This window comes from Thermoleptolyngbya sichuanensis A183 (assembly GCF_013177315.1).
GTDB classification, from domain to species: Bacteria; Cyanobacteriota; Cyanobacteriia; order Elainellales; family Elainellaceae; genus Thermoleptolyngbya; species Thermoleptolyngbya sichuanensis.
In genome coordinates this window covers 2702403-2933088 of sequence record NZ_CP053661.1, presented here as the reverse complement: position 1 = coordinate 2933088, position 230686 = coordinate 2702403, and the positions used below count along the sequence as shown (strand labels likewise).

Genomic DNA, 230686 nt, shown 5'->3' with positions numbered 1-230686 from the left:
CCTCGGAAGGATAGAACCAACTGGAACATAACTAGTGCCAATAGCTTAGAGCTAATTTGTAAAGGAGCCTGAAAGCCTTGTTAATCAAGGATTTCCGAGAAACCGCTTTTCCTGGGCAAGCATGACCTCAAAGCCACACATGCCAAGAGTTTCAGGCTTCTTAAGATTTGCTTCATAAATTAGCTCTTAGAGCCAACGAAGCCATTTTCAGGTATTTAGCATTAGACGCTGCCGTTGAGCCTTTCCATTTCATCCTTACCGGAGAATTCACGGTGGCCCGGTGATTTTACTAGGCTTTACCGGGAAAATACTGAAACAGGGCAACTTGTTAAAGAACTATTAAAAGCGTCCGACTAAAGCATCCTACTTATCGGACAGGTGATTAGGGGTTTATGGCCTCTACCAGTGGCCCTGTCAACCCAAGCGTCAGCAGAGCGTTGCAAGCTTGCAACAAACCTCCTATCGGCGCAGCCAGGGAATGTCGTGATTCCACGGAATGCGGCGGACGATGAAGCGACAGAGAACGGCGTGGGTGGTTACGTCGTCATCGACCTGGCGCTCCTGCTCCACCAGCAGCAGCAACAGCCGCAGCGAAAACTCTAGCTTGCCGTCATCGGGCAGTCCCCGCGCTGCACCTAGGTCTACCAGCGGCGCAGCCACCTGCAAAATGCCCTCCGGAGTCCGCTTCAGCATGTCTTCTGCTACAATCCGTTCGCTGAGCGATTTGCCTGGTGCAATGACGCTGAACACCTGCGGACGAGAGAGATCGAGATTCATGCTGGGCGTAATTCGGATGACCCGGCGCGATCGCCCTTGAAAATTGGTCAGCGAACTGCGATCCCAATCCACATAAATCGGCGCTGGAGATCCATTGCTAATGCTGAGTGCCAAATCGGTAATTGGCTCAAACCCATAGCGCGGCTTCAGCCCCACATTAATATTGACCTTGCCCTGCAAATCGGCGCGGGTCAGTTCTTCCTTCAAGCCATCTCGGTCAAGCTGCACCGTCGCCCAGTCTTCCATCTCGCCCAGCGCCTGCCGCGCCACATACACCAGCGTCAGCGCATACACCACAATAATCAGCAAATCTAAACCCACCATGAGCGATGCGCCTTATCAAGAGGCCGTATCGAGATCCTGAATCAAACCATTCAAATTTCTGAAGGCTAGTCAAACAAAACCGAATCCTTGCAAACAGTTCAGGCTCTCAAAACAATGTAAAAAGAGAGTAACATTATCAGAGATTCGGCTTGTCGAGTCCTGATGTTTCACTAAGCTTCACCGGGCTGCGCTAGCAGGGCCGCATCCTAGTGTTGCACTTAAGCTAATCAAGTGGCAGGTGACTTCGTGTTTGTTCTCAGTGGCTACGAATACCTTCTAGGATTCCTCATTGTCTGTGGCATCGTTCCGTTTTTAGCGCTAGGGTTGTCTTGGGTGCTGCGTCCCAGCAAACGAGCTGGCGTGGAGCGGCGCACCACCTATGAGTCCGGCATGGAGCCAATCGGCGGAGCCTGGATTCAGTTCAACATCCGCTACTACATGTTTTCGCTGGTGTTCGTCATTTTTGACGTGGAAACGGTGTTTCTCTACCCTTGGGCGGTCGCCTTTAACCAGCTAGGGCTGCTGGCCTTTGTCGAAGCACTGATTTTCATTGCAATCCTGGTTGTCGGTCTTGTATATGCGTGGCGGAAAGGAGCACTGGAATGGTCATGAATCCTGGCACAACGGAACCTAAGAACTTGCTAGAAGGTCTACAGAACCCCATCGGTCGCCCAGAGGTTACGAAGGATCTTTCGGAAAACGTGATCCTGACCACAGTCGATGATTTGCACAACTGGGCGCGGCTGTCGAGCCTCTGGCCGCTGCTCTATGGAACGGCTTGCTGCTTTATTGAGTTTGCGGCGCTGATTGGCTCCCGGTTTGACTTTGACCGCTTTGGTCTGCTGCCGCGATCCAGTCCGCGCCAGGCCGACCTAATCATCACTGCTGGCACTATCACTATGAAGATGGCTCCAGCGCTGGTGCGGCTTTATGAGCAGATGCCCGATCCGAAGTATGTGATCGCGATGGGGGCCTGTACAATTACGGGCGGCATGTTCAGCATGGACTCGCCAACGGCAGTGCGCGGCGTAGACAAGCTAATTCCCGTGGATGTCTACATTCCTGGCTGCCCGCCGCGTCCCGAAGCAATTATCGATGCCATCATCAAGCTGCGGAAGAAAATTTCTAGCGAGGCGCTGGCAGAACGGGGCGAAGTGGCGCAAACCCACCGCTATTACACTATTTCCCACGGCATGAAGGAAGTATCGCCGATTCTGACTGGGAAGTATCTGGAGGCAGACACACGCAAGGCTCCGCCGAAGGAGCTGGCCGAAGCGTTTGGAATGCCTATGTCGCCCGCGTTAGAAGCTGAAAAGGAGGCTGTGGATCGTGGCTGAAGAGACAACCCCTACTCCCCAGGAAACCCCTGAAGCTGCGCCGATTGTCGAAGTTGGCAAGGTGTCTAAGTGGCTCGCTGAGAACGGCTTTGAGCATGAAGCCCTGGAGCTGGATCATCTGGGTGTAGAAGTGCTGAAGGTGGATCGGGAGTTTCTAATTCCCTTTGCAACGGCGCTCTACGCCTATGGGTTCAACTGTTTGCAGTGTCAGGCGGCCTACGACGCGGGGCCAGGCGAAGACTTGGTGAGTACCTATCACCTAATCAAGATTGCCGATAACGTCGATCGCCCGGAAGAGGTGCGCGTGAAGGTGTTTGTGCCGCGTGAAGACCCGCGAGTGCCTTCGGTCTATTGGATCTGGAAGGGGGCCGACTGGCAGGAGCGTGAGAGCTACGATATGTATGGCATTGTCTATGAAGGGCATCCTAACCCGAAGCGGATCTTGATGCCGGAAGATTGGGTCGGTTTCCCTTTGCGGAAGGACTACATTTCGCCCGACTTCTTTGAATTGCAAGACGCTTACTAACGTATTGAGCAAACGGTATTGGGCAAATTTGTCCGAATATTCCAGAATATTCCGCCAGAATATTCCAAATGTAATGACTGGTTGTGTCACGCCTGGGGGCTTTTTGCTCTTGGGCGTTTTGCTGTTTGGTATGGCAGTTGCCTAGTAGGGTATTTGGGTTAGTGGGGGATTTGGGGCGATCGCCCCGATAACAACCCGACAAAAACCCGACAAAAACCCGATAAAAAGTTGATTCATCTGGGAAGTGCCGTGCTAGACTTGCGGGCAAAAATCGACATCTAGCAGGCGATCGCCCTTTGTCCGCTATCTGTAGCGCGATCGCCCATCCTTCCCCTCACTTCTGCAAGCTTATGACGGCATCGTTTTTTTCTCTGTGGTATAGGTCAAATCTGCGCGCTAGGCGTTTAGCAGGGGGGGGGCCTTGGGTGCGTCTGGTGCTGGGGGCGATCGCCCTGGGTAGCAGTGTCGGCATTGCAGCGCCCGTCAGTGCAGGCCCGGCCGAGCCGGGATCTACGAGTTTCATAGCGCAGCCCCAGCGCATGGCACAGCGCACGGTACAGCGCGTCGTAGATGGGCTGCCGCCGCCGCCGGATGCTGGAGTGGGAACATTCTATCCGCAGCCGGGAGCCGCCGTGGGGTCAGACGGGCGCGGGACAAGCACGGCCCAATTTTCAGGCCAGCAGTACGTGGTTATCGTAAATGGCAACAGTCCGCTGCTGCTGTCTCAGGTGCAGCAAGTTGCCCCCGGCGCTGGACTCCAGTCCTATCAGGGGCAGCAGGTGATTCAGGCGGGTGTGTTTGGAGAGGAGTGGACGGCATCGCAGCAGGTGCAGGCACTAGCCGCGCAGGGGATTACTGCACAGGTTGTAGCCGTGTCGGGCGGCGTGGCTCCGGTGCAGACGATCTATCCCGACGCAGCCCAAGCCTCGCTTGACCCGCTGCCACCCGCGCCGCCCGTCGAGGTTCCTTTTGGGCAGTATCCAGCGCTGGAGCCACAGCCCGCCCCAGCCTATGACTATGGAACTGCCGACCGGAGTCGGGGCTACTACGTGCTGATTCCTGGTACGTCTGGCAGTCTGTCCCGCGTGAGCGAGCAAGTGCGGCTGCTGAGCGAGGGCTTTCCAGTGGCGGGGCGCGTGCAAGAGCGCGATCGCCCCCACGGCCCCCATGTGCTGGTGGGCCCCTTTTCGGGACGCAGCGCCGCCGAGCGATGGAATCGCTATTTCCGCGACTTTGGGCTAAATGCGCGGGTGCATTACGAGCGATAATCGATCCTTGTGCTTAAACCGTCGCTTAAGCCATTAGGCCTAAGCCATTACACCTGAACCATTACACCTGAGCCATTACGCCTAAGCTGTCAGGTTGAACCGCTGAAGCTGGGCCTCTAGCGCCTGGGGCAGCAGCTTTCGCAGTTCGGTCTTGTTGCGAAAGGGCAGGCGGCTGTTGCTGGGCAGGTCGAAGGGAAACTGGCCGGGCACGTCCGAGCGCTCCATCTGCGCCAGCAAGATTTGCTCCGATCGCTTGCTCTGGAGGGCATAGCCAATTTCAACGCAAACCTTGGGGTCGGGAATCAGTTGTGGCGGCGTGCCGTCTAGATGCAGAATTGGCGTGCCGTCGGCAATAAACAGCAGCGACTTGCGAATCTTCCGCATTAGGCTGCTGCTGAGGCGGGCGGGGCCATCCGTCAGGCGGTGCGACTCCTCCAGGGTAAGGGAAATGCGCGATCGCCCGTTGAACTTTTCAATAAAGGTTTGCAACTCCTCGCGCAGCAGGTCGCTAGATTCATCGAACTGCGTCTGATAGCACAGGAAAATAGTCGGATCAAGCTGCGACAGCGAATCCTGTTTGACGAAATACATTTCGTGGCTGATCAGGTCAATATTGGCGATCGCATAGCCGCCGCTGCCCTCGATGTAAAACTCTACCGTGTCACCATCCAGATAGCGCTGAAACCACTCCGTTTCCCGCACCTCGGCACTGTCGTCGAGAAAGTCGGCCCGCAGCGCCGACTTGAGCAAGCTATTCTTGCTGAGGCGGAGGTCATGGGGGCGCTTTTCCACCTCGCGAATTGGCTCGTATTCTCGCAAATACCAGGCTTTTAGAGCAATGATAGCCATAGGTGAGTCTCTCGCAGGCGAGGATGGAATGAGTCTAGATTACAGGCGATCGCCGCCCAGTCAAACCGGAGGATATCTTTGCTTCGGCGGCCTAGCATCTCCTCCACTAATGTAGAACAATTGTACTATATTTCGGGGTGTCGGTTGCGCTCTCTTTGCCCCGATACGTGACAAACGGAGTCGCTTGTTAAGCTTACGTCAGGTTATAGACCGCTGAACCCTAAAATTTGGGACATTCCCACCCAGACCCGCGAGTTTCCGCATGAAAAACCCTTTTTCTCAGGCATTTCAGCTTTTATTTCTAGCCGTCCTGAAATGGCAAAAAGACAACTGCCTGGATATGGGCGCGACGCTCTCTTACCACGCGCTATTTTCCCTGTTTCCGCTGCTGTTGCTATCGCTCAGCCTGTTGGGGTCGCTGCTCGGTCGCAATGCCGAACTCTACACCAGCCTGCAAACCCTGTTGCAGGAGGCGCTGCCCCCAGAAGCCTACCGCATTGTCGAGAGTTCGATCCTGGTGCCAGGACAAGACAGCCTCAGCATTGGGCTATTGGGTCTGGTGTTCTTGCTGGTTGCCGCCAGCAACTTTTTCTATTCCCTCGATCGCGCGTTTGATAAAATTTGGGGCGTTGCGTTTCAGCCTGAACCCGGCCAAAGCCCCTGGAAAATCCTGCGGGTGATGCTGCGTAAAAAAGCGTTTTCTGTGATGCTGGTGATTGCGACTGCGCCGCTGCTGTTTGTGTCGCTGGTTTCCGATTTATTAGTCCAAACTGGACTGGAGCTTTTAGAAAAAACGGGCGGCACGAGCGCTTTTCTAGAGCCGTTGGGGATTGATTCGGTAGAGATTGTCTGGGCGCTTCAGGCGCTCTTTTCGTTTCTAATCCTGGCGCTGATCATTATGATTCTATTTCGGATTTTGCCCTCTACCAATGTCACTTGGGGGGATGTTTGGCTGGGGGCATTGCTCACCGCAGGAATGCTGCTCTTGCTGCAATATTTGGTGCATAACAGCGTGCTGTCGCTGGGCGATCGCTTTCGATCCTATGGAGTCGTGGGCCGGGTCATGGTGCTAATGTTTTGGATTTATCTCACCAGCCAGGTCTTCTTTTTAGGCGGCGAGCTGACCTATGTGTATGCCCAGCTTTTTGGCAGTCGGCGCAACGCAGGCCCACAGCCAGAGCCATCGCTAGAATGATAGAAAAATAATAAGTAGATAGACCAGATTAAAAAACAGATCCTGAACCCTGCGCCGCCCGCGCAGCAGGCGGCGCAGGGTCTTTGGGTTTTATATTCATTAATGTCCACCTACTTAGAAAGCTAGAGAAAAATACTTTAAAATCCAACAGCACCCAGCCTCTCTACCGTTTATTTTCCCTTTTTCACAGCCACTTCGTAGAGCCTCACAGACATCAAAACTGAACGGTTTATTCGACTGGTTCAACTAATTGGTTCAACTAATTGACTCAATCAATTCATTCAAGTTCGGTCGATGTGATTACACTCCCTGTGTTGCCAGATGGGAAAATCTCAGTTCTTGAGTTGGGTGCTGTTGGGTTGGACGAGACAGATTGTAATAAACAGCGCTTTTACCTCTGTAGTAAACGTGTGAACTTGGCTGTTAATCTGCCAGGGAAGCCAGCAGATGAAGCACTCTTAAAAGTCAGATCACCTATTAGCTTCAAGATTAAGAATAGACGATCTACAGATGAAATCAAGTTGATGAAATCAAAGTTTACCTGCGGCGCTTTTGTGTAAACTTTGAGCCAGTTTCCTAACGTTTGGTAACGATAGCGGGTTGAAATCACAGAAACAGGCAGGCGGTTCAAGCAAGCGATCAAATCATCAAACAAATCATCAAACATCCGACTTGATCCGGCGAATCGGTAAGTTCGCGATTAGCGCTGTCGCCCGCTGGTTGTTTTCCAGCATAAATTCTGTCCCCTCCTGATCGATCTCCACATAGCGCGACACCACTTCCAAGATTTCCTGGCGCATCTTTTCGATCGTGGCTGGCGGCAGATCCGTGCGATCGTGAGCCAGCACTAGTTGGAGGCGCTGCTTTACCGTTTCGCGGCTAGACACTTCGGGCTGGCGGGGGAAGAGACGGTCGAGGAGTTCGCTGAGCATAGGGCAGGGCTAACTGGGGAGAATGGTGAGGAGAGAAACCCCCGTGCTAAGAGGGTCGGCACTGGCTAGCGCGAAGGGCTACGGAACATGCGGCGGATGCGAGAGAGCAGGTCATCATGGCTGGCGGTGAAGTCCAGAAAAGGCACCTTTTCACCTTCTAGGCGGCGAGCGATATTGTCAAACGCTAACCCCGCCAGCGAGAGCTTTTGCGATAGCACCAGCGGTTCGCCTTTATTCGTCGAGACAATCACGCGCTCGTCGTCTGGAACTACGCCCAGTAGGGGAATTGCCAGAATTTCCTGGACATCGCTAACCGACATCATCAGGTCATCTTGCACCATTGAGGGTCGGAGGCGGTTGACGATGAGGTGCTGTTTTCGCACGTCGTTGGCCTCTAGCAGCCCCACGACTCGGTCGGCATCGCGCACGGCGGAGATTTCAGGCGTGGTGACGATCAGCGCTTCCTGGGCAGCGGCGATCGCATTTTGAAAGCCCATCTCAATGCCTGCGGGGCTATCCACCAGGATGAAGTCAAACTGCTCCTTCATCGTTTCGATGAGCTGCTTCATCTGATCTGGATTCACCGCGTCTTTGGTGCGGTTTTGGGCTGCGGGCAGCAGGGCCAGATTGGGCTGTCGCTTGTCTTTAATTAGCGCCTGATCTAGCCGACATTCGCCCGCGATAACCTCCATCGCCGTGTAGACGATGCGATTTTCTAGCCCCAGCAGCAGGTCTAAGTTTCGGAGTCCAAAGTCTGCATCAATCACCACGACCCGCCGCCCCCGCTTGGCCAGCGCCATGCCCAGGTTCGCAGTCGTCGTGGTTTTGCCAACACCGCCCTTGCCCGATGTGACGACAATAATCCGAGTCATGAAAATCGCCCCTAATGCTCCTAAAGCTGTTTGAGTAAACCCTGAACGAATGAAACCTTGCGGAGATGAAACCGAAACTCTGGTCGATGCAATTTAGCAGTGCGATCTAGCAGTGTAATCTAGCAGCCGCCCTGACAGGAGAAATCTTTTTCACAAAACCCTGAATCCTGGATTCTGTTAGGCATCGGGCGCTAACAGCCGCAGCTTGGAAAAATCTGCCGAGCGAGTAATGCGAATCCCTTCCGAGGCCACGTAGGCCACTTCCGGATAAAACTGTTCGGGTGGTTTTTCGGGGGCGCGGGCAAGCTGCTCGCCGATGCGGAGTTGGGTTGGCTCTAGCCGCAGCGCCATGATCAGACAGCGGGGATTGCCCGATGCGCCCGCGTGGGCCACGCCGCGTAGCGTCCCCCACACCACAATATCGCCATCGGCGACGATCGAGCCGCCGGGGTTGACATCGCCTAGCACGACTACGGTGCCTGGGTGCCGGATTTCCATACCCGAACGCACCGTCGTTTCGACGTAGAGCGGCTCTGCCAGCGCTTGGCCGGTGGCTTCGGCGGGGGCGTTGAGATGGGCAACGGGCGTGTGTTGTTCCACCGAGAACCCGACCGTCGCTGCTGCCACCGCAGTTTGCCGACGGCTGGTGTAGACCCGCTTTAGGCAAAGCTGCTCTTGGGCCAGGGCTTCGTCGATGGACTGGAGTTGGCGCACATCCAGGAGGCGATCGCGCGCGATGAGATGCACGGAGGTATTCGGCTGCCAAAAGCGATCGCCCGCGCTGAGACGCTGCTTAAGCTGCTGCCAGAGGTCGCCCCAGCTTACGGCAAACTCGCTCTCGCCTTCTGGCGGCAGCATCAGCAGCAGGCGGCCGCCTTCACTCTTGAAGCGGACCTGCGAATTGGGATGGGCGGCATCGGCGGGGGGCTGGGGCAGAGCCGACACCGTAGACACGGGGGAGGAGTCAGAAGTCATGAACCCAAAGGATGACGATTATGCAACAGGGCGAAATAACTATCCATATTAGTCGCGGGAGCGAGATTCGGAAAATGTTTTTCGCAGGATGGGGTAGCGCACTCGATATCTAAGCCGCAGAGTCTTCCTAAGTTGCAGAGTCTACCTAAGTCGCAGAGTCTACAGATTGCAGACGCACAGATGGCAAACTCGTAGATGGCAAACTCACAGATGCAGATTCACAGGTTGCAGACTTGTGGGTGGCAAACTCACAGATGCAGATTCACAGGTTGCAGACTTGTAGGTGGCAAACTCACAGATGCAGATTCATAGGTTGCAGACTCGTAGGTGGCAAACTCACAGGTTGCAGGGTCTACAGATTGCAGACTCACCGCAGCTAAGGTCGCCGACTGCCCAGCGCCGCCCAGTCTTTTAGCGTCGCCGGAGTCCATAGCCAGTTCTTTGCTAGCGCCGTTTGATCGAAGCTGGCTGGATTGCTCAGCATTACCATCTGATAGTATGCGGCAGACTGTTTCAGTAGCTCGGTTGCACCCTGAGAAAACCTGGGATCGAGGGCTGCCTGTTGCAAGGCCAGCGCCACGCCAGCGTAGGCGGTCAGCGCTTCGGGATTGGTGACAGACTGAATCGGCGGCGGACAGTTGAGGGCGGCGCGGTCGTCTGCTGCGTCCACCGAGTCGGGAATCGGCTGTGCCAGCATCAGCGCCGCCGCCCGACACCAGACTCGCGCCGCGTCTACAGACTCACCCTTGGCATAGTGGGCAAAGCCCAGCGCATTCCAGTAGGCGGCGGCATCGGGCCGTCCTTCGGCCGCCAGTTTCCAAAACCGCTGTACGTCGTCCACGCTGTAGATATTTCCCTCCTGCTGCTGCCATTGCCATCCCAGTCGCCCCATCAAAAACATCAGTTCGGGATAGCTGGCATTGCGCCATTCGGAGGGCACTGCGTCGAGGGCGACTTTGGCATCCAGCAGCGCATTTTGATCCAGCAGTTGGGCGATCGCCTTTTCCGCTTCGGGCAGATTTTCGCGCTTCAGGTTCAAGATAGCCGCGCCCGCAAGCTGGCTGGTTTCAGTTGTGCCAACGGGCATCGGCGGCACGCCGGGCGTATAGGCGCTGTCCATCGGCGGCAGCAAATCAGCAGGTGATGGCTCGCGGCGGAGCAGTCCCATCGTGTAATGAAACGAGGAGAGGGCGATCGCCATTGCGCCTGCACCCGCCAGCGGCAGCAGGATGTGCTGCTTTTGCAGTCGGCCAGGTTTGCGGGCGGGATGGGCTGCCCGGCTGTCCCGCAGCGCCGGAATGCGGTCGGCCGTGGGAATCGTGTCTACAGGCGTAATCGCTCTGTGAGAATCCTGGGGTGTAGCCGTCTGCTGGTGGGAATCTAGCTGGGAATCCTGCGGTGGCGCAGCCGCTTCTGAAGAGTCCGGTGAGGTAGCAGGCGCATGGCTAGCCAGCCACCGATAGGTCGCCGCTGGAGACACGGGCGCATCCACCGGGCGGGCATCCTGAGTCGCGTCGGTGGCCACGTTCATCAGGTCAACGGGGCGGGGGGTTAGCTGCTGCAACAGGTCTGCGGCATTGGCGGCATTCGCCGTTTCGGTCTGCTGGGGAGCGGGGGTAGAAGACAGACTGAGGGAGGATGGGGCGGTGCTGTGGTCTGACGGATTTGCGTGCTGTGCCAGCAGCCGACCCAGATAGCCGCCAGGAAGTTCCACGGGCGATTCCCCTAAAGATTGCTTCGCGAATTGCCCCGCTGCTGCTGGTTGATCCGCCGTACCCAGTCCCTCTGCTGGAGCAGATGGCTCTTGGTCATACCGTCCGAGGGTAAATAAGCCAGCACCCGGATGATGAATCGGCCACTGGGCGAGTCTGGACTCTGCCGCCTCGTCTACCCGTTCGCTGCTGGTGGGCTGCACTTCTACCAGGCTGCCACTGCTGGCAAAGTCAAAATCAAACGGGTTTTCGGTGGCGACGGGCGCATCGAAATGAAACGGATTGTCGAATTCCAGCCCTGGCGAGGCCCAGTCGTGATCGAGCAGCACCGCCCGCGAAATGAGTTCAAAATCCTCATCAGTCTCCAAATCTAGTTCCAAATCTGGCTCTAGCAGTCTCGACGGCGACAGCACCAAAGATGGCTCCTCCCCGGCCAGCAGCGGCAGGTCATAGGAGGGGGGAAACTGCTGCAACCGATCGGCGGGATTGATATGGTGGCGATTCCCGCAGGGATCGCTTCGCGAATCGCCCGACACCAGGTATCCGTCAAACGCAGGATGTAGGTACAGCACGGGCAGCGCCCAATACAGTTGATTGGACGTGTAGGACGAGATTAGTCCCTGCCGCGCCCGACTGAGGCTGAGGTCGATGGGGAAGCCCCGCCGCAGGTTGCGATAAAACAGGCGGGTCAGCGTCAGCGCTACGTCGTCGGGAATCTTTTCGGCCATCGCCAGCACAGCGGGAATGCCCCGGCTGACCAGCGCTTCGGCCAGGTTACGCGTGTCTTGGGCAGGCTGGGCTTCGGCAGACGATCCAGCAGCGGGAACGGCGGTGTGTGCGCCCCGGCAGGAGTTGAACACCACCAGGCGAATGTCGTTATTCACCAGTAGCCCGGCCAGATCGTCGCCGCTGAGGGTTTCTGTGAGTCCTGTGCGCGAGTTGACTAGGTACAGGTTGCCGCCGGATGCGCCCAGATTGCTGTGGCCTGCGTAGTGCAAGATATGGAAATGTCCCTGCTCTAGGGCGTGGGTCAGTTCTTCGCGGCCGGGCTGCTCCAGCACAGTCAGTTCTAGCTGGGGATGCGTGCCCAGTCCTTCCAAACCTGGCCCGGCGGGTCGCCGCAGTTCTTCTTGCAAATGCATGGCTTCGCGCATTAGCTCTAGCCGCTCCTGATCGGTGGGCGTGGCGACCACCATGAGGATGCGGACGGGCTGCGTGGGGCTGAGGGGACGGAGCGATCGCCCCCCCATGACCTGGATGCCCGTTTGAAAGCGCGAGAACACGACATCGGTTCCCGTGGCGATGGGATAGCGCAGATTGCCCAAACTGTCGCGATCGCCCCCGTTCATCACCTCCCACGGCAGCCGGGGCAGGCGCGACCCCTTCAGCCCCAGCCGCAGCCGCAGCATTTCGCCTTGGTGTTGGGCAATGCCCCGTGCAATCATCCAGCTATTCCGCAGCGTTCCCTGAAACAGCGCGTGATACAGCGTTTCGCCCAGTTCTGTGAGGCTGACGGGCAGCTCGTTCTCATACTCAGATCGACGCGGCAGCTCAAACCCACCCACTCGATAAAATCCGTGCCCCCGCAGCAGCCCCAGCAGCGGGTCATCCATCAACTGCCGCGCCAGCGCCAGCCATTCTTCTACTGCCCAGCGGAGTTGCTCCTCCGCCAACGGCACACCCGGCGCAACCCGCTCGGTTCGCACCAGATACTCGTCATTGCCCACAGGGGTTACGGAAAGATGAAACTCCTGAGTCACGGCTGTAGCGCTTCCCTAATGTGTGATGGATAGGGGCTTTCCATCTGATGTGGGGCGATCGCTAGCCAAAGTCCCAGAAGCCAGGAGACTCGTGTTATCCACACCTAGGGCGAACGCACCCGCAAAAAAGCCCATCGCGAGATAGCTCGTGCAGTGTTGCCCAACGACGCGCCAGAGGTTGCGCTGCAATGCCTGAGGGTGACCCAATTTAGCCAGCCGTCGTGCGGAGCAAACCGCTTGATAAAGCGTGTGGTAGTCTGTCCCTGCTTCTAGATCCAGAATAGCGCTGTTCGCGTGGCCTTGCGACAGAATCGCATAAAGCCCAACGAAGCCATTTCCGACGGTGGGTGAGGGGCGATTCGCGAAGCGATCCCCACGGGAATCGCCCGTTTGTGGCACTGTACCCCATCGGCCCGCCGAAGGCCCATGACATCTAGAATGCCCAATTGGCTAGACGCAGCCTAGCAAGAAAAAGTTGCCAAGTGGCGGAATGCAAGTGACAGAATGCAAGTGACGAAATGACTAAATTAACGCTGGAGCGATATCAAATCTGGTTCTACCCGCTTGCCCTAATCAGCGGAGGTGTCTGGGGCTGGCAGAATGCTGAGCGGGCCCAGGGTCTAGAAATGCTGATTAACCTGGTTCTGGGAGTTCTGCTGCATACCACCTTCTGTCAGGTGCCGCTGACGCAGTTGCGAGAGGTCTTCCGAAGTCGGCGGTTTATGCTGGCGCTCATTGCTGCAAATTTCGTGCTTGTGCCTGGGGTGGTCTGGTTTCTCACCCACCTCTTGCTGAGCGATCCCAAGCTCCAGTTTGGTGTGCTGCTGGTGCTGCTAGTTCCATGCACCGACTGGTTCCTGACGTTTACTTATTTGGGAAAAGGCAATCTTAACTTGGCCATTGCGGCAACGCCAGTTTTGCTGCTGCTTCAAAGCCTGCTGCTGCCCGTGTATCTGTCCTTGTTTACCGGGAGCCTAATCCGCAGCGCGATTCATCCAGCCGACTTCCTAGACACGTTTATCAAACTGATTTTGCTGCCGATGGGGCTGGCTGCGCTGACGGAAACCTGGGCAAAACGGCACGCCGTTGGGCAACGCTGGCTGAGGCTGGCGGGCTGGCTGCCCATTCCGTTGTTAACCTTGGTTCTCTGGCTGATTGCTGCCTCCCAAGTGGGGAGTCTGGAGGGGGCGGAGATTCGGTCTTTGGGGCCGGTCATCCTCATTTTTGTGGTGTATCTCATCTTGGCGGGATATTTTGCCGTGGGGCTGGCGCGATGGCTGCAATTGGAGCGAACCGCAAGCCGCACGCTGGCATTTAGCATCGGGACTCGCAATTCTTTTGTGGTGCTGCCGTTTGCCCTGGCGCTGTCCGAGGATTGGTCGGTGGTCGTCACAATTGTGGTGATTCAGCCCCTAGTCGAGCTGGCGGGCATGATGGTTTATCTGTGGTGGGTGCCTGCTCGGTTGTTCAGAAGCCGCTCTCAAGAGGAGTTGTTTAACCCTCGCGGGTAATTTGAATCACGTTTTCGGTGACTTTCTCGAAGGTGTCGTCGTGGCTGATGACGAAGAGTTGGCGGAAGGACTTGAGATTGGCGATCGCCTCAGCCAGACTCTCGCGGCGGGGGCGATCCATATTGGTCGTTGGCTCGTCGAAGAAGGCCATGTCTAGATCTGCCACCACGCGCAGCAGGGCCAGCCGCACCGCCAGCGCCGCGCACATCTGCTCGCCCCCCGAAAGATTGATAAAGCGGCGGGTGTAGCCTCCCTCGCGCACCAGAATCTCGTATTCCGCCGTCCACTCTAGCGACAGGTTGGGGCGGTTCATTAGCTCTCGAAACAGGCGATCGCCCTCCTGAGATACCTGCTGCACATAGCGGGCGGTGATGCGGGGGCCCGCGTCTTTGTAGGTTTTGCGGGCAAAGACGACGAACTTATGGTTTTGCTTGCGCTGCTTCAGGTCGTGCTGGGCTTGGTCGCGCTGGGCGGCGATCGCCCCTAGTTCTGCCAGCTTGCGGTCTAGCTCTGCCAACAGTTGTCGCTGGGGCGGCAAGCCACCGCTGATTTGGTCTGCCTGGCTGCGTTTGGCGCTATAGTCGGCTTCGACCTGATGCCAGCGCTGCGGGTCATAGCGCTGTTGTAGTGCGTCCAGTTCTGCTTGTACCTGGGCCCGTTCGGCTTCCAGGGTCGCCACCTGGGCGATCGCCGCCTGAAGCTGCTGTTGCAGGCTGGGCAATGGTTCCGCCGTGGCTTGGGCTTGCAGAAAAAGCTGGTAGCCCGCCTGGTGTTGCTGGCGAATTGCGGTTTGCGTGTCTATCTGGGTTTCCAACTCGGCAAACTGGGCAAGCTGGGCCTCCAGTTGGGCGATCGCCGCTGCTGCGTCTGCCTGCGAGCTTTTCAGCCGCTCGTACTGCGCCTGGAGCGTTGGCTGCTGGGCCAGGTCTTGCTGCAAAAGCTGGCTGCGCCCCCGTGGATCGCCCAGGTCGCTGAGGGCTTGGATCAGGTGCGATCGCCGTTCTTTGGTGGCTGTTTCTGCCTGGAGGGCCTGCTGAAGCTGCTGGAGCCGCGACTGAGCCTGCTGCAACTCGCCCTGGAGCCGCTGCTGCTGCGCTTGCTGGGCGGGTAAATTGTCCACTTCCGCCCGCTGGCGATAGGCCGCGTCGATCGCCTTTTTCGTCTGCTGAATCTGTTTGCGAATTGCCTCTGCGTCGGTCTGTGCGGCCAGATCGGTCAGAATGGCTCGAATGTTGCTCAGTAGTTCCGAATTCAGGTCAATACCCTCTTGGAGCGCTTGCAGCACGGCATCTACGGCATCGGTTGCCAGCAGGGGCATTCCCGCCTGCATCTGGCGTAAGGTGTCTAGGGCGGCTGCGGCTTGTGCCCGATGGCGATCGCGCTGCTGCTCTGCCCCGGTTAGCAGGGTTTGCAACTCGCCCTCAAACTGGCGGGCCGCCTCGAGGCGGCTAAGTTGGGTTTGCAGGCGATCGCGCTGCTGCTCCAGGCTGGATACATCCGCCAAGTTCTCGGCCAACGCTTGCAGTCGCTGAAGGTCTTGGGCAAGTTCCGCCAGGTTTTCTTGCAGCTTTCCCTGTTGGGATAAGAGCGATCGCTCCTCTACCCGCATGGCCTGAAGCTGGTTCAGCGACTCCGCAACTGCGGCCTGCTGCGCTTCCAGTTCTGCCTGCTGCGCGATTCCCGGTTGGAGGGCTTGCAACTGCTGCTGTGCTTGCGCCAGGGCTTCCAGTTGCAGGTTCAGGCGGGTGAGTGCGGCTTGGCCGGCGGCCAGGGCTTTCTGCTGAGCATCACGCTGTTTGACCAGGGGCGATCGCTGTTTAAGCTGCTCGTTCAACTGCTTCAGCGTCGCCTCTGCCTGGAGATAGGCCGCATAGCTAGCTCGATGGGCCTCGCACTGCGCCAGGGCAGCCTCCGCCTTTTGCACCGAGGTTTCTAGCACCTGGTTGGTCTGCTGCTGGGCTGCGATTTGCGTGGTCAGTGTTTGCAGCCGCAGTTCTGCCTGCTGCACCTGGTTCGCCAGGGCCGCTAGCGCCTCCTTCTCGGCTTGCAGGGTTGCGAGGTCTGCTTCTAGCTGGGTCAGCGTGGCCTCGGCCGTGGCGATCGCCTGGGTCACAGTCTGCTGGCGCTGCTGGGTCGCCCCCAAATCCTGAAGCGCTTCTTCATAGCGGGCGATGTCGCGCTCTAGAGCTTCGACCTCGCTTTTGGCATACTTTTCCAGCGACAGCATTTTCTGGTTTGCCTGTTTGTATTCCTCGACTTTGAGGATGCTGTCGAAGACGCGCTTGCGGTCTTCTGTCGCCTTCAAAAAGTCGGCGGTAAACGTCCCCTGGGGCACGCCGATGGTGTTGGCAAACAGTTGCGATAAATCCGTGCCGCCCGCCACGCCCAACTGTTGCCGCAGCCAGGGCAGCACCTCTGCCTCAAGGTTGCGATAGGGGAGCTTTTGCCCAAGCTGCGGGTCGTAAATGACGTAGCCTTTGGCGGTGCAGCGCTCGACTTCGTAGGTGCGCCCGTCCTGCCGCGAGACAAAGGCAACTCTTGCCTGGGCACTTTTTTCGCCGTTGCGAATCAGATCCTCTTTGCGATAGGGCCCCTGATAGGCAAACAGCGTCCAGGCGATCGCCTCCAAAATGCTCGTCTTGCCTGCCCCATTCTCTCCGCAAATCGCGTTTGTCCCCGGTTGAAACACCACATGGCGATCGCGATGGGATTTGAAATTGGTCAGGGTGAGGCTGAGGAGTTGCATGGTGGCAGCGGCGGGAAAAGAGAAATGCGGAGAAATGCGAAGGGAGAAACGCGAAGGGAGATATGCGAAGAAATATGGGACTGCGGGGAAACGAGGGCGGCTCTGATGAACCGGAAGCCAAGGAACCGGAAGCCAGGCCGGTTCCCCCGGCGCTAGAGATGAGAAGATGAGTCTTGTAGGGTGCTGGTAGGCGTAGCCGTAACGCACTGCCCCGCAAGGCTTTGATGCGTTCCGCTGGTGCTAACACATCCTACTGGATCTGCGGAGGGTTCTGCCCATCGACTTTCAATAGCCATTGATTTCAATAGCTATTGAAATGACTATTGAAATGGCCAGGATAAACCGCCAGGATCAGTGGTTAGTTCATTTGTTCACTTTAGCAGGGGTATCCCGCCCCCCCCAACCCCTAGAATGCGCTCTTATTCTCTAATTGCCCCGGCCAAAATCAATCTTTATCTGGAAATCATTGGCGATCGCCCCGATGGGTATCACGAACTGGCGATGGTGATGCAGAGCGTGTCGCTGGCGGATTGGGTGGATCTGCGGGCAAATGGCATCGAGCAGTTTCGCCTCAGTTGCGACTCGCCGGAGATTCCCGCCGATGAGAACAATCTGGCGCACAAGGCGGCGGTGCTAATGGCGCAGCGGTTTCCCAAGGCCTACGCCCAGTTTGGCGGGGTGGATATGACGCTGCACAAGCGGATTCCTGTGGGCGCGGGGCTGGCGGGCGGCTCGACCAATGCGGCGGCGGTGCTGGTGGGGCTGGATCTGATGTGGGGGCTGGGTCTGACCCGGATGGAACTGCAAGAACTGGCGGCCGAGTTGGGGTCGGATGTGGCCTTTTGCATTGGCGGCGGAACGGCGATCGCCACGGGCCGGGGCGAACAGCTCGACCCGCTGCCCAGTGTGGATTATCTCTGGGTGGTGCTGGCAAAATATCGCAGCCTGCCCATTTCCACCGCCTGGGCCTACAAAACCTATCGCCAGCGGTTTGAAGGAACCTATGCCCGCGATACCGACTCGCTCCAGCAGCGGCTAGAGCGGGTTCACGCCGGGCCAATGGTGGGGGCGATCGCCCAGCGCGACGGCTCCAAAATTCCCGAACTGCTCTACAACGATTTCGAGCGTGTGGTTTTTCCCGACTATCCCAAGGTGGCGGCGCTAAAGCAGCAGTTGCTCGATCTGGGGGCGGCAGGGGCGCTGATGTCGGGGTCGGGATCAACGGTGTTTGGGCTGGCCCATTCCCAGGCGCGGGCCGAAGCGCTGACGGCGGCCCTGCGCGAACAGCAGCCCGACCCAGACTTGGAAATTTGGGTGGGCCAGTTGATTGCGAAAGGTATCCATTTGGCACCGTAATCCGAAATTTGGGGTATTAGATGGGTATGCAAGGAACAGCGCTGTCTGGCGCTCTCCATGCCCCCTTTAAGGAGTTGATCCATGTCCCAAGCCCAACCGTCGGCTGCATCCGAAGCGCCTGAAACCCGCTATCTTACCCCAGAGCAGGAATGTGACCTGGTGATGAAAGGCGGCATCACCAGCGGCATTGTCTATCCGCCCGCAATTTGCAAACTGGCCGGCGAGGGGAAGTATCGCTTTCGCAGCGTGGGGGGAACCTCCGCTGGGGCGATCGCCGCTGCGGTGACGGCCGCCGCCGAGTTTGGCCGGGAAACAGCCTGGGACGGACAGCCCAGCGGATTCGACCGACTCGACACGCTCAGTCAACAGCTTTGCCAAGAAGGATTCTTGCTCAGCCTGTTTCAGCCAGAACCGATGCTGAAACCGCTGATGGACGCGCTGATGGCGATTTTGGGCATCACGCCCGACCCCAAAACGGGCAAATCGGGCAGAGCCGCCAGCGCCCAAGGCTCGAAACCCAGAAAATCCTGGCTCCAGCGGATACAGGAATTGCTCGACATCACCCGCCGCACCAGCCCCGCCAGTGCCCGCAAGGGAACCCTCTGGGGACTGCTGGGTAGCGCGGTGCTGGCGCTGGTGCTGGGAACTCTGGCGGCGATCGCCTTTGGCATTGCAGGCTGGCTGACGGGCAACTCGGTGGCGCTGGGCGACTACCTGCTGGGGGTGGGCGTGCTGGCGGTGATGTTCATCGGGCTGGATCGGCTGCTGGGCGTGGGCACGCTGGCGGCGGGCGCGGTGGATTTGTACACGGCGCTGTTCAAAATGCTGCCCACCAATCTGTTTGGCATTTGCACCGGACATATGCCTGAAGCAAATGGGCCAGACCCCAACCCCATTGCGCTGACGGACTGGCTCAGCGTCAACATCAACAATCTGGCGGGGCTAGATCCAACCGGGCGACCGCTCACCTTTGGCGACCTGCGAAAGAAGCCCCTGCCAAACGGAGATCTGCCCGACTGCGATAACGGTAAATACAACATCGACCTGCGCGTGGTCACCTCCAATCTCAGCCACAATCGCCCCTACACCCTGCCCTTTGAACCCGACCATCGCTTTATTTTTAAGGCGGAGGAATTTAGCAAGCTGTTTCCCAGCAATGTGGTCAAGCATCTGGTCGAAAAGGCGGGGCAGCGGCCGCAGTATGACCTGCCAAAGGGCTATTACTTTCTGCCCGATCCCGACGATCTGCCTGTGGTAGTGGCAACGCGCATGAGCCTTAGCTTTCCGGTGCTGATTAGCGCGGTGCCGCTCTACACGGTGTCCCAGTCGTGCCTCAATCGCCACCAGCCGGGCGATGTGATCAGAGTAGACCTGACGAAAAATTCCAAAGATTTGCAGCAAAACTGGTTCAGCGATGGCGGCATTTGCAGCAACTTCCCGATTCACTTTTTTGACTCGTGGCTGCCCACGCGCCCAACCTTTGGCATCAACCTGGGGTCGGTGTCGGAAGATGCGCTGCAAGTCAGACCTGGATTTGGCACGGGCGCGACGCGCACGATCAATCCGGATTATCTGAGCGTCACGCCCAACTCGCCCAATTTGCAAGAAGAGCGATCGCAGGAAAGCGGCCGTGTGCTGAATCAGGATGTGTTTCTGCCGCGCCCCAACGATCGTCAGGCTCCCGAATGGGTCGATTTGCAGTCGAACCTGCTGGCCTTTGCGTGGCAAATGTTCCAGACCGCACAAAACTATCGAGACACCAGTCTGGCCGGGCTACCTGGCTATCGCGAACGAATTGCCCAGGTGCGCCTGGCCCACGACGAAGGCGGCCTCAACCTGGCAATGGACAAGGCTACGATTGAGGGCGTGATGAACAAGGGCAAAACCGCAGGCGATAAGCTCATTAAGGAGTTCAAGTTTGAGGATCACCAGTGGGTGCGGTTCCGGGTGCTGATGGGGCTATTGGAAGAACGGCTGACGCAGCTCGAAGCAGTCGCCTTTTCTACGAAAAAGTTCGACTATGAAACTCTGACAACCCACCACGCCAGCTATCCCTATGCCTATCCTGATGACATCCACGCCAAGAAGGCCAGGGAATGCGTTGAGCGGATGCGCCAGTCGGTGACGACTTTCTGGGCGTGTGCCCCTGCCCTAGATGAGAAGCTCCCTCAGCCAAAGACCGTGCTGCGGACGATGCCAGAACTTTAGAGCCGATGACGGGATGCGAGGAGGGGAGGAGGGTACCAGGACGCAAGTCTAAATTCCCATCCTCCCCTTCTCGTTCCATCCTGTAAGATCATCACTAGCAAGGCTCAAGTGAGGTTCGCGACATGGCAGAGATTAACCCTGTTCAAGAGACTGCTAAAAAGAAGCCTCTCCCCCTAGTGGCAGATGAGACACCGCCGACCCCCCTGCGCTGCTGGACGGGGGCTGCTATTTCAGGGGCGATCGCCACTGCGCTTTATTTCCTCACCGTTTCCATCCACAGCACCTTTGCTGCCAAGCCGCTGCCTGCGGGCAATTCCCTGGCAGTGAGCATTGGCTCGGCCGTGCGGACGCTGGTGCTGGGGATGAGCTGTCTGGCGCTGGTGACGTTTGGCATTGCGGCGGTGGGGCTGGTGGCGCTGGGGATTCAGCTTCTATTTCAGCCCAAGCAGTCGGATGCGTAGGGCGTTCTCCCAACTATGACCATTGGCATCTGGGTGCTGGGCGACCAGCTTTGGCAGAGGCAGGCGGCGCTGCAAAGCCGTGCTGAGCAAGCGGAAAACACGCCCGTCATCCTGATCGAGTCGCTGGGCTGGGTGCGGCTGCGTCCCTATCACAAGCAAAAGCTGGTGCTGGTGTGGTCTGCCATGCGCCACTTTGCGGCAGAACTGCGCGAGGCGGGCTGGCCCGTCACCTACGAAACCGCCGAAGATTTTGAGTCGCCGCTGGTGGGTTGGATCGAGGCGAACGGCATTACGGAACTGCGGGTGATGACACCGGGCGATCGCCCCTTCCTGCACCTCATCCAGTCCCTCAACTTGCCGTGCGATCTGAACCTGTTGCCCAATAACCACTTCCTCTGGCAAGATGGCGATTTTGCTGCCTGGGCCAAGGGTCGCAAGAACCTGCTGCTGGAATATTTCTATCGCGAAGGGCGGCAGCGCTTTGGTGTGCTGATGGAGGGCAAGCAGCCCGTCGGCGGCGCATGGAATTTTGATAAAGACAATCGCAAACCGCCCAAGGGCAAGCTGAACCCGCCCGCGCCGCTAGAATTTGAGCCGGACGCAATGACCCGTGAGGTGATGCAGCAAGTGCGGGAATTGGACTGCCCCACCTACGGAGAACTGGAGCCGTTTCGCTGGGGTGTGGGGCGATCGCACGCGCTGCAAGTCCTGGATCACTTCATCGCCACGCGCCTGCCCACCTTTGGCCCCTACCAGGACGCAATGGTGACGGGCGAAGACACCATGTGGCACGCGCTATTGTCGCCCTATTTGAACCTGGGGCTGCTGCGTCCGCTGGAGGTGATCCACGCCGCCGAACGCGCCTACCACAAACAAGCCCTCAGCCTCAGCAGTGTTGAAGGCTTCATCCGCCAAGTGCTCGGCTGGCGCGAGTATATGTACGGGCTATACCATCACGTCGAGGCAGACTACGCCCAGCGCAACTGGTTTCAGCATACTCAGCCGCTGCCCGCCTTCTTTTGGGACTCGACCCAGACCGACATGAACTGCCTCCGCCAAACCCTCCGCCAAGTCGAACGCACGGGCTACGCGCACCACATCCAGCGGCTGATGATCCTGGCGAACTTTTCGCTGATTGCTGGGTTCTCGCCGCAGGAAGTCGAAAACTGGTTTCACGCCGCCTTCATCGATGCCTACGACTGGGTGATGCAGACGAACGTCATTGGCATGGGACTCTTCGCCGATGGCGGCATCCTCGCCTCCAAGCCCTATGCCGCCTCCGCCAACTACGTCAACAAAATGAGCGACTATTGCAAAGGCTGTCGCTATGACCCCAAACAGCGCACGGGCAAAAACGCCTGTCCGTTCAACTTTTTCTATTGGGACTTCCTCGATCGCCACCGCGCCCAGCTAAAATCCCAGGGCCGCATCAACCTCATCCTCGCCAACCTCGACAAAATGCCCCCCGAAGAACTCCAAGCCATCCGCCAACACGCCAAAGGATGGCACGAGCAGCATTCTTATCTAGTTTAAATTGGCGGGCACCTCGAAAAATTCAGAACCTCTTGAGAATGGCTACGAGAAAACAAGGGTTTCAGACTTCTAAAATTCTCAATAAGGCAATTAATCGAGGTGCCCTATTGTTTGGGATGTTGTTCAAAACGAAATCCCTACACTGATTTCGGTGTTGAAATCGAGAATTCCTCCTGGATGCTAAGAGAGTGTGATGGGCGATCGCCCCCTAGATTCACTCCAAAGGTCTCTATGGTTTGATTTCATGGCGTAATCAACCGACCTACAATAAAAGCAAGTAAGTTTGAGGGAATCGAATGACACCCCAACTGATGATCCAGCCCTCCTCGTTTTTGCCGACTGGCATCCGCCTTTAGCCAGTCGGCAACTTTAGCCTGTTTCGCTTTACCGACGACCTGCAAAGCCGCCTGGAAACCCTCCTGGAAAAACAGAAAACCGACAGCCTCACCGCAGCCGAAACCGCAGAGTGGGCTGGCATTACCGACCTATCGAGAACCTTCACTTTGATCAACGCGCAACTGGCAGCCAGTCAAGCCACCGTCTGATTTGGGGCGGCAAATTCGTCTTTTGGCGGCGATCGCCTTCTTTCAGAAAAAAAGCTGTCGCTCGGCAAAGCCGCTGAACTTTCGGGGCTAAATCGTTTGTCTTTTATGGATCTGCTGGTTGAGAGGAATATTGTTGTCTTCGACTACGATGAGTCGGCCCTTGCTACAGACTTGGCTGGCATCGGTGAACATAGATTTCACCAGCGGATCAATTAACTCGTCGGGAATGCGGTTTTGCTCAATGTAGCGGTTGATTTCTGCTGGATGGTCGCTGTAGTAGGTCAACGCGCTGAAGACCTGCGCTAACGTCAGGTGCGGCATCCCGACGGGAATCTCCTCTGGCGCGACGCCCATCCGCCATGTTTCGGCGATCGCCCTCGTCGAAGTCCGCGTTTCCCAAATATTGACCCCTGACTCAGAATTTCGTCACCTCGGACGATCTCGGACAGTATACGGATAGTTCGTTGCGCGAACTATTGCCCCTTCTCCAAGCCCACGCTATCCACCGTATCGGACACGATAGCTGAGTGGGTCTATAATCGTCTCCACCGACAGATCGTTAATTGATCCAACTGATAGACCCAGCATTTCGGTGGCTTGTGGCATAGTTCGGGTGTCGGGGACATAGACCCGGAAACAGACCGCTGTTCTAAAGCCCTGACCCCCACCTCTACCCCCTGTTCTCGTTGCTCATGTCCATCCACACACCTGACTGGGTAAAACACGCCGTTTTCTACCAAATCTTTCCTGATCGGTTTGCCCGCAGCAGCCAGCTTCATCCGGTATTTAGCTCGGCTGCGCTAGAGCCGTGGGACGCACCGCCCACCTTCCACGGCTATAAGGGCGGCGACCTCTGGGGCGTAGTCGATCAGCTTGACTATTTGCAAAATCTGGGCGTTACGGCTATCTACTTTACGCCCGTGTTCCAGTCTGCCAGCAACCACCGCTATCACACCCACGACTACTATCAGGTCGATCCGCTGCTGGGGGGCAATGAGGCACTAGAGAAGCTGCTCACCTCTGCCCACAGCCGGGGCATTCGTATTTTGCTGGATGGCGTGTTTAATCATTCCAGCCGGGGATTTTTCTTTTTTAACGATATTTTGGAAAACGGGTCGCGATCGCCCTGGGTAGACTGGTTCCGCATTCACGACTGGCCGCTCTCGGCCTACGACGACGAAAAGCCTGCCAACTATGCAAGCTGGTGGGGGCTGCGGGCGCTGCCCCAGTTTAACCACGACAACCCTGCCGTGCGGGAATACCTGATGCAAATTGGCGAATACTGGATCAAGCGGGGCGTAGACGGCTGGCGGCTGGATGTGCCCAATGAGATTAAAGCCGATGGGTTCTGGCAGGAATTTCGCGATCGCGTCAAAGCGGTCAACCCCGAAGCCTATATTGTCGGCGAGATCTGGGAAGATGCACGGCACTGGCTGGATGGTACGCAGTTCGACGGCGTGATGAATTATTTGTTCACTGCGCCGACGATTGCGTTTGCGGCGGGCGATCGCGTGGATTTGCCCCTGGTGGAAAATCGCTCCTATCGTCCCTATCCGGCGCTGGATGCCGTAGGCTATGCCGCCAAAATCCAGGAACTGCTTGACCTTTATCCCTGGGAGATTCACCTGACGCAGTTGAACCTGCTGGATAGCCACGACACGGCTCGGCTGATTTCGATTGCTCAGGGCGATCGCGACAGCGTGAAGCTTGCGACCCTGCTGCTGCTCACCTTTCCCGGTGCGCCCAGCATTTACTATGGCGACGAGGTGGGGCTACCGGGTGGCAGCGACCCCGACTGTCGGCGCGGCTTCCCCACCCCCGACCAGTGGGATCGCGACGCGCTGGCCTATCACCGCGAACTAATCGCCCTGCGCCACAGTCATCCGGCCCTCCGCACGGGCGACTATCGCATCCTCGCCGCCGTGGGGCATTGCTACGTCTTCTCGCGCACGCTGGGCCAGGACTCGCTGCTGGTCGCCGTCAACGCTGGCCTCGACCCCGCCGAAGTCACCCTCACCGCCGACACCCTGCCCACCAATCCTGTCGATCGCCACCTCTGGGGTGCAGGCGAGTTTCACATTACAGAAGGTCAGTTGACCCTGCGGCTGCCGGGGCGATCGGGGCTGGTGTTGGGGTGATGATGAGCTGGTGTTGGGGTGATGATGAGATCGTGGGATGATGAAAAACGGATGATGAAAAACTGAAATGATCTGAAGCATTCCCTGACCCCCTCATGGACGTAATCCCTGCTATTGACCTCCTCGACGGCCGCTGTGTGCGGCTTTATCAGGGCGACTATGCCCAGTCGGAGGTGTTTCATGATGATCCGGTGTTGGTGGCGCAGGAGTGGGTGGCGCAGGGCGCAACGCGGCTGCATCTGGTAGATCTGGATGGAGCCAAGGCGGGGCATGTGGTGAATGGGGACGTGATTGAGGCGATCGCCCGCTCGGTGTCGATTCCGGTCGAGGTGGGGGGCGGCTTGCGCGATCGCCAAAGTGTGGCGGAGGTGCTGGGGCTGGGCGTGCGCTGGGCCATTTTGGGCACGGTGGCTGTGGAAAATCCCGATTTGGTCGCGCAACTGTGCCAGGAGTTTCCGGGGCAAATCATCGTCGGCATTGATGCCCGAAACGGCAAGGTGGCCACTCGCGGCTGGCTAGAAACCTCAGAAGTAGACGCAATTCCCCTGGCGCAGCAGATGGCCGACCTGGGCGCAGCCGCCATCATCTATACCGATATCCACCGCGACGGCACGCTGCAAGGGCCCAACCGCGAGGCGCTGCGAGAACTGGCCAATGCCATTGCGATTCCTGTGATTGCCTCTGGCGGCATTAGCTCGACCAGCGACCTGATGGGGCTGATGGCGCTGGAGCCGATGGGGGTGACGGGGGCGATCGTGGGGCGGGCGCTCTACACGGGCGCATTGTCGCTCCGGGATGCGGTTCGTGCCGTGGGCCAGGGCCGCTGGCAGGATGTGCCTCCCGACCTCGGCTTCTCAACCTTTGCCTGATTGCCCGATCGCCCGTCTCGCCCTGTCCCCCGATGCTGCCTTCTGACCTGCTGATCCACCGACCCCGCGGCGAAAGCCTAGAGCCGAAACGATTGGCGCTGAATGACCCAAATCGGGCGATCGCCATCGACCTGATCGACCAGTTCCAGCAGCACGTTGGCAAAACCCAGGGCGAATTGGACGGCCAACTCCGCGAAATGGAAGGCGAAGAAACGGATTTCAAGGTCAAGCGGGGACTGGCGCACCTGCTCAAAAGTGAGGCCTTCAGCACCTTTGAAATTGTCAGCCCCCTAGAGCCAGGACAACTGCGAGAGCGTGTCTTTGCTATAGCGGCGCAGCGCGTCCCCTCGCCCCCAGCCACCGAACAAACCCTCCAAACCTTGGCGGCCCAACTCAGCGCCGAGCTAGAGCGCGAAGTCTTCCCCGACCACATTCGCGCCGGACTCTATGCCGACCTGTCCGAAAACCGCATCCTCAGCCGCTTTGAGCCGCCCACGCCCGATGCCCTCCTGCACCGCTACAACCTGTCTCAGGTGCAGGGCGTGTTTTATAAAGCCAGCCACCTCATCCTCACTGCCCATCGCAACGATCCCGGCGAATACAAGCTGCTGTTTCGCTATCTCAAGCTCTTTGGGCTAATGGCCTACATCGAGGGCGACGCGGATCACGGCTTCACCATCACCATCGACGGGCCCGCCAGCCTGTTTGGCAATAGCACCCGCTACGGCACCGACATTGCCAAGCTGCTGCCTGCTCTGCTGCACGTCACCAAATGGAGCCTGAACGCTGAACTGCAATGGCGCGACACTTACACGGGCGAAGTGCGGCCGCGCCGCTTTGCGCTGGATTCCGACTGCGGACTGGTGAGCCATTATCCACCGGGCAAACCCTACGACAGTATGCTGGAGTCTGCCTTTGCCGAACGCTGGGATGCCCTGAAAACCGACTGGCGACTGGAGCGCGAGGTAGACCTGATCCCGATTCCCGGCAGCGTGATGATTCCGGACTTTCGGCTGGTGCATCCTGACGGGCGATCGGTACTGCTGGAAATTGTCGGCTACTGGCGACCAGAGTATCTCCGCAAAAAGTTTTCGCAGGTGCGGCAGTCGGGCTGCGAGAACCTAATCCTGGCGATTTCCGAACGGCTGAATCTGGAAAAAGCGGGGGTGAAGCCGCAGGACGCACCCGCCCGCATCGTCTGGTTCAAAGACAAGCTCCAGCCCAAAGCGGTGCTGGCGGCCCTCGAAGAGAGCAGCCCTTAGCCTACAGATCCAGATCGGGTACTATTTCTACAGTTGCCAGTTACGAGTTCTATAGTTGTCAGTTACGAGAGCATCAATCTCGATTTCAATCCCTGGAAGGGATGTGGGGGTTTTGCGACCTGCTGAATCGGCTGTCCACCAAGCTCTAGGAGCCGTTTCAATCCCTGGAAGGGATTTTTGGGTTTTGCGACAAAAATATAGCTCTACGCAGTCACGTCAGGATATTTTCTAAAAGCAGCATCAACATAATCACGAAAGTTATCAGACTCATCTCAGCGTTGCCGCATCGCACTTATACTCATCGCAAAAGCGAGATGCACTCTACGAATGCTCTGTTCTTCAGGAATGCCCAAGTCGTAAAGGTAGCTGCGGCTGGCGGTAAACCACGACTGGATCCGCGATCGCATCGATACCTGTAACAAAGCGCTGAATTTGCTCAAAGACGCGGGTCAGATCAACGAAGCCTTAGAGCTAGCCCAGTTGCTCCTAGAACGAAGCGAACTGAGCCACCCGCTGCGTCAAGAAATTGAGCGCTGGGTCAACCAGCCCACCGCCCCCTTGGCGCACTGACCTCGATCGCTGCATTCGGCTGCACCGACCCTTTAAGCTGGTCTATCAAGATGCTGCCGATCGCCTGTGGAACTTTACTGTACGCCACGCCAAGATCGAGCGCCACGAAGATCGCCAATATCTCGACTGCTGGTGCGATCTTTAGTTTGGACTAACTGGCATCACAATAATGCTCAACAGGATGCCATAAAGAATCTGCTCAACCGTTCATAACAGTTGAACTTAAGGAATTGGATACAATCCTGCTCGCAGTTAAGCTGCTGTTGCAACCGGACTGTTCAGGGATTGTTCGGATGTCTTGCGTTTCGAGGCTCGTTTTTTGACCATCGGATAGCAGGGACGAGGAGTTGGCTTGTGCCCCTTGCCTCGTCCTGGCGATTTACCACGAGGTTTAGGCGCAGGAGCAGGGGTGCCAATCGCTGCCAAAATGCCTGCAAACGCTTGTGCGACCCGACCCGGAGTCAACGTTTCTTGCGGTGCCTGCCAGGGCAAGGGGTGGTCAGTACAGTCCTTTCGCGCTAACCACAACTGCCAACTGAGCAACGGCATCAGGCTGCTCCACTGTTCGGTTGCCGATACAGAACTGAACTGGGGATGTGTCCAATATAGCCTCTGCTTGGCAAAGCGATACCAGTGTTCAATGGCAAAGCGACGGAGGTAGTGCAACCACAGGGTTTCTAACGGAGGCATCTGCTCACCCAGCCAAACTAACCACAAAGGAGCCAAGCGTCGCGTGCTGCTCTGTGTCTCCAGCACCTCCACGCGCAACACTTCCATTGCCCGTTTGGGGGATTTGCGGAAATGGTATGCACTCCAACGACTGACCCGCACTCGTCCCCAGTTGGGATCATCGACTTCAACGGTTTCGACCGGGACACTCCAAGTGTCAGGGTCATTGAGTTTCATCTTATGTCCATGCTTGGCAGGTGCGCCTCGCCCTCGATACGCTGGGGGCGCGCCATAGACACATCGATTGGATGTAACCCGCAGCAGCAAGTCTGCCTCAATCCCTGCCGTTTGGTTGACAAAACTGGCATTGCCGTACCCTCGGTCGTAGATCGCCAACGGACGCACCGCTAACTGCCGAGTCACTTGTTTGAGTTGGAATGCCGCTTTACTGGCGGGTGTTTCAAAGCTGGTGATGCGCTCATGCCGCAATGGTAATGCCCAACTGCCCCTGTCTTCAGCAATCCAGGCTAAGGTACTGTAGTTTTGTCCGGCTATCGGGGCATGTCCTGTTCTGCCTGATAAGGTGCGGTCTTTCAAACGCCTGGCAGCAGGACGGTTCCACCGACTCGCATCACCTGCCAACAACGGTTGCTGCTGAGTCGGTATCTGCTGCACCAACAGCTTCAGCACCTTTGATCGGGGTAGGCGGCTATCGCGCAACGCTTCATAGGTGCTCGACCACTGGCGACGAAAGACAGGACTCTGCGATAGCCTCACAAACGACACGATGCACGCACTCACTAACACGGCATCCATCAGATCAAACAGGGCATCTCTGGCGTTTCCCAAGCTGGCATACAACGTTTGGCGAAATTGCTGAAGTTCGTTGAAAATCATGGGGTCAATGTTGGTTGTACTTCATTGACCTTACGGCAGTCGGTGCTTCTCATTGACTGCCTTCCTCTTCACCATTAGTCCAAACTAAAGTGCGATGAGACAGAGGGGAACCAGGATATTGAACCACTGCGGCACAATCGGTCATTGCGGCTGGATCGAATCCCGGATGAAGCCGTCATTGCTCCTGCCGACGGTCAATGGCAACCAGAGTTAAGCCACATCGAGATTGAGCTTCATCTGAGGCGGGGGCTGGCTCTTGGCTATCGCACAAAAACGGGGGCGGATCTGACCAACGAGTGGCTGCCTGAGCAGCAAATTCGACGAGTTGTTCGCCGCATTCACAACACGTTCTGGTTCTTTCGCGAGGTACGACGCTATGGCTCTGAGTGTGTGATTGTGTCGCCAGAGGCAGTGCGCGATCGCTTTAAGCAAGAACTCCTGGACATGATTGAGCAATACAATGCCGACTAACCCAGCCATGTTAAGTGGCGATCGCCCCAACGAGCAACAGATACTCGCTATGAATTGGTGAATGGAGCGCTGGTCGAAATGCCCCCCGAATCTGAAGCAAACAACGATATTGCCCGCAAGCTGTTGTTTGAATTTGCGAAACACCTGCCTATCGCTCTTTTAGCCTATAAAGATACAGAAATTGAAGTGACCGGGCGGCAGGCCACAGCGCGGATTCCCGATCTACTGGTGCATACGGAGGAGTCAAAGGCGGCTATGGTGGGTGCCTCCCGCGCCACCATTACCCGCGACATGCCGCCCCCGGCGCTGGTGGTGGCAGTGGTTAGCCCTGGTCAGGTCAATCGTGACCGCGACTATCGCCACAAACGCACCGAGTACGCGGCTCGCGGCATCGCGGAATATTGGATTGTCGATCCCGAAACCCGACAGGTGACGCTGTGCCTCTGGGTCAATGGTCAGTACGAAGACCGGGTTTACGGCGAGGCAGAATCCATTCAATCGACGGTTGTGCCCGTCTTTTCGCTCACTCCTGCGGAAATTTTTGGTTGAGTGGGGTGTGCCCCCATAATCAGAATATGCCTGGCACGTCTCCATACAGATGGCGCTCAGTAACAAAGCATTGATTCATAAACAGAAATGGGGCTGACCTCGGCAAGACAGCGACCGTCGGGTGTCTGGTTGGGGTCAGATAAGAACTGGTTGGGGTCAGATAAGAAATCGAGGGCGATCGCTACTCGGCAGGCGGCAACACGAACTGAGGAAATAAATCAGTGGTGCAGCTCGTGTTAGGGACTTGGGTGGGATTATTCACAAATGCCACACCAATATCCTTCGCGCACTGGGAGGCGACGATCACCCCGTGGCCCGTGCTGGAAAACTCCACAAAGGTGCCATTGCGCAGCCCCGCCATTACCCCGATGCCCATTTCGGTGTTGGTTTGCACGTCGTAGCGGCCTTGCAGCACCAGGGTAGGGATGCTGCTGTTTACCGGGGCATGTTCCCTCGCCGGGGCGGGTTCGACGGGCCAAAAGGAGCAGAGGTCGTAGGCTTGCTGGGCAGCCGCCACCCGCCCGATGCCGAGCTGGGGCATCAGCATGGCCTCGTAGTTGGCCTGGGTTTGGGCCGGGTCGCTAAAGGGCACCAGTTCGCGGCAGTCTAAACTGCGAAACATGCCCGTGGTGATGCCGGCATCGACCCCGGAGAAGGAGTCGGTGAGGGCCGAGACCACGTCGTACACGTGGCGCACCTCGACCTCAGACATGGCTTGAAGGGCGGCGGTGAGGCTGGCGGCGGTGTCGCCCTCAAATTCTTCGGCCACAAAGGCGAGCAGGGTTTCTCGGTTGCGGGGCGTCTCGGTGTAGCCCACCCCCAGGAGGTTGACCAGCAGCAGCACCCCCTCCGAGTCTGGCAGGGTGTTGGCAATGGATTGAATCTGCTGTACCCAGCGGCTGGCGGGGCGGCTGGTCTCGGCGGCAGTGGCCCTGGCCCGCAGAATATCCTCCGCCTTGGCCTCAAAATCGCGGGCTTGCAGGCGGTAGGCCTCGGGCGAAGATTCAAAGGCGGGGGGGTTGGCCGCGCTGCTGAACAGCGCCCCGGTAATCACCCCGGCAAAGGTGGTGGTGGTGCCCTGCTCCAGCTCTTGGACAATCAGCGGCACATAGGGGGCCATCTGGCCGGGGTAGTTGTTCATCAGTGTGATCAGCGTGGCAAACTCGGCGGCGGAGACGCGCTCGATGGGGGTGGTTAGTGGCCTCAGGGGGGTGATGGGTTCGGCCAGGGGCAGAGGGGATTGGTCGAGCTGGTTGAGCAGGGCGACGGTGCGCTGGGTCAGGTTGGGGTAGGCGTTGCGGCAGGCGGCATCGGCCTCGCAGTCTGCCACCAGGTTGAGAAAGCTGACCTCCAGGTCACGGACGATCGCTTCATACTTGTTGGCCTGCATGGGCACCGTCGAGTCAAGCACCACGCTGCGCACCCGGTCGGGGTGGTTGGCCATAATCCGCTGGGCCAGGTAGGTGCCGTAGGAAATGCCGTAGAGGTTGATCGAGCCGTAGCCCAGGGCGGCGGTCAGGTTCACTACGTCCTGGGCGCTGTTGGGGGTGTTGTAGTTGCTGAGGTCGTTGCCGTGGTTTTCTAACAGGCGGGCGCAGAGGTCGAAGGCGGCATAGAGCGTGATCAGATCGTCACTGGCGTTGGGGAAGCGCGATCGCATTCGCGCCTGCAGCGGATCGAGCGTGCCCGCGTATGGGCTATTGGGGTCTAGAAGCACTTTGGTGGCGGCCAATACCGCCGGGGCACAGCCCAACCGATTGGAGAATTGCGTACCCCGCTGGTCGAGCACGATGATGTCGCGGGTTTGGCGCAGGGGTTCGTAGATGTTCACCCGCGTTGCCAAGGAGCTGGATTCGATGGTGCTGCCCCCCCGGCCCGCCCCGCAGATCCATCACTGGGTCTGGCGCAGGGGAAAGGCTGCGGCTGTGCAGCACGGCATAGGTGAGGTCGATCTGGCGACCGTTGGGCTCGGCGTAGTTTTCCGGCACGGTGAAGATGCCGCAGGTGATGGTTTTGCCTTCAATTTCGTTGGGGGGCAGCACCGTGGGGCAGGGGATGACGGTGGGGTAGCGCGGGGTTTGGGCGAGCGCGGGAATCTGAGCAGCGAGGGCAGCGGCGAGGGAGAGGAGGGGGAGGGAGAGGTTGCGGTGCATGGGTTTTATGGGGGTAGAGGGGGTGAGGGGTGGGGGAGATGGGGAGGATAGGGAAGGGTGGGGTGGGTGGATAGCGCTGTCCCCTCCTTGGGAGGGGTGCCCGGAGGGCGGGGTGGGTAAAACTGCTACAGAATGTAAGTCTCTAGAGGCTGTGAGTTGCCAGGGTGGCCTAGATGACCCACCCCTACCCCTCCCAGGAGGGGACAGTCGAACTGCTTTTCCGAGGATTTTCTAACCTCGAATTCGGATTAGGGAGGGGTTATTGGGGGCTGGGTAGGGCGTGGTGGAGGTTGGTGAAGCTGGCTAGGGTCTTGTCCAGATCGGGCGGCTGACGGGCTTGGGTGGCTTGCTCGATCGCATAGCCCACCGCCAGCAGATCGGGTTCGCTCAGCGCTTTGCCGATCAGGGTTACGCCCAGGGGTTCGCCCGTTTCGGCGTAGCCGATGGGGACGGTGAGGGCGGGGTAGCCAGCGGCGGCGTAGGCTTGGGTGCTGGCGATCAGTACATCAATGCCCGCCTCGGCAAAGAACTGGTCGAGGGTGGTGCGGGCGGTGGTTTGGTGGGTCTCGCGCAGGGTGGTGTAGGCGGCGGAGGGGCTGTCGCTGCGCTGGGCGGTGCTGAGGTGATCTTGGCCGTAGGGAATGCGGTTGGCGGGGTCGGCGTAGTTGAAGGAGACCACATCGATCAGGGCCGTGACGGGCGGGTTGGGCAGGGTGGACAAAAAGGCATTGAGGGAGGCTTTGAAGCCGGGGGGCAGCGCTGCGTTGGCATCCGGTGCTTGGGGCACGGTTTCGTTGTCTAGCTCGACGACGGTAATGCCCTGCTGGGTGAGGGCGGCGATCGCGGCGTTAGCGGTTTGATTGGCCATTTGAAACTGGCGCAGGAGGATCGGCAAGGCCGTCAGCCCCTCCGCTGGCAGGTCTGCGGGCGGGTTGGCGAGGAGGGCTTCCAGCTCTGTGATCGTCGCCTCTGGAATCACCGCCACCCCTACCCGCCGTTGCTTGGCTCGCTCCAAATCTAGAAACCGGGTAAAGTCTTCGCTTTGCAACTCCGCCACGGCAGGGTCAGGATTTTCCTCCGATCCCTCGTCGGTGTGGGTGAGGGCGCTGAGCAGGGTGGCTACATCAGTCACCGTGCGGCCCATCGGCCCCGGCACATCCATCCAGTCCACCAGGGGAATAACATAGTCGCCGCTGACCAGGCCGTGGGTGGGTTTCAGCCCCACGATGTTGTTGGTGGCGGCAGGCCGGACGATGGAACCCGCAGTTTCGCTGCCGACGCTGACGGCGGTGAGGTTGGCTGCCACGGACACTGCCGAGCCAGAGCTAGAGCCGAGCGGGTCGAAGGGGCCGTAGGGATGGCGGGTTTGGCCACCCAGGGCACTAAAGCCGCTGGGCATGGCGGGGTCTACATAGTTGGCCCATTCCGATAGGTTGGCCTTGCCGAGGATGACAGCACCCGAATTCCGCAGGTTTTTGACCAGTTGGGCATCGCGATCGCCCCGCCAATCCTTCAGCGCAACAGCTCCGGCGGTGGTGTGCATCTGGTCGCCCGTGGTGATGTTGTCTTTGACCAATACCGGGATGCCGTGCAGCGGCCCCCACAGGTTGCCCTCGGCCCGTTCGGCATCCAGGTTGCGGGCAATGGTCAACGCTTCAGGATTCAACTCCATCACCGAGTTGAGCTGGTTAACGTCGTAGCGCTGGATGCGATCGAGGTAGTAGACCACCAGCTCCTCGGCGGTGAGGTCGCCGCTGGCCATCCGTTGCTGCAATTGGGAAATCGTCGCTTCCAGCACCAGGGCATCGAGGGCGCTGCGCCGTGCGGCGGAAAAGTTGGCTAGGGCAGACTCAAAGGGGCTGAAGTCGCGCAGGCGCTTGCTGGTGTAGTCGGGTTCTGACACTGGAAACTCCGTGGGGTAGGCGCGGGCAGGGCCTGCGGGGGGTGGGGGAACGGCGGCGGCGTGGGTGGCCAGGGTGAGGGCGATCGCCGCCAAGGCCAGCAGTAAGATGCGACGTAAAAATTTCATAGCGAGTGACCTGAGAAGGGTTTATCAGGGCTGGCCTACGGTAGTCCTGGTGGTGGAATGTTTTGGTTTGGTCGTGAAATATCGGTAGGCAATGATTAATGCCAGACCCCAGATAGCGGTGGCAATCAAACTGTTTTCGGGACCAAACGCGCCACCACTCAACCAGGAAATAGCAGTTTCCGTCGGTGCCAACCTGAATACTGAGGTGTCGCGGGGCAGATCGCTAACCGGAAAACCAAAGGCATTGCCCTGAAACCAGTTCCAACCCGTGTGGATGCCGCACACCAGCCACAGCGATCCCTGGCGCAGCGCGACCAAAGTGGCAAGCAAGGCAAAAAGCACAATGTTGAGACCCGCCAAGGGTTGGCTAAAACCCCCAGAAACCAGATGGAGTGCTGAGAAGACTATCGCTGGCAACAGCACGGCCAACCACCCCGATAACTGCAAAGCACCCACCTGCACCTGGTAGCCCCGGCAAATCCTCTCCTCAGCAGAGCTTTGCACCGCCCAAACGGGAGCCAGAGCCAGGAAAGGCAGCAGTGCAGCCCAACCGCTGAGAGAACCAACAGCCGTTGGTACCGCTTGATATTGACCGAGTAGCAGCAGAATCAAGGTTACGGTACTGAGCATGATGGCCCCGATCGCCACTCTAGCCAGGAACCGATATGCCCAATTGCGCCCTCGAAATCCCAGCGAACTTACTGGTCGTCTTTCTTTCAACCTCACCCAAAGTGCCAGAACTGTGATGGTAATTGCATTCGTAATGCCTTCAAAAATTTGCCCTGGAATTGACGTGACCGAGAATTGGAACAGGGCTTCACGAATCAACTCCATCGTCACCATGACGCCTAGCAATGCCACGAATAGACTAAACAGGTAGGCGAGCCACCATCGCGTCGGTCGTCTGGCTTCTGTTGCAGCCATGACCAATGGGGATTTTCGAAGATCATCTAGATGCATATCAAAAATTCTGCTATCAAATTAGGCTTAATCAGAAAGAAATGGAATTGGGGGAAGCGGCGATCGCCCGCTCTGGTACTTGCTTGATCTGCAACCACATCACAATGCCCAAAATGAGTTGAATGGGGTCGCCGAATTGCACGATCGATTTCATCTTCATCGCCGTGGCAGTTTGTTCATCCACCAGCGACCCTGCCATAATCTGCACAAAGTCCCACAGCCAGTGGTAGATAATTAACGGCAGGATGTTGTTAAGTTTGAGCATCAGCGGCGCAAAGAAAAAGCCAAACTGAAAGGTATTGAGCAGTTGGATGGGGACAGCCAGTAAAGGAACGCCCCCAAACACATTCACCGCATGCAGGAGGGAGAAGGCGATCGCGCTCACCAACATCGCCCAACGGGAGCATCCCACTTTCGCGAAAACAGTGCGAAGGGTGAGAATGGGAGGGTAGCCCCAGGGATGACTCACCAGGACACCTGAAGACCAAAAGCGATTGGAAGCTTGTACAGCAGAGATCGCCGAGATTTTGTATCGCAATAGCAACCGAGAGGGGCTCGATAGTCTAGAAGGCATCGAGCAGACTGTACGACGGCAAATGCTAGAGGAGGTGAGCCCTCGAGTTGCCCTTTTTTTGTCAACCAGAAAGCCTACCCCGCCCGAGGCCGGGTTCGCCGATTGAAGAGTTTGGTAGGGGTCCTTGAGATTCGTCAAAGTCAGGCAGAACGGTTAGGCGTAAAGGCTTACAGCCGTCTCAGTGGTGGCCTAGAGAAAGCCAACCTACGCTTAAGTGCCAACGAATCGTTTCAAGATGCAGAGGATGACATCGTAGCCCTGACCGGGATGCGGGTCGGGCACTCGACCCAACAACGTCTGGTGGGGCGTCAGTCGTTCGAGTCTGCCGAGGCTAAACAAGGCGTCAGTGAGGTCAGCATTGATGGCGGCAAAGTCCGTCTGCGTGACCTGCTAGAGTCCGATAGCCCGTGGCGAGACTACAAAGCGGTGCGGGTGGAGGGGATTGATTACAACGCCTTCTTCCAAGACAATGACAGCTTGATTGATTATCTCAGCGCTCAACGCTTGCTCTCCCCACTGGTCTGTCTGGGCGATGGTCACGCTGGGGTGTGGAATCTGTTTGCTCAACTCACCACCGTTGAGACCCGTTGGGAAATCCTCGATTGGTACCATCTCAAAGAAAACCTCTACAAAGTCGGTGGGTCGCTCAAGCGCTTAGCAGCGGCGGAAATGCTGTTATGGCAAGGTCAAGTGGAAGCCGCCAGGGCCCTCTTTGCCGACTGTCGGCGCAAGCAAGCCCGCAATTTTGAAGCCTATCTGAGCACCCATCGCTCTCGCATCGTGAATTATGGGTTCTACCAGGCTGAGCAACTCTGTTCTATTGGATCAGGAGCCGTAGAATCGGCTGTCAAACAGATTGGGCGACGCCTCCAAATTTCGGGTGCTCGCTGGAATACGGCCTCCGTTAATGCCATGTTGAGTCTGCGCTGTGCCTACCTCAATGGACAGCTCGCCAGTTGACTGTTTCATCGAAAGTGGGATGCTCCTTCGCCCAACGGACTCGCCCGGTGGTCAAAAAGGCGTGCAACACAATGCCCCGATACATGATTTCTTCCCCAAACCCGACTAACAGGGTGGTGAAGCCAACCAGGGCAAACGATTGCCATTGAGCGGCACTGAGGGAGATCCGCGCCAGACCCGACAGAAAGACCACCCACAGGGCAATTAGCACCACGATCAAGGGCAGAAACCATAGCAGTTGCTTGCGATCGAGGGGACGAAAGCCGATCGCCCGCCAGCTGAAATAGCGAGTGACCCAGAAGACATTGATGACATTGAGGATAATCAGGATGAACCAGAACAGGTTCATCATTTCTGGTTGACCGTAGCTAATGCCCAGGAATGTTTTCATGTAAAACATCCCAATGCCCATGATTGCGGTGTAGACGAATGCCGCCAGGATAGCGATTTTGGGTTTTGAGAGTGATGCAAGCTGATCCATCATCGTTCAGTTTCCTTTCTATGCAATGGTTTCGGCTCAGAGGATGTTTTAAAAGTCCTGTCTCTTGTAGTAGAAGTAGAGATCCCCCTAAATCCCCCTTAAAAAGGGGGACTTTTACCCACCTTTTTAAGGGGGGCAGGGGGGATCGGCAAGTGACTAAAGCTACCGTAGATCCCTTTTCAAACGCGCTCTCAGACCGCGATCGCCGCTTTCCTGTCCCGCATCCGCGTTAGCTCATCACGCCAGGACGCGACAAGCTGATCTTTGTCTGGAGACTGGCCCATCTGCTTAACGCGCCATTTACGGAAAGCAAGCTCGTTTTGCGCCCGGACGATCGCCGCTGAGGTGCGTCGATCGGTGCCGTCAATGCGGCGGGTGCGAAAGATGCGATCGCCCTTTACCGCCTCGTACTCAGCAGGTGTAATGACAGGTTCTGTCTCATCGGCCAGCTGTTCCCGAATCACATTGCGTTCCCAAACGCCGCTCTGCCAGACCATCACAAGGGTGATCACGACAAAGGGGAGGAGCAGGATGAAATTCTGGATGCTACCCTGCAACAAACCAAGCCAAAAGGGTGGATCGATGGGAATCACGCCTTTGCTGCTGGCAGCAGCTTTGCCACCGTTCAAAACAATCATCAGGGTGATCAGCAGACCCATGCCGTTGTTCACCAGATGGGCCGAAAACCCCAGCAGCCAGCCTCCAATGGGAGCCACGTAGCGTAACCAGGGGCGGGTGGTCTGCCGCGCCAGACCCAGACCCATGCCAAACAATCCGGTGTAGAGCGCATGACCACCCAGCCCCAGTAACGAGTGGCGCACCGCCAGTTGTCCCCCCCAGGGTGCAACACCTGTATCGGCAAAGACGTTTGCGACATAAAAAGGGGCTTCTAAGAAATTGAACCCAATGCCGACCAACGCTCCATAGATAAAACCATCGCGCACATTATCAAACTCGGCCCGCAGCAGCCAGAACAGCAGCACGAGGGCCAGTCCCTTGGTGGTTTCCTCAACGATAGGCCCCGCCAGGGGAGCGGCGATCGCCATCCTGGCATTGTCACCGAGCAACTGCTGAATATCAGGATGCAGGGTGAGGTACTGATCAACACCGCCGATGATCAGATCGTTGATGGGTTTGGCGATCGCCGTTGCAATCAGAGAACCCCACAAAAAAGTCAGGATATACAGCCAGGTGGTTTCATGCTCCCGACGATCGAGGAACCATAGAATGGCTAAGGGAATAATGGAGAGTAAACCACCCCACAACAACGCAACCAAAAATACCTTCAGGGCATCCGGTTGCAATGGCGTGAGAATGTTTTTGACAATGAAACTGGTGCCGATGATCACCAATACTGTCAATACAATCACGGCAAATTTGGCAACTTTGGGGCGGCTTAAGGGTGAGCCATAGAGAACGCGGGCGGAGTCAGTTAATGACATGGGGCACCTCATGATCTAGGATGAACGGTATTACTCGTACTTGAAAATAGGTTTGACCTCATCAATACAGCGGTGATTCGATGGTTGATTGGGATCAGCCAGGAAATCGAGGGCGATCGCCTCTACACAGGTCGCGGCTGGGGTGCCCCCTGGTGCAAACATCGAGCCATGACCTACACCGGGGAAGGTGTAGACATGGGCATTCTGGAAATTGCGGGCGACGGCCTCGCCGTAGCGTTGGGGCGTGACCGGGTCGTAGCCGCCATTCAGCACTAAGACAGGAATCTCGGTGTTGTCGTAGGCGAAGACTGGCTCTCGCTCAACCTGAAGCAGGTCGCAGAAGTGCTGATAAGAAGCACTCTCATTCTCCCCGATTGCGATCAGCTGCTCGTAGGGGGCGGGAAACACGGTAGACGGATCTACTGCTATGGAATCGACCCGCGAACAGAGCACCGTGTGATACATGCCTGTGCCACTATCATCGTCCCGGAGCGCCTTCGAGAGTTCGGATACGGCCCAGCTAAAATCTCCCTCAGCCGCCTGATAAATGTTCTTGGGCAGGGCTGAGGCATTCCCACTGTTGGCGATATAGGGTTCAAAAAACATCAAGAATTCGTCTCGGTCTAGCGTAGTTTCGAGGGTTTCCTCGGTGTCGGGGATTTTGAGCGTCAGCGGCACGGGGGTTTGCTCTAGCCGATCCAGCAGGCTCAGAAAGACGGTTTCCAGGTTGGGATAGGTCTGATTACACTGGGCATCGGCGGCGCAGGCGGCAAACAGGTTGCGCAGTGCCCCGCTCAAGGTATAGGTGGCGGCCAGGTTAAAGTCGATATTTGTCGTCACCACCCCGTCGAGGATCGCACTGCGGAGCTGGGCGGTGTGTTCCTCCGCCTGCTCTAGCACGTACTGCCCCAGCAGCGTGCCATAGGACACCCCGTAGTAATTAAACTGGTCGTAGCCCAGGGCTTCGGCCACCGCATAGATATCGGCGGCATTTTCGATGGTGTTGAAGGCGTTGGGGTTAATGCCTGCGGCAAGGCTGCGATCGCGGCAGGCCACCATCCACTGGGTATCGGTGGGGGCGATCTCGTCGCGAGCCACCGCTATATTGTGCTCGGTTTTCTCGGGGCAGTTAAAGAAGGGGCGTGAATGCCCAGTGCCCCGCTGATCGACAAACACCAGATCGCGCGCTTGCAGCAAGGCGGGCAACACCGGAAGGTTGGGTAATATATCGACCGCAAAGGTTTTAATGGTAGTGCTGCCAGGGCCACCATTTTCGATAAACAAGGGATCGGGGGCAGGGTTGTTGCCAATGCTGCGGGTTCTCACCACCGCCACCTGAATAGTCGGCCCATCGGGCTGGCTGTGGCGCTCGGGCACGGTGACATAGCCACAGTCAGACATGGCGCTTTGCAGCGCGTTCAGGCCAAAGGTAGAGCAGTCGGTAGATTCCCACGCGGGGCTGGTGGGGGGAGTGGCGATCGCTGGCCTGGCCATGGCGATGGCAACGCCCAGGGCGGTGAATCCGATCAAACGAGTGAAGAAGTGAGTCATAGGGGTATTTCCTAGATGGATAGAAAAAACGAGTCAGCCAAGCGGATTCGCCGCATCGCCGCCAGAAGTCGCTCACAAAATATCGATAGTGTTTAAGCGCCATCTGCTCTAGTGCGTCTGCACGCTCTAGAAGTTCACTGTCTAAAGGTTCGTAGAATACGGCGCTGCCAAATCCAGCCTGACTGGGAGGGCCATAGATCGCATGCAAGTTGGCAACACAGTCTGGAGCCTGGGGCTGCGGGTTAGATGGATTTAACATGACTCAGTTTGGTAGAGGCAAACCGCGGCGATCGCAATTTTGGGTTTTGAAGCGAGGACTGCATTCATGGCAAACGCACCCTGAATTTAGAGGATGAATTTTGTCTTATTCGCAAGTTCTTTAGGAGGGGGCAGGTTTTGGGAGTCAGGTTATTGCTCCGCAACGCCGACGCGAACAGGTCTGAAAAAGTAGCAGAAAAAAGCGCTCAGTCAAAGGCTGAGCACTTTTGATAAATGAAGCAACTTCTAGCAGGGTTCGCGGGTCGGATCGCACATGGTGCTGGGGTCTTCACCAACCGACACCGGAGGAATGGTGTAGTCGTAGAAAGTCGTCCCGGTGACTTCATTAAAGACAAGCACCCGACCCGTGCTAGGAGTCAGCACCACGCGCACACGCCCATCGGTGCCGGAATAATCGGGCCCTGGCAGCTTGGTCAGTGTGCCCCGGAAGTTAAATTCTGCTTCGGTGATCTGAATGTTGATGTGGTTGTAGTCAATGACCGTAGTGTAAGTAACCGGATTGCCGCTAGTGTTGGCGCTGGCGGCTGGAATGCCCGCCGTGTCCCAATACACGTAGATCGACTCGTTGGCAAAGCGATAGATTTGACCGCGATCGCCCAATCCCGATTGCCGATAGGCCGGCTGCCCATTTTGATCCACATAGTTTCCGGGCTGGCTGCCCACGGGGGTCAGGTCATAGCGCCGCCCGTCTTGCAATTGAATGCCCACATTGCCCTGGCGCTGAGAAAAGGTGCAGGCCGTCACCGCCGAAGCCCGATCTTCACCACGCGGATAAATATCGCAGCGGGCATCGACCGTATCTGCCTTTGCTGCAAAGGGAATCGCAGACGCAACGGCAGCTATTACTGCAACAAGAAGGTACTGAATTTTCATTGTTAAATCTCAAGTTTGTCCAGATTGTGTGTAAACGCAAGCATTCTCCCCGCATTTACACACAATCAAATCAATAGTACAAGTTTCCAATCGCTTTTGGTCTTCAGGTGTCATGGTGAGTCATCCCTGGGGCTACCCTCCCATTCTCACCCTTCGCACTGTTTTCGCGAAAGTGGGATGCTCCCGTGGGTAAGGGACACACTATGAATCCTGAAAACCGAGATCCTGAAAAACAAGATCTTGAAAAACGGCGAATTGCTAAACGCAAACGCGGGATTGTTCTGAGTGATTATGGGCTGAGTCGTTTGCAAGGGGCGATCGCCCGTTTCGAGGCAGAGCAAAACGGCGGCGATCGCTACAGTGCCGAAGCGTTGAGCGATCTGGCGGACGTGTCTCCGTCGTCAATTCGTCGGCTGTGGGCGGCGCAGGCGGGTGTAGATCAAAAGACACTGCGAAAGATTTTCAACACCTTTGGGTTGACACTCACGGATGCCGACCTCCAGCCGGTTGACGGTTTTAATCCAGCAACGCTTTCCCAACCGCAAGTGGACGTTTCCTTAGGGCGATCGCTCCACCGCTATCCCAGCGGTCCCTTGCCGCTCCAGTCATCGCTCTACATTTACCGAGAACCGATCGAAGCGTTAGCTTTTCACGAAATGACCCAAGTTGGCTGTGTGGTGCGAATCAAAGCGCCGCCTGGCTTTGGCAAAACGTCGCTGCTGCTGCGGATGCTCGATCAGGCTCAGCAGTTGGGATATGCGATCGCCTCGATCGACCTCCAGCAAGCCGAAACTGATATTCTGGAAAATCCCAATCAGTTTTTGCAATGGTTTAGCATGTCGCTGGCGATGAAGCTGGGGCTAGTGCCGCCCCCCGAAAACCCCTGGGGGGAGGCGATCGGCATGAGTTTTAGCACCACGCTCTATGTGCGAAATCAGCTCCTGTCTTCGATTCAGCGTCCTGTGCTGCTGGCGATCAACGCAATCGATCGCGTGTTTGCCCATCCTGCAACTGCGCAGGCTTTTTTGCCTCTGCTGCGCTCCTGGCATGAGGAAGCCGGACATGATGCCGTCTGGCAACACCTGCGCCTCGTCGTCACCTATGCCACCGACCGCTATTTGCTGCTCGACATCATCTTTTTACCGTTTAATGTTGGGCTGCCGCTGGCACTGCCCGAATTCACCCCCAATCAAGTGCTGGAGCTAGCGCAACGGTATGCTCTATCCTGGAGCGAGGCAGAGGCCAATCGGCTGATGGCGCTGGTCGGCGGGCATCCTACCCTGGTACATTTGGCGATTCACCACATTGCCCGTCAACCGTCTTCGTTAGATGCGTTTTTGGAGGCCGCTACAACGCCTCAAGGGGCATACCAGAGATATTTACAGACGATGTTTGCCTCGCTGCAAGATCTGCCCTGGACGATGGAGCCGCTGAAGGCTCTGCTTCAGCCTTCAGGCGTGAGTGTTTTAGATCCCATGCTGGCGTTTAAGTTAGAAGGCGCAGGATTAGTCATTCCAACGCCCAACGGTTGGCGACTCAGTTGTGAGTTGTATCGCTATTATCTAAAGCGCTACATTCTGACCGAGTGATGCGTTTTCCTGAGATGTTGTCGCCCTGGTTCAAGGAGTCATTCATAATAAAGCAACAGCAAATCAAGGCGTCCCCTGGTGATTACGTCCCCACGCTTTAAAGTTGGCGGCTGCCTCCATGCCAACGCTCCCAATTATGTGGAGCGCCAGGCAGATACAGATTTGTACGACGCATTGCGATCGCGCGAGTTTTGCTACGTCTTTAGTTCGCGCCAAATGGGGAAATCGTCGCTGCTGGTGCGGGTGAAGGAGCGACTGCAAGCCGAGGGAGCCTGCTGCATTTATCTGGATATGACGCGCCTGGGTGGCACCGATCTCACCCAGCAGCAGTGGATTGCGGGCGTGGGGATCAGTCTGATTCAGGGGTTGAAACTGCCGCCGCAGGTTGACTTTTTGCAATGGTGGAAAGCGCGAGAAGCCCTGCCGCTGATGCAGCGCCTGAGCCAGCTTGTGGAAGAGGTGATCTTGCCGTCGGGGGGCGATCGCCCCATTTACGTGCTGATTGACGAGATCGACAGCCTGCTGGGGCTACCGTTTTCCACCGATGCGTTTTTTGCCTGGATGCGGGCGTGCTATAACCAGCGATCGCACGATGAGCAGTATCATCGCCTGACCTTTGCGCTGTTTGGAGTCGCCACCCCCTCCGATTTGATTGCCGACAAACAGCTCACGCCGTTCAACATTGGTCAGGCGATTCAGCTAGAAGGGTTCACCTTCGCCGAAAGCGCCCCGCTATTGCCGGGACTAGAGCCGTTTGTAGACGCTCCATCAGCAGTGCTGCAAGCCATTTTGAGCTGGACAGGCGGGCAACCGTTTTTGACCCAAAAGCTGTGTCAGCTTGTCGTCAAACAGGCGCAACAGGCGGAAACGCTGCCGCTGCGGTTGCCTGCGGGCACGGCTGATCTATGGATCGAAGAACTCGTGCGATCGCACATCCTCAGCCATTGGGAATCACAGGACGAACCCATCCACCTGCGTACCATTCGCGACCATCTGTTTTGGCACGAAAACCGCATTGCGCGATTGCTGGGGCTGTATCAGCAACTACTCCAAGGAAAGCCTGTCTACACCGACGACAGTCGTGAGCAAATCGACTTGCTGCTGTCGGGGTTGGTGGTGCGGCGGGAAAATCAGCTCGCCATCAAAAACCGCATCTATCGCCAGGTGTTTACCCCAGCTTGGGTCGAGCAACAATTGCACCGGCTGCGTCCCTATTCGGTCAACCTAGATGCCTGGGTCGAGTCAGGACGACAGGACGACTCTCGCCTATTGCGAGGGCAAACCCTGCTAGAGGTAGAGCAATGGGCCAGGAATAAAAGCCTCAGCGACCTGGACTATCAATTTTTGGCAGCTAGCCAGGATATTGAGCGGCAGTCTATTCAGCAGCAGCTCACCGCCAAGGCCGAGAGCGAGCGCTTCTTTCGTCAGTTGGCAGAAGCGGTGCCGCAGATTGTGTGGATTGTGGAACCCGACGGCAGGCTATCTTACACAAATCAGCAAGGCAACGACTTTTCGGGGCGATCGCTAGGCGATGTGCAAGATTGGAAACGCCTGGATATCGTTCATCCCGAAGATCGTCCCCTCAGCTTGGCTGCCTGGAAGCATTCCCTGGAAACAGGCGAGCCTTATGAACTTCAGCTCAGGATGATGGACAGTGAGGGAACCTATCGCTGGTTTCTCAACCGCGCCATTCCCATTCGCGATGGGGCGGGAAATATCGTCAAATGGTTTGGCACCAGCACTGACCTCGACACGCTCAAACGGGAAGAGGAAAATCGACGACTGCGCGAAGTGGAGAAGCGTCTGCGATTGCAGCGCTGGCTCTTGGGCACGATCAGCACTGCATTTGTGATTGCCAGTGGCTTGGGGCTTTATGCCGCTGCCCAAAAACGTCAGGCCTCGCTGCGCGAAATCGAGGCGATCGCCAACATCGCCGAGGCCCAATTTGCTTCGGGCAATCGATTGGATGCACTCGTCACGTCGATTCAAGCCTATACGCAGCTAGACCGGATCGGCCGGGTGCCCGCCGAACTAGCGACCCAAGTTGAGCGAGAACTGCACCGCATCACCGTTCAAGTGGTTGAGCGCCATCGCCTGAACGCCAACAAAGGACGAGTGCGGGGATTGGCGATCAGTCCTGATGGTCAGCGCATTGCCGCAACCTATGATCAGTCTACTATTGTCCTCTGGAAACCCAACGGGACGACTTTGAACACGATTCCAGAAAAGGCGCGGGAGGTTGTCTTCAGCCCCGATGGTCAAACCCTGGTGGGGGCAATGGACGATGCCACCATGCGGCTGTGGCGCACAGATGGCACACCCGTGGCAACGCTCAAAGGGCACCCAGATCGCGTGCTGTCGGTGGCGATTAGCCCCGATGGACAGTGGATTGCCTCAGCCGGCAACGACAAGCTGATCAAACTCTGGCACACCGACGGCAAACTCGTCCGCACCTTGAGCGGACATCGCGGCGTCATCTGGAAGGTGGTATTTAGCCCGGATGGGCGATCGCTCGCTTCTGCCAGTGCCGACAACACGGTGATGCTGTGGGATCTAGACGGCACTCCCCGTCGCACCTTCCGCAATCCCACGCCTTCCACCGACGGGGAAAATCGACTCCTGAGCGTTGCCTTTAGCCCCGATGGGACAAGGCTGGTGGCGGGCGATTCCTATGGCAACATCCTCTGGTGGAACCTGGATGGCACCTTACTCAACACCACGTCCGAGCATCGCAAGGCGGTGGGGAATTTAGTCTTTAGCCCCGATGGGCAAACCTTGGCATCGGGCAGTTGGGACAATACCATCAAACTGTGGAATCTAGAAGGAACGGTGATTCGATCGCTTCCAGGGCATCCTAGCGGCACGCTGGCGCTGGCGTTTAGCCCGGATGGCGATCGCCTGATTTCCGGGGGAGAAGATGACCTGGTTCGAGTTTGGCAGTTGTCCTCTCGCTTTACGACGGTCTTTCGGGGCCATCGCGCCTCTGTGTGGAGCGTCACGGTTGCACCCAATCGCGGCACCAATCGCGGCACTGCTGCTCCGGTGGCGGAACCAGTTGTGTGGTCTTCTAGCACCGACGGCACGATTAAACGCTGGACACCTCAGGGGCAACTATTGCAAACACTGACCGCTGCCCGTGGAGAAGTTTGGGCTGTTGACACCAGTCCAGATGGGCAAATGATGGTCACTGCCCACAACGACGGTACCCTGGCGCTTTGGAACCCAGACGGCACCCTCATCCAAACGATCAATGCCCATCGGGAAACAGCATTTGATGTGGCGTTTAACCCCAGCAGCACCGAGGTTGCATCTGTGAGTTGGGATGGCACTATCAAACGGTGGCAGTTGGATGGCACCTTAATTCAAATCCTCAAGAGAAGCGCTGAACCGTCGTTGGACAAACTCAGCGATCGCCTCAATGCAGTTGCCTATAGTCCCGACAATCAATGGCTGGCCGTTGGTGGTCGAGATCAGATCCTTTACCTGTGGCGACGCAACGCCAATGGGCAGTTTTCGCCTCAGCCGCAGCGGGCGCTGAGCAGTCATGAAGACACCATTTGGGATGTAGCCTTTAGCCCAGATGGGCAAATGGTGGCAACTGCTAGTGAAGACAATACGATCAAGCTGTGGTCGCTAGATGGAACGCTGATTCACACGCTAAAAGGACATGGCGATCGCGTCAATGCGCTCACCTTTATTCCCGCAGATGCTGGACTTCCCGCAGAGTGGGGCACGGTCATTGCCTCTGCCAGTTGGGATAAAACGATTAAACTTTGGAAGCTAGACGGAACGCTATTGCACACGCTAGAAGGACATGAAGAGCGAGCGCTAGATGTGGCGTTTTATCCTGCTGCTGCAAATCAGAAAGCACTGCTCGCGTCTGCGGGATTGGATAATTTGGTGATTCTCTGGCAACTCGATCGGGTATTCGATACGGAACAGATCCTAAACGCGGGGTGTGAATGGGTTCGGGATTATGTGCAAATGCGCCAAAAGCAGGGCGATCGCTCCTCGATTTGCAAACGCAATTAGCGATCAAGAATCAGCAAAATTTGAAATTCGTGCCACCACTGTGCAACCCCTTGAAACGCCCTTGAGATGCCCTTAAAATGCGTCGCACGACGGGTCTAGACGGGTCTAGACGGACATTTGCTGGCGCTGGTAGAGCGAGTAGTAAAGCCCCTTTTCCTGCAACAGCGAATCGTGGGTGCCCCGCTCGACAATCACGCCTTTTTCCATCGTCAGGATCAGGTCGGCGCGTTTCAGCGGCGCAAAGCGGTGAGCGATGAGAAACAGCGTCCGCCCTTTCGACACCTGCTTCAGATTTTCGAGGACTTGCTGCTCGGTTTCCGCATCCAGGTGGCTAGTGGCCTCGTCCAAAATCAGCACAGGCGCATCCGAAAGGAACATTCGCGCCAGGGTAATGCGCTGCCGCTGTCCGCCAGAGAGGGCTGTGCCGCGTTCGCCGACGCTGGTTTCATAGCCGTGGGGCAAGTCACAGATAAAGTCGTGGGCTACTGCCATTCGTGCGGCTTCAATCACCTGCTCTGCCGTCACATTGGGGTTGCCCAGGGTAATATTTTCCAGCACAGAGCCGTTGAATAGGAAATCCTCTTGTAGCACCACGGCAATTTGTGGTCGCAGCGAAGATAAGTCAGCACTTTTGATATCGAAGCCGTCTACCAGAATCCGCCCTGCCTCCGCTGGATAGAGCCGCTGAATCAGCTTAGATAAGGTACTCTTGCCGGAGCCGCTGCGTCCCACGATACCCACAAACTGCCCCGGCTCAGCGCGGAACGAAATGCCCTTGAGAATCGCCTCCTGGTCGGGCTGATAGCGGAAAAACACGTTTTCAAACACGACTTCGCCGCGCAGGTTGGGCAGGGTCAACCCCGTGCCGGGTTCTGATTCGGGTGCAACGTTGAGGATGTCGCCGATGCGATCGACCGCCAGCAGCACTTCCTGCAAGTTTTGCCAAAGCTGGATCAGCCGCAGCAGCGGCCCCGTAACGCGACCCGACAGCATTTGAAATGCCACCAATTGACCAATGGTGAGATCCTGGTTAATCACCAGCCGTGCGCCAAACCACAGGATGAGCAGGGCCGACAGGCTGGTGAGAAAATCGCCTAGGTGGTTGCTGATGTTTGCCGTGGTGGTGGCGCGAAAGCCCGTGCGGACAAAGCGGGCATACAAACCTTCCCAGCGATCGCGCGTGGTTTGTTCTGCCGCATGGGCCTTTACGGAATGAATCCCCGTCATCGTTTCCACCAGGTAAGACTGGCTATCGGCGCTGCGGTTGAAGGTTTCATTCAGCCAGTTGCGGAGAATCGGCGTGCTGATCAGCGTCAGGATGGCGAACAGGGGAATCACCGCCAGCGCGATACCTGTCAGCGTGATGCTGTAGTACGCCATCATCCCCAGATACACGACAGAGAAGATACTGTCCAGAATCACTGTCAGCGCGGTGCTGGTGAGGAACTGGCGGATTTCTTCTAGTTCCTGAACGCGGGCCACTGTGTCGCCGACGCGACGCGCCTCAAAATAAGATAAGGGCAGCCGCAGCAAGTGCCGGAAAAGCTGTGCCGACAGCGCCATATCGAGCCGATTGGTCGTGTGGGTAAAGATAAACATCCGCAAAATGCCCAGCACCGCCTCGAATACTGCGATGATCAGCAGCGCAATGCCCATCACGTCTAGCGTGGGGATGCTTTCCTGCACCATCACCTTGTCGATGATTACTTGCGTAATCACGGGTGTCCCCAGCCCTAGCAGTTGCAACGTTAGCGAGGCAAACAGCACCTCCCCCAACAGCACGCGATATTTCCAGACCGCAGGCAAAAACCACTTGAGGCTAAATTTGTCCTGCTTTTGAACGGGTTCTACCGTCCACAGTTGCCCGTCCCAGGCCGATTGGACGACGGGCTTGGGGATGCTTTTGCAGGTGCGATCGCCATCGAGCGGGTCGGCAATCAGCAGGCGATCGCCCTTCACGCCGTAGGCCACCACCCAATGCTCCCGATGCCACAGCATCAGTGCCGGATAGCTGACGGTTTGCAGGTCGCGCCAGTCGGTCAGCAGCAGTCGCTTCATTTGCAGCCCCAGCTTTTCGGCTGCGTTAATCAAGTCTTTGGGCAACTGGCCGCGCAACTGCCGCTGCACCCAGTCGATCTGCGTCGGCGCATTTAGCACCTGAGCCACCATCGTCAGGCAGGCCGCTGCCGAATTCACGCCGCCCACGAAGGGAAACCCTGCCACGGGTTTGGGCGCATCGGAATAGTCGGGCTGATAGCGCGATCGCCCCTCCAGCCAAAACTGGCGCACTTCGGGAACCCGCGCCGATACCTCATCCCATAGGTCGCTGTTCCAAGCCAGCACCTGCACCTCTTTGCCCGCCGCCCGCGCCTTCCAGGGGCCCGTCAGGCTAGGAAAATCACCAAACCAGTCCCCCGGCTTTAGCAGCGTCGGCTTGCCCTCCTCCGGCACCAGCCGCACGTTGCCCGCCAGCACCAGGTATTGCTCCCCTGGCGCATCGGCCGACCAGATCACTTCGCCCAGCTTAAAGGAGCGAACAACGGCCTGATTTTTGACAGCAATTTGCTGATCTGCGTTGAGCCAGCAGAGGGGAGGGGCATCCCAGGGAATGCTGGCAAGGGGGTCTTGGGGCATTATTCTCCAATATTGATTTTAATCGGCAAGGTTTGAATTTTTTCGGCAAGCCACTGGTCAAATAGCTCATTTTGCAGGGTTTGACGCACCTGGGGGTTTTCCAGCACGGCGGGCAGCAGTTCTTCGACGCGAAACAGGGCCCAGCGCCCCTCTAGCTCAATGGGGCCGACAATTTGCCCCGGTTCTGCCAGATCGATCGCCGCCCGCAAGATATCCGGCATACTGCCGCGACTGACGGGGCCCATCATGCCGTTCATCACGCGGTCTTCCAGCAGGGAATGCTCTCGCGCCAGTTGCTCGAAGCTGGCTCCCTCGGAGAGTTGCAGGCGCAGTTCCTCTGCCAAATCTTTGCTGTCTACAATAATGCGCGACAGCACCACTCGATCCAGAAACATTTTGCGCTCGATGAAATATTCCTGGAGCTTCGGCTCCGTTACGTTTTGCCGCAGCTTGTCCATGCGGAAGCCGACAGCAATACGCTCGTGAAAGGTTTCGTAGGTCAGCCCGTTGGTGCTAAGCCACTGCTGGAAGACTTGGGCATCCGTCAGTTTATTGCTAAGCCGAAAATCGACGACGGCTTGTTCCAGCACAGCCGGACTAGGCTGGAGGTCGGGTTCCTCAGTGAGCGATCGCTCGATGACGTATTGCCGGACAATTTCGCCAATGAACCCGTCGAGCTTGCCCCCTGCCTGCAAGTAGCGAAAGACCTGGGATACGGTGATCGGCTGGTCATCAATGGTCAAAAACGGCTCTGAAGTCATGCCATAGCTCTCTGCATCAGCACCCTCCATTATGCCCAAGGTTGGGGGTTAGGTTTCAGGGGTTAGGGGTTAGGCGGGCTTTAAGCTAAAGTTCCTGCATGATTGAGTCAGCGCATTTAATTAATGGAAAAATCTATGCTAGAAGACAAAACCTGCTCCCCCAGTTGCAATGTCTTGAGCTTCACATCTAAAGGTATAAGACCCTTTTTGATAGATATCACGGTGCTGGATAATTTGCTCTATGCCTAAGGCACTGTAGCTGTAGAACTGGACAATGACCGTATCTCCTTCTTCTTGGCAGGATGGCAGCCATATATCTGGCTTAGAGACTAACCACTGAAATGGAGAATCTCCTGCCCGACGCAATTCATCTGGATCATTTCTAAGGATCATGTGAGTAGACCAGCTGCAACCGTGTCCAGAAGCTCCAAGCTCTGGCGCTTCACGGGCAAACAGCGACGCAGACAAATACGACCAAGGCGTACCGTCCCCTTCAATTGCTTCCATGAAATTTTCTAAAGCGCCATTTGGTTTGTCGAAGACTTCCTCAAAAGTTTCACACCGACGGCCAGGTTTCAGCCTCCCCTTCTCTAGAAATTCCTCGATTCCTTCTTCATAAGCTGTAAACCATTCTTCATCAGCTATAAAAAAACAATTTTCAGGAGGGGCATCTTCGTTTCTAAACGCCCAAACAGCTCCTACGCCATCGCCATGGCTGTAATGGTAGTAAAGCCGTAGCACGCAGTTAGGCTTGATTCGCAGCGCAGGAAATGCTTCTAGAAGGCTCATTGGGTCTTTATAATTCTGAGCATCAGTCTGAAGCATCTTAAATTGTTCGATCGGAAAAGTTGTCAGCATATGTCAGTTCCCTCTTATCTAGTGCAGCATTACAAGTCAGAGTTAGGTTTGGTAGCCAGCATTCTGGCTCTGAAGCGCTGACTACGGCCCAGAGCATTAGCCCGAATTTGACTTATGACTTTTTGCTAAGTTGTTTTGTCAAGTTAGTGTCGCGTTCTCTATTGTTCCCGCTATACGTTCCACAATCCTGATTAACTGCAATGGTTTTCAGCCTCAGTGCTTGAAAATTCGAAAAATCCCAAAGCTTAAAAACTACAATGTTCTGAGCTTGTAGATTCTGAAAATTGCGTTGGAGTTGGGTTTGGCAGCAATGGAACGGTTGATGGTGGAGAGACGGCGGAACGATCGCCCTCAGTTTTGCAGAAAAATCCTCGCGGGCGTAGCGCTGGGGCCAATGGTAACTTTGGGGCTGTGGCTGGGCGGCGCGGGGCTGGCAGCGGCGCAGACCGTTCCACTGCGGCGGGTGGAGGCGACCCAGCTAGAGGCGGCGGCAACGCTGGACGAGCAGCTTCGGCGATTTGGGGGCGATCGCCCGGCCATGATTCGCGCCATCGACTATTCGCTGCGCTATTTGAACACGCCCGCAGCGGCCGAGGCTTATCGTACCCTGGCTGTGCCGCCCTTCACGCGCGATCGCGTCCGCCGCAGCCTGGTGCGGTTTCGCCAGTTGCTGCAATCGACCCGTTCTGCCGAAGAATTGCGAACAGCCGTGCTGCGGGAATTTTCGCTCTATCAATCTATCGGGCGCGACGGCCAGGGCACGGTCGATTTCACCGGATATTTCGAGCCGACCTACACCGCCAGCCGCCGCCCCACCGCCGAGTTTCGCTATCCGGTCTATCGCCAGCCGCCGGATCTCGATCGCTGGCCTAAGCCCCACCCCACCCGCGCCCAGCTAGAGGGCATCGACGGCTTGCAGGGGGCGGCCGGGCCGCTGCGGGGGCTGGAAATTGCCTGGTTGCGCGATCGCCTAGAAGCGTTTTTGATCCAGGTGCAGGGGTCGGCGCGGCTGCAACTGACGGATGGCACGACGCTCAGCATTGGCTACGCCGGCCGCACGGACTATGCCTACACCAGCCTGGGGCGAGAGTTGATTAACGATGGTAAGCTTCCCGAAGCGGGGCTGAGCCTGCCCGTGGTGCTGGACTATTTTCGGCGCAACCCGGCAGAGTTAGACGTTTACATTCCGCGCAACAATCGGTTTGTGTTTTTCCGAGAAACGGCCGGTGCGCCGCCCATCGGGTCGCTGAATGTGCCCGTGACGGCTGAGCGGGCGATCGCCACCGACAAGACCGTATTTCCACCTGGTGCCCTGGCGCTGATCCGCACGGACATTCCCCAGGTGGAAGCAGCAGGACAGTTGACCCTGCGCCGCGTCAGCCGCTACGTGCTGGATCAGGACACCGGCGGCGCGATTCGTGGGCCCGGTCGCGTCGATATCTACATGGGCAGTGGGCGACTGGCGGGCGATCGCGCTGGGCTGATCAACCATCCAGGGCAGTTGTATTACCTGCTGCTGAACGAGTGAGGTGGGTTTTGGATTTTGGATTTTGGGCTGGCAATCTAAAATCCAAAATCGGCAATCTAAAATCCAAAATCTGCCTCAGCGGTGGCGCGACGAAGAAACCCGACGCAGCGGCTTCAGCGATCGCCCCCGCCAAGTCCAGCCCCAGCCCGTTTCGGCTTTGATAATAGAGGCGATCGCCAGCGCGGTGATCAGCGGGCCGCTGAGGACGTGCAGCCACCAATATCGCGTCGTCGTGTCCAGGGCATGGGAACCCATAGCGCGAATGGCATATTGCAGCCCCAGTCCGGCGATCGCCAGCAGCAGCAAAATCCAGCCGCCCAGACCACCAGCGGTGAACAGGGACGTGAGGGCGATCGCCAGCGCCAGCCAGGGCACAGTGTAAATCGACAGCATTACCAGCGCCAGCAGCAGCATCAGCGGCACGCTATAGTTTGCGCCGACGTAAAGCACCTTCGTCCAGCCTTCCCACAGGGTTCTAAAGGAGCGATACATCCGCAGGCTCAGCAGGTCGCAACCGAGTACATGCACCACTCGAAAGCCCTGATGCTTGAGCGTGCGGGCAAAGACAACATCTTCTGCAACTTCCGCGCCGATGCCGCCGTGGCCGCCTGCCGCCGCGTAGCTCTCCCGCGAAAACAGCAGGCAGGGACCCAGCGCGTAGGTCGTCGGCGACGTTGGATCGCGCACGGCTTCAGAATTAAACGTGACTGCGGCATTGGCAAACATCAGCGGTTGCACCAGCCATTCCACCAGCGATCCGCTGACCACTTGCGGAATGCAGGTGAGCAGGTCTGCCTGAAGGGCGATCGCCGTTTGCACCATCGAGGCGATCGCCCCCGGCTTCAGCCGCACGTCCGCATCAATAAACAGCAGCCAGTCGCCGTCTGCGTGCTGCGAGGCTTGAAAGCAGGCCCAGTTTTTGCCCGACCAGCGCTGGTTCGCGGGTTGGGGCCGGCCCGCCAAGATATGCAGCCGGGGATCAGCCAGCCGCGCTTGCAGGTCATACAACTGTGCCAGCGTGTCGTCGGTGGATTGGTCGTCGATCACCCAGACCTGGAGGCGGTTGGCAGATAGACTTGTGCAGTCCAGCACCGAGCAAATACAGCCCTCCAGGTTTTCAGCCTCGTTGTACATCGGAATCACTACCGAAATTAGCGGCGGCGAAGCGGCCGACCACTCGGCATCGGTTTGAAATGCCCGGGGGCGAGGCAACTCCATCACGGCGCGGCGCAACTGCGGAAAGTAGCCGCCTGCCATGCCCAGCGCCACGAGAGAAATCGGGATAAACAGCCAGGCTAGACTCACAAAGTTCTGCTCAGAATCCCATTTTGATAGACGGCTAGTTTTTGACTCGAACTTACTATATAGTACTCGTAGATTATTCGCCTGCAATGCAAATTTGCGGTCGCGAGCGTGCATCTGTGGCAGATAAAGCGGGCAAATAAAGCGGGCAGATAAAGCGGGCAGATAGAGCGGGCAGATAGAGCGGGCAGATAGAGCGGGCAGATAGAGCGGGCAGATAGAGCGGGCAGATAGAGCGGGCAGATAGAGCGGGCAGATAGAGCGGGCAGATAGAGCGGGCAGATAGAGCGGGCAGATAGAGCGGGCAGATAGAGCGTTCTAGAAACGTTTCTAGAGGCTGCTATTGTGCAGGATGTGATTGTGCAGGATGTGATTGTGCAGGATGTGATTGTGGACAAGACTCTGACAGGAGTTCGACAAGACCGCGAACGCTGGTACGAACTTGAGTGGGAAAGTCAGACTATCCTTGTCTAGCCATTCTGAACGAGATTGTGAAGGCAGCGTTGAATGTGGATTTCAATGCTTCTCAAACCAGCTTTGTACAAAACTTTACACAAGCTTTTGAACGAAATTTGAACAAGCCCTTGCGGAAATCTTTGAATCTGATTTTGAAGCGTGTGAGGATTTGAAATCGTGGGTTTATATTCCGTTCCGTTCCAGATACAGCGGGCGATCGCCCGTCCTATTCCCCCCCTCAGCACACGCTTTAGCATTCGGCTGCGCCAGGGATGTTCGGCAATTCTGGGACTGTCGCTCGGCCTATTGGCGCTGGAGTTTCCTGCCCACTCGCAAGCCCTGGATGAATCTGCCCTAGACTACACCGCGTATCAAGCTGGATCTGTCGCCGAACCCGCCGCTCCATCCGCAGAGCTAGACGGGCTGGCGGTAGACCAGATGGCGCAGGTGACTTCGGTTTCGCAGCTTGCGGACGTGAATCTGGGCGACTGGGCCTATGAGGCGCTGGCCTATCTGGCCAATAACGAAGCCCAGGGCGGGCTGGACTGTCTGGAGGGCTACCCCAGCGGGCTGTATCGAGGCGGGCAGGCGATGACGCGCTACGAGTTTGCGGCGGGGCTGGCGGCCTGTCTGGACGCGGTGACGGGGCGGCTAGAGCAGCTTGACCCAGAGGCGATCGCCCGCATCGAAGCCCTCCAGCGCGAGTTTGCGCCAGAGCTGGCCACCCTGGGCGATCGCCTGGATGACCTAGAAGCCGCCGTTTCTGAACTAGAAGCCAACCAGTTTTCCACCACGCTGCGGTTTAACACGCTGGCCTCTTTTAACTTCAGCCACTCCTTTGCGGGTGGCGACATTTTGGCCGAAGGCATCACCGTGCCAGGTGTGAGTCCGGCAGCGCGGCGGCCGGCCCGCCAGTTTGACCTGCAAACGGGGCAGTTTGGCGACCCGGTGGTAGAAACCGTGCGAGATGACCCAGAAACGACCCTCAGCTATTCTGCCTACTTTGTCTTCACGGGGTCTTTTCAGCAGACCGATGAACTGACGATGATCCTGGCAATGGGCAACGGCGACCCGCCCGCCAGCGCCTTCAGTTCTGCTGGGTTTACTAGCAGCTTTGGCATCCCCTACGCCGATTCCAACCCCGTTACGCCGCTGTCGCCCAATTCCGTCGGGTTATTTGAGCTAAAGTACGCCTTTCCGCTGTTTAGCGAAGACTTTCGGCTGGTGGTGGGGCCGCGCATCCTGCCGTTTCGCCATTTCGACCAAAACCCGTTTACCAACATCGTTTTCGGCTCCAGCGGGCTAAATTTCTACCAAAGCACGCTGGCGGGCAACGGGCTATCGGGGGCGGGCGGCTTGTTTGAATGGACGCTCAGCCCCCAATGGCTGCTGCGGGCGGGCTACCTGGCCCGCAACGACCGATCGCAGCAAATTTTTGACGAACCCTTTATTTCCCCTGGCGGCGATGGCCCGGCCAACCCCCGCCGGGGCTTTTTCAACGGCAACAACAACATCCTGGCGGAGCTGACCTATTCCCCCAGCTTCAACGCCAACATTCGCCTGCTGTATAACCGCAGTCGGCTAGAAGCGCCACCGCCGTTTCCGGGTGTGCCCGAAGGGTTGGCGGTGTTTCCCTTTTTGCTGACTTCGCTGCGGGGCGCGGTAGATGACGGCTTTGGCGGCACGGTGGACGACATCATCGCCCATAACTTTGTGCTGAATTTTGACTGGGCCCTGTCGCCGGGGTTTGCGGTGTTTGGGCGCTATTCCTTTAGCACGTCGGAGATTGACCCGATCAATCCCCTGCGGGAGGGTGGCAATGTCGAAGTGCAGGCGTTTCAACTGGGCTTTGCCTTTCCCGACCTGGGCAAGCCGGGGGCGCTGGGCACGCTAGCGGCGACGATTCCGTTTGACGTGACGGATGGTGAGGAGTTTCTGGTAGGGGGCTATGGCGATGGCGGCACGCAGGTCGATGTGCTGGCCAGCTACTACTTTCCGCTGAATGACAATGTGGGGCTGGTGCCGATGTTTTTTGTGTCGTTTAACCCGAATAATTTCAGCGAAAATCCGCCGGTCTACAGTATCATCCTGAGAACCCAGTTTTTGTTTTAGCGCTTATCCGGCATGGTCGTAATTGCAGGCTATGAAGTGCTGACCCAACTCCACATGAGCAGTCGCTCGGTGGTCTATCGGGCTGAGCGCGAGTTGGATCGAGTGCCTGTGATTCTTAAAGCGACTCAGTCGGAATATCCCAGTCTAGAGGAGCTGGCGCGGTTTCGGCTAGAGCATGAAATCCTGAATCGGCTGTCGGCAGTGGACGGGATCAGCCGCGTCTATGGACTGGAGCCACATCAGAGCGGCGTGGTGCTGGTGCTGGAGGACTTTGGCGGCGAGTCGCTGCAACGGCTGCTGCTGAGGCGATCGCTCGATATGCCAGAGGCGCTGTCGGTGGCGATCGCCCTGGCGGAGATTCTGGGTCAGGTTCACGCCGCCAGCGTCATCCACAAAGACGTAAACCCTGCCAACGTGGTGTACGACGCAGACACGGGCCGCGTCGGGCTAATCGACTTTGGCAACGCCACCGTGCTATCGCGGGAAAACCCAACGCTGCAAACGCTGAACCGTCTGGAGGGCACGCTGGCCTACCTATCGCCAGAGCAGACCGGGCGGATGAATCGCTCGCTAGACTATCGTACTGATTTTTACTCGCTGGGGGCGACCCTGTATGAACTGCTGACGGGCAATCCGCCCTTTAGCACATCTGACCCAATGGAGCTAATCCATAGCCACCTGGCCAAACAGCCCGACCCACCCCACGAGGTCAACCCAGCCGTACCGTCTGTTCTTTCGCAGATCGTGTTAAAGCTGCTGTCCAAAAATGCTGAAGACCGCTACCAGAGCGCCTATGGGCTGAAGACCGATCTGGAGCGTTGTCTAGTAGACCTGCGGGCCACTGGAGCGATCGCCCCCTTTCCGCTGGGGCAAGACGACGCTTCCGGCCGCTTCCAGATTCCCCAAAAGCTCTACGGGCGAGAGCGAGAGGTGCAGCTTTTGCTCGATGGCTTTGAGCGGGTGGCAGCGGCCCAGGCAGCGACCGCAGGGTCAACAGCACGGGGGCAAGCGGATAGAGAACCGATTGGAGAACCGATGACCCCGTCCAAACTGCCAGCGCTACGGGCGGTGATGGCGGCCGCCGGACGCAGTGAGGTGATGCTGGTGGCGGGCTATTCGGGCATTGGCAAGTCGTCGCTGGTGCAGGAAATCTACAAACCCATCACGCGCCACAAGGGCTATTTCATCGCGGGCAAATACGACCAGTTTCAGCGAAATATTCCTTACTCGGCGCTGATTCAGGCGTTTCAGGAGCTAATACGGCAATTGTTGACCGAGAGCCAGACGCAAATCGACCGCTGGAAAGCGCTGCTGTCGAAGGCGCTTGGGCGCAACGGTCAGGTCGTGATCGAGGTGATTCCTGAAGTCGAGCTAATTATCGGCCCCCAGCCGGAGGTGCCGCTGCTGGCTCCCGATGCAACCCAGAATCGCTTTAACCTAGTGTTTCAGAATTTTATCCAGGTGTTTACCCAGGCAGAACACCCGCTGGTGATGTTCCTAGACGACCTGCAATGGGCGGATGTAGCCTCGCTAAAGTTAATTGAGCGCCTGCTGACTGCGCCCGACAGCCGCTACCTATTTTTGGTAGGAGCCTACCGCAGCAACGAAGTCAGCCCGGCCCATCCGCTGATGCTGACGCTGGAACAGATTCGGCAGGCGGGCGTGCGGGTCAACCAAATCGACCTGGCCCCGCTGAATGCGGACACTGTGCAGCAGATCGTGGCTGATACTTGCTGTGCCGAACCGCAGGCGATCGCCCCTTTGGCCAGCTACGTCATGCAGATTACGGAAGGCAACCCGTTTTTTCTGACGGAATTTCTCAAGTCGCTGTATACCGAAGGGCTACTCAACTATGATGCGTCGTCAGGAAACTGGCAGTGGGATCTGAGCCAAATTCGTGATACGGGGCTACCCGAAGATGTCGTCGAGCTAATGGCCGACAAGATCCAGAAGCTGGAACCCAACACCCAGCGGGTACTGCGGCTGGCGGCCTGCCTGGGCAACCAGTTCGACGTGCCCACGCTGGCGATCGCCGCCGACTTGCCCCAGAGCGCGGTGGCGGCCGACCTGTGGCAGAGCGTCGAGGAAGGACTGGTGATGCCGCTGGGTGAGGGCTATCCGTTTGCCAGCCTGGAGCAGAATGGGCAGGAGTTGTCTGGTGCAGAGGAGTGGCAGAGCGACCTGTCCCGAAACCGTGACCTGACCTTCCGGTTTCTGCACGACCGGGTGCAGCAGGCGGCCTACTCGCTGATTCCCGAAACCGAGCGCGAAACGATCCACTACCGCATTGGGCGATCGCTCCTCACCCACAGTTCCGCCGAACAGCAGGAAGATCATCTGTTCGACATTGTAAACCACCTGAACACGGGCGCGGGGTTGATCGCCCACGCCGTCGAGCGGCACGAACTGGCTCGGCTAAACCTGAAAGCAGGCACCAAGGCCAAAGAATCCAACGCCTACGACACGGCGCTGCGCTATCTGCGGTCGGGAGCCGACCTGCTCGATCAGCACAGTTGGCTCAATCAATACGAACTCACCCTGGCGCTCTACGAAGAAGCCGTCGAGGCCGCGTATCTGAAAGGCGATTTTGATCTGGTCAACCAGCTATCGGAGACAATCCTCTCAAACGCCCGCTCCGACCTGGACACCGTAAAGGCCTACCAGACGCAGATCTCTGCTTACTCTGCCCAAAACAACATGGACGCGGCGCTAGATATCTTTGTGACGGCGGCCAATCGACTGGGGCTGAAGATTCCCCGCCACCCCAGCCGCCTCCAGGTCGGGTTAGAGTTGATGCGGACGCGCTTTTTGGTCATCGGCAACCGCTCTTCCCGCGATCTGGAGGCACTGCCACCGATGACCGATCCGGTCAAAGAAGCGATCATGCGGCTCGTTGGTTCGCCGATCATCGCCGCCGCCAATGCCGCACCTTATCTGATTGCCGTAACGGCACTGCGCGTGATCAATCTGGTAGTCAAATACGGCAGTTCGCCCCAGACGGCAGTGCAAGGCGTGGCCTATGGCGTGATGCTGCGGGCGGGGCTGGGCGATATCGACCGAGCCTATGACTTTGGTCAACTCAGCCTGCGAGTCATAGAACGGCTCAATGCCCGCCAGTTCAAAACGATCGTCATTGTCGGATATGAAAGCTGTCTGCGCCACTGGAAAGAACCCCTGCGGCGATCGCTCCCCGAATTGCTCAACGCCTACGCCGAAGGACTGGAACTGGGCAACCAGGAGGCCGCCTCGCTGGCCGCCTCGGTCTACTGCTTTCACCAACTGCTGCTGGGCGAGCCGCTGTATGAGGTGGCCGAAGCCTTTCAGCAATACGAAACCCAACTCCTCAGCCTGGGACAGGAGCAGGTGGTCTACTCCATGCTGCCCTGGCATCAACTGGTACTGCACCTGCGCGGCCAGGGCATCGAGGGCGATTCTGGAACAGATCGCTACGCGAATCGCTTGGTCGGCAGCATCTACAACGAAGACGAAATGATTCCCCAGTTTATCGACAGGCAGCTGGGAGTTCCCCTATTCTACGGCTCCATTGCCAAGGTGATCTGGGCGTATCACATCGGCGACTATGCCACGGCGATCGAAACCGGAAAACAGGCTGTGGCATATCAAGAATCCTCCCCCATGACCTCGCTCTATGCCCTCTTATATTTCTATTGGCCGCTATCTTATCTGGCCCGCTACAACAACGTGTCGCCCAAGGTGCAGCGGCAATATCTGCGCCAAATCAATAAATTCCTGCGGATGACCCAGCGCTGGGCGACCTACTGCCCCGCCAACTATCTGCATCGCCACCTGCTGCTAGAAGCAGAGCGGCTGCGGGTGCTGGGGCGCACGGCCGAAGCCATTGATGCCTACGACAACGCAATCCAGGCCGCTAGGGACAACGACTTTATCAACGACCTAGCACTGGCGCAAGAACTGGCAGGTAAGTTTTATCTGGCACTGGGTAAGGAACGGCTAGCCCAGTCTTACCTGATGGATGCCCGCTATACTTACCTGCGCTGGGGGGCGACCTATAAAGTGGATGCCCTCAACACGCTCTACCCCCAGTTTTTGGAACAGCGGATGGAACCCTTGGCCAGAACTGAGCTAATGAACCAAACGGTGTCGCTGGGGTCAAGCAGTTCCACAGGCGGAACTCAGGGGCTAAACCTAGATCTAGATACGGTGATCAAGGCGGCGCAGGCGATTTCTGGAGAAATTGTGCTGGCGAACTTACTGGAGAAGCTGCTGAAGCTGGCCATCGAAAACGCGGGCGCACAGAAGGGCTGTTTGCTATTGCTTCAAGCAGACGGGCTGCGAATTGAGGCGGAGGGGATGCTTGAGGGCGAGGAGCAGGTGCAGGTCCAGTCGCGATCGCCCGACGAACAGACACTGCCCCTCTCGCTGATCCATTACGTACAGCGCACCCGCGAAGACGTAGTGCTGCGGGATGCCGCCGCAGAAGGACTTTTCACCACCGACCCGTACATCGTGCAGTCCCAATCGCGTTCGGTGCTGTGTTCGCCCATTTTGAATCAGGGCAACCTGATCGGGCTGCTGTATCTGGAAAACAACTTAGCCACCGATACCTTTACGCCAGAGCGAGTAACTGTGCTGAATATCCTCTCGTCCCAAGCGGCGATCGCCCTGGAAAATGCCCAGTTCTACCGCACGCTAGAGCAAAAGGTCGAGGAACGCACCGCCCAGCTTGCCCGCGCCAATGAGGAAATTACGCTGCTGAATCAGCAGTTGCAGTCAGAAAACCTGCGAATGGGCGCAGAACTGGCCATTACCCGCCAGATTCAGCAAATGGTTCTGCCCAAAGATCACGAGCTAGATCAAATCGAAGGATTGGAAATTGCCGGGTTTATGGAACCCGCTGATGAAGTTGGCGGCGACTATTATGACGTGCTGCACGATAACGGCGCGGTCAAGATTGGGATTGGCGATATCACAGGTCATGGATTAGAAAGCGGTATGTTGATGCTCATGGTGCAGACGGCAGTGCGAACGCTGCTCTCCACGCAGGAAACCGACTCGGTACGCTTTCTCAGCACGCTAAACCGCGTGATTTATGACAACGTGCAGCGCATGAACTGCGATCGCAGCCTGACGCTGGCCCTGCTGGACTATGAAGCGGGTCAACTGCGGCTCAGCGGACAGCACGAGGAAGTTCTGGTCGTGCGGGGCAACGGCGAGATCGAGTCGATTAACACCATGACGCTGGGCTTTCCGGTGGGTCTGGTAGAAGACATTTCCGACTTCATCACCCACACCCACATTCACTTGCAACCCGGTGATGGTGTGGTGCTATATACCGACGGCATCACCGAGGCCGCCAACGAAATTCACGAACTTTACGGCATCGAGCGGCTCTGTCAGGTGATTAGCCAGCACTGGCAGCGCTCTGCCGTTGAGATTCGGCAGGCGGTGATTGACGATGTGCGCCGCCACATCGGACAGCAAAAAGTGTTTGATGACATCACGCTTTTAATTGTGAAACAGCGTTAGGAGGGCGCTCGACGGTTCGCTGAGTCTCGCTTGCTTCTGGATCAAAATCGAAAAAGCCAATTAAAATTTTGTGCATTCATTCTGCGCCGTTCTGTTTATTTCTGTGCCTTTGATGCGCTTCTGATAACGTCGCCCATATTTTTGCCACTTGCGCCTCCTTGATCCGCCTCCCTGATCCGCCTCCAGCCGCCTGCATGAATCAAATCTTCGGAGAATTTGACGACGCTTTGCAGCCCAATCAGGAATATCTGATTTTGGGCTTTTCGCCCAGCGCCAAATCGATTCGCCAGCGCTGGCGAAACAACGGGCTGTCTGCCAATTTTCTGGCGGATTATATGGTGACGTTTTTTCCCGCCGACGAGCGCGACCCCAAAACGCTGAGCCGCCGCACCGAAATGCAGGATGCGGTTCGATACATTGCCAACGAGCTGCTGGAAAATGCAATGAAGTTTCACGACGAGGCCTCTCGCCAGCCAATCACCATTAAGTTGCAACTCCATCCCGATTGCCTGGTGTTTTGGGTAACCAATAGCGTCAGGTCAGAGGCGATCGCCCCCTTTCAACGCTTTATCCAGGACATCCTCGCTGCTCAACCCCTAGAACGCTACCTCCAGCAGCTTGAGCAAAATGCCCTCAACGACGAACACACCGCCTCCGGTATTGGTCTGCTGACGATGATGGTGGATTATGGGGCGATCGTGGGCTGGAAATTTACGCAGCTTGAGCAAACGCCCCCCGTGATGACCGTGACGACGCGGGTGCAGGTGCCGATTTAGAGCCGGTTTCACGGTCTTGGTCTGTGCTGACGACGCAGCATAACCTGAGCGATTTCGGGCACATGGGCAAGATAAGATAAGCGGCTTCCGATCCCCTCAACTCCAGCCACTTGCAGGCGGGCTTGCATCTCTTTAGCGCTGTTTTCAAAATTGTTTAACAATTGCCTGCGCTTTTGGTATCCCTATCGAAGATCGGGTAGAAATTCTGGAAGAGTAGACTTGCTGCCTTTGTCCCGCAGGGTTCCCTCCAGAGCGACGATTGCTCGTCGGGGCGATCGCCTCAGAGACAGCTTCATCTCGCCGCGCTGCGGGCGCATCGCCCCACCCTCCTCCCTCACCGCCCAATCGGCCAGGCAAAGCCCCAGCGCCAGCAGCACCCCGCCAACCCCCACCACAAACACGCCCAGCGAAAGCTGAATCAGCCAGTTCGCCTGCACCAGCGTCCGCAAGGCCAACAGCAGCGTGCTAGATACCAGCAGCAGCAGCGATCCGTGGGAGACTAGCAGGCTCACGGCGACCATTTGGTGGTGTCGCTTGAGACGGCGATTGCTCCGCCGCAGCGCCAGCAGCGACCGATAAGACACTCTGTCCCACGACTGTTCCAACCGCCAGGGGCGCTCGCCCAGTCCCTTCAGTTCACCTCGCAGCACCTCTGCCCCTGCCCCCCGCAGCAGACTGTCCAGCCACACCCAGCGCAGCATCAACCCCAGCCACACCACCGCCCCCACCGCCACCATCAGCACACTGTTCAAAATCAGTTGGATCAGTTGGGTTGTTTGCTCAATGCTCATGGGCTTGTCGGGAATTGAGGATTGCTGGGAACTGGGGGAATAGGAGTGCGGAGTTGGAGGGATTTATGATTTTGGATTTGGGCACCTCGAAAAATTCAGATCCTCTTGAGAATGGCTACAAGAAAGCGAGGGTTTCAGGCTCCTAAAATTCTCAATAAGGCAATTAATCGAGGTGCCCATTTGCAATTTTGGATTTGCGATTTTGGATTGCCAGTCGAGCATTGCGGGCTTTTAGATGAGGCTTCAGCAATGTCATTTCTAGCGCCACTTGCCACTGTGTATTCGTAGTAAAACTCGGTAGTAAAAAAGTAAAGTCGGCTTCTGCCCAAGCAAAAACCGACTGTGGCAAGAAGTTGGTTAGTTCAATAGTACTATCCAGCTTCGAGTTATGCAACTGTTTTAGCCCCAGAATCAAGCCCTACGTGCCGAATTCTAGCGCCTGGATTCTAGAAAAAGGCAGGCTGATGGCGGATCAGACTAAGGAACTCTTCTCGCGTGCGCTGATCTTCCTGGAATACACCCAGCATGGCGCTGGTCACCGTCCAGGAACCGGGTTTTTGCACCCCGCGCATCACCATACACATATGAGTCGCTTCCATGACCACCGCCACGCCCTGGGGTTCCAAAATCGTTTGCACTGCTTCGGCAATCTGGCGAGTTAGACGTTCTTGCACCTGGAGGCGGCGAGAATACATTTCCACAATGCGGGCCAGCTTGCTCAGCCCCACCACTTTCTGATTGGGGATGTAGGCGACATGAACCCGACCCATGAAGGGCAGCATGTGGTGTTCGCACAGGCTAAAGGCGTTGATATCGCGCACCAGCACCATTTCGTTATGCCCTTCATCAAAAATTGCGCCGTTCACCAGTTCTTCGAGCGACTGATTATAGCCACTGGTGAGAAAGCGCATGGCTTCGGCGACTCGCTTGGGGGTCTTGAGCAAACCTTCCCGCTCCGGGTCTTCGCCCACGCCCAGCAGCATGGTTCGCACTGCGTCGATCATGTCCTCTTGCGACACTTCGGTATGCTCTTGGGAATAGGAGGTCGTGCGATCAGGACGCACCTCCAGCGTTAGCGTTTCGCCCTGCTTCGGTGTATCAATCTTGGCGGGTGAGGAGTTGGCTCCATTAGATCCGTTCGTAAATCCGTTAGAAGAAGCAATCGTCATAGGTCTTGGGATGAACTCTCCAAAGAAAACAATCAAACTGTTGAGGGAATCAGCCAGTGCCGAACGACTTGTTCAGCAATCTCTCTGTAAAGCAGTCCTGGTAAAGCAGTCCCGGTGAAACCGTGCTGCTTGGGGACTGGTTCGGATCTTCACAAGGCTCCCGCACTGGGAACCAGCGTGATTTCTTCAATCACTGCACCAGGGGGGAGCAGGGCAGTATGCACAATCGACTGGGCAACCACGTCGGCAGTGAGCATACGAGAGCGATCGAAGTCGGCTTGCACCGTGTCGGTGTCCCAAATTGGCGTGTTGACCGATCCGGGCGAAAAGGTGACGACGCGAATCCCGTGGGAGCGCTCCTCGGCTGCCAGGGTTTTGGATAGGGCAATTAGCCCCGCCTTGCTGACGTTGTAGGCTCCCCATCCGGGAAAAGCGTGATAGCCCGCGATGGAGGCGATGTTGATAATCACACCCTGGCCACGATCGCGCATTCCTGGCAATACGGCCTGGATGCACTGAAAGACGCTGGTGAGGTTGAGATTGATCACCCGCTGCCAGTCGGGGAGGGGAGTCGTCAGCAAGTCTCCGGTGTAGCCGATTCCGGCGTTGTTCACCAGAATGTCGATAGGGCTGGCTGTGGCGATCGCCCCTATTTTTTCAGCGACCTGATCCAAAGCTTCCAGATCGATGGGATATGTGTCTGCCGCTACGCCCAGTTTGCGAGCCGCTGCGGCGACTGATTCCAGGGAGTCGGCAGAACGGGAAACCAGGGCCAGGTTTACCCCCGCTTTAGCAAAGGCGATCGCCGTGGCTGCGCCAATGCCCCGACTGGCTCCGGTGATCAGGGCGCGGGTAGGAAGAGCGTGAGACATGAGTAAAATCCTGAACTGATGAACCAGCGTGAAAGGAATAGAAAAAAACAATGGTTAAGCCAGCCTGTAGCCAAAACTTAAAATCGCAGGTGGGTAGCGAACTGGGAGAAACTCCAGTTCCAAGCAGCGGTATGAAGCGATTGATGAAAAGAACGATTGGTTAAAAACAGTTGGGTTAGCGGGTGAGTTAAAAAAGTTAGAAAATTGGATTGCTAGCGTCAAAGAGTCCTGAGTCTAAGTCTGGCGTGGGCTTTTGATCGGGCGACATCTGGCTAATCCGTGCCATCAGGCATTGCAGTGAGGCGATCGCACGGCGAGTGTCCAGAAGCCAGACCAAATCCATCAGCAATGGCTCTATCCAAATCAAATCCAAGCCTCAATGCCTAATAATTAGCATGACCGAAACAGGGCCCCATTAACGAGTATTAAGCGCTACACACCAGGATTGGCTCCAAAATTTTAAAAAATGTTACGGACTCGATTTTAACACTCATAAACCAGACTCGACCAACTTCCTCTGCTACGCTATCTGATTTTGTCAAAGGGAGTAGTGGGCAAATCCGTCCGGTCGCCGAGCTCAAGTCCCATTTAGAAATCTAGGGGCTGGGCCTATCAGTTCAGCCACCCCAACTCCTTTCGCGTCGCTCAAGCCGACATCTCCTGAAAGATTCCAATCTTGCGAAACTTTTGGTAGCGCAGGTCACGCCGCTGGGCGTTGGTGAGGCTATCAAGCTGGGCCAGGTTTTCTAGGATGGCGGCCTTGAGGGTGGCGGCGGCCTGGAGCGGATTGGCGTGGGCCCCGCCCAGCGGCTCCGGCAAGATTTGATCTAGAATGCCAAGCTGTTTCAAATCTTGGGCGGTAATCCGTAGCGCCTCGGCCGCCTGGGGCGACTTGGCTGCGTCTTTCCACAGGATGGCGGCGCAGGCTTCGGGGCTGGCGACTGTGTAGACCGAATGCTCAAACATCATCAGGCGATCGCCCACGCCAATGCCCAGCGCCCCGCCCGAACCGCCCTCGCCGATGACAGTGCAGAGGATCGGCACGTCCAGTCGAAACATTTCGCGCAGGTTGTAAGCGATCGCCTCCCCCTGGCCCAGCCGCTCTGCCTCCAGCCCCGCATAGGCCCCCGGCGTGTCGATAAACGTCAGAATGGGCATTCCAAATCGATTGGCGTGGTTCATCAGCCGCATCGCCTTGCGATAGCCCCCCGGCGAGGCCATGCCAAAATTTCGCGCCACGTTGTCTTTTGTGTCGCGCCCCTTTTGATGCCCCAGCAGCACCACGGGTCGTCCGTCCAGCCGCCCAATGCCGCCCACCAGCGCCCGATCGTCTGTCCCCGTCAGGCGATCGCCATGCAGTTCGATCCATTCATCGGTCATGGACTGAATGTAGTCCAGCGTGCTGGGTCGGCGAGGATGCCGCGCTACTTGGAGCCGCTGCGCCGGGGTCAGGTTTTGAAAAATCTCCTGCCGGAGCTGATCGGCCCGCTCCTCTAGCTTTTGAATCTGATCGGACACGTCTACCTCACTTTCCTCTGCCAGGTCACGGATTTGCTTGATACGCTCCTCCAGATCGACCAGGGGTTTTTCAAAATCCAGCAGCAGGCGACGTTCCGATGTGGGCATGGCTCAGGGTTAGAGGTTGAAAACTAGCTTGGGGTTGAGAACTGGGCTGATCACCCAAGGGTTCATTTTAGCAATCCGTCGTTCCCTACAATTGCTCCAACGGCTGCGCCAGGGGATTTCAGACATCAAAACTATTGAGCTTTCCTGAGTTGGCCCCAGGAAAAAATTGATGGTTCTGCGGGTTGTTCCACGCCGTCCCCCCAGACCTGATTCCCGTTCACCCAATCGGGTGAGCCAGGTAGGTGAGGTAAGGATTGGGGCGATCGCCCTACGATAGGCACGACACTTCTGACAGCTTGGCTAGAGGAGGCAAAGCAGATGCTCAAACACAGCGGCGTTCGTACCATTCCAAATATCCGAGTCGTTGTGGTTGCTTTTGTCGCCCGCCAGGCCCAACGTCTCCAGACTAAGGTTCAGATTATTCAGATTTTGCGGCAGTTGCTCAGCCCCCCACGCGGAATGCAGCCGGGGTTGCTGATGCGACGAAGCGGCCGCTGGGGCGCAGCAAGCTTTTCCAAAGCCCTTTTCAAAGCCTCTGGGCTGAAGGGCGCGGAGGAGTTTGCCCATTGCGGATAGCCCGCGGATAGCCCGTGAATAGTCCGTGCAACGGTTCAGCATTTTGTTTGCGATCGCTGGGCCCTGCGTCCCCTCAGGCGACTTCAAGATTTAGCTAGGTCTAGAGGCTTCTCTGACCTGCATTTGCTTCCGGTTTTAGACACGGTTTGACGCTTCATCCGTCGTGCCCGCAGGTTGGTTCATGGGCGGGCGGTTGAGGAATCGGCGTTGGGGCAGTTGCTAGAACAGTTGTCGGAACGGTTATTGGAACGCTTGTCGGAACGGTTACTGGAATAGTTGTTGAAACGGGCAAGGTGGGTTTGGTTTGCCAAAAGCGGGCGATCGCCCTGGCCCGTACCTCAATGTTCGCCTCCGTTCAAACTCTGGTTGATGCCTTTATCGACCGCATCGCGGTTGCCTCTGGTGCTTCACTGGTCGAGCCTTGCCACCGTAGCGTGAGCCAGGTTTCGCAGCACACGCGGTGCCCGCAATAGGTTCCTGATACGCTCTACAACTCCGCAGCGCGATCGCCCTAGTGGTGTTTGCCAAGGCTCCAACCCGCTGATTTTGCCTCCTCTGAGGGTGCAGATCAGCATTTCCCTCGACGGATGGCGATGGTTTGACCCGGTTTGAGGTTTGACCCGATTTAACTACAGCGACGGGCAGGCAAGCTGGCTTTTGCTGCACCGTGCCCAAAGTCGCCTCTTCATCTCACCATTCACCCCTGGAGTCTTTCTCATGAATACGATTCATAAACCCGGCGACCTAGAGCCGAAGCCGGGTTCTGCAACCAGTCTGGCAATTGACGGCAGTTGTTCCCGCAGATCTCGCTGGGCAAGGCTCTGGGACAGCTTGCTTGACCACCTGCTGAGCTATGCGGGCGACCCTGGCGAACCGCGTGTTTGGTTCGAGCGCGATCGCAATGGGGAAAGCTGGTGGTGTGCCCATGACCCAGTGACGGGCGATCGCGTCCGCTGTCACACGGGTACAGAACTCCGCGCCTGGTTGGAATCTCGGTACAATCGCCCCTCTAGCCGCTCGACTCACACCGCCCGCAGTATCGTGCCACCGATTCATCGCTGGTAGTGGGAGTGATGGAGCGAGAGATGGGAAAAACGAAAAACGAAAAACGAAACCTCTTCCCTCTTCTCTCTTCCCTCTTCTCTCTTCTCTCTTCCCTCTTCCCTCTTCCAACACCCCAATCCCCAACCCCTGACCCCTGAATCTCTAAAACCTATGAAACCCTGGCTTACGAAAAACACGATTTCAGCCGAATCGCGGGAGTTATTTTGGCTGGCGCTGCCGCTGGCGGGGGCGCAACTGTCGCAGTCGGCAACGGGCTTTGTCGATACGGTGATGATGGGTCGGCTGGGCAGCGAGTCGCTGGCGGCGGGCGGATTGTGTGCGACCTATTTTGTGGCGCTGCTGCTGCTGGGCGGGGCAGTCGTGGCGGCGGTCAGCCCGCTGGCGGCGGAGGCCTACGGGGCGAACAATCCGCAGCGGGTCGGCGCGGTGAATCGGCAGGGCCTCTGGCTGGCGCTGCTGCTGAGTTTTCCTATAGCAGTGCTGATCTGGCACGGCGACGCGGTGCTGAGCCGCACGGGGCAATCGGCAGAGATGCTGGATCTGGGGCGGCCCTACTTGCGGGCGATCGCCCTCGGCTATCTCCCCGGTGTGGGTTTTGCCGCGCTGAAAAGCACCGTGTCGGCCCTGTCGCGCCCCCGGCCGATCATCCTGATTATGCTGGGCGGAATGCTGATCAACATGACGCTGAACTATGCACTGACGCTGGGCAAATTTGGGCTACCGCAGTTGGGGCTGGCGGGCATCGGCTGGGCCAGCACAATTTCGCTGTGGAGCATGTTTGGGGCGATCGCCCTCTACATCCTGCGGCAATCGTCGCTGCGTCCCTACGCCCTCCTGAGCCATCTGCATCGGTTTGACCCCAAGCTGTTTCGAGAACTGGTGCGAATTGGGCTACCCATCGGCATTCTGGCTGCCATCGAGGTGGGCCTGTTCACCGTCACCACATTTCTGATCGGGCAACTGGGAACCGTGCCGCTGGCGGCCCACCAGGTAGCGCTGCAAACGGCCGCCGTCACGTTCACCATTCCGCTAGGGATTTCCTTTGCCACGACCGTCCTCGTGGGTCAACGCCTGGGCCAGCGCCAGTTTCCCCTGGCCAAGCTGGCGGGATACCTGGGCATTGGCATGGGCAGTCTGTTTATGGCCATCATGGCGCTGATTTTCTGGCTGATGCCGGAAACCATCGTGTCGCTTTATATCGACGTGCGCGACCCGGCCAACAGGGAAGTGGTAGAACTTGCCAAAAAGCTGCTCTGGGTGGCAGCGATGTTCCAACTGGTAGACGGCATCCAGGTCACGGCGACGGGCGCACTGCGGGGACTGAAGGATACGCAAGTTCCCATGCTGATTGGGCTGCTTGCCTACTGGGGCGTAGGGCTGACCAGCGGCTACTGGCTGGGTATTCATGCGGGACTGGGGGCGGTCGGTCTGTGGTGGGGGCTGGCCCTGGGGCTGACCGTCGCGGCGATCATCCTGCCCTGGCGATTTAGCCGCGCCAATCCGCTCAAGCTAGAGGAGGGTCTGGCGAGTTCAGGCTCCTGAGGCGATGGCGGATTATGGCTCTACGCGCACGGGCGTTCCCACTTCCACCAGGGCATAGAGCGCCAGCACGTCTTCGTTTCGCAGCCGGACGCAGCCGTTGGATGCCGCCTGTCCGATGGAGGAAACCGTCGGCGTGCCGTGGAAGCCGATCACGCCGTTGGGCAGTTCTGCAAAGCCAATCCAGCGTAAGCCCAGGGCGCTGTCTGCTCCTGGCTGGCGAATTTCCCCCGTCCAGGGATTTTGCCAGGTCGGGTCTTCGATCATTTCAAATATGGTGAACTCGCCCGTTGGCGTGGGCGTGCTGGGCTTGCCGACGGCGACGGGAAAGCTGCCCAACATGGTGTCGTACTGGTAAGCAAACACGCGCCGCTGGCTGATGCTGAGGACAAGATGGGTTGCTTTGGTGCGGGGTGCGGGCGTAAACTGCTCTACATCCCATAGCGGCGGTAGCTCCGGCAGCGTCGTGTTGTAATAAATCGGCAGGGGAGCAGCGGCAGGAATCGCTTGACTGGAGGTCGGGCCGCTGGTGGAAACGGGATAGGCTTCCGCGGCGGGTTGGCTGGCGGCAGGAGAGGAAAGGAGGGCGATCGCCCCTAGCACCAGCGCACTTGCCATCCCTCTACACCCTCGCGATCTGATCCACCGCGGGCTATTCCGTCCAGATCGCCAGTCTGGTTGATTCCAATGCATAACACGCTCCTCATTCCACACGTTCAAACTATCCTGCCCAGGAATTCGTAAAAGATTTCGTTGCTACGCCGCTGGACAGGAATCCTGGCACAGGATTTCTGTCCAGGATTTCTGTACATGATTATGGTCAAGAATCAGCGATGCTGCCAAGAGCAGGGGGGCTGCCAAAAGCAGGGGTTCGGCGGTCAAGAGTATATCGATTTTGGGTTTTGGATTTTGGATTGCTAGTCAACTGTCTATGGGGACTCCAGTCATTTCATGCGTGGCGCTGCTCAGGAACATTGATATTACAGATCAGGCGATTTTGGATCAAGAATGCAACAAAGCTGTAAGCCTTCAGGTCAAACGGGGGCGCTGCCTGTATAATTTCAAGACTCGTCAGGCTTGAGGCGTTTAAGGCGGGTAAGTGGAGAATTGCAAGGGCGATCGCCCGCAGTTCGCGCTAGTTTTTTAATTTTTTTAGCTGGTTTCTATAGGCTATGAATCACGATCCCTTTCTCGTCAAACCCGGTTCAAAAGTTTCTTTAAAAAAAGACTATGACCCTGGCTACACTGGCGACTATACCGACAAAGCCGCAGCGCAGGAAAAGCTGAAAAAAGGCGTAGAGCGGCTGGCAAAATATCAGGATGTCCTCTACGCCCAAAATATCTATGCGCTGCTGCTGATCTTTCAAGCGATGGATGCGGCGGGCAAAGACAGCACAATCAAACACGTCATGTCGGGTGTCAATCCCCAGGGTTGCCAGGTCTACAGCTTTAAAGCGCCGTCGGATGAGGAACTCGACCATGACTACTTGTGGCGATCGTTCAAGGCGCTGCCAGAGCGGGGAAGAATCGGCATCTTCAACCGATCGCACTATGAAGAAGTGCTGGTGGTGCGGGTGCATCCCGAAATTTTGCAAAAGCAGCAGTTGCCCAAATCGGCGCTGACGAAAAATATTTGGAAGCAGCGGTTTGAGGAGATTAATAACTTTGAAAAATATCTGGTGAACAACGGCATTGTTGTCCTCAAGTTTTTCCTAAATGTGTCCAAAGAAGAGCAGAAAAAGCGATTTCTGGAACGCATCGAGCGGCCAGAAAAGAACTGGAAATTTTCCGCTGCGGATGTGAAGGAGCGGGGGCTTTGGAACGACTATATGCGGGCCTATGAGGAGATGTTTTCCCACACCAGCACCGAACATGCGCCCTGGTACATTATTCCTGCGGATCACAAGTGGTTTACGCGGCTGGCGGTGGCGGAGATTATTGGCGATCGCCTCTCACAACTCGATCTGCACTACCCCGTGCCCACAGACGTTCACATGAAAGATCTGCTAGAAGCTAAAAAGATTCTCGACGCAGAAGAGTAACCCACCCCATGCCCACGCTCCTCCTGGTTGACGGCCACTCCCTCGCCTTCCGCTCTTACTACGCCCACGCCAAAAACCGCGACGGCGGGCTGCGAACCAAAACGGGCATCCCCACCAGCGTTTCCTTCGGGTTTATGAAGGCGCTGCTGGACACGATGGAGCAGGAAAAGCCGGACTATGTGGCGATCGCCTTTGACCCCGGTGAGCCGACCTATCGCCACGAAGCCGACCAGACCTACAAAGAAGGACGGCCCGACGCGCCAGAAGATTTTCTGCCCGATTTGTCCAACTTGCAGGAACTCTTGCAGGCGCTGAAACTGCCCGTGATCGCGGTTCCAGGCTACGAAGCCGACGACGTAATCGGCACCCTCAGCCGCAAGGCAGTGGCCGACGGCTTTCGGGTGAAGGTGCTGACGGGCGATCGCGACCTGTTTCAGCTCATCGACGACGAGCAGTTGACCGTCCTCTATCTCAGCACCACTTTCGGCAAAGGCACGCCGCCGCCCCGCGAGTTCGGCCCGCAGCAGGTGAAAGACAAAATGGGCATCACGCCGCAGCAGGTAGTGGATTACAAAGCCCTCTGCGGCGACGCTTCTGACAACATTCCTGGGGTCAAGGGCATCGGCGACAAAACCGCCGTTTCTCTGCTGACCGACTTTGGCTCCCTCGCAGAAATCTATAGCCACCTCGACGACCCCCGCATCAAAAGCGCCGTCCGCAAAAAGCTAGAAGAGGGCCGCGATGCTGCCCTGCATTCGCAATACCTAGCGCAAATTCACCTAGACGTGCCCCTTGCCCTCCGCCCAGAAGACTGCAAGCTGCAAGCCTTCGACGATGCCGAAGTCGTCCCGCTCCTAGAAAAACTCGAATTCCGCTCCTTCCTTAACCGTTTGCAAAAGCTTCACAGCCAGTTTTCTGGCGATGGCGCGACCGAGCAGCCGAGTGCCCCAAGCGCCGCCCCAGCGCTCCAGCGCTCCAGCACCCCAGCCCCCTCCGAAGACGACGATCTCTGGTTCTTTAGCGCCGAAGACACTGCCACCTTCCAGGGCTACGCCACCACGCCCGTCCAGCCGCAAATCATCGACACGCCCGACAAGCTGAGGGCCCTGGTGAACACGCTGCAAGCCTGCACTGACCCCGCCGCGCCCGTCGCCTGGGACACGGAAACGACCGCCCTGGAACCCCGCGATGCCATGCTGGTGGGAATTGGCTGCTGCTGGGGGCCGGGCGAGGCAGACTTGGCCTACATTCCCACCGGGCACGCCCAGGGAACAAACTTGGACGCGGCAATAGTGCTGGAGACGCTGCGCCCGATTTTGGAGAGTGCGGACTATCCCAAAGCCCTGCAAAATGCCAAGTTCGATCGGCTGGTTCTGCGCTGTCAGGGCATTCACCTGGCGGGTGTGGTGTTTGACACGATGCTGGCCAGCTACGTGCTGAACCCCGAAGGCAGCCATAATCTAACCGATCTGGGGCGCAAGTATCTGAACCTAAACGCCCAGAGCTACGACGATCTGGTGCCCAAGGGCAAAATCATTGCGGAGGTGTCCATTCCCAAGGTCGCCAATTACTGCGGCACGGATGTTTACTCTGTGTTTCACCTCGTCCCCAAGCTGCGGGCAGAACTGGCGCAAATTCCTCGGCAGACGGAACTGCTGGAAACGGTGGAGCAGCCGCTCGAACCCGTGCTGGCGGAGATGGAATACACAGGCGTTCGCATCGACCAAGACTATCTCAACGCGTTTTCCAAAGCCCTGGAGCAAGACCTGAAGCGGATCGAGGAGCAGGCCTACGAAGCAGCGGGGCAAACCTTTAAACTGGGGTCGCCTAAGCAACTGAGCGTGCTGCTGTTTGACACGCTGGGGCTGGACAAGCGCAAGTCCAAAAAGCGGGCCACAGGCTACTCTACGGATGCGTCTACGCTGGAAAAGCTCCAGGGCGACCATCCGGTGGTGGATTTAATCCAAGAACATCGCACCCTGTCGAAGCTGAAATCGACCTACGTAGACGCGCTGCCTAGCTTGGTGCGCCCTGATACGCAGCGGGTGCATACCGACTTCAACCAGACGATTACGGCGACGGGACGGCTGTCGTCGTCGAATCCTAACTTGCAGAACATTCCGGTGCGGACGGAGTTTAGCCGCCAGATTCGCAAGGCGTTTATTCCGGCAGAGGGCTGGCTGCTGGTGGCGGCGGATTACTCCCAAATTGAACTCCGCATCCTGGCGCACCTGAGCGAAGAACCAATCTTGATTGAAACCTATCAGAACAACGAAGATGTCCATGCGCTGACGGCGCGGCTGCTGTTTGAAAAGGACAAGGTGACCCCCGACGAGCGGCGCATGGCCAAGACGATTAATTTTGGCGTGATCTATGGCATGGGGGCACAGCGGTTTGCGCGAGAGTCGGGCTTTAGCCAGGCCCAGGCAAAGACGTTTATCGAGCGCTTTTATGAGCGCTATCCGCGCGTGTTTCGCTATTTGCAACAGATGCAGCAAGAGGCGATCGCCCGTGGGTATGTGGAAACCATCCTCGGTCGCCGCCGCTATTTCAACTTTGGCAGCGAGAGCCTGAAGGCATTGCGAGGACAAAACCCCAGCGAGATCGACATCAATAAAATTCGCCTGCGCGACCAATACGATGCCCAACTGCTTCGCGCCGCCGCCAACGCGCCGATCCAGGGGTCTAGCGCCGATATCATCAAGCTCGCCATGATCCGACTGCACAAGCTGCTGACGGGTCGCCAGGCCAACCTGCTGCTGCAAGTGCATGATGAACTGGTGTTTGAAGTGCATCCCGACGAGTGGGAGGACTTGCAGCCGCAAATCCGTGCTGCGATGGAGTCTGCCGTTGACCTGAAAGTGCCGCTCAAGGTGGAAATGCACGCGGGGCAAAACTGGATGGACGCAAAGTAAACCTGCGGTAGGATTCTGCAAGATTTTCCAATTCACCCACCCCATCTACGACTCAAAGACTCGAAGAGACAGCACCTATGGGCAACGGCTGGAAACACTGGCAACGGGGATATCGAGCAGCTTTGGCAGGGGCGATCGCCCTTTTGGGAATCACCACCTCCGCCCAGGCAAACCCCACCAGCCATCTCAGACCCGTCGAACTGCGCGGGGTTTGGCTCACCAATATCGACAGCGAGGTGCTGTTTTCCAGCCGCAACCTCGTCGTGGGGCTGCGTCGCCTGTCTCGCCTGCATTTCAACACGGTTTATCCCACCGTCTGGAACGGCGGCTACACCCTCTACCCCAGCCCCACTGCCCAAGCAACCTTCGGCGTTGCCCTCGATCCCTATCCCGGCTTGCAGGGGCGCGACATGCTGGGCGAGGTCGTCGTCGAAGGTCGCCGTCTGGGCATGGCGGTGATTCCCTGGTTTGAGTTTGGGCTGATGGCTCCGGCGGGGTCTGAACTGGCGGATCAGCATCCCGACTGGCTGACCCAGCGGCAGGACGGCACGCAGGTCTGGATGCAGGGCAACGAACCCCGCGTCTGGCTCAACGCAGCCCATCCTGGCGTGCAGGACTTTATGGTGAATCTGCTGGCGGAAGTAGTAGAGCGCTATCGGGTAGACGGCATCCAGCTAGATGACCACTTTGGGATGCCCGTGGAAATGGGCTATGACCCCTACACCGTGGCGCTCTATCGGGCAGAACACAACGGCGCAGATCCGCCCGCCGACCCCGAAGACCCCGCCTGGGTGCGCTGGCGAGCCAACCACATCACTCGCCTGTTTCGCCGCATCGTGGCCGAGGTGAAGGCGCGAAACCCCGACGCGATTATTTCCCTATCGCCCAATCCCCGTGAGTTTGCCTACGAGCGCTACTTGCAAGACTGGGGAACCTGGGAGCGGCGCGGCCTGGTCGATGAGCTAATCGTGCAGGTCTATCGCAATGACATGGGGCGCTTCGAGATGGAGCTAGACCGACCAGATGTGCAAGTGGCGCGGGAGTATCTGCCTGTCAGTATTGGCATTTTGGCGGGGCTGAGGGGGCGCATCACGCCGATTCGCCTGATTCAGCGGCAGGTGAGGGAAACGCGCGATCGCCACTATGCTGGGGTGGCCTTTTTCTTTTATGAAACTCTGGGCGATCGCGACCAAGAGTTTCAGCGCCTCTTTCCCTTTCCCGCCAGTCGCCCCATCCCGCCAGATTTGGGGTTTTGAAGATTGGCAGCAGTATGGTCTAGTCCGAAAACTCTGGGCCGACTCTCCAACCCCGAACCCCAAACCCCTAAACTGAGGAAAGTACGCAAGAACATTACGCTGGGAGCAGACCCAATGCTGTCGAAGGGCTTTGAAATCGAGATGTACACAGGCACGCCCGATGGCGACATTGTGGGGTTCTCCGACAAGATTGTGGCTGCCCTGGACGGGTTTGTGCGAGAGCCAGACACGCGCAACGTGGAATACACCACCCCGCCACTCTGCCGATATGAGCGGCTGCTGTGCGAATTGGTGCGCCCCCGTCTGCGGCTGCGGTCGTTTCTGAAGCGGCTGGGCAATTACACCCTGATTCCGGGCAGCACCCTGGCCCTGGGCGGCAGCGACCAGTTTCACCGCTCCGATCCGGGCAACCCCTATCACAGCTTTATTGAGCGCACCTACGGCACGACGGTTGTGACGGCCAGCGTTCATATCAACGTGGGGATTGCTGATCCAGAGGTGCTGATGCGGGCCTGCCGCCTGATCCGCGCCGAGGCCCCGCTGTTTTTGGCGCTGAGTGCCGCTTCGCCGTTTCTAGACGGTCAGCCGACGGGCAATCATTCCAGCCGCTGGCGCGTATTTCCCAAAACGCCCCGCGAAGTGCCCCTGTTTGAAAGCCACGCCCACTACATCCGCTGGACGGATGAACAGCTCAAGCTGGGCACTATGCAAAACGTGCGCCACCTGTGGAGTTCGGTGCGCCCCAATGGCGATCGCCGTCCCTATTGCCTTAACCGACTGGAACTCCGCATCTGCGATCTAGTGAGCGACCCGGTGGCGCTGCTGGCGATCTGCGCCCTGCTAGAAGCCCGGATCATGCAAGTGATGGAAAACCCCGACCTCGACCCACTGGTGCAAAGCGACCTGCCCAGCGTGACGCGGGCGACAGATTTAGTCGCGTTGATCGATGCCAATGAAGACGCTGCCGCGCAAAACAGTCTGGAGGCGGAATTGCGCCACTGGCAAGACGGTCGGATGCTGCGGGCACAGGACTGGGTGAACCTGCTGCTCGAAGAAACGCTGCCCACGGCCAAGCAGCACGGCTTTGCTTGCTTCCTCCAGCCGATCCACAAGATTTTGCGGGAGGGCAACGAGGCCCAGCGCTGGCTGCGGCTGATTGACCAGGGCTGGGATGCCCGCCAGGTGGTGAAACAAGCCATCCGCGACACTGAATCTATAGAAATGGCCTTGGCGGAGGATCTGTGTGAACCGGGCGTGGATCTCAGCGTGCCAGACGATGAGCCGTGTCTGGCGCTGGTTCCCTAATGGTTTGAGGAATGGCTTGAGTAAGGGCTTGTTTGAGAAGAGGTTTGAGGAATGCCTTGAGGAATGCTTTGAGGAATAGTCTGAGTCGAAGCTAGTCCAAATTGCGTCCGGTCAGTTCCACAAAAATATCTTCCAAATTGGACGGACGCACCATCATCCCGGCTTTGTGGGGCTGTGCTTCAAAGAATGCCTGGGCCTCGCTCATCGTAGGGAAGAACTTGTAATCCCAGCGATCGCCCGCTTGCTTCATCACCAGCCCTTCCCCATGCTGGCGGCGCAGTTCCTCCAGCGTACCCAGGGCAATCAGCTTGCCGCCGTCCAAAATGCCAATGTGGTTTGGCACGGCGTAGCTGCCAAAGCTAGAGCCACAGAGGTATTCCACCTCTTCCATATAGTGCGTCGTCAGCAAAATCGTCATGCCCTGCTGGTTCAGCCCCTTGATGATTTCCCAAAGGCGGCGGCGGGTTTGCGGATCGAGTCCGACGGTCGGCTCGTCCAAAAACAAAATGCGCGGCTCGTGCAGCAGGGCGCGGGCGATTTGCAAACGGCGCTTCATGCCGCCGGAGAGGGTTTTCACCAGGTCATTGCGGCGATCGCTCAGTTCCACATACTCCAGCCAGCGGTCAATTTCGCGCTGGCGGCGGGGATTGGGAATATGGTGCATCCGCCCATGAAATTCCATGTTTTCCCACACAGTCAGATCCACATCCACGCTCATCTGTTGCAGCACCACACCGATTTGCTGCTTCACCAGCACGGGCTGCCGCGCCACGTCGTAACCTGCCACTTCAATGCGCCCGCTCGTCATCTGCGTCAGCGTAGTCAACATGCGAATCGTGGTGGACTTGCCTGCGCCGTTGGGCCCCAATAGCCCAAAGATTTCCCCCGGCTGAATCGAAAAAGACAGGTCGTTGACGACGGGCGTATTGCCATAGACCTTAGTGACGTGTTGAAGGGCGATCGCCGCTGTCATAGTTCAGGGTTGGACGTTGAAGATTGGAGGTTGAGCAAGAAACACGATGCGCGTCAGCGTTTCTTTACATAAGGTAACATCCCTAGCAGCCTTAAATCCTGGCTATAAAACCCTGACAATTTGGCAAAATTTCTCAGGCTGGGGGTTGACGAGGTTTTGCAAACTTCGTTACAGTTAGCAGTAAATTGAAATGAGTTCAACTTGCAAGCAATTCGTTTTCAGGGATTTTGTGCTGAGCAACCTGCTCATGCAGCTATCAGGCTTTGTTATGTCGATTCAAGTCCGCTACTTTTACTTTTGGTATGGCAAGGTTCACCTGGGGTGAGTCCAGCTTGACCTGGAACCTTGGGTGAACCGCAGAGCGCAACCTCTGCGGTTTTTGCGTTTTAAGCGGTCTTTCTTAAGCAGCCAGTATCCATTGCATCCCCAACTTACATTCAAACCCATGAGCCATATGTCCCGCTACTTTTACTTTTACTTTTTTTGGACCAGGGAATGCCCCGGGTAAGTTGGTCATGCGCGATTGTGCAACCCGGGGCCTCTAGAGGTTCCGGGTTTTTGTTTTGGACTTTAGATTTTGGGGTTTGGATTTTGGATTTTAGGTTTTGGATTTTGGTTCGCTCCCGTTTACGGTCTAGTTCTCTTCTCATCCTTTACGTTCAACCAGGAGATTCTTCCCATGCAAAAAGCAAAGCTGACCCTCAAGACCGAACCCAGCCACAGTAGCATTATTCAGATTTCCGAACGGGTTTCGGCGGGCGGGTCAGAACTGCTCCTCATCGGCGGGCCCTGCTCCGTCGAAAGCCGCGCCCAGATGGATGCCGTTGCCAGTCGCCTTTCGGTGGCGGGTGTGCAGGCGCTGCGGGGCGGGGTCTACAAGCCGCGCACCTCGCCCTACGATTTCCAGGGCATGGGGCGCGAGGGGCTAGAAATTTTGGCGGCGGTGCGCGATCGCACGGGAATGCCCGTCGTTACCGAAGTCATGGCCGTTTCCCAAATCGAAGAAATCGCCGCCTACGCTGATGTGCTGCAAATCGGCAGCCGCAATATGCAAAACTTCGACCTGCTGAAGGCGCTGGGCCACGTCGATAAGCCAATCCTGCTGAAGCGGGGGCTAGCTGCCACCATTGAGGAATTCGTTATGGCCGCAGAGTACATCCTGGCGCACGGCAATCCAAACGTGATGCTGTGCGAACGGGGCATCCGCAGCTTCGACACCTATACGCGCAACGTGCTAGATCTGGGCGCAGTTGTGGCGCTGAAGCAAATCACCCACTTGCCCGTGATCGTAGACCCCAGCCATGCTGCCGGAAAGCGCGAACTGGTGCCGAATCTCACTTTGGCGGCGATCGCCGCTGGAGCCGACGGGCTGATCATCGAGTGCCACCCAGACCCCGAAAAATCTGTCTCCGATGCGCGGCAGGCCCTCTCGCTAGACGACATGGTGGCGATTGTGGAAAAGGTGAGGGCGATCGCCCCCATCGTCGGCCGCACCCTTCCCCCCGTTCAAGAGCCGCTGCCGCAAGTTGTCGTTGCGTAGTCAGAAAAAGAGCGAAGAACGAAGAGAGAAGAACAAAGAGGTTCTGTTTTTCGTTTTTCGTTTTTCGTTTTTCGTTCTTCGTTCTTCGTTCTTTCCGCCCCATCACTCTCCCACCACTGTCACCTCCACCAGCGTATTGTCACTGGGACGCGCAATCCCGCTATCCAGCGCCGGACGAAACTGCAAGCCCGTCTGTGCTAAGCACTGCACCAGTTCCGTGTAAGCATAGTTTGTGGGCGCGGGCTGCTGCACCTCCGCACGAGACACACGCCCGTCTGCCTCAACCGCTAGTCGCAGCGTCACGGGAGCGCCAAAGCCCACTACACTGTCCGGAAAAAGTGGGCAAGAGTTGGGCTGAGTCGGGTCGGCGAGGACGCTGATGCGGCTGGTCAGCAGTTCGGCATTGTCTTCGGGGATGTCAGCAGTGTCCTGAGGCGAGAGGTACCGCACCGCGGCCACGCTCAGCGTCAGGCTGGTGGGCGTGGGCTGGCGACCGATCACCACTTCGCCTAGGTCGTCTCCCGTGCCAGAGTCTGGGCCGCTGGCAGGCGTGTCGATGCTTGGTGCGCCGCTGCCTGGGGCAGGATTCGCAGCCACATCTCCGGGGTTATTAACCGGGTTGCCGCCCCCTATCGGAGTTTGTCCCGGTGTGGGGAAGGGTGGCTCAGTGGACTCGCTAGGCGATCCCGCGTCAGGAAAAGGACGTGGAGGGGGCAACGGCTCTCGCCCCAAAACTGGCGGCGGCTCTGGCGGAACGAACGGCGACGGCTGCACTGGGGCGGGCGACGGCGGCTGGGGCGGTGGTGTGGGGGTTGGGATGGGCGCTGGCGTTGGGATGGGCGTTGGAGGTGACACCACGGGAGGTGGCGCGATCGGGCTAGGCGGTGGTGTTTCCACGGGCACAGGGGCAAGCACCGCAGGCGGGATGGCAGCGGGCGCAGGCGGTGGGGCTACCGGAAGAGGGGGCGGCGCTGGCGTTGCAGCAGGGGGCGGGGCAGACACTTCAGCCGGGGCTGGGGCGACAGGGCTGGCAGGCACGGTTGCGGGATCAGGAGTGGTATCTGGGGCGATCGCCCCCACATCGATCAGTTCAATTGGAGTCGCCGCGCCTCCCCCTCTAGACCGCTCAACGGCAGTCTTCAGCGAGGGCAGCACCGCCAACAGCAGCAGAATATGCAGCACCACCGACCCCGAACACACCCGCGACCACAGCCCAGACGGATCTCGATGCCGCCGCTGCACGGGCACTGGAAACGGGGAAAAATTGCTGGCGGGGGAATGCGTCATGGGGAATGCAGGGGGCTTGCATCATCTAGGAAGTGCAGGAGGGCGATCGCAAAATGCTTCAGCCGAATCATTTAACCGCCCAGCATTGTCAAGCTGGAGCTTCAGGACGAAAAAGCGGGAAGCAATATCCCACCCGATCATAACGAGTTGTAACGAAATAGACGGCTTGTCGTCTCAGATGTCCTCATCCGGTTTTGGCCTGCCTCGTTTGTACACTGCGAAGCTAGAGCGGGCCAGGGATTCACGATTACTTTCTGCTTCCAAAAATCTTAAAAAATAGTTAAGAACCTTTAGAAATATAAATGCAGGTTATTGAGAGGCCAAGAAGTTTCAACTTTTAGCTTATTGAATCGGTTTCATTCCCTGATATATTTTGTCTTGAACCCGTGATCAGGGCAGTTTGCAGGTCGCTCAACGTCAAGTCTGTTCAACCCTTTGCCCTGAACATAAAGACTTTGTTAATGCCAGTCCGCTGCGTCTGAGAGTACGCGCTGAGAGTGCAGCTAGCGGTATGTCGCCTGTGTAAGGTTTTACACGGGCAGGGTTTTGTACGCTCTGAAAACAGTGATTCACAGGAAGGGAAACGATGTCTTATTCGCAAACCAAGACCCAGGCAAAAGCTGGGTACCAGGCTGGGGTTAAGGACTACCGCCTGACGTATTACACCCCCGACTACACGCCCAAAGACACGGACATTCTGGCCGCCTTCCGGGTCACCCCTCAGCCCGGTGTGCCGCCCGAAGAAGCGGGCGCAGCCGTTGCGGCTGAGTCCTCCACCGGTACCTGGACAACGGTGTGGACCGATCTGCTGACTGACCTCGATCGTTACAAGGGTCGTTGCTACGACATTGAACCTGTCCGCGGTGAAGACAACCAGTTCATTGCCTACATCGCCTATCCGCTGGATCTGTTTGAAGAAGGCTCTGTCACCAACATGCTTACCTCTATTGTGGGTAACGTATTCGGTTTCAAAGCCCTGAAGGCCCTGCGTCTGGAAGATTTGCGAATTCCCGTAGCCTACCTGAAAACCTTCCAGGGCCCACCCCACGGCATTCAGGTCGAGCGCGACAAGATCAACAAGTATGGTCGTCCCCTGCTGGGCTGCACCATCAAGCCCAAACTCGGTCTATCGGCGAAGAACTACGGTCGTGCGGTGTACGAATGTCTGCGCGGGGGTCTAGACTTCACCAAGGATGACGAAAACATCAACTCCCAGCCCTTCCAGCGCTGGCGCGATCGCTTTACCTTCGTGGCTGAAGCCATCCACAAAGCTCAGGCTGAAACGGGCGAAATTAAGGGTCACTATCTGAACGTGACCGCTGCTACCTGCGAAGAAATGCTCAAGCGGGCTGAGTATGCCAAAGAACTCAACATGCCCATCATCATGCATGACTTCTTGACCGCAGGCTTCACCGCCAACACCACCCTGTCCAAGTGGTGCCGCGACAACGGCGTTCTGTTGCACATTCACCGCGCCATGCACGCTGTGATCGACCGTCAGAAGAACCACGGGATGCACTTCCGCGTGTTGGCGAAGTGCTTGCGGATGTCTGGCGGCGACCACATCCATACCGGAACCGTGGTGGGCAAGCTAGAGGGCGACAAAGCTGTTACCCTTGGCTTTGTGGATCTGCTCCGCGAAAACTACGTTGAGCGCGACCCTTCCAAGGGCATCTACTTCACCCAAGACTGGGCTTCTATGCCTGGCGTGATGGCAGTTGCTTCCGGTGGTATCCACGTTTGGCATATGCCCGCGCTGGTGGAAATCTTCGGCGACGACGCAGTGCTTCAGTTTGGTGGTGGTACGCTGGGTCACCCCTGGGGCAACGCACCTGGTGCAACGGCAAACCGCGTCGCCCTGGAAGCCTGCTTGCAAGCTCGGAACGAAGGCCGCGACCTGATGCGCGAAGGTGGCGACATTATTCGCGAAGCCTGCCGCTGGTCGCCTGAGCTGGCTACCGCTTGCGAACTGTGGAAGGAAATCAAGTTCGAGTTTGAGGCGGTGGATACCGTCTGATGAGAAGGGCTGGCAGATGAGGAATAGGGAATGAATTGATGCTTGGTTTACGCTCTCAGTCATGAATTGAGGGTATAAGTATTAGCACTCATTCTTTATTCCTCAGAGTTCAACCTTTCACCCCTTTGGGGTCAACTGCATGGATCTCAAACAGATCGCCAAAGAGACGAGCAAGACGCTGATCAGCTACCTGACGTTTCAGGCAATGCGGACGGTGATGGCTCAGCTTAGTGAAACTGATCCGCCCCGCGCCCTCCGGCTGCATGAATTTTCTCGCCGCGAACGAATCGAAAACAGCGAGTCCTACCTCCGGGCTTTGTTCAAAGAGGATCAGGCCCTTGCCTTTCGGATCTTGACTGTGCGAGAACATATTGCTGAGGAGATTGCCGAATTTCTGCCAGAGATGCTCCGTACAGGCATTCAGCAGGCGAATACGGAGCGACGCTGTGAGCAGCTTGAGCGGATGACGCAGCTTGACCCCGGTGCTACCAGTACGCATCCAGAACAAGATTCAACGTCTGAAGAATAGAGGAATCCATGAAGACTTTACCGAAAGAGCGCCGGTACGAAACCTTTTCCTATCTGCCTCCATTGACCGACGCACAAATCGCCCGTCAAATCCAGTACACCCTCGATCAGGGCTATTTCCCGTGCATTGAGTTCAACGAAGACTCTGCGGCTGAGATGCACTATTGGACGATGTGGAAGCTGCCACTGTTCAACGCGACTTCTCCGCAGGAAGTGCTGAATGAGGTGCAGCAGTGCCGCTCAGAGTTCCCGAACTGCTACATTCGCGTGGTAGCGTTTGACAACATTAAGCAGTGCCAGGTGATGAGCTTCATCGTTCACAAGCCCGGTAGCAACAACAGCTATGGCGGTGGCTATCGCTACTAGTGCTTGGTTGGCTAATGCCCGGTTGATTGGTAGCTAGAGTTGCAAATTAGTTGCAAATTAGTAGGGAGGTGTTGCGTGGTTAGTCCATGCAGCACCTTCGCTTTTGTGGAGCGGCATCGCCCCACTATCGAACGCTCCTCATCCTACCGTCACATCCAGCACCATCATCAGCACAAAGCCCACTATTACGCCGACCGTTGCGGCTTTTTCATAACCCAGACGGTGCGATTCGGGAATGATTTCATCGCTGATGACAAACAGCATCGCGCCCGCCGCAAAGCCCATCGCCAGCGGCAGGATTGCTGAAAACAGAGAAACCGCCATCGCCCCCAAGATGCCACCCACCAGTTCCACTAGGCCTGTGAGCAGGCTGACGAATAGCGCTCTGGGCTTGGAGTAATTTTCAGACAGCAGCGAAATAGCAACCACCAGCCCTTCTGGAATGTTTTGCAGGGCGATGCCCAGCGCTAGCGCAATGCCGTTGGAAATATCGTCGCCGCCAAAGCCTACGCCGACTGCCAGACCTTCAGGAAAATTGTGAATGGCGATCGCCATCACAAATAGCCACACCCGCTTCAGGTTCATGGCGCTGCTGCCCTCACGCCCCTTGAAAAAGTGTTCGTGGGGGAAATAGCGATGGCTCAGCCAGAGGAAGAGTCCGCCTAGCCCGATGCCCAGCGACACAATCAGCGCAGCGTAGGCGTTGCTACCCGCCCGCTCCATTGCTGCCTCTAGTCCTGGAATCACCAGAGAAAATGCCGTTGCCGCTAGCATTACGCCCGCCCCAAAGCCCAGCATGATGCCCTGGGTGTTCTTGCTAATTTTTTCAAATAGGAAAATGGGCAGTGCGCCTAGACCTGTCGCAAGGCCCGCAATGCCGCTGCCAAGGATGCCAAGGGTAATGGTGTCGAGGGAATTGAGCATGGGAAAGAGCGGTAGAGATAGAGGAAGGCAATGGGGCGATCGCCGCTGGTTATTTCAGGATCTCCGCGTCATTCCAGCACTTTAACCTTTGATTCCTCAAACCTTTGATCGTTCAAACCTTTACTCATACCGTCTACTCATACCGTCGGCCGCGCCATTGCGTGGGCTTGCGGCTGGCAGAGCGGAGGATGCGGAGGGCAGCTAGCGGATCAGCGAGGGGAGAGAGCCAGAAAGCGAGAGGAAAGCGGCTGCCGGGGCGATCGTAGGCAGAGCGGATGCCGAAGTGGGTGCCGAGGCGCAGCAGGAGCAAACAGAGGTTGAGTGCTAGCAGGGCGAGGAGGGTTGGCGAGGCAGCAGTAGGACGGACTGCCAGAATCGTTAGCACAGCCGGAACCAGTAGCCAGGGTAGCGCCTGCACCGCAAGCAAAAACGCTACGTCGCTCCAGGTTTGCGCGGGGGTGCTGGCATCTTTGAGATCGAGCGATCGCCCCCATTCGCGCCAGGTTTCACCCATGCCCTCGTACATGCGGACTTTCAGCAGGCTGGAACCGTCGAGAAAGCCGACCTTTGCGCCGCGCCGGGCCGCCTCGCGTACCAGCGTCACATCATCGCAAAAGGACTGGCGGGCACAGGTGTAGCCGTTGAGGGAGTCTAAGAGCGATCGCCGAATCAGGCAACACTGACCATTCGCCATCGTGCGCTCAGGCGCGTCGGCCGGACTCCCCGCCGCCCCAAACCGATAGATCAGCGTCATCAGCAGCGCAGGCTGTAGCCACCATTCCCCTGGCTGCTTCAAGATAAATCGCGGCGCAAGGGTAATCAGGTCATACCGCTCTGCCTGAGCCGCCTGGAGCAATGCTGGAATCAGCCCCGGCTGCGGCTGTGTGTCGGCATCGATGCCGAGAAGCCACTCGCTGTGGGGGCTACTGTGCAAATAGCCGGTGTGAAGTGCCCAAGGACGACCGACCCAGCCCGCAGGCAGCGGATCGTCATACACTACGCGAAATCGCGGATCGCGCTGGGCAACGGCTTTCACCAGATCCACCGTGTCGTCCTGGGAATGGCTATCGACCACAATCACTTCCCGCAGTTCATAGCCCTGGCGAGTCAGCCCATTCAAACAGGGCTGGAGCCGATGCGCTTCATTCAGCGTGGGAATCACGACGCTGACGCTGCCCAGCATAGCTGGCGTTGCGCTTCGGGGATGCAGGGGCGCAGTGCGACGGGCGGCGCTGAGCAAGCGGGTCAGCAGGATTGCCGTGGCAGGAAGTTGGGTGAGTAAGAGGAGGAGGCCGATCGCCCCAAGCCAGCCAGTGAGATCAGCTTGCAACGGTGCCAGGTTTAGATCGCTCAATTGGCACTCACTCCGACGCGGACTGAAGGCTTTATGGATGCTTCGGCGGCTGCCGATTTTTCACTCAGCAGGTAGCTCTGCCGCCAGCACAGCACCGCCGGAATCACGCCCAGCAAAATGCCTAGCAGCACCGGAATCCAGAACCCAAAAGCGAGGCTCATCACCATTGCAAAGGCGAAGTTGCCCAGATAAACCGTCAGCGGAAAGTTCAGTTGGATTGCTTGAGGCTTGGCGACGTTTCGCCCCCAAAGTAGTACCGCAACCGTCATAAACACCGCCCCCGTGCCTAGCCAGCCGACGAAGTTCTGATACGGCATTCCAAAAAACGCACCGGGCTGGTGCCAATACCAGAACGGCATCGCGGTTTGGCTCATGGCGGGGTCTAGCACAAAATCCCAGGAAGTGAGCAGCAGCGCACCCAAAAACACCGCCGCCGCTCCCCGCGCAATGGTCAGAAACCCAGACGTAGGCTTGTCTGTCTCCAGCCCTGCCCGCGCCAGCAGGTAGGACGACAGCCCCAGGTAATACCAGGACAGCGGAATCGTGAAGGGAACCAGACCGTTAATTTTGTAGCCTAAGCCGCTGAGATAGCTGTAGTGTCCAAAGGGAAAGCCCGTGCTGGTGCCCAGCAGTTCGCTGGTGAGGGACAGCCCCACAGAGCAGACCAGGAACGTGAGCCACGCCCGCAGACCGAGCGTGCGATAGGCATAAATCGAAACGGCGATCGCCCCCAGCAGGATATACACCACGCCGCCGCCCGCCATACTCCAGCGAAACAGCGTTTGACCAGCGGGCACATGGGTCAAAAATTCGGGATGGGGCATGACCAGCAGCAGACCCGCCAGCCCAAACGCCATCGCCACCAAATGCCCAATCAAACACGCCCGCTCAATTCCAACCAATCTCTGCATAGTTGCTCCGTGTAGGCTTGCGCTCAGTCTAGTAGGCTTAACGTATTGCTTGAGCTAATGAATCGACCATCAACTGAGCCGATAGAATACGCAAGAATCCGCCGTCTACCAAATCCTAGAATCCAAGCAGCGTAGGTGGATTGCAGCGCTGGAGAATTCTGGAGGGAATAGGGGGCGCAGGAAACCTGATACTTACGATTCTGCGACTATGACTTTGAAGATTTAGGGACAGTTGATAGCAATAACAGCTTTTATAAAAACTAAAAAATTAGGAATTCCGAGTGCATCCTAACGCAGAATAATAAGGTTTGTAAATTTATCTCTGACCTAAGACGATTGCTTCAAGGAGCCGGGGTTGTCCAGTCTTCTGGTGTAGTCTTCTGGTGTAATAGTCTGAAGAGTCTGAAGGGCGATAGTTGGGAGCATGACGGACGTGGGAATCATCACAACGGGATTGGGGATTGCAGCAGGGCTGGTGGGACTGGGGGCGATCGCCTGGGAAGCACAGTTTCGTCGTCGTCCAGGCAATGCACTGTTACTCACTCCCGGCGAGTGGAACCTGGATGTCTACGAGCCGGATCGCTACGTGCTGGTGGGCGATGTGGAGTTTCGCAACCTGACCGAGCGGCTAGAAATTATGGTGCCCCACGTAGAAGCTGAGGTGACGCTGCTTTCCAAAGACTCCCTCGACGGCATCACGCACCGCATCTGGGTCACGCCGAAACACGCCGACGCGCCCGCCCGCGCCGATGGCTACTGGTTTGGCTATATCGTCAAAGTTGGCAAGACGACCCATGCCGAAGTAACGCTGGAGATCAAAGGCCCCGACCTCAGCAGCCTGCAAGCCGCCTGGGTGCGGATTCACTACATCACCTACGGCCCCCAGGGACGCATTCCCAAGGTGCGTCATGTAATGGTGCCGCTGAAGTTTCCCAGCAGCGAAGACTCGCACCGCTGGCGACCCACCGCCGCTGCCGACGTACTGCCCATTCGCACCCACCTGCTAACACATTTGGATGATCCCGTAACGGTGGTGAAGCGCTACGTCATGCCCCACGCCCAGCCCGGCGACGTAGTGACCATTGGCGAAACGCCCGTTGCCATTATGCAAGACCGCTTTCATCATCCCTCGGAAATCAAACCCGGCTGGCTGGCCAAGCGCCTGTGCTACTACTTTTTGCCCACCTCCAGCCTGGCCACGGCCTGCGGAATGCAAACGCTGGTGAATATCGTCGGGCCGTGGCGCGTGGCGGGGGCGTTTCTGCTGGGGGCGATCGCCAAAAAGTTCCTCAAAAAACCGGGCTTGTTTTACCAGCTTGCGGGCGAACAGGCGCGACTGATCGACGACGTGACGGGCACACTGCCGCCCTACGACCAGTTCATCGTGCTGGGGCCCGAAAATCCGCAGCAGGTGGTTGACCAGATCAAGCGCGAAACCGGGCTGGCGGCGGCAATCGTCGATGTGAACGACCTGAAAGCCGTGAAAGTGCTGGCCGCCACCGCCGGACTCACCGACGAGTTCCTAACCCAGGCGCTAATCAGCAACCCCGCTGGAAACGCCGATGAGCAAACCCCCGTCGTCCTCATCCGCCCCGTGAAAAGCTGATTTACCCCACTCCAAAATCCAAAATCAACCTCTAACCAACGCTCCTGACCTCAGACTTGGCGGGTTCAAACAGCCGCCGCGCCTCCGGAGTGCCGACGTAGCGCCAGTGCCAGGGTTCGTACTGCACGCCCTGGGGATTATTTTCAGGAAAGGATAGCTCAAAGCCGAACTCGGCCGCGCGGCGCGTGAGCCACGCATAGGCCGCCGTTTTGCCAAAGGCCTGGCTGATGTCCATCGCCCGCGCCAGCCCGTCCGACAGGTCAATGGCATAGCCTGTGTGGTGTTCGCTGTGGCCAGGGGGAGCCACCGCCCGTGCTGCTGCTTCTGCTGAGCCGTACTGATGGGTTTTCATGCGAAACAGGCGAGTTTGCCGCTCATAGTCCCGAAACCCCGACACGGGCACAATCCACACGCCCTCCAGCCGGGCCGCGTCGATCATCTGTAGCAGTGCTAGCCCCGCGTCGGTGTGCAACTGCTCAAACCGCTGGGCCACGTCCTGAGAATAGCTAGCGACGACCATCAGATCGGCTGGGTCGGCTTCGGCAAAGGCGAAGTGTCCGTAGCGGGGCAGCGGCCGGGGGGCCCGACCTTCGTCACGGTCTTCGGTCAGATCTCCGGCAGGATTCGCTGAAGTGGAGAGGGCGATCGCCCCTGGGTTCTCCCGTTGCCCCACGGTCTGGCCAGCCTGGATCTCTAGCCAGGGTAGACGACCCACGCGCAGCAGCGGATTCCAGACTGAGGGGTTCCCCAGCGAATGTAGGCCCAATGCCCCCAGCAAAACCCCCAGCCCCAGCAGCAGCGGCAGCCAGAACCGCCCAACCCATCGCTTCAACGCATGGGGCGATCGCCCGTTGGTTAACGCACTGCGCCAGCCCAGGGATCGCGGGCGCACCCAGACCGTCGGCTTGGGCGGCTTGGGCGATTCAGTCGGCTGTGAAGAGGAGGTCGCAGGTTGAGTCATGACAAATTCCAGGAATCATCGGGACAGGAATTGTAGGGGACTTATCGAGGAACCGAATCCAGCGGCGCACTGCCCGGCACAAACGCGGTAAGGGCATCCAGGCAGCGATCGCGCCCATTGCAGCCAGACTCGGCCCTGGCCACAGGAAGTTCGCTACAGCCCTGCGCCATCTCGCTTTCGACGGGCGGAAACAGCGCAACGGCGTGGGGCACGGGGCGGGGCGTATAGTCCACCAGCAGCTCATCTGCGTGGGCCAGCGACGCGCTTGCGCCCGAATCTAGCATCACCACCTCCCGCAGCCCTGCCCGACTCAGCAGCTCGCCCAGGGCCACCGAATCGACCCGCTCCTTGGACACGCCCACCACGGGCTGTCCTGCCTGGTCGATGCCCCAAAACGCCCGGTGGCGGGGCACGTCGAAGCCAAACAAATCCCGGAAGGAGGCGGGCGATCGCCCCTTTCCATCCTTCACCAGCCACGCCCCGGCCACAAAGGCATCCGTCACGTCGGGCATCAGCTTGCGAATGCCTGCCAGCGTGTTGTGCTGCTGCGGATTGAAAGGGACAAACTTCACGCCAGCAGGCCCAACCAGCACCAGCGGCCGGCCGCCGATTTTGGAAATATCCCAGGCACTCCCCGGCACAAACTGCCCTGTGTTCTGGCTATAGACCGGGCCAATCATGACGTTGGAATCGAGATACTTCATCGAAAAGAAGCCACCATCTACCGCCGCAACAGCGGGCGTGTTGGCGATAATTTCAGACACTTGATAGCGGCTGTCGGCGTGGAGCGTTACCGGGCGGCCGCCAGAAAACAGCACCAGCCGCACGCCGTCTAGCTCTAGCTGGCGCTTGCGAACTGGAGCCGTGAAGTTGAAGGCGCTGCCCGGAGGTGGCAAGGGTGCGCCGCCGTCGGCCTGGGCGATCGCCATCGACAGTTTTGACTGGCCCAGGCGGTCGATGCTCAGCAAATCCTCCGATTCGTTAGCAAACCGATCGACTTGGTTGCTCATGGTCAGCGCCGAGCGATAGCCCGCCTGCCGCACGGCTGCCTTTACCCGCTCGTCATAGTTGCCTTCGGGATAGACAAAGTGCTTTACCGAAACGCCCAGCTTTTCTTCCAATATGCGCTTGGATTCCGTCACTTCCCAGCGCAGTTCAGGGTCGTCCAAATCAGCCAGGTTTTTGGGATGGGTGATGCTGTGGGAGGCGATCGCCACCAGCGGGTCGGCCGCCATCTCCCGCAGTTGGGCCCAGGTCAGCCCCGGTCGCCCATAGTTGCGCTCCACCTTGCCCGTGTAGATCGCAAACACGCCGGGATAGCCATACTGCTTCAGCAGCGGGTAAACGTGTTCGTAATGCCCCAAATAGCCATCGTCAAAGCTCAGCAGCACAGGCTTCGGTGGCAGCGGTGCGCCCGTGGCCAGGTGCGCCACCAGTTGATCCAGATGAATCGGGGTCAGTCCGCTGTCCCGAATGGCTTGCAGGTGCGCTTCAAACTCCGCCGGGGTGACATCAAAAAACACCTCTTTGCGAGGCAGCACGTCGTGATACATCAGCACAGGCACACGCCCCAGCCGCGCCTGTGGGTGAATCTGTGGAAACGGAGCCGCCAGCGGCAGTGCCCTCAGCATATCGCTCACGCTGGAGAACAACGGCGCTGAATGCCCCCCAGCGTTGCTCGCCAAAGGCCCCGCTACCTCAGCTTCCTGGGCAACGGGCCGATTCACCGGGCACTCGGTTCCAAACCGCCTTACCTTAGCTTCCACGGCCCTATCTGACGGCTCCGCAGCGCTGCCTACGCCCAGCCCACCCAGCGACAGGCTGCCTGCCAGCGGTAGGGCGATTCGCAAAGCAATCCCTACAGGAAGCGCCCGTCTAATCCATCGCTGCATCACTCCTCGAACCCCGGCCAGGGAGTGCTCCCTCAGCCCAACGAACCCGCCCCGTCTGCGAGACCGCGCCATAGAGATTCAGTCATAGAAATACATCTGCCGCTACATGTAACGGATTGCGAAGCCGATCCCAGGTGCGCTAGCCGACATCTACCAAAGCTTCACCCGTTGCTAATTTTTTCTTAATCTTTTTCCGAACCCTGCTGACCGCGCCTTTTCCCGTACCTTTACTGAATCTAGATTGCATTCGTTAACAATCGAAGCTCAGCGGGCACTCTAGGTCTGTGCTGGGGCTGCGCTAAGGCTGCGCTGGCGTAATTCGCACATGACTCCGCGACATGAATAGGGATACATAAATTAAGGATGGCGGGGTGCGGGGTGCGGGCAAGTGGATTGCGAGCGATCGCGCTGAGTGAATGCAACTGAGTGAAATGCGAGAGGCTTGAATGAACGTCGTTCCGACTGAAATTCCCGACGTGCTGATCCTGGAACCCAAGGTGTTTGGGGACAGTCGCGGCTTTTTTTTTGAGAGCTACAACGAGCAGGTTTTTCAAGACAAAACTGGGCTAAGGCTTCGGTTTGTGCAGGATAACTATTCCCGCTCTGCTAAAAACGTGCTGCGGGGAATGCATTATCAAATTCAGCAAACCCAGGGAAAGCTAGTGCGCGTTACCGTGGGCACGATCTTCGATGTGGCGCTCGATTTGCGAAAATCATCGCGCACCTTTGGCATGTGGGTGAGTTGCGAACTGAGCGCTGAAAACAAGCGGCAGCTTTGGGTTCCGCCGGGATTTGCCCACGGGTTTGTGGTAGTGTCAGATTTTGCGGAAGTGCTGTATAAAACGACGGACTATTACGCGCCGCAGCACGAGCGCAGCATTTTGTGGAATGACCCCGATCTGGCGATCGCCTGGCCGCTGGAGGGCGAACCGATTCTCTCTGCCAAAGACCAAGCGGGCACGCCGTTCTGCGAGGCGGAGGTGTTTGCATGAGCCGGATTTTGCTCACGGGCGCAACTGGGCAGGTGGGGCAAGAACTGGTGCGATCGCTCGCGCCCATTGGTGACGTGATTGCGTGCGATCGCGCTCGCTTGAACCTTGCCGCGCCGGACACGCTCAAGCAAACGATCTACGAACTCCAGCCGGACGTAATTGTGAACGCGGCTGCCTACACTGCGGTAGATAAAGCAGAACAGGAACCGGAACTGGCAAATACCATTAACGGCATAGCTCCAAAAATCCTGGCGGAATGCTGCAAGGAAACAGGTGCATCCCTCATTCATATTTCCACAGATTACGTATTTGACGGTACGAAGAATACGCCCTATCTTGAAATCGACACGCCCAATCCCATCGGCGCGTATGCAAAATCGAAGCATTTGGGAGAGGTGGGAATTCAGGACGTGCTGGGCGATCGCCTCAATCAGTACATGATTTTGCGAACGTCCTGGGTTTATGGCGTGTATGGCGCTGGAAACTTTGTGAAAACCATGCTGCGCGTGGGCAGCAGCCGCGAAGAACTGCGCGTGGTGACGGATCAGGTCGGCAGCCCCACTTGGGCCGCAGACTTGGCAGGTGCGATCGCAGGCTTCACCGTCCGCGCCCTCAATGCCTCCACCACTCCGCCCGCAGCCCCCATCGGCGGCATCTACCACGTTACGAATACGGGCGTGATTAGCTGGTACGACTTTGCAGTTGCCATTTTTGAAGAAGCCGAAGCCCTGGGCTATCCGCTCACCGTGCAGCGCGTCGTCCCCATCACCACCGACGAATATCCCCTGCCCGCGCCCCGCCCTGCCTATTCCGTGCTGTCGGGCAAAAAGACCGCTGCCCTGCTCGGAGACTCTCTCCCCTACTGGCGGCAAAGCCTGCGGCGAATGCTGGCTGACCTGCAAGCCGCTGTGCCCGGTCATTCCTAGAACCCTCCGTCCCTACCCAATCGTCCTCTAAAATCCAAGTCCAAAATCCAAAATCAAAAATCCAAAATCGCGACCGTTCTCATCCCCAACCTCTGGTGACCCCATGAAAGCCATCGTTCTCTCTGGCGGAAAAGGCACGCGCCTGCGTCCCCTGACCTACACTGGCGCAAAGCAACTGGTTCCCGTGGCAAACAAGCCGATTCTCTGGTACGGACTGGAGGCGATCGCCGCCTGCGGCATCACGGAAATCGGCATCATTATCAGCCCCGAAACGGGCGACGAGGTGAAAGCAAAAACGGGCGACGGCAGCCAGTTTGGTGCCCAGATTACCTACATCCTGCAAGACCAGCCTGCGGGTCTGGCCCATGCGGTCAAAATCGCCCAGCCATTTTTGGGCGACGCGCCGTTTGTCATGTACCTGGGCGACAACCTGGTAGAAGGCTGTCTGGACGGACTGGTGGATCAGTTTAAGACCAACACGCTGGACGCGCTGACGCTGCTGTGCGAAGTGCCAAATCCCACTGCCTTTGGCGTGGCCGAGGTGGATAAAACCGGGCGCATCCTGCGTTTGGTAGAAAAGCCCAAAGTGCCTCCGTCTAATCTGGCGCTGGTGGGGGTTTACCTGTTTTCGCCCAAGATTCACGAGGCGATCGCCCAGATCCAGCCCTCAGCCCGTGGTGAGTTGGAAATTACCGATGCTATCCAAAAGCTCATCGATTTGAATCACAAAGTCGAAGCCTTTAAGCTCCGGGGCTGGTGGCTCGACACTGGGAAAAAAGACGACCTGCTAGAAGCCAATCGGCTGATTCTGGACAACTACTTGCAGTCCAGCATTCGCGGCGATGTGGATGAGCGCAGTCAAATTTCTGGTCGTGTGGAAATCGGCGAAGGGGCCAAGATTGTGAACTCTACCATTCGCGGCCCTGTGTCCATTGGCAGGCATTGCCACATCGAAAACTGTTTCATCGGGCCCTACAGCAGCATTGCCGATGGCGTGACGCTGGTTGAGACCGATCTGGAACACAGTGTTGTCCTGCAACAGGCAAAAATCGTGGGCATTCACCAGCGCATTGTGGATAGCGTCATTGGTCAGCGGGCGAACCTGCGCGTTGCGCCCCAGCGGCCCAAAGCCCTGCGGTTTATGATTGGCGACGATTGCCAGATCGACCTGGCGTAGGGAATCGCGTAGTTTCCTCTTGAGGGAAGGGATTCATCCCATCTCACCTCTGCTTACCTTAGGCATCCCAAAGCATCCCAAGAACTCCCCAACCTAATTCATCTCTTACCCCTCCTATGACCTCCACCCTCCGCACCCCCCGCCGCATCTTAATCACTGGCGGCGCTGGCTTTATCGCGTCAAACTTGGTCTATCACTGGGCTGAGCAGTATCCGGGCGATCGCCTCGTTGTGTTGGACGCACTCACCTACGCAGGCAACCGCAAAACGCTGGAACCCCTGGAGGCAAATCCCAACTTCCGGTTTGTGCAGGGGAATATTTGCGATCGCCCGCTGATTGACGCGCTGCTGCGGGAAGAGGCGATCGACATGGTGGCCCATCTGGCGGCAGAATCCCACGTCGATCGCTCGATTCTCGGCCCGGCTGCGTTTGTGCAAACCAACGTCGTCGGAACGTTCACGCTGCTGGAAGCGTTTCGGCAGTATTGGGATGGTATGGGACAGCCCGACCACTTCCGATTTCTTCATGTTTCCACCGACGAGGTGTATGGCAGCCTGAACCCCGAAGACCCCGCCTTTAGCGAAACCACACCCTACGCGCCCAACAGCCCCTATTCCGCCTCCAAAGCAGGCAGCGACCACCTAGCGCGGGCCTACTTCCACACTTACGGGATGCCAACGCTGATTACCAATTGCTCCAACAACTACGGCCCGTTCCACTTCCCCGAAAAGCTGATTCCGCTGATGTGCATCAATATCCTGATGGGGCGACCGCTGCCCGTCTATGGCGATGGGCAAAACGTCCGCGACTGGCTGTATGTGGGCGACCACTGCCGGGGGCTGGATACGGTGATTCATCAGGCTAAACCAGGCGAAACCTACAACATCGGCGGCAACAATGAGGTAAAGAATATCGACTTGGTTCACAAACTCTGTGACCTGATGGCGGAACTGGCCCCTAGCCTGCCCGCCGAACCCCGTTCGCTGATTACCTTTGTGAAAGACCGTCCGGGGCACGACCGCCGCTATGCCATCAACGCCACCAAAATCAGAACCGAACTGGGCTGGGAGCCTGCCGAAACGCTGGAAACCGGCCTCCGCAAGACGGTGCAGTGGTACCTGGACAACGCCGCTTGGTGGCAACCGCTGCTCTCGGCTGAATATCAGGATTATTACCAAAAGGTATACGCAGCAAGGCTCGTGCAGGCGGGCTAGGATGGACTGGACTGGCAGCAAAGAAACAAGATGAGATAAGGCACATGTGGGGTTTGCCGTAGCGTCGTAGTAGCGGTGCGGGTTCACCCTGAGTAAGTAACTCCCGCACTGCCACACGGTGCTTTTCACATTCAAGGACTATTGTCTCAGCTTGGGATGGTTTCGCAGTTGTTTGTGAATTTGCTTCCAGCGTTGTTTTTCGGCGAGTTGGGCTTGCTGATCTTGTCGCCGTTCCAGATAAGCTAGCTCGCCTTGTAGCTTTTGGTAGCTGGCAAGCCGTTTGGGGTCAAGCGTTCCGCTGGCGATCGCCCCTTGCACTGCACAGCCCGGTTCCTGCTCATGCCGACAGTCGCGAAAGCGGCACTGAGTCGCCAGCGCTTCAACATCCTCAAAGGTTTGGCTGAGGCTGTCTTCGGTGGCCCAGGGCTGCAATTCACGCATTCCTGGCGTATCCAGCAAGAGCGCGCCAGAGGACAACAGACAGAGCGATCGCCCGGTGGTGGTGTGTCGTCCCCGGCTGTCGTCGGCGCGCACGGCTTGCGTGGCCTGGGCAGCGTGGGCTAGCAAACTATTGGTCAGTGTAGATTTGCCCACGCCAGAGGAGCCAAGCAGCGCCACGGTGTATCCCGGTTGCAAGTAAGAAACGAGCGCATCGATGCCCTCGCCATGCAGAGCGCTGATGGCCACGATCGGCACACCAAACGCCACCTCTTCTAGCTCAGCAAGGCGATCGCCCAGGTTGGGACACAGATCTGCTTTATTTAGCACAATCACAGGCCGTGCGCCGCTATCCCACGCCAACATCAGGTAGCGCTCCACCCGCCGCAGGTTAAAGTCGTGGTCTAGCCCAGTCATGAGAAACACGGTGTCTACGTTCGCCGCGATCACCTGTTCCTCAGTTTTGCTGCCAGCAGCCTTCCGCACAAACTCGCTCTGGCGAGGCAGCACGGCGTGGATGATCGCGTGACGGTCTGATGAGGAAGCGATGCCGTCTGGCGAGGCGAACGCCAGCGCCACCCAATCGCCTACTGCCGGAAAGCTGCGCGGACTCGTTGCCAGATGGCGAAATTTGCCGGAGACTTCACCCGAGTATTCTCCTGTTTCGCAATAAACTTGATAGCGGCCGCGATGCTCTTGAACCACGCGAGCAGGCACATAACCCGCTGCTCGATACGGCGAAAAGTGGGGCACAAAGCGATCGCTCCAGCCCAAGGCTGGAAGTGTCAATTGAGTTGTCATTGGATTTCTCTGTGATTCTGAGATTCTGAACGTTGAAGTGATGGTTCAAACCATCAGAGGTGAAACATCAGAGGCTCACAGAGGACAAGTCCAATCGTTTGAAAATCCAATCGTTTGGAGTTTGGGTTCCTCTAGAGCCTGTATGAAAGCTGTGTAGCGAGGTTCCATACTGACTCAGACATACCTGGCATCCTCCAAACAAAATTTTCTATACAGCTCAGGCTAAGCCTCAATACCAATGTAACACGATGTACTACGAGCCGACAACACAGAGCTGTCGTCCAGGATTTCAGCAGATTGTATTCAAGCAAATCAACTCCAAAAAGTTAAGGATGCGCCACAAGATACACAGCACATCCTTGCTTCCACTTACTTCATGTCACTTCACATTAGCTCTCTTGCATGAATGCTTTATCCGAGAGCGTGAATCGTTGAGCAGCGGTGCCGCCCAACGATTCACGTAAAAGGTCTATGCTTACTGCTTACTTCAACGGTCTTCAGCGGCACTCCGCCCGGAGCTGACACAGCTTAAACTTGCACCTCAAGACAGAGGCTCAAACAACCTCTCAAGAAAACGGAGCAGGACTCTGGATGGAAAAGCCACCTCAAACCCTACCCCGACCCGGATATTGCGCTCTCGAAAGGAACGTCTGACTAAGATATAGCAAGGTCTCCGGGTCGGAATTGTGTTGTGAGTCACGATCTGAGGGCGATCGCAGCTCGTGCCGTGCTAATGCAGTGCTAATGCAGTCAGCAGACCGCCTGCCTAGCCAACTTTGACCTGGCTGGTGTCCACGTCCGTTGCTCCATTCACGCCGCGAGCGATGGACACCGCACGGCTCAAGTAATCCTGGTTGGGCACTTCACCCTTCAGCACCACCTTGCTGCCCAACTGCGCTACCCACAGGCGCTCCAGATCGTCCAGTTGAGGATCTTCGTCGAAGGCCAGCGCCACACGCTTTGCCAGACCGCTCTCATCAAACGCGCCATCCAGACCAACCTTTTCAGGGGGAATGCCCGCCTGAGCCGGTGCAGGAGCAACAGAAGCGTTTGCAGGCTTTTTGCTGCCGGGGAATAGTCTACTTAGCCAACCCATAGTCTAGGCCTCTCAAAAATTTCAAAAGAGTTCAATTTCAAGTGAATTTACGGTTTCTGGGAATACCCCAGGTAGATTATGAAGTGAGTCCCCTGCTTTTGGGAGGGAAGCAAGGTTAATTTAATAATCCGTGCCAGTGTCCATCAGGCTTTGCAATCTGAAGGGGGGTTCTTCAGTGTTCAAACAAGCTTGCTGAAACTGGAGAGTTTCTGATATGCACGATTGATTTTGAAACTGAGATATTACGTTGTTTGAAGTTTTTCGAGGGTTTTCTGAATCTGGCAAAAGCGCTGCTGTAAACTAGTTTCGACTGCAAAAGGTTATGGTTCGGTCTGGTCAAGGGATTCAGCGTTTTGCGATCGCCCTGCCGCAGCCCGAACAGCATTACTCTGATATAACCCTGTCGCTAGATCGTTTGGAGCCTCTATATCCATGTCGCATTCAGTCAAAATTTACGACACCTGCATCGGCTGCACCCAGTGCGTCCGCGCCTGCCCGTTAGACGTTCTGGAAATGGTGCCCTGGGACGGGTGCAAAGCCGGACAAATTGCCTCCTCGCCCCGCACCGAAGATTGCGTCGGCTGCAAGCGCTGCGAAACGGCTTGCCCCACCGACTTCCTGAGCATTCGGGTCTATCTGGGTGCCGAAACCACCCGCAGCATGGGGCTGGCGTACTAGGTTCTACTAGGTTCTATTTGATTCCACTGATTCCACTAGGGTCTATCTACTGGATTCTGGTTGATCAGATTTTGTCTAAGACTTGTTTAGGACTTGTCTAAGACCTGTCTAGAAACAGATGGCATCGGGGCCTTGCGTCCGCTCCATCCGTTCTTGGATACGCATAGCAACCACCAGCAGGAGGGCGATCGCCCTCCTGTTTTTTATTGCCGATGGCTCGTAGGACGGCTCTTTAGGACAGCTCGTCGTGCGATCGCCGATCCAGCGATCGTGACCAAGGCTGCATTCCTGACGGCGCTTTCTCCTAAACTAGATGGAGCATTGCGAGCATGAGCAACCCTGAAACACGGTCAGACGAGCCAGGAGACCAGAAACCATGTGCGGAATTGTGGGCTATATCGGGACGCAGACAGCCAGCGGCATTCTTCTGGAAGGACTCCGCAAGCTGGAATATCGGGGTTATGACTCGGCAGGCATCGCCACCGTGTGGGAAGGGAAGCTGCATCGCGTGCGGGCAAAAGGGAAACTGTTTAACCTCCAGTCCAAGTTGGAGGGCGAAGAATTGCCAGGATTCGTCGGCATTGGGCACACCCGCTGGGCCACCCACGGCAAGCCCGAAGAACACAACGCCCATCCCCATTTCGACATGACGGGGCAGGTGGCGGTGGTGCAAAACGGCATCATTGAGAACTACCGCGAACTGCGCGAAGAGCTGCGGCAGCGTGGCTATGAGTTTGTCACCGAAACCGATACCGAAGTCATTCCCAACCTTGTTGCCGAGTGCCTGCAAACCATGCGGCAGAATGGCGAGGTAGACAGCCTCTATTCTCCGCTGACGGAGGCCGTGCGGCGCGTGGTGCAGCAGCTAGAGGGAGCGTTTGCCATTGTGGTGCTGGCGGCAGATTATGCCGATGAGATTGTGGTGGCACGGCAGCAGGCTCCGCTGGTGCTGGGGTTTGGGCAGGGCGAGTTTTTCTGCGCGTCGGATGTGCCTGCGATTTTGCCCTATACCCATGCCGTCGTGCCGCTGGAAAATGGCGAAATGGCAACCCTGTCGCCGCTGGGGGTGGAGGTGTATACCTTCGCGGGCGATCGCCTCAAAAAGCACCCCCATCGCCTGACCAGCACCTCCCTCACCACCGAAAAGCAGGGCTTCAAACACTTCATGCTCAAGGAAATCTATGAGCAGCCCAGCGTCGTGCGGACCTGTTTGGAATCCTATGTCAACAGCGAATGGACAGCCGCCAGCAGCACGAATCCGATTAACCTCGGCTTGCCGGACGATCTCTATACTGACCTAGAGCAGATTCACATCGTCGCCTGCGGCACCAGTTGGCACGCCAGCCTCGTCGGCAAGCACCTGCTCGAGCAACTGGCGCAGGTTCCTAGCCAGGTTCACTACGCCTCAGAATTTCGCTATGCCTTGCCGCCGCTGACTCCCAATACGCTGCTGATCGGCGTGACGCAATCTGGCGAAACGGCCGATACACTCTCTGCCATCCACAGCGAAAAAGACCGTCGCGCCAGCCTGTCGGCCGCCTACCAGCCGCGCCTGCTGGGCATTACCAACCGCCTGCAAAGCACCCTCACGCGCCTGGTCGATAGCGTCATCGATACCCACGCCGGAATTGAGATTGGGGTCGCCGCCACGAAAACCTTCATCGCCCAACTGATGGCGTTCTATTGTTTGTCGCTGGATCTGGCCTATCGCCGCCAGACGGTTTCCCCGACGCGACTAGAGGAACTGCTGAAACAACTCTGGCAACTGCCTACCCAGCTAGAGGCGCTGCTGGAAACCCAGGAAAAGCGGATCGAGGAACTGGCCCATGAGTTTGTGGAAACTCAAGATTTCATTTTTTTGGGGCGCGGTATTAATTTCCCGATCGCCCTAGAGGGAGCGTTGAAGCTGAAGGAGATCAGCTACATCCATGCAGAGGGCTATCCGGCTGGGGAGATGAAGCACGGCCCGATCGCCCTGCTGGATGAAAAAGTGCCCGTGGTGGCGATCGCCATGCCTGGAAGCGTTTACGAAAAAGTGCTGTCTAACGCGCAGGAAGCCAAGGCCCGCGATGCCCGACTGATCGGCGTGATGCCGCCCAGCGATCCGCACGCCGCCGAAGTGTTTAACGACCTGCTGCCTGTACCAGAAGTGGATGAACTGCTGTCGCCGCTGCTGACGGTGATTCCACTGCAATTTCTCGCCTATCACATTGCCGCCCGCCGGGGGCTGGACGTAGACCAACCGCGCAACTTGGCCAAGTCGGTGACCGTGGAATAGTCACAGAAATCGCCACGGCTCAGATCATCGCATGGCAGCGGAGCGTCATTTCACGGCGACTTAACGGCGACTTAACAGCGACTTAACAGCGACTCCTGCGTCTGCGTTTGCGCTAACTCAGCGGCGAATGGTCAGGCCTGTCTCGAATCCAGACGGGGCGCGATATTGCTCCGCAACGCTGGCGCAATTGCCCCCAAAATTCCGCCCAACCCGCTTCCCCAATCTCCTGCGCCGCGCCCGCCTCCTGGTTTTGCAGCAGCACCGTAAACGCGCCTGCCCCCAGCCCATCCTGGGGAAACATGCGGTAGCAGGGCAATTCCGTCAGGGGCGACTGAAGCGCCGCCAGCGGGGGCACGGACACAGGCGCAAACTGGGGAAACCGTTCCAGAAACCAGTCCATCACGCCTTCGTTTTCGGCGGGGGAATAGGCGCAGGTCATGTAGGCGAGATGCCCGCCGGGAGCCACCAGCCGCGCCGCGTTGGCCAAAATCCGCTTTTGCCGATTGGCGTTTTTGTTGATGGAAACCGGATGGAAGCAGCCCGGTGCGGTTTCGCCCTTGGCTAGGAGCGATTGCCCCGTGCAGGGCGCATCCACGATGACCAGATCCGCCGCCTGGGGCATTGCCTCTGCTAGCACCTGCGAATCTAGGCTGACGGCGGCCACCCGCTGCGGCGCAGTGTTTTCGGCGGGGGTAAAACATCGCCGCAGGTTCGACACCAGCGCCCCCATGCGCTTGCCGATGGTTTCGTTGCTCAGCAAGAGCGCAGGTTGCAGCGTTGTGCCTGCAAAGATGCCCTTGCCGCCGGGGGAAGCGCAGAGGTCGATGATGGTCTGGGGCGGTCTGCCCGCCTGCGCCTTTAGCAGCGCGATGGGGGAAATGGCGAACACCGACGAAAAATCCAGGCAGTAGAAATACCCTGCCTCGTGCCACGGATGAGCGCCCGGCCGCTCTCCCAGCGCCAGTCGATCGACCGGAGCAGGCTGCCAGGACACGGTGGGGGCGATCGCAAACGGCAAGGACTCCGGCCGCGGGCGACACCAGAGAATGCAGGGGTGAAACGGCTGCGGCTGCGTCAGCGCAGTGACAAAGCGCCCCTGCTCCAGCGGATCATCAAACAACTGGCGGCTGAGCTTGAGCAGAAGGTTTGAGGGCTTTTCCACAGTGTCGATTTTGGATTTTTTAGATTTTAGATTTTGGATTTTGGATTTTGGGTTGGGCATTTTCAGGGCTTCTGGCAATTTTATTTGCAGTTTTATTTGCAGGGGAACTTACAAGAGAACCGACAACCTGGACAACGTGCCCACCAAAATCCAAAATCCCCAATCCAAATTTTGAAACATCGGCCAGCCCTGACAGCGTGCCCACCAAAATCCAAAATCCAAAATCAACCATCCGGAGTCAGGGCAAGGTCGCAAAGGGCGGGCGGGTCCTCCGAAACCGTAGCGGGGAGGGCGCGAGCAAAGGCCAGGAGGCGATCGCCACATTCGGCCGCAGACAACCCTGCCACCTCAATGGGGTAGCGGGGGACGGAACGGCGCGTCAGGTCGTAGGTGTAGGTTTTGTCGTAGTAGGTGAGCAGCAGGTCGAAGGCTTCGGGGAGCCGCCGCGCTTGCAGGAGGGCGATCGCCTCCTGAGTTCGCAGCCCGCCCAAGCGCTTGCGGATGCGCTCGGTGGCGGCAACCAAGTCGTCGGTAGAAAAGCCGCCATAGTCTCTGACCAAAATTTCTAGCCGCTCCGCCTGGGGACGCACCAGCTCCAGCACTGCCGCCCGATCCATCTGGCGAAACAGCGGCTCCGGCACGCGGCAGAGTCCGATGCGCTTGCTTTCGGCTTCGATCCACACGGGCCGCGTCGGGTCAAACCCCGCCCAGCGCACAGCGATTTCGTTTTCAAACTGCTCATTGGTGGGCTGGGGGGGTTGGCCCAACATGCCGAAGCTGCTGCCCCGGTGGTGGGCGATCGCTTCCAGATCTAGCACTTGTTCGCCGCGTTCCGCCAGCGCGTGCAGCACGGCGGTTTTGCCTGTGCCCGTCATGCCGCCCAGAATCCAGATTGGCCGCGTCCATGCGGGAACCGTCAGCGCCCACCGCCGAAAGGTTTTGTAGCCGCCCACCAGCGTCGTCACGGACAGCCCCCCCATGCCCAGCACCCAGGCCACGGCTTCGCTCCGCATTCCGCCGCGCCAGCAGTGCAGCCGCACCGGGCCATTTCCAGCGAGCGATCGCGCCTGGGTGATAAACCCGGCAAACTTTGGCCCTGCCAGAGCAAAACCCAGTTCCACAGCAGCATCGCGCCCCTGCTGTTTGTAGCAGGTTCCCACCTGCGCCCGCTCGTCGTCGGTAAACAGTGGAAAGCTGATTGCGCCGGGAATGTGTCCCTGGGCAAACTCGGCCGGGCTGCGGACATCGAGCAGCACTCCGGGCGCAGCTAGAAAATCGGATAGAGCAAGCGCTTGGGTCATGAATAGATCTAAAAGGGAGCCAGAAGGAACCTGAAGGGGGCGCAAAAAGAGTCGCAAAACCCAGAGAATACCTGGCATTTTGTCCAGATGCCTGCCATACTTCCAAACCGAATTGGAAGTGGTATTATGCCGAAGTTCTTAAGCAATTTTATCGGAGCTTTTATATGTCGTTTTCTCCTGAGGAAGGTGCGGCGATTCTCAAGGCGGTGACCATGAGCGGCATGGCGGTGGCGATCGCCGACATGGGCATTGTCTCTACGGCGATCGAAGCGGCGGCTCTGGCAAAGGAAGTCGTGGGTGCAGCCGCCAAGTACCCGACGAACTCGATTATCCAGGGTGTGTTTACTGAAGAAGCCCTGAAGACCTTCAAGCCCGAAACGCCTAAGGACGTAACGCCCGACAATGCGGTAGACATGGCGATCGCCGCGGTAAACGACGCTCTGACGACACTGGAATCCAAAGCCACCCCTGCCGAAATTGCTGAGTACAAACAGTTTATCTACAGCGCCGCAACCCATGTGGCCGAAGCCGCTGGCAGCGGTCTGTTTGGCTCTGGCGCAAACAAGATCAGCCCTGAGGAAGCCGCAACGCTAGCCAAGCTCAAAACGGCGCTAGCTATCTAAGCTCTGACTGCCTGACACATCTCTGGAAACCCCTGATTTCTCGTAGGGGACGCTGGCCCAAAAGCTCCTCTGACTAAGCCCTCCGGCTCCAACTCAGGAGCTATGGGCTTCGATCCCAAGACAACGAATTTTCTGGGCTTTCGGGACTTGTGTCAGGCAACCAGATCTAAGCTGGCGGTTGATATCGGTTCTTGGTCTTGGATTTGCGATTTTGGGATGCTAATTGGACTGCTAATCTGTACAAGACTTGCAGCAGCTTCATTCAGAGCGCCATCGAGAAGAGTTGAGACTAGATTAGCTTAGTTGAATGCGCGTGAATGCGCGAGATGGCTAACCTCTCCAATTTCAAATCAGCCCTAAGCCATGCACTTATTTTCATTGAACGGTGCGTGGCTTTTTTAGAGGATGTTTGAAAAGTCCTACTGTTTGTAGCAAAGCGTGCAAGATCTCCCTAAATCCCCCTTAAAAAGGGGGACTTTAAGGCGGTTTCCCCCTTTTTAAGGGGGGCTAGGGGGGATCTCTGAGTGCTTAACATTACAAACGATACCTTTTCAAACACCCTCTTAATTCGTCAGTTCAGAAAACTAGATTAACAAGCCAAAATTGCCAAGCCAAATCGCCAATCTAAAATCCAAAATCAACATCAGACGGGCAGCGTAAAGTAAAAGACCGAACCAACTCCGGGCTGAGATTCGGCCCAAATTCGCCCGCGATGCAGTTCTACAATTTTTCGACAAATAGCCAGCCCCAGCCCCGTTCCGGGATAGTTTTCAGCAGTGTGCAGTCGTTGAAAAATTTCAAAAATCGACTTTAGATGGGACGCTTCAATGCCAATGCCGTTGTCGTGTATTGCAAATAGCCAGTCTGTTTCGCGCTGGGTTGCAGTGACCAAAACCTGGGGCGATCGCCCTTCAGTCACAAACTTAATGGCATTCCCAATCAAATTTTGAAAAACCTGGACAAGCTGCACCTGGTTTGCCTGAACGACTGGAAGATTCTCATAGGTAATGCTGGCATTTTTTTCAGCAATGCTCGTTTCCAGGTTTTCCAGAACGATGTCTAAAATCACTGTACAGTCAGTCGTATTTAGCTCACGTTCCTGATGCCCCAACTGGGCATAGCTCAGCAAGCCCTGGATCAACTGCTGCGATCGCCTGCCAGATTCCAAAATTCCCGCCAGATACTCGACGGACGTTTTATCTAGATGAGTCTCATGCTTCATCATCAGCAGTTTGGCAAAGCCCATCATCGTTTGCAGGGGTTGCTGCAAATCGTGAGAAACCGCATAGGCAAACTGCTCTAGCTCCCGGTTGGAATGCAGCAACTCCTCATTGCACTGAATAAGCTGATGCTGGAGTTTTTGTAGGCGCATCTGCGTTTCAACGCGAGCTATTACCTCTGCTTCTTGAAAGGGTTTTGTAATGTAGTCTACACCGCCTGCATCAAACGCTTTTACCTTATCCATGACATCACTCAGTGCGCTAATAAAAATCACTGGGATATGGCTAGTTCTTGGATTGTCTTTTAGGATCTGGCAAACGGCATAGCCATCCATCTCTGGCATTCGCACATCCAGCAAAATGATGCTAGGCAGGCTGGCTTGAATAGAGGCGATCGCGCTTTGTCCACTCAGCGCCTTGCGGACTTTGTATCCTTGTTTTGTCAGGATTGCCGACAGCACCCGCAGGTTATCCGGCATATCGTCGATAATTAAAACATCATCCATATATTGACAGAGAATTTGTAGAGACGTCGGACTGACCGCCTGACACATCTTTAGGCAGCCTCCCAGGGGGATACTAGCAGCGCATGGATTGGATTCTAGAGAACCAGATAAGGTCATAATACTGGGCCTCAGCTTGTTTAGAAGCAAAACAGGGTTCAGGGTCAACGCTAAAGAGGGCAATCGGTGATAGTGGCCGCCCTTGGTTGACCGCCCCCTTGAGCCAGCGGAGACCGATTTTGAGATGATATCGTTCAGGACTCTGGAGATATGCAAATTTCAGCGTCTCATGTCAGCTCACCCTTTCCTACCCACCTTCACGAGATTTCAAGCCTTTTGCCCACTTGTGTCAGGCAGTCAGGCTGGGGAGACTTGGGGTTCGGCTTCAGAAACCGTGGGCGCGGGCTGTAATGGCTGAGCAGGGAGTTGAACTCTGTCCCCATTCGACTCCCTGTTCAACAGGTGAGATGGCCTATCAGGCTGCTCCAATATCCCTTCATCCAAACGAGCCAAGGTAGGCAACGGGGGGTAGACGAGTCTGCGGATGGATCTGAGGGGATGTCGGGTGGCACGTCTGATGCTGGCGATTCCATCTCTTTCTCTGAAGGATTGCCAATGACCGCCATCAGGGTTTTGAAGCGACTGACTCGCTTTTCTGCTTGCTTTTCAGCCATTTAAGTAGATAGACCAGATTAAAAAACAGATCCTGAACCCTGCGCCGCCCGCTGAGCGGGCGGCGCAGGGTCTTTGGGTTTTATGTTTATTAATGTCTACCTACTTAGAATTTCCTCTCCTATTGCACAATACTCGTTCCAGGCAATGCGAGAGCGGCGATCGCCCACTGAAACCGTCGAACGCTGCGGAACTTCGAGCAGCATTTGGGATTCTTGAGCGGCGATTGCCACTCGGGCACGCCAGCAGCCCGCCCATCTGCATGACGTGGCTGTTCGGGTTGACGAGGCCCGTCGGTCTGCCCAGCAAGCCGCCTTTGCTGCCCGGATGCAGACTTACCTAGCGTCGGGCGACCCGATCCTGATGCGAGAGGCGATCGCCTGGATGCAAGCGCGATCGCCCTCGACACCCATGACCTCCTCACCAATGACATAATGAAACCCAGGATCTAACTTTAGTTTGGACTAATGGTGAAGAGGAAGGCAGTCAATGAGAAGCACCGACTGCCGTAAGGTCAATGAAGTACAACCAACATTGACCCCATGATTTTCAACGAACTTCAGCAATTTCGCCAAACGTTGTATGCCAGCTTGGGAAACGCCAGAGATGCCCTGTTTGATCTGATGGATGCCGTGTTAGTGAGTGCGTGCATCGTGTCGTTTGTGAGGCTATCGCAGAGTCCTGTCTTTCGTCGCCAGTGGTCGAGCACCTATGAAGCGTTGCGCGATAGCCGCCTACCCCGATCAAAGGTGCTGAAGCTGTTGGTGCAGCAGATACCGACTCAGCAGCAACCGTTGTTGGCAGGTGATGCGAGTCGGTGGAACCGTCCTGCTGCCAGGCGTTTGAAAGACCGCACCTTATCAGGCAGAACAGGACATGCCCCGATAGCCGGACAAAACTACAGTACCTTAGCCTGGATTGCTGAAGACAGGGGCAGTTGGGCATTACCATTGCGGCATGAGCGCATCACCAGCTTTGAAACACCCGCCAGTAAAGCGGCATTCCAACTCAAACAAGTGACTCGGCAGTTAGCGGTGCGTCCGTTGGCGATCTACGACCGAGGGTACGGCAATGCCAGTTTTGTCAACCAAACGGCAGGGATTGAGGCAGACTTGCTGCTGCGGGTTACATCCAATCGATGTGTCTATGGCGCGCCCCCAGCGTATCGAGGGCGAGGCGCACCTGCCAAGCATGGACATAAGATGAAACTCAATGACCCTGACACTTGGAGTGTCCCGGTCGAAACCGTTGAAGTCGATGATCCCAACTGGGGACGAGTGCGGGTCAGTCGTTGGAGTGCATACCATTTCCGCAAATCCCCCAAACGGGCAATGGAAGTGTTGCGCGTGGAGGTGCTGGAGACACAGAGCAGCACGCGACGCTTGGCTCCTTTGTGGTTAGTTTGGCTGGGTGAGCAGATGCCTCCGTTAGAAACCCTGTGGTTGCACTACCTCCGTCGCTTTGCCATTGAACACTGGTATCGCTTTGCCAAGCAGAGGCTATATTGGACACATCCCCAGTTCAGTTCTGTATCGGCAACCGAACAGTGGAGCAGCCTGATGCCGTTGCTCAGTTGGCAGTTGTGGTTAGCGCGAAAGGACTGTACTGACCACCCCTTGCCCTGGCAGGCACCGCAAGAAACGTTGACTCCGGGTCGGGTCGCACAAGCGTTTGCAGGCATTTTGGCAGCGATTGGCACCCCTGCTCCTGCGCCTAAACCTCGTGGTAAATCGCCAGGACGAGGCAAGGGGCACAAGCCAACTCCTCGTCCCTGCTATCCGATGGTCAAAAAACGAGCCTCGAAACGCAAGACATCCGAACAATCCCTGAACAGTCCGGTTGCAACAGCAGCTTAACTGCGAGCAGGATTGTATCCAATTCCTTAAGTTCAACTGTTATGAACGGTTGAGCAGATTCTTTATGGCATCCTGTTGAGCATTATTGTGATGCCAGTTAGTCCAAACTAAAGATCTAAGTAGGGATTCAATCGAGACGACCCTATGGTTTCACTGACGTTGCCCCTGGTGCTGGAGACGACCGAGGTTCATCTTACCGATGAGCAGTTTTATCAGCTTTGCCGCAGTAACCCCGACCTGGCTATTGAACGAAGTGCCAAAGGAGCTTTGATTGTTATGACTCCTGTGGGGGGAGAGGGCGGCAGCTATGAGATGGAATTGGGAGCAGATTTGACCCTGTGGAATCGACAAACCAAAATGGGCAAAACCTTCAGTTCCTCTACCTTGTTTAAGCTGCCGATTGGCGGTGGGGGCGAAGCCAGCGCATCCAGCTTTCGCTCTCCAGATGCCGCATGGGTGGAGTTATCCCGCTGGCAGGCGCTGACCCCAGAACAGCGGCGGAAATTTCCCCCCATTGCCCCTGACTTTGTGATTGAACTGCGCTCTCCCAGCGATGACCTGGAACTGTTGCAGGCAAAGATGCAGGAATACATGGATGCCGGGGTTCGATTGGGCTGGATGCTGAACCCGCAGGAACAACAGGTGGAGATTTACCGCCAGGGGCAGCCCAAAGAGGTGCGCGAATTGCCCACAGAACTCTCTGGCGAAGACGTGCTGCCTGGATTCGTGTTGCCAGTATCCCGCTTTGAAGATTGAGGGGTCAGCTCGGCGGAAATTTGCGTAAATTTTTTGCGTAAATTTTTTGCGTAAATTTTTGCGTAAATATTTTTTGCGATTTTTTGCGTAAATTTAGAGAGGCATAAGCTTGGCCGGACTTTAGGGGACTTGGGGGCGGAGGTGTCCCTGCTGAAACTGAGTCCAGGCGGTTTGGAGCGCCGGGGGAGCAGGGGTGCGGGCATCGTAGACCGCGATCACATTCGTCAGGTTGCGTCCGGCAGGATAGACAATTGTGCCCCGCGCTGCCAGCGCCACAGACGCTCCACCGTCTAGGTTCATCGCCTGGTATGCGCCCAACTCTCGCAGGATTTCGGCAGCGCGACGCAGGGAGACTGCATCGATACACGCCACCATCAGCAGTGTCCGACTGTCTTGGGAAAACCCAATGGCAGACCGCCCAGCGGCCGTCTGGGGATTGACCAGATGGGCGGTGGTAAAGCCTTCGGCCCGCACCCGCTCCGCCGTCACCGATACCTGCCCATCCGTCACCAGCCGGGGCCCACAGGTGAGGGAAAACCAGTATTCGCCCCACGCCCGCGGCCGGTTTTCCAGATTGGGCGTGAGCATCTCTGGCCGCTGGTTTTGGCGCAGGCTGAGGGTCGTGCCCCGCGTTTCCCAGGCAAAATAGCGCAGCAATCGCCCTGCTCCTACCATATTTCCCATTACATCCCGATGAGGCGCAGCGGTATTGAAAAATGTGCCATTTGCCACCACAGCCGCCTGCATTCGCCGGACGATTTGCGGGAACGGCTCGTCGCCATAGGAGCGCTGGGGCGTGTTGGCCTGGGGCGCGTCGTTGGCCAGCCCAAGGGTGACCAGGGTTTCTGGCTGCGACAGGTCTACGGTGGTCAGGTGAAAGGCAACGCCCTGGAGCGATCGCCGCTGGGTGTCTACTGCGGCGGCGGGTTGGGCGATCGCCCTGCGAGACACGCCATAGGCCGCGCCCAGGGCCGCGCTACCCAGCAGGAGCGAGCGTCTTGAGAGTTTGTGAGTGAGAGGTGAGTTGTTCATCTTGGCTGGCCTGAGATTTCAATCAGTGCAGAAAAAGTGGCGATCGCCCTCGAAAAATCGTCTATCTCAATCATCCTCAATCATCCAAAATCGCCCATCTAAACTCCAAAATGCAGTCGGGCGATCGCCCCCCAACCCGCCTGAGCTATCGTGCAAACTGGCGGATAAAGGCCACAATCGGGTCGATTTTGACCCCGTAGTTCACCACGCCCTCACGGACACGCTGACCGGGGCCATCTTCATAGGTGCGAGTGCGGCCGCCAGAATGCAGCGCCACAATGCGAAACTGGCCGTTAACCTGAGCCAAGATGGGGCTGCCCGATGCACCGCCCGTGGTGTCGCAGTCGTGAATGATGTTGCCTTCCACCTCGCCCAGGATGCTGCATCCTACATGCACCCCCGCAGTGCGGCCAGGATTATCCGCAGGAAAGTCACCCGAATAGCCTGCCAGGGTCAGTTGTCCGCTGTAGGGTCTATTCACAAGCTGGCTCAGCGGCAGCGAAGTCCAGGCGAGGGTGCCATAGATCGTTCCAATCGGGCGATCGAGCTTGGCAAAGGCCCAGTCGTTGGGGTGGGGTGCGGCGTTGCCGTCGCGGAAATCCGTGCCATAGATTACGTCCACCACCTGCGCCACATCCTCAGGGCGAACCACTGCTCCGTCAATCAGGTTGGGGGCAAAGGTGATGTTTTGCCTCACCTGGTTGGTGCGCTCATCTACAACGCAATGGGCATTCGTTAGCACCACGTCTGGCGCAATCAAGCTGCCTGTGCAGATGGATACTTGGTTCTGCCCAACGGGGCTTTGCAGCCGACCAATGGCCGACCAGGGATAGGCCCGACTGGTCATGAGACGGCGATCGTCTCGACCCATGATCCCTCGACTATCCTCACTGGGGTTCGCAGACCGGCGCAATCCCTGCGGAATCAAGGGCTGGGGGTTGGGCACTAGGCCAAAATCAGCCACCTTTTGAGCCAAGTTGCGATTGTTTGAGGTGCGCTCGGTCTGGGCTTGCGCGGTTTGGACTGGCTCAGGGGCGACCGTTTGGGCGCGGGCCGAGAGGATGGTGGCGGCTAGCAGGGTGCAGGCGAGGCTGGCGAGGGCAAGCAGGGGGCGGGAAGCAGTTTTCATGATGTAGTTTGTCGATAGTTGTCGATAGTTAGAACTAACTGGCTCGGAAGTCCCCCTTGATAAGGGGGATTTAGGGGGATCGGGTCGGGCGCGATCGCCCTTCACGCCTACCTAGTTCCGCAAGATCAGGAGGTATGCAGAGGGAAGAGGGAAGAGGGAAGAGGGAAGAAGGAAGAAGGAAGAGGGAAGAAGGAAGAACGAAGATCTAGAATCTTTACAGTCCGTTGCCGATGATTACGAATGCTGACCAGTAGTAGGAATGGGCGAAGCGGGTGTCTACGCTGATGCCTTCTAGGGGCACGATTGGCGCAGTGCTGGAACTACCAGAGGCATGGTGGGTAGTGCCGCCGTGGAGCATTTGCAGTTGGGCTTGCTGCATGGCCTGGGCGATCGCCATCGGTTCCTGTTCTGTGCCCTGCGCCAGCGTCTCGTAGAACTCCTGCATGAGTTCGCTGGTTGCGCCGTCATTCACCTGCCACAGCGACGCAATCACTGTATTGGCTCCGGCATTGATAAACGCCTGGGCAATGCTCGACTGCGTTACTCAGCAGCACTCTAGAGACAGCGTTGAGACTGCATCGCTCTCCCCGATTGGCTAAAATGGCTGCATCTGAGTGATTTGCGTCTGCGCTATGCCCCGCCCGCCCAAAATCCTCAAGCCCAACGAAACCTACACCTTTACGCAGTATGCCGAGTTGCCCTACGAGCGCGACGATATCTTAGCTGACCTGGGCTGCACCCTATCCAGGCAGCGGGTGGAGTTGCCCTACTATATGGGGGCGTTGCAATTGCAAGCGTTGGACGATCAACTCAATGATGCCTTCCAATTCACGACCATTAGCAGCGAACAGGCGCGGCGCGAGTTTCTAATTGCGCCCATCATTGCCCATGTCTGCCGCCAAACGGGGCAAAAGGTACGGGTGGAATATCCGCTGGCGGTGAGTGGCTGGCTGCGCGGCACACTGGACTACTACTTTCAGGCTAGCAACCTGCTGATCATCGAAGCCAAGCGCGAAAACCTCTACACAGGCTTCACGCAGCTTGGTGCAGAGCTGGTGGCGCTGAGCCAGTGGATCGACCGTGATACGCCCCTCCTCTACGGCGCAGTCACCACGGGTCAAATCTGGCAGTTTGGCACCTTCGACCGGGCTACCCAACACCTCACAGAAGACCCCACCCTCTACCGCATCCCCGAAGAACTGGAGCAGGTGGTTCGCCTGCTAATGGGTATTTTGTCTCAACAGCCGACCCCGATGTTGATGAACCCTACGCTTGCCTGAGATCGCTCCACCGCTCTTACCATTGTGCAGTTACCCAAAGCTGATACTCCCCGCGCTGCTGGGGATCTGCCGCCTGCACCCGCAGGATGTGGTTGCCCGGTTCCGACAGCGCAATTTCGTGAAGTATCTGGCGCGGTTCTTCCACACTGCTCTGAGCGTGACTCCATGCCTGAATCAATTCCCAATTCTGTTCCGCAGATGAGGTTTCAGATGAGGTTTCAGAAGAATTGGAGGGCGATCGCAGCAGGGAGATCTGCATGTCGAAGTCTGTGCTTTGCGCCAGAATTTCCACGGTTTGAGGCTGGCTGAGGGTGAAGCTGTGGTCGCGGTAGGGGCGGTTGTCGGGGGTGCGGGTGGCATGGCCGTCGGAGCAGCGCCCGGAGGTGTTCACGAGCGGGCAGACCGCAGACACCACGTTGCGCTGGAGCGCTTTCCAGTCTGGCGAGGGATGAGGGTCTGACCGCACCACTGCCCAAAATTCTGACCAAAGCTGCTGGCTGGCGTAGTAATCGGCTCGACGGGCGATCGCCGCTTTGCCGCTGAGGTTTTCCTGGGCGATCGCCCGCTCTACCTGGGCTAACTCCGTCGAGAGGCGATCGCGCTCTGCCGTATCCATCACCCGAAACCGAAAAGACCTGGGCGCAAACTGCCTAAAGGACAGCAGCAGGTTGTAGGACTCGCCGGGTTGCAGCGCGATATCTGGCGTAATGCCGTAGATGGGGCTACCAGGAATGACCTCCTCTATCAGTTGGTCTGCCTCTGTCACCGGGCGGCTCCAGAGAATGTCGCTTGTCCCTGCCCGCTGGAGCGCCACCCGGTCTGCCACACCCTGCCACACCAGCATTGGGCGGTTGCTGCTGACTCGCAGTTCCGTCGTTGCATCGGCATAGGGCGCAACCAGACACACCTGATCCCCCCTGGAGGTGGCGGGTAATCGGGGTCGCGGCGGCGCACTGCGGCTAAACCACTGGCTCCAGAACCGCGCCTGAGCGGGCAGCGTCGGGGAGAAGCTGATGAGTAGGAAGGTGAGGAGGGAAGGGGGAAGAACGAAGAGGGAAGAGGGAAGAACGAAGAGGGGAGGGGGAAGAACGAAGAGGGGAGGGGGAAGAGGAAGGCGTGGGCATATGGGGTGTTCTTTTGGGAGGTTTTGGGTTTTGGGGTGTGGAAGTGTTTGGTCTTCCTGGGGCTAGATAGATTCGCTGGTCTTTCACCTATGCAGGGCGATCGCCAAGCTAGGGCAATCGATAAGGCTCAAGAAGGCGCTATGCTTTTGTGGCGGATTTCGCCTCTACCCCATTTCCATAAAATCTGTCGTGAGGGTTTGAAGGATTGGTGTCTCTAGCTTAGTGCTGAGCTACTCTGCTTCAAACTCATAGCTGGTAAACTTCAGCGTGCGACAATTTTCCGTAACCGTGCGGGTCGCTTCATCTGTGGCTCCTTCTGGAAAAGTCGCTTCCACTTCGAGCGTAATTTTCACCTGCGCTCCATTCAAAGCGGCCAGATGGCGAATGACTTCATCGGCGATCGCTGAGGTATCTCGATTGATCCGTAAGGGGTCAAGCTGCACACTTCCGTAAAACCTGCTCCTCTTGAGAGGAGTTGGGGTGGGTTCTAGGTCGGGTTTGGGCGTTGGGTGTATTACACCTGGCCCAGGAGGGATGTCAGTGGGTTTTGGGTCAGGTTTGGGGTGTGCCTCATCCAACTGTTTTTGGGCAATCTCTGGCTTCACGAGTAAGCTTTGGGGGCTAATGCTGGGGGTGATGCCTGTGGCAATGCTCAGCCCGAGATATTTACCCTTGGTTTCGTCGAATCCTTCAGCGTAGGCAAAACTATCTGCCCAAGCAGTCGAGGCGACACCGTTGCGAACGGCTTCTAACAAGACAGACGCATCTTTTAGGCGCGGCAGGTATAGGTATTGGGTCAAATAGTTCCAGAGGCGCTTCAGATCGATGTGATTGGCCTCGCGCCAAAGGAAGGGGTCTAACGCCTCGAGCCGCAGATTGGTGGGCGCATAGGTTGTCAGCAAGTCTTGTTCGCTGACCGCTTTGCGGCTGGCCTGCAAAATTGGAAAGTCTTGGCCCTGTAGCCGAGCTTCTTTCCATTCGATTGGGCCTTGGGCCTCTGGCTGATGGGGCACTAAGAGCCATTGATAGGTTTCTCGCAAACTGACGGCAACGGCTTCTTTGGCTTGGCTTAGTTTCGATTCAGCTTGTCTGGTTTGGGCAGGGTCGAGGTTGAGGGACTCTTTTTCCTGTACGATGGCGTTCCAAGCAAGGTATTGGGCCGTGCTTCGTTCTAGGGTTTCAATCTTAGCCTTGTCGGGAGCGAGAAAGAGGAGGGTGTTTTTGTAATACCGAGGGCCGCTGCCCCGATGCGCTAGGGCATCTTCGACCCACTGACGGGCGGGGCTATCGGGGCTGCTTTTGCTGTGGGGATGCTGAGGATGCAACACCACCAACCGCACGCCTTGGTCTGGGTCGTCGGGGATGTCGGCGGTGGAGTCGGGGGCGACGTGGACTGCGCTAAATTCGCCGCGATTTCTGTCTGCTTTGAGGCGCTGGATGATTTCTGCCCAAACCGGATCGCGATCGCCCAACAATTGCTCTGCCCGCTCTAGCGCCGTGCGATTGATATTGGGCTGGGTGGAAATCCAGTAGCGCTTGCTCTCATCAACATACAGGTAGGTGGCGCGGTCGGTGAGGTAGCGGAGGGCATCGCCAAACACGGCTGGAGTTTCACCCGGTTGCACGCAGCCTAGCTTAATGCGGCGATCGTCAATGCCTCGGTTGGCTGCTCGCAGGGTAGGTGCAGACCCCATATAGATGGTGCGGGCTACGCGGCGACAGGCAGAATAGCGGCCCAGGTTGGGAAACTGGCGATCGAGGGCAAGGGGCAAGGAGTTGGCCCCGTCTACATCTTTATCGATGACGGGCTGCCAGTGGTCATCGAGATAGCGCGTCAGTTCCGACTGCACTTGTAGATCATCCATCGGGATGTGGGCCGGCAGGATGATGAGGCTCTGGTCATGGCGTTCCCAGAGGGAGTGGATGACCTTAGCCATCAGGCGCAGCACGCCACGGGTGCGCTGGAATTTGTCGAGGGTAGACCAGTCTCCATAGAGGCGATCGAACAGTTCGGGGTGGATAGGATAGGCGGCTTTTAGGCGACGTTCATAATCCGATTCTTTGCATTCGCTAGGAAACTCTTGGCTCTGGCTGCGATACAGGTCCATGCAGGCTTTGACCACAGCATCTCGTTGTACATAGAGGCCAGGGTCGCTGATGGGTTGAAACAAGCGTCGGCGCACAATTTCAAAACTCTCTTCGGCACTTGCAGGCCGCCAAGGCGACTCCACCCGACCAATCGCATTTTTGAGCCGATCGAGGGCTTCTTTGCCGCGATCGCCCCCAATTTCGATATCCGACGATGGAATACTAACCACCAGCAGCGTGTCTTTGGCATTCTTAGCCGATTCGCTCAGGGTTTGGGCAAAGGTAAACTGCGTATCAAAGCTGCCGCCGGCTAGGTCGCTGGTTTCGTGCAACTGGCGGGCATAGGACACCCATTCGTCGATCAGAATTAAGCAGGGCGAATATTGGTTGAACAGGGTCTTCAGCGCATCGCCTGGATTCGTTGAGGTTTCGTCGGCAGAGCGAATGATTTCATAGGCTTCGGCTCCCCCTAATTGCCAGGCCAATTCCCCCCACAGGGTTTTGATGACCGGCCGCTTGGACGCGCCAGGCCCGTAAGGTGCGATGCCACTAGGCTGGAGCTTGTTGCCCACCAACACGGCCACGCTCACATTTTGGGGAAGCGCATCGATGCCCGCCGCCTGAAAAACGGGTTCCATCCCCGGCAGGTTGCTGACTCGCAGTGCTTGGCACAGGTGGTAGAGGGCGAGCATGGCGTGGGTTTTGCCCCCACCGAAGTTGGTCTGTAGCTCAATCACTGGGTCGCCCCCTTTTCCGCTGAGGCGTAGCAGCGCATTTTTGAGCAATTGCTGCAACCCATCCGTCAGGAAGGTGCGGCGATAGAACTCTGTGGGGTCGCGGTATTCGTCGGAGCCTTCGTCGAGATATACCTGCCACAGGTCGGCGGCAAATTCGGCTTGTTGGAACTGCCCTGAGGCCACATCGGGGTGGGGGGTGACGATTTCGCGCCAGGGCTTAAGTCCTGCTTGGGGCTGGCCTTCTGTCGGTGCTCCTGTAATGCGACGGGTTTCGCGGCGGGCCTGTTCTTCAAAGCGGATGCGGAGGAGTTCTTGCTTTTGTTTTTCGACTTCGGCCGCTTCAGGAGCGGCGATCGCCGTCAATAGACGAGTGACGCTATCAAGAGCGCGGTAGGCATCATCGGTCGAAAAGCTGCTGTTGTGCGCCCATTCGTTACGGGTTTCGCGCAACTCACTCACGAGCGTGCGTTCTGTTTTCCCCAGCGTTTGCCTAAAAACGTCATTCCACTTTTCCCACATGACGATCAGCAGCGCAGAAACGTCGTCCCTGAGGATGTCTTGGGCACTCTTGGATCTCCCGTAGCTTTCGGGAAGACAGGCCGAAGCCGCCAGAGGCCAGCGATCGCCATGAATGGCTTTCATCTCTCGTTCCACAAAGGGATACAAGCCCTCCCGGAGCAGACTCAGGGCACGACCTACTCGTTCGTGATTGCTAATGGCCATAGTTGATCTTGTGTATAGTGTGAGGGATATCTTTAGGCTTCTTCGTGAGATTTCTGCGTGTGCTTGGGTCTTTGTCGTGAAGAGGAAGCACAAAGGCACAAAGGACACCAAGAGACAGAAGGCTCACAAGTCAAGACGAAAGGCTTGGATGAAAATTTGGTTCAGATAGTTTATCTGGCGTACACTCAATTGACCTAAGCGTCGCTGTAGCAGACGGCGCTCCAGGGTAACGATTCGAGTCACTCTGATTTTGGAGGTCACTTTAAGCCCGGTTTGAGCAAATTCTGGGTCGCTTGTCTCAAGTAACAATTCATCTGACATAATGCGTTCCAGATTTTGCGAGGAGATGAAGCATAAGGTGATTCTTGCCCTTGAGGATCTACCCAAAGAACGGCAGAAGGTCGGAGTTTCGTTTGGCTGAGATCAGTGAAGGGAAACGGAACCAGAACAATGTCCCCTTTACTCAAAGACATGGAATGGGTTCTCCATCGTCTAAGGTGTAGAGGTCAGGTTCACTGTTGAGAAAATCGAAGTTGAGAAAATCGAAGCTACTGCCTCTGAGAGCAAGGGTGAGGATATCTGAAGTAGACGGGTAGGCGCAGTCAAAGAACAGTTTCTCTGCCAACGCAGCTTGTTCTTCAGGCGATAGAGAACCAATCACCTGGATAATGGCATCAATTAACTGGGTGTTCATAGGCTCTCTCCACGTCTTTAGTATTCCTTGTATCTTTATCTGGATCTTTATCTGTATCTTTATACTTTGCTGCACCCTGGTGGCCAGGCCTACAGCAGCCGCGTTTGCACGGAGTCGCTCGCCTGTAGGGCTGAGGCGAGGCGGCTGATTTCGGGCCAGGCAACCACGAGACTATTGTAGGCGACGGCTTCTTGGCTCCAGCCCTTGCGATCGCACAGGCTATAGAGCCGATAGGCCAGGTCGCGACACACGGCCACCGCATCGCCCTGGGTGGCGGAGAGTGTTGCCAACAGCGTCGCTGCACCCTGTTCTCCCTCGTTGGTCAGTGCCCGAATCAGGTGTTGCATCATCTCCCAATGGGGCATTCGCTGATCGGTGGCGGGGTTCCAGCCGGGGGGCAAGTCTTCGCGTTTGAGCAGCTGCACCTTGCCCGCCTTCGCTTCTAGAATGCCCGCCTCCACCATGCCACTCACACTGGTATTGCGGGCTTTGCTGAGGGTTTCGGCGGTGCCATAGTCGCCGGGGTGAAACTGGTGTTGCTCAAACCAGGTGAGGGCCCAGCGGGTGTCGTTGTCAAATTCGCCTTCTTGTTCAGTGAGGTATTCGTCGAGGTATTGGTTAATTAATTGCAGGGCAGTGCGGACGGGCATCGGGGAGCCATCGCTTTCCAAGATTGCCCCATAGCGAGAATAGACCATCATGCCAGGGCCAATGCTAGCTTGGGCGAGGTCTACAGGGGCGATGTTGCCCTGCTGCAAGAGTTTAAGCGCCGCTGGCAGTTCGCGTTTGAGTTCGCTGAGGAATTGGCGACGGGTGATTTTGGGCGCATCGGCGGGGCGGGGGCGACAGACGAGGACGATGGATGATGCGAGGGCGTTAGTGCCGGATGCGACCATGCGGTTACTGAGTTCGCTCCGCATGGGCCAGGTGCCATCAATGGTGAAATCGGCTTTGATCAAGCCTTCTAGCATCGTTTCCCATCCGGTAGAAGCAATGGATTCATCGCTTTTGCCTTTTTGATCTGTTTCTGCTTGCTTGAAGGCGTAGTAAACCGTTAGCGGATAATCCGCATGGGAGATTTCGTGCATTCGATTGAAGGCTTTGCCGAGTCCTGCTTCAAAGAATGCTTGAGCTTTTTGTTTGCTGCCATCAAAGCGATAGGGGGTAGCGACGAGTTCTTGAGCTTTAGGGACTAGGAGCGTGCTGCAAATGGTGGGATAAATGGAACTGAGGGAGCGCCGCAGCCAGACATAGAAAAAATCTGCTAGGTCTGCGTAACTGATGTTGTCGTAATAGGGCGGGTCGGTGGAGATGAGTTTGGGGGTGGGGTCGTGGGGGTGGGGGGCAGTTGCGTCGTGTTGGGTAGCGTGTCCGTTAGTGAAGCTAGAAGATTTTTCAACTACTTTCCAAACCCAATCAATACACGCCATCCAATTGCCAGTTGATTCACTGAAAGGACAGCACTCGGCATAATCCCAGACCATTGGAATAGCTTGGCGACCAAAAGTATTTCTCATTTTTTCGCCTGAAGAATGCCAGCTACAAAGCCCTGACCAATAATCACTAGCTTTATCGACAGCAAACGCCAAATAAGTCCCGATCGCCTCTCCATAGGCTCTCGCCCCGGTACCGCCATCATTCAACGGCACATCATCATCCGGTAAGCCAGCGGCGATCGCATCCTGAGTCGCCCGTTCCCGTGCTTCCCCCACCAAATTGCTGAAGGTGGTCAGGGCGACCAGTTGCCGGGGGGTAAAGAGGTCGCCATAGGTTGGCAACCCATAAATTTGAGGGCGAATATCACGAGTATTATCAGGAAGTTCTGCCTCTGGCTTCCAAGTTGGCTGTGCTGAATTGGCAACTTCCACATGGTACTCATCAGGCGAAAGATAAACCCTGCCCGATTTACCCTCAGCAACGATCGCCATCATTTGCTGCCCCATGCGTCCGGCGCGGCCTTCCTGGCGCACATACTCCAGCGGCACAGGCGTTTCGCAGGCGATGCAGCGTGCCCCTTTGCGATCTACCGTGTCTTCTGGGGCTTTGCCCTGGCCTGATTTGACGATGAACCGGATTTTGGGAACCACAGAGGCACAGAGATCACGGAGATTCTCTGTGTCCTCCGTGTCTCCGTGGTTTTTATTCACCACAGTGTCTCCGTGGTTTTTATTCACCACAGAGGCACAGAGATCACGGAGATTCTCTGTGTCCTCCGTGTCTCCGTGGTTTTTATTCACCACAGTGTCTCCGTGGTTTTTATTCACCACAGAGGCACAGAGATCACGGAGATTCTCTGTGTCCTCCGTGTCTCCGTGGTTTTTATTCACCACAGTGTCTCCGTGGTTCCTATCCTCCACGATCGGCTCTACCCAAGCCTCCTTCCCCTTCTTCGTCGAAAGCTGAAACGATCGCACCAGCGGCATCGCACACCCACAGGCCGGGTTGGGACAGGTCACCGTCCGCGCCCACAGCCATGCAATCACCGTCGCCTCTGTGCCCTCCGTGTCTCCGTGGTTTCTATTCACCACAGAGGCACAGAGATCACGGAGGTTTTCTTTCTCTGTGTCCTCCGTGCCTCCGTGGTTCCCAATCCTCACCTTCGGGTAAAGATACCCAATCTGCTCAAACGCCCGCTCCCGCATCCAGGCCCCATAAAACCGCACATCCGCCGCCAACCCCTGCGCCCCCCGCCACGATGAAATACTTTTCTTAGCGCGATCTTCAGGATTGACCGGGGATTTATCCTTAAACTTCGGCGGAATCTCAATCAACGCCTTATTGATCAACACCGCCACTGGGTTCAAATCACTGGCGTGAGCCTCCAGCCCCAAGCGCTGTGCTTCCAACGGAATTGATCCACCCCCCGAAAACGGGTCATAGGCAGGGGGTGCATACTTCACAATGTAGGCTCTGACCGCATCGGGTTTTGTTGGCGGTTCCTCACCCCGTTCCCAAGCCAAGCACCGGGCAATCTCCCGTTGAGCCGCCTCCAGCACCCCAGAGTTGGGATCATTCACGTCATCCCACGACACCAACCCCCGCACCACTTGCTTCGTGTTGCCCTTCTTATCCGTTTCCGTCTCAATCCGTCCCAAAATATTGAATAGCCGCTGCCGTTCCCGCATCTGGTCTGCCTCGCTGGGGAATTTGTCGGGCCAGCTACCCGGATCATCCACGAGCGAAGCCCATAGGACGGCACGACAGGCGGCCAGGGGACGGCGTGCCCACCAGAGATGCAGGGTGCTGGGGTGCCCGTGGCGGATCGATTTCTCACGGGCCGATTCGAGGTTGATGGCTTCTAGGGGCAAAGCGACTTCGATCAGTTTTTTGCGATGGGGCATAGTAGGAACCACAGAGACACAGAGGGCACGGAGAGTATCAAAACTCTGTCAGAATTTGAACATGGGGATAATTGACGATTTTGGTGTCAACTGTGAGCAGTGGACAGGCATGGACTTGGGCGGTTGCCACAATGATTTGATCCGCTGGATCATTGTGAAATCCTTCTAGTTGGGTCGCTTTCACCACAATCGGTAACGTCAACCCCAGCAATCGTACTCCAGGATAGGCCAATGCCATCTCCATCCATCGATCAATCGTTTCTGGCAAAACTAATCGCTGTTTCTCAACCAGCTTCGCAACTTCCCAGCAACTAAAGATACTTACCCCTAGCCCCTCCGATCGATATTGCTGGAGCCACTGTTCGTGTTGCTGGTTCAGCCTGCTATCTTTTTGCACACACCAAATCCAGATGTGTGTGTCTAGCGCAATCACTTCAAAACCTCCCAATCTTCCGCAGGTACGGCAGGTTCAAACGGATCATCGTAGCGATAAGGTTGTTTTCCCTGAAGAGGATACTCGGTTTGTCGGGGTGGGGATGCTGACTGTTCCTTTGACTGCTCTAGGATAATGATTTCTACGGTATCCCCGGCATGGAAGGGTAATCCTTTCAGGATGAGAGTGCCGTCCTCGATTAGGGTTGCTGCTAGCTTATAGGCATTCATAAATTTAACTCCTGAATAATAAATAACCACAGAGACACGGCAGGCACGGAGGGTTAGCCATTGAGGAGGCGTTTGATGCCGTGTTTGAGGATGGGGACGTTGAAGTTGATCAGGAGGCCAAGGCGGAGTTGACGGAGTTTGAGGTAGGTCAAAAGCTGGGCTTCGTGGATGGGTAAGAGGGTTTCAACGGCTTTTAATTCTACGATGACCCGATTCTCGACCAGGAGATCTAAACGGTAGCCACACTCTAACTGTAATCCTTTGTAAATGACAGGTTGCGGGATTTGTTGCTCAATCTGAACCCCCCGCTGGCGCAATTCATGCACCAAACACGCTTCATACACCGATTCCAGTAACCCGGGCCCCAACTCTCGATGAACGGCGATCGCTGCCCCAATCACCTGTCCCGATATTTCATCCAACTCCATCTCCATGCCCTCCGTGCCTCCGTGGTTCACTCTCAGAATTCACCACAGAGACACAGAGATCACAGAGATTTCCTTCCTCCGTGCCCTCCGTGCCTCCGTGGTCTAATTCCAGAATTCACCACAGAGACACAGAGATCACAGAGTTATTTCTCCGTGCCCTCCGTGCCTCCGTGGTCTAATTCCAGAATTCACCACAGAGACACAGAGATCACAGAGGTTTCATTTGTTGTTGAACCCAATCCCGAAATGCACGCATAGCAACCGTTCTCCCCTGCGTCTTACTCATCTCTAAGTAATGAGGAATCGCCTCCTGCAACGCCATCCCCGGAAACTGCAAGCTCTCAGAGGATAAAGAATAGGTTTCTCCCTGTAACACATACATTTCCAGAGCCTCGCTATCGTAGCGCCAGAGTTCTGGCACTCTCAATTTTTCATAGTTACCCAGGCGAGTGCGGGCTGTGATATCAATCTCGATGACTAGGTCTGGGGGAGGATCAACTCCTAAATCAATTCGTTTTTTGCCCCGAATGGCTGCTTCGTGTTGGATATAAAAACATTCATCAGGTTCTACAGCTTGATCCATCTGCTCATGCTTAAACGTCGTCGATCCGAGGTTCCGAAACTCCCTCCCTTGCTCCTCTAAGAGAATCTTAACGAAATCGCTGATGATGACTTTATCATCCTCATGTTCGGGCAGAGGCGTCATAAGTTCCAATAAACCACTGCTGTAAGAGATGCGAACCGCTCGATGCTCACCCAGTTCCTCCAAAATTTGCTCCAATTCTGACCAAGACACATCTCGCAACAAAACTTGGTGACCGGGCGGCACAACCCAACGCTTCAGTTCCAACAGCATGGCATCCACCCTCCTCCCGAAAACGCTCTATCAACAGAACCCACCCAAAATTATCCTGTCCTCCGTGTCCTCCGTGCCTCCGTGGTTTATTCTCAAAATTCACCACAGAGACACAGAGGTCACAGCGATTTACTTCCTCCGTGGTTTACTCTCAAAATTCACCACAGAGACACAGAGGTCACAGCGATTTACTTCCTCCGTGTCCTCTGTGCCTCCGTGGTTCACTCTCAAAATTCACCACAGAGACACAGAGATCACAGAGGTTTCTCCCCCCTTTCCCACAACTCCCGCCATTCATAGTTCACACTACTCGCTCCGAAGTCTGGTTCTCGTTGAAACGGGTGCCTCACATAGCGTACAATACAACCGTTATCGCCCGCGTTGTAGCTCCCTTTTGACGTGGCCACCTTAAATGCATCTCCTTCAGGGAAGTCGGCTGATCTGGGCACTTGTACTAGGGCTAGCACAAAAGTTTCTGGCTTGTTGAGGGCAGTCAAAATTTCGTTTTTGGTCACAGTGACGGTTTCTGCTCCTTCAATGCGTCCTTTCACTTCAATAAACCGGATGCGGCTGGGCTGATCTGCGATCGCTGGCACGCGAGACTCAATGTCGTAGCCACACTTCTCCTGGCTCACATCTCGTGGTTCGTGCCCCAACGCTCGCTCTGCTGCTATGACTGCCTGCATCGCCAGTTGCTCTACTCGCTGCGTCTCTCTGGCAAACAACTCTGCTGCTGACTGCCGCTTGCCCTGTAGTCGCTGCAACAAGCCAATCGGGACGATCAATGCTCCCCCCACGACGACGGGCGGCAGAGGCGAGAGCTTGCGCTCCTGTTCCAATTCTGTCAATCGTCTTTGCAGTCGAGACTCCAGCTCATCGGCTCTCGCTCTCGCTTTGGTGGAGTTAATCTTGGCATTCACCTTACCTGCCGCCTCTTGTTGTTTCAAGCGTTCTGCCTGCTGATCCCAGTAATAAATCTCTTGAGTCAGCCGCTCTTCCACAGCCCGAATGGTTTTGTCAATGAGTTTTTCCTTGTGTTCTCGGACATCCTGGAGATGTTGGGGAACCAAGTGCGTAATAGCGTAGGTGGTGGCTTGGGTTTCGAGATTGGAACCACAGAGGCGCAGAGGACACAGAGGAGCTTGAGTTTCTAGGAGGGTGCGCTCATCGGGGGTGAGGGGGCGGTAATCCAGGTAAGGCGCATACCCTGCATTCCTCACTTCCAATTCTCTGTGCTTTCCGTGCCTCTGTGGTGCCAAAATCTCCACATACTGCATTCGCCTTGACACCACTCGCCGCTTGCCGCTGCTATCAGTTCTGGCATCCTGAATCGAATGCTCTAGATACACTAGCACCCGCACCTGCTCACCAAAATCATTCTCATCCACCAGCATCGCCCCCCGCTTCAGCAAATCTTGATGCTGCTCAAGGGTTATCTTGATGACAACCTCCAGCAGCGGATGTCCCGGGCAAATAAAAGCAGCAGTTGGCTTCCCCGGAACGTTAATCAGTTCCTTCTCGAAACAAATCCGCTCGTAGCGCCGCAGAATCGGCTCTCTGCCAATCTGCCATTCGCGGCTACGAAGCAGGGCTGGCACGTAGGTAATCTCATATCGTCCAGGTTCCCGCGGCCGAACTGTGCCCCCTAGTCGAGCCAATGCCTCCAAGAAAAAGGACGCAATAAAGTGGGGTTGGAGTCGCCGTGCCTCGGCCCGTTCCACCTCTTCCCGAATCTGCTGCACTTTGGAGGCATCCATGATGTCTCGCGCTAAGGCCCGTTCTTCGAGCAATTCACGCAAGCGTTGCTGATCTAGACGGTCGGCCAAAACTTGATGCAGCTTGGCTCGAACGTCGGGGCGATCGCCATAGCGGATTGCCTCAATCAACAGCTCACGCAATTCCTTCCCAGCGATCGCCTTACCCAACACATCAAACACTTTGCCGCCCAATGCCTTCTCTTCCAGATCCAGCTTTCGCAACAGCGTCAGATACACATCTCCCTCGCGGGTTTGCTCCGCCACCAAATTCCAGAGATGGCAGACCTCCGTTTGCCCAATCCGGTGAATCCGTCCAAACCGCTGCTCTAGCCGGTTGGGGTTCCAGGGCAAGTCATAGTTCACCATCAGATGCGCCCGTTGCAGATTAATCCCCTCACCCGCTGCATCCGTCGCAATTAAGACCTGCACCGCAGCATCCTGCTTAAACGCCTCCTCCGCCTGCTTGCGCAACTCCCGACCCATGCCGCCGTGAATCGTGACCACGGCCTCAGTCCGTCCCAGCAGGGTAGTAATTTGGTTAGCCAAATAGTTGAGGGTATCTCGATGTTCGGTAAAGATTACCAGTTTGCGGGATGAACCACAGAGATACAGAGACCACAGAGTTTCTTCTCCGTGCTCTCTGTGCCTCTGTGGTGCAAAGATCGCCTGAATCACCCGCGACAACTCCTCCCACTTGCGATCGCGCCCACTCCGCCGCACCCGCAGTGCTAGGTTTTCGAGGTCCTTTAACCGTTCAATCTCAGTTTGCAGTTCAGCAATCGTGCGAGCTGCCGTGGCCTGATCCACCACCTCTTCTTCAGACACTTCCCACTCGTCTGCCGTCAAATCTTCCTCGTCTAATTCACCACGGAGACACAGAGACCACAGAGTTCCTTCTCCGTGCCCTCCGTGCCTCTGTGGTTCCCCTCTCTCTTCTTTTAATCGTTGCTCCAGCCGTTCCCTTCTTCGCCGCAACGACTGATAAATTGCCTCCGGCGAAGATGCCAGCCGTCGTTGCAAAATGGTCAACGCAAATCCAACAGTTCCTCTACGCCCATTGTTCTCCAGTGCATCTGCCCGATTGAACTCTTCTCGCACATATTCCGTGACCTTGTGATAAAGCTGCTGCTCCAGGTCAGATAAACTGTAGGTCACCGTATAGGCTTTGCGCTCTGGAAAAAGCGGCTTTCCATCAAACTTGAGCAAGTCTTCTTTCACCAATCGCCGCATCAAGTCCGATGCATCAGTTGGTTTAGCACCGTTACGAAATCGTCCCTCAAAGCGATCGCCATCTAGCAGCGCCATAAAAAGCTGAAAATCTTCTTCTCTGCCATTGTGTGGCGTTGCCGTCAGCAGCAAAAAATGGCGAGTGATCTGGCTCAGTTTTTTACCTAGCTTGTAGCGTTTCGTCTCTTTAACCTCTCCCCCAAAAAACGAAGCCGACAGCTTGTGCGCCTCGTCTACCACAATCAGATCCCAATCGGTCTGCTGGAGCTTGATCTGCAAGTCATCATTGCGACTGAGCTGATCAAGCCGGGCAATGAGGAGGGGAATTTCAGTAAAAACATTGCCGGTTCGCGCAGCCTCGATGCGATCGCTTGTGAGGATCTCAAAGGGCAAATGGAACTTTTGGAACAATTCATCCTGCCACTGTACTGCCAAACTTCCTGGACAAACCACTAAGCAGCGGTGTAAGTTCCCCCGAATCAGAAACTCTCGCATCAACAACCCAGTCATGATGGTCTTGCCAGCCCCAGGGTCGTCTGCCAGCAAAAATCGGAGCGGCTGCTGGGGTAGCATCTCCCCATAGACTGCCGTAATCTGATGAGGCAGGGGTTCCACAAGCGACGTATGGACGGCCAGCAGCGGATCAAACAAATGGGCCAGCCGAATCCGATGCGCTTCCGACACCAGCCGCAGCATAGCACCATCACCATCGAAACTCCAGGGCTGCCCAGCCGTAACAATTTCTAAGTCAGGCTCGCGATCGCGCCACAATAGCTCATTGCCCAAATTGCCACTGGCATCCCTATAAACCAGTTCAACCACAGCCTCGCTATGCCAGGTGACATCCACAACAGTGACCAAGGCATGGGGCAAAATGCCTTTCACAGCTATGCCACGAACCAAATCCTCAAGCCGAGCCATACAGTAGCGCTCCTGGAACTAGAGATATTTCCCCGCTCATATTTCCCTGCATAACCTGCATAATTTATAGCCGGCATTTACTGGAATTGCCCGCTACACTCCATCATCGACTTGGCTTGCTCTTGGTTAGCAATTTGCGATCGCCCCTCGTTTTTTCTGATTGCTTCAGACAAAATTTCTAGCTCAAATTTCTGGCTCAACGTCCAGCATAAGCAATCACGGCTTGCTCGCTCAGTTCACCAAGCAGTGGGACTGTATTGAGCTTTAACCCCAAAGCTGATTCACTTGTTCGGTCGAGAGGCCCAGCAACTCTGCCACTTGGGCAGGGGGCATACCAGTCGCCAAAAGATTTCGGGCCGCTTGCAGCAGTTGAGCTTGCGCCCGCTCTTTTTCCTGCTGCTCTCGTTCAGTATCCGTCAAGTACCAATCACCGTCTGCATCACACCACCGCAGCCAGCAGCTTGAGATCCCCTCGAAGGACCCCTCCCATAGCCCCAAGCCAATCTGCAAATCCTCCAGCCAGACCTGCGGAGGGGTCGGATTGAGGGGCTGCTCCCGGTAGCGACCGCCTGCCCATTGAAAATAGCGGAGTTGACGGGTTTGTCGGCTATAGGTCAGATAATGGGGCACCCGGAGATACTGCTCGTAGACCTGAAACTTGGTCGGCGGTGAGTTGTCCCGATAGGGCTGGGAAGACGGCGACGTTGCCGCTTCTACACCTGCTTCAATCGCATCTTCAGCCCGATAAAAGCGCCCCAAATCTTCTGGCTCGGTTCCGGGCGACAGCAATTCAATCGCCACATGGGGATTCCGCCCTTCTTGCCAGGTGACGTAACTGCGGCGAAAGTCTTGTCCAGCATAGAGGCGAGGAACCCCCACGGCCAAAAACCAGTCTGGGCGCTTGTACCAGAGGGGATGATGGACATCGTAGTACAGGTTGAGGTCAGCCCCGGCAAACCACTGGTCGCGGGGATAGTCGGCCAAAGATAGGGTGCGGCTCAACAACTGGGGCTGGAGGTCGTGAAATTCGTCGGGCAAGCCGGGTTCCCCAATCACTTCGCTGGGCAAATCATACATGGTGGGCAGCGTCTCGCAGGGCGGGCGAGGTGGCTCAGTTTGGGGAACGGCATGGCCAGTGGGGAAGCTCATGGAGGAAGACTCGAGTGGAGTGATTCACAGCCCCATTGTATTCAAATGTATTCAAACCTGGGCTGATGAGCCGTGCTAACGACGGCGCGATGACCAGAGCCAGGGTATGGCGTAGATCCATACGGTGACGGCAGGCAGCACAATCGGCAGGGCGATCGCCCAGGCAGATACGAACAGTTGCAGGCTGGCCAGGGCATAGAGCGCGGTGCCGCCCGTCAAGGCCAGCAGTCCCCGGCGGCGGTTGGGCAATGGTGGCCCTAGCAAACCGAGGGTCAGCTTAGTGGCGATCGCCGCTGTCAGAATCATCCAGGCATCGGGAATGGGCGTGGCAAAGCGTCCAGTGAGGAAATGCTGGAACAGATAAGCGTGCATCTCCCCAGCAGGCAGAGTGTCTCGCAAATCAGGCGGATTTTGCTGATGTCGCCAATAGCGCAGCGCCTGCGGCAGGGCCAGGTTATCTTGCCCCGGCTCCAGGCCCGCTTCGTCATAGCCACCGGGCACGATCATCACCGCCGATTCAAACACGCGCTTTAGCACATCGGGTGGGTTGGGTCGAACACTTGCCAAGCTGGAACTTTCTGAAACATCCGGTCGGGCGGCAGCGAAAAATCCACGATCGGATGGAGCCACATCTGCTGCACGTCGTAGCCCAGACGGGTCAGCAAGCCGGGGCGAATCGAGGTCGGTGGTGGCCGTTTGGGATACCACTGCGCCTGCGCCAGCCGCGCCACCTGATAGGAAAATGGCGGCACTGCGCCCAGTTCACCCGATAGCTCAAGGGGAGCATGGTAGACCTGCGCGTTCGGCTCTCCATAGAGGTCGGCATCGCCCGCCAGCGCCCAGTTGGGATGCAGGAACATTGCCATCGGGCGAAGCCAGTGGTTTGCTTGGGTATCGTAGCTACTGCTCAGCACAAACCGCGTACCGTATTGACGCTGGGCTGTCTGCAATGCCGCCGTAAGCTGGGTATCTTGGACTGGCTGCGGCTGATCGAGTAAGTAATCAATGCCGATAACCTTCGCTTCGAGGGCCGACAGGCGTTCTACCAACTGAGCCAGATAAGCCCGATCCATCGGCCAGGGAGTCTGCAAACCTGCCCGCCGCACAGATTCAGGATCAATCTGCACCATCAGCACGGGCGGCGCTCCGGTGGCAACTTGCCGTGTGATATTGCGGTACTGGGCCTGCACGAGCAGCCGTTGCCCTAGCAGCCAGTCCTGCATGGATGGGAATAGACTTAGCCCGATCAACCCTGCCACAGCCATGAACTCATGTAGCTTTGGCCGGAGGCGCGGCGGTGCAGGCAGGGTGTAGGGCTGCGTCGCGGGATGGCAGAAAAAAGAGGGCACCAGATGGGCCGACGGGTAGGTGATATTCTGCTCGGCTCGCAGGGTGTGTGTTGCCTGCACGAGGGACTGATGCACATCGAGCCGCTGGGTGAGTCCTTGCAGGAATTGTATTAGGAATGCCTGGGCGACGCGGTTATGAATCGGTTCGCGCATCACGGCGACTTGGCTAAACCCCAGGTCTAGCAGCGAATTGGCAATGTCCAACCCCTTGCACGAGTTGAACAGGGCAAACTGGAGTCCCCGATCGATGGCGATCGCCAACTGTGGTGCGATCGCGCTAATGGTCATAAACGTCTTGGGCGCAATGCCCAGCTCGCCTCCGGCCAGCGGCGCTTCGTTAGTGCGATCGCAGCAGTCGCTCATCCGTCTGCAAATCCAGCCGTTCGTCATGCCCCACGATGACCAGAATGCGGGCGCGGCGGCGCAGCTTTGGGGGACTGGTGGGACGGCGTAGATTAGCGGCAACTCGCACAATCCGCAGCGGCGGCCCGGCAAACTCAGTGCCTAGTTCCCAAGCTTCCCAGGGAAACCGAGCCAAATCGGTGGGGTCGCAGGTCAGATACAGGTTTATTGGAGACTAATTTGGGGAAGCTGCGGACTGAGCCGCTTGGGCGATCGCCGCCCGAATGTCGTACAGTTCCTCCCGCCGCAGCCAGCGGTTAAACTCGTGCAGCAGTTGCGCTTCACGGTTGGCCAGCTCACCCCGCCAGTCGATGGGCGGTGCAGACAAGTTGCCACTGCCGCCACTCCTGCCGCGCAGTGAATCAGAGAATGAGTCAGAGTTAGACCCACCGGACCAGTCAGATAAGTTGGACGATTCAGGCTCCGCAGACTTGGGCTGCATTTCTTCTGAAGTCTTGGTCAGCGGCAGATGAACACTCCGGTAGAAGTGGAGATACTGCGTTTGCCAGCGAGTCAATAGCTGCCCCAATTCTGCCGGAAACTCTAGGGTGCGCGAGGTGCGCTGTCCCTGCCCCCAGGACACCTCAAACCAACAGGACGACCCGACCTGCTGCACACGGAGATGAATCGGCGCTGGCGATGTTCTGTTCAACGATCTGTTCAACGCCCTCACTCCTGCACAAAGCGAAAGGGTGGCAGCGTTGTAGATGCCCCATTGGTTAGCCGAATCGTTGCCCAAAACTGCTCATTCAAATTACCCAACACACAGGCATAGAGATAGTCCTGAGCGGCATCTGTGATGGCGGTTTGCTCCAGCACTAGCACATCATCGTGAATCTCTAGCTGAATGCCCAACGGCAGCGATGCGTTGGGTTGCGCTCCCAAAAACAGCAGCAAACCCCAGGTGGGTTCCCCGTCCATCACCGTTTCCCAGGTAACGACGTAAAGCCGCAGCGGCAGTCCCTCCCACTCAAAATTGCGGTAGGCCCCCCGCGCATCGGCGGGCAGTTGCAAATCGCTGCGCTGGATAAATTCAGTTAGCAGTGCGTCGAACGGCTCCACAGGAGAGGCGGGCAAGGAGCTACTCCGCAGCCCCGGACTGAGTGCAGGCGGCGGCAATAGCACCCAAGATAGCTCCTGCGCCAATTCGTCTAACTGATGATTCAGCCACCGCCCAACGTTGATGGCCCGCTGCGTCAGCCCTTGCAAAGGAGAAGTAATGTAGGGCGCGGCAGGTGGTGCGACGCGCTGGGCGGTGCGGAGTGCTATCGCCTCTGGTTCCACACACCGCAACAATAGCAGCAATGACTCTGGCTGCGGGTCAAACCAGGCCAGGGGGACGCTGTAGTGATGGTCGTCGTCCAGAGCTAGCGCCGCGGTTTGCTGATGTTGAATCAATTGATCTTGTCGCAAATGACCATAGACCCGAACTTGATCGATGTCTTCTAGAACTTCCATAAGCACGAAAAAATGAGGGAGATTGTCTGATGAATTGGATGAGTCTAGGATGCGCTGCGGCAGGGCGATCGCCCCGTCTTGAAATACTTCAGTGACCGTTAGATACAGCCGAAAATCACCAACTCGAACCCATCGCAGCGAGTCTATTTGCTCACTTGCAGGAACACCTTCTAGCCTCCTGATAGGAATACTATCGATCTCCCTGGGTTCAAATCCAGACAGCCAGTCATTCCGCAGGTCTAGTTCTGGTGCGTGTTTCTCAATCCATTGGGCAAAGCCAACGAGCGCCAGCGCGTCCAAGTAGGTTTGCCACTGCTGCGCTTCGGTGGGCAGGGACGGACTGAGGACATGGCTGAGGGCGATCGCCCAGTCGATGTGTTCTGGCGTGAGGATCAGTGCGTCGGGTTTGAGGAAGTGCCCCAACAGGTCTGAATCAGAATCAATGATGTAGTAGGTCATGGTGAGTTCAGAGTAAGAATAAGTTGAGAGTCGCGCTCGATGCGCCAAACCTGAAACTGAGGATGCAACTGACGATGGATGAGCCAGGCATCGCGGATTTGCCTAGAGGGATAGCGTGTGCAGATAATGGCAGAGCCGATCGGCAAACACCTGCTTGAGCGGCGCTTGGGGTATGCAGGGATGTTCTGGCATCTCATTGGCATCGTGCTTGGATTGACCGCTAAAGCTCGATGCCCGATCCGCGTCCAGCACTTTATCGACTTCTGCACCCAGCAGTTCATCCAGCTTGCGATCCAGTTCTTGCACACGCTCAATCGGGTCAGTCTTGGACAGCGCCCACTCTCGCAGGCGATCGCCCAATCCTTGCAGCATGTGATGGCGCACCGCCGCCCGCAGTCCGTCCAAATCGAGCAGGCGCGACACCTGATATTGCTTGCTCAGTCCTACTTGGGGCGCAATCTTGGCCATCGGCCACTGCTGGCAATAGGTTAGGCACAGACCCCGCAGAAACTCAGCAGTGGTCGGCTTCCGTTTTTTGCGGTGGTGCGCCAGGTGACTGCTGACGCTCTGGGCGATGGAAGATTCTAGGCAGTGTTGAAATGCTTGGCGATAACGCTGCAAGAACTGCTGCATGGGCGGGTTTTCTGGATCATCGTCTAAATCGCCGCCAAGATCACCGCCAAGCTCGCCGCCAGCGCCGCGGCCCATGCTGATTTGGTAGTCAAGCTGGTCGGGCATTTCTGATTGGTCAAAGGACACCATCTGCGGGGCGTGGGCCTGCCGCACTGTTTGTGCCAGGGCCTTCAGCGCCTTTAGCAGTGCTTCGGGCGTGTAGGGCCGAGCCTGTTGGGTTTGCAGCCAGGTGATCATTTCGCTCAGTTGCTCTGCGCTCGGTGGCCCACAGCGGCTGCGAGAGGTGCCGGGTTGCCGCAGGCGGCGATCGCGCCGATAGACCGCATGAAACGCTTCGAGGAGCTGGCAACCTGCCTGCACCGAGCTAGCGGTAGTGGGTACGTTATAAACGCCGCTCAGCAGCGCTGCCAGTCGAGCAGGCGTGAGCTTACCGTCATTCAGCAGCGCCCAGTCGCTAATCAGCCGCACGCCGCAGCTTTCCAAAAATCGGGACAGATCTGGATGGGAGGTCACTCGGCGCTTTGTCCAGGTGCTTAGCTCGGCCTTGTCAGGGTCAAAGCTCTGCAACACTCGGCTGGCAAAGGGCTGGAAGCCTTCGGCAGGCGGGGCCAAGCCATAGGGCTTGGAAACCCCAGCGCGATCGCACTCGACATCATCTAGCACTAGCGGCAGCAAGTCTTGGTGACTGAAGCCTGCCCTGCTGCCAAAATCTTTTGCCAACCCAGCGCAGGCGAGATTGATTTGGTGAGAAATGAAACAGCGCAGGCTGCATTCTGCTAGCGCTGCCTCCGAAGATCCGGGACTATGCTGCAAGATTTGCAACAGGTGACGCGGGAGCATCCCACTTTCGCGAAAACAGTGCGAAGGGTGAGAATGGGAGGGTAGCCCCAGGGATGACTCACCATGACACCTGAAGACCAAAAGCGATTGGAAACTTGTACAGCAGAGATCGCCGAGATTTTGTATCGCAATAGCAACCGAGAGGGGCTCGATAGTCTAGAAGGCATCGAGCAGACTGTACGACGGCAAATGCTAGAGGAGGTGAGCCCTCGAGTTGCCCTTTTTTTGTCAACCAGAAAGCCTACCCCGCCCGAGGCCGGGTTCGCCGATTGAAGAGTTTAGTAGGGGTCCTTGAGATTCGTCAAAGTCAGGCAGAACGGTTAGGCGTAAAGGCTTACAGCCGTCTCAGTGGTGGCCTAGAGAAAGCCAACCTACGCTTAAGTGCCAACGAATCGTTTCAAGATGCAGAGGATGACATCGTAGCCCTGACCGGGATGCGGGTCGGGCACTCGACCCAACAACGTCTGGTGGGGCGTCAGTCGTTCGAGTCTGCCGAGGCTAAACAAGGCGTCAGTGAGGTCAGCATTGATGGCGGCAAAGTCCGTCTGCGTGACCTGCTAGAGTCCGATAGCCCGTGGCGAGACTACAAAGCGGTGCGGGTGGAGGGGATTTATTACAACGCCTTCTTCCAAGACAATGACAGCTTGATTGATTATCTCAGCGCTCAACGCTTGCTCTCCCCACTGGTCTGTCTGGGCGATGGTCACGCTGGGGTGTGGAATCTGTTTGCTCAACTCACCACCGTTGAGACCCGTTGGGAAATCCTCGATTGGTACCATCTCAAAGAAAACCTCTACAAAGTCGGTGGGTCGCTCAAGCGCTTAGCAGCGGCGGAAATGCTGTTATGGCAAGGTCAAGTGGAAGCCGCCAGGGCCCTCTTTGCCGACTGTCGGCGCAAGCAAGCCCGCAATTTTGAAGCCTATCTGAGCACCCATCGCTCTCGCATCGTGAATTATGGGTTCTACCAGGCTGAGCAACTCTGTTCTATTGGATCAGGAGCCGTAGAATCGGCTGTCAAACAGATTGGGCGACGCCTCCAAATTTCGGGTGCTCGCTGGAATACGGCCTCCGTTAATGCCATGTTGAGTCTGCGCTGTGCCTACCTCAATGGACAGCTCGCCAGTTGACTGTTTCATCGAAAGTGGGATGCTCCTGGTGACGCTGGAGAAACGCATTAGAAACGTCTGGCTCCAGACTCGAAAACTGCCCCTTAAAAAAGGCTTTGACAGGGGCAATCTCAGTGACCCGGCGATCGCCGCCTGAGTCGATTCGCACTTGAGTCCAATATCGCTGTGACACGTTCATCAGGAGAATCAGGGCTGAAGGTAAACGACCGCAGATGACAGGCGCTAGCCCAAGCATGGCTGAGAACGCCCATTTCAGCGATCTAACGATCTAATCAGAGTTGCACCAAAAGTGTGCGCGATTTGGGGAAAATCTGCCACTCGCAGCCCACCTAGTGTGCTCACGGCCCGACCTATGCAGGTTCCATCCCCAACCGCTTAACCCCCCAACTGCATACGTCCAGTTTGCCGAAAATAGGTGCCCTCAGCGGGCAGTGAAGCTTGCCCACGGCTAAGCAACCTGGTGACTTTAAAGAAGATTGAGGACTTTTGCAATGAAACGCTTTAACACGATTGGACTCTCTCTGGCTACGCTGTTGATTGCAATCGCGGCTCCGCTCAGCCTACGGCCCCAGTTCAACTCCTTTGAGAAGTTCGAGATACTGCAAGTGGGGCTGGGCACGGCCAGGGCGATCGCCTCCCAGCCGCTCCTCGCGGTGCAGGGAACCCTGGGGGCTGAGCATGAAATCACCCTCTCAAGCGGCAGACGCAATCGCGCTGTTTTCCACCGATTTAGCGGACAAGCGGGGCAGACCGTGGCGATCGCCCTAACCAGCAGCGAATTTAGAACGGTGGTGGCCCTAGTAGATACCAATACCCGGCAAATTATTGACGCAAACCAGGGCCTCCAAAATGATTCCAGCCTGCAACTCCGCCTGCCCTACACTGGCTCCTACGTGGTGATGGTGAGTTCGATGCAGGAAGATGCCCACTTTAGTTTGGACTAACTGGCATCACAATAATGCTCAACAGGATGCCATAAAGAATCTGCTCAACCGTTCATAACAGTTGAACTTAAGGAATTGGATACAATCCTGCTCGCAGTTAAGCTGCTGTTGCAACCGGACTGTTCAGGGATTGTTCGGATGTCTTGCGTTTCGAGGCTCGTTTTTTGACCATCGGATAGCAGGGACGAGGAGTTGGCTTGTGCCCCTTGCCTCGTCCTGGCGATTTACCACGAGGTTTAGGCGCAGGAGCAGGGGTGCCAATCGCTGCCAAAATGCCTGCAAACGCTTGTGCGACCCGACCCGGAGTCAACGTTTCTTGCGGTGCCTGCCAGGGCAAGGGGTGGTCAGTACAGTCCTTTCGCGCTAACCACAACTGCCAACTGAGCAACGGCATCAGGCTGCTCCACTGTTCGGTTGCCGATACAGAACTGAACTGGGGATGTGTCCAATATAGCCTCTGCTTGGCAAAGCGATACCAGTGTTCAATGGCAAAGCGACGGAGGTAGTGCAACCACAGGGTTTCTAACGGAGGCATCTGCTCACCCAGCCAAACTAACCACAAAGGAGCCAAGCGTCGCGTGCTGCTCTGTGTCTCCAGCACCTCCACGCGCAACACTTCCATTGCCCGTTTGGGGGATTTGCGGAAATGGTATGCACTCCAACGACTGACCCGCACTCGTCCCCAGTTGGGATCATCGACTTCAACGGTTTCGACCGGGACACTCCAAGTGTCAGGGTCATTGAGTTTCATCTTATGTCCATGCTTGGCAGGTGCGCCTCGCCCTCGATACGCTGGGGGCGCGCCATAGACACATCGATTGGATGTAACCCGCAGCAGCAAGTCTGCCTCAATCCCTGCCGTTTGGTTGACAAAACTGGCATTGCCGTACCCTCGGTCGTAGATCGCCAACGGACGCACCGCTAACTGCCGAGTCACTTGTTTGAGTTGGAATGCCGCTTTACTGGCGGGTGTTTCAAAGCTGGTGATGCGCTCATGCCGCAATGGTAATGCCCAACTGCCCCTGTCTTCAGCAATCCAGGCTAAGGTACTGTAGTTTTGTCCGGCTATCGGGGCATGTCCTGTTCTGCCCGATAAGGTGCGGTCTTTCAAACGCCTGGCAGCAGGACGGTTCCACCGACTCGCATCACCTGCCAACAACGGTTGCTGCTGAGTCGGTATCTGCTGCACCAACAGCTTCAGCACCTTTGATCGGGGTAGGCGGCTATCGCGCAACGCTTCATAGGTGCTCGACCACTGGCGACGAAAGACAGGACTCTGCGATAGCCTCACAAACGACACGATGCACGCACTCACTAACACGGCATCCATCAGATCAAACAGGGCATCTCTGGCGTTTCCCAAGCTGGCATACAACGTTTGGCGAAATTGCTGAAGTTCGTTGAAAATCATGGGGTCAATGTTGGTTGTACTTCATTGACCTTACGGCAGTCGGTGCTTCTCATTGACTGCCTTCCTCTTCACCATTAGTCCAAACTAAAGTGCCCAGGGTAGCTATCGGCTTACCGTGGTTCCCAGCCGCTAAGATGGCGTTTCGATGACTGCGGGTGGGGCGTGCATTGTTGTGCGATCGCTCCACCCGCAATCAATGGAATCCTGGCCTTGCCGAATGAAGCGATGCCCCCCGGAGGGACTGGGATATCGTCGAATAATCCCTGAATAATCCCTGCCATCAAGCCTTCTTAAACAAGGCCCAGAGCCTCTTGCATTCGAGTGCGATCGCTTGCTCCGAGGCTAAATCGGCCATTCTCCACGTCGCGAATCCAGCTTTGGCTTTTGCCCAAGCGTTCGGCTAGGGCCCGCTGGCTCAGGTTTTGGCGCTGGCGGGCGGATTTGATGGCTGCGCCGGAAAGGGGAGCGGCCTGCTGCGGGGGGGTGGATTTGGGCGATCGCCGTCGTTTGGGACGGGCTTTGCCGACGCTCTGTCGCCAGTCCTCTGAAAGCTCAAACCCCAACAGGCGGGCGTTCAGGAGTCGCTGCCCCTTGTCGCGGGGGGCGCGATTGGTAAGGCTGAGGTCGCTGTGGGCATCATCAGTCCAAAAGTTGAGGGCGGCCTCGGCATCGTCGGGAATGTCGGCCACCCTAGCCCATAGGGGCTGGATAACAGGCGGGTAAGTGTCGGGGTCGAACTGGGGCCTGAGGCCGTAGTGGTAGAGAGCCTCTAGGTCGTTTTCAAAGGTTTTGATCAGGCGCTTATGGGCACCGCGCACAGTCAACGCCTCAGTAAGGCGATCTTCGCCGTAGGCAATCCGCAGCAGGGTGCGTATGGTGATGCGGTGGTCGCTACCCAGGCGCAGCTTAAAGACCAGCCACAGCAGCAGGCGCATGGCCCCTTCGTGCTGTTGCCAATTGCCCATCACCTCGGTGAGCAAGGACTGGGGCAGAGTGCCGTACTGGTAAAAGGCTGTCTGGCGGCGGTAGTCCTGTCGGTTGAGAAAGCGCTGCGCCCAGGCCCCGGCCCGCACTGTGAAACTCAGACCAATCAGGTGGCGGCAGCCCTCAGCATCGGTCTCGAAGTAATACTGGGTGTGGAGGAGTTGCCAGACGGGGTGTTCATCGAGGCTAAAGCCCTGCACCTTACCTTGGCGCGGCCAGTCGAGGGACACTAGCACCCGACAAGTTTGGTAGACCAGCGTTTTAATCAGCGTTAGCCGTTCCAGCTTGGTCAGGTCTTTGCGACGGTGTAGACCCAGGTACTGCTCGATGTGCTGGTCGTTGAGTACAAAAGACTCTGCCCAGGGGCGATCGCAGGTGGTGGCCTGGGCGGCAAAGATCAGGTGCAGACAGGCGGCCCGCAGGTCAAACTGGGTCAGGGATGCGATTCCCAGGGTGTAGTCTATAGGTCTGGCCTGGAGGGCTTCTGGGTCTGTAGCCAGGCGAAACCGGAGTTCCCCCTGTCCCCGGTGAATGGTGCGACGGTAGGTTAGGCAGCCGTCGTCGTCGGCCTGCCAGGGCAAGGACTGGCGCTGGGCTAGCAGATTGCAAGCCTCCCACACCACCATGCAGGAGGCAAAGGGGGTGGTTTTGCCGTTAAGGAAAAGGCTGGGAATAGCAGCGGGCAGCAGGGTACTTTTGTTGCGGCCTTTTTTGGGCTGGAGGGGAGCTAGGGAGCCGATAGTGCAGGCTTCCACACAGCGAGGCGTGTCCAGATCGACGCAGCGATCGCACAGGGTAGGGTCAATCCAGTAGCCGTTATCGGCTTGGGTCTTGATGGCTCCGGTAGGACACTGGGGCCGACAGCGATCGCAGGCAATGCAGCCATCTTTCACGGTATAAGCCATGGCTCAGTTCTTTCCCTTGACCAGTTGACTCTCCCAGGGATAACAACCTCAGTGATTAGTTTTTATGCTGACCGATACGGTTTAAGGATCTCTTTTTTATTGCTAAAAAGAGGTTCAGAATGGACGTTTGAGCGCGAAATTCGGTGACTTCAACAACAAGAATTCAGCCCCAAATTTATGGATTGATGACCCCATTTCATCTCACTTATTAATTCATTGAAAAACACAACAAAGCCTTAGTATTAAATTACATTGGGTCGGGTCGGGTAGGTTTTGTGGGGGCAAAGTGGCGATCGAGCATCTCAGGCAGGTGCGACAGCTTTACCCGGCTATATCGGTACCTGCCAGGCATGATGGTGAAAGTAGGGGCTTCAGAACAGCGCTTCTGGCAGCCAGTGTGCTGAATTTCGACCTGGGATTGGAGGTCGCGATCGCGAATTGCCTGCTGTAACGCTTCGACCAACTCGCGACCGCCCCGCTTTTGGCAGCCGGATTTGCGGCAGACCTGGATTTTGAGGGATGGAGGGGATGAGGGAGTGGGCTGGGAAGATAAGGAGGGGTGGCGCACGGCTGTGCGTTTGCACAGAGGATCTGCCTCTGACAGGGGTGGAGAGAAATGACGATCAGTGTTGTTGGGAAGAGGCGGGAAGGTAAGGATGTGGTAGGCTTTGAGCTTGATGGTGCTGCCATCGAACTTGGTGCGGCCAAGGCAGCGCAGGTAGTCGCCGGGTTTCAGGTGCGATCGCAGAATGGCTCGTCCTTCCTTTGGCAGTTTGATGGTTAGCACTTCGCCCTCTACGTCAAGGTAAATGGCCTTGGCAGTGGTAGAGTCTGCGCCTACGAAACCGAGGAAGGTGCCGTCGAGGTTGAAGAGCCAGGAAAGACCGGAGAAAGGGGACATAGGGCCTATGAGGTACGAGGTGGTGAGGTAAATCGGTCTAAGCAGACCGGGGATTAGAAGTTTCCTTAGTTCAGTTTGCGGGCTTCGACGGTTTGGGGGGTTTGGATGGGGTCGCTGAGTCCGGCGATCGCCAATTCCCAGCCATTGGAAAGGGTAAAGATTTGAGTATCCTCTTGCTGGGTTTGGGAGATTACTTCTTCCTCAAGGTCTTTTTTGGCTACGTAGACCAGGAGCTTGCCTGCGGCGTTGGTGCGGAGCATGACTTTCATGAGTGGGTAGGAAGATAGGAGTGGATAAAGAGCGGGTAAGATGAGATGAAGTAAGATATCCAAGCTCCCTTGTCATGCCATCATGCACGCTCGGTCTGCGGCGATGCTGAGCAGTTCATCGACAGTGAGGCTCCGTTTTAGGGAGACGGCGCGATCTCGAACGTCATTCAAGATGGACTGAGTGCGATCGCCGTCGAGGTGAATACCTTGGGTGGCGAGAACCTGCTCGATTAGGCGGCGGCCAGAGTGCTTACCCACGACTAACCGCCGCTGGCGGCCGACTTCGCGGGGGTCGAAGGGTTCGTAGGTGCGGGAGTTTTGCAGCACGCCGTGGGCGTGGATGCCGGACTCGTGGGCAAAGGTATTGTCGCCGACAATGGCCTTCCAAGGGGGAACGTCGCAGTGGACGGTTTTGGCCACAAAGCGGGAGAGTTCCAGGAAGGATTGGGTTTGGATGCCAGTTTTAAGATTATAGAGGTGTTTCAGGGCCATCACCACCTCTTCGAGGGCAGCGTTTCCGGCCCGTTCCCCTAGCCCGTTGACGGTAGTGTTCACAGAGGTCGCGCCAGCCCGTACCCCCGCCAGGGCGTTGGCGGTGGCCAGACCCAGGTCGTTGTGGGTGTGCATTTCTACCGGAATGTCTAGGGCTTCCACCAGGGCTTTTACCCGTTCGTGGGTGGTGAATGGGTCAAGGATGCCGACGGTGTCGCAGAATCGGAATCGAAATGCGCCCCACTCCTGAGCATACTGGGCAGCGTCGATTAGAAAGCTCTCGTCGGCGCGGGAACTGTCTTCGCCGCCGACGCTCACCGTCAGCCCGTGGTCGCGGGCAAAGGCAAGAGCATCGCGCAACTGCTCCAGCATGGCCCGCCAGCGACCCTGAAACTTTACCTGAATCTGAATCTCTGAGACTGGGATTGAGATATGAATCCGCTTCAGACCGCAGTGGATTGATGCCTGAATGTCGGACAGCACGGCGCGGTTCCAGCCCAGCAGGTGGGCGTTGAGGCCGAGGTCGGCGATCGCCCGGATCGCCCGGGCCTCGTCCCGTCCCATAGCAGGAATGCCCACCTCTAGCTCGTGGACTCCAATCGCATCAAGGAATTTGGCGATCGCAACTTTCTCTTCTATGCCAAAGGCAACGCCTGCGGCCTGTTCGCCGTCGCGGAGGGTGGTGTCGTTGATGTAGATCATGGTGGGGGGGCGGGTTGGTAAGGGAATGGGGGAGGTCGGGAGTGGGGAATTAGAGACATAAGACCGCTCTATCACGCCGTCATAAATGCCGGGGTCAAACTGTCGTGGGCGAGGAAGTGGTTGATATGAAAGGCGCGGTCTTCGGTTTTGAGCAGGATTTCGTCGTAGAGATAGCGGGTAGCGCGATCGCCCAAACTTTCAGCCTGGACAGAGAGGCGGCGCAGCAGGTCGATAATGGTCTGTTCGGCTGCAAGGTCGTGTTCGAGCATGGCGCGGCAGGTGTAGGCTCCATCCGGTTCGGGGGCAAAGCAGCAGAGGTCTGAGAGGGTGGCGAAGTTGCCCGCCGGAATGCCGCCCAGACCGTTGAGCCGCTCTGCTAGGTCGTGGGCATGGCTCTGAGTCGCGTTGTAGCTCTCCTGAAAGAACTCGTGGATGGAGTAGAACTCTGCCCCTTCTACTACGAAGTGATGCTTTTGGTATTGCAGGTAAAGAGCCTGGAAGCTGGCATAGGCAAGGTTCAGCCCTTCACAGATAGCAGTCGTGATATCGAGATCAAAGCCGACAGGGTTTGGGCCAACTTGGCCAAAGGCGCGAACAAGAGTTTCGGTGGTCATGGAGAGTCCTGGGATATGAGGGAGCATCAGGAAAGAGAGCGCATAGGAGATATTGGGTTGGGATTGTTAGTGTCCTTAAGTTTTTCGCCATCTATGATCCAGCCATCTCTGAAAAGACTTTCGCACTTGCGATAATTTCTCTGGATTTCGGACGATTTCTCGTGGACGTAGCCCGCGAGAAATCGTCCAACTGCGTAAGTCCTATCTGAAATCCTCACAGCCTGGCCACTCTTGAGCGGTCATTTTTCGGTCATTCTGAGGATGGTGAATACATCAGGACACCCACAGAACACTAACCCCAATCCAAAGCTTCCTTACCACTGGCTGACTTCTGGAAACCGGGTGGCCAGTTCCAGACCTTTCTGCACCAGCCGTTCGCCTTCCTCGTTGAGTTTTTCCAAGGAGGCAAAGCCAAACCGCTGGGCATCGCGCAGGGTTTTGGAGACCAACAGCAGGCGACCGGAAAACACCAGCGCCCAGCCAAAGCCCTCGTGGCTGAGGTCGATGACCACCTGGGAGAGCAGGCCGGTTTCTTGCTCAATGCGGTAGGCGACGGCTCGGAAAAATGCCAGAATGCGGCCCTGGGTGAGGGGGTCTACTTCGCCCTCCACGGAGATTTCGCGCTTTTGGGCTTTGGTGAGAATGTAGGGCTTGAGCAGAAGTTCGTCGGTCCAATGGCGATAGGTGCCGTAGGCATCGTTGGCGCGAATTTGCTGGGCGATCGCCTGCAAAAAGGGCGCATCGGCCACGGTCAAACTGGGGGGCAGGGTGGGGGTTTCAGCGGTGGTCATAGCAGGATTTCCTCTTCGGTTTCGGTGTAGGCGTTTTCAAAGTGGGTGGCTTGTTCCTGGCGCAGCACCTTGCGTAGCCAGGGCGGTGGGCTGCCCTGGAGGGTTTGCATAAGCTGGGCCAAAATTGCTGTGATTTTGTCGTTCTCAGAGTCGGACTTCATCGGGGTAATGCGGCGATTGATTAGCCGCGCCGCCGCACTGCCGCCAATGTCGGCCACGTAGACGATGGTGCAGCCCTCCAACGCCTTGAGCTTAGGCTCTAGCTTGTCCTCGTTGCCGTCCTCCTTCAGCGTGCCGCCAAAGGTGAGGGTTTCCAGAAAGGTGAAGCCGTCTGGGGTGAGGTCGTAGACATCGATTTTGCTGGCCCAGCCAAAGTGGGCGTTGATGTGGATGTTGTCTTGGGTGGCGAAGGCTACTTTCATAGTGAAGCTCCTTTGATTTTGGATTTTGGATTTTGGATTGGCTTCCCTCTCCCAAAGGGCGAGGGGCTAGGGGTGAGGGTCTGCGGAAATTTTCCGTCTCCGATTTCCCTCCTCGGATGGGCTAGGGGTGGGTTAGCGAGAAATTTTGGATTGGGATTTTGGATTTTGGAAAGGCTGTTGACTCAATCGCAAATCCAAACTCCAAACTCCAAAATCCCTTCATTTCCCTCCTTCCCGCCATCGATGTACCAGCCTGTGGGTCCGCTCTTCGTCGGCTTCGAGCAAAATGTTGCCGATCGCAAACAGCAGGTCTAATGTGCCGCGATAGCCGACGGTGCAGCGGTGGCCGTTGCCCAGGTGCTCTAGCATGGGGAAGCCGTGCAGGTAGAGGGGAATGCCGAGGCGGCGGGCAATGGGGCGGGCCTTGGAGTTGGTGATCCAGAGGTCGGCGGCGGCCCCCAGATCCTCCAGATCTTCAAAGTCGCCGATGGTGACCTGCTCGATGGGTAGATCCTTCAGCAGCGGGGATGGGGCTGGGGCCACAGCGGCCTGGATTTCGGCTCCGGTGCTGTGTAGCCACCAGGCGATGTTGTGCAGCAGGTCGGGTTCGAGGGCGATCGCCACCTGTTTGCGGCCAAAGAAGAAGTGAGTATCTAGCATGGCATCCTGCACCTGGCGGCGCTGGCGCTGATACTTGGCGGGCACGGGCTGGCCGCTGAGCTGAGTCAGGGCGTGGAGGAAGTCGTCTACCGCCCTCAGACCAGTGAGCCGGGTGAAGGTCTGGGCGGGGGTGCCGAAGCGATCCGTCAAAATCTTCGCCGCCCCGGCCATGCTGCCGCCTAGGGCCAGGGTGAGGGCGGAACGGCCCACGGTTTGGAGGTCTGCCACGGTGGTGCCGCCCGTGGGGGTGGTGTAGTGGTCGGCATCGTCCAGGTGTCCGTCCAGGGAGGTGGAGAGATCGGGGACTGCGATCGCCCTCAGGCCAAACGCTTCCACCATCTCCTTCAACTCCGCCACATCGCCGGGTCCAAAGGCAGCACTGGCCAGCAGGGTGACCTGTTTAGGGTTAATCTCTCCTGATTCAGGGACGGTCTGCACCAGGCTCTCCACCGCCCGGGCAAAGCCGTCCTCCAGGCTGCCCTTGTAGTCGGGGGTAGAGGCAAATACGATCGGCACCGTCACCTCCGGATTCGCCTGGTGGAAGTCCCGCAGAATGCCCTGCATGTCGTCGCCCCGGGTTTCCGTCAGGCCGGTGGTAAACAGCCCCACGAGCTCCGGCTGGGAGTTTTTAATCACTGTCAGCAAGCCGCCGTGGACGTTGTCGTCGCCCCCCAGCACGGTGCTCACCTCGCTCATCGCCGTGGTCGCCAAGGGAATCGCCTCCTGGAAGTGGTTGACCAGCAGCACCTTGGCAAAGGCGGTACAGCCTTGGGAGCCGTGGAACAGCGGCATCGCCCCCTGAATGCCCAGGAACGCCAGGGCAGCCCCTAGGGGCTGGCTCTGCTTCAGCGGGTTCACGGCCACGGCCTTGCGGCGAGCGATGATCTTGGTAGCAGCCCTCTCTCCACTTTCGTCCCCCCTCTCCCTTGGGGAGAGGGGTTGGGGGTGAGGGTTTGCCCACGGCGCTTCCCGCCGCACCTCCGCCCACACCGGGCTATGCAAGCTCTCGTCTAGTTCCTTGGCCATCTCCAGCAGGCCGCCATAGCCGGAGTAGGGGTTGTGGCGCTCCTGGTTGATGTGCAGAAAGGGAATGCGGGCCTTGAGGGCGGTGTACTGGTTGCGGCCTCCGGCGATCAGCATATCGGCGTTGGTTTGCTCGATCACCTTCAGCAGTTCGGCAGCCCCGCCCTTCTCCAGCATGATGCCGTCCTGGCCCAGCAGGGTTTTGATCCGGGCTTTGTCCTCCTCGGTGCTCTTTTTGCTGCTGGTGGCGACGACTGTGATGCCTAGATCTTGGGCCGCCGAGATGATCGACCAGGACTTGACACCGCCGGTGTAGAGGACCACGCGCTTGCCCAGCAGTCTTTCTCGGTAGGGGGCGAGCTGCTGGTTCAGCTTCTCGGATTCTTCAGCGATCACGGCTTCGACCCGAGCCTGCATGGCCTCGTCGCCCAGTTTGGCGGCGATCGCCCGCAGGCAGTGGTTCATATCCGCCACGCCGTAGAACGACTCTTCTATATAGGGAATGCCGTATCGCTCCTGCATCTTGTGGGCCAGGTTGATCAGCGCCTTGGAGCAAATCATCACGTTCAGCTTGGCCCGGTGGGCGTAGGCCACCTCCCGGTAGCGGGCATCGCCCGTGATCTTGGAGAGCACCCGAATCCCCACCTTCTCGAACAGGGGCAGCACACCCCATAGTTCCCCGGCGATGTTGTACTCGCCGATCAGGTTGATGTCGTAGGGGGTGGTGAATTCCGGTTCCGCCGTGCCAATCACGTGCTCCAGCAGAGCCTCCCCGGCCAGGCGGTTGCCCAGGTTCTTGCTGCCCACAAAGCCGGGGGACTGCACCGGCACCACCGGCAGGCCCAGCTTTTCTGAGGCTGTCTTACACACCGCCTCCAGGTCGTCGCCAATCAGCGCCGTCACACAGGTGGAATAGATAAACACGGCAGCGGGGCTGTAGCGCTCCTGCACATCCTGAATAGCCTTGTAGAGCTTCTTCTCGCCACCGAAAATAATGTCGTTCTCGCTCAGGTCGGTGGTAAAGCCCATTTTGTACAGCGTGCCCCCGGAAGACAGGCTGCCCCGCCCGCCCCAGGAGTTGCCCGCACAGGCGATCGGCCCATGCACCAAGTGGGCCACGTCGGTAATCGGCACCAGGGCAATGCTGGCCCCATCAAAGGCACAGCCCCCCTGGGCGGACCCAGGCTTGGCCTGCTGCTGACACACCTTGTTGTGGCCCTTGCCGTTTTTCTTGTGGTTGTGCTCGCAACCCGGCTGGGTCAGGAGTTCTGTCATGGTGGCTTTGGTGGAAGGCATGGCAGGGAGGGGATAAGGGTTGGTGGGTGAAGGGGTGGATGAATGAAGGGAACCGTCAGGGCATAGTGCTGAGGCGAGGTTTTGCCAACGCGAAGCAATGCATCGTCAAGAACCTTGCGGCTCAACACAAATACCGAGTCACGTCTTCGCCGCAGGTGTCGGCAAGATAAGTCAGCGCCCTCAGGCGCAGCGCTACCAGCTCGTCGTACACCGGGTTGAGTTTGCACAGGGCTGGAATGTGAATGGTGTGGCCCAGCACTGTCAAATCGCGCTCGAAGGGGCAGCAACAGGGAATTAGGCGGCAGATCCGATGGGCGACGTGAAGATTAGTAATTTCCACCCCATCAATCCAGTGGCGCAGGGGGGCAAGGGGGGTGGACGGGTGGAGGGGGAGAGGGGTAGAGGGGTGACGGGTGAGGGTAGCCATGGCTGTGCTCGGTGGGTAAGGGCGATGTGCGGGTTTCGGTTCTGGCATCCCTCTCCCCTAGGGAGAGGGGTTTGGGGGTGAGGGCCAAGGGGTTACTAGGTGTCGTCGTCCTGAGGAATCAGTGGGTCGATCACAACCAGTCTCCTAACTCGGCGGAATACTGGAAGTTACTAGGTGTCGTCGTCCTGAGGAATCAGTGGGGGGCGGTCTTCGGTGAGTTCGAGTTCGCGGCCCAGGCAGCCAACTACATAGTTGCTCTCCAGAAAATGCACCGAGTAGATGTAGGCCCGTTGCAGGTAGGTGCCGATGCCCACGACGTAGCCGATGTCGCCCTTTTGGGCCAGGGGTGCCCCTACCTCTTTGCCGGGGAAGGTTCCGTCATTGCGGATCAGCTTCAGGATGCGGACGCGATCGCCCATGTCAAAGGTCGGCGGATCGTCGATTTCGATAGTTTCAGGGAGACGCATGGGAGTGAGTGGGTGGGGTGGGATGGTAGGGGCGAACCGCCGTTCACCCCCATCGAGGAACTAACGGATCAAATCAAAGGAGATGTCTGTCTTGGCGGGCACGATGGTCTGGCGATCCAGCTCATCCAGAATGGTGTTCACAATCCAGTTGAACTGGTTGATTGCGCCCTGGTAGCCCAGAGTGGCGTAGCGGTGCATGTGGTGGCGATCGAAAATCGGGTAGCCAATCCGCACCAGGGGGGTACCGGTGTCGCGCCACAGGTACTTGCCGTAGCTGTTGCCGATCAGCAGGTCCACAGGCTCGGTGAAGAGGAGCGATCGCAGGTGCCACAGATCCTTGCCGCCCCACACCGTCGCACCCTGGCCGTAGGGGCTGTTGGTTAGCAGCTCGCGGGCTTCGGCCTCAAACTCGTCGTTGCTGTTAGTCACCACAATGTGAGTCGGCTCTGCCCCCATCTCCAGCAAGAACTGAACCAGCCCCAGCACATGATCGGGGTCGCCGTAGAGGGCAATCTTCTTGCCATGAATCCAGGCCTGGGAGTCGGTCAGGGCATCCACCGCCCGGCCCCGCTCCTGCTGGAGTTCCAGCGGAATCGGCTTGCCAGTAATCGCCGACAGCGCCATCAAGAACTCGTCGGTGCCCTTGATGCCGAAGGGCCGGAAGTTGTAGGTCTTTTGGCCCCACTCGTTGGCAATGTATTCCTGGGTCTTGGGCGTAGTGTATTTCTGGAAGAACACCGTCCCTTCGGCGTTGATGCTGTCGGCGGTATCCGCCAGGGTGGTAAGGCCGTTGTACATCTTGAACTCGCCCGTGTTGGGGGAGTCAAAAGCATCGGAGTTGTCCGACAAGATGGTGTAGTCAATGCCAAACAGACCCAGAATCCGCTTCAGTTCGCGGATGTTGCCGATGTAGGGGTCAAAGCCCAGGTTGAAGTTGAACTTGCCGTTGGTGGTCTCGGCCTTTTCATCCTTAGTCAGGGTCTTGAGAATGCCCTTCAGCATGTTGTCGTAGCCAGTGATGTGCGACCCTACAAAGCTCGGCGTGTGGGCGTAGGGCACCGGCAATTCCTCAGGAATGTGGCCTTCGTTCTTCGCAGTGGTAATGAACGCACCCAGGTCATCTCCAATCACCTCTGCCATGCAGGTGGTGCAGAGGGCGATCATCTTAGGCTTATAAAGGGCGTGGGCGTTTTCCAACCCCTGCTTCAGGTTGTTCAGTCCGCCAAATACCGCCGCATCCTCGGTCATCGACGATGACACCGCCTGGAAAGGCTCCTTATAGTTGCGGGTCAGGTGGGTGCGGAAGTAGGCCACACAGCCCTGGGACCCGTGGCTGTAGGGGAGGGTATCTTCAAACCCGGCGGCCACAAACAGCGCTCCCAGCGGTTGGCAGGCTTTGGCGGGGTTGACGGTCAGGGCTTCTCGGGCAAAGTTCTTTTCCCGGTAGTCCCAGCTTTTTGTCCATTCGGCAATTTCTGCAACCTTTTCAGGACTGTGGGCACCCTCAAACTGGCGCTTGTACTCAAACAAGTTCTGGTAGGTATCGGTGTGGAACAGGTCAAAGTGGTCTTTAATCTGACCTGGGTCGTCGCCCCCACAGGAGGGTGTGGGGATAGTGTTGTCAAGATTGTCAGTCATGGCTTTAAGGGGGGATGGGTGGATGCGGGCGTGGGCGATGAGAGGCATTGGGGCGAAGTACCCATGGGGGCGCACTGCTGTGCGCCCGTACAAGGCTCAAAGTTTGCCTAGTTCTGGGAAATCTGCCAGGGTGGGCTGATCAAACTCCAGGTGGGGTTGTTGATGGCCATATCCATATCGCGGGCAAAGACCTCGAAACCGTCGTAGCCGTGGTAGGGGCCGGAGTAATCCCAGGAGTGCATCTGGCGGAAGGGCAGGGCCATCTTCTGGAAGACGTACTTCTCTTTGATGCCAGAGGCAATTAGGTCAGGCTTGAGGTTCTTGGCAAGTTCCTCGAACTCGTAGCCGCTGACATCGTCGTAAATTACTGTGCCTTCGTCGATGTATTCGGTGGTGCGCTTATAGTCGTCGCCGTGACCAAACTCATAGCCAGTGCCAATCACCTCCATGCCTAGGTCAGTGAAGGCGGGCACCACGTGGCGGGGGCGCAGGCCGCCGACCATGAGCATCACTTTCTTGCCTTCGAGGCGGGGGCGATACTTGGCCACAATCGCATCCATACGCGGTTGGTACTTGGCGATCACCTGCTCCGCCTTTTCCTGAATGGTTTCGTCAAACTGGGCGGCAATCTTCCGTAGGGATTTGGCAATCTGGGTGGGGCCAAAGAAGTTGTACTCCAGCCAGCCAATGCCGTACTTCTCTTCCATGAACCGGCAGATGTAGTTCATCGACCGATAGCAGTGGATTAAGTTGAGCTTGGCTAGGGGTGTCATCACCACTTCGTTAAAGGTGCCGTCCCCCGAAAACTGACAGATCACCCGCAAACCAATCGCCTCCAGCAGCAGGCGGCTGGGCCAGGCATCGCCGCCGATGTTGTAGTCGCCGATGATGTTGACATCGTAGGGGCCAGGTTCGTAGCCCTCAGGTAACTTGCGGTACTCGTCGGCCTTGGGCAGCACCCAGTCGCGCACGGTGTCGTTGGCGATGTGGTGGCCCAGGGATTGGGACACGCCCCGGAAGCCTTCGCAGCGCACGGGCACCACGGGCTTGCCGTATTCCTTCGCCTTCTTGCGGGCCACGGCCTCAATGTCGTCGCCGATCAGGCCTACCGGGCATTCCGATTCAATGGTGGTGCCCTGGCTGAGGGGAAACAGGATCTCCAGTTCGTCGATCAGTTTGTCGAGCTTTTTGTCGCCGCCAAAGACAATATCGCGCTCCTGAAAGTCGGAGGTGAACTGCATAGTGCCGAAGCTATCGACTCCGGTGGTGCCAATGTAGTAGTTGCGGCGGCCTGACCAGGAGTAATAGCCGCAGCCCACTGGCCCGTGGCTAAGGTGGATCATGTCTTTGACCGGGCCCCAGACCACTCCTTTGGCTCCTGCATAGGCGCAGCCACGAGTCGTCATTACACCGGGGACGGACTTTTTGTTGGACTTTACGCCACAGTCGGTCTTTTCGGCCTCTTGGACGCTGATGTGCTTGGCCCGAAGCTTTTTGGCTTTGTCGGGGTAGGCTTCTAGCACCTCGTCGATGAGTGCTTTTCTATCTTCTACAGTAGTCATGGTGCCCTCTTGGGTAGGGTGGACGGGATGGGTGGATGGGTTTGAGTTGGGGGTTGGGGCGCACGGCGATGCGCCTGTATAGCTTTGGGAAAAGATCCCAGGATTCTGTCGGGGGGAATTGTTTGACCTAGCGCCTGGCTCAGAACCCTGGGATCTGCTCCCAGAAACCTAGACCACTGCCAGGGCCTTGTCGGCCTCCAGAGCCTTCTGGTACTCTTCATCACCATCGAGAATGCCAAATTCAATCAGCAACTCCTCTAGCTCGTCCATCGAAATAGGAGTTGGGATGGTGAGATTCTTGTTGTTGATGATCTTGTCGGCCAGTTGGGCGTACTCCTTCGCTTGGTTGCTGTTGGGGGCGTACTCGTTTACCGTCATGCGGCGCAGTTCGGCGTGCTGCACCACGTTGTCGCGGGGCACGAAGTGGAGCATCTGGGTGTTGAGCTTGGCGGCCAGGGCTTCGATCAGCTCAATTTCCCGGTCGGTGTTGCGGCTGTTGCAGATCAAACCGCCCAGGCGCACGCCGCCGGAGTGGGCATATTTCAGCACGCCTCGAGCAATGTTGTTGGCTGCATACATGGCCATCATTTCGCCCGACACCACGATGTAGATCTCCTGGGCTTTGCCTTCCCGGATGGGCATGGCGAAACCGCCGCAGACCACGTCGCCCAGTACGTCGTAGGAGACGAAGTCTAGGTCTTCGTACGCGCCTTCTTCTTCTAGAAAGTTGATGGCGGTAATAATGCCCCGTCCAGCGCAGCCGACACCGGGTTCGGGGCCGCCGGACTCGACGCACTTGACGCCGCGATAGCCAGTGAGCAGCACCTCGTCCAGTTCCAAATCTTCCACTGCACCGCGCTCGGCGGCTAGGTGCAAGATGGTGGTCTGGGCTTTGCTGTGGAGCATCAGGCGGGTGGAGTCGGCTTTGGGGTCACAACCGACGATCATGATCCGCTGGCCCTTTTCGGCCATGGCGGCTAGGGTGTTTTGGGAGGTGGTGGACTTGCCGATGCCGCCTTTTCCATAGAATGCAATCTGTCGCATGGGGGGATTTCTCCTTGGGTTTGATTTCGGATTGAGGGGTAATGAAACGTTCGTCAATTCGGATCAGGCAAGGGCCTGGAGGAGGGCCGGCGGGTCGCGCCCGGCGCGGGGGATAGAGGGGTGCATGGGTGAGAGGAGGGGTAAGGGGATTTGGAGTTGGTGATTTTGGATTTTGGGAAAACTTATGGAGTGTCGAAATTTAGATTGCTTCGACGATGAGGGAGGGTAAGACTAAATCCTTTAACTTGGCCTCGATTGCGTACTTTAGGGTTTGCGTGCTGCTGGGGCAGGAGCCGCACGCCCCTTGGAGCTTAACTAGGACGCGATCGCCCTCGACATCGTGCAGACTGACATCGCCGCCGTCGGCCAGCAGCAGGGGCCTCACCTCGGTGTCGATCACCTGCTGGATCAGGGTAATTTTTTGCAGGTTGGTGAGGGGGGTGGAGGGGTAAGGTAAGGCTTGGGTGCTTTGCTCCTTTTCCGGGGTGAGGGTGGGGGCGACTTTTACGGATTCTGCCGAGTGTTGAATGTCCAGCAGAATGTCCTCAATGTCTGCTAGGCAGGAGCCGCAGCCGCCCCCGGCTTTGACGTAGTTGGTGACTTGCTCTACGGTGGTTAGTCTGTTTTCGGCGATCGCCCGGCGGATCTTCTTCTCGCTGATGCCGTAGCAGGTGCAGACCAGGGTGCCGTCGTCGTCCTCGTGGTGCTCCACTTCGATGCCGCGATACTTGTAGATCGCTGCCTCTAGGGCCTCTTGGCCCATCACCGAGCAGTGCATTTTCGCTTCTGGCAGGCCGCCGAGGAAGTCGGCAATGTCCTGGTTGGTGATGTGCAATGCCTCGTCTAGGGTTTTGCCCTTGATGATTTCGGTCAGGGCAGAGGAAGAGGCGATCGCACTCGTGCAGCCAAAGGTCTGGAACCGTGCATCCAAAATGCTGTCGGTGGATTGCTGAATCTTCAGGTGCAGCCTGAGGGCATCCCCACAGGCAATGCTGCCCACTTCACCGTAGACCACCGCCACATCGGGTTCCTGTGGGTCATCGATGGTGCCCTGGTTGATGGGGTTGTAGAAGAGTTCGAGTACCTTTTCGGAGTAGTCCCACATGGCAGTTTCGGGGGAATGAAAGAATTTTGGATTTGGGATTGGCGATTTTGGGATTGTGGTGAGGCAGTCCCCTTCTGGAAGAGGTGCCCAGAGGGCGGGGGGTTGGCGAGAATTTTGGATTGGCGATTTTGGATGAAGCAAGCAATCCAAAATCCAAAATCTAAAACCCAAAATTGCCTTAGGTTGCAACGGCTAAATCTCGCTCTTGCAGCCACTCCACTTGATCGTTGTTGAAGGGCGATAGGGCCCGCAGGCGTTCCACAATTTCGGGCATGACAGTGAGTACCTGGCGGATTTCGGCTTCGGTGGTGTAGCGGGAAAGGCTGAAGCGGATCGAGCCGTGGAGGATGGTATAGGGCAGCCCCATAGCCGTCAGCACATGGGAAGGGTCGAGGCTGCCGGAGGTGCAGGCAGAGCCGGAGGAAGCACAGATACCCTCGCGGTTAAGCATGAACAGGATGGCTTCCCCTTCGATGTACTTGAAGCCAATGTTGGTGGTGTTGGGCAGGCGGGGGGCACCGCCGCCGTTGACCACGGTATCGGGGATGGTGGTCAAAATGCCGTGTTCCAGCATGTCTCGCAGTTCGGCTTCGCGCTGGACATGAGCCAGGTGGATCTGGGCCAGTTCCGCTGCTTTGCCCAGGCCTACGATGCCTGGCACATTGTGGGTGCCCGCCCGGCGGCCCCGCTCCTGGTGGCCTCCTAGCAAGAAGGGACGGAAGCGGAAGCCTTTACGGACATACAATGCGCCGATGCCCTTGGGGGCGTGGAGCTTGTGGCCGGAGAGGGTGAGCAGGTCGATGGGGCTGGTGGCCAGGTTAATCGGCACCTTGCCGACGGCCTGGACGGCATCGACGTGGTAGGTGGCCCCGTAGGACTGGGCGATCGCCCCAATCTGCTCTACCGGGAAGATCACCCCGGTTTCGTTGTTGGCATACATCGTAGTGACTAGGGCTGTACCACCAGTCATCGCCGCCTCCAATTCCATCAGATCCAGCTCGCCCCGACTATTCACCGACAGGTAGGTCACCTGGTAGCCCCGCTTCTCCAAGTGCTTGCACACCGCCAAAATCGCCGGGTGCTCGACTGCTGTGGTGATAATGTGGCGCTTCTCCGGCTGGGCCGCCAGGGCAGCGTGGATGGCGGTGTTGTTGCCCTCACTGCCGCAGCTATTGAAGATAATCTCCGTCGGCTCGGCCCCCAGCAGGCTCGCTACCTGCTCCCGGGCAGTTTCAATTGCCGCTCCTACCTGGCCGCCAAAACTGTGCATCGACGACGGGTTGCCGTATAGCTCACTCAGGTAGGGCAGCATCGCCGCCAAAACGTCGGGGTCGGTGCGGGTGGTGGCGTTGTTGTCGAGATAAGTGACCATAGCAGTTAGGGAATTTGGGATTGGGAATTTGGGATTGGGGAGATTGTTCTTCCGGTTCCCCTCTCTCTCAGGGAGAGGGGCTGGGGGTAAGGGTCAATGGGCCGTTTGCAATCGCTTCAAAGCCTGCGAATAGGTATCAAACCAGTGGTGCCAATAGCTCGACTCCTGCACCCCCCGGAGCCTGGCCACCATGCGGGTGTAGGTGGCAAACCAGGCCTCCCAGTAGTCGGGCGATCGCTCTGACGCTGAGGACAATGGCACCGCCGCCACGCCACTGGTCAGCGGCACACAGCCCTCGTTGGTAGGGCAGATAGCCCAGCACTGGGCCACCCCGTAGGTTCCCTGACACTGGTTGCAGCGATCGCTCGCAATCCAGAATTTTGTGCTGCCATCGGTCTGAATCGCCCCAGTGGGGCAGGCAGAGAGGCAGCGCCGACAACCGATACAGCTTTGAGTGATGGTGTAGGGCATGGGAGCCTCCAAGGGGAGTGGATTTGTGGGGATTTTGGACTGGAGATTTTGAACTCTGGAGGGGATTTTTCAATCCGAAATCCAAAATCCAAAATCGACCTATCGTTTCAACACATGCTCGTCGTAGAACCTGCGGGCCACAGTCTCGATCACGTCGTAGTCTTCGACCACCACCAGGCCCGCTTCCTGCAACCGCTTGCTGGGGCAGGGGCCAATCTTGGCCGCCAGCACCGCTTTACAGTCGGCAATGGTGTCGATGATGCCGGTCAGCATCGCCTCTTCGCCATAGCCGCCCTGGCAGTAGTCGGCCACCTTGCGATGGCTGATGAACCGAGCCTCGGCAGCATCCACTTCGTAGATCATGAATTCCTTGGCGTGGCCAAAGTGCTGGTTCACGATGCCGCCGCCCTTGGTGGCCACGGCAACGAGAACCTTGGGCGAATCCTCCGAACGCTCACCGGGAACGCGGGCGGCGGACTGCTTCTTGGCGGCCACGGCGGCCTTGGCCTGCTCAATGCTAAGATGCACGGCCTGGCGGGTTTCCAGGCTGTAGTCCACGGGCATAGCCATAAACTTCTGCTTGGTAAACTCCTGGCTGCGGTCTTCGCCCAGCAGACCCACGGCATCGGCCCGGCACTGGCGACAGTGTCGCATCAGCTTCAGGTTGCCAGCGCAGTTATCCTGCACCTGCTTCAGTTCCTTGGGGCTAGGGCCGCGCTGCCCATTCAGTCCAAAGTAGGTGCCGTGTTCCGGGGCCGAAATCAGCGGCATGATGTTGTGCAAAAATGCGCCCCGCTCCCGAATGGCAGCATTCACCTCGGGCATGTGCGTGTCGTTGATGCCAGGGATGAGGACGGAATTGACCTTGCAGAGAATGTCAGCCTCTTTCAAAGCCTGCAATCCCTCCATCTGCCGCTCGTGGAGGATGCGTACCCCCTCAAGGCCCCGATAGCGCTTGCGGCGGTAGTGAACCCAGGGATAAATCTTCTCGCCCACGCTGGGGTCCACCATATTAATAGTGATAGTGACGTGATCGACATTTAGCGCTTTGATGCGATCCACATAATCCGGCAGCATCAAGCCATTGGTGGAGAGGCAGAGTTTGATATCGGGGGCCTGCTCGGCGATCAGCTCAAAGGTGCGGAAGGTTTTTTCGGGGTTGGCCAGGGGGTCGCCGGGGCCAGCGATGCCCAGCACCGTCATCTGGGGAATTTTGCCCGCCACCACTAAGACCTTGTGGGCGGCCTCTTCGGGGGTAAGCAGTTCGCTGACCACACCGGGGCGGCTCTCGTTGGCGCAGTCGTACTTGCGGTTGCAGTAGTTGCACTGGATGTTGCAGGCAGGGGCCACCGCGACGTGCATCCGGGCGTAGTGGTGGTGGGCCTCTTCGCTGTAGCAGGGGTGCTTTTCAATGCGGGCCTGCAAGCTCTCGCTAAGGGCAGTGTCGGTTTTGGTGGTGCAGCCAGAGGCGGTCGTACTACAGCCGCCACCCGCTGGCTTGATCACGGTTTTAGTCTTGGTCAGGGTAATGTCCAGATCGGGCGTCGCGGTGGGCGCGGAGGTCATGGCAGAGGATGGCGGTGGCGTCATGGGTTTGGGGAGGTAGGGGTGGATAGGGCGGGGTTGGAACTCATGGCGGCGCAGCCAGACAAGGGCTGGAGAATTTCCGTCGCTGGCTGGTGGATGCCCTACAGGGAGCAAAACCTATCAGCCAGCAACGTGCTGATAAGGGCGATTCCCCTGCGTGGGTGGTATCGCGAGGAAATCGGTGGGCCGTTCGATTGCTGTTTAGGTACTGACAGGGCAGCGTGTCAAAGTTATTAGCTTTAACCAAGCTGAGGTTGACGTTGCCATCTGCTGAGTCCCCTTTCAGGTATCGAGTAACGCTGGGGTGTTCGGCGTTGAAAGAGTTATAGCAACGGGAATTTTGCTACTTTGGTTGCTTGTCCCGGTAGAGTTGATTGAATGATTAGCGGTGTACTTAACTGCCAGACACCCGGATTACAGAAGCCCTGATCTTTTTTGGCAGGGTGGGGGGCTAGTATTTCCCTGGAGCCATGCTGGTATTTCAACAGCCGAATGCTGTATTTCTGTACTCAGATGAAGTGCCCATTGGAGAAAGGATTTAGCATTGGTCTAATGCTTTAACTAGCTGAGGTTTCTGAGTACTCAAAGCTCACATTTTGGCATTATTTACTACAGAATGAAGCGTTGTTTTCAAGTGCCAAATATTAAACTGTATCGATCTTGGCTGTCTGCCGAGCGTAATGGTCATCAACGTTACTTTTAGTGAGTCAAGAAATGTTTTGGATGCCCAGAGCGCGATGGGTTTGCTGACTTGGATAACTGGGTAACCTCAAGCCCAAATTTCCCTTAGAGAGTGACTTTCTTGGAGAGTGACTTTGAAATTTCAGTTCTCTGCGTCTCTCAGGGGTTTAGGGAGATAGGAGCAGACTTCAGATATTCAGATGGTTTGTCAGACGGTTCATTAGTTGGCTTACTTTCTTCAAGGGCAACAGATGTTAAGGATTTCTGAATTAAAGAGAGAAGCTTCTGATAAATCTGCTACAGTTTTTTGTGTCAAGGGTCAATTGTAGCTTTGGAAGCCCCTAACCCTGAGTGCATAATAGACAGAATCTTGCCCACTGACCAAATCAGCTAAAGTCTTTGATGAGTAAGACTTTTCAGTGAGTACATAATGCTTGAACCCAGGGGTAAAAATGCGCCTTCCTACGATGAGAAATACCCGTCCCCTTAGCCATCAAAAACTTTTCCCCCTGGATCGATAAGGGATTTGGGACTGAGTGCAGTTGTAATTGGTTTAGTCATCTGGATGAGTTAGCCCTCAACTGGCAGTCTTAGAAGTCATTGCTATAAGCAGAGAAACAAAACGCCTCCACTGGAGCTATGTTTCTCTCCTTTCCTCGCGGTTTTACCCAGCCTTCGGTCGATATCCCCAAGCGGCTGCCCATTCTGGCTGCTCTACGGGAAGACTTTGCCATCATCTTTGAACGCGATCCGGCGGCGAGTCACTGGCTGGAGGTGCTGTGCTGCTATCCCGGTTTGCACGCCTTGGTGGCCCACCGCCTAGCCCACGAACTGTGCGATCGCGGCATCCCCTTTCTGCCCCGGTTTATCGCCCACCTCAGCCGCTTTTTCACGGGCATCGACATTCATCCCGGTGCCCAGATTGGCCGGGGTGTCTTTATCGACCACGGCATGGGTGTGGTGATTGGTGAGACGGCGATCGTGGGCGATTACTGCCTGATTTACCAGGGAGTCACCTTGGGGGGAACTGGCAAAGAGACTGGCAAGCGCCACCCCACTGTGGGCAGTCATGTGGTGATTGGTTCCGGGGCCAAGGTGCTTGGCAACATTACCCTTGGCGACTACGCCCGCATTGGGGCCGGGGCAGTGGTGCTGCAATCGGTGCCTGCCCACTGCACTGCGGTTGGTGTGCCCAGCCGCAACGTTTGCCGCTGCAACACTGCCACCGCTCCCCTGGATCATGCCCAACTGCCCGATGCTGAAGCGAGGACGATCCGCGCCCTACTCGATCGCATCGAAACCTTGGAAACCCAGGTGAGCCAACTTAGACAGTCTGCCTCTATCCCCGTGGAGCTAGTGCCATGAACTCGTCTTCTTCTGTCTCCGGTTGGGGACACATGATTTCAGTGAACCGATGCGATCGCTGGTCAATCTACTACCGCCTGCGAGATTTGAATATCCCCTGCGCTTGCCCGGCAGATGGCACTCTTCGAGTAGAGGTCAACCACGCCCTTGCGCTATTGCTAGTTCGCAGTGCCCTGTTTCAGTTTTCCTGCTCTCGCCAGGAACGGGTGGACTGGCTGGAAAGATGCTGGCGGAGCCGGGAGGGATGCGTGGCTAATTCGTAAAATCTCTGATTCTAAAAATCATCCAAATCCCCAATCTCTAACTCTCAATTTTTGCCTAATCTCTTGTCTAATCCGAAATTCCCAATCGAAAATCTCCAATGCTAACCACTGACTCTTCTACCATTGACGCTCTCAAGGCCCAAATCAAAAAGCTCAATAGCAAAGCTGGGCAACTCAAGATGGATCTGCACGATATTGCTGAAGGTCTGCCCGCCAATTTAGATCTTTTGCCCGATGCGGCAGCCCGCACCTACGAGGTCTATTGTCAACTGCGCGACTTGAAACAACAACTGCACACCCTGGAGCAAGCCCAATGAGTTCTAAAGTAACGACCTTTAATGAAATTACCCAGGCTGAGGACTACTTTGCGTTTTTTGGACTGCCCTACGACCCACAGTTTCTCAACGTCAACCGCCTACACATCTTGCAAAAATTTTCCCGACTGATGCAAGAGAAGGGAGTCGAAAATCCAGATATGGCAAATGATGCCACCTTTAACCAGTACCGAGAACTGTTGCAGGAGGCTTACAGCCTATTCCAAACCTCGTCGCCTCTTCAGCAAAAACTGTTCAAAGTTTTCAACAACAAACCCAAAAATGTCGTCCTTCTCTCTGAAATTGAAGTCGAATAAGACATTTTGAATTTGCAGGTTTGAACTGTGAATTTCAGTCAAAGCTTCAAGCTGCAAGCTCAAAATTTTCCATCCCTATCTTCCCAACTCCCTGCTATGCCAACACCCCACGCAATACTCTCACCTACCGAGCGCGAGCGCTACCGCCGTCAAATGCAGCTCCCTGGCTTTGGCCAGGAGTCTCAGGAACGACTGAAATCCGCTACCGCCCTAGTGACTGGGGTGGGCGGGCTGGGCGGCACAGCAGCGCTGTATCTGGCGGCGGCGGGGGTGGGGCGGTTGATTTTGGTGCGGGGGGGGAATCTCCAGCGGGATGACTTGAATCGTCAGGTGCTAATGACCGATGACTGGGTGGGTAAGCCCAGGGTGTTCAAGGCCCAGCAGGCCTTGGCCGCCTTTAACCCGGATATTGAGATTGAAGCGGTGTGCGAGTATGTTACTGCTGAAAACATCGATGGTCTGGTGCAGCGGGCAGACATCGCCCTAGACTGTGCGTTTGACTTCAAAGAGCGCGATTTGCTCAACGCCGCCTGTGTGCGCTGGGGCAAGCCAATGGTGGAAGCGGCGATGAACGCAATGGAGGGCTACTTGCTCACTGTGATTCCGGGGAAAACCCCCTGCCTGTCGTGCTTGTTTCCCGAAAAGCCAGAGTGGGATTGCTGGGGCTTTGGGGTGCTGGGGGCGGTGTCGGGCACTCTGGCTTGCCTCGCGGCCCTGGAGGCGATCAAACTTGTCGCTGGCCTGGGCGAGCCGCTGCTGGGTCAGCTCCTCACTATGGATCTGGCGCGGGCAGAGTTTGCCAAACGCCGTGCCTACCACGACCCGGATTGTCCGGTGTGCGGTGGGGTGAAGGCAAAGGGCGATCGCACTATTCCCGTAGTAATGGCGAGGAGTTAGCCCATGACCTTTTCTCGCGGTCCACCCTGAGGTAGCGGTGGGCAATGCCTATTTCACACACAGCACTGCCAAAATCTAGAATCGCCAATCCAAAATTCATCCACCCCCTTACCCATCTAATTCTTACCTATCCATTTGCTATGACTATCACGATTACCGAACTCGCCGAACTGCGCTTGCGTACCTTCCTACGCGGTACGCCGGACTACACTCCCGAACGCGGCGTTCGTTTGGCGGTGAAAGACGGCGGTTGCAATGGTTATGAGTACGATATTAAAATTGCCAACGCTCCCAAGCCCGACGATCGGGTTGTGGAATCGGGCAGTTTGAAGGTTTTTGTGGACCCCACTAGCTGGCCCCTGCTGGACGGCATTGTGGTGGACTACATCGATAGCCTGCTAGAGAGTGGGTTTAAGTTCACCAATCCCAACGCCACTGCCACCTGCGGCTGCGGCAAATCGTTCCAGGCGGCGGGCGATTGCAGCCCTACTGGAGTGCCCTGTAGTTAAAGGTTTTGAGCATTGAGTTTTTGGGCTGCGTTTTTAGGCTTGAATGCAGGAATTTGACTCAGCACTCAAAATTCAACATCCACAAACTGCCCCTCAAAGGAGTCCTACCATGACGAAAACATATCAAGTTCGTCTAATCAACAAGAAGCGCAATATTGATGTCACCATTCCGGTGGATGAGAACACTTACATCATTGACGCGGCAGAAGAGAACGACATTGACCTACCCTTCTCCTGTCGGTCGGGCGCTTGCTCTAGCTGCGTTGGCAAATTGGTCGAAGGCGAGGTTAATCAGGAGGAGCAGTCTTTTCTAGACGACGAGCAGATTGCCAAGGGCTTCATCGTACTTTGCTCATCGTATCCGCGATCAGACTGCACGATTAAGACCCATATGGAGGCGTATTTAATTTGACGATTGAGGGGGGCATTGCTATATGGATGCAGCCTATGGTTGACCCAATCCTTTCGCTGGAGTTGCGTCATGTTTAATCGATTTACAGTTGCAGGAGCAGCATTACAGGTTCTCAATGTGGGCGATCGCGGCACGATTGCTCGCTTTACCGAGACCGATTCCCAAATTCTTTCTCACCTGCAATCTCTTGGTTTAACTCAGGGAAAAACCATTGCCGTTACCCAGCGACACCCCAACTTCATGATTCGCACCGAAGACGGACATCTTACCTTACCGCCTTTGCTGGTGAGCGCGATCTACGTGCGACTAGTAGGCCCCCAATCTGATTTGGAGGAAAGAAACAGCCGCCAAAATTTAGAAAGATAGTGGCTCTACAAAGCAGATAAGTAGGTGGACATTAATAAATATAAAACCCAGAGACCCTGCGCCGCTCGCGCAGCGGGCGGCGCAGGGTTCAGGATCTGTTTTTTAATCTGGTCTATCTACTTAGTACCCAACCTATTCTCTTTACCTTCTACCTGTTTTCAAGGAGTAAACCCGTGGCAGACATTGGACTTTTCTACGGCAGCACTTCTGGCGTTACCGAAGAAATTGCTGAAAAAATTCGAGATGCGATCGGTGAAGACCACTGCGACCTTTACAGCATGGAGACCGACTACGATAGCGTAGATGACCTGCTCCAGTATGACTACCTGATCCTCGGCTGCTCCACTTGGGGGGCGGGCGAATTGCAGAACGACTGGCGCGAACCTATATTCGACATGGAGATGGACAAGCCCGACTTTTCGGGGAAGACCATTGCCCTGTTTGGCCCCGGCGATTGTGAAGGTCACAGCAAGCATTTTGTTGGGGCTTTGGGCATTCTATACGACCAGTTCAAGGCACTGGGAGCCACTATCGTCGGGGCGGTTTCTGCGGAAGACTACACCTTTGAAAAGTCCACTGCTATCCGCGACGGCAAGTTTGTGGGCCTGCCCCTGGATGAGGTAAATGAAAGCGAGAAAACTGACCAGCGCATTGCCAACTGGCTGGAGATTTTGAAGGCAGACTTTCCGGCGATCGCCCGCTAACCCCATCTCTCTCAGCCCATCCGCAAGCCTCGACCCAGCCCCACCGATCCAAGAGGTTCCCCATGGCCACAGTCATCTTCTACGAAAAACCCGGCTGCTTCAACAACGCCCGCCAAAAGCGTTTGTTGGAAGCCGCAGGGCATCGGGTGATCGCCCGCAACCTGCTGACCGAGCCGTGGACTTGCGATCGCCTGCGCCCCTTCTTTGCTGGGCTGCCTGTGCCCCAGTGGTTCAACGCTAGCGCTCCGGCCATCGCCGCTGGGGTGGTCGTGCCTGCCCAACTTGATGCTGACACTGCCCTAGAACTGATGGTGCTGAACCCATTGATGATCCGCCGCCCGCTGCTGGAGGTGGAGGGCGATCGCCGCGCTGGCTTCGACTCCGAGGCGATCGATCGCTGGATCGGCCTTACCGTTGCCACCCCGACCCCCGATCTCGAAACCTGTCCTCGAATCCTTGCACTTCGGAGGGGCTAGCCAGCCCAACCCCCATGTGTGACTTTTTAAAGCGTTGGCCGATGGGCGATCTGTCCTCAGCCGCGGAGGCAGCAATGAACTTTGAAACCCGCTGGCAGCAATACTATCAAGCAGTGGAAGGGCGGCCTCCCCGGACGACCCTGACCCGAGCGCTGGATTCCATTGCCCGAGACCCCAACCCCCTGCCTCGGTTTGCGGTGGACTTGGGCTGCGGCAACGGGCGCGACACCGTGGAACTGCTGCGCCGGGGCTGGCGAGTGCTGGCTATCGATGGTGATCCAGAGGCGATCGCCCGCCTGCGGCAGCGGGATGACTGCGATCGCACCTACCTAGAGACCCGTGTCCAGCGCTTCGAGAACCTCACCCTTCCCCCAGCGGTGAGCCTGATCAACGCCAGCTTTTGCCTGCCCTTCTGCCTGCCCCAGCACTTTGCCTACCTGTGGGAGGAAATTGTGGTGGCTCTATCTCCCGGGGGGCGCTTCTGCGGACAACTCTTTGGCGACCAGGATTCCTGGGCGGCCTATGCTGACCTCACCCACCACAGTCGCATCGAGATCAATCAACTGCTAGAACCTTTCACTGTCGAATGGCTAGAGGAAGAAAATCACCCTGGCAAAACTGCCCTGGGGGAAGACAAGCACTGGCACATCTTCCACATCGTGGCCCAAAAGCAGTAGCCTAATCCACAGCCACCATCACGTCGGAAGCTTTGACCACGGCGTAGGCTTCATCGCCCACCTTCAGCCCCAGGTTCTCAGCCGATGACTTAGTGATGACAGCGGACACCTCCAGCCCTGGAGCTACCTCAATGACAACTTCTGCTGTCACCATGCCAGAAACCACTGATTTTACAGTGCCTTTCATTGCATTCCGAGCGCTGATCTTCATAACTGTCTGGGTTAGTGCTTATAACTGAACAACAAAACTTTACTACATATAGCAGATATCCTTGAGCCTGAATTTTGAAGTAGCTGAAAATCCTTATGGCCGTGCTATTTGGCAAATGCTCAAATTGTAGAGTTTGTAACTAGATGAAGCTGGAAAATGTATTGAACTAAACCAAGGTGTGAAGTTTTACCAACTTTATCAATAGAAATCATTGGCAATTAAAATGTCTGACTCTATGCCCAGCATGTGCTGAGAAAAATGAGAGGCAATTGTGGGCAACAAGCTTTGGGCGTGTTTCTCGCTGAACTCGATTAAGTTGCTGTACAAAGACGCAGATTTTACCCCCATCCAAGCAATAACGCTTGGATGGGGCGCTGAAAAGTTTCCTCAGAGCGATCGCCCTTGTGAGCATTGCTGCTTCTGGTCAGAATCTCGAATTGCAGCTAACTCGTTTGTTTTTCCAACCACTAGGTTTCAGACCTTTCATCTCAACTCGGTCTTCTGGCCAGTTTGACTTTGAGCTACTGTCCATTTTTGAGCAAGAGAACCCACAATCATGCCAATCAAGAACAAAACCGGATTCCAAATTCCTAAAACCAGTGCTGCAATCGCTGGCCCTGGGCAGTAGCCCGAAATCCCCCAGCCGATGCCAAAAATTGCCGCACCCACAACCAGCGGCAAATCAAGCTCTCGTTTAGTAGGAAGATAAAATTTATCGGCAAATAAGGGACGCGATCGCTTGAGTACAAAACGGAACGCAATCAGCGTAACGCCAACTGCCCCTCCCAAAACGAACAGCAACGTTGGGTCCCATGCACCTGCTACATCGAGAAATCCGAGAACGCGATCGCGATCGATCATTTGCGATAGTCCTAACCCAAAGCCGAACAGAATGCCCGAAATGAGTGCTGCTAGATGGTTTTTCATAAATCTAGATTGATTTGTTGGATTTTGCGATCACAGTCCTGAAGACAAACCATGTCTAATCACAAACCATGTCTAATCACAAACACTGTAAGCATTCCAGTGATTAAAAACGTGAGGACGGCCACCAGCGATCGCCCCGATAAGCGTCCCAGCCCACAGACCCCATGACCGCTCGTGCAGCCGTTTCCCATGCGGGTTCCCCAGCCAACCAACAGTCCCCCCACAAGCATGGCGATCGGTGCAAACGTAGAACGAGGTGTAGGCTGCACTGCAAAGCCATACTCATACAGCGCAGCGCCCAACAACAACCCAGAAATAAAACTCCATCGCCAAGCTTCTGCTTTGCGAAAGGTAATTGCCCCATTCACCATGCCGCTAATGCCCGCAATGCGACCACTCAGCAACAACAAAACCGTCGCGCTAAGACCAATCAGCCCGCCGCCCAATAATGCCGATAGTCTGTCCAACAGTGCCATCTGTGCGCTCTCCGTTAATTATGCAGGTTCTACTACCGTGTGGTAATATAGTAATAAGAAATGGATCTATCGCAAGTTGCGGAATGCCTCCCATGCCTACAAAATCATCCAGAAAGCCTGTTGCGGTTCAAGAAAGAGCGCCAGAACAAGTAGATGGGAGCCTAGCCCATGCAAACCTAGTCAATGAGTGCGGTATTTCTAAACTCACTCCCCAAGCATTAAGCCTGATGGCAGACTTCTTCAAAGTTTTATCAGAAGTGAGTCGCCTTCAGATCGTATGTTCTCTGAAAACAGGCGCTAAGAATGTAACAGAGATTATCGAAGAAACAGGCTTGGGACAGGCGAATGTGTCTAAGCATCTGAAAATGCTGACTCAAGCTGGGGTGGTTGCCCGCGAGCAGCGTGGAGTCTGTGTTTACTATCGCATTGCCAATCCATTTCTGTTTGAACTGTGCGATTTGGTTTGTGATGCACTGACGATGCAAGTTGAACAGCAGAGTCAACAACTTCAGCAATTATCACAGCTAAGGCAGAGCCGCTAGCGTTTGCTGAGATCATCAAATGCAATTCCGACAACTTGCTCGAGACGAGTCGTTTGACAGACAACTCGCCTCGTTTTTGCATCTAGGGCGATGATTTCCAGCACTTGGTTTCCGTAATCGCACAGAAGCTTGGCATCTGAACCAGTGTAGTAGACGCGATCGCCAACCTTAAAACACAGGGAACTGCCCGATCCTTGAGGGGATGGTCGCTGCCCATCCCCTCCGCAATCTCGTTTAGCTTCGCAATCTCGTTTAGCGCCGGAGCAGTCGGTTGATGGGCTTGAAAATATCCGCTTCAAATCCTTCACCCTTTAGCATGCGATTCCAGTACAACCAGGGCAACACATGGGCCTTTGCCAAATACATTGAGTAGCGTTCTTGGGTCGGATCAAGCGGAAACGAGGGAGCCAACTTTCCACCATAGGCAAACTCTGCCATGATGGTTGAGTTGTAGCCTGTGATGAGGGGACAGCAGGTATAGCCGTCATATTCTGCGGTTATCGGCTGCGACTGAATCAAAGACAGCAAGTTCTGAACCACGATTGGCGCTTCTTTTCGGGCTGCGGCGGCTGTCTTAGAGGTCGGCAAAGAAGACGCATCGCCGAGTGAAAACACGTTGGCATAGCGAGTGTGTTGTAGCGTTGCCTGATCAACATCCACCCAGCCACCGGCCCCAGCCAACGGGCTTTGCTTGATAAAATCGGGGGCACTCATGGGGGGAGCCACATGAATCATGTCGTAGTGAATGCTGACTTCCTCAGTGCCGTTATCGGTGGTGACATCAAAAATTGCTTCTTGTGTGTCTGCCTTGATTTCCTTAAGGTTGTGCTTGAACTTGGTAACAATGCCGCGCCGCGCCACCACTTTATCCAGAGCGGCTGCATATTCTGGTACAGCAAACATAGAGGCCCCAGCGGTGCAGAACATCACTGTGGTGTTCACTCCGACACCGCTCTTGCGCTTGAAGGTGTCATCGGCCATATACATCACTTTCTGAGGCGCACCGCCACACTTGATCGGCGTGGCGGGATAGGTAAAGAGGGCGTTCCCGCCTTTGAAGTTTTGGATGGTTTCCCAGGTGTAGGGGGCGTAATCTTTGGAGTAGTTACTGGTGACTCCGCCTCGACCCAGCGCTTCTTTTAAGCCTTTAATCAAATGCCAGTCAATTTGAATGCCAGGGCATAGTACCAAGTACTCATACTCAATGGCTTGGCCGGCTTCGGTGATGACCGTGTTGCGATCGGGGTCTAGTTTTGCGACTCGCGCTTGAATCCAGCTTGCCCCCTTGGGAATGACATCTTTTTCATCTCGAATGAATTTCTCAATCGGAGCCACGCCGCCGCCCACCAGCGTCCAGCCAGGTTGGTAGTAATGTTTGTCGGACGGTTCAATGATGGCAATATCCAGAGCGCGGTTTCGCTTCAGCAGTTGGGCCGCAACCGTGATTCCGGCTGCTCCTCCTCCCACAATCACAATTTGGTGGTGCTTCACGGGCGGGGCGATCGCCTCGGCGGTCGAGAGATTTTGATGAAGCTGTTCAGCAGGGTGGGTTGATTGGGTTTGCTGTGCAGTCGGTGACACGGTAGTTCCTCAAATGTAACGAAGGGTGTAGAAAATGAGTTGATGACGTAAGATATTTACTATGTGTACCATACTACCAGTTGGTAATATAGTTGTCTCTTCTAAAGAAAATCTTAAATCCATTTCGGCGGCTTGACGAAAATTAAATCTTAAACTATATTACTATATGGTAATTAAATTGAAGCAGGAATCCCTAAGTTAACGCTACGGGGCGATCGCAGTCATGGTTGCTGGCTATCTCACGTTTTTTTCAATCCTGGTTGTTGTCGCCATTCTGTTTGTTGCAGGCGACCTCTAGAACACAACCCTTCTGCACAACACCGTCTCACGAGGTAACGAACGATGCTATTTCGACAACTTTTTGATCAAGACACCTGGACTTACACCTATTTGATTGCTGACCCCAAGACCAAGGAAGCCGTTTTGGTGGACTCCGTGATTGAACAGGTCGAGCGCGATTACAAGCTGATTAATGAATTGGGATTGATCTTGAAATACTGCCTAGAAACCCACGTCCATGCTGACCACATCACGGGGGCTGGCAAACTTCGGGAGCTAACGGGCTGTGAAACGATTGTGCCGGAAAAGGCGCAGGTTGCTTGTGCCAACCGCCACATCCGGCATGGGGAAGTCTTGAAGGTCGGAGAAGTTGAAATTCGGGCGATCGCCACTCCAGGACACACCGATAGCCACATGGCGTATCTGGTGAATGGCGACCGAGTGCTAACGGGCGATGCATTGTTTATTCGGGGCTGCGGACGGACTGATTTCCAAAGCGGCGATGCAGGGACACTGTATGACTCCGTAACAGAGAACCTGTTTACGCTGCCGGATGGTACGCTTGTGTACCCGGCTCACGACTATCGCGGCCACAGCGTCTCCACGATTGCTGAAGAAGAACAATGGAACCCGCGCTTTACAGGGCGAACCCGCGATCAGTTCATAGAGTTTATGAACGGGCTGAATCTGCCTGATCCAAAGAAAATCATGGAAGCTGTTCCCGCAAATGAACAGTGTGGCAATGTGCTGGTAACCAGCTAGAAGACTCAGTTTGGCAGGGCAGGAGGACAGCTCAAACACAGAAATGGGAATGCAGAAATGAACGAAATGCAGCTAGTTGGCATCCACCGGATAGACGCAGACGTTTCTGTGGCCGGAGAGCTTAGCCCAGAGCAGTTGCAGCAGGCATCTCACCAGGGCTTCAAATCAGTGATCAATCTGAGGATGCCAAAGGAGAAGGGATTCCTGCCCGATGAGCCGCAGATTGTGGAATCGTTGGGAATGCAGTACGCCCATGTTCCTGTAAATCCCTCTAGTCTGAGCGGTGAGGTTATTGCTCAGGTGTGTGAACACGTTGATCAGCTCCCAAAGCCAGTTTTGATGCACTGCTCACTGGGGCTGCGCTCGGCTGGGATTGCGCTGCTGCGGTCTGGCGTTGAGCGGGGCATGACCGTCGAAGAATTTCTGCACCGAACAACGGCGATGGGCTTGGACTTTAACAGTCGCCCTGGTGTCAAGCGATTTTTTGTAGACTACATCACTCAAAATTTTGAGCAGTTAGGAGCGTCTAATGACGAGCATGAATGAGATCGGTTTCAACTATTCCAGCCAAACTCAGCGCGATCGCCTAAAAACCGTTGATCCATCCTCCCTGAGTACCTTATTGAGCCAACAAGCCGTCACGCTAGTTGATGTTCGCGAACCCTCTGAACATGCGGGCGAAAAAATCCCTGGCTCAATCCTAGTGCCGTTGTCCAAATTCGATCCGAATCGCATTCCGTTTGATGGCAACAAGGATGGCAACAAAACTGTGGTGCTGTATTGCCGAACAGGTAATCGATCGGCTCAGGCGGCACAGAAATTATTCGCAGCAGGAATCGATGAAGTGACCCATTTGGAAGGTGGATTATCGGCTTGGGTGCAGGCCGGGTTTCCAACTGAGGTAAACAAACGTGCCCCCATTAGCCTGATGCGCCAGGTACAGATTGTCGCAGGTTCGCTGGTCGTAACTGGCACTTTACTGGGTGCGTTTGTCTCTCCCTGGTTTTTGTTCCTTAGCGGTTTTGTGGGTGCTGGTCTGGTGTTTGCTGGGATTACGAATACCTGTGCATTAGGAATGCTGCTGGCTAAACTGCCTTACAACCAGCGCGTTTGAGTTTGAGGTTTTAGGGCGCTCATCGAGCGTCCTAATTTTTTGGAGTGGTGATTGCAACGAGTCTTCTAAGGCTGGGCGATCGCCCAGTTTTGCATGGCTTAGCAAACAAATCTAGAACCATACATCTTGGCTGCCTGACACAAGTGCCTCAAATGGGGGAAGTACGTAACGTAGTTTCAAGGATTTTAGGAGATGTGTCAGGCAGTCAGCCATACATCTCTAGAACCATACATCTCTAGGACGATACATCAATGTTAATTACTGTCATTGGGCATTTGCTGGCAATTTGTATTGGCATTAGCCTGGGGTTGATTGGTGGGGGTGGGTCGATCTTGGCGGCTCCTGTGCTGATCTATGTCATGTCCGTCCCTGCAAAATCTGCCTTTGCCATGACTTTGGTCATTGTGGGAGTTGCAAGCTTGATTGGTGCGATTCCTCACTGGCGACAAGGCAATGTCAATCCTAAAATTATCGCGCTGTTTGCGCCTGCTTCCATGCTAGGGGCTTATCTGGGAGCGAGGTTAGCCTCGTTGCCATTTATCACCCCTACAATTCAGCTTGTGACCTTTGGAGTCATGATGCTGATCGCCTCAATTACCATGATTCGCAAAGGAGCCAGCAAATCAGAAAACCCGCTCGATAAGGCCGGGCATTCTGATCGCCACACAGTTATTCCTAAATGGTTGGCAATTGCTCTGGAAGGTCTTGCCGTTGGCACCCTCACAGGCTTCATCGGTATTGGGGGTGGGTTTCTGGTGATTCCGGCCTTGGTGCTGCTAGGAAAAACCCCCATGAAAGAAGCTGTGGGAACGTCCCTAATTATCCTGGCGCTAAAATCCGTTACTGGGTTTGCCGGATACTTTGGTCATGTTCCGATTGATTGGACCTTGCTTTTGTCTTTTACAATCGCCTCTAGCGCTGGGATTCTTCTAGGATCTTACTTAAATCAATTCGTCAGTGCCAAGCAGCTTGAAAAAGGGTTCGGTTACTTCGTGTTAGCGGTCGCCGTTTTTGTTCTCATCAAGCGATGAGAATTGTCCCTTGCCTGTTCGTTCCGATCCGTTCTAAACTCTTGTCCAAACTCTTGTCAATGAGGCAACTATGGCTATCTGGGCTGATACTGTCGCACTGTCGCGAATGCAGTTTGCTTTGACGGCTATCTTTCACATGCTCTGGCCCGTTCTTACAACAGGTATGGCAATCTACCTTGTTGTGGTTGAAGGATTGTGGCTGAGGACGAAAAATCCAGATTACTACCGCCACGCCCGTTTCTGGTCGAAACTATATGTTCTAAACTTTGGCATTGGTGTTGCCTCTGGCTTGCCCATGGAGTTTCAGTTCGGCACGAACTGGGCCCCTTTTTCAGAAGCAGTGGGCGATTTTTTTGGCAGCATTCTGGGGTTTGAAGGCGCAATGGCCTTCATGCTCGAAGCTGGATTTCTGGGGATTATGCTCTTTGGCTGGGGGCGAGTGCATCCAGTCATTCATTATTTCTCCACCATTATGGTTGCTTTTGGTGCGAACCTTTCCACATTTTGGATTTTGGTGGCAAATTCTTGGCTGCAAACACCCGCAGGTGGAGAGCTTGTCAACGGAAAGTTCATTGTAGATGACTACTTTCAGGCGATTTTGAATCCCTTCATGTTCATCAGCGTTTCCCATATGTTCTTCGCAACCTTGGAAACGTCGCTGTTTGTCATTGGCGGAATTAGTGCCTGGTATATTCTCAACCACCGCCATCCTGAGTTCTTTGCCCGATCGCTCAAAATTGCAGTGGCAGTGGCGATCGCCGTCACTCCCTTGCAGATTTACATTGGGCACCTCAGTGCCGAGCAGGTAGCGCACTACCAGCCAACTAAGCTAGCCGCAATGGAAGCCAAGTGGGAAACCAGCCCAGCGGGACAACCTGCGGATTGGAGCTTGGTGGCGTTGCCCAACAACAAGCTGGAGCGAAACGACTGGGAGATTTCTATTCCTAATGGACTGGGCTACATTTTGGAGTTTAAGAAAAACCTCTCTGAACCTGTTTTGGGCCTTAAAGAATGGCAGCCAGACGACCGACCCGAAATGGTGGGCTTGGTTTATTACTCGTTCCGCATCATGAGCGGGATTGGCTTTTTCTTGGCGGGCTTGATGGGGGTGAGTGTGATTCAATGGCTGCGGGGCAAGTTTGCACCAGAGGCGATCGCCCACCAAAAGTGGCTATTGCGAACCTGGCTACTGGCGGCTCCCTTGGGCTACATTGCCGTAGAATCGGGATGGATTGTGCGCTGTGTAGGACGACAGCCCTGGGTGGTGTACGGGCAAATTCGCACAGCGGAGGGGGTTTCCAACTTGCCTGCGAGCGAGGTGTTGACATCCCTGCTAGTTTTTGCAGCCGTGTATACGACCCTGTTTATCTGTGCGCTATTTTTTGGCAGTCGCATTATTCGTCAGGGCCCCAACCTAGAATTGCCTGTGCCGGGAATCGAGAATCAACCTGCGGTAGAGACAGAACCCGCTAAATTTATTCCTGACCAACGCCCTATTGAAGCCCAGCAGTAAGGATGAGCCTATTGAGTAAGTATTTGGCAAGGGTAGACCTCACTCATTTGATAAGAGTATGGAAAATTTAGAACACTTTCTAACACAGGTCTGGTTTGTCATCTTGGCTCTGTTCCTGTTCCTTTATGTCATGCTAGATGGCTTTGATTTAGGTGTGGGTATTTTGTCGCTGACGAGTTCTGATGAAGAACGACGCAGCATTCTCATGACCAGCTTGGGAAATGTTTGGGATGCGAATGAAACTTGGTTGGTACTGATGGGCGGAGCCTTATTTGGAGCGTTTCCCCTTGCCTACGGCACGATCTTAAATGCACTCTATATTCCAATTTTTGGGATGATTTTTGGTTTGATTTTTCGAGCCGTTGCTTTTGAATTTCGAGAACATTCCACCAACAAGGTGTTTTGGAATCTAGCGTTTGGTGTGGGGAGCTTTACGGCAGCCCTGTTTCAGGGTTTTGCTTTAGGTAGTGTTTTGGAGGGAATTGCGGTCGATGAAGCTGGCCACTTTGTTGGAAGCATTTGGGACTGGCTCGATTGGCGATCGCTCTTGGTCGCTCTCACACTCATTCAAGGATATGTTTTGATTGGCTCGACGTACCTAATCCTCAAAACCGACGGAGAACTTCAAAACACGCACTACCGCACTGCAAAGCTAGCAGCCATCACTACCTTAATTGGTGCAGTCTTGATTACGATCGTCACGCCTGTGGTCTATGAAAACGCCAGAGCCAAGCTGTTTCATCAGCCAGAAGTATATATCTTTGCGCTGATTCCTGCATTGGGGATCGTGCTAGTTGGGCTATTGCTGAGGAGCTTGAATCGGAAAGCTGAAGTGACTCCGCTAATTTGGACGATCTTACTCTTTTTGCTTACTTTTGTAGGATTGGGATTGGTTGTGTTTCCCTACATCATTCCGCCTGATATCACTATCTATCAAGCAGCAGCGGCTCCCAGCGCACTTGTTTTCATGATTATCTTTATTGGCTTTCTGATTCCAATCATGCTGTTCTACAACATCTACAACTACATCGTGTTCCGAGGTAAGGTTTCTGGAGTCCACTACACAGAGTAATCCCTATTTCGGCATCGCTGAATCCGATTTGGATAAAGCTAGGACTTACGCAGTTGGACAGTTTCTCACGGGCGCAGCCCGTGAGAAACTGTCCAAAACCTAAAGAGCGTATCGCAAGTGCGTAAGTTCTGAAAGCTTTGGATTAAAGCTTTGGATAAGGACTTGGGTAAAAACGTGCTGGGAACCTATGGGGCGTACAGGTTCCCAGTACACTCACTGATGAAGTAGCCGTCTCTATCGAGCCGCGATCGCCACTTTGCCGCATTCCTGATTAGCGGGCACCGCTTCCATAATCTTCTTGGGATTGGGCAGGTTGAGGTTTGCCATCAGGTCAACAAAGCTTTCCCGCGTTTGCCCCACAAAGCGAGGATTCCACTGCTTCTCTTCGCCGATCGTAGAGACCGTTTCGCCCTTATAGTCATGTCCTGGATATACCAGCGTTTCATCCGGCAAGGTAAACAGGCGTTGGGTGATGGCATCGTACATGGCCCCGGCATTGCCGCTTTGAAAGTCGGTACGTCCGCAGCCGCGAATGAACAGGGAGTCACCCGTCAACAGATGCGTCCCGTTGACCAGATACGCCATGTGGCTGTCGGTGTGGCCCAGAGTGGCGATCGCCTCAATCTGAATTGAACCCATTTGCAGCACTTCGCCATCCTGGATAAAGCGATCGGCACAAGTCGCTTGGGCATTTGCAGGAACGATCCCCAAACATCCTGTAGCATCCCGCAGCTTGCCCGTACCCGTAACATGGTCAGCATGGATGTGAGTTTCCAAACAGTAGCGCAGAGTCAGTCCCAATTCTTTCAAGATACGCAGATCGCGCTCCACTTGTTCGGCCACGGGATCGACCAGGATGGCTTCCTTCGTGTCTGGGTCAGCAATCAGGTAGGTATAAGTCCAGGTGGCTTCATCAAAAAGTTGGCGAAATAGCATTATTAGGGATCTCCTTTTGTAGAGGGGTTAAGGGTTACAGAATTTTGCAAGACAACCTGAAAGGTTACTTACTTCACAACAATCTTGCTTTTTATAATTATATCACCATATGGCTATGTATTGGAAAACGAAAAATTTGCCTTAAAGCTTAAGGGCACCTCGAAAAATTCAGATTCTCTTGAGAATGGCTACGAGAAAACGAGATTTTCAGGCTCCTAAAATTCTCAATAAGGCAATTAATCGAGGTGCCCTTTAGTTTTGGACTAAAGAGATGAGGTATAGCATGAACTCAGAACTGACGCAATTCGAGTGGACTAGAGTTATGACCCTGTTTCAGGTTGGCGAAGTTTCGCGTCACTTAGGACTCAACCCCCAAACGCTATACTTTTATGAGCGGATTGGGCTAATTCCCCCTGTCCCACGAACTCAGGCAGGCTATCGGCTGTATCGCCAGGAAGATATAGAACGGCTTGCTTTTATTACCCATGCAAAATCGTTAGGCCTAACTTTGGACGAAATTAAGGACATCTTGGCACTCAAGGATGGGCGATCGCTGACTTGTCAGGCTGTCTACGAGCGGCTGAGCCGGAAAGTTCAATCGATTCAAGAAACCATTCACAAGCTCCAAACCCTACATGATGAGTTAATTCCTTTATTAGAGCAGTGCCACACCAATCTTGATCATGCTGATCCAACTCATCAGTGTGTGGTGCTGGAAAGGTCTCCAGGCTAACCTCGATCTAAATTCTGACTGATGCTTCTTGACCTTATACCTATGTATAAGCTCTACGCTAGTCACAGATTGTAGAGGCAAATGAAGACAGAATCATGGAAACGATGAAGATTGAAGTTTTGGGAACCGGTTGTAAAAAGTGTCAGCAGCTAGAAGCCAACGCGAGAGAAGCGATCGCTGCCCTTGCTCTAGAGGCTGAGGTGTTGCACATCACTGATCCCATCGAAATCGCCAAGCGTGGTGTGATGTCTACGCCTGCTCTGGCGATTAACTCTCAGGTGGTCAGCAAAGGTAAGGTTTTGACACCGACTGAAATTCAGCATCTCCTCAAGGCTTAATTCCTGGAGGATGAGCCATGCTTGATCCGTTTTATCCATTCGATTGGTTGGCAACTCAAATTGTCACCCACCTGTTGGGGCTATCTGTAGACTCTCATCTGGGGGCTAGCCTCCATTTTTTTCTGTACGATGTGCCGAAAGTATTGACTTTACTGATCACTATCAGTTTTCTGGTCGGTACATTTCAGAGTTTTTTGCAACCGGAAAAGGTGCGGTATTGGTTGTCTGGTAAGCGGACTCTGAGCGGGAATATTTTGGCAGCAATGGTGGGAATTATTACTCCATTTTGCTCCTGTTCCGCAGTCCCTTTATTCATTGGCTTTTTGGAAGCCGGAATTCCATTGGGAGTTACTTTTTCTTATCTCATTTCAGCACCGATGGTGAATGAGGTTGCAATCGTTCTGCTGTGGGGATTGTTTGGACTGAGGGTAACTCTGCTCTATATTGGTTTTGGCGTTGGGCTAGCGATTATTGCGGGTTATGCGATCGGACGGCTCAAACTAGAACACTGGGTTGAACCGTTTGTTTGGGAACTGCAACGATCGCACCAAAGCCAGGAACTGGCTCAATCGTTTCAATCCCCTCGCCTTACTTGGAAACAACGCTTGCAGCAAGGGTGGTTTCAGTCAAGTCAAATTTTTCAGTCGGTTTGGCTGTATGTAGTGATAGGGATTGCGATCGGGGCAGGCATTCATGGCTATATGCCGACGACGCTGGTGACGCAGCTAGCTGGTGCTGATAATCCTCTTGCTGTTCCGGTAGCTGTGGTCTTGGGCGTACCACTTTATGCCAACATTGCGGGCGTGATGCCCATTACTGAAGCGTTGGTCAACAAGGGGATGCCGTTAGGTACGGTTTTAGCCTTTACGATGGCGGTCACTGCGCTTTCATTTCCGGAGATTGTGATTCTGAAAAGGGTGCTTCGCCCTCAGCTTCTAACTGTCTTTATTAGCTTGATGACTTTGGGAATTATCAGTGTTGGCTATTTATTCAACTTGCTTTTGCTAAATTAATCACCTTGTTCAATTAACCAATTTCTTACTCCGTCAGATTCATCTGACCCCGGTAGCCTGTGATCAATCGGCTGCCATCTTTGAGAATGTGAATTTCCATTTGATCACTAGCCCAGTTGAGGCGATCGCGAAAGGCAGGATTGAACACATGCACTCGCTGATTGCGCGAAGACACCAGGGAATCTGGCGTATGCACTGCCAGCGATTCAACGTAGGGGCCATCCACTAAAATATCTAATTCATCTAGCAATGCCTGTGCGCCGGTTGGGGCATCAGCTCTTTGCAGTTCCTCTAGGGTGAATCCGGTAAATGACATGACATTCAGCCCCTGCGCTTTGGCTTGATGGGCCAGTTGTGCCAAAGCGGGTGCTTGCCAGAATGGTTCTCCACCTGAAAAGGTCACTCCTTCGTTGCGTGGATTCGCCAAAATTTTGGACAGCAAGTCATCAACACTCACAATTTGATTTTGTTCAAACGACCAGGATGCTGGATTGAAGCATCCTGGACATTCCCGCAAACAGCCCTGTACCCAAATCACCGCACGGCAACCAGGGCCGTTCACTTCTGATTCATCTACATAGCCCATGATGTTGAGGTGACCCGGTGGAATTTCCATTCGTTTTAGCGCGGCTCTTTCCTGAGAATTTAGCATTGTTGCTACTCTTTATGCTTGCGTGGAAGGGATGAGTTGGTGCTGAGGATAGCGAGTGGGAATCCCTGTCGCAGATTGAATGTGATCGCAAAAAATTTGCAATTGCTCTACGCTCACAGGTCTGAGGGAACGTACAGGGTAAGGTCGAGATCCTGAAGTATGGTTGCCCCGTGCATCCAGTTCGTGACGAGTTGGCTTCGGACGGGTAGGCGTGTTGATCTGAATTTCATCGGGCAGCAGTCTTTGCATCAGCGTGATGTAGTCAGCTTGTTGTTGATCGCTCCACGTCGAGAGCAGCATGGTTTGGATCGATAGGATGCCTGAATATTGTTGCCGAAACTGCCACAGCCCTGCCCAAAGTCGTCCGAGGTCTAAGCCATCGAGGGGGCGGTTAATGCGTTGGGAGAAGCTGGGGGCGATCGCGTCTAGTTTGACCGAAACGCGATCGGCAATCATCAGATCTGCTCGAACATCTGGATCGGTAAGTAAACTACCATTGGTTAAAACAGCCAGGGGCTTCTTGGTGATTGCTTTGGCAGCCGTCAGAATATCCGCCAAATTTTGAGCTAGCGTAGGTTCGCCGCTGCCACTGACGGTGACAAGATCCACATCCCAGGGCGCAAAAGGTTGTAGATCTTGTTGGATTTGTTCAGTTGAAATGAAAACTTGTCGAGTTGTGGTCTGATATTCAATTTCGCCAAGCTGACAGTACACGCAGTTGAAGGAACAGGTTGAAACTGCGCCGATTGGATCAATTCCCAAAGACTGCCCAAATCGCCAGGACTTTACGGGGCCATAGATAGAGTTAAAGAAACGTTGATTGTGCAACATTGTTCAAGTTTCATTACTTTTTCACAGGTTTTCATACTCAAGTAGCGATCGCCACTCTTCAATTAGCGCCGGTGGAATATTCAGTGTCGTACTAGCTTGATCAGGTTTGGGAACTTCCAATCGGAATGGCACCGCAGGGTCTAATTGTATCAAGATTGGCTGCAAGTCATACTGGGCCACGTTCGGTTCTGGATGAGTAGCATCTGTGAAGATTTGTTGCGATGCATCATGGGCTGTCCAAGTTTTTCCTAGCGAGTTGATTAATTTGAGCGGGCGAGTGTGATCCACCTCTGAAACGCCAGGAAAAGCAACAAGACGTAAATAAATCCCCGCTGTACCGTCCGGTTTTACTCGCTTAAAGCTTTAGTTTGGACTAACTGGCATCACAATAATGCTCAACAGGATGCCATAAAGAATCTGCTCAACCGTTCATAACAGTTGAACTTAAGGAATTGGATACAATCCTGCTCGCAGTTAAGCTGCTGTTGCAACCGGACTGTTCAGGGATTGTTCGGATGTCTTGCGTTTCGAGGCTCGTTTTTTGACCATCGGATAGCAGGGACGAGGAGTTGGCTTGTGCCCCTTGCCTCGTCCTGGCGATTTACCACGAGGTTTAGGCGCAGGAGCAGGGGTGCCAATCGCTGCCAAAATGCCTGCAAACGCTTGTGCGACCCGACCCGGAGTCAACGTTTCTTGCGGTGCCTGCCAGGGCAAGGGGTGGTCAGTACAGTCCTTTCGCGCTAACCACAACTGCCAACTGAGCAACGGCATCAGGCTGCTCCACTGTTCGGTTGCCGATACAGAACTGAACTGGGGATGTGTCCAATATAGCCTCTGCTTGGCAAAGCGATACCAGTGTTCAATGGCAAAGCGACGGAGGTAGTGCAACCACAGGGTTTCTAACGGAGGCATCTGCTCACCCAGCCAAACTAACCACAAAGGAGCCAAGCGTCGCGTGCTGCTCTGTGTCTCCAGCACCTCCACGCGCAACACTTCCATTGCCCGTTTGGGGGATTTGCGGAAATGGTATGCACTCCAACGACTGACCCGCACTCGTCCCCAGTTGGGATCATCGACTTCAACGGTTTCGACCGGGACACTCCAAGTGTCAGGGTCATTGAGTTTCATCTTATGTCCATGCTTGGCAGGTGCGCCTCGCCCTCGATACGCTGGGGGCGCGCCATAGACACATCGATTGGATGTAACCCGCAGCAGCAAGTCTGCCTCAATCCCTGCCGTTTGGTTGACAAAACTGGCATTGCCGTACCCTCGGTCGTAGATCGCCAACGGACGCACCGCTAACTGCCGAGTCACTTGTTTGAGTTGGAATGCCGCTTTACTGGCGGGTGTTTCAAAGCTGGTGATGCGCTCATGCCGCAATGGTAATGCCCAACTGCCCCTGTCTTCAGCAATCCAGGCTAAGGTACTGTAGTTTTGTCCGGCTATCGGGGCATGTCCTGTTCTGCCTGATAAGGTGCGGTCTTTCAAACGCCTGGCAGCAGGACGGTTCCACCGACTCGCATCACCTGCCAACAACGGTTGCTGCTGAGTCGGTATCTGCTGCACCAACAGCTTCAGCACCTTTGATCGGGGTAGGCGGCTATCGCGCAACGCTTCATAGGTGCTCGACCACTGGCGACGAAAGACAGGACTCTGCGATAGCCTCACAAACGACACGATGCACGCACTCACTAACACGGCATCCATCAGATCAAACAGGGCATCTCTGGCGTTTCCCAAGCTGGCATACAACGTTTGGCGAAATTGCTGAAGTTCGTTGAAAATCATGGGGTCAATGTTGGTTGTACTTCATTGACCTTACGGCAGTCGGTGCTTCTCATTGACTGCCTTCCTCTTCACCATTAGTCCAAACTAAAGTGAAAGCGTTGACCTAATTTAGTTAAGACTCAGTTGATCATGAACCCCTGGGATAAGCGCTACGAGGTAGAGGATTATGTCTATGGCACAACTGCCAACGATTTTTTGAGCAGCGTTGTCGATCGCATTCCATTGGGATGGGTTCTGTGCTTGGCGGAAGGGGAAGGGCGAAACGCAGTCTTCCTGGCAGAGAAGGGCTACTCGGTCACGGCGGTTGACTTTTCCAGCGTTGGCTTGCAGAAGGCGCGTCGATTAGCGGATGAGCGGGGGGTTAGCCTCGAAATCTGTTGTGCTGATTTGAAAGAGTACACGATTCATCCCAACCAATGGCAAGGGATTGTCTCTATCTTTGCCCATCTACCGCCCGAAGTGCGGGTTCCGTTGCACCGCGCTGCTGTCGCAGGATTGGTGACGGGTGGAGCCTTTGTTTTGGAAGCCTACACGCCTCACTTTAGTTTGGACTAATGGTGAAGAGGAAGGCAGTCAATGAGAAGCACCGACTGCCGTAAGGTCAATGAAGTACAACCAACATTGACCCCATGATTTTCAACGAACTTCAGCAATTTCGCCAAACGTTGTATGCCAGCTTGGGAAACGCCAGAGATGCCCTGTTTGATCTGATGGATGCCGTGTTAGTGAGTGCGTGCATCGTGTCGTTTGTGAGGCTATCGCAGAGTCCTGTCTTTCGTCGCCAGTGGTCGAGCACCTATGAAGCGTTGCGCGATAGCCGCCTACCCCGATCAAAGGTGCTGAAGCTGTTGGTGCAGCAGATACCGACTCAGCAGCAACCGTTGTTGGCAGGTGATGCGAGTCGGTGGAACCGTCCTGCTGCCAGGCGTTTGAAAGACCGCACCTTATCAGGCAGAACAGGACATGCCCCGATAGCCGGACAAAACTACAGTACCTTAGCCTGGATTGCTGAAGACAGGGGCAGTTGGGCATTACCATTGCGGCATGAGCGCATCACCAGCTTTGAAACACCCGCCAGTAAAGCGGCATTCCAACTCAAACAAGTGACTCGGCAGTTAGCGGTGCGTCCGTTGGCGATCTACGACCGAGGGTACGGCAATGCCAGTTTTGTCAACCAAACGGCAGGGATTGAGGCAGACTTGCTGCTGCGGGTTACATCCAATCGATGTGTCTATGGCGCGCCCCCAGCGTATCGAGGGCGAGGCGCACCTGCCAAGCATGGACATAAGATGAAACTCAATGACCCTGACACTTGGAGTGTCCCGGTCGAAACCGTTGAAGTCGATGATCCCAACTGGGGACGAGTGCGGGTCAGTCGTTGGAGTGCATACCATTTCCGCAAATCCCCCAAACGGGCAATGGAAGTGTTGCGCGTGGAGGTGCTGGAGACACAGAGCAGCACGCGACGCTTGGCTCCTTTGTGGTTAGTTTGGCTGGGTGAGCAGATGCCTCCGTTAGAAACCCTGTGGTTGCACTACCTCCGTCGCTTTGCCATTGAACACTGGTATCGCTTTGCCAAGCAGAGGCTATATTGGACACATCCCCAGTTCAGTTCTGTATCGGCAACCGAACAGTGGAGCAGCCTGATGCCGTTGCTCAGTTGGCAGTTGTGGTTAGCGCGAAAGGACTGTACTGACCACCCCTTGCCCTGGCAGGCACCGCAAGAAACGTTGACTCCGGGTCGGGTCGCACAAGCGTTTGCAGGCATTTTGGCAGCGATTGGCACCCCTGCTCCTGCGCCTAAACCTCGTGGTAAATCGCCAGGACGAGGCAAGGGGCACAAGCCAACTCCTCGTCCCTGCTATCCGATGGTCAAAAAACGAGCCTCGAAACGCAAGACATCCGAACAATCCCTGAACAGTCCGGTTGCAACAGCAGCTTAACTGCGAGCAGGATTGTATCCAATTCCTTAAGTTCAACTGTTATGAACGGTTGAGCAGATTCTTTATGGCATCCTGTTGAGCATTATTGTGATGCCAGTTAGTCCAAACTAAAGTTCAGTGTACAAGTACAATTGCCTATTGTCTTTTTGATAACTATTTAGTTATATAGTTAGTTGAGTTGAGACGGAAGGCACTTCAATGACGATACAAGCCAAAGCTAAAAAATCCAAAGGCAAGCGTTCTCAATGGATTATGTTGGGATTTTTCCCGTTAATTGTAATTGGGGGCTTGTTCTACCCCTTGCTGGGCTATTTGATGCCTCTGATGATGGCATTCGCGCCAAACGAATGGCTTCTCTGCACGCCCAGCGACCCGCAGCAGTAGACTCAACGTCCACAAAGCACAACTCAAACCCGTGACTTAATTCACGCTTGATTCAACGAGCAAATCATCAATATCGAATCATCAACAAACGCTCATGTGGAAACTTCTTTCTCTCATTCAGCAGCAGCTTGTTTGGTCAATTCCCTCTGCAATGATCGCAGGCATTCTCTTTGGCGTGATTGTTGACCCTCGTTTCCTAAAAGCAGCCATTATTCCTCTAACCTTCCTCATGGTTTATCCCAGAAGTGTTGAATTGAGACATAAAACTTTACATTCAACCCTACGAAGCTCCTACGAGTGTCTCTGGCAGCAGATCGTAGCTCCAATGGACAATCGAACAACGACGACTCAATTCAAGTTGCAAATAGCGCAACTTATCTAGTAATTGATGACCATAAAACTCTGGAATTTCTATCAATTGCAGAATCAGATAGGCAATCAACACCATGTAGATTTGAATGGTGACTCCATTGACACTCTTAGAGATTAGTTTATCTAGCTTCAAGTGCATCTTTAGAAACTTCCACAGCACTTCTATCTGCCACCGATGGCGATAGACTTCACTAATCTCTTCATTCGTCATCAGTTCTACATTGGTCGCCAGCCGAAACTCCGTTTGGCTCTCTAAGTCACAAAACCAAACCACTCGATATCGCTCATGCTCAAACTCGGTCTTCATCGTGTTCTTAAGGCGGACAACAAAGCGAGTCTGATCCTGGCTTAATTGGTCAAGGAAATCCCAACTGGCAAAGCCTCTATCCATGACGCCGATGGCATCTTCAGGAATCATTCCTGTCACTCTGTCAGCAAATTTTGCGTCATGTCCTTGACCAAAATGAATCAGGCATTCACTGGGATTACCTTGCGTTAAGTTGACTCCATTAAGCAATTTGACTTGATGATAGCCTTGCATCCAGAACAACTTGCTTGTCAATGTGATGACCGTTGAATCAATGGAAAACAGCATCTGTGCTGTCGCTGGATTTTTTTGTTTTAGCTGTCTTATGAGCTCAGCGTAGATGCGACAAAAGTGTTCATCCTGTCGAGTCTTGCAGGCTTTAGAAAAGGTGGAAATATCAACCTTGATTCCTGCTTTGTTGAGACGATAAAACAGGCTTCTCATGCTCGTTAAACCCTGGTCTAAAACGAAGGTCAACCAGATTTCAAAGAATAAGCGAGAGTTCAAAACAGGATAGTTATGTGGGCACAACTGCTTGAGTATCGGTTTGACAAGCGCAGGAAATGACACTAGCATCTTAAACATTGTTTTTGTTTGCTGGGGGCTAGAATACAATATTCTGCCCTGCTTGACTGACAAAACTAAGAAGCTGGAATACGGCTGAGGACAGTGAATTCACGCTTTAGGGAGTCATCGTGTTGTCGCCTTGATGCGATGGCAGGTTGAGGGTCAGGTGAACAGGAGAGGAACTGATAAACGTGAATCTTCCACTGGTGAGTGATAGCCAGCCGAATCCAATTCCAGCCCAGCTTGAGATAACTCATGCCGCGCTTCCAGTGAGCATCGACTTGGCGACGCTTGCCGGATGCGACCACTTGCACCCCTTGGAGAACTAAGAACAGCATCGTCAAGGCGATTACCCCACACAACTGGGAAAGGGCAACCTTGTCTCTGAGTCTGGAGGCTTCGAGATTAAACCCGTTGGACTTCAAATCCAAAAACGACTCCTCCACCTGAAATCTCAGTCGATATTGGGCAAACGTCTGCAAGTTCGTCGGCTCATCACTCACAATTGTCCAATTCTCGCTGCTGAGTTTGTCGTGGGCAAAGGCAAGGTAAACATTGTCGTAGGGCTTTGTTCTACCCACCGACACTGCAGGCGTAAAGTAAGCTTGTCCTGGTTGCAATTGAACCGACGATACCTGGCGCCACTGCCCTTGGTGCTGAAATTGGAAGGAGCGTTTGATGCGGATGCGGAAATGCCAACCCAGATTCTCCCGGAGGTATTTCATCAACTTGCCATCGGCAAACCCTCGGTCTGCCAAAAGGACAATCGCGACACCCTCGGGCATCAGCCGTTGCGCTTGCCGCAGTACCCGTTGAATCGTCCACAACCTGACGGTGCTGCTTGATTGCGCCACCACTTTCCAAGCGACCGGAACCGTTCTTCCTCGGTACACCACTGCGACCCAGACGATGCAGAAACAATTCCATACGACCGTTGTATCGAGGCTTAAGTAGAGTCGTTGGGTCTGCCAGTTGGACAGAGCCTGCCCAATCAGCGCATGATGAGCGGACGCGACATTGATCCGCCGATTCGACAACCAGCGGCGAAACCGGCGTTGGTGGGATTGAGCCATTTGAGCGCGACTCCTCACATACACCCCAAATCCATTGAGATGAACGTTTTGGCTTCCAATCATGCCAATGATCATCCAGCACAGTGTTTGCAGATGGCGAGCATCCTGCCACTGCATGTCGCATTGACGCAGAAAATCATTCAACGCATCATAAAGACGGGAAGTCGGTGACATTGATTTGACTGGTTTGTGTGGTTACTTCTCAGCCTAAATCATGCTCTGCTTCCCGCATGGCTTTCGTTCCAGCTTTAACCTGTTTTGTCAGTCAAGCAGATATTCTGCCCCTATTTTTTGTATGTTGAGCTATCTTTCAACACTTCTGGGTTTATCCCATGATGATCAACTTGCAGGTGAAGGAGGTTTTTTCAGGTGGTGACTATAGGGTGCAAATTGTCACTCAGTTGATTAACTTTGCAGTGATTCCTTTTTTTGATTATTTTGTAGGACAATGGTTTTTCCATGATCAGCCGCTGATTGCGCTAGGACTTCTCTTGTCGGCTCTGCTGCCGACCAGCGGCATGACGATTTCCTGGACAGGGTTTGCGAAAGGAAATGTGAGTGCAGCGATCAAAATGACCGTTGTCGGCTTAATTGCTGGATCGATCATTACTCCATTTTATGCCCAGTGGTTGATGGGAACTGTGGTGGAGATTCCTTTGGCAAGCGTGTTCCAACAAATCTTGGTGATTGTGTTCTTGCCCTTAGTTTTGGGCATTGTCACTCAGCGCATCCTGATAACAACTGTTGGACAGAATAAGTACAATAAAAACCTGAAGCAGAAGTTTCCTGCCTTCTCGACCTTGGGCGTATTGGGGGTAGTATTTGTTGCGATGGCATTGCGTGCGAAGGGAATTGTGGCAAATCCTTGGATGCTGGTGTCCCTGCTCCTGCCGTTGGCAATTGTGTATAGTGGAAACTTTCTGCTGAGTACGATCGTGGGCAAGCTGTTTTTTAATCGGGATGATGCGATCGCACTAGTTTATGGAACTGTCATGCGGAACCTATCGATTGCCTTGGCGATCGCAATGACGGCTTTTGGCAAGGAGGGTTCAGAAATTGCGCTAATCATTTCAATGGCGTACATTATTCAAGTGCAGGCGGCTGCCTGGTATGTGAAATTTACCGACAGAATCTTTGGGAAACCGATTGAAGCAGTTTGATGCGGTAAGGTTTAGTAGGGGTTGCCTGGTAGTTGGGTAATTCGTTGGATAACTCGTTAGGTAATTCGATAGGGGGAGCTATTGATTTTTAGAGCGATCGCCAATCTCAAACATTAAATCAATCATGACTCCATCCTTTGACGCGGAACAATTCTGGGTTGAACAAGCTTGGACGGTGCAGGATCGGTTTCTGGAGATGCATTCGCACTGGCTGACCGTGATCGGTGAACATCTTCAAGATCATCGTGGAAACGTACTCGAGTATTGGCGAATTGAGAAAGCGGATTCGGTTATTGTGCTGCCGATTCAGAACGAACAAATTCTCTTTCCGTCTCCCAGCTATCGTCCCGGCGTTGGGTCGGTCACGTTAGATCTCCCAGGCGGACGAGTGCCCGTGGGAACCAGCCCAGAACAGGCGGCGATCGCCATCCTGCAACGAGAACTTGGCATTGATGCCGCTTCGATCGATCGGCTAATCGCCCTAAACTCCATTGGATGGGCCGTCAATAGCTCTTTCTCGAACCAAAAACTCTACGGCTTTGTTGCCCACCTCCACAGCGCTACCGAACCTGCCAAGGAATTGATCTCAGCCGCCTATTCCATCACTCCATCGGGCATCCATCAATTGCTGAGCGTGATTAACTGTCTACAGTGTCGAACGGTGCTTCTAGAATGGATTTTCCGTTTATCGTACTTAAGGCTCTAACACCAATGGATTTGGATCTAGGGCATGTTCTAAAACCCTTCGATCCCCCCTTAGCCCCCCTTGTTAAGGGGGGAACCGAGCCGAACCACTCCGGAAGTCCCCCTTGTTAAGGGGGATTTAGGGGGATCAACAAAAAAGGGGGAACCGAGCCGAACCACTCCGGAAGTCCCCCTTGTTAAGGGGGATTTAGGGGGATTGAAAAAAAGGGGGAACCGAGCCGAACCACTCCGGAAGTCCCCCTTGTTAAGGGGGATTTAGGGGGATTGAAAAAAAGGGGGAACCGAGCCGAACCACTCCGGAAGTCCCCCTTGTTAAGGGGGATTTAGGGGGATCGACAAAAAAGGGGGAACCGAGCCGAACCACTCCGGAAGTCCCCCTTGTTAAGGGGGATTTAGGGGGATCGACTCAAGGCAATCAACTGCCTAGAAAGTTTAAGATACTGCCTAGATTCACTGCTGAGGTTTCAGTAACCTGTTTTCAGAGCCGACCACTTTACATTCAGGAGCGCGATGTCTGATTGCGGATGTGGTGATGTTAAGGCGGCAAATGCGGCGCAGCGCAAGACGCTGGGCTGGCTGCTGGCGGTTAATGCCTTGATGTTTGCGCTGGAGCTTGTGACGGGGCTGCTGGCAGGTTCAACCGCTTTGGTGGCAGACTCCCTCGATATGTTTGCTGATGCAACAGTCTACAGTATTGCCCTGTATGCTGTGGGGCGATCGCCCGCAGCCAAAAAAAGAGCCGCTGGCTTAAGCGGTCTGTTTCAAATAGGATTGGCGCTGTTAGTTTTAGCAGACGTGGTGCGGCGGTTTGCCCTTGGCAGCGACCCTGAGCCGACTTGGATGGTGGGCATTGGGCTATTGGCTCTGGCTGCAAACGTGGCTTGCCTGCTGCTGATTGCCAAACATCGTCAGGGAGAAGTTCACATGCGGGCAAGCTGGATCTTCTCCAAGAATGATGTGATTGCCAATTTGGGCGTAATCGCGGCGGGTTTCTTGGTCAGCATGACTGGATCGCGGTTGCCCGATTTGGTTATAGGGCTGATCGTCGCGGCGATTGTCCTGCGGGGCGGCATCGCTATTTTGCGCGATCAAGCTCCTGTTGAGGCTTCATAGGTCTTGAAGCCACCTGTGAGATTATAGGCATCAAACCCAGATTGCCGCAGGGTTCGGGTGGCGAAATAGCCGCGCTGTCCCACCTGGCAGTAGATCCAAAGCGGGCGATCGCCCGGCAGATCTCCCATCCGCTGCCGCAGTTGCGATAAGGGAACGTTGATTGCCCCAGCAACATGTCCCCGTTCAAACTCAGACTCCTCACGCACATCCACCAAATTCACTTGCGCCAAGTCAAGGTCTTCCCAGTACACAATGGGTGCATCGCCGCGCAGCGCATTCGCTGCAATCATCCCCGCCATGTTCACCGGATCTTTGGCCGCTCCAAATTGCGGTGCGTAACATAGTTCTGCTTCTTCCAAGTCGAACACAGTCATTCCGGCCTGAATCGCCATAGCCAGCACATCAACTCGCTTCTCGGTTCCCTCTCGGCCAACAGCCTGCGCTCCCAGAATTCGACCATCGGCTGGAGCATATAAAAGCTTAATGTCGATTGGCTGGGCCCCAGGAAAATAGCCTGCATGATGACCAGGATGCAGATAAACCTTGCGGTAGTCCATGCCTACCCGTCGGAGCGTTTTTTCACTGGCCCCAGTACATGCCACCGTCATGCCAAAAATGCCGCAAACCGAGGTTCCCTGTACGCCGCGAAATTGTGAGTCTCGCCCCAAAATGGTTTCGGCTGCGATCCGTCCTTGACGATTGGCAGGCCCAGCCAGGGGAATCAGAGTCCACTCTTGCGTGACAAAATCCTGCACTTCTACAGCATCCCCCACTGCCCAAATATGAGGGTCACTGGTTTGCATGGCTGCATTGACCCGGATGCCGCCGCGATCGCCCAGTTTCAGCCCTGCCTCTTTGGCTAACGTATTCTCCGGGCGCACCCCGATTGCCAAAATCACCATGTCGGCAGGATGCTGCTCGCCGGAGTCTGTTTGAACCAGCAAGTTATCTTCTGAGCCAACTGTAAAGCCTTGAACGCCATCGTTTAAGCAGAGCTGTAGGCCTTGATCTCGGAGGTGAACATGAACCGGGGTCATCATCTCTGGATCAAAGGGGGGCATCACCTGGGGCAACTTTTCTATTAGCGTGACAGCGATACCACGATGCACCAAATTTTCTGCCATTTCCAGCCCAATAAAGCCACCGCCCACAACCACCGCCCGCTTCACCTGATGCGTGTCAATCCATTCTCGAATCCGACGGCTATCGGGGATGGTTCGCAGCGCAAAAATTCCGGGTCGCTCTATTCCTGGCAGGGGCGGACGGATTGGGGCAGCACCAGGAGATAACACGAGAGCATCATAGGGTTCTTGTTTCAACTCTCCGGTTTGCAGGTTTTTGACCGTCAGAGTTTGGGCAGCACGATCAATCGCGGTCACTTCGTGCTGTAGCCGCACTTCGATGTTAAACCGTTGCTTAAATAAGTCTGAATTGGCAACCAACAGCTTTTTTTCATCAGCAATCACACTGCCGACATAGTAAGGTAAACCACAGTTGGCAAAGGAAACAAATTGACCGCGATCGAAGATGATAATCTCTGCGGCTTCTGATAGCCGCCGTGCCCGCGCCGCACAAGAGGCCCCTCCGGCAACGCCGCCAACAATCAAAATTCGTGGTTTAGCCATTGAGTCCTTTTTTCTATTTCCCGTTCATTTTCCCATTCATTATGCTCGAATTTGCCGTAGTGGCAGTGGCTCATTCACAAAGCGAATCAGAATCACAACAGGATGTGTGTATTGTGAACTTGATGCGATAGTTGCGCTGCTCACGCTTTGTCCAAAATGCCATCTCGTTCGTGTCCTCTTGAGGGTGGCGAAAAAAATCGAGACACTCACGAAAACTGAACCTTGTAGCAGGCATCATAGGCAGAGATCTGATGAGCGTTCAGAGGGTCAAGAGTTCTCGACACAAGTTAATCTTTTGCAACATTGGTGTCACATCAACAGTGTAATATTGCGCTGTGTACTGAACATCCCACAACACGGTTTATGTTTGCGAACGTCCCCGAACGGAAGATGCACTGGACTCGCTGGGTCCTCACGGTGGGCTGGCTGCTGGTGATTGCGTCGTTGTTTTATGACCCGTGGACCGCAGCGTTGACTGTTCCTGACCATCTCTGGAGTCCACTAGCGTTGACGGGGGAGTGTGTGCCCGTGCAAGGTGTGTGTGTGGAAGAGCAGCCTTATTCAATTGGTGCCACCTTATTCTGGGGGGCAATCGTTCCTGCTGGCATCTTTATTCTGCTGGTGTTTGGGCATGAGTTGTGGCGGCGCATCTGTCCGTTGTCCTTTCTGTCGCAGATCCCACGGGCTTTGGGCTGGCAGCGGCAGTTTAAGCGGGTGAATGAAAAGACTGGTAAGGTTCGCTATGAGTTGGCGAAGGTGCAGTCAGAGTCTTGGTTGGGTCGTAATTACTTATATTTTCAATTTGCTTATCTATTCATTGGGCTGTGTGGGCGAATTTTATTTTTTAACGCCGACCGGCTTGTTTTAGGAGGGTGGCTAGTATTCACGATTGTGTTTGCGATCGCCATTGGTTACGTCTATGGCGGCAAGTCCTGGTGTCAGTTTTTTTGTCCGATGGCCCCGGTGCAGACGGTGTTTAGCGAGCCAAGGGGGCTGTTTGGCAGCAAGGCTCACCTGAGCGAGAGTCGCATCACGCAGTCTATGTGTCGCACGGTTACCCCAGAAGGAACCGAACAGAGCGCCTGTGTTGCCTGTCAGAGTCCTTGTTTTGATATTGACTCTGAGCGGACTTACTGGGATGGCTTGCACCGCCCCGATGAGGCGGTGATGCGCTATGGCTATCTAGGGCTGATGGTGGGTTATTTTGTCTACTACTATCTCTATGCAGGCAACTGGGACTATTACTTTTCTGGAGTTTGGAACCGCGACCCCAACCAGCTTGCTGCCCTGTGGAGTCCGGGGCTTTATCTTCAGGGGCAGGCGATCGCCATCCCCAAGCTAGTTGCCGTCCCCCTAGTTTTGGGCAGCTTCACCGTTGCAGGTTATCTCCTCGGCAGAGCGGCTGAACGCGGGGTCAAGGCTTACAGCCGCAGTCAGCACAAACATTGGAGCAATGACCTGATCCAACACCGTATTTTTGTGGTGGTTACCTTTATTGCTTTTAATTTCTTTTTTATCTTTGCAGCCCGTCCGTTAATCCTCCTTACACCGACTGGGTTTCAAACACTTTACGATATTCTATTGGTTTTTCTCAGTACGCTGTGGTTGGTTAAGAGTTGGCGGCGCAGTCCTGAGCTATATTCCCGCGAGAATCTCTCCAACCGTTTCCGCAAGCAGTTAGAGAAGTTAAACCTGGATATTGCCCAATATGTGGAAGGGCGATCGCTCGATGACCTCAACGCCAATGAAGTCTATCTGCTGGCAAAGGTGCTACCAGACTTTACCCGAGAGAAGCGGCATGAGGCTTATAAGGGGGTGGTGCGTGAGGCGCTGGAGGAGGGCTATGTGAATACCTCCAATAGTCTGCAAGTGTTGGCGCAGATGCGACGCGAGTTAGACATCTCCGATGATGAGCACCGCGATGTCTTGGAAGAATTGGGGATTGAAGACCCTGCCTTACTAGACCCCAATCGTCAGCGGACGCTGGAAAACCAGATCCGCCTGACGGGATATCAGAAATCGCTGGAGCGGCTCATGCGACTACGGCAGCAGCCGGGGTTGACCCGTCGCATTGGCTCCGAGGAAGACACGGTCATCCTTCGTTCGCTCCGCCGAGAATACTCCATCACTCCCCAAGAGGAAGACTGGATTCAGAGTAGCCTGTCGCCAGCAGCGAGCAACGTGCAGAAGGCAGAGGGATTGCTGACTCGCCTGCGGGAGTGGGTGGAGTGCGATCGCGCCCTGCACCACCCCGCCCTGCAACAGCATCCGGCGGTGCTGCAAGTGTTGCAAGAGACGGTTCAGCGCAAACAGGAACTGATCGCCTATGCCTTGCTAGATACCCTAACGACCCTACAAGACCAGCCCGACGCGATCGCCTTGGCCCAGTCCTTTCAGCAGTTGGCGCCTGCCATTGCGGCCCGGTCTATCACTCAAAAGCGCTGGCAGAGCAAGCTGGCCCCAGCGATGGTGCAGGTCTTGACGGCAGGAGACTTATCGCCTAGCGAGACAGCCCCTACTCTGCAAGAAACGGTAGACTACCTAGAATTTTTGCTGCCGCACTACAACCCCCTGGTGCAGGCGAGTGCGTTGTATCTGATTGCCCAACTCAACCCTGACCGTGGCCGAGCGATCGCCCAAACCCTTCCCCTTGCCTCGCCCTCGGCTCTGTTGCAAGAAACGGCCGAGCAGGTGAAAACCCTCCCCGCCAACGCACCTCTCTCGGCTTTCCCGTCCTTAGAGAAGCTGGTGTATCTGTTTAACAGCGACTTTTTCCACGGCATCCACACCGATACGTTGATGGCCTTGGGCGATCGCGCTGAAGTGAGGACGTATGCTGCCGGAGACGTGATCACCGAGGCTGGCGATACCTGCCGGGAACTGCTGATGTTGATTGAAGGAGATGCCACTATTCGCTATCAGTCTGCTGATCAGGTGCGGGTCGAGCAGTTCCACCCTGGGCAAATGCTGGATGAGCTAGAAGTCTTGACCCACAGTGATGTAGAAAACACGATTACTGCTGAGAGTGATAAGACTCGTATTCTCGCGGTGCCTGTTGATACCTTCGATGAACTGTTGGAGCGAGACCCAGATTTTGCGCGTCAGGTGTTGGAACTGGAGAGCCGCCAACTCCAGCGCTTGGTGAGGGTTTGATGCTCATCCAGCAAAGCCAAAAGCGATGGCTAGATAAGCGCCAAGCCGGCGATCGCTCTATTCTCCCGCATTCCTTTGCTTATAAGTAGGTGGGCATTAATAAACATAAAACCCAAAGACCCTGCGCCGCCCGCTGCGCGGGCGGCGCAGGGTTCGGGATCTGTTTTTTAATCTGGTCTATCTACTTAATCTTTGGAGATTTGATATTAGCTCGCTTGCGAGTGGTGGCTGAACAGGTCAACCGCCGTTTGAAGATCTTGTGGATTAGAAGTTGGTTGCATGACTCGCCCAGCAATTGAGCTTCCGCTTCTGGCTAAAGCTAACCCCAAGTCTGGCCTCTGATTCATAAGCTGGTCGGAAACTGGGTCAGGGGATGGCGCTTTTTGCCAGGAATGAGTGCATCTAAAGCGGTTGAAATGAAAGTTTGGATCACCTGCCCGGTGTTGCGATAGTCATTTTCGGTAATCGGTTGAAAGCCGTGGGCGAATAAGGAATAATTGCGTACTTGGAGCGCATTTTCTAGGGATTCGGCGTGTTCCTGAAACCGTTGCCCCAGCGGATCATCTGGCAACTCGCTTAGGAGGAGATAGCTTTTCCACAACGGAAGCTGAATTTTGCCGTTGCGGGGATTGCGCTCAGCACTATACTTCTCCCGCAATTCAACGGGTAACTTTTCCAGATCAATATCCCCTGTTTGCAACTCGTAGGTCTGCCGCAGGCGAATTTGCGCCAGTAACTCCAGCCCTCGATACAACCGACCAACGGCATCGTCATAGCGCTGCTGGTGGGCACGACGCTGGGCATTGAGCAGCAGGTCTTCCACCAGTTCATAGCCGTGACCGGGAATCGTTTCCGTTGGCTGAAAGGTAGGGTCAATCGCCTGGCGGCTGCTGAGGACGCGCTTGAGCGCCAGTCCGTAAGGCTGCACCTGATTCATGTGCAGGGAAAGTAAATCCCAAGCCGTCTGGTGATCAAACCGATCCCAGGCATCAAAACCTCCGCAAATATTCAACCATTCTCGCAGCTGGCGTCTCTTATCCTGGGGCAGTTCCAGGGATTGCAGCAGGGTTTGCAGGGTGGCGATCGCCCCACTGTAGTTGTAGTCCTGCAAAAACCGAGGTAGATCCTGGTTGAGCGTCCGTTCTACGGTCAGCAGGGTGGTAGGTGCCCGCTCGGTCGATTCGCCCCGCTCCACCCGGATCAGATTTTCGCGGGTGGCGTTGGTGGTTAGGTACGGCGCTACGCCATAGTCCAACGCTGCCATGCCCAGGGCCAGGGACATGGTTTTGGTGCCGCCTGTGTAGTCTGCCAAAAGTTGAGCATTGGGATCAGTGGTTTTAATGTCGTTGATTTTGGTCGCAATGCGTCCGTAGCACTCAGCCAGATCATCAGGATTGTCCAGGCGCACCAGATCGGTATCTGGATCAAAGCGATCGCCCAGGCCCAAATGGGTCGGCAAATTCGGCAACCGTTCCACCACCTCTGCCCCCCGCCGAATTTCACAGGGCGTTCCCTCGCCAATCACCTGAGAAACACTGCCCCTTGAGCCATCGGAACAGATAAAAATTGTGCGATCGGGATTGAGGGACTGGATCGCGGTGATAATCGGTTGAGGAGAACCGCCAACGGTAATGAGTAGGATGGTGGACATGGCAAAAATCGAGAATTCTGAACGGAATCTGAGACAGCCTTCGGTGCAAGGATAGAACCAGACTATGGGGTATTCTAGCAGCAGGTGCAAGTCATGTTGCTGGTTGAAAGTTGTGGTAGCTGGTTACCTGACAAATCTTTTCCCCTCATCCCTAAATCCCTTCTCCCACAAGGGGCGAAGGGACTTGAACTGCCAAACCTGGGTCAAAAGCCCCTCGCCCGCTCTGGGAGAGGGGTTGGGGTGAGGGTACTTCGAGTTTTGTCAGTCAATTAGGTTGCGCAATTAGGTTGCGGCAGCGCTAGGCAGCGACTAAAGTATTCAACTGGATCTGGCATTGGTGAAACACATAGTTGACCACCCCGAAGAGGGTATCCAGCTCCTGAATAGTGTAGAAGGTACGGTTGAAGGTAAAGTGGGTGCCCTCTAATTTGCCAAATTGCCAGCGATCGCCGTTGGAGGTAATACCGTATATGACTAACGCTGGCAGGTCGTTGAGCCGTTGAGCCGCCACCATTTCAGCCAGGCATTGCCCCCAGGCGGCATCAAAGTTATCTTGCTTGGCTTCTACGAGCACAAAATAGGGCTTGTCGAACACAATTTTGCCGAGGGGCGATCGCCGCGCCAAAACGTATTCGGGAAACCCCGACAACTGAGCATCGCAACTGAGATACTCGTGGCTCCAGAGAATAAAGTGCGATCGGTACTCCTTCCAGACTTCCTTGAGGATGGGATACACCAAATTCTCGCAAATGGCATACTCTGAGTTATCTACCACCGCTTCTTCCATCATCAACTGCAAGTCTTGTCTAAAGTAATCTGAAACCGGGAAGGGCAATGGTTCCAGAAAGTTGGCTTCGGTGTAGACAATCTCAAACGTTTTGAGGGTTTCACCCAGGCCCTTAAACTCGCTGAATGACATGGCGACTCCTCTGTTAGGAAGGTCTTGTCATAGCATAGCCCAGTTGAACCAAAGCCAGACCGCACTCCCTCAACTGGCTTGTGATACCAGAAAGGTAGGGTTCTGATGCCGGCTTATGATTGAGGGAGAACTGTTTACTTGTCGAGGTCAACGCCAATGGTCACGCTGCAACTGCGCCAATTGGAGGTACCACCTGGGGAGTGTCTATTGCTCCACGATGTGAGCTGGTCAGACTTTGAGACCATTTTGGCGGAGATGGGAAACCATCGCAGCACGCGCATCGCCTACGACAATGGCTTGCTAGAAATCATGGCTCCCCTACCGGAACATGAATACTTTAAGCAGTCTCTGAGTATTGCAATTGAAGATATCGCCGAGATCCTAGAGCAAAACTACGAAAGCTATGGCTCCACAACCTGGAGAAAACGGGCAGAGCAAGCTGGGATAGAACCCGATAATTGCTTTTACTTCCAGAATGAAACTCGCATGCGGGGTAAACTCACCTTTGATTTAGATCAAGACCCTCCGCCCGATCTGGCGCTGGAAATTGACCTCACGAGCAAATCCCTCAACCGTTTCCCCATTTATCAACGCCTGGGAGTGCCAGAAATTTGGTGCTACGACCAAGGTCAACTCACGGTTTACCGGCTGCAAGCGGGTGAATATCGCCCGGTAGACCAAAGTACCGTTTTTCCGGCTCTGCGAGTGCAGGAGTTGCCTCAGCTCATCGAGGTACATCGTGAACAGGGGCGATTGGCTCTGCGGCGAGCCGTGAGGGACTGGGTGAGGGAGCAGATTAATGGTTAAAGAAGTTGTTCAGTCTGCTTGGTAGTCATTGAAGCTCATAGGCATCCTTCGAGCAGAGCGTTCCTGGTACAGCATCATGGACGCTTCGGTCTTTGAGTTGCCCGTTCAAAGGCAGCCGCCATGCTGGTTTTCCCAGTTCCAGCGGGAGAGGATTTTTGAGGTTTAGATGAGGAGCGATGGTGCTCCGCACCGCCCGGAGAGCCGCCCTTACCTGATTTGGGTGAATTGGGCTTGGGCGAGTTGCCCTCCCCAGAATTTCCTGAGTTGGGATTGTCATTTTCATTGCCACAATCCTCCCAGCCAATGACTTGCAGCGGCGTGGGTAGAACTGGGCGATCGGCATACTCGTTAACTTTACCTTTTTTCGGTGTGCCAATGTGGGGCTGGCTGGCATCCCGTTCAATTTCCAGATAGCGAGTTTGATCAGAGGGTGGAGCCTTAGTCCAACTCAGCATTGCCAGCAGCATTTTGATGCGTCGCACGTCTTTGAGTGAAGATTGCTTGGCACCAATTGCCTGACGAATATAGGCATCAAATGCATCGATATAGGGTTTTGATCAGAAGTGTTGAACGCAATGTTAGCAGGGCAAGTTCATAGCTGAATCCAGTACAAAAGATCTATAATTCTGCCTGTAATGACCTACTTATTGCTTCCATTCTCAATAATCCGCCTCTTGAGAGTGCTTTTTGTAAAGTTTTACCATCAAGATTCAACACTTCTGGGTTTTGATAAATCCGGCGCAGCAGAGTATCCCGTAAACCACTGCTCATCCGCAAAAAGTTTTTCATACCGCTGTTTGCGTTGATTCAGATAAAGCTTATGGGCAATCTTGATGGCTCCCATACCCAACGGCTTGCCCATGCCTAAGGAAAGCCGATATTGCTCATCCTGGGCCAGATCCAGCACCCAGAGCAGCGCCCCTAGTTCAACATCACTGAGATTCTCAAAATGAATCGTGAACTGAAAACTAACGCCTGGTTTAATTGGCTTAATCTGTGTTTTCTGCGTGTCAGAAACTTCCTCAGGGTTTTCGAGCGTGATGGTTGGCTCTTTCTTATGCCAGTACAGTTTATGCCCCCGGATAACAGTTTCTGTGCCCGGTGCACTACCATAATGCTTCAGATCTGGCTTACTGGCTTTAGTTTGCACTAAGTAATGCTGAAACGTAGTTGGCTTAGGCCCAGAAGTGTTGAATTGAGACATAAAACTTTACATTCAACCCTACGAAGCTCCTACGAGTGTCTCTGGCAGCAGATCGTAGCTCCAATGGACAATCGAACAACGACGACTCAATTCAAGTTGCAAATAGCGCAACTTATCTAGTAATTGATGACCATAAAACTCTGGAATTTCTATCAATTGCAGAATCAGATAGGCAATCAACACCATGTAGATTTGAATGGTGACTCCATTGACACTCTTAGAGATTAGTTTATCTAGCTTCAAGTGCATCTTTAGAAACTTCCACAGCACTTCTATCTGCCACCGATGGCGATAGACTTCACTAATCTCTTCATTCGTCATCAGTTCTACATTGGTCGCCAGCCGAAACTCCGTTTGGCTCTCTAAGTCACAAAACCAAACCACTCGATATCGCTCATGCTCAAACTCGGTCTTCATCGTGTTCTTAAGGCGGACAACAAAGCGAGTCTGATCCTGGCTTAATTGGTCAAGGAAATCCCAACTGGCAAAGCCTCTATCCATGACGCCGATGGCATCTTCAGGAATCATTCCTGTCACTCTGTCAGCAAATTTTGCGTCATGTCCTTGACCAAAATGAATCAGGCATTCACTGGGATTACCTTGCGTTAAGTTGACTCCATTAAGCAATTTGACTTGATGATAGCCTTGCATCCAGAACAACTTGCTTGTCAATGTGATGACCGTTGAATCAATGGGAAACAGCATCTGTGCTGTCGCTGGATTTTTTTGCTTTAGCTGTCTTATGAGCTCAGCGTAGATGCGACAAAAGTGTTCATCCTGTCGAGTCTTGCAGGCTTTAGAAAAGGTGGAAATATCAACTTTAATTCCTGCTTTATTGAGACGATAGAACAAGTCCCTCATGCTCGTTAAACTCTGGTCTAAAACGAAGGTCAACCAGATTTCAAAGAATAAGCGAGAGTTCAAAACAGGATAGTTATGTGGGCACAACTGCTTGAGTATCGGTTTGACAAGCGCAGGAAATGACACTAGCATCTTAAACATTGTTTTTGTTTGTTGGGGGCTAGAATACAATATTCTGCCCCCATTTTTTGTATGTTGAGCTATCTTTCAACACTTCTGGTTCATCTTACCTACAATGCAATTGGAAATTATGCAGTTTATGACAGGGGCGATCGCCCACTCATCTCCCGACTTGATTCCACCACTCATCCACTAAATCATCTATTCTAAAAGTACCCAAGTCTTCACCGATTGCATCTTCCCCTTTAGCTTCAGCGCTAAATCTGACCGAGTTTTGACACTTATCTGACCATGCAATCTCTTATAAACAGCGTCTGAAATTGTAATATCTCCTGCTGCCGTTGAACTTTCTAAACGCTTTGCAGTATTTACCACATCACCAATGACAGTGTAAGTACGAACATCATCTCCACCAAACAAGCCCTCAATAACTGATCCATAATGAACAGCGCAACCTGCACCAAGTCCATAGGGTGAAAGCACTACTTTAGCCACATTTTGCATGGCTAAGGCGGCACTGACTGCTTGCTCTGGTGTTCTGTAAATCGCCATTACTTCATCAGCAGTAAAACTAATCCGCAAGGGATTGAAAGATACTGCAACTGGCTCAATTTGTTGATAGTACTGATTTAGAGCCTCAGCAACAACCTGTGGCTGATTTTGTTCACACCAGCTTGTGAATCCGCGAATATCCATGAACAAGATGGCACGCTCACGTTCTTCGAAACTGAGTCCATTTCGATCTGCTATGAACGCATTAACTGCATAATTTCCCATTCCCCAACGAGCCAGTCTATTCAACAAAGAATTGGTCTGCTTAAGTTGTCTTTCTTGCACCGTGACCTGTAGCTGTCGAATCCCCAACAATAGCCCAACAACAAGCATTCCACCCATCAGAAACAAGTGAGATCTTTTTCCTGTTAACTCCTGGAAAAATAACCATCTATTAAAATTAAAATAGTTCTGGCTTTCACTCAGTCTAACAACTGAGTAGAAAGATAGGAGCATTAGCATTCTAAAAATACTTTTCAAGGGAATAATCCATCGCTCCATTTTTATTGGATCGAAACAATAAATACCTTCAAGCAGACTAATGCTGATAGAAAATATCCAAAATACTGTATGTGATGGTTCTTGGAAAAAAGCGATCAGTCCATCATATGGTAAATCAACTAATGTATAAATGCTAACTCCAATCAAATTGCCGAATATGCGAGAAGCATTAGCACGAGACAAATAGGCTGTCTGTATACACATTGCAAAAATCAGCAGATACTCCGCTGGACTACTAAAGTAAGATTGCCAGCCATCTAATGTGATATCCGATAAAGACTTAAGAATTAAGAAATGTCCACTATTACCCAAAAATTCAGCTAAAAAGTCGGTCATGCCTGATTTAGATAGTCCTAAACTACGGTTTAATTGTCCAAGAATAGAAATTGTACTCATGGGAAGCTATAAATTTTCTGTAATTTAAAGCTGGGAGTGCCCTTAGCAAGCACCCCCAATCAGCACAGTATTCCCAAGTTAGACAGAAAACTAACCGTTAGTTGTATCAGACGCTTTCAATGATTCTCCGGAGCTTGTGGATGGCTTCTTGAAGCGTATGAGCGGCGTTTGTGAACAATTCCTGACATCTGGATTCCTGTTACTAGCATTGCAATCAAGCTAGCTCCAACCAAAAGGACGTAAATCGGACTGAGGGTTGAGCCAAGATATGATCCCTGATGAATCCTTAAAAGGAAAGCAGCTTGCTCATCTGACAAGCCAAACCAAACCTTGCCAAGACGGTAGGACACACCCGTAACAGCACTCACAGCAAGAGGCAAGGACACAATCGGAGCAATCATATAGTGAAACTTTCGTTCACTGAGCTTGAAAGGTTTGGAAATTGCAGCTTTCTTGCGATGCTTAAATAAGGTTATGCCACTGACAAGCATCCCTAGCAGACCCAGTCCAACTAGCAACACATAAATCGGAACAAGCGGCTTACCCAAAAAGCGCCCTTCATGCAGCAGCATCATAAAACTGCCAAATTCCTTAGGCAAACCAAGCCAGCTTCTACCGATTCGATATACGATCCCAGTTAATGCTGTTAGCAGTAGAGGAACAAATAGAATTGGTGCAGTTCGACGATGCAGATTTCTCAGATTCATAACCTAAATATCTCCTACTCGTGAAAATTTGTCAGTACTTCTGAGGCGTAACCGGTTCTAAACGTCTGCCCATTTTCGGAGCAGGTTAGCATGAAGCTTACAAAGCAGATCAAACTCAACAGTTTTGTTGTATTGTTCAAAAATTGCACGTCGGACGGTATCAAGTTCAAACAGCATTTCGCGCTCATGGGCATCTCGAACGACACTTTGTACCCAAGTCACTGCTGCGAGTCGAACACCCTCAGTCACTTCTGCTACACGATGCAGAAATGTGGACGGATAAACAATCATGGAGCCTGCCGCAAGTTTGAAGAACTGCTCTCCTAGGCTAGTATCAATCACTAGCTCGCCACCGCTGTAAGTATCTGGATTGCTAAGAAATAGCGTGAGGGACACATCAGAACGAGTCAACACATCGTCCCCCATCAGGGCATTGTCAGTGTGAGATCCATAAAACATTCCAGCTTCATAGCGACTGATCAGAGGAGGGCGAATTATCTTGGGACGAACTGCTGCTTGAAAGAGAGAATTGCGCTTGAGTGCCAGATTGATAATCGCCCTAATCTCCTTAGCTACGTTACTATCTCCTTTCAACTGACAGTTTTCCTTGACTGTCTTGGCATAGGCTCCAGCAGTCAATTTGCCATCTACAAACTCTGCACCTTCCAAACTAAGTTGGATCTGCTTCAGATCTCCAGATGTAAGGACATTGTCAATGCAAAGAATCATGACACTCAAGCACAGATATGTTAGAGGATGTTTAACTTAGGGCTGTCTAAAAGGTTGGTTCCGTGTGCATCGAGCACACATGAAACCAACCTTCACTTAGTTGGAGTTTCTCAGACTTATGCTCACCACCAATATCCGCCCTCGCCAGATTCACCCCGCTCGCCAGATTCACCCCGCTCGCCAGATTCACCCCGCTCGCCAGATTCACCCCGCTCGCCGGACTCACCGTAGCCTCGTCTAGAAGCCAGAAGCATCTCAGGGTAGGAATCCGGAGAATTTGTATACGCAAGCTGAGCAACTTCAGATACAGATGGACGTTTTGGCAGCGTGTTCAACTCTTCGCCGCCACCTCCCTGCGCACTGGAAGAAGGATCTGGAGACACTGATGCTTCTCCGCCTTCTTCACCGCCAGCATTCGCTCCTCCACAAGCACTCAAAGTTGCAGCTAGACCAACGCTGAGAAACAGACCAACGGCTTTAGAGGTCATACTTTCAGAGTTCATGACATCTCCTCCATTAAGAATTGAGAGTTGAGGTAAGAATAGATGGCAAGGAGCAAGAACCTGGAAAAAAGCACACTGGGTTTAGTGCTGATCAAGAGCTAATGAACCTTTCCAGGCCTGCGATTGACGTAGTTTGGTAGAATGCACCTTACTTACCACGGGGACTAATCCCCTTACCGTGATTGGCCTAAACTTTACTAATCACTAGGCATCTAGTAATCAATCACTAAGTGCCCAGTAATCAACTACAGGCACCCAGAAAAGCCACCTAGTCGGGCTATGAAATCACAAAGTCTGCCGCTGTAATCTGAGAGGCATTGACCCCTTGTAATACTGCTAAAGTCTTGCCTGTACCAGAAAGTTGAATCAGCGTGTCCCCGGCAAAGCTGCCGCTCCCCTGGACGATTTTAATACTTGCAAAACTCACGTCGTCAAGCTTCAACCGGTCTACACCATCCTTGAAATCGGTGATGGTATCGGTAAAACCGTACCCAGGTTTATTGGACTTGTACTTTATCTCAAACGTGTCTCTGCCTACGCCACCGGTGAGGATGTCTGCACCCTGACCACCTTCGAGCGAGTCGTTGCCGTTGCCGCCAATGAGTGTGTCGTTGCCTTTACCACCTTCGAGATAATCATTCCCTCTACCACTCAAGAGATAATCGTTGCCGTCTTTTCCATCAAGTTTATCGTTGTTGCTGCTACCTGTTAAGCGGTCATCGCCGCGCGTCCCTTTGATCTTGGTCTTGGAACTGTAGCCATAGCCAGACTCGCCGTACTCACCAGATTCACCGAGTTCACCAGACTCGCCGTACTCACCAGATTCACCGAGTTCACCAGACTCGCCGTACTCACCAGATTCACCGAGTTCACCAGACTCGCCGTACTCACCAGATTCACTGTAGAAACGACTACGACGAGAAGGAGAGGATAAATGCTGAGAATCAAGATCGAGAAACAAAGATAGTGCCTTAGACATGGATGATCTTTTAGTTGACTACAGATGGAACTGTAATTTAGTAAAGCCCGGAAAAGTAAAGAAGTCGGGAACTAGGTCTAAGGTTTTCACAGCAGGCTATCTTAGCCTGCCAAGGGGAGCTTTACACAGAAGGAGCTTCCCTGCCCTAGTTTGCTTTTTACGGTGATATTGCCTTGATGGCGTTGGGCAATTGTTTTGGCGATCGCCAATCCCAACCCAGATCCCGACTCGTACTGAGTGCGGGCTTGGTCGGCTCGCCAAAAACGGTCAAAAATATACGGCAGATGCTCAGGAGCAATCCCAATACCTGTATCCTGAATCGTTACAAAGACGTGAGACCCAATTCGCTGTAATGACAACGTCACAGTTCCACCCGATGGGGTGTACTGTAAAGCATTAGTTAAGAGATTGGTAAATAACCGGTGAAGTTGGTAGGCATCTCCGTTGACCTTTGCATCAGAAATCAACTGATATTTCAGGGAAATTTGGGATTTTTCAGCCTTGTCGTGATAAAAATCAACGAGGTCTTCTAACAATTCATCTAGATCAATACGTCGCCATCCAGGTTGATCGGGGATCTGCCGATCCATGCGAGCCAACAGCAATAGATCATCAACCAATTGGCTCATTTGTGCTGAAGCTGATGCAATGGAAATGAGCTTCTCCGTATCAGCAGGATGAACGCGCTCTGGATGACTCTGCATAACCGCAATCGATGCGCGAATAGCAGAGAGTGGGTTTCGCAACTCGTGAGAGGCATCTGAGGTGAACTGTTTTAATTGATTAAAACTTTGTAAAACCGGCTTTAGTGACTCATGTGTAAGCCAGACTCCACCCAGGGCAGCTAATCCTGAAGCGACAAACACCCCAACAGTCAAGCTCCACCGTAGTCGGCGCAGTTCTGCTTCTAGGGTAACAGTTGATTCGGTAACACGAACATACCCCAAGATTGAAGGAGTATCTGTTGTAGTAGAAATGGCATAAGCAGGCTGAGTAAAGCTTCGAACATTACCCGACTGCATTAATATTCCGCGTCGAGGGATATCTGATGGGAGCAAGGTCTGCAAGAAAAGCCCCCCGTCACGCACTATTAGTCGCCGCTGTGCATTGTACCATTCCACACCTTGATTAGAGGCTGCTAGGGGACTAGCGGAAATCTGCGAAGCAGACTCTGCCTTATATTTACCCATCAGTTGAGACAATGTGATTGGGATTGGCATTCCATCAGTACCGACTGGAACATAGCCTTCATATTTATCCTCCGATGTCAGTTCTTCATATTCATGCTGGATGATTTCTAGTGTACCCGCGGAGGAAGCAGCAACTTGACGAAGATGAGCATCTAACTGTTGGTTACGATCGCGTGTGACTAGCAGATAAACGGCCGTTGCAAATGTTTCTAAAATTGCAACTACGATTAGAAAGTAAAGTAATAGCAGTCGATTTCGCAATTTACGAAATTGACGATTAGAGATTGGGGTTGAGTCGGTATCCCAAACCATAAATAGTCTCGATTAGATTAGGCGGTGCACCTACAGTTTTAAGCTTCTGACGCAAGCGTCGCAGATGCACTTTAACAGTTTCTTCTCCAGGCATGTCCTCGAATGCCCATACGCGCTCTAAAATCAGGCTACGACTGAGAACGCGACTTCCATTTCGCAATAATAATTCTAGTAAAGCATATTCTTTGGGAGTTAAAACCAAGGGAGAATCACGATACGTTACTAGGTGTTCATTCGTATTTAATTTCAAGTTTTCCCATTCTAAGACTGGCAAAAATGTAACATTGCCACGCCGTAAAAGCGCTCGAATTCTTGCCAACAGTTCTGAAAGATCAAACGGTTTAATCACATAGTCGTCAGCCCCAATATCTAGCCCCAATACCTTATCTGCACTCGTGTCACGTGCGGTCAGCATCAGGATTGGAGTTTTATTTCCGTTTTGCCGCAGTTTTTTGCAAATGCTAATCCCATCTAACTTTGGCAACATTAAGTCTAAAATGATCAAATCGAACGTATCAGTCTCGGCAAATGTCAAACCAAGCTCACCATCATGGGCAACTTCTACTAGATAGTTATGAGCACACAAGGCTTCTGCGATTGCCTTTGTGATTCGGGAATCATCCTCCAATAGCAAAATTTTCATCCCTATTACCTGTCTAAACAAGTTGATGCTCTGCCTGACGTGTCGTCATCTTAGACGGGCAGTAGATTATGATTAGTACATCAAAGCTTCAGGAAACTCGAAAATTTGGCAGTCGGTCACTGACTTGCTTAAGTAACAAAAGTAATCTAGAAATCAGCGTCATCTGCTGCAAATAGACGGGACAGGACAGGCTGACTGCCTGATACATCTCTGAAAACCCCTGGTTTCTTGTAGGAGACGCTGGCCCAAAAGCCCCTTCGACTAAGCCCTCCGGTTCCAACTCAGGAGCTATGGGCTTCGATTCCAAGACAACGAATTTTCTGGGGTCTCGGGACTTGTATTAGGCAACCAGGATTGCCTGTCCTGGCTCATGAAACAGTCAATAGGGATAAGCTCCCTTACGCTGATCAGGGCTGGAGTCGGTCTGGCAAACATGGGCGGCGATCGCCTCTGTAGCTTAATAAACTTTGGTTTGCTGTGTGGGTAGAGGCAGTTTGCATCTTGGGCAAGGGATTGGAGAACCTAACTTGCTGTCAGTTGTCGGGTCATAACTAAGGTTGACTCAGTCGCCCTTAGTTATGATCATACTCCATCACGCCTAGCTCACAGGCTGCACATCGCTATGCTGGGGATGCAGCGCTTCGCCTTTTTGCAGGGAGGCAGACAGGCGGTTGAGCGCGTTCAGGTAGGCCTGGGCAGAGGCGACGATGATATCGGTGTTTGCGCCGTGGCCTGAGAAGATGCGATCGCCATATTTTAGGCGAATCGTCACTTCGCCCATTGCGTCGATGCCTGCGGTGACGGACTGCACCGAGAACTCGATGAGCTGGTTAGGGATGCTAACGACGCGGTTGATCGCTTTATAAACAGCATCCACGGGGCCTGTGCCGATGGCAGCATCGGTCAGTTCCTCCCCGGCGGGCGTGCGGACGGTGACGGTCGCCGTGGGGCGCGAGTGGTCGCCGCAAGACACCTGCACATGCTCTAGTTTGAACAGTTCGGGAACCTGCTGGGTTTCGTCATTGGCGATCGCCTCCAGATCCCAGTCGGTAATCTCTTTCTTCTTGTCGGCCACGTCTTTGAACCGCAGGAAGGCTCGGTTTAGCTCCTGCTCAGACAGTTCATAGCCCAACTCCCGCAGGCGCGTGCGGAAGGCGTTGCGCCCGGAGTGCTTGCCCAGCACGATCTGGTTATCCGTGAGGCCGATGGACTGCGCGTCCATGATTTCGTAGGTGCGCTTGTGCTTCAGCACGCCGTCCTGGTGAATGCCGGACTCGTGGGCAAAGGCGTTTGCACCAACGATCGCCTTGTTGGGCTGCACCAGCATCCCCGTCAGGTTCGACACCAAGCGCGAGGTTTTGTAAAGCTGGCGCGTGTCGATATGGGTCAGCGGCGCTTCCGACTCTGCCGGACGACCCAGGAACGGGTTAAAGTATTGACGACGCACATACAGCGCCATCACCAATTCCTCTAGCGCTGCATTTCCGGCGCGTTCGCCAATGCCGTTGATCGTGCATTCCAACTGACGCGCCCCGTTCTTCACGGCTTCCAAAAAGTTGGCCACGGCCATTCCCAAGTCGTTATGACCGTGTACCGAAATGATGGCCTGATCGATATTTGGCACGTTCTCTTTGATGCCCTTGATCAGCGCCCCAAACTCGCTGGGGGTGAGGTATCCGACGGTATCGGGAATGTTGATGGTGGTAGCCCCAGCGGCGATCGCCCGCTCCAGCATTTCATAGAGAAACTCCGGATCAGAGCGCCCCGCATCCTCTGGGGAAAACTCCACATCGTTGACAAACGACTTGGCATAGCTCACCATTTCGGGCACGATTTCCAGCACTTCGGCCCGCGTCTTTTTCAGCTTATATTCCAAGTGAATATCCGAGGCGGCAATGAAGGTGTGAATCCGGGGTTTGGCGGCGGGTTTCAGCGCGTCGGCGGCCGCTTTGATATCCTGCTGAGTGGCGCGGGCCAGTCCACAGATGATTGGGCCGTCTTCGCTGCCCACTTCGGCGGCGATCTTGCTCACCGCTTCAAAATCCCCAGGGCTGGCAAAGGGAAAGCCCGCTTCAATCACATCCACACCTAGTCGTGCCAGTTGCCGGGCGATTGTCAGCTTTTCATCCACGTTCAGCGTTGCGCCGGGCGACTGTTCGCCGTCGCGCAGCGTGGTGTCGAAAATCAAAATGCGATCGGGCTGACCAATACCGGACTGGGCGTTAGGTGAAGTACTCATGGCACAAATCTAAGCATGTGAATGGATGAATGCAGGTTCACAACGCGGTTTCGAGCGATAACGGGCATCGGCGATGCGCCGACCACGCCGAAACCAGGGTCGAATCTGGCAAGTCGAACTGATGCCGACTTAACCATCATACTGAATCATTCTAGTGGGCGAGTCTCCCCTTCCAACCCCCTGATCGGGTGATTGGGGGGTGGCGCGGTTTCAAAATACGCAGGTGGGCATTCTCGGCGTGGCAAGCTGATGCCGGGAGACGTGCGATCGCTGCCCCGCCCCATGCCCAGCCAAAGGCTTCGGCTTATCATGTTCATCCCCACCACCTGGGCGCAACTGGAGGCTGCACAGGCAGTGGGCAATTTGCTCTAAAAAAATGGGCTTAGGGCTTGATTTGCCTACCCACCCTAAGCCCATCAAACGAACTAACCAGAAACTACTAGAAACTAATAGGACTGACGCAGACGGACAATTTCTTGCAAGCGCAGCCCGCGAGAAATCGTCCAAAACCCAGAAGACTTATCGCACGTGCGTAAGTCCTGACTAACTTAAGCCCTGACTAATAAAGACCCAGCCAGGACAGCAAGCCCTGACCCGTCAGGTATTCGATCGCCAGCGTAATCAAAAATCCCACCATTGCCGCCCGCCCATTTAGGCGCTCAGCATACTCATTAAAGCCAAACTTTGGTTCCTGGAGCTTCGGAGTCACGGTCGGTTGCGGCGGAGTCTGAGTCATGGCTTTTACAATTCTTTACTCGTCCTCTTCATTGTAGAGAGTGCGGCCCATTCGTCAATCCAACATCACCCCCGCAGCCCCAAACTCCTGCTATAAACGGTGGAGGTCGATCCATCCGGGCGAAGACTCTCTCGCAAAAGGGATTTACCTTGGAACTATAGCGCTAGCTACGCTAGCTATGTTGCTTAGGACGTGGTTGTAGGGTGGCGCTGCTGCTCTACGACAGCACCTATGTCCTAATGAAAGTGACGATGGCTATATCTAAGAATTTACCGTCTCCGCAGTGGGTCGGGGAGCTTTTGAGGTGTTGGCATGGAAATCGGCGTTCCAAAAGAGATTAAGGATCAGGAATTTCGGGTAGGGCTGAGTCCCAGTAGCGTCCGCACGCTGGTCGAAGCAGGACATACGGTTTTTGTCGAAACCCAGGCGGGCATCGGCGCAGGATTTGCCGATCAGGACTATGTTCAAGTGGGCGCTCAGGTCGTACCTTCTGCAAAGGATGCCTGGAGCCGAGAGATGGTGGTGAAGGTCAAGGAACCGCTGCCAGCGGAATATGACCTGATGCAAAAAGATCAATTGCTGTTTACCTACCTGCACCTGGCGGCGGCGCGAGAACTGACGGAGCAACTGATGCGGGTGGGGCTGACGGCGATCGCCTACGAAACCGTTGAACTGCCCAACCGCAGCCTGCCCCTGCTCACCCCCATGAGCATCATCGCTGGGCGGCTCTCGGTGCAGTTTGGGGCCCGCTTTCTGGAACGGCAGCAGGGTGGACGGGGTGTGCTGCTGGGCGGTGTACCAGGGGTAAAACCCGGCAGGGTTGTGATCTTGGGCGGTGGCGTGGTGGGCACCGAAGCCGCAAAGATGGCCGTCGGGCTGGGCGCTCAGGTGAAAATTTTCGACATTAACGTAGAGCGACTGTCTTACCTAGAAACCCTGTTTGGCTCGCGGGTAGAACTGCTCTACAGCAACTCCGCCGAGATCGAAACCGCCGTTGCCGATGCCGATTTGCTCATCGGCGCAGTGCTGGTGCCGGGCCGACGTGCGCCCATCCTGGTGCCTGCCAGCCTGGTAGAGCAAATACGGACGGGTTCGGTGATCGTAGACGTGGCGGTGGATCAGGGCGGCTGCGTAGAGACGCTGCACCCAACTTCCCACACGCAGCCTACCTACGAGGTGTCGGGCGTGGTTCACTACGGCGTGCCGAATATGCCCGGAGCCGTGCCCTGGACTGCAACGCAGGCGCTCAACAACAGTACCCTGCCCTACGTGGTGAAGCTGGCCAATCAAGGTGTGGGGGCCCTGGAAACCGATGACGCGCTGGCCAAGGGGCTAAATGTCCAGGCCCATCGCCTGGTGCATCCCGCAGTGCGGCAGGTTTTCCCCGACCTAGCGTAGCTCGTGTTGATTTGCGATTTTGGATTTGCGATTTTGGATTGTTTGTATTGAGATTACGGTCAGAGAGGCGGATACGTGCCCAGGACATTGAACACAGACGGTTCAAACCGGGTGGTTCAAACCGGGTGGTTCAAACCGAGTGATTCAAATCTGGGCACGGTATCTCCGTTGATCTTTCAGAAGTAGAGGCTTCTAGGAGCGGACGGCTTCGACTGCGGCCGGAACCACCCACTCGCGGATGGTATCTGCGATCTGCGGGCCCGTCAGCCCCAGGCTGCTGAGCGATTGCTCTGGCTTGGCGTGATCGACTAGCACATCGGGCACGCCCAGCCGCTTGATCGGCACGGCAACATCCGCATCGAGCAGCGCTTCTGCCACGGCTGAACCAAAGCCACCCATCAAGCAGCCCTCTTCCAGCGTCACCACGCGCCCAATCTGCTGAGCCAGCGGCAGAATTAACTCCGTATCCAGCGGTTTGGCAAAGCGGGCGTTGACCACGGTTGCCTCGATGCCGTGTTCGCTGAGGATTTCAGCAGCCTGCATAGCGGGATAGACCATCGTGCCATAGCCCAGCAGCAGGATATCATCACCCTGGCGCAGAATCTCGGCTTTGCCGATGGGCAGCGGCTCCCAGCCCTCTTCCATGAGCGGCACGCCCTGGCCACTGCCGCGTGGATAGCGGAGGGCGATCGCCCCGTCGGTATAGTTCACCCCGGTTACAATCATCCGCTGAAACTCGGCTTCGTCCTTGGGAGCCATCAGCACCATATTGGGAATGCAGCGCAGATAGGCAATGTCGTACATCCCCTGGTGGGTCGGGCCGTCTGCCCCCACAATGCCCGCTCGATCCAGGCAGAAAAACACGGGCAGCTTTTGGATGCAAACATCATGCACAATCTGGTCAAAGGCGCGTTGCAGGAAGGTGGAATAGATCGCCACCACCGGGCGCATTCCCTCGCAGGCCAGCCCCGCCGCCAGCGTTACGGCGTGCTGCTCGGCAATGCCCACGTCGATGTATTGCTTCGGCAGCTTTTGCTGGAGCTTGTCTAGCCCCGTACCCGTGGCCATGGCGGCAGTAATGCCAATGATTTTGGGATTGTTTTCCGCCAGCTTCACCAGCGTATGGGCAAAGACTTTTGAGTAATCAGCAGGCTTGGGCTTGTTCGACGGTTTTGCTTTGCCCGTGGCCAGGTCAAAGGGCGACTGGGCGTGATAGCCCACCTGATCTTTTTCGGCGATCGCATAGCCCTTGCCCTTGGTCGTGGCCACATGCACCAGCACCGGCCCCTGAATCTTGTGGGCCTGGGTGAACGTGTGAATCAGTTCTTCTAGGTTGTGTCCATCCACCGGGCCCATATAGGTAAAGCCCAGTTCCTCAAACACCGCGCCCACCTTGGGCACTGCTAGCCGCTTCATCCCCTCCTTCACCCGCTGAAGCTCCGGCGTGAGCGAATCGCCCACAAACGGCAGATGCTTAAACTGCTCCTCCAGGTTGTCAGTGAGGAACTGCATCGGCGGGCTGAGGCGCATTTTGTTGAGGTAGCGAGGAATCGCGCCGACGTTGGGCGAAATCGACATTTCGTTATCGTTCAGCACCACCATCAGGTTGGTCTTGGGCAGGTGTCCGGCGTGGTTGATAGCCTCTAGCGCCATGCCGCCCGTCAGCGCTCCGTCGCCAATCACCGCTACGACCTTGTACTTTTCGCCCTGGAGATCCCGCGCCAGCGCCATGCCCAGCGCCGCCGAGATACTGGTGGAGGCGTGGCCCGCGCCGAAGTGGTCAAACTTGCTTTCGCAGCGCTTCAGATAGCCCGCCACGCCGTCTTTTTGGCGCAGCGTGTGGAAATTGTTGTAGCGTCCAGTAATTAGCTTGTGGGGATAGGCCTGGTGCCCCACATCCCACACCACCTTGTCATGGTCGAGATCCAGCGTTTGGTAGAGCGCCAGGGTCAGTTCCACCACTCCCAAACCGGGGCCCAGATGCCCGCCACTCGCCGCCACGGTTTCTAGATGCTTTTCCCGGATTTGGCGGGCGATTTGCTCTAGCTGGTGGATCGAGAGTCCGTGGAGTTGGTTGGGGTGGGTGATTTCGCTCAAATGCATAAATTTACCCCGTTAAGCCTAGATGAAGATCGGGTTACTCTTCTCAATCTAAAGCAAATGGGCAGATAAAATTGGTGCGCTTTGATAAGCGAAATTCACAAGATTTAGCCAGAGTTTTGTCCTATTTGTGCTAACCAAGGGGTTGGTTTCGCTATGCGATTAAAGAAATTGGTCGGCAGCTTCGGAGGATTAGCAGCAATTTTCGGAGCAATTTCAGGAACCATGTGATGCAGGCAGCGGTGGATCGACGCAGTTGCGGAACCAGAGATATTGAACTAGCGATAGGCGGCGATCGCCTCTATTTGCAACTGGAACGGGCCAGGCGCGAAGTGTGGATTGAGTCGTCCGTCCAGTTCAAACTTGCTGAGCATGAGTTGCAGTGAATAGATCCGCGATAAATCTAGCGACACGCCAGAAACAGTCTTGGCGCGGATCACGGGCGCAAACTGGGCGAAGGGCAATTGCACCGTGATCCACTGGTCGTCCAGCGTGTCGAAACTGCTGCAAAACGCCAGCCCGTCCCAGCGGTTTTCGGGCCGCAAGAAGAACTTGTAGCGGTTGCCGTCGCCCCGCAGCCGCAGTTCGATGCCAACATAGCTCGACAGATCCAGCGGCGGCTCAAAATCCCGCGTCCGCACCGAGGCAAAGCCGCCCGAATTTTCCGTAGACACCCGCCCAGAGAATACGCCCGACGTGCCTACCTGGCGAAACTGGCTCTGGCTGAGGCCGCCCATCACGCCATCGTTGAGCGGCCCCCACACGGCCGCAAGGGTGGGCTGGGGCTGGCTAAAGTCAAACAGGGTGAGCGTTGTGGGCATAGTCAGGCTTTGGGCTGCGGGATCAGGCTGCGGGATCAGGCTGCGGGATCAGGCTTACGGAATTAGGCTGTGGCTCTAGGCAAGGGGCGGCTGGGATCGGGGTTCCAGTCCTTGCAAAAAGACATAGCCAACATACAGCGAAACGAGGGCTGCAAAAAAGCACCATACTGAAATGAATCCGGCGCTAAAAAAGTTGGCGGTGAGCAGCAGCGCCACCAGCACCAGCCCTCCCAGCCGCTGAAGATGGCGATCGCCACTTAGCACCAGCGGAGCCAAGATCGTCAGGACATACAGCGTATAGCCCAGCAGCACCAGCAGGCGCGTGGGATAGAGCCACAGTTGAAGCTGGTAGACGAGCGAATGATTGTGGATACTCACTGCGAGTTGCCGCTGGTGGAGCCAGAGGGGCAGGTTGAAATAGAGTCCGTAGAGCAAGCCGATGCCCGTGAGCGCCCGCCAGATCTGTTTTCGGGGGCGATCGCTCTCTACGCTCGCCGCCGTCAGCGGGGTCCACACCAGCCAAAAGCCGTGAGAAAAGCACACAAACCCGGCCGCCGCCAGCGCCACCAGCCGAGTATGGTTTGCACCTAGTCCCACCCACACCAGCCCCTCGATTGCCTGCTGGATGCCAAATGCCAGCGGAAACGCCGCCAGTGGCATATAGCGTCTGTCCTCTTCTTGCGCCTTTTTGAGGCAGGCGATGCCGACGGGAATCAGGGCCGCGCCCAAGCTAAAGCTAGCAGTTGCAGAAAAACACATAGCCAGAGATCCTCCTAACGCCGTTATAGCGCTGGCGGCCTCAGAACGACTGGTCGTTATTCCGACTGCTGCTGCATCCAGATTGCCGCCAAATCAAGCGCTTCGGCGGGCGTGGCGATTTTTCCTTCGGCGCGAGCCAGTTGCAAAACTTCAAGCAGTTGCCCAATTTGGGGGCCAGGCGGCAGATGCAACTGGGTCATCAGGTCGCGCCCGGTCACGAGCGGGTGGGGATGGGCGATCGCGTCATGGGGGTCAAGAAATCGGTTAATCAGCGGGGCGATCGCCGCTTCGGAAATGCCCGATGCCAGCGCCACCACGCTCAGCGCCCCAAAGGCCGCGCCCACGCCCTGAAAGAAGAAATACTGTTCAGTCGCGGTGGCAGTCGGCTGCACGATGGCAGGCACCTGCGGCAAATAGCGCAGCACCGTCTGCACCGCCTGAATTTCGTTGCGGCTATACTTCAGGGTTCGCAGTTCGGCTTCGGCTTCGACCGCCTCCGGCGAGACCAGCGCCGTCAGTTTGGCAATTCGCATCCAGCTTCGCCCCAGCCCCGACACCTTTTGCTGATCCCGAAGCCAGCCCGAAAGCTCTGCTCCCAGCGCCGGCCAGCGCGTTTCCAGGGCGATCGCCGCCTCGTCCATCTGGGCCACCCGATCCATCCCCGTCGCCGTCGCGTGGGGCAGCCAGGTGCAAAACAGCCCGTCTTCCCAGGCTATCTGCAAAAAGCGCGTGCCTCGTGCCGTGCCCAGCAGGTAGTTCAATTCTGCCTGCACCCGCTCTGGCGCGATGCCTGCCAGCAGATCTGCCAATCGCTGAATCGTGGTCTGCGTGTCTGGCTCTAGCTCAAAGCCAAGCTGTGCCGCCTGCCGATAGGCCCGCAGCAGCCGCAGGGGATCTTCCTTCAGGTTTTCTGGCGCAACCATGCGGATGAGTTGCTGCTGTAAGTCGCTGTAGCCGTTCAGTGGGTCAAAGAGCCGCTCGGTGTGTGGGTCGTAGGCGATCGCATTCACGGTAAAATCGCGCCGCTGCAAATCTGCCTCCAGCGTCGGCCCAACCTGCTGGGCAAAGTCCACCGTGGCCCGCTCAAACACCGCCCGCGCAATCTGCCGCTCCGCATCCAGCAGCACATAGCCCGTGCGATAGTGATTGGCGATCGCCCGCGCCGTGGCCACCGCCCCTTCCGGCAGCACAAAATCCAGATCCAGATACTCTGCCTGTCGCCCCAGCAGCGCATCCCGCACGCTGCCGCCCACCAAGTACGCATCCGACGGCAGCCACTCCAGGCTAAAGGGCCAGGTGTGGGGCGACAGGGCAGAAGCTGTGGTGAGCGTGTCTGTGGGCAGGGTGAGGTAGGTCAAGGGAGGGAGAGATCAGGGGGTCGGGGAGCAGGGAATCCACGGACGATGGTTCGGAGGTGACGGATCAAAGGTCAGAACCGTGCTTTCTGGAGCGAGGGAGGCAAGGTTCAACCCCTACACCCGTCCGCTAGCCCCCAGCCGTTCACCCCCGATCCCTAACCCCTGAAACCGAATACCTCCATTCTGCTACATCTGTCAGGGGCAATCGCCGCTTTTTCGCAAACTGAGCTAGAGTAGCATAAAAGCAGACGACTCTAAATCCCCACTGGCCTGGCGGCGGGAGAATTTTTAAGATGTGTATTTGCGTTAACTGCCATTACGTAGATCGCTGCACGACGTATCACGCGGTAGAACATCAGCATCAGCAGCCCCATCTGACAGAATTTCCAGACTTTGAAGCCACCGAACCGACGATTAATGTCAATATTCGCCAGGGCGACGCGGACGACATTATCGAAATGGAGTGGGATGTGGTCGGCTGCCTCAGCTTTGTCGAAGAAATGGGCAAATGGGCAAAGCTGCGTCCGGGTGAGCTAGTTCCCACGTAATCGCGCTTTGACCTTATCGGCTGAACCGAATGCATTGCCTGAATCCTGCCTGCCCGCAGCCGCAAGATCCCGGAACCGGAGAAACGTGTCAGCACTGCGGGGCAGCGCTACTGCTGGGCGATCGCTTTCGAGCGGTCAAGCTACTGGGGCAGGGCGGCTTTGGGCGCACCTTCCTGGCCATCGACGAGCGCAAACGGTCTGCCCAGCATTCCGCTTCTCCTTGCCACTGCGTTATCAAGCAATTCTTTCCCCTCCAGCGGGGCGACGTGCGCCGAGCAGCCGAGCTATTCCGGCAAGAGGCCGAGCGGCTGCGGCGGTTGGGGCAGCATCCCCAGATTCCCCGGCTGCTGGCCCACTTGGAAGATGAGGACGGGCAATACCTGGTGCAGGAATATATTCCAGGAAAAAATCTGGAAGTGCTGCTGCACGAGCAGAAGGTGTTTTACGAAGGGCAGGTGCTAGATTTACTCAAAAGCCTGCTGCCTGTGCTGGCGTTTATTCACAGTCAGCGCGTCATCCACCGCGACCTGAAGCCCGAAAATATCATTCAGCGGCAGAGCGATCGGGAACTAGTGCTGGTGGACTTTGGCGCGTCGAAATATGCCACGCAGACGGCCCTGGGGAAAACGGGCACGATGATCGGCAGCGCGGGCTATGCTGCGCCAGAGCAGGTGATGGGGCGGGCCGAATTTGCCAGCGACCTCTACAGCCTGGGCGTGACCTGTATTCACCTCTTGACCGGGATGCACCCGTTTGATTTGTATTCCCCCATGCAGGATGCCTGGATCTGGAGACAGTATTTGCCAGAGCCGATTGGCGATCGCCTCACCCGCGTTCTCAATAAACTGCTCCAGCGCCCCATCAGCAGCCGCTACAAAACCGCCACCGCCGTCCTCAAAGACCTCGGTTTCCCCCTCCCCAAACTGCCCAACTCCCCCCCTGCCCCTCGCCAATCCATCGTCCCTGCCCCTCGTCAACCCGTCGCCCCCCTTGCCCCCCCGCCCCCGCTCTCCAACTGGCATTGCGCCCACACCCTTGCTGCCCACTCCGGCCCCATTACCACCCTCGCCACCAGCCCTGACGGTCTGTGGATTGCTAGCGGCAGCACCGATAAAACCGTCCGGCTGTGGAGCCTAGAGACGGGCGACCTGCTGCATACGCTGGGCAACGGGGGGCTGTTTGGCAATGGGCATGGCGATCGCCTCAGCGCCCTGGCCTTTACCCCCGACAGCATCGAACTGCTCAGCGCCAGCGACGACGGCACGATCAAGCAGTGGGACATGGCCACCCAAAGGCTGATGCGGACGATTGACGGGCACGACTGGTTGGTGTCGGCGATCGCCCTTAGCCAGCACGCACCCCTGTTCGCCACGGGCGGCGGCGACGGGCGCATCAACCTGTGGAATTTGGAAACGGGTGAGCAGATTGCCAGCCTGGGTAAACACCGCGATCGCATTAGCGCCCTGCTCCTCAGCCCCGACGGGCACACGCTAATCAGCGCCAGCTACGACAACACCATCCGCCTATGGAACCTGCGAACCGACGCACTGATCGGCACGCTGCGGGCCCATACCGACCGCATTACCTCACTGGCGATCACCGCCGACTGGCAAAGCCTGATCAGCGCCGGAGCCGACAAGACGCTGCGATTTTGGGACCTCAACCGCATGGCCCAGACGCGCCCCATCGTCGCCCACAAAGACACCATCACCACCCTTGCCCTCAGCCCCCAGGGAACCCTCCTGGCCAGCGGCAGTGACGACAACACGATCAAGCTCTGGCCCCTCACGCGCCATCCTGAGATTGGACTGACCGTTGCCCATCGACCCATTGCCTTGCGCGGAGCCTGGGCGATCGCCGCTCTTGTCTTTAGCCCAGACGGAAAAAGCCTCGTCAGCGGCGGGGCCGACGAGGTGGTAAGGATATGGGAGGAGGGGATTGGGAGTGACGGGGTGAGAGATAGAAAAAACGAAAAACGAAGAACGAAGAACGAAAAAGGGAGTGGTCAGAAAAACGCGGATGACAGGGCTGAACCCCTTGATTTCTAGTTTCCAGACCTGGGACACACAAAGTTCTGATCGCTCCCACGAAAAACGGAACTTCACGGGAAAAACGAAAAACAGAACTTCTTCCCTCTTCCTTCTTCTCTCTTCCTTCTTCTCTCTTCCTTCTTCTCTCTTCCTTCTTCTCTCTTCCTTCTTCCTTCTTCCTTCTTCCCTCTTCGTTCTTCTCTCTTCCTTCTTCCTTCTTCCCTCTTCCCTCTTCCCTCAATCAATCCGGCGCTTGCGCCAGGCCGCTGCCCACGTCCCGCGACGGCAGCGACAAACGCCAGGCCCGCTGAGTCAATTGGGCCCACAGTTCCCGGCCGCGTGCGCCCGTGGCTTCGGCGTGGAGGGCGGCCAGTCCGGCGACGTGGGGCGTGGCCATGCTGGTGCCGCTGATGGTGCTGTAGCGGGTGGGCATGGGCCAGCTAGAGTATACGTCTACGCCAGGAGCAGCCAGATCAATCTGCCCGCCGTTGCGGTTGATGCCGCCGTTGGAGAAGGGGGCCATCTTCAGGTTGGGGCGCAGAGCGGCGATCGCCATGATCGAAGGACAATTTGCCGGATGGCTGACGGGCACAATCACGCCGAACTGCCGGAAGCTGTCGTTACCCGCCGCCGCAATGATCAAACTGCCGCGCCGCAGGGCCCGCCGACCCACGTTTTCATATACCGCAGAATGGTTCTGACCGGGCAGCACCATCGCCCCCAGCGACATAGAGATGATCTGACATCCGCTGGCGATCGCCCAGTTGATGCCCGCCAAAATGCCGCCGTCTGCGCCGCTGCCCTCATTGCTCAGCACCTTGCCTACATAGATTTCGGAATTATAGGCAACGCCGTAGCGCGGCAAAATCTCCGGCAGCTTCGACCCGCAGGCCGTGCCAATGCAGTGTGTGCCGTGACCGTTGCCGTCTTGCACCTCTTCCCCTTCAATAAAAGACTTGCTAGACACTGCCCGCCCCACAAAGTCGGGATGGGTCAGGTCAAAGCCCGTATCCAGCACAGCAACCTTTAGCCCCAGCCCGCTATATTGCGAGGTGCTGGCTTTCGTCACATCCAGCCCCCAGGTGATGGAGCCATCGGCAACGGCCCCGCCGCGACCCAGCACCGACTCTGCCTCCTGCTCTTTCGGCAGCAGCCGATCGACCAGATGATTTACCGCATCCCGATAGCCCTTGAGGTAGTCCACGGGGATCGTAATGATGTCCGTCTCTGCAAATCCGGGTGGCGCAGGCAAATAGCCATCGGGATCGGGGTCTTCGATTGCCCGCACGACCCGCTCCGGTTCGACTGCAATGACCGAGCTACCGCGCATGGTCGCCGCATTCAGCGCTTGCGCCTGACCTGGCTCCATTGTCACCACTGCCACTCCCAATTCGTCAAAGACAAGCGAATCTTCGCTGGCAAGCTGTTCACCACTGGGGGAATGGTCGCGAAAGTCCGCAGAATGGGCAACATGGCGAATTCCTGCCGAATCGTCCATCGCACGGAGTCCGTCATCAATATTGTCGGTATCCAGCAGGACGAGGTACCTACCAGTGGTTTCGGGCTGTCCTGACGAGGAATAGGGGCTGTTTCCGGATGTCGTCATAGGGTTGATGTCTTATGTCACAGCTACCTTGAAGTCTACGCCGCCGAGTCTAAGGATTTCGGAGGGTTCCGGATCTTCTTAACGATTCCCGAAGAGGGGCGGAATGGGGGGATGGCGGGATGGAGTGATGGGAAAGATGAGTAAAGATGCCAACCTCTCCAGTCCTCAAGGCTGAACCGATATGACCCACCTCCCCATGCTTCTGGTTTATTTCCGTCTGGCGATCGCCCCTTTTCTGCTTTGGGATGCCTTCGATGGCTCGGTCACGCCCTGGTTCTTAGCGGGCTACATTGCCGCATTTCTATCGGACATTTTCGATGGGGTGATCGCACGGCGGCTGGGCGTGAGTACGGCGGCCGTGCGGGCCGCAGATAGCTGGGCGGATGTGACGCTGTATCTGTGTCTGGCGGTGGCAGCGTGGTGGGTGCATCCAGACATCCTCACGGCGTTTCGTGGACCGCTGCTGGCGGTGGTGGCAGCGCAGCTTCTCTGGTGGGGGGTAAACCTGGCAAAATACGGCAAGCCCGCTAGCTATCATACCTATTCTGCCAAGCTGTGGGGGATCACGCTCTTTGTCGCCAGCATTGCACTGTTTGGTTTTGGACAAGGCGGGCCACCGCTGGCGCTGGCAGTGGCAGTGGGGCTGGTGCATACGGTCGAAGAAATCGCCATGACCCTGATATTGCCCACCTGGCAGCACGATGTCTTGAGCTTGGCCCATGCGCTGAAGCTGCGGCAACAGTTGGGGTAAGCTTTGGAAGGCGAGAGATGAGAAGATAAAGGAATCAGGGGCCTGGTTCCAATCTGTCCGAATCTCCGAATTCAGGGCTGTAGATTGGGTCAGGTTAGCTGTCGATGGATCAGGTTAAAGGCTTCTGTTTGTTAGCCAGAATGCGGAATAGGGCACTCTGGCTAGGGGCTCTTTGGGGTAAAGCGTTATAGAGTAAGGGTGCGATCGCCTTCCATGTCAGGGTTCAGCCCAAGGGTTTAGCCCAAGGTTTCTGCATTCCAACGCTGCATCCCTGCCCGCCCCTTCATGTGCTGTTGACCTTTCTGCCGTCCACCCTACTGTGTACACACAGGTCTTCTAGGCTTGAGCGACGATGCTTTGATCCCCCCTAACCCCCCTTCAACAAGGGGGGAACCGATCCCGGAGTGACCCGCAGCAGGGAGAGCTGGATCGGAAGTCCCCCTTATCAAGGGGGATTTAGGGGGATCTTTCGGAAGTCCCCCTTATTAAAGAGGATTTAGGGGGATCTTTCGGAACCTGACGCAAAAAATCGAGATGTGTGTATACAGTGGCCGTTAATGATGGATATTACCCCCTTCTCCTCCAAGTTCTAAAAGTCTATGGTTGAGCCTGCTGGTTTCGGTTTGCCCCTACCCGACGACTGCTTTTGCCAGCTTTTTGAGCGCTCTGCCGATGCCATTTTGCTGATCGATGGCGACGTGTTTATTGACTGCAATCCAGCGGCGATCGCCCTGCTGGGTTGCACTGACAAAGCGCAAGTGCAATCGCTGCATCCCGCCCTCCTCTCACCAGCGGTGCAGCCCGATGGACGATCCTCGTTTGAAACGGCAAACGAGATGATGGCGATCGCCCTGCGGCAGGGCAGCCACCGATTTGAATGGATGCACCACCGCATGAATGGGGAAGACTTGTGGGTGGAGGTATTGCTGACGGCGATTGAGTGGCAGGGGCGCACCATTCTGCACGCAACGTGGCGAGATATTGGCGATCGCCTCCAGCTAGAGGCTCAGCGTCAGGAGGTCGAAAAGGCATTGCAACGAAGTGAACAGCGGATGCGGCTGGCGCTCAAGGCGGCGCAAACGGGTATCTGGGAATGGAATATTGCAACGGATCATCTGGAACACTTCAGCGATGAAGCGAAGCATCTGTTTGGACTGACGGATGACACCTTCGATGGCACTTGGGCGACCTGTGCGAAGGCGATTCACCCAGAAGACGTGAGGCGGATTGAACAGGCAATCGAATCGGCGATCGCTGGCAAAACCGCCTATGCTGCGGACTATCGAGTGATCTGGCCCGATGGCTCCATTCACTGGCTGGCGGGTCGGGGCGATGTCCTGTGGAGCGAAGACGGCAAGCCCCTGACAATGGTGGGCACGGTGCAAGACATCACGCCGCGCAAGGAAGCAGAAGAGGCTCGCCGCCAAAGCGAGGAGCGCTTTCAGGCGTTTATGGATCACAGTCCGACGGCTGCCTGGATGGTCAGCTATGAGGGGCAAATGCTCTATATCAACCAGACCTATCTGAAAATGTTCACCCTGCCCACGCCGGACGTGGTGGGCAAGTCGCTATTTGATCTGTACCCCAAAGAGGTCGCGGCAGAATTTTTGCACAACGTTCAAACTGTCATTCACAACCGTCGTCTGCTGGCCACGATCGAGCCGATTCCGCTGCCGGATGGCACGACTGGCGATTCGCTGGTCTACAAATTTCCCATGTCGGATGGATCGGGACAGCAGGTGGTGGGCGGCATCGCCATCGACATCACCGATCGCAAGCGGGCAGAAGAGGCGATTCAGGACTATGCCGATCGCCAAACCCTGCTGAACCAGCTTGCCCACCAGATCCGCAATTCTCTCAACCTGGACACGGTACTTGAAACCACCATTCAGGCCGTGCGAAACCTGCTGGAAATCGACTATTGTGGCTTTTGCTGGGTGCTGCCCGATGCCGACACGCCGCACTGGGAGATTGTGCAAGAAGCCAAAAACGACCACGCGCCCAGCTTGCTGGGTGAGTATCCCCTGCGGCTGATTGGCGACAGTGTGGTACAGCAGTTGATCCAGCAGCAGATGGTTTGGGTAGACGACACGGCCCAGTGCAGCGACCCGGTTTTTCAAGCGCTGCTGACGGAATCGGGGGTGCAGTCGGTGGTGCTGATGCCGCTGCGGACGCATTCTCAGCGAATCGGCTGTCTGATTGGCGACCACTTTCAGCAGGTGCGCCCGTGGACCGAGCGAGAGTGCGATTTGCTGCAATCGGTGGCCACCCAACTGGCGATCGCCATTGACCAGGCCGAACTCTACGCCCAGAGCCGCGCCCAGAGCGAGGAACTGCAACACGCGCTGCAAGAGCGTCAGCGCACCCAGGCGCAGATGGTGCAAAGTGAAAAAATGTCGAGCCTAGGGCAACTGGTGGCCGGCATTGCCCATGAAATCAACAACCCGGTGAACTTTATCCATGGCAACCTGGCCCATGCCCGCAACTATGTGCAGGATTTGCTGGAGCTCATGGATCTGTATCAGCAGGAATATCTTGAACCCACGCCCAAAATTACCCAGTATGCCGAAGAAATTGATCTGGAGTTTCTGCGCGAAGATTTGCCCAAACTGCTTGCCTCAATGCGAGTGGGAACCGAGCGGATTCACGAGATCGTGCGATCGCTCCGCATTTTCTCCCGGCTAGACGAAGCAGAGTCTAAGCCCGTAGACATCCACGACGGCATCGATAGCACGCTGATGATCTTGCACAACCGCCTGAAGGCGCGCTCCGGCCGCGAGGAGATTCGGGTGGTCAAAGAATACGGCTCGCTGCCGCCCGTCGAGTGCTATGCAGGTCAACTCAACCAGGTGTTTATGAACATCCTGTCGAACGCCATTGACGCGCTAGAAGAACGCGACCAGCAGCGGGCGATCGCCGACCAGCAGGCTGAACCCAGCACCATCCGCATCAAAACCCAGGTCTTGCCCGATCATCAAGTCAGCATCCACATCATCGACAACGGCACAGGAATACTGCCCAGCGTCAGGCAGCGCATCTTTGACCCATTTTTCACCACCAAGTCTGTCGGCAAAGGCACAGGCATGGGCATGTCCATTAGCTATCAAATCGTCACCGAAAAGCACGGCGGCACGCTGGAATGCTTCTCGGAACCAGGTCAGGGCACCGAGTTTGTGATTCAAATCCCAATCTCCCAGGCGATCGCAGAACTCTCCTAACCCATTCCTCCCTCTTCATTCTTCCCTCTTCGTTCTTCGTTCTTCCTTCTTCCCCCTCCCCTCACACCCCGTCCACCCCGTTCACTCCAAACCGTATCAAAAAACACAAAACACCCTCCCCCTTGGGGATAATATGCTACGCGCAAGGGGGTTTCCAAGGCTGACCAGGTTTAGGGACACGAGTTGCTGATCCCTGCTGTTGGCGATCCAGCGATCTATTGTTCGTGCTTCGCTGTTATTTATCAGGGCGCGGGGGCAAAGCTCTTGCGCTCCTGTGCCGCTCAATAATCTCTGAAATAGACCTGCAATAGACCCCTGCAATCACTGTTACTAGGAGCACTGGCGTTCATGGTTGCGACTTCGAGGGCAGACGGTGAAACGTTTCGATTAAGTTCATTTTTGCTCAGCGACGGGCCCGCAGGGTTTCTGCTGAGTTGGGTGGCAGGGTTTGTAGATACCTCAGCATTTATTATTCTGTTTGGCATTTTCACCGCCCATGTCACAGGCAACATTGCGCTGGCAGGGTCGTCCTTTGTGGCATCGGACGAAGGCAGCACGGTGACGCGGCTGCTGATGCTGCCCATCTTTATGCTCACGGTGGCCATCACGTCACTGGTCGCTCGGTTTGCACGGGGCAAGAAGTGGCCGGTGTTTGCAGTGCTGCTGACCCTAGAGGCGATCGCCCTGGCGGTGTTTCTCGTCGTGGCGACGAGCCTCTCCCCCTCTCTGCTTGTAGACGTGCAGGAAGATCTAATTTTCCCCATCGCGATGGCCGGTGTGGTGGCAATGGCGATTCAAAACGCGCTGATGAAAGAAGCCAAAGGCGTATTTAAGAGCTACATTCCAACTACCGTGATGACGGGCAACACCACACAGATCACCATCGATATCGTGCAGTACATCGTAGGTAAGCTAACGATGCACAAAAACCCCCAGGCTAGCCAGGAGGTAGCCGAAGCGGTTGAGCGGATGGGCCGTGTTTTTCCTGTTATCCTAGGGTTTGCGCTGGGTGGCGCGTCGGCGGTTTATTTTGTCATGGTTTCCGAAACTTGGTGGAGTTTGATCATTCCGCTGATTATCATTTCTGTGATGGCGATCGCCGCTTTCAGGGAACATGCCCAAGCCTCTTCCCCTGCATAATCTGAACCTGCACTGTATTAGACCTGAAACTTAAACCTGAACCCTACTTGATCGCTTTCTCGCATTTACGGATACACACAGCTTCATACACTGGTGTAATGCTGATGGGTGAAGAAGAGGGTTTTCCGCTGCTAGCACAATGTTGATTAAAGCTGATTTAACTTAAAGCTCAACGACTTAAAGCTCAACGACTTAAAGTTGATTGACATCGAAGAACTAAATCAGCCTGATTCTCTCAAACAAGAAGGATATATCCGATGAGACGTGCGTTTCTGTCTTTAGTAGTTTCCCTAGTCATGGGGTTGAACCTTTTATTGGGAAGCGCTGCCCATGCCTTTCCGATTTCCCAGTTCTCGATTTCTGATTTATTAAAAGCATTTCCGGGTCTAACGCAGACCAGCGATCTGGATTTGACCGAGTCTCAAAAAGAGCTGTTGCAACAGCTCAATGAGGAAGTTCTCCCCCAACTTGCTGCTGTTTTGCGCCCCGACCAGATTGATCAGTTTGCCGCAGAAATTGCAGGCGGCGACAGCCTCCGCAAGGCCTTCAAGTCACTGACCCTGACACCAGAGCAAAAGTCTGAGCTTGCAAGCCTGATCAAGGGTCTGCCCAAGAGCGACTTCTTCGCCACCCTGACCCCCGAACAGCGCACCGAGTTTTTCATGCGAAAGAAGGGGCTATTCAAACCATCTATTGAAGAGATCACTGAAAAGATCAAATTCGGTTTGAAGAAGAAGGAGATGTTTGCCCCGACTGCCGAAGAAATCGCCGAGAAAGTGAAGGCAAAAGGGATCAATCCTGGTAAAGATGGCATCGCGCCAACGGCTGACGAAATTGCTGAAAAGATCAAGATTGGCTTGAAGAAGAAAGAAGAGTTTGCGCCTTCTCTGGAGACGATTACTGAGAAGATCAAGCAGAAGATCGAGACGGTTTCCGAGTAATTTTTCTCTAGTTTTTGCTCTAATTTGTTGGGTGCATCCCACTTTTTTAACCCTCACCCTAATTTAACCCTCACCCTAAATCCCAGAAGTGTTGAATCTTGATGGTAAAACTTTACAAAAAGCATTCTCAAGAGGCGGATTATTGAGATGGAAGCAATAAGTAGGTCATTATAGGCAGAATTATAGATCTTTTGTACTGGATTTAGCTATGAACTTGCCCTGCTAACATTGCGTTCAACACTTCTGCCTAAATCCCTCTCCCAAAACGGCAGAGGGACTTTCAATCCGACTCCCTTCTCCCAAAAAGGGAGAAGGGGTTGGGGGATGAGGGCAAACTTGCAGAACTGGGATGCGCCCAATTTGTTTACCTCAAACTTCATCTTTGTTTACCTCAAACTTCATCGGGGCTGTATGGATTGGGATTTTCCACCGTACAGTCCTTTGCTTTAGTTACGTTTTGAGGCAACGTGATGAATTTGCTGCGCTCCTATATTCACTGCGCTCTATTCACCACACTCGTACAGTCACTGCGCTCGTACAGTCACTGCGCTCGTACAGTCACCCCGCATGAGTGTAGCGCTCCCAATTCCCATTTTCTGAGACGAAACAGCACCCGGTAGATCGACAATACCAGGGTTGTCAAAACCAAGGTTGTCAGATCTGTGCCGAGTGCCATTTTCAATTAGTGAATTGACCTGGGACAGGTACTTTACCTAATGCATAATCAACAGATGCATAACTAACAGATACCTAATAGCGGATCTGGAGCGTGACGGTTGTTTGCACTTCTTGTTCTCCACCAATCACAGGCGTAGGCGCAGCAGCGGCAGAATCCATTGCCATAGACTGGCGCAACACAGGCATCGGTGGGGGTGCAGAGGCGTGGTTGATCTGCACACCGACAATTTCCTGACGGCGCAGACCCAGTGCTGCCAGGACAGTATCCGCCTGGGACTGGGCCTGCTGAACGGCTTCGCGCAGAGCGACCTGCTGGGCCTGGGCGATCGCCTCATCTGAGGCCACAAAGCTCACGCTGTCGATGCGGCTGGCCCCCGCTTTTACGGCTTCATCTAGCAGCCCGCCGGCCTGCTCGGTCGGCACACGGAAGCTGACGGTGTTCGTGGCCGTGTAGCCCACGAGCCGCTGCTCGTTGTTGTTGTAGTTGTAGACCGGGGTGAGGTTGATGCCTGTGGTTTGCAGCTTATCAACCTGGCGCGATCGCAGCAATTGCACCACTGCATTTGACCGACGCGCCGCGTCCTGCTGGGCCGCTTCTGCGGTTGCCCCCCGCACTTCCACCCCCAGGTTGACCTGGCTGAGCGTGGTGGGGATAAACTCGTTACCTGTTCCCGTTACCGTCAACACGCGCGTCATCACTTCATTCGCCATCACTGGATCGGGGTTCATCGGCATCAGGCTCAGCCCACCCACCGCCAACAGCACCGCCGAACTCAGCCCAAAGGCGGTGCGCGTCAGTCTGTTCGGTTTCATCGCCGCTTTTATCATAGAAGGCATCGCGGGTTTCATTGCTATCATCTCCTCATAGGAATGAATTTAAGGATGCTCCTACTTTGGCACTGCCCAGGAGAGACGGTACGTTCAGTTACACTTTTTGATACCCCATCTTTTGAAACCTAGCCGATCGACCTGATCGAGGCGGAAGCAGCATCGCCACGTCTGCTGGCAGAAATCGAAGCCACCGGAGTCGATTTGTGAGTCGGACTACTGCAAGTTTGGCGCTTCGCCTTCGGGCAGAGATGGAGGAACATTAAGATGGGCGATCGCCCTCGTTCAGTCCCATTTGCTGACGCACGCTCTGACGAAATGCCTTCGCGGCTGCCAGCGGACTGGGATTGCGGACGCATTCATTCAGGAATTCCACATCCAGTTCAGGCAGCAATTCACTGTGCTGAACTAGCTCATAGCCAGCCGTTTGCAAAAATGATTCAGGAACCTGTTCGCGGAGATGGTAGATCGAAAAGCGATCGCCCTGCCAAAACCAGACTTCTGAAATACCCAGCCGCCGAAACCGTTCCAGTCGGTTCATCCCGCCGCTGGTGATGATGACTTCGATCGCCAAATCTGGAATCTCCTTTTCGCTGCCAATGCAATAGCTCTCGTCTGGCTCTAGCCCAACCTGTTGCTGTGCCTGGCGAAAGGTGGTAGACCCTGTGGGGAAATATTCAATTTCTGCTTCCAGAAAATAGATTTCCAGCAGCGTACCAATGCGGGTTTTTCTTGACTCATGCCGACGGCTCGGTGCCACAATTTCTAAGATTCCATCTAAGTAGTTCACCCGGTAGGCGAGGCTGTCGCCCCGTTCTGCCAGCAGCGTTTCATATTGCGCCCAGGAGACGTTGGAGATGAGCCGCTGTTCTTCCGGATCTTCGATTTGCCAATGGGTTGCCAGGTCGTCGAGGAGTTGCATGGCGGAGTTGCGATTTTGGATTTTAGATTTTGGATTTTGGATTTTTGGGGGCGATCGCCCTGGATTGCTAATTATCAAGCACTATCGCGAATTATCGCTGAGCATTTTGAAACATCTGCCGCAGCCAGTCCCAGATGGCGAACACGGGCTGCATGGCTTCGCCCAGGCTGACTCCAGTAATTCGCACCAGCACAACCAGCAGCACCAGGGTAATCGCCACATTTATGGCAAGCCGGATTGCCTTGGTAATCAAGGAAAACACCAGCATCAAAATGAGAACGGCGATTGCCGCCGTGATTAAGGTCTCCACGTTGTTTTAGCCTCCTAGCGCTTGCTTGCTGCTTCCACCATACTCAGAAACGGAGTTGGAAAGGGCAACTCTGCCCAGATGGGCGATCGCCGGAGCTTATCGCAAGTGTGTAAGTCCTGATCTAATACTCAATCCAATACTCCTAATGGCAATCATTGAAACCTGAATACCAATCTGGCTCCCCACCTGAGATACGATGATGTATTGTGTTTTGCGGTTTCTAGTGTTTTGCGGTTTCTAGCGTTTATCTCAGCGGGGGATGTGGCATGACGGCGACCCAGATGGCTCCGGGATTTTGTGAAGGGATTCAGTATTTTGGTGAAACGCTCCCAGGATTCGAGACCTACGGGGCTACACCTGCCATCGCTGAAGGGGCAAGGGCGATCGCCACGCCAACAGACCCCGCCGCTGTCTTCCAAACGCTGCTTTATGCCGACGCGCTGCGCTACCTGACGGTGCAAATCTGCGGCAGTAAAGGATCTGGACACCCCGGCGGCTTTGCCAGTCAGGCCGAAGCGTATGCCGCACTGGTGATGCTGGGCTACAAAAACATCGTGACGGAGGTGGGACACCACGCGCCAGGATTCTATAGCGCCATGTTCCTCGATCGCTCGCTGGAGGATATGGGCATTACCACGGTGCAGCAAATGCGCGATCGCTTCCGGGAGCGGCACGGACTGTTGGGCCACCTGTCTGGCTTTATTCCCGGTCTGCTGGCTCCGGCGGGGCCCTTGGGCCAGGGGCAGCATTTTGCAATGGCCGGGGCGTTGCTGTATCCCGACACGCTATTTCCCTTTACCATTGGCGATGGCGGGCTAGGCGAACCCTACATTATGAGTTCGTTTATGCACTTCCACACAGCCTTCCCTGGTTCTACCAACTTTTTGCCTGTGCTGGTGTGGAATGGCTTTTCGCAAGAACACCACAGCATGGTGTCGCTGAAGACCAACGAGCAAATGCTGGCCTACTGGCATGGGCACGGCTTTGACGAAGTGGTGCTGGTAGATGCGAAGGACTTCGATGATCAGGATCAGTCGGGAGATTATGTCGATAGCACGGCTTTCTCCTTGAAGCAGCGCCTCGCTTTTACCCAGAGCGTGCTGGTGGGTGTGGACGAAGCAGCCCGCTCTGCCCTCAGCGGCAAGCTGACCGCGTTTATCATCAAGCAGCTCAAGGGCGCAGGGGTTCATGCCCGTGGCGCAAAGTCCCACAATCTATACCCCAAAGACACGCTGGACGCGCCCCACATTATGGATGCGCTGAAGACGCGATCGCTCTCTCCTGAAGCTTGGGCAATCGTGCGGACGAACTGCGAGCGGGCGGGGGGCGGCCCCGCATCGAAAACAGTGGTCACCGAGTTTGAGCGTCCCCTGCCGGATTTGGGGCCGCTGCCGCTAGAGGAATATCCGGTAGGGGGCGACCCCAAGGTTTCGACTACGGCAATGGGCAAGCTGGTAGGGCATGTGGGAACGAGCGATCGCACGTTTCTGGTCACCAACGCCGACGGCAACGAGGCATCGGGCATCGCCAACATCAACCAGGCGCTAAAGATCATTCACCCCACCGAAGACCCGCTCTATAACCAGGCTCCCACGGGTCAGGTCTATGAGCCGCTGAGCGAAGATGCTTGTGCGGGTCTGGCAGTTGGGCTGTCGCTGTTCGGCGGGCGGACGCTGTGGTGTTCCTATGAATCGTTTGCCATTAACGGGTTGCCGATCTGGCAGACGGTAACGCAGGCGATGGCCGAGCTACGCCGCAAAACGCCCGCGACCATTACGCTGTTTACCGCAGGAGCGCTAGAGCAGGGGCGCAACGGCTGGACGCACCAGCGCCCAGAAATTGAGGCCTACTTTGCCGCCATGATGCGGAATGGGAATGTATTTCCGCTGTTTCCGCCCGATGCTAACAGCGTGCAGGCTTGCTACGAATGGGCGCTGTCGCAGAAAAACAAAGGTGTGGTGATTACCGCCAGCAAGTCGCCGCTGCCGATTCGCACGACGTTTGACCAGACGCGGCAGGCATTGGAACGGGGGGCGATCGCCCTTCATTCCAGCAGCGGCAGCAAGACCGTCGTGTTTGCGGTGGTAGGCGACATGATCCTTTCGCCCGTATTCGACGCAGCAAAGCTTTTAGAAGCCCAAGGCTTGGGGGTGCGGATCGTGTCGGTCGTCAGTCCCCGTCGCCTCTACCGCCCCAGCGATACCCTGTGGGACATCTGCTCCGAGCCAGATGGTCATTTCCTGGACGATGCTGGATTTGAACACCTGTTTGGCGGCGATGCGCTGATCGGCGTGACGGGTGGAGCCAGTGCCATGCTGGAGCCAGTGATGCTGCGCTCAACCAGCAAGCGCGATGTGTTTGCCTGGAAGCGAGGCGAAACCACCGCCAGCGCTGGGGAACTGATGGCGCTCAACGGCATTACGGCTGAAGCTCTGGCTGCACGGGCGATCGCGCTAGCCTAATCGCGCTAGTCCAATCGCGCTAGTCTAAGAGGATGTTTGAAAAGTCCTACTGTTTGTAAGCAAAGCGTGCAAGATCCCCCTAAACCCCCCTTAAAAAGGGGGACTTTAAGGCGGTTTCCCCCCTTTTTAAGGGGGGCTAAGAGGGATCTCTGAGTGCTTAACATTAGAGCTAATATCAATTCTCTAAATACCCGCTACACATAGAGCATCGACAATCCAATCCCACTGAGTCAGCGATCGCAGCGACTCCGCCGAAAGGCGACAAACCCACTGGCTGATGGCGTGCTGGAGTTGGCAAACATCATCAAAGTGAACCCAAGCTAGCTCCCGCTTGAGTTCCCGCCAGACCCGCTCAATGGGATTGACCTCAGGGCAATAAGGCGGCTGAAACACCAAGATGACATTGTCCGGTATCGTCAGGGTCTGAGCCGTATGGGCTGCGGCATTATCCACCTGAATCAGATGTAAATCATCGGGGAACTGAGCCGCAAAGCTGTGCAAAAACGCCTCAAAACAGGAACTGTCGAGATGAGAAAACTCGACTATCCACGATGCACCGCTCAGCGGTTCCACTAGACCGTACAGCCACCGATACACAAAGTCCCATTGAACTGAACCAATCGGCTGCACCCCAAAGCCCGTCAACTTGCGATGTTGAACCGTCAGCAGTCCGACGCGGCTCTCATCGCTGCACCAATAGCGGATTCGCCCCCCGTAGCGTTGTCTCAAGGCTGGCGGAATCGACTGGCTTATCTGGGCTGCAAGGTTTGCTGAACGGACTCGCACGCCCCAGGAGTCTGCTTCTTTGACACCGGACGGGGCACTTTGAGCTTCGCTTTGAGCCGATAGCGCACCGTCTTATGCACCGTCTTGTAGGGGACGGGTTGACCATGTACCGCTGCGAGCCACTGCTGCACTGCTCCATAACTGCTAAAGCCTTCTGGATCTTGCAGTTCCCGCTCCAAAGATGCCAGGACTTCACCGCTAATCGCTCGCGGTCGTCCACTGCGAGATGCCACCTTCACCAACGCTTCGAGTCCACTCTGTCGATACTGGCTCAGCCAACGAGACACGGTCGTGCGATGGCAACCGCTCAGTTGGGCTAACTGCTCAACGCTCTTCGCTTGTCCGGTTTTTAACCACCACAACACCTGTACTTTACGGCGCTGTGATGACCGTTGCTGTTGTTCCAAGACGGCTTTTAGTTCTTCTGCTGTTTCAGCGATATCGATTTTGAGGACTCCACTCATGGCGGCTCGCTCTAACGTCTTCTTACATGTAGCAGATCTTTGGAGATTTGATATAATTTATGAAGCAAATCTTAAGAAGCCTGAAACTCTTGGCATGTGTGGCTTTGAGGTCATGTTTGCCCAGGAAAAGCGGTTTCTCGGAAATCCTTGATTAACAAGGCTTTCAGGCTCCTTTACAAATTAGCTCTTACAGGCGATACCAGAAGTGTTGAACGCAATGTTAGCAGGGCAAGTTCATAGCTGAATCCAGTACAAAAGATCTATAATTCTGCCTGTAATGACCTACTTATTGCTTCCATTCTCAATAATCCGCCTCTTGAGAGTGCTTTTTGTAAAGTTTTACCATCAAGATTCAACACTTCTGAGGCGATACCTTTTCAAACACCCTCTAATAGTCTCAGCGCAATAACTGGGATGTGATATCTCAGCCATCACCTGTTAGCGCCAGAAGTA

At 55.6% G+C, this 230686-nt stretch carries 200 protein-coding genes and 6 pseudogenes; 89 read left to right on the top strand and 117 right to left on the bottom strand.

Annotated elements, in window-relative coordinates; all coding sequences use genetic code 11:
- Nucleotides 1-459: 459 nt before the first annotated feature.
- On the bottom strand, nucleotides 460-1101 hold the full coding sequence (locus HPC62_RS12265; RefSeq protein ID WP_172356044.1) for a hypothetical protein: 642 nt from the start codon (nucleotides 1099-1101) through the stop codon (nucleotides 460-462).
- Nucleotides 1102-1347: 246 nt separating this feature from the next.
- Between HPC62_RS12265 and ndhC the strand changes: the two genes are divergently transcribed.
- From ndhC to HPC62_RS12245, 4 genes are all read left to right on the top strand, one after another.
- Complete coding sequence (gene ndhC, locus HPC62_RS12260; protein ID WP_172358922.1) at nucleotides 1348-1713, top strand: photosynthetic/respiratory NAD(P)H-quinone oxidoreductase subunit C; 366 nt, start codon at nucleotides 1348-1350, stop codon at nucleotides 1711-1713.
- Nucleotides 1710-2438 carry an NADH dehydrogenase subunit K gene (locus HPC62_RS12255; RefSeq protein ID WP_228721760.1) on the top strand — a complete coding sequence of 243 codons (729 nt, stop codon included), beginning with the start codon at nucleotides 1710-1712 and terminating at the stop codon, nucleotides 2436-2438. The genes ndhC and HPC62_RS12255 overlap by 4 nt, the downstream gene beginning before the upstream one ends.
- Entirely contained in the window at nucleotides 2431-2964 is a 534-nt protein-coding gene (locus tag HPC62_RS12250; RefSeq protein ID WP_172356040.1) for an NAD(P)H-quinone oxidoreductase subunit J, read from the top strand. Before HPC62_RS12255 ends, HPC62_RS12250 begins: the two co-directional genes overlap by 8 nt.
- A gap of 425 nt (nucleotides 2965-3389) precedes the next feature.
- A complete protein-coding gene (locus HPC62_RS12245; protein WP_172356038.1) occupies nucleotides 3390-4232 on the top strand; it encodes an SPOR domain-containing protein in 843 nt (280 codons plus the stop codon).
- 81 nt (nucleotides 4233-4313) lie between these two features.
- On the opposite strand, the gene HPC62_RS12240 is transcribed toward HPC62_RS12245, so the two are convergent.
- Nucleotides 4314-5081 (bottom strand): hypothetical protein, encoded by a 768-nt coding sequence (locus HPC62_RS12240; RefSeq protein ID WP_172356036.1) that lies wholly within the window; start codon nucleotides 5079-5081, stop codon nucleotides 4314-4316.
- A 262-nt stretch (nucleotides 5082-5343) separates the two neighbouring features.
- Between HPC62_RS12240 and HPC62_RS12235 the strand changes: the two genes are divergently transcribed.
- Nucleotides 5344-6276, top strand: coding sequence for a YihY/virulence factor BrkB family protein (locus tag HPC62_RS12235; protein ID WP_172356034.1), 933 nt, complete (start codon nucleotides 5344-5346; stop codon nucleotides 6274-6276).
- 659 nt (nucleotides 6277-6935) lie between these two features.
- Here HPC62_RS12235 and minE read toward each other — a convergent pair.
- The 4 genes from minE to HPC62_RS12210 all read right to left on the bottom strand — a co-directional run bounded on the left by minE (nucleotide 6936) and on the right by HPC62_RS12210 (nucleotide 12527).
- The gene (minE, locus tag HPC62_RS12225; RefSeq protein ID WP_068513308.1) at nucleotides 6936-7208 is read right to left on the bottom strand and encodes a cell division topological specificity factor MinE; all 273 of its coding nucleotides are present in this window, start codon (nucleotides 7206-7208) and stop codon (nucleotides 6936-6938) included.
- 65 nt (nucleotides 7209-7273) lie between these two features.
- Complete coding sequence (gene minD, locus HPC62_RS12220; protein ID WP_172356030.1) at nucleotides 7274-8080, bottom strand: septum site-determining protein MinD; 807 nt, start codon at nucleotides 8078-8080, stop codon at nucleotides 7274-7276.
- 177 nt (nucleotides 8081-8257) lie between these two features.
- Nucleotides 8258-9055 (bottom strand): septum site-determining protein MinC, encoded by a 798-nt coding sequence (gene minC / locus HPC62_RS12215; protein ID WP_172356028.1) that lies wholly within the window; start codon nucleotides 9053-9055, stop codon nucleotides 8258-8260.
- Between the two features lie 376 nt (nucleotides 9056-9431).
- On the bottom strand, nucleotides 9432-12527 hold the full coding sequence (locus HPC62_RS12210; RefSeq protein WP_172356026.1) for a CHAT domain-containing protein: 3096 nt from the start codon (nucleotides 12525-12527) through the stop codon (nucleotides 9432-9434).
- A gap of 518 nt (nucleotides 12528-13045) precedes the next feature.
- Here HPC62_RS12210 and HPC62_RS12205 point away from each other — a divergent pair.
- Nucleotides 13046-14038 (top strand): arsenic resistance protein, encoded by a 993-nt coding sequence (locus HPC62_RS12205; RefSeq protein WP_172356024.1) that lies wholly within the window; start codon nucleotides 13046-13048, stop codon nucleotides 14036-14038.
- Here the strand turns inward: HPC62_RS12205 and HPC62_RS12200 are convergent.
- On the bottom strand, nucleotides 14022-16784 hold the full coding sequence (locus HPC62_RS12200; protein WP_172356022.1) for an AAA family ATPase: 2763 nt from the start codon (nucleotides 16782-16784) through the stop codon (nucleotides 14022-14024). The two genes, HPC62_RS12205 and HPC62_RS12200, sit on opposite strands and share 17 nt — an antisense overlap.
- 411 nt (nucleotides 16785-17195) lie before the next feature.
- Between HPC62_RS12200 and ispE the strand changes: the two genes are divergently transcribed.
- The 5 genes from ispE (at nucleotide 17196) to HPC62_RS24180 (ending at nucleotide 23103) form a co-directional block, all read left to right on the top strand.
- On the top strand, nucleotides 17196-18140 hold the full coding sequence (gene ispE / locus HPC62_RS12195; RefSeq protein ID WP_172356020.1) for a 4-(cytidine 5'-diphospho)-2-C-methyl-D-erythritol kinase: 945 nt from the start codon (nucleotides 17196-17198) through the stop codon (nucleotides 18138-18140).
- Between the two features lie 81 nt (nucleotides 18141-18221).
- On the top strand, nucleotides 18222-20348 hold the full coding sequence (locus tag HPC62_RS12190) for a patatin-like phospholipase family protein (protein ID WP_172356018.1): 2127 nt from the start codon (nucleotides 18222-18224) through the stop codon (nucleotides 20346-20348).
- A 122-nt stretch (nucleotides 20349-20470) separates the two neighbouring features.
- Entirely contained in the window at nucleotides 20471-20809 is a 339-nt protein-coding gene (locus tag HPC62_RS12185; RefSeq protein ID WP_172356016.1) for a DUF3082 domain-containing protein, read from the top strand.
- Between the two features lie 15 nt (nucleotides 20810-20824).
- Nucleotides 20825-22342, top strand: coding sequence for a cryptochrome/photolyase family protein (locus HPC62_RS12180; protein ID WP_172356014.1), 1518 nt, complete (start codon nucleotides 20825-20827; stop codon nucleotides 22340-22342).
- A 650-nt stretch (nucleotides 22343-22992) separates the two neighbouring features.
- Nucleotides 22993-23103, top strand: a complete 111-nt coding sequence (locus tag HPC62_RS24180) for a hypothetical protein (protein ID WP_225910543.1) — start codon at nucleotides 22993-22995, stop codon at nucleotides 23101-23103.
- On the opposite strand, the pseudogene HPC62_RS12175 reads toward HPC62_RS24180, so the two are convergent.
- A pseudogene (locus HPC62_RS12175) lies at nucleotides 23080-23339 on the bottom strand (DUF433 domain-containing protein); the annotation flags it as partial. The gene HPC62_RS24180 and the pseudogene HPC62_RS12175 sit on opposite strands and share 24 nt — an antisense overlap.
- A gap of 240 nt (nucleotides 23340-23579) precedes the next feature.
- Here HPC62_RS12175 and HPC62_RS12170 point away from each other — a divergent pair.
- From HPC62_RS12170 to HPC62_RS24305, 4 genes are all read left to right on the top strand, one after another.
- Nucleotides 23580-25025 (top strand): glycoside hydrolase family 13 protein, encoded by a 1446-nt coding sequence (locus HPC62_RS12170; protein WP_172356012.1) that lies wholly within the window; start codon nucleotides 23580-23582, stop codon nucleotides 25023-25025.
- 95 nt (nucleotides 25026-25120) lie between these two features.
- A complete protein-coding gene (gene hisA, locus HPC62_RS12165; protein ID WP_172356010.1) occupies nucleotides 25121-25894 on the top strand; it encodes a 1-(5-phosphoribosyl)-5-[(5-phosphoribosylamino)methylideneamino]imidazole-4-carboxamide isomerase in 774 nt (257 codons plus the stop codon).
- Between the two features lie 32 nt (nucleotides 25895-25926).
- Nucleotides 25927-27156 carry a DUF790 family protein gene (locus tag HPC62_RS12160; protein WP_172356008.1) on the top strand — a complete coding sequence of 410 codons (1230 nt, stop codon included), beginning with the start codon at nucleotides 25927-25929 and terminating at the stop codon, nucleotides 27154-27156.
- 526 nt (nucleotides 27157-27682) lie between these two features.
- The gene (locus HPC62_RS24305; protein ID WP_205369559.1) at nucleotides 27683-27871 is read left to right on the top strand and encodes a hypothetical protein; all 189 of its coding nucleotides are present in this window, start codon (nucleotides 27683-27685) and stop codon (nucleotides 27869-27871) included.
- 107 nt (nucleotides 27872-27978) lie between these two features.
- Here HPC62_RS24305 and HPC62_RS12150 read toward each other — a convergent pair whose 3' ends face one another.
- On the bottom strand, nucleotides 27979-29292 hold the full coding sequence (locus HPC62_RS12150) for an NF041680 family putative transposase (protein ID WP_172353244.1): 1314 nt from the start codon (nucleotides 29290-29292) through the stop codon (nucleotides 27979-27981).
- A gap of 144 nt (nucleotides 29293-29436) precedes the next feature.
- On the opposite strand from HPC62_RS12150, the gene HPC62_RS12145 reads away from it, so the two are divergent.
- Nucleotides 29437-29763 (top strand): WCX domain-containing protein, encoded by a 327-nt coding sequence (locus HPC62_RS12145; RefSeq protein WP_225906622.1) that lies wholly within the window; start codon nucleotides 29437-29439, stop codon nucleotides 29761-29763.
- 42 nt (nucleotides 29764-29805) lie between these two features.
- Nucleotides 29806-30312, top strand: a pseudogene (locus HPC62_RS12140) (Uma2 family endonuclease); the annotation flags it as partial.
- 181 nt (nucleotides 30313-30493) lie between these two features.
- Here the strand turns inward: HPC62_RS12140 and HPC62_RS12135 are convergent.
- The 5 genes from HPC62_RS12135 to HPC62_RS12120 all read right to left on the bottom strand — a co-directional run bounded on the left by HPC62_RS12135 (nucleotide 30494) and on the right by HPC62_RS12120 (nucleotide 35845).
- On the bottom strand, nucleotides 30494-32101 hold the full coding sequence (locus HPC62_RS12135; protein ID WP_267313441.1) for an alpha/beta fold hydrolase: 1608 nt from the start codon (nucleotides 32099-32101) through the stop codon (nucleotides 30494-30496).
- A complete protein-coding gene (locus HPC62_RS23435; protein WP_225906623.1) occupies nucleotides 32010-32465 on the bottom strand; it encodes a hypothetical protein in 456 nt (151 codons plus the stop codon). The genes HPC62_RS12135 and HPC62_RS23435 overlap by 92 nt, the downstream gene beginning before the upstream one ends.
- 259 nt (nucleotides 32466-32724) lie before the next feature.
- Nucleotides 32725-34494, bottom strand: coding sequence for an amidase family protein (locus tag HPC62_RS12130; protein WP_172356001.1), 1770 nt, complete (start codon nucleotides 34492-34494; stop codon nucleotides 32725-32727).
- A gap of 24 nt (nucleotides 34495-34518) precedes the next feature.
- Nucleotides 34519-35418, bottom strand: coding sequence for a CPBP family intramembrane glutamic endopeptidase (locus HPC62_RS12125; RefSeq protein ID WP_172355998.1), 900 nt, complete (start codon nucleotides 35416-35418; stop codon nucleotides 34519-34521).
- A gap of 67 nt (nucleotides 35419-35485) precedes the next feature.
- Entirely contained in the window at nucleotides 35486-35845 is a 360-nt protein-coding gene (locus HPC62_RS12120; RefSeq protein WP_216655245.1) for a CPBP family intramembrane glutamic endopeptidase, read from the bottom strand.
- Nucleotides 35846-35948: 103 nt separating this feature from the next.
- Between HPC62_RS12120 and HPC62_RS12115 the strand changes: the two genes are divergently transcribed.
- A protein-coding gene (locus HPC62_RS12115) for an ISKra4 family transposase (RefSeq protein WP_172355000.1) occupies nucleotides 35949-36988 on the top strand; the annotation gives its coding sequence in 2 pieces (ribosomal slippage) (nucleotides 35949-36081 and nucleotides 36081-36988; 1041 coding nt in all).
- On the opposite strand, the gene HPC62_RS12110 is transcribed toward HPC62_RS12115, so the two are convergent.
- From HPC62_RS12110 to HPC62_RS23125, 4 genes are all read right to left on the bottom strand, one after another.
- Complete coding sequence (locus tag HPC62_RS12110; RefSeq protein WP_172355994.1) at nucleotides 36966-37472, bottom strand: hypothetical protein; 507 nt, start codon at nucleotides 37470-37472, stop codon at nucleotides 36966-36968. The two genes, HPC62_RS12115 and HPC62_RS12110, sit on opposite strands and share 23 nt — an antisense overlap.
- Nucleotides 37473-37660: 188 nt before the next feature.
- Nucleotides 37661-38911, bottom strand: coding sequence for a PrsW family intramembrane metalloprotease (locus tag HPC62_RS12105; protein WP_172355992.1), 1251 nt, complete (start codon nucleotides 38909-38911; stop codon nucleotides 37661-37663).
- A gap of 30 nt (nucleotides 38912-38941) precedes the next feature.
- Nucleotides 38942-40462, bottom strand: coding sequence for an alpha/beta fold hydrolase (locus tag HPC62_RS12100; RefSeq protein WP_172355990.1), 1521 nt, complete (start codon nucleotides 40460-40462; stop codon nucleotides 38942-38944).
- A gap of 504 nt (nucleotides 40463-40966) precedes the next feature.
- Nucleotides 40967-41614: a hypothetical protein gene (locus tag HPC62_RS23125; protein ID WP_205369565.1), complete on the bottom strand. Its 648-nt coding sequence runs from the start codon at nucleotides 41612-41614 to the stop codon at nucleotides 40967-40969.
- 203 nt (nucleotides 41615-41817) lie between these two features.
- Here HPC62_RS23125 and HPC62_RS12090 point away from each other — a divergent pair, with 203 nt between their 5' ends.
- Both HPC62_RS12090 and HPC62_RS12085 read left to right on the top strand, forming a co-directional pair.
- Nucleotides 41818-43203 (top strand): AAA-like domain-containing protein, encoded by a 1386-nt coding sequence (locus HPC62_RS12090; protein WP_172355988.1) that lies wholly within the window; start codon nucleotides 41818-41820, stop codon nucleotides 43201-43203.
- Between the two features lie 78 nt (nucleotides 43204-43281).
- Nucleotides 43282-47235 (top strand): AAA-like domain-containing protein, encoded by a 3954-nt coding sequence (locus tag HPC62_RS12085; protein WP_172355986.1) that lies wholly within the window; start codon nucleotides 43282-43284, stop codon nucleotides 47233-47235.
- 105 nt (nucleotides 47236-47340) lie between these two features.
- On the opposite strand, the gene HPC62_RS12080 is transcribed toward HPC62_RS12085, so the two are convergent.
- The 3 genes from HPC62_RS12080 to HPC62_RS12070 all read right to left on the bottom strand — a co-directional run bounded on the left by HPC62_RS12080 (nucleotide 47341) and on the right by HPC62_RS12070 (nucleotide 51488).
- Nucleotides 47341-49869: a peptidase domain-containing ABC transporter gene (locus HPC62_RS12080; RefSeq protein ID WP_172355984.1), complete on the bottom strand. Its 2529-nt coding sequence runs from the start codon at nucleotides 49867-49869 to the stop codon at nucleotides 47341-47343.
- The gene (locus HPC62_RS12075) at nucleotides 49869-50630 is read right to left on the bottom strand and encodes a peptidylprolyl isomerase (RefSeq protein WP_172358919.1); all 762 of its coding nucleotides are present in this window, start codon (nucleotides 50628-50630) and stop codon (nucleotides 49869-49871) included. Before HPC62_RS12075 ends, HPC62_RS12080 begins: the two co-directional genes overlap by 1 nt.
- Before the next feature lie 138 nt (nucleotides 50631-50768).
- The gene (locus HPC62_RS12070; RefSeq protein WP_172355983.1) at nucleotides 50769-51488 is read right to left on the bottom strand and encodes a hypothetical protein; all 720 of its coding nucleotides are present in this window, start codon (nucleotides 51486-51488) and stop codon (nucleotides 50769-50771) included.
- Nucleotides 51489-51798: 310 nt separating this feature from the next.
- On the opposite strand from HPC62_RS12070, the gene mltA reads away from it, so the two are divergent.
- Entirely contained in the window at nucleotides 51799-53016 is a 1218-nt protein-coding gene (gene mltA, locus HPC62_RS12065) for a murein transglycosylase A (RefSeq protein ID WP_225910542.1), read from the top strand.
- Between the two features lie 75 nt (nucleotides 53017-53091).
- On the opposite strand, the gene HPC62_RS12060 is transcribed toward mltA, so the two are convergent.
- On the bottom strand, nucleotides 53092-54321 hold the full coding sequence (locus HPC62_RS12060) for a glycosyltransferase family 2 protein (RefSeq protein ID WP_205369567.1): 1230 nt from the start codon (nucleotides 54319-54321) through the stop codon (nucleotides 53092-53094).
- Between the two features lie 630 nt (nucleotides 54322-54951).
- On the opposite strand from HPC62_RS12060, the gene HPC62_RS12055 reads away from it, so the two are divergent.
- The 3 genes from HPC62_RS12055 to HPC62_RS12045 all read left to right on the top strand — a co-directional run bounded on the left by HPC62_RS12055 (nucleotide 54952) and on the right by HPC62_RS12045 (nucleotide 63170).
- A complete protein-coding gene (locus HPC62_RS12055; protein ID WP_172355981.1) occupies nucleotides 54952-56886 on the top strand; it encodes an iron uptake porin in 1935 nt (644 codons plus the stop codon).
- Nucleotides 56887-56898: 12 nt separating this feature from the next.
- A complete protein-coding gene (locus HPC62_RS12050; RefSeq protein WP_172355979.1) occupies nucleotides 56899-62394 on the top strand; it encodes an AAA family ATPase in 5496 nt (1831 codons plus the stop codon).
- Between the two features lie 194 nt (nucleotides 62395-62588).
- Entirely contained in the window at nucleotides 62589-63170 is a 582-nt protein-coding gene (locus tag HPC62_RS12045) for a slr1658 superfamily regulator (protein WP_172355977.1), read from the top strand.
- Nucleotides 63171-63196: 26 nt separating this feature from the next.
- On the opposite strand, the pseudogene HPC62_RS24170 reads toward HPC62_RS12045, so the two are convergent.
- The 6 genes and pseudogenes from HPC62_RS24170 to HPC62_RS12020 form a co-directional block, all read right to left on the bottom strand.
- A pseudogene (locus HPC62_RS24170) lies at nucleotides 63197-63304 on the bottom strand (SPFH domain-containing protein); the annotation flags it as partial.
- Between the two features lie 48 nt (nucleotides 63305-63352).
- Nucleotides 63353-63961, bottom strand: a complete 609-nt coding sequence (locus tag HPC62_RS12040; protein WP_172355975.1) for a hypothetical protein — start codon at nucleotides 63959-63961, stop codon at nucleotides 63353-63355.
- A 446-nt stretch (nucleotides 63962-64407) separates the two neighbouring features.
- On the bottom strand, nucleotides 64408-65130 hold the full coding sequence (gene folE / locus HPC62_RS12035) for a GTP cyclohydrolase I FolE (RefSeq protein WP_172355973.1): 723 nt from the start codon (nucleotides 65128-65130) through the stop codon (nucleotides 64408-64410).
- Between the two features lie 149 nt (nucleotides 65131-65279).
- Nucleotides 65280-66002, bottom strand: coding sequence for an SDR family oxidoreductase (locus HPC62_RS12030; protein ID WP_172355971.1), 723 nt, complete (start codon nucleotides 66000-66002; stop codon nucleotides 65280-65282).
- A 196-nt stretch (nucleotides 66003-66198) separates the two neighbouring features.
- Entirely contained in the window at nucleotides 66199-66375 is a 177-nt protein-coding gene (locus tag HPC62_RS12025) for a hypothetical protein (protein ID WP_172355969.1), read from the bottom strand.
- Between the two features lie 272 nt (nucleotides 66376-66647).
- Nucleotides 66648-67628, bottom strand: coding sequence for an acetyl-CoA carboxylase carboxyltransferase subunit alpha (locus HPC62_RS12020; RefSeq protein WP_172355967.1), 981 nt, complete (start codon nucleotides 67626-67628; stop codon nucleotides 66648-66650).
- Between the two features lie 318 nt (nucleotides 67629-67946).
- On the opposite strand from HPC62_RS12020, the gene HPC62_RS12015 reads away from it, so the two are divergent.
- The 4 genes from HPC62_RS12015 (at nucleotide 67947) to HPC62_RS12000 (ending at nucleotide 70811) form a co-directional block, all read left to right on the top strand.
- On the top strand, nucleotides 67947-68204 hold the full coding sequence (locus tag HPC62_RS12015) for a hypothetical protein (protein ID WP_172355965.1): 258 nt from the start codon (nucleotides 67947-67949) through the stop codon (nucleotides 68202-68204).
- A gap of 293 nt (nucleotides 68205-68497) precedes the next feature.
- On the top strand, nucleotides 68498-68677 hold the full coding sequence (locus HPC62_RS12010) for a hypothetical protein (protein ID WP_172355963.1): 180 nt from the start codon (nucleotides 68498-68500) through the stop codon (nucleotides 68675-68677).
- Between the two features lie 244 nt (nucleotides 68678-68921).
- The gene (locus HPC62_RS12005) at nucleotides 68922-69269 is read left to right on the top strand and encodes a hypothetical protein (RefSeq protein WP_172355961.1); all 348 of its coding nucleotides are present in this window, start codon (nucleotides 68922-68924) and stop codon (nucleotides 69267-69269) included.
- Nucleotides 69270-69419: 150 nt separating this feature from the next.
- Nucleotides 69420-70811, top strand: a complete 1392-nt coding sequence (locus HPC62_RS12000) for an MATE family efflux transporter (protein WP_172355958.1) — start codon at nucleotides 69420-69422, stop codon at nucleotides 70809-70811.
- 12 nt (nucleotides 70812-70823) lie between these two features.
- Here HPC62_RS12000 and HPC62_RS11995 read toward each other — a convergent pair whose 3' ends face one another.
- Complete coding sequence (locus tag HPC62_RS11995; RefSeq protein ID WP_172355956.1) at nucleotides 70824-71426, bottom strand: L,D-transpeptidase family protein; 603 nt, start codon at nucleotides 71424-71426, stop codon at nucleotides 70824-70826.
- A 554-nt stretch (nucleotides 71427-71980) separates the two neighbouring features.
- Between HPC62_RS11995 and HPC62_RS11990 the strand changes: the two genes are divergently transcribed.
- The 4 genes from HPC62_RS11990 to gshA all read left to right on the top strand — a co-directional run bounded on the left by HPC62_RS11990 (nucleotide 71981) and on the right by gshA (nucleotide 78326).
- Entirely contained in the window at nucleotides 71981-72850 is an 870-nt protein-coding gene (locus HPC62_RS11990; RefSeq protein WP_172355954.1) for a polyphosphate kinase 2 family protein, read from the top strand.
- Between the two features lie 8 nt (nucleotides 72851-72858).
- On the top strand, nucleotides 72859-75765 hold the full coding sequence (gene polA / locus HPC62_RS11985) for a DNA polymerase I (protein ID WP_172355952.1): 2907 nt from the start codon (nucleotides 72859-72861) through the stop codon (nucleotides 75763-75765).
- 77 nt (nucleotides 75766-75842) lie between these two features.
- Nucleotides 75843-77021, top strand: a complete 1179-nt coding sequence (locus HPC62_RS11980; RefSeq protein ID WP_172355950.1) for a glycoside hydrolase family 10 protein — start codon at nucleotides 75843-75845, stop codon at nucleotides 77019-77021.
- A 114-nt stretch (nucleotides 77022-77135) separates the two neighbouring features.
- Nucleotides 77136-78326, top strand: a complete 1191-nt coding sequence (gene gshA, locus HPC62_RS11975) for a glutamate--cysteine ligase (RefSeq protein ID WP_172355948.1) — start codon at nucleotides 77136-77138, stop codon at nucleotides 78324-78326.
- A gap of 91 nt (nucleotides 78327-78417) precedes the next feature.
- Here gshA and HPC62_RS11970 read toward each other — a convergent pair whose 3' ends face one another.
- A complete protein-coding gene (locus tag HPC62_RS11970; RefSeq protein ID WP_172355945.1) occupies nucleotides 78418-79299 on the bottom strand; it encodes an ABC transporter ATP-binding protein in 882 nt (293 codons plus the stop codon).
- Between the two features lie 679 nt (nucleotides 79300-79978).
- On the opposite strand from HPC62_RS11970, the gene aroF reads away from it, so the two are divergent.
- Nucleotides 79979-80839: a 3-deoxy-7-phosphoheptulonate synthase gene (gene aroF, locus HPC62_RS11965; protein ID WP_172355943.1), complete on the top strand. Its 861-nt coding sequence runs from the start codon at nucleotides 79979-79981 to the stop codon at nucleotides 80837-80839.
- Nucleotides 80840-80941: 102 nt separating this feature from the next.
- Here aroF and HPC62_RS11960 read toward each other — a convergent pair whose 3' ends face one another.
- Nucleotides 80942-82126 (bottom strand): hypothetical protein, encoded by a 1185-nt coding sequence (locus HPC62_RS11960; protein WP_172355941.1) that lies wholly within the window; start codon nucleotides 82124-82126, stop codon nucleotides 80942-80944.
- 586 nt (nucleotides 82127-82712) lie between these two features.
- Between HPC62_RS11960 and HPC62_RS11955 the strand changes: the two genes are divergently transcribed.
- The 3 genes from HPC62_RS11955 to HPC62_RS11945 all read left to right on the top strand — a co-directional run bounded on the left by HPC62_RS11955 (nucleotide 82713) and on the right by HPC62_RS11945 (nucleotide 85037).
- Nucleotides 82713-84143, top strand: coding sequence for a form I ribulose bisphosphate carboxylase large subunit (locus HPC62_RS11955; RefSeq protein ID WP_172355939.1), 1431 nt, complete (start codon nucleotides 82713-82715; stop codon nucleotides 84141-84143).
- A 139-nt stretch (nucleotides 84144-84282) separates the two neighbouring features.
- Nucleotides 84283-84672: a RuBisCO chaperone RbcX gene (rcbX, locus tag HPC62_RS11950; RefSeq protein ID WP_172355937.1), complete on the top strand. Its 390-nt coding sequence runs from the start codon at nucleotides 84283-84285 to the stop codon at nucleotides 84670-84672.
- Nucleotides 84673-84680: 8 nt separating this feature from the next.
- Nucleotides 84681-85037, top strand: a complete 357-nt coding sequence (locus HPC62_RS11945; RefSeq protein ID WP_172355935.1) for a ribulose bisphosphate carboxylase small subunit — start codon at nucleotides 84681-84683, stop codon at nucleotides 85035-85037.
- Between the two features lie 138 nt (nucleotides 85038-85175).
- Here the strand turns inward: HPC62_RS11945 and HPC62_RS11940 are convergent, their stop codons facing one another.
- The 3 genes from HPC62_RS11940 to cruF form a co-directional block, all read right to left on the bottom strand.
- A complete protein-coding gene (locus HPC62_RS11940) occupies nucleotides 85176-85961 on the bottom strand; it encodes a ZIP family metal transporter (protein WP_172355933.1) in 786 nt (261 codons plus the stop codon).
- A 133-nt stretch (nucleotides 85962-86094) separates the two neighbouring features.
- Nucleotides 86095-87315 (bottom strand): 2'-O-glycosyltransferase CruG, encoded by a 1221-nt coding sequence (gene cruG, locus HPC62_RS11935; RefSeq protein ID WP_225910541.1) that lies wholly within the window; start codon nucleotides 87313-87315, stop codon nucleotides 86095-86097.
- Nucleotides 87312-88226: a gamma-carotene 1'-hydroxylase CruF gene (gene cruF / locus HPC62_RS11930; protein WP_172355931.1), complete on the bottom strand. Its 915-nt coding sequence runs from the start codon at nucleotides 88224-88226 to the stop codon at nucleotides 87312-87314. The genes cruG and cruF overlap by 4 nt, the downstream gene beginning before the upstream one ends.
- 424 nt (nucleotides 88227-88650) lie before the next feature.
- Between cruF and HPC62_RS11925 the strand changes: the two genes are divergently transcribed.
- Nucleotides 88651-89832, top strand: coding sequence for a F420-0:Gamma-glutamyl ligase (locus HPC62_RS11925; RefSeq protein WP_172355929.1), 1182 nt, complete (start codon nucleotides 88651-88653; stop codon nucleotides 89830-89832).
- Nucleotides 89833-89863: 31 nt separating this feature from the next.
- Here HPC62_RS11925 and HPC62_RS23120 read toward each other — a convergent pair whose 3' ends face one another.
- A complete protein-coding gene (locus tag HPC62_RS23120) occupies nucleotides 89864-90793 on the bottom strand; it encodes a M15 family metallopeptidase (RefSeq protein ID WP_205369582.1) in 930 nt (309 codons plus the stop codon).
- 41 nt (nucleotides 90794-90834) lie between these two features.
- Nucleotides 90835-92643 carry a polysaccharide deacetylase family protein gene (locus HPC62_RS11915; RefSeq protein WP_225910540.1) on the bottom strand — a complete coding sequence of 603 codons (1809 nt, stop codon included), beginning with the start codon at nucleotides 92641-92643 and terminating at the stop codon, nucleotides 90835-90837.
- 488 nt (nucleotides 92644-93131) lie between these two features.
- Here HPC62_RS11915 and rfbC point away from each other — a divergent pair, with 488 nt between their 5' ends.
- The 4 genes from rfbC (at nucleotide 93132) to rfbB (ending at nucleotide 96994) form a co-directional block, all read left to right on the top strand.
- Entirely contained in the window at nucleotides 93132-93677 is a 546-nt protein-coding gene (rfbC, locus tag HPC62_RS11910) for a dTDP-4-dehydrorhamnose 3,5-epimerase (RefSeq protein WP_172355924.1), read from the top strand.
- Nucleotides 93674-94603, top strand: a complete 930-nt coding sequence (gene rfbD / locus HPC62_RS11905; protein ID WP_172355922.1) for a dTDP-4-dehydrorhamnose reductase — start codon at nucleotides 93674-93676, stop codon at nucleotides 94601-94603. The genes rfbC and rfbD overlap by 4 nt, the downstream gene beginning before the upstream one ends.
- Nucleotides 94604-94706: 103 nt before the next feature.
- The gene (locus HPC62_RS11900; protein ID WP_172355920.1) at nucleotides 94707-95780 is read left to right on the top strand and encodes a glucose-1-phosphate thymidylyltransferase; all 1074 of its coding nucleotides are present in this window, start codon (nucleotides 94707-94709) and stop codon (nucleotides 95778-95780) included.
- A 116-nt stretch (nucleotides 95781-95896) separates the two neighbouring features.
- On the top strand, nucleotides 95897-96994 hold the full coding sequence (gene rfbB, locus HPC62_RS11895) for a dTDP-glucose 4,6-dehydratase (RefSeq protein ID WP_172355918.1): 1098 nt from the start codon (nucleotides 95897-95899) through the stop codon (nucleotides 96992-96994).
- 138 nt (nucleotides 96995-97132) lie between these two features.
- Here rfbB and rsgA read toward each other — a convergent pair whose 3' ends face one another.
- Entirely contained in the window at nucleotides 97133-98221 is a 1089-nt protein-coding gene (gene rsgA / locus HPC62_RS11890; protein ID WP_172358914.1) for a ribosome small subunit-dependent GTPase A, read from the bottom strand.
- 778 nt (nucleotides 98222-98999) lie between these two features.
- Entirely contained in the window at nucleotides 99000-99329 is a 330-nt protein-coding gene (locus HPC62_RS11885; protein ID WP_172355915.1) for a BON domain-containing protein, read from the bottom strand.
- 432 nt (nucleotides 99330-99761) lie between these two features.
- Here HPC62_RS11885 and psaC point away from each other — a divergent pair, with 432 nt between their 5' ends.
- Nucleotides 99762-100007 carry a photosystem I iron-sulfur center protein PsaC gene (gene psaC, locus HPC62_RS11880; RefSeq protein ID WP_012307203.1) on the top strand — a complete coding sequence of 82 codons (246 nt, stop codon included), beginning with the start codon at nucleotides 99762-99764 and terminating at the stop codon, nucleotides 100005-100007.
- A gap of 376 nt (nucleotides 100008-100383) precedes the next feature.
- Nucleotides 100384-102285 (top strand): glutamine--fructose-6-phosphate transaminase (isomerizing), encoded by a 1902-nt coding sequence (gene glmS / locus HPC62_RS11875; RefSeq protein WP_172355913.1) that lies wholly within the window; start codon nucleotides 100384-100386, stop codon nucleotides 102283-102285.
- Between the two features lie 112 nt (nucleotides 102286-102397).
- Here glmS and HPC62_RS11870 read toward each other — a convergent pair whose 3' ends face one another.
- From HPC62_RS11870 to mnmH, 3 genes are read right to left on the bottom strand one after another with little or no spacing between them, the layout of a single operon-like run.
- Complete coding sequence (locus HPC62_RS11870) at nucleotides 102398-103447, bottom strand: RsmB/NOP family class I SAM-dependent RNA methyltransferase (RefSeq protein WP_172355911.1); 1050 nt, start codon at nucleotides 103445-103447, stop codon at nucleotides 102398-102400.
- A 19-nt stretch (nucleotides 103448-103466) separates the two neighbouring features.
- Complete coding sequence (locus HPC62_RS11865) at nucleotides 103467-103679, bottom strand: hypothetical protein (RefSeq protein ID WP_172355909.1); 213 nt, start codon at nucleotides 103677-103679, stop codon at nucleotides 103467-103469.
- The gene (mnmH, locus tag HPC62_RS11860; protein WP_172355907.1) at nucleotides 103672-104748 is read right to left on the bottom strand and encodes a tRNA 2-selenouridine(34) synthase MnmH; all 1077 of its coding nucleotides are present in this window, start codon (nucleotides 104746-104748) and stop codon (nucleotides 103672-103674) included. Before mnmH ends, HPC62_RS11865 begins: the two co-directional genes overlap by 8 nt.
- A gap of 164 nt (nucleotides 104749-104912) precedes the next feature.
- Between mnmH and HPC62_RS11855 the strand changes: the two genes are divergently transcribed.
- On the top strand, nucleotides 104913-105371 hold the full coding sequence (locus HPC62_RS11855) for a hypothetical protein (protein ID WP_068509002.1): 459 nt from the start codon (nucleotides 104913-104915) through the stop codon (nucleotides 105369-105371).
- Between the two features lie 643 nt (nucleotides 105372-106014).
- On the opposite strand, the gene HPC62_RS11850 is transcribed toward HPC62_RS11855, so the two are convergent.
- On the bottom strand, nucleotides 106015-107097 hold the full coding sequence (locus HPC62_RS11850) for a response regulator (protein ID WP_172355905.1): 1083 nt from the start codon (nucleotides 107095-107097) through the stop codon (nucleotides 106015-106017).
- A gap of 936 nt (nucleotides 107098-108033) precedes the next feature.
- Between HPC62_RS11850 and HPC62_RS11845 the strand changes: the two genes are divergently transcribed.
- The 3 genes from HPC62_RS11845 (at nucleotide 108034) to HPC62_RS11835 (ending at nucleotide 110378) form a co-directional block, all read left to right on the top strand.
- Nucleotides 108034-108201: a hypothetical protein gene (locus tag HPC62_RS11845; RefSeq protein WP_172355903.1), complete on the top strand. Its 168-nt coding sequence runs from the start codon at nucleotides 108034-108036 to the stop codon at nucleotides 108199-108201.
- A gap of 107 nt (nucleotides 108202-108308) precedes the next feature.
- Nucleotides 108309-109622, top strand: coding sequence for an NF041680 family putative transposase (locus HPC62_RS11840; RefSeq protein WP_172353244.1), 1314 nt, complete (start codon nucleotides 108309-108311; stop codon nucleotides 109620-109622).
- Between the two features lie 144 nt (nucleotides 109623-109766).
- A complete protein-coding gene (locus HPC62_RS11835; RefSeq protein ID WP_172355901.1) occupies nucleotides 109767-110378 on the top strand; it encodes a Uma2 family endonuclease in 612 nt (203 codons plus the stop codon).
- A 120-nt stretch (nucleotides 110379-110498) separates the two neighbouring features.
- Here the strand turns inward: HPC62_RS11835 and HPC62_RS11830 are convergent, their stop codons facing one another.
- The 3 genes from HPC62_RS11830 to HPC62_RS11820 form a co-directional block, all read right to left on the bottom strand.
- Nucleotides 110499-111410 (bottom strand): phosphodiester glycosidase family protein, encoded by a 912-nt coding sequence (locus HPC62_RS11830; protein WP_172355899.1) that lies wholly within the window; start codon nucleotides 111408-111410, stop codon nucleotides 110499-110501.
- A 145-nt stretch (nucleotides 111411-111555) separates the two neighbouring features.
- The gene (locus HPC62_RS11825; RefSeq protein ID WP_172355898.1) at nucleotides 111556-112539 is read right to left on the bottom strand and encodes a trypsin-like serine peptidase; all 984 of its coding nucleotides are present in this window, start codon (nucleotides 112537-112539) and stop codon (nucleotides 111556-111558) included.
- Between the two features lie 214 nt (nucleotides 112540-112753).
- Nucleotides 112754-113032 (bottom strand): CHAT domain-containing protein, encoded by a 279-nt coding sequence (locus HPC62_RS11820; RefSeq protein WP_172355896.1) that lies wholly within the window; start codon nucleotides 113030-113032, stop codon nucleotides 112754-112756.
- 139 nt (nucleotides 113033-113171) lie between these two features.
- On the opposite strand from HPC62_RS11820, the gene HPC62_RS11815 reads away from it, so the two are divergent.
- Nucleotides 113172-113819, top strand: a complete 648-nt coding sequence (locus tag HPC62_RS11815) for a hypothetical protein (RefSeq protein ID WP_172355894.1) — start codon at nucleotides 113172-113174, stop codon at nucleotides 113817-113819.
- Between the two features lie 16 nt (nucleotides 113820-113835).
- Here HPC62_RS11815 and HPC62_RS11810 read toward each other — a convergent pair whose 3' ends face one another.
- The 17 genes and pseudogenes from HPC62_RS11810 to HPC62_RS11730 all read right to left on the bottom strand — a co-directional run bounded on the left by HPC62_RS11810 (nucleotide 113836) and on the right by HPC62_RS11730 (nucleotide 134668).
- Complete coding sequence (locus tag HPC62_RS11810) at nucleotides 113836-114726, bottom strand: hypothetical protein (RefSeq protein WP_172355892.1); 891 nt, start codon at nucleotides 114724-114726, stop codon at nucleotides 113836-113838.
- Between the two features lie 447 nt (nucleotides 114727-115173).
- The gene (locus HPC62_RS11805) at nucleotides 115174-118491 is read right to left on the bottom strand and encodes a Swt1 family HEPN domain-containing protein (protein WP_172355891.1); all 3318 of its coding nucleotides are present in this window, start codon (nucleotides 118489-118491) and stop codon (nucleotides 115174-115176) included.
- Between the two features lie 123 nt (nucleotides 118492-118614).
- Nucleotides 118615-118964, bottom strand: a pseudogene (locus tag HPC62_RS24165) (type II toxin-antitoxin system PemK/MazF family toxin).
- The gene (locus HPC62_RS11795; RefSeq protein ID WP_172355889.1) at nucleotides 118955-119185 is read right to left on the bottom strand and encodes a hypothetical protein; all 231 of its coding nucleotides are present in this window, start codon (nucleotides 119183-119185) and stop codon (nucleotides 118955-118957) included. Before HPC62_RS11795 ends, HPC62_RS24165 begins: the two are co-directional and overlap by 10 nt.
- Before the next feature lie 89 nt (nucleotides 119186-119274).
- The gene (locus HPC62_RS11790) at nucleotides 119275-122526 is read right to left on the bottom strand and encodes a DUF1156 domain-containing protein (protein WP_172355887.1); all 3252 of its coding nucleotides are present in this window, start codon (nucleotides 122524-122526) and stop codon (nucleotides 119275-119277) included.
- 37 nt (nucleotides 122527-122563) lie between these two features.
- Nucleotides 122564-122959, bottom strand: a complete 396-nt coding sequence (locus tag HPC62_RS11785; RefSeq protein ID WP_172355885.1) for a type II toxin-antitoxin system VapC family toxin — start codon at nucleotides 122957-122959, stop codon at nucleotides 122564-122566.
- Nucleotides 122956-123189 (bottom strand): hypothetical protein, encoded by a 234-nt coding sequence (locus HPC62_RS11780; RefSeq protein WP_172355883.1) that lies wholly within the window; start codon nucleotides 123187-123189, stop codon nucleotides 122956-122958. Before HPC62_RS11780 ends, HPC62_RS11785 begins: the two co-directional genes overlap by 4 nt.
- 53 nt (nucleotides 123190-123242) lie before the next feature.
- Nucleotides 123243-123617, bottom strand: a complete 375-nt coding sequence (locus HPC62_RS11775) for a GxxExxY protein (protein ID WP_172358913.1) — start codon at nucleotides 123615-123617, stop codon at nucleotides 123243-123245.
- Nucleotides 123618-123825: 208 nt separating this feature from the next.
- Entirely contained in the window at nucleotides 123826-124473 is a 648-nt protein-coding gene (locus HPC62_RS11770) for a Uma2 family endonuclease (protein ID WP_172355881.1), read from the bottom strand.
- A 254-nt stretch (nucleotides 124474-124727) separates the two neighbouring features.
- Nucleotides 124728-128378: a helicase-related protein gene (locus HPC62_RS11765; RefSeq protein ID WP_172355879.1), complete on the bottom strand. Its 3651-nt coding sequence runs from the start codon at nucleotides 128376-128378 to the stop codon at nucleotides 124728-124730.
- A 264-nt stretch (nucleotides 128379-128642) separates the two neighbouring features.
- Nucleotides 128643-129527: a Uma2 family endonuclease gene (locus tag HPC62_RS11760; RefSeq protein ID WP_172355877.1), complete on the bottom strand. Its 885-nt coding sequence runs from the start codon at nucleotides 129525-129527 to the stop codon at nucleotides 128643-128645.
- Between the two features lie 75 nt (nucleotides 129528-129602).
- A complete protein-coding gene (locus tag HPC62_RS11755; protein ID WP_172355875.1) occupies nucleotides 129603-130094 on the bottom strand; it encodes a hypothetical protein in 492 nt (163 codons plus the stop codon).
- Entirely contained in the window at nucleotides 130058-131239 is a 1182-nt protein-coding gene (locus HPC62_RS11750; protein WP_172355873.1) for a CHASE2 domain-containing protein, read from the bottom strand. The genes HPC62_RS11755 and HPC62_RS11750 overlap by 37 nt, the downstream gene beginning before the upstream one ends.
- Nucleotides 131214-131414: a hypothetical protein gene (locus HPC62_RS11745; RefSeq protein ID WP_172355871.1), complete on the bottom strand. Its 201-nt coding sequence runs from the start codon at nucleotides 131412-131414 to the stop codon at nucleotides 131214-131216. Before HPC62_RS11745 ends, HPC62_RS11750 begins: the two co-directional genes overlap by 26 nt.
- Before the next feature lie 39 nt (nucleotides 131415-131453).
- On the bottom strand, nucleotides 131454-131930 hold the full coding sequence (locus HPC62_RS11740; RefSeq protein WP_205369593.1) for a hypothetical protein: 477 nt from the start codon (nucleotides 131928-131930) through the stop codon (nucleotides 131454-131456).
- Between the two features lie 17 nt (nucleotides 131931-131947).
- Complete coding sequence (locus tag HPC62_RS11735; protein WP_172355867.1) at nucleotides 131948-133195, bottom strand: DUF1822 family protein; 1248 nt, start codon at nucleotides 133193-133195, stop codon at nucleotides 131948-131950.
- 102 nt (nucleotides 133196-133297) lie between these two features.
- Nucleotides 133298-134668: a hypothetical protein gene (locus tag HPC62_RS11730; RefSeq protein ID WP_172355865.1), complete on the bottom strand. Its 1371-nt coding sequence runs from the start codon at nucleotides 134666-134668 to the stop codon at nucleotides 133298-133300.
- 63 nt (nucleotides 134669-134731) lie between these two features.
- On the opposite strand from HPC62_RS11730, the gene HPC62_RS11725 reads away from it, so the two are divergent.
- Nucleotides 134732-135795 (top strand): ISKra4 family transposase gene (locus tag HPC62_RS11725; RefSeq protein WP_172355863.1). Its coding sequence is split into 2 segments (ribosomal slippage): nucleotides 134732-134888 and nucleotides 134888-135795, totalling 1065 coding nucleotides; the frame shifts between segments, so codons are not numbered across the junction.
- Here the strand turns inward: HPC62_RS11725 and HPC62_RS11720 are convergent.
- Nucleotides 135773-135973, bottom strand: a complete 201-nt coding sequence (locus HPC62_RS11720; protein ID WP_172355861.1) for a hypothetical protein — start codon at nucleotides 135971-135973, stop codon at nucleotides 135773-135775. The two genes, HPC62_RS11725 and HPC62_RS11720, sit on opposite strands and share 23 nt — an antisense overlap.
- Before the next feature lie 313 nt (nucleotides 135974-136286).
- Between HPC62_RS11720 and HPC62_RS11715 the strand changes: the two genes are divergently transcribed.
- On the top strand, nucleotides 136287-136739 hold the full coding sequence (locus HPC62_RS11715; protein ID WP_172355859.1) for a hypothetical protein: 453 nt from the start codon (nucleotides 136287-136289) through the stop codon (nucleotides 136737-136739).
- A 97-nt stretch (nucleotides 136740-136836) separates the two neighbouring features.
- On the opposite strand, the gene HPC62_RS11710 is transcribed toward HPC62_RS11715, so the two are convergent.
- The 18 genes from HPC62_RS11710 to nifB all read right to left on the bottom strand — a co-directional run bounded on the left by HPC62_RS11710 (nucleotide 136837) and on the right by nifB (nucleotide 156885).
- The gene (locus HPC62_RS11710) at nucleotides 136837-138150 is read right to left on the bottom strand and encodes an NF041680 family putative transposase (RefSeq protein ID WP_172353244.1); all 1314 of its coding nucleotides are present in this window, start codon (nucleotides 138148-138150) and stop codon (nucleotides 136837-136839) included.
- 290 nt (nucleotides 138151-138440) lie between these two features.
- A complete protein-coding gene (locus HPC62_RS11705) occupies nucleotides 138441-140039 on the bottom strand; it encodes a helix-turn-helix domain-containing protein (RefSeq protein WP_172355857.1) in 1599 nt (532 codons plus the stop codon).
- A gap of 247 nt (nucleotides 140040-140286) precedes the next feature.
- A complete protein-coding gene (locus HPC62_RS11700; RefSeq protein ID WP_172355855.1) occupies nucleotides 140287-140940 on the bottom strand; it encodes a (2Fe-2S) ferredoxin domain-containing protein in 654 nt (217 codons plus the stop codon).
- A 65-nt stretch (nucleotides 140941-141005) separates the two neighbouring features.
- On the bottom strand, nucleotides 141006-141209 hold the full coding sequence (gene nifT / locus HPC62_RS11695; protein ID WP_172355853.1) for a putative nitrogen fixation protein NifT: 204 nt from the start codon (nucleotides 141207-141209) through the stop codon (nucleotides 141006-141008).
- 72 nt (nucleotides 141210-141281) lie between these two features.
- Nucleotides 141282-142403 (bottom strand): homocitrate synthase, encoded by a 1122-nt coding sequence (nifV, locus tag HPC62_RS11690; protein ID WP_172355851.1) that lies wholly within the window; start codon nucleotides 142401-142403, stop codon nucleotides 141282-141284.
- A gap of 71 nt (nucleotides 142404-142474) precedes the next feature.
- Nucleotides 142475-143017 (bottom strand): DNA starvation/stress protection protein DpsA, encoded by a 543-nt coding sequence (locus tag HPC62_RS11685; protein ID WP_172355849.1) that lies wholly within the window; start codon nucleotides 143015-143017, stop codon nucleotides 142475-142477.
- A 314-nt stretch (nucleotides 143018-143331) separates the two neighbouring features.
- Nucleotides 143332-143808 (bottom strand): NifX-associated nitrogen fixation protein, encoded by a 477-nt coding sequence (locus HPC62_RS11680; RefSeq protein WP_172355847.1) that lies wholly within the window; start codon nucleotides 143806-143808, stop codon nucleotides 143332-143334.
- Nucleotides 143805-144230 (bottom strand): nitrogen fixation protein NifX, encoded by a 426-nt coding sequence (nifX, locus tag HPC62_RS11675; RefSeq protein WP_172355845.1) that lies wholly within the window; start codon nucleotides 144228-144230, stop codon nucleotides 143805-143807. The genes HPC62_RS11680 and nifX overlap by 4 nt, the downstream gene beginning before the upstream one ends.
- A gap of 219 nt (nucleotides 144231-144449) precedes the next feature.
- Entirely contained in the window at nucleotides 144450-147209 is a 2760-nt protein-coding gene (locus tag HPC62_RS11670) for a bifunctional nitrogenase iron-molybdenum cofactor biosynthesis protein NifEN (RefSeq protein WP_172355843.1), read from the bottom strand.
- Between the two features lie 121 nt (nucleotides 147210-147330).
- Entirely contained in the window at nucleotides 147331-147636 is a 306-nt protein-coding gene (locus tag HPC62_RS11665; RefSeq protein ID WP_172355841.1) for a Mo-dependent nitrogenase C-terminal domain-containing protein, read from the bottom strand.
- Between the two features lie 170 nt (nucleotides 147637-147806).
- Nucleotides 147807-148103 carry a nitrogen fixation protein NifZ gene (locus HPC62_RS11660; RefSeq protein ID WP_172355839.1) on the bottom strand — a complete coding sequence of 99 codons (297 nt, stop codon included), beginning with the start codon at nucleotides 148101-148103 and terminating at the stop codon, nucleotides 147807-147809.
- A gap of 60 nt (nucleotides 148104-148163) precedes the next feature.
- Nucleotides 148164-149741: a nitrogenase molybdenum-iron protein subunit beta gene (nifK, locus tag HPC62_RS11655; RefSeq protein ID WP_172355837.1), complete on the bottom strand. Its 1578-nt coding sequence runs from the start codon at nucleotides 149739-149741 to the stop codon at nucleotides 148164-148166.
- Nucleotides 149742-149848: 107 nt separating this feature from the next.
- Nucleotides 149849-151303, bottom strand: coding sequence for a nitrogenase molybdenum-iron protein alpha chain (nifD, locus tag HPC62_RS11650; protein ID WP_172355835.1), 1455 nt, complete (start codon nucleotides 151301-151303; stop codon nucleotides 149849-149851).
- 168 nt (nucleotides 151304-151471) lie between these two features.
- Nucleotides 151472-152347, bottom strand: coding sequence for a nitrogenase iron protein (gene nifH / locus HPC62_RS11645; RefSeq protein WP_172355833.1), 876 nt, complete (start codon nucleotides 152345-152347; stop codon nucleotides 151472-151474).
- Between the two features lie 199 nt (nucleotides 152348-152546).
- Complete coding sequence (gene nifU / locus HPC62_RS11640) at nucleotides 152547-153452, bottom strand: Fe-S cluster assembly protein NifU (RefSeq protein WP_172355831.1); 906 nt, start codon at nucleotides 153450-153452, stop codon at nucleotides 152547-152549.
- A gap of 178 nt (nucleotides 153453-153630) precedes the next feature.
- Complete coding sequence (gene nifS, locus HPC62_RS11635; protein ID WP_172355829.1) at nucleotides 153631-154824, bottom strand: cysteine desulfurase NifS; 1194 nt, start codon at nucleotides 154822-154824, stop codon at nucleotides 153631-153633.
- 93 nt (nucleotides 154825-154917) lie between these two features.
- On the bottom strand, nucleotides 154918-155295 hold the full coding sequence (locus HPC62_RS11630) for a 4Fe-4S dicluster domain-containing protein (protein WP_172355827.1): 378 nt from the start codon (nucleotides 155293-155295) through the stop codon (nucleotides 154918-154920).
- Between the two features lie 99 nt (nucleotides 155296-155394).
- Nucleotides 155395-156885: a nitrogenase cofactor biosynthesis protein NifB gene (gene nifB, locus HPC62_RS11625; protein ID WP_172355825.1), complete on the bottom strand. Its 1491-nt coding sequence runs from the start codon at nucleotides 156883-156885 to the stop codon at nucleotides 155395-155397.
- Between the two features lie 1317 nt (nucleotides 156886-158202).
- Between nifB and cysE the strand changes: the two genes are divergently transcribed.
- From cysE to HPC62_RS11570, 11 genes are all read left to right on the top strand, one after another.
- Nucleotides 158203-158928, top strand: coding sequence for a serine O-acetyltransferase (gene cysE, locus HPC62_RS11620; protein ID WP_172355823.1), 726 nt, complete (start codon nucleotides 158203-158205; stop codon nucleotides 158926-158928).
- Nucleotides 158925-159191, top strand: coding sequence for an Asr1405/Asl0597 family protein (locus tag HPC62_RS11615; protein ID WP_172355821.1), 267 nt, complete (start codon nucleotides 158925-158927; stop codon nucleotides 159189-159191). Before cysE ends, HPC62_RS11615 begins: the two co-directional genes overlap by 4 nt.
- Nucleotides 159192-159289: 98 nt before the next feature.
- A complete protein-coding gene (locus tag HPC62_RS11610; RefSeq protein ID WP_172355819.1) occupies nucleotides 159290-159508 on the top strand; it encodes a CCE_0567 family metalloprotein in 219 nt (72 codons plus the stop codon).
- Nucleotides 159505-159822 carry a nitrogenase-stabilizing/protective protein NifW gene (gene nifW / locus HPC62_RS11605; protein WP_172355817.1) on the top strand — a complete coding sequence of 106 codons (318 nt, stop codon included), beginning with the start codon at nucleotides 159505-159507 and terminating at the stop codon, nucleotides 159820-159822. Before HPC62_RS11610 ends, nifW begins: the two co-directional genes overlap by 4 nt.
- 96 nt (nucleotides 159823-159918) lie before the next feature.
- On the top strand, nucleotides 159919-160719 hold the full coding sequence (locus HPC62_RS11600; protein WP_172355814.1) for a HesA/MoeB/ThiF family protein: 801 nt from the start codon (nucleotides 159919-159921) through the stop codon (nucleotides 160717-160719).
- A gap of 140 nt (nucleotides 160720-160859) precedes the next feature.
- Entirely contained in the window at nucleotides 160860-161228 is a 369-nt protein-coding gene (locus HPC62_RS11595; protein ID WP_172355812.1) for a HesB/IscA family protein, read from the top strand.
- 109 nt (nucleotides 161229-161337) lie between these two features.
- A complete protein-coding gene (locus HPC62_RS11590; RefSeq protein ID WP_068516893.1) occupies nucleotides 161338-161640 on the top strand; it encodes a 2Fe-2S iron-sulfur cluster-binding protein in 303 nt (100 codons plus the stop codon).
- A gap of 69 nt (nucleotides 161641-161709) precedes the next feature.
- Complete coding sequence (locus HPC62_RS11585) at nucleotides 161710-162006, top strand: FeoA family protein (protein WP_172355810.1); 297 nt, start codon at nucleotides 161710-161712, stop codon at nucleotides 162004-162006.
- 173 nt (nucleotides 162007-162179) lie between these two features.
- Entirely contained in the window at nucleotides 162180-162710 is a 531-nt protein-coding gene (locus HPC62_RS11580) for a flavodoxin (RefSeq protein WP_172355808.1), read from the top strand.
- A 62-nt stretch (nucleotides 162711-162772) separates the two neighbouring features.
- Nucleotides 162773-163186: an ArsC/Spx/MgsR family protein gene (locus HPC62_RS11575; protein WP_172355806.1), complete on the top strand. Its 414-nt coding sequence runs from the start codon at nucleotides 162773-162775 to the stop codon at nucleotides 163184-163186.
- Between the two features lie 74 nt (nucleotides 163187-163260).
- Entirely contained in the window at nucleotides 163261-163863 is a 603-nt protein-coding gene (locus HPC62_RS11570) for a class I SAM-dependent methyltransferase (protein ID WP_225910539.1), read from the top strand.
- Between the two features lies 1 nt (nucleotide 163864).
- Here HPC62_RS11570 and HPC62_RS11565 read toward each other — a convergent pair whose 3' ends face one another.
- The 3 genes from HPC62_RS11565 to HPC62_RS11555 form a co-directional block, all read right to left on the bottom strand.
- The gene (locus tag HPC62_RS11565; RefSeq protein WP_255548762.1) at nucleotides 163865-164017 is read right to left on the bottom strand and encodes a TOBE domain-containing protein; all 153 of its coding nucleotides are present in this window, start codon (nucleotides 164015-164017) and stop codon (nucleotides 163865-163867) included.
- A gap of 540 nt (nucleotides 164018-164557) precedes the next feature.
- Nucleotides 164558-165001, bottom strand: coding sequence for a YeeE/YedE family protein (locus HPC62_RS11560; RefSeq protein WP_172355800.1), 444 nt, complete (start codon nucleotides 164999-165001; stop codon nucleotides 164558-164560).
- 59 nt (nucleotides 165002-165060) lie between these two features.
- Nucleotides 165061-165477 carry a YeeE/YedE family protein gene (locus HPC62_RS11555; protein ID WP_172355798.1) on the bottom strand — a complete coding sequence of 139 codons (417 nt, stop codon included), beginning with the start codon at nucleotides 165475-165477 and terminating at the stop codon, nucleotides 165061-165063.
- Between the two features lie 92 nt (nucleotides 165478-165569).
- On the opposite strand from HPC62_RS11555, the gene HPC62_RS11550 reads away from it, so the two are divergent.
- Nucleotides 165570-166019 (top strand): ArsR/SmtB family transcription factor, encoded by a 450-nt coding sequence (locus tag HPC62_RS11550; protein ID WP_225910538.1) that lies wholly within the window; start codon nucleotides 165570-165572, stop codon nucleotides 166017-166019.
- 252 nt (nucleotides 166020-166271) lie between these two features.
- Here the strand turns inward: HPC62_RS11550 and HPC62_RS11545 are convergent, their stop codons facing one another.
- The gene (locus tag HPC62_RS11545) at nucleotides 166272-167600 is read right to left on the bottom strand and encodes an NAD(P)/FAD-dependent oxidoreductase (protein WP_228721613.1); all 1329 of its coding nucleotides are present in this window, start codon (nucleotides 167598-167600) and stop codon (nucleotides 166272-166274) included.
- Between the two features lie 342 nt (nucleotides 167601-167942).
- Between HPC62_RS11545 and HPC62_RS11540 the strand changes: the two genes are divergently transcribed.
- The 6 genes from HPC62_RS11540 to cydB all read left to right on the top strand — a co-directional run bounded on the left by HPC62_RS11540 (nucleotide 167943) and on the right by cydB (nucleotide 173371).
- Nucleotides 167943-168641 (top strand): MBL fold metallo-hydrolase, encoded by a 699-nt coding sequence (locus HPC62_RS11540; RefSeq protein ID WP_172355796.1) that lies wholly within the window; start codon nucleotides 167943-167945, stop codon nucleotides 168639-168641.
- Between the two features lie 57 nt (nucleotides 168642-168698).
- Entirely contained in the window at nucleotides 168699-169187 is a 489-nt protein-coding gene (locus tag HPC62_RS11535; RefSeq protein ID WP_172355794.1) for a beta-lactamase hydrolase domain-containing protein, read from the top strand.
- A complete protein-coding gene (locus HPC62_RS11530; protein WP_172355792.1) occupies nucleotides 169171-169755 on the top strand; it encodes a rhodanese-like domain-containing protein in 585 nt (194 codons plus the stop codon). The genes HPC62_RS11535 and HPC62_RS11530 overlap by 17 nt, the downstream gene beginning before the upstream one ends.
- A 251-nt stretch (nucleotides 169756-170006) precedes the next feature.
- A complete protein-coding gene (locus HPC62_RS11525) occupies nucleotides 170007-170786 on the top strand; it encodes a sulfite exporter TauE/SafE family protein (RefSeq protein ID WP_172355790.1) in 780 nt (259 codons plus the stop codon).
- A 70-nt stretch (nucleotides 170787-170856) separates the two neighbouring features.
- The gene (locus HPC62_RS11520) at nucleotides 170857-172299 is read left to right on the top strand and encodes a cytochrome ubiquinol oxidase subunit I (protein ID WP_172355788.1); all 1443 of its coding nucleotides are present in this window, start codon (nucleotides 170857-170859) and stop codon (nucleotides 172297-172299) included.
- A 58-nt stretch (nucleotides 172300-172357) separates the two neighbouring features.
- A complete protein-coding gene (gene cydB / locus HPC62_RS11515) occupies nucleotides 172358-173371 on the top strand; it encodes a cytochrome d ubiquinol oxidase subunit II (protein ID WP_172355786.1) in 1014 nt (337 codons plus the stop codon).
- Between the two features lie 234 nt (nucleotides 173372-173605).
- Here the strand turns inward: cydB and HPC62_RS11510 are convergent, their stop codons facing one another.
- Nucleotides 173606-174307 carry an MBL fold metallo-hydrolase gene (locus HPC62_RS11510; protein WP_172355783.1) on the bottom strand — a complete coding sequence of 234 codons (702 nt, stop codon included), beginning with the start codon at nucleotides 174305-174307 and terminating at the stop codon, nucleotides 173606-173608.
- Nucleotides 174308-174635: 328 nt separating this feature from the next.
- Between HPC62_RS11510 and HPC62_RS11505 the strand changes: the two genes are divergently transcribed.
- The 3 genes from HPC62_RS11505 (at nucleotide 174636) to HPC62_RS11495 (ending at nucleotide 176391) form a co-directional block, all read left to right on the top strand.
- Nucleotides 174636-175040 carry a heavy metal-responsive transcriptional regulator gene (locus HPC62_RS11505; protein WP_172358911.1) on the top strand — a complete coding sequence of 135 codons (405 nt, stop codon included), beginning with the start codon at nucleotides 174636-174638 and terminating at the stop codon, nucleotides 175038-175040.
- Between the two features lie 95 nt (nucleotides 175041-175135).
- Nucleotides 175136-175378: a thioredoxin family protein gene (locus HPC62_RS11500; RefSeq protein ID WP_172355781.1), complete on the top strand. Its 243-nt coding sequence runs from the start codon at nucleotides 175136-175138 to the stop codon at nucleotides 175376-175378.
- A 17-nt stretch (nucleotides 175379-175395) separates the two neighbouring features.
- A complete protein-coding gene (locus HPC62_RS11495; RefSeq protein ID WP_172355779.1) occupies nucleotides 175396-176391 on the top strand; it encodes a permease in 996 nt (331 codons plus the stop codon).
- 25 nt (nucleotides 176392-176416) lie between these two features.
- Here HPC62_RS11495 and HPC62_RS11490 read toward each other — a convergent pair whose 3' ends face one another.
- The 4 genes from HPC62_RS11490 to HPC62_RS11475 all read right to left on the bottom strand — a co-directional run bounded on the left by HPC62_RS11490 (nucleotide 176417) and on the right by HPC62_RS11475 (nucleotide 179662).
- On the bottom strand, nucleotides 176417-177043 hold the full coding sequence (locus HPC62_RS11490) for a 4Fe-4S single cluster domain-containing protein (protein WP_172355777.1): 627 nt from the start codon (nucleotides 177041-177043) through the stop codon (nucleotides 176417-176419).
- A 12-nt stretch (nucleotides 177044-177055) separates the two neighbouring features.
- Nucleotides 177056-177874: a radical SAM protein gene (locus tag HPC62_RS11485; RefSeq protein ID WP_172355774.1), complete on the bottom strand. Its 819-nt coding sequence runs from the start codon at nucleotides 177872-177874 to the stop codon at nucleotides 177056-177058.
- 21 nt (nucleotides 177875-177895) lie between these two features.
- Entirely contained in the window at nucleotides 177896-178201 is a 306-nt protein-coding gene (locus HPC62_RS24300) for a DUF3122 domain-containing protein (RefSeq protein WP_172358910.1), read from the bottom strand.
- 147 nt (nucleotides 178202-178348) lie between these two features.
- Complete coding sequence (locus HPC62_RS11475) at nucleotides 178349-179662, bottom strand: NF041680 family putative transposase (RefSeq protein WP_172353244.1); 1314 nt, start codon at nucleotides 179660-179662, stop codon at nucleotides 178349-178351.
- A gap of 129 nt (nucleotides 179663-179791) precedes the next feature.
- Between HPC62_RS11475 and HPC62_RS11470 the strand changes: the two are divergent.
- From HPC62_RS11470 to HPC62_RS11460, 3 genes and pseudogenes are all read left to right on the top strand, one after another.
- Nucleotides 179792-180199: pseudogene (locus HPC62_RS11470) on the top strand (SAM-dependent methyltransferase); the annotation flags it as partial.
- A 92-nt stretch (nucleotides 180200-180291) separates the two neighbouring features.
- Complete coding sequence (locus tag HPC62_RS11465) at nucleotides 180292-181605, top strand: NF041680 family putative transposase (RefSeq protein WP_172353244.1); 1314 nt, start codon at nucleotides 180292-180294, stop codon at nucleotides 181603-181605.
- 198 nt (nucleotides 181606-181803) lie between these two features.
- Entirely contained in the window at nucleotides 181804-181989 is a 186-nt protein-coding gene (locus tag HPC62_RS11460; RefSeq protein ID WP_172355770.1) for a hypothetical protein, read from the top strand.
- Nucleotides 181990-182269: 280 nt separating this feature from the next.
- Here HPC62_RS11460 and HPC62_RS11455 read toward each other — a convergent pair whose 3' ends face one another.
- Together HPC62_RS11455 and HPC62_RS11450 are read right to left on the bottom strand one after the other, a co-directional pair.
- On the bottom strand, nucleotides 182270-183244 hold the full coding sequence (locus HPC62_RS11455) for a transposase (protein ID WP_172358810.1): 975 nt from the start codon (nucleotides 183242-183244) through the stop codon (nucleotides 182270-182272).
- A 65-nt stretch (nucleotides 183245-183309) separates the two neighbouring features.
- Entirely contained in the window at nucleotides 183310-184482 is a 1173-nt protein-coding gene (locus HPC62_RS11450) for a transposase (protein WP_172355768.1), read from the bottom strand.
- 149 nt (nucleotides 184483-184631) lie between these two features.
- Here HPC62_RS11450 and HPC62_RS11445 point away from each other — a divergent pair.
- The 3 genes and pseudogenes from HPC62_RS11445 to HPC62_RS11435 form a co-directional block, all read left to right on the top strand.
- Nucleotides 184632-185468 (top strand): annotated as a pseudogene (locus tag HPC62_RS11445) (arsenic resistance protein); the annotation flags it as partial.
- Nucleotides 185469-185592: 124 nt separating this feature from the next.
- Entirely contained in the window at nucleotides 185593-186174 is a 582-nt protein-coding gene (locus HPC62_RS11440; RefSeq protein WP_172355764.1) for an NUDIX domain-containing protein, read from the top strand.
- Nucleotides 186175-186683: 509 nt separating this feature from the next.
- Nucleotides 186684-187286 (top strand): cation transporter, encoded by a 603-nt coding sequence (locus tag HPC62_RS11435; RefSeq protein WP_172355762.1) that lies wholly within the window; start codon nucleotides 186684-186686, stop codon nucleotides 187284-187286.
- Here HPC62_RS11435 and HPC62_RS11430 read toward each other — a convergent pair.
- Nucleotides 187262-188911, bottom strand: a complete 1650-nt coding sequence (locus tag HPC62_RS11430) for an FAD-dependent oxidoreductase (protein WP_172355760.1) — start codon at nucleotides 188909-188911, stop codon at nucleotides 187262-187264. The genes HPC62_RS11435 and HPC62_RS11430 overlap by 25 nt on opposite strands.
- Nucleotides 188912-189274: 363 nt before the next feature.
- On the opposite strand from HPC62_RS11430, the gene HPC62_RS11425 reads away from it, so the two are divergent.
- On the top strand, nucleotides 189275-192064 hold the full coding sequence (locus HPC62_RS11425; protein ID WP_172355758.1) for a cyclic nucleotide-binding domain-containing protein: 2790 nt from the start codon (nucleotides 189275-189277) through the stop codon (nucleotides 192062-192064).
- Between the two features lie 343 nt (nucleotides 192065-192407).
- On the opposite strand, the gene HPC62_RS11420 is transcribed toward HPC62_RS11425, so the two are convergent.
- Complete coding sequence (locus HPC62_RS11420; protein WP_172355755.1) at nucleotides 192408-193715, bottom strand: TIGR02710 family CRISPR-associated CARF protein; 1308 nt, start codon at nucleotides 193713-193715, stop codon at nucleotides 192408-192410.
- A 298-nt stretch (nucleotides 193716-194013) separates the two neighbouring features.
- The gene (locus HPC62_RS11415) at nucleotides 194014-194634 is read right to left on the bottom strand and encodes a hypothetical protein (RefSeq protein WP_172355753.1); all 621 of its coding nucleotides are present in this window, start codon (nucleotides 194632-194634) and stop codon (nucleotides 194014-194016) included.
- 156 nt (nucleotides 194635-194790) lie between these two features.
- Here HPC62_RS11415 and HPC62_RS11410 point away from each other — a divergent pair, with 156 nt between their 5' ends.
- Nucleotides 194791-195441, top strand: a complete 651-nt coding sequence (locus tag HPC62_RS11410) for a Uma2 family endonuclease (RefSeq protein WP_172355751.1) — start codon at nucleotides 194791-194793, stop codon at nucleotides 195439-195441.
- Nucleotides 195442-195515: 74 nt separating this feature from the next.
- Here HPC62_RS11410 and HPC62_RS11405 read toward each other — a convergent pair whose 3' ends face one another.
- From HPC62_RS11405 to HPC62_RS11380, 6 genes are all read right to left on the bottom strand, one after another.
- Entirely contained in the window at nucleotides 195516-195923 is a 408-nt protein-coding gene (locus tag HPC62_RS11405) for a hypothetical protein (protein WP_205369613.1), read from the bottom strand.
- Nucleotides 195924-196144: 221 nt separating this feature from the next.
- A complete protein-coding gene (locus tag HPC62_RS11400; RefSeq protein WP_228721748.1) occupies nucleotides 196145-196645 on the bottom strand; it encodes a TIGR03986 family type III CRISPR-associated RAMP protein in 501 nt (166 codons plus the stop codon).
- Between the two features lie 18 nt (nucleotides 196646-196663).
- Nucleotides 196664-197638: a transposase gene (locus HPC62_RS11395; RefSeq protein WP_172358909.1), complete on the bottom strand. Its 975-nt coding sequence runs from the start codon at nucleotides 197636-197638 to the stop codon at nucleotides 196664-196666.
- 189 nt (nucleotides 197639-197827) lie between these two features.
- On the bottom strand, nucleotides 197828-199075 hold the full coding sequence (locus HPC62_RS11390) for an adenylate/guanylate cyclase domain-containing protein (protein ID WP_172355748.1): 1248 nt from the start codon (nucleotides 199073-199075) through the stop codon (nucleotides 197828-197830).
- A gap of 116 nt (nucleotides 199076-199191) precedes the next feature.
- On the bottom strand, nucleotides 199192-199782 hold the full coding sequence (locus HPC62_RS11385) for a PepSY domain-containing protein (RefSeq protein ID WP_172355746.1): 591 nt from the start codon (nucleotides 199780-199782) through the stop codon (nucleotides 199192-199194).
- A 57-nt stretch (nucleotides 199783-199839) separates the two neighbouring features.
- Complete coding sequence (locus HPC62_RS11380; RefSeq protein ID WP_172355744.1) at nucleotides 199840-200511, bottom strand: Fe2+-dependent dioxygenase; 672 nt, start codon at nucleotides 200509-200511, stop codon at nucleotides 199840-199842.
- Between the two features lie 118 nt (nucleotides 200512-200629).
- Between HPC62_RS11380 and HPC62_RS23965 the strand changes: the two genes are divergently transcribed.
- Entirely contained in the window at nucleotides 200630-200752 is a 123-nt protein-coding gene (locus tag HPC62_RS23965) for a hypothetical protein (RefSeq protein WP_255548766.1), read from the top strand.
- 539 nt (nucleotides 200753-201291) lie between these two features.
- On the opposite strand, the gene HPC62_RS11375 is transcribed toward HPC62_RS23965, so the two are convergent.
- The 4 genes from HPC62_RS11375 to HPC62_RS11360 all read right to left on the bottom strand — a co-directional run bounded on the left by HPC62_RS11375 (nucleotide 201292) and on the right by HPC62_RS11360 (nucleotide 206377).
- Complete coding sequence (locus HPC62_RS11375; protein ID WP_172355741.1) at nucleotides 201292-201993, bottom strand: calcium-binding protein; 702 nt, start codon at nucleotides 201991-201993, stop codon at nucleotides 201292-201294.
- Nucleotides 201994-202094: 101 nt separating this feature from the next.
- The gene (locus tag HPC62_RS11370) at nucleotides 202095-203495 is read right to left on the bottom strand and encodes a sensor histidine kinase (protein WP_172355739.1); all 1401 of its coding nucleotides are present in this window, start codon (nucleotides 203493-203495) and stop codon (nucleotides 202095-202097) included.
- The gene (locus tag HPC62_RS11365; protein WP_172355737.1) at nucleotides 203461-204138 is read right to left on the bottom strand and encodes a response regulator transcription factor; all 678 of its coding nucleotides are present in this window, start codon (nucleotides 204136-204138) and stop codon (nucleotides 203461-203463) included. The genes HPC62_RS11370 and HPC62_RS11365 overlap by 35 nt, the downstream gene beginning before the upstream one ends.
- Nucleotides 204139-204736: 598 nt before the next feature.
- Nucleotides 204737-206377, bottom strand: coding sequence for a 2-isopropylmalate synthase (locus HPC62_RS11360; RefSeq protein WP_172355735.1), 1641 nt, complete (start codon nucleotides 206375-206377; stop codon nucleotides 204737-204739).
- A 249-nt stretch (nucleotides 206378-206626) separates the two neighbouring features.
- On the opposite strand from HPC62_RS11360, the gene HPC62_RS23960 reads away from it, so the two are divergent.
- Nucleotides 206627-206749, top strand: a complete 123-nt coding sequence (locus HPC62_RS23960; protein WP_255548767.1) for a hypothetical protein — start codon at nucleotides 206627-206629, stop codon at nucleotides 206747-206749.
- A 187-nt stretch (nucleotides 206750-206936) separates the two neighbouring features.
- On the opposite strand, the gene HPC62_RS11355 is transcribed toward HPC62_RS23960, so the two are convergent.
- On the bottom strand, nucleotides 206937-207113 hold the full coding sequence (locus HPC62_RS11355) for a hypothetical protein (RefSeq protein ID WP_172355733.1): 177 nt from the start codon (nucleotides 207111-207113) through the stop codon (nucleotides 206937-206939).
- Nucleotides 207114-207425: 312 nt separating this feature from the next.
- Between HPC62_RS11355 and ald the strand changes: the two genes are divergently transcribed.
- Nucleotides 207426-208511, top strand: coding sequence for an alanine dehydrogenase (ald, locus tag HPC62_RS11350; protein ID WP_172355730.1), 1086 nt, complete (start codon nucleotides 207426-207428; stop codon nucleotides 208509-208511).
- 192 nt (nucleotides 208512-208703) lie between these two features.
- Here the strand turns inward: ald and dxs are convergent, their stop codons facing one another.
- From dxs to HPC62_RS11330, 4 genes are all read right to left on the bottom strand, one after another.
- The gene (gene dxs / locus HPC62_RS11345; protein WP_172355728.1) at nucleotides 208704-210614 is read right to left on the bottom strand and encodes a 1-deoxy-D-xylulose-5-phosphate synthase; all 1911 of its coding nucleotides are present in this window, start codon (nucleotides 210612-210614) and stop codon (nucleotides 208704-208706) included.
- A gap of 275 nt (nucleotides 210615-210889) precedes the next feature.
- The gene (locus HPC62_RS11340; protein ID WP_172355726.1) at nucleotides 210890-211432 is read right to left on the bottom strand and encodes a CIA30 family protein; all 543 of its coding nucleotides are present in this window, start codon (nucleotides 211430-211432) and stop codon (nucleotides 210890-210892) included.
- Nucleotides 211433-211507: 75 nt separating this feature from the next.
- Entirely contained in the window at nucleotides 211508-212191 is a 684-nt protein-coding gene (locus tag HPC62_RS11335) for a DUF6629 family protein (RefSeq protein ID WP_172355724.1), read from the bottom strand.
- A gap of 56 nt (nucleotides 212192-212247) precedes the next feature.
- Entirely contained in the window at nucleotides 212248-213549 is a 1302-nt protein-coding gene (locus tag HPC62_RS11330; RefSeq protein ID WP_225910632.1) for a CCA tRNA nucleotidyltransferase, read from the bottom strand.
- A gap of 293 nt (nucleotides 213550-213842) precedes the next feature.
- Here HPC62_RS11330 and HPC62_RS11325 point away from each other — a divergent pair, with 293 nt between their 5' ends.
- The gene (locus HPC62_RS11325; RefSeq protein WP_172355722.1) at nucleotides 213843-214097 is read left to right on the top strand and encodes a Ycf34 family protein; all 255 of its coding nucleotides are present in this window, start codon (nucleotides 213843-213845) and stop codon (nucleotides 214095-214097) included.
- Between the two features lie 29 nt (nucleotides 214098-214126).
- On the top strand, nucleotides 214127-216145 hold the full coding sequence (locus HPC62_RS11320) for a serine/threonine-protein kinase (RefSeq protein WP_172355720.1): 2019 nt from the start codon (nucleotides 214127-214129) through the stop codon (nucleotides 216143-216145).
- A gap of 53 nt (nucleotides 216146-216198) precedes the next feature.
- Here the strand turns inward: HPC62_RS11320 and HPC62_RS11315 are convergent, their stop codons facing one another.
- On the bottom strand, nucleotides 216199-216372 hold the full coding sequence (locus HPC62_RS11315) for a hypothetical protein (protein WP_172355718.1): 174 nt from the start codon (nucleotides 216370-216372) through the stop codon (nucleotides 216199-216201).
- Nucleotides 216369-217733 (bottom strand): S8 family peptidase, encoded by a 1365-nt coding sequence (locus tag HPC62_RS11310; RefSeq protein WP_172355715.1) that lies wholly within the window; start codon nucleotides 217731-217733, stop codon nucleotides 216369-216371. The genes HPC62_RS11315 and HPC62_RS11310 overlap by 4 nt, the downstream gene beginning before the upstream one ends.
- A 181-nt stretch (nucleotides 217734-217914) precedes the next feature.
- Between HPC62_RS11310 and HPC62_RS11305 the strand changes: the two genes are divergently transcribed.
- From HPC62_RS11305 to HPC62_RS11290, 4 genes are all read left to right on the top strand, one after another.
- Entirely contained in the window at nucleotides 217915-218484 is a 570-nt protein-coding gene (locus HPC62_RS11305) for a CDP-alcohol phosphatidyltransferase family protein (RefSeq protein ID WP_172355713.1), read from the top strand.
- Between the two features lie 599 nt (nucleotides 218485-219083).
- The gene (locus tag HPC62_RS11300) at nucleotides 219084-221702 is read left to right on the top strand and encodes a PAS domain S-box protein (RefSeq protein WP_172355711.1); all 2619 of its coding nucleotides are present in this window, start codon (nucleotides 219084-219086) and stop codon (nucleotides 221700-221702) included.
- A gap of 348 nt (nucleotides 221703-222050) precedes the next feature.
- Nucleotides 222051-222842, top strand: coding sequence for a YoaK family protein (locus HPC62_RS11295; RefSeq protein ID WP_172355709.1), 792 nt, complete (start codon nucleotides 222051-222053; stop codon nucleotides 222840-222842).
- Between the two features lie 257 nt (nucleotides 222843-223099).
- Nucleotides 223100-223783, top strand: a complete 684-nt coding sequence (locus tag HPC62_RS11290) for a hypothetical protein (RefSeq protein WP_172355707.1) — start codon at nucleotides 223100-223102, stop codon at nucleotides 223781-223783.
- Nucleotides 223784-224533: 750 nt separating this feature from the next.
- Here HPC62_RS11290 and HPC62_RS11285 read toward each other — a convergent pair.
- The 3 genes from HPC62_RS11285 to HPC62_RS11275 all read right to left on the bottom strand — a co-directional run bounded on the left by HPC62_RS11285 (nucleotide 224534) and on the right by HPC62_RS11275 (nucleotide 226521).
- Nucleotides 224534-225274, bottom strand: a complete 741-nt coding sequence (locus tag HPC62_RS11285) for an SIMPL domain-containing protein (RefSeq protein ID WP_172355705.1) — start codon at nucleotides 225272-225274, stop codon at nucleotides 224534-224536.
- Nucleotides 225275-225551: 277 nt separating this feature from the next.
- Entirely contained in the window at nucleotides 225552-226211 is a 660-nt protein-coding gene (locus tag HPC62_RS11280; protein ID WP_172355703.1) for a Uma2 family endonuclease, read from the bottom strand.
- A 91-nt stretch (nucleotides 226212-226302) separates the two neighbouring features.
- A complete protein-coding gene (locus HPC62_RS11275; RefSeq protein WP_172355701.1) occupies nucleotides 226303-226521 on the bottom strand; it encodes a hypothetical protein in 219 nt (72 codons plus the stop codon).
- 266 nt (nucleotides 226522-226787) lie between these two features.
- On the opposite strand from HPC62_RS11275, the gene HPC62_RS11270 reads away from it, so the two are divergent.
- Nucleotides 226788-228983 (top strand): phosphoketolase family protein, encoded by a 2196-nt coding sequence (locus tag HPC62_RS11270; protein ID WP_172355699.1) that lies wholly within the window; start codon nucleotides 226788-226790, stop codon nucleotides 228981-228983.
- A gap of 183 nt (nucleotides 228984-229166) precedes the next feature.
- Here the strand turns inward: HPC62_RS11270 and HPC62_RS11265 are convergent, their stop codons facing one another.
- Together HPC62_RS11265 and HPC62_RS11260 are read right to left on the bottom strand one after the other, a co-directional pair.
- Complete coding sequence (locus tag HPC62_RS11265) at nucleotides 229167-229712, bottom strand: IS630 family transposase (RefSeq protein ID WP_172354233.1); 546 nt, start codon at nucleotides 229710-229712, stop codon at nucleotides 229167-229169.
- A 20-nt stretch (nucleotides 229713-229732) separates the two neighbouring features.
- Complete coding sequence (locus tag HPC62_RS11260) at nucleotides 229733-230233, bottom strand: helix-turn-helix domain-containing protein (protein WP_172354232.1); 501 nt, start codon at nucleotides 230231-230233, stop codon at nucleotides 229733-229735.
- Nucleotides 230234-230686 lie beyond the last annotated feature (453 nt).

Coding starts and splice junctions, on each gene's coding strand:
- HPC62_RS12265 (WP_172356044.1), bottom strand. CDS start 1,101: ATGGTGGGTTTAGATTTGCTGATTATTGTGGTGTATGCGCTGACGCTG.
- HPC62_RS12255 (WP_228721760.1), top strand. CDS start 1,710: ATGAATCCTGGCACAACGGAACCTAAGAACTTGCTAGAAGGTCTACAG.
- HPC62_RS12240 (WP_172356036.1), bottom strand. CDS start 5,081: ATGGCTATCATTGCTCTAAAAGCCTGGTATTTGCGAGAATACGAGCCA.
- HPC62_RS12235 (WP_172356034.1), top strand. CDS start 5,344: ATGAAAAACCCTTTTTCTCAGGCATTTCAGCTTTTATTTCTAGCCGTC.
- minE (WP_068513308.1), bottom strand. CDS start 7,208: ATGCTCAGCGAACTCCTCGACCGTCTCTTCCCCCGCCAGCCCGAAGTG.
- minD (WP_172356030.1), bottom strand. CDS start 8,080: ATGACTCGGATTATTGTCGTCACATCGGGCAAGGGCGGTGTTGGCAAA.
- minC (WP_172356028.1), bottom strand. CDS start 9,055: ATGACTTCTGACTCCTCCCCCGTGTCTACGGTGTCGGCTCTGCCCCAG.
- HPC62_RS12205 (WP_172356024.1), top strand. CDS start 13,046: ATGACTAAATTAACGCTGGAGCGATATCAAATCTGGTTCTACCCGCTT.
- HPC62_RS12200 (WP_172356022.1), bottom strand. CDS start 16,784: ATGCAACTCCTCAGCCTCACCCTGACCAATTTCAAATCCCATCGCGAT.
- ispE (WP_172356020.1), top strand. CDS start 17,196: ATGCGCTCTTATTCTCTAATTGCCCCGGCCAAAATCAATCTTTATCTG.
- HPC62_RS12190 (WP_172356018.1), top strand. CDS start 18,222: ATGTCCCAAGCCCAACCGTCGGCTGCATCCGAAGCGCCTGAAACCCGC.
- HPC62_RS12185 (WP_172356016.1), top strand. CDS start 20,471: ATGGCAGAGATTAACCCTGTTCAAGAGACTGCTAAAAAGAAGCCTCTC.
- HPC62_RS12180 (WP_172356014.1), top strand. CDS start 20,825: ATGACCATTGGCATCTGGGTGCTGGGCGACCAGCTTTGGCAGAGGCAG.
- HPC62_RS24180 (WP_225910543.1), top strand. CDS start 22,993: ATGGATCTGCTGGTTGAGAGGAATATTGTTGTCTTCGACTACGATGAG.
- HPC62_RS12170 (WP_172356012.1), top strand. CDS start 23,580: ATGTCCATCCACACACCTGACTGGGTAAAACACGCCGTTTTCTACCAA.
- hisA (WP_172356010.1), top strand. CDS start 25,121: ATGGACGTAATCCCTGCTATTGACCTCCTCGACGGCCGCTGTGTGCGG.
- HPC62_RS12160 (WP_172356008.1), top strand. CDS start 25,927: ATGCTGCCTTCTGACCTGCTGATCCACCGACCCCGCGGCGAAAGCCTA.
- HPC62_RS12150 (WP_172353244.1), bottom strand. CDS start 29,292: ATGATTTTCAACGAACTTCAGCAATTTCGCCAAACGTTGTATGCCAGC.
- HPC62_RS23435 (WP_225906623.1), bottom strand. CDS start 32,465: ATGCACCGCAACCTCTCCCTCCCCCTCCTCTCCCTCGCCGCTGCCCTC.
- HPC62_RS12130 (WP_172356001.1), bottom strand. CDS start 34,494: ATGAAATTTTTACGTCGCATCTTACTGCTGGCCTTGGCGGCGATCGCC.
- HPC62_RS12125 (WP_172355998.1), bottom strand. CDS start 35,418: ATGGCTGCAACAGAAGCCAGACGACCGACGCGATGGTGGCTCGCCTAC.
- HPC62_RS12120 (WP_216655245.1), bottom strand. CDS start 35,845: ATGTTGGTGAGCGCGATCGCCTTCTCCCTCCTGCATGCGGTGAATGTG.
- HPC62_RS12110 (WP_172355994.1), bottom strand. CDS start 37,472: ATGATGGATCAGCTTGCATCACTCTCAAAACCCAAAATCGCTATCCTG.
- HPC62_RS12105 (WP_172355992.1), bottom strand. CDS start 38,911: ATGTCATTAACTGACTCCGCCCGCGTTCTCTATGGCTCACCCTTAAGC.
- HPC62_RS12100 (WP_172355990.1), bottom strand. CDS start 40,462: ATGACTCACTTCTTCACTCGTTTGATCGGATTCACCGCCCTGGGCGTT.
- HPC62_RS23125 (WP_205369565.1), bottom strand. CDS start 41,614: ATGAAAATTCAGTACCTTCTTGTTGCAGTAATAGCTGCCGTTGCGTCT.
- HPC62_RS12090 (WP_172355988.1), top strand. CDS start 41,818: ATGAATCCTGAAAACCGAGATCCTGAAAAACAAGATCTTGAAAAACGG.
- HPC62_RS12080 (WP_172355984.1), bottom strand. CDS start 49,869: ATGCCCCAAGACCCCCTTGCCAGCATTCCCTGGGATGCCCCTCCCCTC.
- HPC62_RS12075 (WP_172358919.1), bottom strand. CDS start 50,630: ATGACTTCAGAGCCGTTTTTGACCATTGATGACCAGCCGATCACCGTA.
- HPC62_RS12070 (WP_172355983.1), bottom strand. CDS start 51,488: ATGCTGACAACTTTTCCGATCGAACAATTTAAGATGCTTCAGACTGAT.
- mltA (WP_225910542.1), top strand. CDS start 51,799: ATGGAACGGTTGATGGTGGAGAGACGGCGGAACGATCGCCCTCAGTTT.
- HPC62_RS12050 (WP_172355979.1), top strand. CDS start 56,899: ATGGTCGTAATTGCAGGCTATGAAGTGCTGACCCAACTCCACATGAGC.
- HPC62_RS12045 (WP_172355977.1), top strand. CDS start 62,589: ATGAATCAAATCTTCGGAGAATTTGACGACGCTTTGCAGCCCAATCAG.
- HPC62_RS12040 (WP_172355975.1), bottom strand. CDS start 63,961: ATGAGCATTGAGCAAACAACCCAACTGATCCAACTGATTTTGAACAGT.
- folE (WP_172355973.1), bottom strand. CDS start 65,130: ATGACGATTGCTTCTTCTAACGGATTTACGAACGGATCTAATGGAGCC.
- HPC62_RS12030 (WP_172355971.1), bottom strand. CDS start 66,002: ATGTCTCACGCTCTTCCTACCCGCGCCCTGATCACCGGAGCCAGTCGG.
- HPC62_RS12020 (WP_172355967.1), bottom strand. CDS start 67,628: ATGCCCACATCGGAACGTCGCCTGCTGCTGGATTTTGAAAAACCCCTG.
- HPC62_RS12015 (WP_172355965.1), top strand. CDS start 67,947: ATGCTCAAACACAGCGGCGTTCGTACCATTCCAAATATCCGAGTCGTT.
- HPC62_RS12005 (WP_172355961.1), top strand. CDS start 68,922: ATGAATACGATTCATAAACCCGGCGACCTAGAGCCGAAGCCGGGTTCT.
- HPC62_RS12000 (WP_172355958.1), top strand. CDS start 69,420: ATGAAACCCTGGCTTACGAAAAACACGATTTCAGCCGAATCGCGGGAG.
- HPC62_RS11995 (WP_172355956.1), bottom strand. CDS start 71,426: ATGGCAAGTGCGCTGGTGCTAGGGGCGATCGCCCTCCTTTCCTCTCCT.
- HPC62_RS11990 (WP_172355954.1), top strand. CDS start 71,981: ATGAATCACGATCCCTTTCTCGTCAAACCCGGTTCAAAAGTTTCTTTA.
- polA (WP_172355952.1), top strand. CDS start 72,859: ATGCCCACGCTCCTCCTGGTTGACGGCCACTCCCTCGCCTTCCGCTCT.
- HPC62_RS11980 (WP_172355950.1), top strand. CDS start 75,843: ATGGGCAACGGCTGGAAACACTGGCAACGGGGATATCGAGCAGCTTTG.
- gshA (WP_172355948.1), top strand. CDS start 77,136: ATGCTGTCGAAGGGCTTTGAAATCGAGATGTACACAGGCACGCCCGAT.
- HPC62_RS11970 (WP_172355945.1), bottom strand. CDS start 79,299: ATGACAGCGGCGATCGCCCTTCAACACGTCACTAAGGTCTATGGCAAT.
- aroF (WP_172355943.1), top strand. CDS start 79,979: ATGCAAAAAGCAAAGCTGACCCTCAAGACCGAACCCAGCCACAGTAGC.
- HPC62_RS11960 (WP_172355941.1), bottom strand. CDS start 82,126: ATGACGCATTCCCCCGCCAGCAATTTTTCCCCGTTTCCAGTGCCCGTG.
- HPC62_RS11955 (WP_172355939.1), top strand. CDS start 82,713: ATGTCTTATTCGCAAACCAAGACCCAGGCAAAAGCTGGGTACCAGGCT.
- rcbX (WP_172355937.1), top strand. CDS start 84,283: ATGGATCTCAAACAGATCGCCAAAGAGACGAGCAAGACGCTGATCAGC.
- HPC62_RS11945 (WP_172355935.1), top strand. CDS start 84,681: ATGAAGACTTTACCGAAAGAGCGCCGGTACGAAACCTTTTCCTATCTG.
- HPC62_RS11940 (WP_172355933.1), bottom strand. CDS start 85,961: ATGCTCAATTCCCTCGACACCATTACCCTTGGCATCCTTGGCAGCGGC.
- cruF (WP_172355931.1), bottom strand. CDS start 88,226: ATGCAGAGATTGGTTGGAATTGAGCGGGCGTGTTTGATTGGGCATTTG.
- HPC62_RS11925 (WP_172355929.1), top strand. CDS start 88,651: ATGACGGACGTGGGAATCATCACAACGGGATTGGGGATTGCAGCAGGG.
- HPC62_RS23120 (WP_205369582.1), bottom strand. CDS start 90,793: ATGACTCAACCTGCGACCTCCTCTTCACAGCCGACTGAATCGCCCAAG.
- rfbC (WP_172355924.1), top strand. CDS start 93,132: ATGAACGTCGTTCCGACTGAAATTCCCGACGTGCTGATCCTGGAACCC.
- rfbD (WP_172355922.1), top strand. CDS start 93,674: ATGAGCCGGATTTTGCTCACGGGCGCAACTGGGCAGGTGGGGCAAGAA.
- HPC62_RS11900 (WP_172355920.1), top strand. CDS start 94,707: ATGAAAGCCATCGTTCTCTCTGGCGGAAAAGGCACGCGCCTGCGTCCC.
- rfbB (WP_172355918.1), top strand. CDS start 95,897: ATGACCTCCACCCTCCGCACCCCCCGCCGCATCTTAATCACTGGCGGC.
- HPC62_RS11885 (WP_172355915.1), bottom strand. CDS start 99,329: ATGGGTTGGCTAAGTAGACTATTCCCCGGCAGCAAAAAGCCTGCAAAC.
- psaC (WP_012307203.1), top strand. CDS start 99,762: ATGTCGCATTCAGTCAAAATTTACGACACCTGCATCGGCTGCACCCAG.
- glmS (WP_172355913.1), top strand. CDS start 100,384: ATGTGCGGAATTGTGGGCTATATCGGGACGCAGACAGCCAGCGGCATT.
- HPC62_RS11865 (WP_172355909.1), bottom strand. CDS start 103,679: ATGGTTGATTTTGGATTTTGGATTTTGGTGGGCACGCTGTCAGGGCTG.
- mnmH (WP_172355907.1), bottom strand. CDS start 104,748: ATGACCCAAGCGCTTGCTCTATCCGATTTTCTAGCTGCGCCCGGAGTG.
- HPC62_RS11855 (WP_068509002.1), top strand. CDS start 104,913: ATGTCGTTTTCTCCTGAGGAAGGTGCGGCGATTCTCAAGGCGGTGACC.
- HPC62_RS11850 (WP_172355905.1), bottom strand. CDS start 107,097: ATGGATGATGTTTTAATTATCGACGATATGCCGGATAACCTGCGGGTG.
- HPC62_RS11840 (WP_172353244.1), top strand. CDS start 108,309: ATGATTTTCAACGAACTTCAGCAATTTCGCCAAACGTTGTATGCCAGC.
- HPC62_RS11835 (WP_172355901.1), top strand. CDS start 109,767: ATGGTTTCACTGACGTTGCCCCTGGTGCTGGAGACGACCGAGGTTCAT.
- HPC62_RS11830 (WP_172355899.1), bottom strand. CDS start 111,410: ATGAACAACTCACCTCTCACTCACAAACTCTCAAGACGCTCGCTCCTG.
- HPC62_RS11825 (WP_172355898.1), bottom strand. CDS start 112,539: ATGAAAACTGCTTCCCGCCCCCTGCTTGCCCTCGCCAGCCTCGCCTGC.
- HPC62_RS11815 (WP_172355894.1), top strand. CDS start 113,172: ATGCCCCGCCCGCCCAAAATCCTCAAGCCCAACGAAACCTACACCTTT.
- HPC62_RS11805 (WP_172355891.1), bottom strand. CDS start 118,491: ATGGCCATTAGCAATCACGAACGAGTAGGTCGTGCCCTGAGTCTGCTC.
- HPC62_RS11795 (WP_172355889.1), bottom strand. CDS start 119,185: ATGAACACCCAGTTAATTGATGCCATTATCCAGGTGATTGGTTCTCTA.
- HPC62_RS11790 (WP_172355887.1), bottom strand. CDS start 122,526: ATGCCCCATCGCAAAAAACTGATCGAAGTCGCTTTGCCCCTAGAAGCC.
- HPC62_RS11780 (WP_172355883.1), bottom strand. CDS start 123,189: ATGAATGCCTATAAGCTAGCAGCAACCCTAATCGAGGACGGCACTCTC.
- HPC62_RS11775 (WP_172358913.1), bottom strand. CDS start 123,617: ATGGAGTTGGATGAAATATCGGGACAGGTGATTGGGGCAGCGATCGCC.
- HPC62_RS11770 (WP_172355881.1), bottom strand. CDS start 124,473: ATGCTGTTGGAACTGAAGCGTTGGGTTGTGCCGCCCGGTCACCAAGTT.
- HPC62_RS11765 (WP_172355879.1), bottom strand. CDS start 128,378: ATGGCTCGGCTTGAGGATTTGGTTCGTGGCATAGCTGTGAAAGGCATT.
- HPC62_RS11760 (WP_172355877.1), bottom strand. CDS start 129,527: ATGAGCTTCCCCACTGGCCATGCCGTTCCCCAAACTGAGCCACCTCGC.
- HPC62_RS11750 (WP_172355873.1), bottom strand. CDS start 131,239: ATGAGCGACTGCTGCGATCGCACTAACGAAGCGCCGCTGGCCGGAGGC.
- HPC62_RS11735 (WP_172355867.1), bottom strand. CDS start 133,195: ATGACCTACTACATCATTGATTCTGATTCAGACCTGTTGGGGCACTTC.
- HPC62_RS11730 (WP_172355865.1), bottom strand. CDS start 134,668: ATGCTCCCGCGTCACCTGTTGCAAATCTTGCAGCATAGTCCCGGATCT.
- HPC62_RS11720 (WP_172355861.1), bottom strand. CDS start 135,973: ATGAACGTGTCACAGCGATATTGGACTCAAGTGCGAATCGACTCAGGC.
- HPC62_RS11715 (WP_172355859.1), top strand. CDS start 136,287: ATGAAACGCTTTAACACGATTGGACTCTCTCTGGCTACGCTGTTGATT.
- HPC62_RS11710 (WP_172353244.1), bottom strand. CDS start 138,150: ATGATTTTCAACGAACTTCAGCAATTTCGCCAAACGTTGTATGCCAGC.
- HPC62_RS11705 (WP_172355857.1), bottom strand. CDS start 140,039: ATGGCTTATACCGTGAAAGATGGCTGCATTGCCTGCGATCGCTGTCGG.
- HPC62_RS11700 (WP_172355855.1), bottom strand. CDS start 140,940: ATGTCCCCTTTCTCCGGTCTTTCCTGGCTCTTCAACCTCGACGGCACC.
- nifT (WP_172355853.1), bottom strand. CDS start 141,209: ATGAAAGTCATGCTCCGCACCAACGCCGCAGGCAAGCTCCTGGTCTAC.
- nifV (WP_172355851.1), bottom strand. CDS start 142,403: ATGATCTACATCAACGACACCACCCTCCGCGACGGCGAACAGGCCGCA.
- HPC62_RS11685 (WP_172355849.1), bottom strand. CDS start 143,017: ATGACCACCGAAACTCTTGTTCGCGCCTTTGGCCAAGTTGGCCCAAAC.
- HPC62_RS11680 (WP_172355847.1), bottom strand. CDS start 143,808: ATGACCACCGCTGAAACCCCCACCCTGCCCCCCAGTTTGACCGTGGCC.
- nifX (WP_172355845.1), bottom strand. CDS start 144,230: ATGAAAGTAGCCTTCGCCACCCAAGACAACATCCACATCAACGCCCAC.
- HPC62_RS11670 (WP_172355843.1), bottom strand. CDS start 147,209: ATGCCTTCCACCAAAGCCACCATGACAGAACTCCTGACCCAGCCGGGT.
- HPC62_RS11665 (WP_172355841.1), bottom strand. CDS start 147,636: ATGGCTACCCTCACCCGTCACCCCTCTACCCCTCTCCCCCTCCACCCG.
- HPC62_RS11660 (WP_172355839.1), bottom strand. CDS start 148,103: ATGCGTCTCCCTGAAACTATCGAAATCGACGATCCGCCGACCTTTGAC.
- nifK (WP_172355837.1), bottom strand. CDS start 149,741: ATGACTGACAATCTTGACAACACTATCCCCACACCCTCCTGTGGGGGC.
- nifD (WP_172355835.1), bottom strand. CDS start 151,303: ATGACTACTGTAGAAGATAGAAAAGCACTCATCGACGAGGTGCTAGAA.
- nifH (WP_172355833.1), bottom strand. CDS start 152,347: ATGCGACAGATTGCATTCTATGGAAAAGGCGGCATCGGCAAGTCCACC.
- nifU (WP_172355831.1), bottom strand. CDS start 153,452: ATGTGGGACTACTCCGAAAAGGTACTCGAACTCTTCTACAACCCCATC.
- nifS (WP_172355829.1), bottom strand. CDS start 154,824: ATGGTCACTTATCTCGACAACAACGCCACCACCCGCACCGACCCCGAC.
- HPC62_RS11630 (WP_172355827.1), bottom strand. CDS start 155,295: ATGCCCTACACCATCACTCAAAGCTGTATCGGTTGTCGGCGCTGCCTC.
- nifB (WP_172355825.1), bottom strand. CDS start 156,885: ATGACGCCACCGCCATCCTCTGCCATGACCTCCGCGCCCACCGCGACG.
- cysE (WP_172355823.1), top strand. CDS start 158,203: ATGTTTCTCTCCTTTCCTCGCGGTTTTACCCAGCCTTCGGTCGATATC.
- HPC62_RS11615 (WP_172355821.1), top strand. CDS start 158,925: ATGAACTCGTCTTCTTCTGTCTCCGGTTGGGGACACATGATTTCAGTG.
- HPC62_RS11610 (WP_172355819.1), top strand. CDS start 159,290: ATGCTAACCACTGACTCTTCTACCATTGACGCTCTCAAGGCCCAAATC.
- nifW (WP_172355817.1), top strand. CDS start 159,505: ATGAGTTCTAAAGTAACGACCTTTAATGAAATTACCCAGGCTGAGGAC.
- HPC62_RS11600 (WP_172355814.1), top strand. CDS start 159,919: ATGCCAACACCCCACGCAATACTCTCACCTACCGAGCGCGAGCGCTAC.
- HPC62_RS11595 (WP_172355812.1), top strand. CDS start 160,860: ATGACTATCACGATTACCGAACTCGCCGAACTGCGCTTGCGTACCTTC.
- HPC62_RS11590 (WP_068516893.1), top strand. CDS start 161,338: ATGACGAAAACATATCAAGTTCGTCTAATCAACAAGAAGCGCAATATT.
- HPC62_RS11585 (WP_172355810.1), top strand. CDS start 161,710: ATGTTTAATCGATTTACAGTTGCAGGAGCAGCATTACAGGTTCTCAAT.
- HPC62_RS11575 (WP_172355806.1), top strand. CDS start 162,773: ATGGCCACAGTCATCTTCTACGAAAAACCCGGCTGCTTCAACAACGCC.
- HPC62_RS11570 (WP_225910539.1), top strand. CDS start 163,261: ATGAACTTTGAAACCCGCTGGCAGCAATACTATCAAGCAGTGGAAGGG.
- HPC62_RS11565 (WP_255548762.1), bottom strand. CDS start 164,017: ATGGTGACAGCAGAAGTTGTCATTGAGGTAGCTCCAGGGCTGGAGGTG.
- HPC62_RS11560 (WP_172355800.1), bottom strand. CDS start 165,001: ATGAAAAACCATCTAGCAGCACTCATTTCGGGCATTCTGTTCGGCTTT.
- HPC62_RS11555 (WP_172355798.1), bottom strand. CDS start 165,477: ATGGCACTGTTGGACAGACTATCGGCATTATTGGGCGGCGGGCTGATT.
- HPC62_RS11550 (WP_225910538.1), top strand. CDS start 165,570: ATGCCTACAAAATCATCCAGAAAGCCTGTTGCGGTTCAAGAAAGAGCG.
- HPC62_RS11540 (WP_172355796.1), top strand. CDS start 167,943: ATGCTATTTCGACAACTTTTTGATCAAGACACCTGGACTTACACCTAT.
- HPC62_RS11535 (WP_172355794.1), top strand. CDS start 168,699: ATGAACGAAATGCAGCTAGTTGGCATCCACCGGATAGACGCAGACGTT.
- HPC62_RS11530 (WP_172355792.1), top strand. CDS start 169,171: ATGACGAGCATGAATGAGATCGGTTTCAACTATTCCAGCCAAACTCAG.
- HPC62_RS11525 (WP_172355790.1), top strand. CDS start 170,007: ATGTTAATTACTGTCATTGGGCATTTGCTGGCAATTTGTATTGGCATT.
- HPC62_RS11520 (WP_172355788.1), top strand. CDS start 170,857: ATGGCTATCTGGGCTGATACTGTCGCACTGTCGCGAATGCAGTTTGCT.
- cydB (WP_172355786.1), top strand. CDS start 172,358: ATGGAAAATTTAGAACACTTTCTAACACAGGTCTGGTTTGTCATCTTG.
- HPC62_RS11510 (WP_172355783.1), bottom strand. CDS start 174,307: ATGCTATTTCGCCAACTTTTTGATGAAGCCACCTGGACTTATACCTAC.
- HPC62_RS11500 (WP_172355781.1), top strand. CDS start 175,136: ATGGAAACGATGAAGATTGAAGTTTTGGGAACCGGTTGTAAAAAGTGT.
- HPC62_RS11495 (WP_172355779.1), top strand. CDS start 175,396: ATGCTTGATCCGTTTTATCCATTCGATTGGTTGGCAACTCAAATTGTC.
- HPC62_RS11490 (WP_172355777.1), bottom strand. CDS start 177,043: ATGCTAAATTCTCAGGAAAGAGCCGCGCTAAAACGAATGGAAATTCCA.
- HPC62_RS11485 (WP_172355774.1), bottom strand. CDS start 177,874: ATGTTGCACAATCAACGTTTCTTTAACTCTATCTATGGCCCCGTAAAG.
- HPC62_RS11475 (WP_172353244.1), bottom strand. CDS start 179,662: ATGATTTTCAACGAACTTCAGCAATTTCGCCAAACGTTGTATGCCAGC.
- HPC62_RS11465 (WP_172353244.1), top strand. CDS start 180,292: ATGATTTTCAACGAACTTCAGCAATTTCGCCAAACGTTGTATGCCAGC.
- HPC62_RS11460 (WP_172355770.1), top strand. CDS start 181,804: ATGACGATACAAGCCAAAGCTAAAAAATCCAAAGGCAAGCGTTCTCAA.
- HPC62_RS11455 (WP_172358810.1), bottom strand. CDS start 183,244: ATGCTAGTGTCATTTCCTGCGCTTGTCAAACCGATACTCAAGCAGTTG.
- HPC62_RS11450 (WP_172355768.1), bottom strand. CDS start 184,482: ATGTCACCGACTTCCCGTCTTTATGATGCGTTGAATGATTTTCTGCGT.
- HPC62_RS11440 (WP_172355764.1), top strand. CDS start 185,593: ATGACTCCATCCTTTGACGCGGAACAATTCTGGGTTGAACAAGCTTGG.
- HPC62_RS11435 (WP_172355762.1), top strand. CDS start 186,684: ATGTCTGATTGCGGATGTGGTGATGTTAAGGCGGCAAATGCGGCGCAG.
- HPC62_RS11430 (WP_172355760.1), bottom strand. CDS start 188,911: ATGGCTAAACCACGAATTTTGATTGTTGGCGGCGTTGCCGGAGGGGCC.
- HPC62_RS11425 (WP_172355758.1), top strand. CDS start 189,275: ATGTTTGCGAACGTCCCCGAACGGAAGATGCACTGGACTCGCTGGGTC.
- HPC62_RS11420 (WP_172355755.1), bottom strand. CDS start 193,715: ATGTCCACCATCCTACTCATTACCGTTGGCGGTTCTCCTCAACCGATT.
- HPC62_RS11415 (WP_172355753.1), bottom strand. CDS start 194,634: ATGTCATTCAGCGAGTTTAAGGGCCTGGGTGAAACCCTCAAAACGTTT.
- HPC62_RS11410 (WP_172355751.1), top strand. CDS start 194,791: ATGGTCACGCTGCAACTGCGCCAATTGGAGGTACCACCTGGGGAGTGT.
- HPC62_RS11400 (WP_228721748.1), bottom strand. CDS start 196,645: ATGTCTCAATTCAACACTTCTGGGCCTAAGCCAACTACGTTTCAGCAT.
- HPC62_RS11395 (WP_172358909.1), bottom strand. CDS start 197,638: ATGCTAGTGTCATTTCCTGCGCTTGTCAAACCGATACTCAAGCAGTTG.
- HPC62_RS11390 (WP_172355748.1), bottom strand. CDS start 199,075: ATGAGTACAATTTCTATTCTTGGACAATTAAACCGTAGTTTAGGACTA.
- HPC62_RS11385 (WP_172355746.1), bottom strand. CDS start 199,782: ATGAATCTGAGAAATCTGCATCGTCGAACTGCACCAATTCTATTTGTT.
- HPC62_RS11380 (WP_172355744.1), bottom strand. CDS start 200,511: ATGATTCTTTGCATTGACAATGTCCTTACATCTGGAGATCTGAAGCAG.
- HPC62_RS23965 (WP_255548766.1), top strand. CDS start 200,630: ATGCTCACCACCAATATCCGCCCTCGCCAGATTCACCCCGCTCGCCAG.
- HPC62_RS11375 (WP_172355741.1), bottom strand. CDS start 201,993: ATGTCTAAGGCACTATCTTTGTTTCTCGATCTTGATTCTCAGCATTTA.
- HPC62_RS11370 (WP_172355739.1), bottom strand. CDS start 203,495: ATGGTTTGGGATACCGACTCAACCCCAATCTCTAATCGTCAATTTCGT.
- HPC62_RS11365 (WP_172355737.1), bottom strand. CDS start 204,138: ATGAAAATTTTGCTATTGGAGGATGATTCCCGAATCACAAAGGCAATC.
- HPC62_RS11360 (WP_172355735.1), bottom strand. CDS start 206,377: ATGAGTACTTCACCTAACGCCCAGTCCGGTATTGGTCAGCCCGATCGC.
- HPC62_RS23960 (WP_255548767.1), top strand. CDS start 206,627: ATGCCGGGAGACGTGCGATCGCTGCCCCGCCCCATGCCCAGCCAAAGG.
- HPC62_RS11355 (WP_172355733.1), bottom strand. CDS start 207,113: ATGACTCAGACTCCGCCGCAACCGACCGTGACTCCGAAGCTCCAGGAA.
- ald (WP_172355730.1), top strand. CDS start 207,426: ATGGAAATCGGCGTTCCAAAAGAGATTAAGGATCAGGAATTTCGGGTA.
- dxs (WP_172355728.1), bottom strand. CDS start 210,614: ATGCATTTGAGCGAAATCACCCACCCCAACCAACTCCACGGACTCTCG.
- HPC62_RS11340 (WP_172355726.1), bottom strand. CDS start 211,432: ATGCCCACAACGCTCACCCTGTTTGACTTTAGCCAGCCCCAGCCCACC.
- HPC62_RS11335 (WP_172355724.1), bottom strand. CDS start 212,191: ATGTGTTTTTCTGCAACTGCTAGCTTTAGCTTGGGCGCGGCCCTGATT.
- HPC62_RS11325 (WP_172355722.1), top strand. CDS start 213,843: ATGTGTATTTGCGTTAACTGCCATTACGTAGATCGCTGCACGACGTAT.
- HPC62_RS11320 (WP_172355720.1), top strand. CDS start 214,127: ATGCATTGCCTGAATCCTGCCTGCCCGCAGCCGCAAGATCCCGGAACC.
- HPC62_RS11310 (WP_172355715.1), bottom strand. CDS start 217,733: ATGACGACATCCGGAAACAGCCCCTATTCCTCGTCAGGACAGCCCGAA.
- HPC62_RS11305 (WP_172355713.1), top strand. CDS start 217,915: ATGACCCACCTCCCCATGCTTCTGGTTTATTTCCGTCTGGCGATCGCC.
- HPC62_RS11300 (WP_172355711.1), top strand. CDS start 219,084: ATGGTTGAGCCTGCTGGTTTCGGTTTGCCCCTACCCGACGACTGCTTT.
- HPC62_RS11295 (WP_172355709.1), top strand. CDS start 222,051: ATGGTTGCGACTTCGAGGGCAGACGGTGAAACGTTTCGATTAAGTTCA.
- HPC62_RS11290 (WP_172355707.1), top strand. CDS start 223,100: ATGAGACGTGCGTTTCTGTCTTTAGTAGTTTCCCTAGTCATGGGGTTG.
- HPC62_RS11285 (WP_172355705.1), bottom strand. CDS start 225,274: ATGAAACCGAACAGACTGACGCGCACCGCCTTTGGGCTGAGTTCGGCG.
- HPC62_RS11280 (WP_172355703.1), bottom strand. CDS start 226,211: ATGCAACTCCTCGACGACCTGGCAACCCATTGGCAAATCGAAGATCCG.
- HPC62_RS11270 (WP_172355699.1), top strand. CDS start 226,788: ATGACGGCGACCCAGATGGCTCCGGGATTTTGTGAAGGGATTCAGTAT.
- HPC62_RS11260 (WP_172354232.1), bottom strand. CDS start 230,233: ATGAGTGGAGTCCTCAAAATCGATATCGCTGAAACAGCAGAAGAACTA.